General features: G+C 69.0%; 196 protein-coding genes, 34 tRNA genes and 1 other RNA gene (1 of these 231 running past the window's edge). 97 read left to right on the forward strand and 134 right to left on the reverse strand.

Features of this window, described 5'->3' with window-relative positions:
• Positions 1–75, reverse strand: partial view of a lipoyl(octanoyl) transferase LipB gene (gene lipB / locus AC3RX1_RS06110; protein ID WP_491500349.1) — the start only. Its footprint begins 564 nt before the window's first position; 75 of the gene's 639 nt are visible here — the first part of the coding sequence; its start codon is at positions 73–75; its stop codon lies off the left edge, out of view.
• An 86-nt stretch (positions 76–161) separates the two neighbouring features.
• On the opposite strand from lipB, the gene AC3RX1_RS06115 reads away from it, so the two are divergent.
• On the forward strand, positions 162–1,124 hold the full coding sequence (locus AC3RX1_RS06115) for a TetR family transcriptional regulator (protein WP_491500350.1): 963 nt from the start codon (positions 162–164) through the stop codon (positions 1,122–1,124).
• A gap of 57 nt (positions 1,125–1,181) precedes the next feature.
• Positions 1,182–2,729: a signal recognition particle protein gene (gene ffh, locus AC3RX1_RS06120; protein WP_491500351.1), complete on the forward strand. Its 1,548-nt coding sequence runs from the start codon at positions 1,182–1,184 to the stop codon at positions 2,727–2,729.
• 3 nt (positions 2,730–2,732) lie between these two features.
• Here the strand turns inward: ffh and AC3RX1_RS06125 are convergent, their stop codons facing one another.
• Positions 2,733–3,368 carry an SGNH/GDSL hydrolase family protein gene (locus AC3RX1_RS06125; protein ID WP_491500352.1) on the reverse strand — a complete coding sequence of 212 codons (636 nt, stop codon included), beginning with the start codon at positions 3,366–3,368 and terminating at the stop codon, positions 2,733–2,735.
• A 274-nt stretch (positions 3,369–3,642) separates the two neighbouring features.
• On the opposite strand from AC3RX1_RS06125, the gene rpsP reads away from it, so the two are divergent.
• Genes rpsP through AC3RX1_RS06150 form a run of 5 tightly spaced genes read left to right on the forward strand, consistent with a single transcriptional unit; the run spans position 3,643 to position 6,104 of the window.
• Positions 3,643–4,059: a 30S ribosomal protein S16 gene (gene rpsP, locus AC3RX1_RS06130; RefSeq protein WP_491500353.1), complete on the forward strand. Its 417-nt coding sequence runs from the start codon at positions 3,643–3,645 to the stop codon at positions 4,057–4,059.
• Positions 4,060–4,064: 5 nt separating this feature from the next.
• Positions 4,065–4,295: an RNA-binding protein gene (locus AC3RX1_RS06135; RefSeq protein ID WP_491500354.1), complete on the forward strand. Its 231-nt coding sequence runs from the start codon at positions 4,065–4,067 to the stop codon at positions 4,293–4,295.
• A gap of 1 nt (position 4,296) precedes the next feature.
• Positions 4,297–4,968 carry a ribosome maturation factor RimM gene (gene rimM / locus AC3RX1_RS06140; protein ID WP_491500355.1) on the forward strand — a complete coding sequence of 224 codons (672 nt, stop codon included), beginning with the start codon at positions 4,297–4,299 and terminating at the stop codon, positions 4,966–4,968.
• Between the two features lie 9 nt (positions 4,969–4,977).
• Positions 4,978–5,664, forward strand: coding sequence for a tRNA (guanosine(37)-N1)-methyltransferase TrmD (gene trmD, locus AC3RX1_RS06145; RefSeq protein WP_491500356.1), 687 nt, complete (start codon positions 4,978–4,980; stop codon positions 5,662–5,664).
• 2 nt (positions 5,665–5,666) lie between these two features.
• Positions 5,667–6,104: a pyrimidine dimer DNA glycosylase/endonuclease V gene (locus AC3RX1_RS06150; RefSeq protein ID WP_491500357.1), complete on the forward strand. Its 438-nt coding sequence runs from the start codon at positions 5,667–5,669 to the stop codon at positions 6,102–6,104.
• Positions 6,105–6,123: 19 nt separating this feature from the next.
• Here the strand turns inward: AC3RX1_RS06150 and map are convergent, their stop codons facing one another.
• Positions 6,124–6,906: a type I methionyl aminopeptidase gene (map, locus tag AC3RX1_RS06155; protein ID WP_491500358.1), complete on the reverse strand. Its 783-nt coding sequence runs from the start codon at positions 6,904–6,906 to the stop codon at positions 6,124–6,126.
• Between the two features lie 52 nt (positions 6,907–6,958).
• On the opposite strand from map, the gene AC3RX1_RS06160 reads away from it, so the two are divergent.
• From AC3RX1_RS06160 to AC3RX1_RS06200, 9 genes are all read left to right on the forward strand, one after another.
• Positions 6,959–7,471, forward strand: coding sequence for an MFS transporter permease (locus tag AC3RX1_RS06160; protein WP_491500359.1), 513 nt, complete (start codon positions 6,959–6,961; stop codon positions 7,469–7,471).
• Positions 7,472–7,637: 166 nt separating this feature from the next.
• Positions 7,638–7,985 carry a 50S ribosomal protein L19 gene (gene rplS, locus AC3RX1_RS06165; protein WP_491500360.1) on the forward strand — a complete coding sequence of 116 codons (348 nt, stop codon included), beginning with the start codon at positions 7,638–7,640 and terminating at the stop codon, positions 7,983–7,985.
• Between the two features lie 101 nt (positions 7,986–8,086).
• Positions 8,087–8,836, forward strand: a complete 750-nt coding sequence (lepB, locus tag AC3RX1_RS06170) for a signal peptidase I (RefSeq protein WP_491500361.1) — start codon at positions 8,087–8,089, stop codon at positions 8,834–8,836.
• Positions 8,833–9,492 carry a ribonuclease HII gene (gene rnhB / locus AC3RX1_RS06175; RefSeq protein WP_491500362.1) on the forward strand — a complete coding sequence of 220 codons (660 nt, stop codon included), beginning with the start codon at positions 8,833–8,835 and terminating at the stop codon, positions 9,490–9,492. The genes lepB and rnhB overlap by 4 nt, the downstream gene beginning before the upstream one ends.
• Positions 9,493–9,535: 43 nt before the next feature.
• Positions 9,536–9,856: a DUF2469 family protein gene (locus AC3RX1_RS06180; protein WP_259612034.1), complete on the forward strand. Its 321-nt coding sequence runs from the start codon at positions 9,536–9,538 to the stop codon at positions 9,854–9,856.
• A gap of 127 nt (positions 9,857–9,983) precedes the next feature.
• Positions 9,984–10,352 carry a YraN family protein gene (locus AC3RX1_RS06185; RefSeq protein WP_491500363.1) on the forward strand — a complete coding sequence of 123 codons (369 nt, stop codon included), beginning with the start codon at positions 9,984–9,986 and terminating at the stop codon, positions 10,350–10,352.
• The gene (locus AC3RX1_RS06190; protein WP_491500364.1) at positions 10,343–11,866 is read left to right on the forward strand and encodes a YifB family Mg chelatase-like AAA ATPase; all 1,524 of its coding nucleotides are present in this window, start codon (positions 10,343–10,345) and stop codon (positions 11,864–11,866) included. The genes AC3RX1_RS06185 and AC3RX1_RS06190 overlap by 10 nt, the downstream gene beginning before the upstream one ends.
• Entirely contained in the window at positions 11,863–13,077 is a 1,215-nt protein-coding gene (dprA, locus tag AC3RX1_RS06195) for a DNA-processing protein DprA (RefSeq protein WP_491500365.1), read from the forward strand. The genes AC3RX1_RS06190 and dprA overlap by 4 nt, the downstream gene beginning before the upstream one ends.
• Before the next feature lie 16 nt (positions 13,078–13,093).
• Positions 13,094–14,002, forward strand: a complete 909-nt coding sequence (locus AC3RX1_RS06200) for a tyrosine-type recombinase/integrase (protein ID WP_491500366.1) — start codon at positions 13,094–13,096, stop codon at positions 14,000–14,002.
• 15 nt (positions 14,003–14,017) lie between these two features.
• Here the strand turns inward: AC3RX1_RS06200 and AC3RX1_RS06205 are convergent, their stop codons facing one another.
• On the reverse strand, positions 14,018–14,554 hold the full coding sequence (locus AC3RX1_RS06205; RefSeq protein WP_491500367.1) for a murein hydrolase activator EnvC family protein: 537 nt from the start codon (positions 14,552–14,554) through the stop codon (positions 14,018–14,020).
• Between the two features lie 303 nt (positions 14,555–14,857).
• Here AC3RX1_RS06205 and rpsB point away from each other — a divergent pair, with 303 nt between their 5' ends.
• From rpsB to AC3RX1_RS06250, 9 genes are all read left to right on the forward strand, one after another.
• Positions 14,858–15,748, forward strand: a complete 891-nt coding sequence (rpsB, locus tag AC3RX1_RS06210; RefSeq protein ID WP_491500368.1) for a 30S ribosomal protein S2 — start codon at positions 14,858–14,860, stop codon at positions 15,746–15,748.
• Positions 15,749–15,833: 85 nt separating this feature from the next.
• Positions 15,834–16,661, forward strand: coding sequence for a translation elongation factor Ts (gene tsf, locus AC3RX1_RS06215; RefSeq protein ID WP_491500369.1), 828 nt, complete (start codon positions 15,834–15,836; stop codon positions 16,659–16,661).
• Between the two features lie 88 nt (positions 16,662–16,749).
• Complete coding sequence (gene pyrH, locus AC3RX1_RS06220) at positions 16,750–17,469, forward strand: UMP kinase (protein ID WP_491500370.1); 720 nt, start codon at positions 16,750–16,752, stop codon at positions 17,467–17,469.
• Positions 17,470–17,547: 78 nt separating this feature from the next.
• Complete coding sequence (gene frr, locus AC3RX1_RS06225; protein WP_491500371.1) at positions 17,548–18,102, forward strand: ribosome recycling factor; 555 nt, start codon at positions 17,548–17,550, stop codon at positions 18,100–18,102.
• Positions 18,103–18,110: 8 nt separating this feature from the next.
• Positions 18,111–19,166: a phosphatidate cytidylyltransferase gene (locus AC3RX1_RS06230; protein WP_491500372.1), complete on the forward strand. Its 1,056-nt coding sequence runs from the start codon at positions 18,111–18,113 to the stop codon at positions 19,164–19,166.
• Positions 19,163–19,750 (forward strand): DivIVA domain-containing protein, encoded by a 588-nt coding sequence (locus AC3RX1_RS06235; protein WP_491500373.1) that lies wholly within the window; start codon positions 19,163–19,165, stop codon positions 19,748–19,750. The genes AC3RX1_RS06230 and AC3RX1_RS06235 overlap by 4 nt, the downstream gene beginning before the upstream one ends.
• A gap of 57 nt (positions 19,751–19,807) precedes the next feature.
• Entirely contained in the window at positions 19,808–20,566 is a 759-nt protein-coding gene (locus AC3RX1_RS06240; RefSeq protein ID WP_491500374.1) for an aggregation-promoting factor C-terminal-like domain-containing protein, read from the forward strand.
• 4 nt (positions 20,567–20,570) lie between these two features.
• Positions 20,571–20,855, forward strand: coding sequence for an Rv1322 family protein (locus tag AC3RX1_RS06245; RefSeq protein WP_491500375.1), 285 nt, complete (start codon positions 20,571–20,573; stop codon positions 20,853–20,855).
• Positions 20,856–21,563: an alpha/beta hydrolase gene (locus AC3RX1_RS06250; RefSeq protein ID WP_491500376.1), complete on the forward strand. Its 708-nt coding sequence runs from the start codon at positions 20,856–20,858 to the stop codon at positions 21,561–21,563.
• Positions 21,564–21,642: 79 nt separating this feature from the next.
• On the opposite strand, the gene AC3RX1_RS06255 is transcribed toward AC3RX1_RS06250, so the two are convergent.
• Positions 21,643–22,698, reverse strand: a complete 1,056-nt coding sequence (locus AC3RX1_RS06255) for an AI-2E family transporter (protein ID WP_491500377.1) — start codon at positions 22,696–22,698, stop codon at positions 21,643–21,645.
• 189 nt (positions 22,699–22,887) lie between these two features.
• On the opposite strand from AC3RX1_RS06255, the gene AC3RX1_RS06260 reads away from it, so the two are divergent.
• Positions 22,888–24,678, forward strand: a complete 1,791-nt coding sequence (locus tag AC3RX1_RS06260) for a DUF8094 domain-containing protein (protein ID WP_491500378.1) — start codon at positions 22,888–22,890, stop codon at positions 24,676–24,678.
• On the forward strand, positions 24,675–25,622 hold the full coding sequence (locus AC3RX1_RS06265) for a tetratricopeptide repeat protein (protein ID WP_491500379.1): 948 nt from the start codon (positions 24,675–24,677) through the stop codon (positions 25,620–25,622). The genes AC3RX1_RS06260 and AC3RX1_RS06265 overlap by 4 nt, the downstream gene beginning before the upstream one ends.
• 24 nt (positions 25,623–25,646) lie before the next feature.
• Here the strand turns inward: AC3RX1_RS06265 and glgB are convergent, their stop codons facing one another.
• The 3 genes from glgB to AC3RX1_RS06280 form a co-directional block, all read right to left on the reverse strand.
• Positions 25,647–27,794 carry a 1,4-alpha-glucan branching protein GlgB gene (gene glgB / locus AC3RX1_RS06270; protein ID WP_491500380.1) on the reverse strand — a complete coding sequence of 716 codons (2,148 nt, stop codon included), beginning with the start codon at positions 27,792–27,794 and terminating at the stop codon, positions 25,647–25,649.
• Positions 27,791–29,872 carry a maltotransferase domain-containing protein gene (locus tag AC3RX1_RS06275; RefSeq protein WP_491500381.1) on the reverse strand — a complete coding sequence of 694 codons (2,082 nt, stop codon included), beginning with the start codon at positions 29,870–29,872 and terminating at the stop codon, positions 27,791–27,793. The genes glgB and AC3RX1_RS06275 overlap by 4 nt, the downstream gene beginning before the upstream one ends.
• Positions 29,873–30,311: 439 nt before the next feature.
• Positions 30,312–30,396, reverse strand: a tRNA-Leu gene (locus tag AC3RX1_RS06280).
• Positions 30,397–30,515: 119 nt separating this feature from the next.
• On the opposite strand from AC3RX1_RS06280, the gene AC3RX1_RS06285 reads away from it, so the two are divergent.
• Together AC3RX1_RS06285 and AC3RX1_RS06290 are read left to right on the forward strand one after the other, a co-directional pair.
• Complete coding sequence (locus AC3RX1_RS06285) at positions 30,516–31,823, forward strand: M20/M25/M40 family metallo-hydrolase (protein ID WP_491500382.1); 1,308 nt, start codon at positions 30,516–30,518, stop codon at positions 31,821–31,823.
• Positions 31,824–31,850: 27 nt separating this feature from the next.
• Complete coding sequence (locus AC3RX1_RS06290) at positions 31,851–32,696, forward strand: undecaprenyl-diphosphate phosphatase (protein WP_491500383.1); 846 nt, start codon at positions 31,851–31,853, stop codon at positions 32,694–32,696.
• A 51-nt stretch (positions 32,697–32,747) separates the two neighbouring features.
• On the opposite strand, the gene AC3RX1_RS06295 is transcribed toward AC3RX1_RS06290, so the two are convergent.
• Positions 32,748–33,611, reverse strand: a complete 864-nt coding sequence (locus tag AC3RX1_RS06295) for a PAC2 family protein (RefSeq protein WP_491500384.1) — start codon at positions 33,609–33,611, stop codon at positions 32,748–32,750.
• A gap of 83 nt (positions 33,612–33,694) precedes the next feature.
• Between AC3RX1_RS06295 and AC3RX1_RS06300 the strand changes: the two genes are divergently transcribed.
• From AC3RX1_RS06300 to lnt, 9 genes are all read left to right on the forward strand, one after another.
• Positions 33,695–34,387, forward strand: a complete 693-nt coding sequence (locus tag AC3RX1_RS06300) for an HAD family hydrolase (RefSeq protein ID WP_491500385.1) — start codon at positions 33,695–33,697, stop codon at positions 34,385–34,387.
• Complete coding sequence (locus AC3RX1_RS06305; RefSeq protein WP_491500386.1) at positions 34,384–35,418, forward strand: tRNA (adenine-N1)-methyltransferase; 1,035 nt, start codon at positions 34,384–34,386, stop codon at positions 35,416–35,418. Before AC3RX1_RS06300 ends, AC3RX1_RS06305 begins: the two co-directional genes overlap by 4 nt.
• A 9-nt stretch (positions 35,419–35,427) precedes the next feature.
• On the forward strand, positions 35,428–36,378 hold the full coding sequence (locus AC3RX1_RS06310; protein ID WP_491500387.1) for an FKBP-type peptidyl-prolyl cis-trans isomerase: 951 nt from the start codon (positions 35,428–35,430) through the stop codon (positions 36,376–36,378).
• 115 nt (positions 36,379–36,493) lie between these two features.
• Positions 36,494–37,423, forward strand: a complete 930-nt coding sequence (locus AC3RX1_RS06315) for a helix-turn-helix transcriptional regulator (protein ID WP_491500557.1) — start codon at positions 36,494–36,496, stop codon at positions 37,421–37,423.
• The gene (locus AC3RX1_RS06320; protein ID WP_491500388.1) at positions 37,420–38,406 is read left to right on the forward strand and encodes a helix-turn-helix transcriptional regulator; all 987 of its coding nucleotides are present in this window, start codon (positions 37,420–37,422) and stop codon (positions 38,404–38,406) included. Before AC3RX1_RS06315 ends, AC3RX1_RS06320 begins: the two co-directional genes overlap by 4 nt.
• Positions 38,407–38,479: 73 nt before the next feature.
• Positions 38,480–38,719, forward strand: coding sequence for a Sec-independent protein translocase subunit TatA (tatA, locus tag AC3RX1_RS06325; protein ID WP_491500389.1), 240 nt, complete (start codon positions 38,480–38,482; stop codon positions 38,717–38,719).
• Between the two features lie 66 nt (positions 38,720–38,785).
• Positions 38,786–39,538 carry a twin-arginine translocase subunit TatC gene (gene tatC / locus AC3RX1_RS06330; protein WP_491500558.1) on the forward strand — a complete coding sequence of 251 codons (753 nt, stop codon included), beginning with the start codon at positions 38,786–38,788 and terminating at the stop codon, positions 39,536–39,538.
• Positions 39,535–42,012 carry a DEAD/DEAH box helicase gene (locus tag AC3RX1_RS06335; protein WP_491500390.1) on the forward strand — a complete coding sequence of 826 codons (2,478 nt, stop codon included), beginning with the start codon at positions 39,535–39,537 and terminating at the stop codon, positions 42,010–42,012. The genes tatC and AC3RX1_RS06335 overlap by 4 nt, the downstream gene beginning before the upstream one ends.
• Before the next feature lie 49 nt (positions 42,013–42,061).
• Positions 42,062–43,657 (forward strand): apolipoprotein N-acyltransferase, encoded by a 1,596-nt coding sequence (gene lnt / locus AC3RX1_RS06340; RefSeq protein ID WP_491500391.1) that lies wholly within the window; start codon positions 42,062–42,064, stop codon positions 43,655–43,657.
• Here the strand turns inward: lnt and AC3RX1_RS06345 are convergent.
• The 4 genes from AC3RX1_RS06345 to AC3RX1_RS06360 form a co-directional block, all read right to left on the reverse strand.
• Positions 43,647–44,021 (reverse strand): RNA polymerase-binding protein RbpA, encoded by a 375-nt coding sequence (locus tag AC3RX1_RS06345; RefSeq protein ID WP_491500392.1) that lies wholly within the window; start codon positions 44,019–44,021, stop codon positions 43,647–43,649. The two genes, lnt and AC3RX1_RS06345, sit on opposite strands and share 11 nt — an antisense overlap.
• Positions 44,022–44,114: 93 nt before the next feature.
• Positions 44,115–44,894 carry a glycerophosphodiester phosphodiesterase family protein gene (locus AC3RX1_RS06350; protein ID WP_491500393.1) on the reverse strand — a complete coding sequence of 260 codons (780 nt, stop codon included), beginning with the start codon at positions 44,892–44,894 and terminating at the stop codon, positions 44,115–44,117.
• Complete coding sequence (locus tag AC3RX1_RS06355) at positions 44,891–45,880, reverse strand: SPFH domain-containing protein (RefSeq protein WP_491500394.1); 990 nt, start codon at positions 45,878–45,880, stop codon at positions 44,891–44,893. Before AC3RX1_RS06355 ends, AC3RX1_RS06350 begins: the two co-directional genes overlap by 4 nt.
• Complete coding sequence (locus AC3RX1_RS06360) at positions 45,877–46,362, reverse strand: NfeD family protein (RefSeq protein WP_491500395.1); 486 nt, start codon at positions 46,360–46,362, stop codon at positions 45,877–45,879. Before AC3RX1_RS06360 ends, AC3RX1_RS06355 begins: the two co-directional genes overlap by 4 nt.
• Before the next feature lie 147 nt (positions 46,363–46,509).
• Here AC3RX1_RS06360 and AC3RX1_RS06365 point away from each other — a divergent pair, with 147 nt between their 5' ends.
• Positions 46,510–47,274, forward strand: coding sequence for an SDR family oxidoreductase (locus AC3RX1_RS06365; RefSeq protein ID WP_491500396.1), 765 nt, complete (start codon positions 46,510–46,512; stop codon positions 47,272–47,274).
• 63 nt (positions 47,275–47,337) lie between these two features.
• On the opposite strand, the gene AC3RX1_RS06370 is transcribed toward AC3RX1_RS06365, so the two are convergent.
• Positions 47,338–47,901: an HdeD family acid-resistance protein gene (locus AC3RX1_RS06370; protein ID WP_491500397.1), complete on the reverse strand. Its 564-nt coding sequence runs from the start codon at positions 47,899–47,901 to the stop codon at positions 47,338–47,340.
• 143 nt (positions 47,902–48,044) lie between these two features.
• Here AC3RX1_RS06370 and AC3RX1_RS06375 point away from each other — a divergent pair, with 143 nt between their 5' ends.
• Complete coding sequence (locus AC3RX1_RS06375) at positions 48,045–50,390, forward strand: ATP-binding cassette domain-containing protein (RefSeq protein WP_491500398.1); 2,346 nt, start codon at positions 48,045–48,047, stop codon at positions 50,388–50,390.
• A gap of 38 nt (positions 50,391–50,428) precedes the next feature.
• Entirely contained in the window at positions 50,429–50,878 is a 450-nt protein-coding gene (locus AC3RX1_RS06380; protein ID WP_491500399.1) for an NUDIX domain-containing protein, read from the forward strand.
• A 197-nt stretch (positions 50,879–51,075) separates the two neighbouring features.
• Here AC3RX1_RS06380 and AC3RX1_RS06385 read toward each other — a convergent pair whose 3' ends face one another.
• A complete protein-coding gene (locus tag AC3RX1_RS06385) occupies positions 51,076–52,575 on the reverse strand; it encodes a catalase (protein WP_491500400.1) in 1,500 nt (499 codons plus the stop codon).
• A gap of 90 nt (positions 52,576–52,665) precedes the next feature.
• Here AC3RX1_RS06385 and AC3RX1_RS06390 point away from each other — a divergent pair, with 90 nt between their 5' ends.
• On the forward strand, positions 52,666–53,427 hold the full coding sequence (locus AC3RX1_RS06390; protein WP_491500401.1) for an MBL fold metallo-hydrolase: 762 nt from the start codon (positions 52,666–52,668) through the stop codon (positions 53,425–53,427).
• 32 nt (positions 53,428–53,459) lie between these two features.
• On the opposite strand, the gene AC3RX1_RS06395 is transcribed toward AC3RX1_RS06390, so the two are convergent.
• Positions 53,460–54,140: a hypothetical protein gene (locus AC3RX1_RS06395; protein ID WP_491500402.1), complete on the reverse strand. Its 681-nt coding sequence runs from the start codon at positions 54,138–54,140 to the stop codon at positions 53,460–53,462.
• A 214-nt stretch (positions 54,141–54,354) separates the two neighbouring features.
• Here AC3RX1_RS06395 and AC3RX1_RS06400 point away from each other — a divergent pair, with 214 nt between their 5' ends.
• Together AC3RX1_RS06400 and AC3RX1_RS06405 are read left to right on the forward strand one after the other, a co-directional pair.
• Positions 54,355–54,846: an FBP domain-containing protein gene (locus AC3RX1_RS06400; RefSeq protein WP_491500403.1), complete on the forward strand. Its 492-nt coding sequence runs from the start codon at positions 54,355–54,357 to the stop codon at positions 54,844–54,846.
• A 102-nt stretch (positions 54,847–54,948) separates the two neighbouring features.
• Entirely contained in the window at positions 54,949–56,256 is a 1,308-nt protein-coding gene (locus AC3RX1_RS06405; RefSeq protein ID WP_491500559.1) for an MFS transporter, read from the forward strand.
• Positions 56,257–56,273: 17 nt separating this feature from the next.
• Here AC3RX1_RS06405 and AC3RX1_RS06410 read toward each other — a convergent pair whose 3' ends face one another.
• Positions 56,274–57,032: an SGNH/GDSL hydrolase family protein gene (locus tag AC3RX1_RS06410; protein ID WP_491500404.1), complete on the reverse strand. Its 759-nt coding sequence runs from the start codon at positions 57,030–57,032 to the stop codon at positions 56,274–56,276.
• 52 nt (positions 57,033–57,084) lie between these two features.
• Between AC3RX1_RS06410 and AC3RX1_RS06415 the strand changes: the two genes are divergently transcribed.
• Entirely contained in the window at positions 57,085–57,714 is a 630-nt protein-coding gene (locus AC3RX1_RS06415; protein ID WP_491500405.1) for a phosphoribosyltransferase family protein, read from the forward strand.
• Between the two features lie 13 nt (positions 57,715–57,727).
• Here AC3RX1_RS06415 and AC3RX1_RS06420 read toward each other — a convergent pair whose 3' ends face one another.
• The gene (locus tag AC3RX1_RS06420) at positions 57,728–59,431 is read right to left on the reverse strand and encodes a DUF885 domain-containing protein (RefSeq protein ID WP_491500406.1); all 1,704 of its coding nucleotides are present in this window, start codon (positions 59,429–59,431) and stop codon (positions 57,728–57,730) included.
• A gap of 39 nt (positions 59,432–59,470) precedes the next feature.
• On the reverse strand, positions 59,471–62,104 hold the full coding sequence (gene polA, locus AC3RX1_RS06425) for a DNA polymerase I (protein WP_491500407.1): 2,634 nt from the start codon (positions 62,102–62,104) through the stop codon (positions 59,471–59,473).
• Between the two features lie 58 nt (positions 62,105–62,162).
• Here polA and AC3RX1_RS06430 point away from each other — a divergent pair, with 58 nt between their 5' ends.
• The gene (locus AC3RX1_RS06430) at positions 62,163–62,606 is read left to right on the forward strand and encodes a hotdog fold thioesterase (protein WP_491500408.1); all 444 of its coding nucleotides are present in this window, start codon (positions 62,163–62,165) and stop codon (positions 62,604–62,606) included.
• A 54-nt stretch (positions 62,607–62,660) separates the two neighbouring features.
• Here AC3RX1_RS06430 and AC3RX1_RS06435 read toward each other — a convergent pair whose 3' ends face one another.
• Positions 62,661–63,281, reverse strand: a complete 621-nt coding sequence (locus AC3RX1_RS06435; protein WP_491500409.1) for an ANTAR domain-containing response regulator — start codon at positions 63,279–63,281, stop codon at positions 62,661–62,663.
• A gap of 219 nt (positions 63,282–63,500) precedes the next feature.
• On the opposite strand from AC3RX1_RS06435, the gene AC3RX1_RS06440 reads away from it, so the two are divergent.
• Both AC3RX1_RS06440 and AC3RX1_RS06445 read left to right on the forward strand, forming a co-directional pair.
• Positions 63,501–63,583: transfer RNA gene (locus AC3RX1_RS06440), tRNA-Leu, on the forward strand.
• 150 nt (positions 63,584–63,733) lie between these two features.
• A complete protein-coding gene (locus tag AC3RX1_RS06445; protein WP_491500410.1) occupies positions 63,734–65,089 on the forward strand; it encodes a tyrosine-type recombinase/integrase in 1,356 nt (451 codons plus the stop codon).
• 490 nt (positions 65,090–65,579) lie between these two features.
• Here AC3RX1_RS06445 and AC3RX1_RS06450 read toward each other — a convergent pair whose 3' ends face one another.
• A complete protein-coding gene (locus AC3RX1_RS06450; RefSeq protein ID WP_491500411.1) occupies positions 65,580–65,894 on the reverse strand; it encodes a histone-like nucleoid-structuring protein Lsr2 in 315 nt (104 codons plus the stop codon).
• A 284-nt stretch (positions 65,895–66,178) separates the two neighbouring features.
• Here AC3RX1_RS06450 and AC3RX1_RS06455 point away from each other — a divergent pair, with 284 nt between their 5' ends.
• Positions 66,179–66,970, forward strand: coding sequence for a metallophosphoesterase family protein (locus AC3RX1_RS06455; protein ID WP_491500412.1), 792 nt, complete (start codon positions 66,179–66,181; stop codon positions 66,968–66,970).
• A gap of 113 nt (positions 66,971–67,083) precedes the next feature.
• Positions 67,084–67,659 carry a recombinase family protein gene (locus AC3RX1_RS06460; RefSeq protein WP_491500413.1) on the forward strand — a complete coding sequence of 192 codons (576 nt, stop codon included), beginning with the start codon at positions 67,084–67,086 and terminating at the stop codon, positions 67,657–67,659.
• 32 nt (positions 67,660–67,691) lie between these two features.
• Here AC3RX1_RS06460 and AC3RX1_RS06465 read toward each other — a convergent pair whose 3' ends face one another.
• From AC3RX1_RS06465 to AC3RX1_RS06480, 4 genes are all read right to left on the reverse strand, one after another.
• Positions 67,692–67,934 carry a hypothetical protein gene (locus AC3RX1_RS06465; protein WP_491500414.1) on the reverse strand — a complete coding sequence of 81 codons (243 nt, stop codon included), beginning with the start codon at positions 67,932–67,934 and terminating at the stop codon, positions 67,692–67,694.
• Between the two features lie 68 nt (positions 67,935–68,002).
• Positions 68,003–72,799, reverse strand: coding sequence for a helicase-like domain-containing protein (locus AC3RX1_RS06470; RefSeq protein ID WP_491500415.1), 4,797 nt, complete (start codon positions 72,797–72,799; stop codon positions 68,003–68,005).
• A gap of 220 nt (positions 72,800–73,019) precedes the next feature.
• Positions 73,020–73,559: a PH domain-containing protein gene (locus tag AC3RX1_RS06475; RefSeq protein WP_491500416.1), complete on the reverse strand. Its 540-nt coding sequence runs from the start codon at positions 73,557–73,559 to the stop codon at positions 73,020–73,022.
• Positions 73,560–73,633: 74 nt separating this feature from the next.
• Positions 73,634–74,278, reverse strand: coding sequence for a hypothetical protein (locus tag AC3RX1_RS06480; RefSeq protein ID WP_491500417.1), 645 nt, complete (start codon positions 74,276–74,278; stop codon positions 73,634–73,636).
• A gap of 76 nt (positions 74,279–74,354) precedes the next feature.
• Between AC3RX1_RS06480 and AC3RX1_RS06485 the strand changes: the two genes are divergently transcribed.
• Positions 74,355–75,113, forward strand: coding sequence for an OmpA/MotB family protein (locus AC3RX1_RS06485; protein ID WP_491500418.1), 759 nt, complete (start codon positions 74,355–74,357; stop codon positions 75,111–75,113).
• On the opposite strand, the gene AC3RX1_RS06490 is transcribed toward AC3RX1_RS06485, so the two are convergent.
• From AC3RX1_RS06490 to AC3RX1_RS06545, 12 genes are all read right to left on the reverse strand, one after another.
• Positions 75,110–75,373, reverse strand: coding sequence for a hypothetical protein (locus AC3RX1_RS06490; protein ID WP_491500419.1), 264 nt, complete (start codon positions 75,371–75,373; stop codon positions 75,110–75,112). The two genes, AC3RX1_RS06485 and AC3RX1_RS06490, sit on opposite strands and share 4 nt — an antisense overlap.
• Positions 75,374–75,799: 426 nt before the next feature.
• A complete protein-coding gene (locus AC3RX1_RS06495) occupies positions 75,800–76,591 on the reverse strand; it encodes a thymidylate synthase (RefSeq protein ID WP_491500420.1) in 792 nt (263 codons plus the stop codon).
• Positions 76,592–76,632: 41 nt separating this feature from the next.
• Entirely contained in the window at positions 76,633–76,794 is a 162-nt protein-coding gene (locus tag AC3RX1_RS06500) for a DUF4236 domain-containing protein (RefSeq protein ID WP_491500421.1), read from the reverse strand.
• A gap of 67 nt (positions 76,795–76,861) precedes the next feature.
• The gene (locus tag AC3RX1_RS06505; protein ID WP_491500422.1) at positions 76,862–77,707 is read right to left on the reverse strand and encodes a flagellin N-terminal helical domain-containing protein; all 846 of its coding nucleotides are present in this window, start codon (positions 77,705–77,707) and stop codon (positions 76,862–76,864) included.
• A 102-nt stretch (positions 77,708–77,809) separates the two neighbouring features.
• Positions 77,810–78,193 carry a hypothetical protein gene (locus AC3RX1_RS06510; protein WP_491500423.1) on the reverse strand — a complete coding sequence of 128 codons (384 nt, stop codon included), beginning with the start codon at positions 78,191–78,193 and terminating at the stop codon, positions 77,810–77,812.
• On the reverse strand, positions 78,193–78,915 hold the full coding sequence (locus AC3RX1_RS06515) for a metallophosphoesterase (protein WP_491500424.1): 723 nt from the start codon (positions 78,913–78,915) through the stop codon (positions 78,193–78,195). Before AC3RX1_RS06515 ends, AC3RX1_RS06510 begins: the two co-directional genes overlap by 1 nt.
• 48 nt (positions 78,916–78,963) lie before the next feature.
• Positions 78,964–79,950 carry a DUF4192 family protein gene (locus AC3RX1_RS06520; RefSeq protein ID WP_491500425.1) on the reverse strand — a complete coding sequence of 329 codons (987 nt, stop codon included), beginning with the start codon at positions 79,948–79,950 and terminating at the stop codon, positions 78,964–78,966.
• 210 nt (positions 79,951–80,160) lie between these two features.
• Positions 80,161–80,478: a hypothetical protein gene (locus AC3RX1_RS06525; protein ID WP_491500426.1), complete on the reverse strand. Its 318-nt coding sequence runs from the start codon at positions 80,476–80,478 to the stop codon at positions 80,161–80,163.
• Complete coding sequence (locus tag AC3RX1_RS06530; protein ID WP_491500427.1) at positions 80,468–80,803, reverse strand: hypothetical protein; 336 nt, start codon at positions 80,801–80,803, stop codon at positions 80,468–80,470. The genes AC3RX1_RS06525 and AC3RX1_RS06530 overlap by 11 nt, the downstream gene beginning before the upstream one ends.
• Positions 80,800–81,114, reverse strand: a complete 315-nt coding sequence (locus AC3RX1_RS06535) for a protein-tyrosine phosphatase family protein (protein WP_491500428.1) — start codon at positions 81,112–81,114, stop codon at positions 80,800–80,802. Before AC3RX1_RS06535 ends, AC3RX1_RS06530 begins: the two co-directional genes overlap by 4 nt.
• Before the next feature lie 37 nt (positions 81,115–81,151).
• Positions 81,152–82,036, reverse strand: coding sequence for a GtrA domain-containing protein (locus AC3RX1_RS06540; RefSeq protein WP_491500429.1), 885 nt, complete (start codon positions 82,034–82,036; stop codon positions 81,152–81,154).
• A gap of 21 nt (positions 82,037–82,057) precedes the next feature.
• Positions 82,058–82,333 carry a hypothetical protein gene (locus AC3RX1_RS06545; protein ID WP_491500430.1) on the reverse strand — a complete coding sequence of 92 codons (276 nt, stop codon included), beginning with the start codon at positions 82,331–82,333 and terminating at the stop codon, positions 82,058–82,060.
• A gap of 32 nt (positions 82,334–82,365) precedes the next feature.
• Here AC3RX1_RS06545 and AC3RX1_RS06550 point away from each other — a divergent pair, with 32 nt between their 5' ends.
• The 3 genes from AC3RX1_RS06550 to AC3RX1_RS06560 are packed head-to-tail and all read left to right on the forward strand — an operon-like array spanning position 82,366 to position 83,561.
• Entirely contained in the window at positions 82,366–82,968 is a 603-nt protein-coding gene (locus tag AC3RX1_RS06550) for a hypothetical protein (RefSeq protein WP_491500431.1), read from the forward strand.
• A 54-nt stretch (positions 82,969–83,022) separates the two neighbouring features.
• On the forward strand, positions 83,023–83,250 hold the full coding sequence (locus AC3RX1_RS06555) for a hypothetical protein (protein ID WP_491500432.1): 228 nt from the start codon (positions 83,023–83,025) through the stop codon (positions 83,248–83,250).
• Positions 83,250–83,561, forward strand: a complete 312-nt coding sequence (locus AC3RX1_RS06560) for a hypothetical protein (RefSeq protein WP_491500433.1) — start codon at positions 83,250–83,252, stop codon at positions 83,559–83,561. Before AC3RX1_RS06555 ends, AC3RX1_RS06560 begins: the two co-directional genes overlap by 1 nt.
• Before the next feature lie 212 nt (positions 83,562–83,773).
• Here the strand turns inward: AC3RX1_RS06560 and AC3RX1_RS06565 are convergent, their stop codons facing one another.
• Positions 83,774–84,469: a hypothetical protein gene (locus tag AC3RX1_RS06565; protein WP_491500434.1), complete on the reverse strand. Its 696-nt coding sequence runs from the start codon at positions 84,467–84,469 to the stop codon at positions 83,774–83,776.
• Between the two features lie 97 nt (positions 84,470–84,566).
• Here AC3RX1_RS06565 and AC3RX1_RS06570 point away from each other — a divergent pair, with 97 nt between their 5' ends.
• The 6 genes from AC3RX1_RS06570 (at position 84,567) to AC3RX1_RS06595 (ending at position 88,070) form a co-directional block, all read left to right on the forward strand.
• The gene (locus tag AC3RX1_RS06570; protein WP_491500435.1) at positions 84,567–85,121 is read left to right on the forward strand and encodes a WGR domain-containing protein; all 555 of its coding nucleotides are present in this window, start codon (positions 84,567–84,569) and stop codon (positions 85,119–85,121) included.
• Between the two features lie 36 nt (positions 85,122–85,157).
• The gene (locus AC3RX1_RS06575; protein ID WP_491500436.1) at positions 85,158–85,883 is read left to right on the forward strand and encodes a poly(ADP-ribose) polymerase family protein; all 726 of its coding nucleotides are present in this window, start codon (positions 85,158–85,160) and stop codon (positions 85,881–85,883) included.
• A gap of 18 nt (positions 85,884–85,901) precedes the next feature.
• Positions 85,902–86,597, forward strand: coding sequence for an NAD-dependent deacylase (locus AC3RX1_RS06580; protein WP_491500437.1), 696 nt, complete (start codon positions 85,902–85,904; stop codon positions 86,595–86,597).
• 18 nt (positions 86,598–86,615) lie between these two features.
• Positions 86,616–86,918 (forward strand): hypothetical protein, encoded by a 303-nt coding sequence (locus AC3RX1_RS06585; protein ID WP_491500438.1) that lies wholly within the window; start codon positions 86,616–86,618, stop codon positions 86,916–86,918.
• A gap of 106 nt (positions 86,919–87,024) precedes the next feature.
• Positions 87,025–87,414, forward strand: a complete 390-nt coding sequence (locus AC3RX1_RS06590; RefSeq protein WP_491500439.1) for a hypothetical protein — start codon at positions 87,025–87,027, stop codon at positions 87,412–87,414.
• A gap of 41 nt (positions 87,415–87,455) precedes the next feature.
• A complete protein-coding gene (locus AC3RX1_RS06595; protein WP_491500440.1) occupies positions 87,456–88,070 on the forward strand; it encodes a RusA family crossover junction endodeoxyribonuclease in 615 nt (204 codons plus the stop codon).
• Between the two features lie 6 nt (positions 88,071–88,076).
• Here AC3RX1_RS06595 and AC3RX1_RS06600 read toward each other — a convergent pair whose 3' ends face one another.
• Genes AC3RX1_RS06600 through AC3RX1_RS06615 form a run of 4 tightly spaced genes read right to left on the reverse strand, consistent with a single transcriptional unit; the run spans position 88,077 to position 90,470 of the window.
• Positions 88,077–88,991, reverse strand: coding sequence for a J domain-containing protein (locus AC3RX1_RS06600; RefSeq protein WP_491500441.1), 915 nt, complete (start codon positions 88,989–88,991; stop codon positions 88,077–88,079).
• Entirely contained in the window at positions 88,988–89,419 is a 432-nt protein-coding gene (locus AC3RX1_RS06605; protein WP_491500442.1) for a dATP/dGTP diphosphohydrolase domain-containing protein, read from the reverse strand. Before AC3RX1_RS06605 ends, AC3RX1_RS06600 begins: the two co-directional genes overlap by 4 nt.
• Before the next feature lie 32 nt (positions 89,420–89,451).
• Positions 89,452–90,096, reverse strand: a complete 645-nt coding sequence (locus AC3RX1_RS06610) for a 5' nucleotidase, NT5C type (protein ID WP_491500443.1) — start codon at positions 90,094–90,096, stop codon at positions 89,452–89,454.
• A gap of 5 nt (positions 90,097–90,101) precedes the next feature.
• The gene (locus AC3RX1_RS06615) at positions 90,102–90,470 is read right to left on the reverse strand and encodes a hypothetical protein (RefSeq protein WP_491500444.1); all 369 of its coding nucleotides are present in this window, start codon (positions 90,468–90,470) and stop codon (positions 90,102–90,104) included.
• Between the two features lie 108 nt (positions 90,471–90,578).
• On the opposite strand from AC3RX1_RS06615, the gene AC3RX1_RS06620 reads away from it, so the two are divergent.
• The gene (locus tag AC3RX1_RS06620) at positions 90,579–90,944 is read left to right on the forward strand and encodes a hypothetical protein (RefSeq protein WP_491500445.1); all 366 of its coding nucleotides are present in this window, start codon (positions 90,579–90,581) and stop codon (positions 90,942–90,944) included.
• Positions 90,945–90,965: 21 nt separating this feature from the next.
• On the forward strand, positions 90,966–91,745 hold the full coding sequence (locus AC3RX1_RS06625; protein ID WP_491500446.1) for a phospholipase D-like domain-containing protein: 780 nt from the start codon (positions 90,966–90,968) through the stop codon (positions 91,743–91,745).
• A gap of 55 nt (positions 91,746–91,800) precedes the next feature.
• Here AC3RX1_RS06625 and AC3RX1_RS06630 read toward each other — a convergent pair whose 3' ends face one another.
• Together AC3RX1_RS06630 and AC3RX1_RS06635 are read right to left on the reverse strand one after the other, a co-directional pair.
• A complete protein-coding gene (locus AC3RX1_RS06630) occupies positions 91,801–93,300 on the reverse strand; it encodes a UvrD-helicase domain-containing protein (protein WP_491500447.1) in 1,500 nt (499 codons plus the stop codon).
• Between the two features lie 78 nt (positions 93,301–93,378).
• Positions 93,379–93,825 (reverse strand): hypothetical protein, encoded by a 447-nt coding sequence (locus AC3RX1_RS06635; protein WP_491500448.1) that lies wholly within the window; start codon positions 93,823–93,825, stop codon positions 93,379–93,381.
• Positions 93,826–93,902: 77 nt separating this feature from the next.
• Between AC3RX1_RS06635 and AC3RX1_RS06640 the strand changes: the two genes are divergently transcribed.
• Positions 93,903–94,316, forward strand: coding sequence for a hypothetical protein (locus AC3RX1_RS06640; RefSeq protein ID WP_491500449.1), 414 nt, complete (start codon positions 93,903–93,905; stop codon positions 94,314–94,316).
• Between the two features lie 44 nt (positions 94,317–94,360).
• Entirely contained in the window at positions 94,361–94,489 is a 129-nt protein-coding gene (locus tag AC3RX1_RS06645) for a hypothetical protein (RefSeq protein ID WP_491500450.1), read from the forward strand.
• Here the strand turns inward: AC3RX1_RS06645 and AC3RX1_RS06650 are convergent.
• From AC3RX1_RS06650 to AC3RX1_RS06700, 11 genes are all read right to left on the reverse strand, one after another.
• The gene (locus AC3RX1_RS06650) at positions 94,471–94,698 is read right to left on the reverse strand and encodes a hypothetical protein (RefSeq protein ID WP_491500451.1); all 228 of its coding nucleotides are present in this window, start codon (positions 94,696–94,698) and stop codon (positions 94,471–94,473) included. The genes AC3RX1_RS06645 and AC3RX1_RS06650 overlap by 19 nt on opposite strands.
• Positions 94,685–94,903: a hypothetical protein gene (locus tag AC3RX1_RS06655; RefSeq protein WP_491500452.1), complete on the reverse strand. Its 219-nt coding sequence runs from the start codon at positions 94,901–94,903 to the stop codon at positions 94,685–94,687. The genes AC3RX1_RS06650 and AC3RX1_RS06655 overlap by 14 nt, the downstream gene beginning before the upstream one ends.
• A gap of 89 nt (positions 94,904–94,992) precedes the next feature.
• Positions 94,993–95,484 carry a hypothetical protein gene (locus AC3RX1_RS06660; RefSeq protein ID WP_491500453.1) on the reverse strand — a complete coding sequence of 164 codons (492 nt, stop codon included), beginning with the start codon at positions 95,482–95,484 and terminating at the stop codon, positions 94,993–94,995.
• Positions 95,485–95,512: 28 nt separating this feature from the next.
• Positions 95,513–95,797 carry a hypothetical protein gene (locus AC3RX1_RS06665; protein ID WP_491500454.1) on the reverse strand — a complete coding sequence of 95 codons (285 nt, stop codon included), beginning with the start codon at positions 95,795–95,797 and terminating at the stop codon, positions 95,513–95,515.
• Positions 95,798–95,813: 16 nt separating this feature from the next.
• Positions 95,814–96,191, reverse strand: a complete 378-nt coding sequence (locus AC3RX1_RS06670) for a hypothetical protein (protein ID WP_491500455.1) — start codon at positions 96,189–96,191, stop codon at positions 95,814–95,816.
• Positions 96,188–96,484: a hypothetical protein gene (locus tag AC3RX1_RS06675; protein ID WP_491500456.1), complete on the reverse strand. Its 297-nt coding sequence runs from the start codon at positions 96,482–96,484 to the stop codon at positions 96,188–96,190. The genes AC3RX1_RS06670 and AC3RX1_RS06675 overlap by 4 nt, the downstream gene beginning before the upstream one ends.
• A gap of 6 nt (positions 96,485–96,490) precedes the next feature.
• The gene (locus AC3RX1_RS06680; RefSeq protein ID WP_491500457.1) at positions 96,491–96,913 is read right to left on the reverse strand and encodes a hypothetical protein; all 423 of its coding nucleotides are present in this window, start codon (positions 96,911–96,913) and stop codon (positions 96,491–96,493) included.
• The gene (locus tag AC3RX1_RS06685; protein WP_491500458.1) at positions 96,910–97,386 is read right to left on the reverse strand and encodes a hypothetical protein; all 477 of its coding nucleotides are present in this window, start codon (positions 97,384–97,386) and stop codon (positions 96,910–96,912) included. The genes AC3RX1_RS06680 and AC3RX1_RS06685 overlap by 4 nt, the downstream gene beginning before the upstream one ends.
• Before the next feature lie 53 nt (positions 97,387–97,439).
• Positions 97,440–97,985 (reverse strand): hypothetical protein, encoded by a 546-nt coding sequence (locus AC3RX1_RS06690; RefSeq protein WP_498239188.1) that lies wholly within the window; start codon positions 97,983–97,985, stop codon positions 97,440–97,442.
• A 54-nt stretch (positions 97,986–98,039) separates the two neighbouring features.
• On the reverse strand, positions 98,040–98,759 hold the full coding sequence (locus AC3RX1_RS06695; RefSeq protein WP_491500460.1) for an exonuclease domain-containing protein: 720 nt from the start codon (positions 98,757–98,759) through the stop codon (positions 98,040–98,042).
• The gene (locus AC3RX1_RS06700; RefSeq protein ID WP_491500461.1) at positions 98,756–99,271 is read right to left on the reverse strand and encodes a hypothetical protein; all 516 of its coding nucleotides are present in this window, start codon (positions 99,269–99,271) and stop codon (positions 98,756–98,758) included. Before AC3RX1_RS06700 ends, AC3RX1_RS06695 begins: the two co-directional genes overlap by 4 nt.
• A 45-nt stretch (positions 99,272–99,316) precedes the next feature.
• Here AC3RX1_RS06700 and AC3RX1_RS06705 point away from each other — a divergent pair, with 45 nt between their 5' ends.
• Positions 99,317–100,180, forward strand: coding sequence for an RNase H family protein (locus AC3RX1_RS06705; RefSeq protein WP_491500462.1), 864 nt, complete (start codon positions 99,317–99,319; stop codon positions 100,178–100,180).
• A gap of 148 nt (positions 100,181–100,328) precedes the next feature.
• On the opposite strand, the gene AC3RX1_RS06710 is transcribed toward AC3RX1_RS06705, so the two are convergent.
• The 7 genes from AC3RX1_RS06710 to AC3RX1_RS06740 all read right to left on the reverse strand — a co-directional run bounded on the left by AC3RX1_RS06710 (position 100,329) and on the right by AC3RX1_RS06740 (position 103,638).
• A complete protein-coding gene (locus AC3RX1_RS06710) occupies positions 100,329–101,195 on the reverse strand; it encodes a hypothetical protein (RefSeq protein WP_491500463.1) in 867 nt (288 codons plus the stop codon).
• Between the two features lie 19 nt (positions 101,196–101,214).
• Positions 101,215–101,505, reverse strand: a complete 291-nt coding sequence (locus AC3RX1_RS06715) for a hypothetical protein (RefSeq protein WP_491500464.1) — start codon at positions 101,503–101,505, stop codon at positions 101,215–101,217.
• Positions 101,506–101,512: 7 nt separating this feature from the next.
• The gene (locus AC3RX1_RS06720) at positions 101,513–102,340 is read right to left on the reverse strand and encodes a hypothetical protein (protein ID WP_491500465.1); all 828 of its coding nucleotides are present in this window, start codon (positions 102,338–102,340) and stop codon (positions 101,513–101,515) included.
• An 81-nt stretch (positions 102,341–102,421) separates the two neighbouring features.
• Positions 102,422–102,625, reverse strand: coding sequence for a hypothetical protein (locus tag AC3RX1_RS06725; protein ID WP_491500466.1), 204 nt, complete (start codon positions 102,623–102,625; stop codon positions 102,422–102,424).
• Positions 102,626–102,731: 106 nt separating this feature from the next.
• Positions 102,732–102,977: a helix-turn-helix domain-containing protein gene (locus tag AC3RX1_RS06730; protein WP_491500467.1), complete on the reverse strand. Its 246-nt coding sequence runs from the start codon at positions 102,975–102,977 to the stop codon at positions 102,732–102,734.
• 44 nt (positions 102,978–103,021) lie between these two features.
• Positions 103,022–103,318: a hypothetical protein gene (locus tag AC3RX1_RS06735; protein ID WP_491500468.1), complete on the reverse strand. Its 297-nt coding sequence runs from the start codon at positions 103,316–103,318 to the stop codon at positions 103,022–103,024.
• Positions 103,315–103,638 carry a hypothetical protein gene (locus AC3RX1_RS06740; protein ID WP_491500469.1) on the reverse strand — a complete coding sequence of 108 codons (324 nt, stop codon included), beginning with the start codon at positions 103,636–103,638 and terminating at the stop codon, positions 103,315–103,317. The genes AC3RX1_RS06735 and AC3RX1_RS06740 overlap by 4 nt, the downstream gene beginning before the upstream one ends.
• 86 nt (positions 103,639–103,724) lie before the next feature.
• On the opposite strand from AC3RX1_RS06740, the gene AC3RX1_RS06745 reads away from it, so the two are divergent.
• Complete coding sequence (locus tag AC3RX1_RS06745; protein ID WP_491500470.1) at positions 103,725–103,973, forward strand: DUF2188 domain-containing protein; 249 nt, start codon at positions 103,725–103,727, stop codon at positions 103,971–103,973.
• A 47-nt stretch (positions 103,974–104,020) separates the two neighbouring features.
• The gene (locus AC3RX1_RS06750) at positions 104,021–104,977 is read left to right on the forward strand and encodes an ATP-dependent DNA ligase (RefSeq protein ID WP_491500471.1); all 957 of its coding nucleotides are present in this window, start codon (positions 104,021–104,023) and stop codon (positions 104,975–104,977) included.
• Here AC3RX1_RS06750 and AC3RX1_RS06755 read toward each other — a convergent pair.
• From AC3RX1_RS06755 to AC3RX1_RS07030, 56 genes are all read right to left on the reverse strand, one after another.
• Positions 104,962–105,135, reverse strand: a complete 174-nt coding sequence (locus tag AC3RX1_RS06755; RefSeq protein WP_491500472.1) for a hypothetical protein — start codon at positions 105,133–105,135, stop codon at positions 104,962–104,964. The two genes, AC3RX1_RS06750 and AC3RX1_RS06755, sit on opposite strands and share 16 nt — an antisense overlap.
• Positions 105,136–105,148: 13 nt before the next feature.
• Positions 105,149–106,357: an RtcB family protein gene (locus AC3RX1_RS06760; protein ID WP_491500473.1), complete on the reverse strand. Its 1,209-nt coding sequence runs from the start codon at positions 106,355–106,357 to the stop codon at positions 105,149–105,151.
• Positions 106,358–106,408: 51 nt separating this feature from the next.
• Entirely contained in the window at positions 106,409–106,921 is a 513-nt protein-coding gene (locus AC3RX1_RS06765) for an HNH endonuclease (RefSeq protein ID WP_491500474.1), read from the reverse strand.
• 62 nt (positions 106,922–106,983) lie between these two features.
• Positions 106,984–107,054, reverse strand: a tRNA-Cys gene (locus tag AC3RX1_RS06770).
• A gap of 183 nt (positions 107,055–107,237) precedes the next feature.
• Positions 107,238–107,310 (reverse strand) — tRNA-Arg (locus AC3RX1_RS06775).
• A 3-nt stretch (positions 107,311–107,313) separates the two neighbouring features.
• Positions 107,314–107,389 (reverse strand) — tRNA-Arg (locus AC3RX1_RS06780).
• Between the two features lie 88 nt (positions 107,390–107,477).
• Positions 107,478–107,555, reverse strand: a tRNA-Arg gene (locus AC3RX1_RS06785).
• 1 nt (position 107,556) lies between these two features.
• Positions 107,557–107,632: transfer RNA gene (locus AC3RX1_RS06790), tRNA-Gly, on the reverse strand.
• Between the two features lie 168 nt (positions 107,633–107,800).
• Positions 107,801–107,871 (reverse strand) — tRNA-Thr (locus tag AC3RX1_RS06795).
• 55 nt (positions 107,872–107,926) lie between these two features.
• Positions 107,927–108,002, reverse strand: a tRNA-Phe gene (locus AC3RX1_RS06800).
• A gap of 37 nt (positions 108,003–108,039) precedes the next feature.
• Positions 108,040–108,351, reverse strand: coding sequence for a hypothetical protein (locus AC3RX1_RS06805; RefSeq protein WP_491500475.1), 312 nt, complete (start codon positions 108,349–108,351; stop codon positions 108,040–108,042).
• 27 nt (positions 108,352–108,378) lie between these two features.
• A tRNA-Glu gene (locus AC3RX1_RS06810) sits at positions 108,379–108,457 on the reverse strand.
• A 26-nt stretch (positions 108,458–108,483) separates the two neighbouring features.
• A tRNA-His gene (locus tag AC3RX1_RS06815) sits at positions 108,484–108,558 on the reverse strand.
• 131 nt (positions 108,559–108,689) lie between these two features.
• Positions 108,690–108,761: transfer RNA gene (locus AC3RX1_RS06820), tRNA-Gln, on the reverse strand.
• Between the two features lie 35 nt (positions 108,762–108,796).
• Positions 108,797–109,567: an HD domain-containing protein gene (locus AC3RX1_RS06825; protein ID WP_491500476.1), complete on the reverse strand. Its 771-nt coding sequence runs from the start codon at positions 109,565–109,567 to the stop codon at positions 108,797–108,799.
• Between the two features lie 13 nt (positions 109,568–109,580).
• Positions 109,581–109,653: transfer RNA gene (locus AC3RX1_RS06830), tRNA-Met, on the reverse strand.
• 125 nt (positions 109,654–109,778) lie between these two features.
• Positions 109,779–109,862 (reverse strand) — tRNA-Leu (locus tag AC3RX1_RS06835).
• A 156-nt stretch (positions 109,863–110,018) separates the two neighbouring features.
• Positions 110,019–110,092, reverse strand: a tRNA-Pro gene (locus AC3RX1_RS06840).
• 24 nt (positions 110,093–110,116) lie between these two features.
• A tRNA-Met gene (locus AC3RX1_RS06845) sits at positions 110,117–110,195 on the reverse strand.
• A 2-nt stretch (positions 110,196–110,197) separates the two neighbouring features.
• Positions 110,198–110,268 (reverse strand) — tRNA-Glu (locus tag AC3RX1_RS06850).
• Between the two features lie 20 nt (positions 110,269–110,288).
• Positions 110,289–110,372 (reverse strand) — tRNA-Leu (locus AC3RX1_RS06855).
• 40 nt (positions 110,373–110,412) lie between these two features.
• A tRNA-Ser gene (locus tag AC3RX1_RS06860) sits at positions 110,413–110,496 on the reverse strand.
• A gap of 53 nt (positions 110,497–110,549) precedes the next feature.
• Positions 110,550–110,634, reverse strand: a tRNA-Ser gene (locus AC3RX1_RS06865).
• 78 nt (positions 110,635–110,712) lie between these two features.
• A tRNA-Ser gene (locus tag AC3RX1_RS06870) sits at positions 110,713–110,800 on the reverse strand.
• A 167-nt stretch (positions 110,801–110,967) separates the two neighbouring features.
• Positions 110,968–111,043: transfer RNA gene (locus tag AC3RX1_RS06875), tRNA-Thr, on the reverse strand.
• Positions 111,044–111,116: 73 nt separating this feature from the next.
• Positions 111,117–111,187 (reverse strand) — tRNA-Ala (locus AC3RX1_RS06880).
• A gap of 302 nt (positions 111,188–111,489) precedes the next feature.
• Positions 111,490–111,853: a transfer-messenger RNA gene (gene ssrA / locus AC3RX1_RS06885) on the reverse strand.
• 32 nt (positions 111,854–111,885) lie between these two features.
• A tRNA-Thr gene (locus tag AC3RX1_RS06890) sits at positions 111,886–111,958 on the reverse strand.
• Between the two features lie 98 nt (positions 111,959–112,056).
• Positions 112,057–113,043, reverse strand: coding sequence for a hypothetical protein (locus AC3RX1_RS06895; protein WP_491500477.1), 987 nt, complete (start codon positions 113,041–113,043; stop codon positions 112,057–112,059).
• Positions 113,044–113,262: 219 nt separating this feature from the next.
• A tRNA-Asn gene (locus tag AC3RX1_RS06900) sits at positions 113,263–113,334 on the reverse strand.
• A gap of 184 nt (positions 113,335–113,518) precedes the next feature.
• A tRNA-Arg gene (locus AC3RX1_RS06905) sits at positions 113,519–113,590 on the reverse strand.
• Between the two features lie 4 nt (positions 113,591–113,594).
• Positions 113,595–113,667: transfer RNA gene (locus AC3RX1_RS06910), tRNA-Leu, on the reverse strand.
• Between the two features lie 195 nt (positions 113,668–113,862).
• Positions 113,863–113,954: transfer RNA gene (locus AC3RX1_RS06915), tRNA-Ser, on the reverse strand.
• 130 nt (positions 113,955–114,084) lie between these two features.
• Positions 114,085–114,158: transfer RNA gene (locus AC3RX1_RS06920), tRNA-Gly, on the reverse strand.
• A 112-nt stretch (positions 114,159–114,270) separates the two neighbouring features.
• Positions 114,271–114,344, reverse strand: a tRNA-Asp gene (locus tag AC3RX1_RS06925).
• A gap of 129 nt (positions 114,345–114,473) precedes the next feature.
• Positions 114,474–114,546, reverse strand: a tRNA-Lys gene (locus tag AC3RX1_RS06930).
• A gap of 77 nt (positions 114,547–114,623) precedes the next feature.
• Positions 114,624–114,698 (reverse strand) — tRNA-Pro (locus AC3RX1_RS06935).
• A 102-nt stretch (positions 114,699–114,800) separates the two neighbouring features.
• Positions 114,801–114,883: transfer RNA gene (locus AC3RX1_RS06940), tRNA-Tyr, on the reverse strand.
• Positions 114,884–115,064: 181 nt separating this feature from the next.
• Positions 115,065–115,137 (reverse strand) — tRNA-Trp (locus tag AC3RX1_RS06945).
• Positions 115,138–115,600: 463 nt separating this feature from the next.
• Positions 115,601–118,420: a DNA methyltransferase gene (locus AC3RX1_RS06950; protein ID WP_491500478.1), complete on the reverse strand. Its 2,820-nt coding sequence runs from the start codon at positions 118,418–118,420 to the stop codon at positions 115,601–115,603.
• 134 nt (positions 118,421–118,554) lie between these two features.
• Positions 118,555–119,001, reverse strand: a complete 447-nt coding sequence (locus tag AC3RX1_RS06955) for a hypothetical protein (RefSeq protein ID WP_491500479.1) — start codon at positions 118,999–119,001, stop codon at positions 118,555–118,557.
• 42 nt (positions 119,002–119,043) lie between these two features.
• The gene (locus AC3RX1_RS06960) at positions 119,044–121,455 is read right to left on the reverse strand and encodes an SbcC/MukB-like Walker B domain-containing protein (RefSeq protein WP_491500480.1); all 2,412 of its coding nucleotides are present in this window, start codon (positions 121,453–121,455) and stop codon (positions 119,044–119,046) included.
• 150 nt (positions 121,456–121,605) lie between these two features.
• Positions 121,606–122,820, reverse strand: coding sequence for a metallophosphoesterase family protein (locus AC3RX1_RS06965; protein WP_491500481.1), 1,215 nt, complete (start codon positions 122,818–122,820; stop codon positions 121,606–121,608).
• A 177-nt stretch (positions 122,821–122,997) separates the two neighbouring features.
• Complete coding sequence (locus AC3RX1_RS06970) at positions 122,998–123,552, reverse strand: type I-E CRISPR-associated protein Cas6/Cse3/CasE (RefSeq protein ID WP_491500482.1); 555 nt, start codon at positions 123,550–123,552, stop codon at positions 122,998–123,000.
• On the reverse strand, positions 123,534–124,256 hold the full coding sequence (gene cas5e, locus AC3RX1_RS06975) for a type I-E CRISPR-associated protein Cas5/CasD (protein WP_491500483.1): 723 nt from the start codon (positions 124,254–124,256) through the stop codon (positions 123,534–123,536). The genes AC3RX1_RS06970 and cas5e overlap by 19 nt, the downstream gene beginning before the upstream one ends.
• The gene (locus AC3RX1_RS06980) at positions 124,253–125,311 is read right to left on the reverse strand and encodes a type I-E CRISPR-associated protein Cas7/Cse4/CasC (protein WP_491500484.1); all 1,059 of its coding nucleotides are present in this window, start codon (positions 125,309–125,311) and stop codon (positions 124,253–124,255) included. The genes cas5e and AC3RX1_RS06980 overlap by 4 nt, the downstream gene beginning before the upstream one ends.
• Positions 125,308–127,242, reverse strand: a complete 1,935-nt coding sequence (locus AC3RX1_RS06985; RefSeq protein ID WP_491500485.1) for a type I-E CRISPR-associated protein Cse1/CasA — start codon at positions 127,240–127,242, stop codon at positions 125,308–125,310. The genes AC3RX1_RS06980 and AC3RX1_RS06985 overlap by 4 nt, the downstream gene beginning before the upstream one ends.
• Complete coding sequence (locus AC3RX1_RS06990; protein WP_491500486.1) at positions 127,239–127,598, reverse strand: hypothetical protein; 360 nt, start codon at positions 127,596–127,598, stop codon at positions 127,239–127,241. Before AC3RX1_RS06990 ends, AC3RX1_RS06985 begins: the two co-directional genes overlap by 4 nt.
• 59 nt (positions 127,599–127,657) lie before the next feature.
• The gene (gene cas3, locus AC3RX1_RS06995; RefSeq protein WP_491500487.1) at positions 127,658–130,399 is read right to left on the reverse strand and encodes a CRISPR-associated helicase Cas3'; all 2,742 of its coding nucleotides are present in this window, start codon (positions 130,397–130,399) and stop codon (positions 127,658–127,660) included.
• Between the two features lie 8 nt (positions 130,400–130,407).
• Positions 130,408–130,617, reverse strand: coding sequence for a hypothetical protein (locus AC3RX1_RS07000; RefSeq protein WP_491500488.1), 210 nt, complete (start codon positions 130,615–130,617; stop codon positions 130,408–130,410).
• Positions 130,610–130,831, reverse strand: a complete 222-nt coding sequence (locus tag AC3RX1_RS07005) for a hypothetical protein (RefSeq protein WP_491500489.1) — start codon at positions 130,829–130,831, stop codon at positions 130,610–130,612. The genes AC3RX1_RS07000 and AC3RX1_RS07005 overlap by 8 nt, the downstream gene beginning before the upstream one ends.
• Positions 130,828–131,370, reverse strand: coding sequence for a 3'-5' exonuclease (locus tag AC3RX1_RS07010; RefSeq protein ID WP_491500490.1), 543 nt, complete (start codon positions 131,368–131,370; stop codon positions 130,828–130,830). The genes AC3RX1_RS07005 and AC3RX1_RS07010 overlap by 4 nt, the downstream gene beginning before the upstream one ends.
• 32 nt (positions 131,371–131,402) lie before the next feature.
• Positions 131,403–131,801, reverse strand: coding sequence for a hypothetical protein (locus AC3RX1_RS07015; RefSeq protein ID WP_491500491.1), 399 nt, complete (start codon positions 131,799–131,801; stop codon positions 131,403–131,405).
• Between the two features lie 71 nt (positions 131,802–131,872).
• Positions 131,873–132,415 (reverse strand): NUDIX hydrolase, encoded by a 543-nt coding sequence (locus AC3RX1_RS07020; protein ID WP_491500492.1) that lies wholly within the window; start codon positions 132,413–132,415, stop codon positions 131,873–131,875.
• A gap of 22 nt (positions 132,416–132,437) precedes the next feature.
• Complete coding sequence (locus AC3RX1_RS07025; RefSeq protein WP_491500493.1) at positions 132,438–132,659, reverse strand: hypothetical protein; 222 nt, start codon at positions 132,657–132,659, stop codon at positions 132,438–132,440.
• A 5-nt stretch (positions 132,660–132,664) separates the two neighbouring features.
• Positions 132,665–132,892, reverse strand: coding sequence for a hypothetical protein (locus AC3RX1_RS07030; RefSeq protein WP_491500494.1), 228 nt, complete (start codon positions 132,890–132,892; stop codon positions 132,665–132,667).
• A 248-nt stretch (positions 132,893–133,140) separates the two neighbouring features.
• Here AC3RX1_RS07030 and AC3RX1_RS07035 point away from each other — a divergent pair, with 248 nt between their 5' ends.
• On the forward strand, positions 133,141–133,641 hold the full coding sequence (locus AC3RX1_RS07035) for a hypothetical protein (protein ID WP_491500495.1): 501 nt from the start codon (positions 133,141–133,143) through the stop codon (positions 133,639–133,641).
• A gap of 103 nt (positions 133,642–133,744) precedes the next feature.
• On the opposite strand, the gene nrdF is transcribed toward AC3RX1_RS07035, so the two are convergent.
• From nrdF to AC3RX1_RS07050, 3 genes are all read right to left on the reverse strand, one after another.
• Positions 133,745–134,692, reverse strand: coding sequence for a class 1b ribonucleoside-diphosphate reductase subunit beta (gene nrdF / locus AC3RX1_RS07040; protein WP_491500496.1), 948 nt, complete (start codon positions 134,690–134,692; stop codon positions 133,745–133,747).
• A 153-nt stretch (positions 134,693–134,845) separates the two neighbouring features.
• Positions 134,846–135,253, reverse strand: coding sequence for a hypothetical protein (locus AC3RX1_RS07045; RefSeq protein WP_491500497.1), 408 nt, complete (start codon positions 135,251–135,253; stop codon positions 134,846–134,848).
• Positions 135,254–135,276: 23 nt separating this feature from the next.
• The gene (locus tag AC3RX1_RS07050) at positions 135,277–135,717 is read right to left on the reverse strand and encodes a hypothetical protein (RefSeq protein WP_491500498.1); all 441 of its coding nucleotides are present in this window, start codon (positions 135,715–135,717) and stop codon (positions 135,277–135,279) included.
• Positions 135,718–135,785: 68 nt separating this feature from the next.
• Here AC3RX1_RS07050 and AC3RX1_RS07055 point away from each other — a divergent pair, with 68 nt between their 5' ends.
• Both AC3RX1_RS07055 and AC3RX1_RS07060 read left to right on the forward strand, forming a co-directional pair.
• On the forward strand, positions 135,786–136,052 hold the full coding sequence (locus AC3RX1_RS07055; RefSeq protein WP_491500499.1) for a hypothetical protein: 267 nt from the start codon (positions 135,786–135,788) through the stop codon (positions 136,050–136,052).
• Positions 136,053–136,089: 37 nt separating this feature from the next.
• The gene (locus AC3RX1_RS07060; protein WP_491500500.1) at positions 136,090–136,899 is read left to right on the forward strand and encodes a restriction endonuclease; all 810 of its coding nucleotides are present in this window, start codon (positions 136,090–136,092) and stop codon (positions 136,897–136,899) included.
• 6 nt (positions 136,900–136,905) lie between these two features.
• Here AC3RX1_RS07060 and AC3RX1_RS07065 read toward each other — a convergent pair whose 3' ends face one another.
• From AC3RX1_RS07065 to nrdE, 4 genes are all read right to left on the reverse strand, one after another.
• Positions 136,906–137,709 carry a DUF262 domain-containing protein gene (locus AC3RX1_RS07065; protein WP_491500501.1) on the reverse strand — a complete coding sequence of 268 codons (804 nt, stop codon included), beginning with the start codon at positions 137,707–137,709 and terminating at the stop codon, positions 136,906–136,908.
• A gap of 72 nt (positions 137,710–137,781) precedes the next feature.
• Positions 137,782–138,234, reverse strand: coding sequence for a hypothetical protein (locus tag AC3RX1_RS07070; protein WP_491500502.1), 453 nt, complete (start codon positions 138,232–138,234; stop codon positions 137,782–137,784).
• Positions 138,212–138,577 (reverse strand): hypothetical protein, encoded by a 366-nt coding sequence (locus AC3RX1_RS07075; protein ID WP_491500503.1) that lies wholly within the window; start codon positions 138,575–138,577, stop codon positions 138,212–138,214. The genes AC3RX1_RS07070 and AC3RX1_RS07075 overlap by 23 nt, the downstream gene beginning before the upstream one ends.
• Before the next feature lie 40 nt (positions 138,578–138,617).
• Positions 138,618–140,822 (reverse strand): class 1b ribonucleoside-diphosphate reductase subunit alpha, encoded by a 2,205-nt coding sequence (gene nrdE, locus AC3RX1_RS07080; RefSeq protein WP_491500504.1) that lies wholly within the window; start codon positions 140,820–140,822, stop codon positions 138,618–138,620.
• A 365-nt stretch (positions 140,823–141,187) separates the two neighbouring features.
• On the opposite strand from nrdE, the gene AC3RX1_RS07085 reads away from it, so the two are divergent.
• On the forward strand, positions 141,188–141,679 hold the full coding sequence (locus AC3RX1_RS07085) for a hypothetical protein (RefSeq protein WP_491500505.1): 492 nt from the start codon (positions 141,188–141,190) through the stop codon (positions 141,677–141,679).
• 10 nt (positions 141,680–141,689) lie between these two features.
• On the opposite strand, the gene nrdI is transcribed toward AC3RX1_RS07085, so the two are convergent.
• The 3 genes from nrdI to AC3RX1_RS07100 all read right to left on the reverse strand — a co-directional run bounded on the left by nrdI (position 141,690) and on the right by AC3RX1_RS07100 (position 143,665).
• Positions 141,690–142,130, reverse strand: a complete 441-nt coding sequence (nrdI, locus tag AC3RX1_RS07090; protein ID WP_491500506.1) for a class Ib ribonucleoside-diphosphate reductase assembly flavoprotein NrdI — start codon at positions 142,128–142,130, stop codon at positions 141,690–141,692.
• Entirely contained in the window at positions 142,127–142,870 is a 744-nt protein-coding gene (locus AC3RX1_RS07095; RefSeq protein WP_491500507.1) for a DNA adenine methylase, read from the reverse strand. Before AC3RX1_RS07095 ends, nrdI begins: the two co-directional genes overlap by 4 nt.
• Positions 142,871–142,936: 66 nt before the next feature.
• Positions 142,937–143,665 (reverse strand): hypothetical protein, encoded by a 729-nt coding sequence (locus AC3RX1_RS07100; protein ID WP_491500508.1) that lies wholly within the window; start codon positions 143,663–143,665, stop codon positions 142,937–142,939.
• 99 nt (positions 143,666–143,764) lie between these two features.
• Between AC3RX1_RS07100 and AC3RX1_RS07105 the strand changes: the two genes are divergently transcribed.
• The 5 genes from AC3RX1_RS07105 to AC3RX1_RS07125 all read left to right on the forward strand — a co-directional run bounded on the left by AC3RX1_RS07105 (position 143,765) and on the right by AC3RX1_RS07125 (position 147,480).
• On the forward strand, positions 143,765–144,310 hold the full coding sequence (locus AC3RX1_RS07105) for a hypothetical protein (RefSeq protein WP_491500509.1): 546 nt from the start codon (positions 143,765–143,767) through the stop codon (positions 144,308–144,310).
• Positions 144,311–144,807: 497 nt separating this feature from the next.
• Entirely contained in the window at positions 144,808–146,022 is a 1,215-nt protein-coding gene (gene metK / locus AC3RX1_RS07110; RefSeq protein ID WP_491500510.1) for a methionine adenosyltransferase, read from the forward strand.
• A 72-nt stretch (positions 146,023–146,094) separates the two neighbouring features.
• Positions 146,095–146,565: a hypothetical protein gene (locus tag AC3RX1_RS07115; RefSeq protein WP_491500511.1), complete on the forward strand. Its 471-nt coding sequence runs from the start codon at positions 146,095–146,097 to the stop codon at positions 146,563–146,565.
• 79 nt (positions 146,566–146,644) lie between these two features.
• Positions 146,645–146,905, forward strand: a complete 261-nt coding sequence (locus AC3RX1_RS07120; protein WP_491500512.1) for a hypothetical protein — start codon at positions 146,645–146,647, stop codon at positions 146,903–146,905.
• A 20-nt stretch (positions 146,906–146,925) separates the two neighbouring features.
• Positions 146,926–147,480 carry a hypothetical protein gene (locus AC3RX1_RS07125; RefSeq protein ID WP_491500513.1) on the forward strand — a complete coding sequence of 185 codons (555 nt, stop codon included), beginning with the start codon at positions 146,926–146,928 and terminating at the stop codon, positions 147,478–147,480.
• Here the strand turns inward: AC3RX1_RS07125 and AC3RX1_RS07130 are convergent.
• Together AC3RX1_RS07130 and AC3RX1_RS07135 are read right to left on the reverse strand one after the other, a co-directional pair.
• On the reverse strand, positions 147,470–147,943 hold the full coding sequence (locus AC3RX1_RS07130; protein WP_491500514.1) for a hypothetical protein: 474 nt from the start codon (positions 147,941–147,943) through the stop codon (positions 147,470–147,472). The genes AC3RX1_RS07125 and AC3RX1_RS07130 overlap by 11 nt on opposite strands.
• 38 nt (positions 147,944–147,981) lie before the next feature.
• Positions 147,982–148,431, reverse strand: a complete 450-nt coding sequence (locus AC3RX1_RS07135) for an RNA polymerase sigma factor (RefSeq protein ID WP_491500515.1) — start codon at positions 148,429–148,431, stop codon at positions 147,982–147,984.
• 1,473 nt (positions 148,432–149,904) lie between these two features.
• On the opposite strand from AC3RX1_RS07135, the gene AC3RX1_RS07140 reads away from it, so the two are divergent.
• From AC3RX1_RS07140 to AC3RX1_RS07155, 4 genes are read left to right on the forward strand one after another with little or no spacing between them, the layout of a single operon-like run.
• Entirely contained in the window at positions 149,905–152,400 is a 2,496-nt protein-coding gene (locus AC3RX1_RS07140; RefSeq protein WP_491500516.1) for a type IV secretory system conjugative DNA transfer family protein, read from the forward strand.
• A complete protein-coding gene (locus AC3RX1_RS07145; RefSeq protein WP_491500517.1) occupies positions 152,397–153,773 on the forward strand; it encodes a hypothetical protein in 1,377 nt (458 codons plus the stop codon). The genes AC3RX1_RS07140 and AC3RX1_RS07145 overlap by 4 nt, the downstream gene beginning before the upstream one ends.
• Before the next feature lie 30 nt (positions 153,774–153,803).
• Positions 153,804–154,466 carry a hypothetical protein gene (locus tag AC3RX1_RS07150; protein ID WP_491500518.1) on the forward strand — a complete coding sequence of 221 codons (663 nt, stop codon included), beginning with the start codon at positions 153,804–153,806 and terminating at the stop codon, positions 154,464–154,466.
• 6 nt (positions 154,467–154,472) lie between these two features.
• Positions 154,473–154,982, forward strand: coding sequence for a hypothetical protein (locus AC3RX1_RS07155; RefSeq protein ID WP_491500519.1), 510 nt, complete (start codon positions 154,473–154,475; stop codon positions 154,980–154,982).
• A gap of 39 nt (positions 154,983–155,021) precedes the next feature.
• Here AC3RX1_RS07155 and AC3RX1_RS07160 read toward each other — a convergent pair whose 3' ends face one another.
• Complete coding sequence (locus tag AC3RX1_RS07160; protein WP_491500520.1) at positions 155,022–155,498, reverse strand: hypothetical protein; 477 nt, start codon at positions 155,496–155,498, stop codon at positions 155,022–155,024.
• Between the two features lie 83 nt (positions 155,499–155,581).
• On the opposite strand from AC3RX1_RS07160, the gene AC3RX1_RS07165 reads away from it, so the two are divergent.
• From AC3RX1_RS07165 to AC3RX1_RS07235, 15 genes are all read left to right on the forward strand, one after another.
• The gene (locus tag AC3RX1_RS07165) at positions 155,582–155,722 is read left to right on the forward strand and encodes a hypothetical protein (RefSeq protein WP_491500521.1); all 141 of its coding nucleotides are present in this window, start codon (positions 155,582–155,584) and stop codon (positions 155,720–155,722) included.
• Between the two features lies 1 nt (position 155,723).
• Positions 155,724–156,272, forward strand: coding sequence for a nuclease-related domain-containing protein (locus AC3RX1_RS07170; protein ID WP_491500522.1), 549 nt, complete (start codon positions 155,724–155,726; stop codon positions 156,270–156,272).
• A gap of 13 nt (positions 156,273–156,285) precedes the next feature.
• Positions 156,286–160,458, forward strand: coding sequence for an FtsK/SpoIIIE domain-containing protein (locus AC3RX1_RS07175; protein WP_491500523.1), 4,173 nt, complete (start codon positions 156,286–156,288; stop codon positions 160,456–160,458).
• A 59-nt stretch (positions 160,459–160,517) separates the two neighbouring features.
• Positions 160,518–161,234, forward strand: coding sequence for a hypothetical protein (locus AC3RX1_RS07180; RefSeq protein WP_491500524.1), 717 nt, complete (start codon positions 160,518–160,520; stop codon positions 161,232–161,234).
• An 81-nt stretch (positions 161,235–161,315) separates the two neighbouring features.
• Positions 161,316–162,098, forward strand: a complete 783-nt coding sequence (locus AC3RX1_RS07185) for a metal-dependent hydrolase (protein ID WP_491500525.1) — start codon at positions 161,316–161,318, stop codon at positions 162,096–162,098.
• A gap of 50 nt (positions 162,099–162,148) precedes the next feature.
• The gene (locus AC3RX1_RS07190) at positions 162,149–162,766 is read left to right on the forward strand and encodes a hypothetical protein (protein ID WP_491500526.1); all 618 of its coding nucleotides are present in this window, start codon (positions 162,149–162,151) and stop codon (positions 162,764–162,766) included.
• 11 nt (positions 162,767–162,777) lie between these two features.
• Positions 162,778–163,860 carry a hypothetical protein gene (locus AC3RX1_RS07195; RefSeq protein WP_491500527.1) on the forward strand — a complete coding sequence of 361 codons (1,083 nt, stop codon included), beginning with the start codon at positions 162,778–162,780 and terminating at the stop codon, positions 163,858–163,860.
• Positions 163,857–166,346, forward strand: a complete 2,490-nt coding sequence (locus AC3RX1_RS07200) for an ATP-binding protein (RefSeq protein WP_491500528.1) — start codon at positions 163,857–163,859, stop codon at positions 166,344–166,346. Before AC3RX1_RS07195 ends, AC3RX1_RS07200 begins: the two co-directional genes overlap by 4 nt.
• Positions 166,347–166,667: 321 nt before the next feature.
• Positions 166,668–168,053: a hypothetical protein gene (locus AC3RX1_RS07205; RefSeq protein ID WP_491500529.1), complete on the forward strand. Its 1,386-nt coding sequence runs from the start codon at positions 166,668–166,670 to the stop codon at positions 168,051–168,053.
• Positions 168,054–168,138: 85 nt separating this feature from the next.
• Positions 168,139–169,890: an FtsK/SpoIIIE domain-containing protein gene (locus tag AC3RX1_RS07210; protein ID WP_491500530.1), complete on the forward strand. Its 1,752-nt coding sequence runs from the start codon at positions 168,139–168,141 to the stop codon at positions 169,888–169,890.
• A 236-nt stretch (positions 169,891–170,126) separates the two neighbouring features.
• Positions 170,127–170,624: a hypothetical protein gene (locus AC3RX1_RS07215; protein ID WP_491500531.1), complete on the forward strand. Its 498-nt coding sequence runs from the start codon at positions 170,127–170,129 to the stop codon at positions 170,622–170,624.
• A gap of 30 nt (positions 170,625–170,654) precedes the next feature.
• Positions 170,655–170,900 (forward strand): DUF7455 domain-containing protein, encoded by a 246-nt coding sequence (locus AC3RX1_RS07220; protein WP_491500532.1) that lies wholly within the window; start codon positions 170,655–170,657, stop codon positions 170,898–170,900.
• A 69-nt stretch (positions 170,901–170,969) separates the two neighbouring features.
• Positions 170,970–171,320 carry a hypothetical protein gene (locus AC3RX1_RS07225; protein WP_491500533.1) on the forward strand — a complete coding sequence of 117 codons (351 nt, stop codon included), beginning with the start codon at positions 170,970–170,972 and terminating at the stop codon, positions 171,318–171,320.
• Between the two features lie 13 nt (positions 171,321–171,333).
• Positions 171,334–171,951, forward strand: a complete 618-nt coding sequence (gene dut / locus AC3RX1_RS07230) for a dUTP diphosphatase (RefSeq protein ID WP_491500534.1) — start codon at positions 171,334–171,336, stop codon at positions 171,949–171,951.
• Positions 171,948–172,229 (forward strand): hypothetical protein, encoded by a 282-nt coding sequence (locus AC3RX1_RS07235; protein WP_491500535.1) that lies wholly within the window; start codon positions 171,948–171,950, stop codon positions 172,227–172,229. The genes dut and AC3RX1_RS07235 overlap by 4 nt, the downstream gene beginning before the upstream one ends.
• Before the next feature lie 57 nt (positions 172,230–172,286).
• Here the strand turns inward: AC3RX1_RS07235 and AC3RX1_RS07240 are convergent, their stop codons facing one another.
• A complete protein-coding gene (locus AC3RX1_RS07240; RefSeq protein WP_491500536.1) occupies positions 172,287–172,793 on the reverse strand; it encodes a hypothetical protein in 507 nt (168 codons plus the stop codon).
• 189 nt (positions 172,794–172,982) lie between these two features.
• Here AC3RX1_RS07240 and AC3RX1_RS07245 point away from each other — a divergent pair, with 189 nt between their 5' ends.
• Together AC3RX1_RS07245 and AC3RX1_RS07250 are read left to right on the forward strand one after the other, a co-directional pair.
• On the forward strand, positions 172,983–173,378 hold the full coding sequence (locus AC3RX1_RS07245) for a hypothetical protein (protein ID WP_491500537.1): 396 nt from the start codon (positions 172,983–172,985) through the stop codon (positions 173,376–173,378).
• Between the two features lie 21 nt (positions 173,379–173,399).
• Entirely contained in the window at positions 173,400–175,571 is a 2,172-nt protein-coding gene (locus tag AC3RX1_RS07250; RefSeq protein ID WP_491500538.1) for an ATP-dependent DNA helicase, read from the forward strand.
• A gap of 115 nt (positions 175,572–175,686) precedes the next feature.
• Here AC3RX1_RS07250 and AC3RX1_RS07255 read toward each other — a convergent pair whose 3' ends face one another.
• Both AC3RX1_RS07255 and AC3RX1_RS07260 read right to left on the reverse strand, forming a co-directional pair.
• Positions 175,687–177,027 (reverse strand): hypothetical protein, encoded by a 1,341-nt coding sequence (locus tag AC3RX1_RS07255; protein WP_491500539.1) that lies wholly within the window; start codon positions 177,025–177,027, stop codon positions 175,687–175,689.
• Positions 177,028–177,081: 54 nt separating this feature from the next.
• The coding region (locus tag AC3RX1_RS07260; RefSeq protein WP_491500540.1) for a pyocin knob domain-containing protein at positions 177,082–178,326 on the reverse strand (1,245 nt) is incomplete at its 5' end.

Raw genomic sequence — 178,326 nt, forward strand, 5'->3', positions numbered from 1 at the left:
GCGTCGTTGCCGAGCCCAGCCTTCGAGGTAGGGCACGAGGTGGGGGCTGAGACCGACGGTCTGGATGTCGAGCATGGGCGTCCGTTCAGGGGCAGGGTCTAGATGGATCGCGTCCAACAATACGCGTCCCCGAGGTCGCCGCCACGTCCTAGGGTGGGGACATGCCGAGCCGTGCCGGAAGACCGAAGGCCTCGTCGCGCGAAACCCTCGCCGAGGCGGCATGCGAACTGTTCCTTGAGCGCGGCTACGACGCGACATCCGTCGCCGAGATCACATCGCGGGCCGGGGTCAGCCGCTCGAGCTTCTTCAACTACTTCTCGTCGAAGGCCGACATCCTCTGGGGTGGCCTCGACGAACGGCTCATGGACGCCGACACGCGCCTGCAGGCGGCGGATGCTCCGGTCGGCGGCGTACTGGCGGATGCGTTCGCGCCGCTCGCGCCGGACAGCCTGGCCCTCGCGATCGTCAACGCGCGGCCGATGGGGATCGAGGGGGAGCTCGAGCGCGAAGCTGCCATACGCCGCGCGCGCCTCGGCCGGGCGATCGCGGCGCGCCTGGCACACGACGGGGTCGAGCCGATGCGTGCGGAGATCGCGGCGGCCGCATACGCCGCGGCTGTCTTCGCAGCGCTGTGGTCGTGGGCGCACGACGGCGCAGGCCGGGTGCCTCTCCGGTCGACGCTTGCACGCGCCCTGGCGACGGTTCCCGCTCTCGCACCGTCGGATCGCGTCGCGCAGCTGCGCGTCGTGGTGAAGGCCGACGACCTCGACGAGGCGCTTGCGCTGTACCGCGACGCCCTCGGGCTCGTGGAGCAGGAGTCGTACGACGGCGACGGCGACGCCCGCGTCGTGATCCTCGGAGCCGGGCGCGCGACACTCGAACTCGCCAACGCCGCACAGGTCGCGTTCATCGACGAGGTGGAGACGGACGGCGTGACGAGTCCGCACATCCGGCTCGCGTTCGAAGTCGCCGACACCGCCCGCGAGACCGGGCGCCTGGCGGGAGTGGGTGCCGCCGTGCTCGCCTCGCCGCGAGAAACCCCCTGGCGCTCGATCAACGCCCGGCTCGCCGGCTGCGCCGGCCTGCAACTCACGCTGTTCCAGGAGCTCGGCGTACAGGAGTAGCGCCTCGCGGGGGAGCGGCGGGCTGTCGGCTGCGCTCAACGGTAGAATCGGGGGATCATGGCTACTTTCGGCACGCTCTCCGACCGGCTCACCGAGACCTTTCGGAATCTCCGCACCAAAGGCAAGCTCACCCCCGCCGACGTCGATGGCACCGTTCGCGAGATCCGTCGGGCGCTGCTCGACGCCGACGTCGCACTGTCGGTCGTCAAGGACTTCACCGCGAAGGTCCGCGAGCGGGCTCTCAGCGACGAGGTCAACCGTGCGCTGAACCCCGCCCAGCAGGTCGTCCAGATCGTCAACGAGGAGCTCATCGCGATCCTCGGCGGCGAGCAGCGCCGCCTGCAGTTCGCGAAGACGCCGCCGTCGGTCATCATGCTCGCCGGTCTTCAGGGGTCAGGCAAGACGACGTTCGCCGGCAAGCTCGCGAAGATGCTCGAGAAGGACGGTCACACGCCGCTCCTCGTCGCGGCCGACCTGCAGCGCCCGAACGCCGTGAACCAGCTGCAGGTCGTGGCGGGTCAGGCGGGCGCCGCGATCTACGCGCCCGAGCCGGGCAACGGCGTCGGCGATCCCGTCCGGGTGGCGCGCGACGGCGTCGAGCACGCGCGACGAGCGCAGCACGACATCGTCATCATCGATACCGCCGGCCGTCTCGGCGTCGACGCCGAGCTCATGCAGCAGGCCGCCGACATCCGCACCGCGACCGATCCCGACGAGGTGCTGTTCGTCATCGACGCGATGATCGGTCAGGATGCCGTCAACACGGCCAAGGCCTTCCAAGACGGCGTGGACTTCACCGGCGTGGTGCTCTCCAAGCTCGACGGCGACGCCCGCGGCGGCGCCGCGCTCTCCGTTGCATCCGTCACCGGTCGCCCCATCATCTTCGCGTCGACCGGCGAGGGTCTCGACGACGTCGAGCCGTTCCATCCCGACCGGATGGCGAGCCGCATCCTCGACCTCGGCGACATCCTCACCCTCATCGAGCAGGCCCAGCAGGCGTTCGACGAGGAGGAGGCGCTCAAGGTTGCGGAGAAGCTCGCGACCGAGCAGTTCACCCTCGAGGACTTCCTCGCCCAGATGCAGCAGATGCGCAAGATGGGCTCGATGAAGAAGATGCTCGGCATGCTGCCGGGCATGGGGCAGATGAAGCAGCAGCTCGACGACTTCGACGAGCGCGAGATCGACCGCACCGAGGCGATCATCCGGTCGATGACCCCCGCCGAACGTCGCAATACGAAGCTCCTGAACGGGTCGCGGCGCCTGCGGATCGCGAAGGGCTCCGGGATGACCGTCACCGACGTCAACCAGCTCGTGCAGCGGTTCGAGCAGGCCGCGAAGATGATGAAGACCGTCGCCCGTGGCGGCGTTCCCAACGTCCCGGGCATGGGCTCGATGGGCAAGCCGGGAGCGTCCAGCAAGCGCGGGAAGCAGCAGAAGAAGAAGGGCTCCCGTTCGGGCAACCCCGCCAAGCGCGCGGCGGAGAACGCCGGGCTGGCCGCAGCCACTCCCGAAGCCGCCGGTTCGGGCTTCGGCCTCGGGTCCGGCTCGAATGCCCCGACGGAGGCTGACCTCGCCGAGCTTCAGAAGATGCTCGGCAACCGCTGACGCTCACAGCGCGATCCCCGCGCGCGTGAGCGCGGAGGAGATCACCGCCAGCAGGACGAGCTGACCCGCGCGCGTGGGGTGCTCGTGGTCGGACTGCAGCAGGTCGGGATGACCGGCGAACGGCTGCCCGATGTCGAGGTACGTGCCGCGGACCGCTGTCACCGCCCGCCGCAGCGACGCCGAGCTGGACGCGATCGCCGGAGGTGGAGTCGTGGACTGGTCCCAGAGCGTGTTCAGTCCCACGATGCGCACGTCGGGCAGCGCCGCGCGCAGGTTCACGAGGGTGCGCGCCGTGTCGCCGTCGATGTCGGTGTCCGACGCATCCTGATCGTTGTCCGACGACTGCACGATCACGAGGGTCGGGTCCGCCTTCACCACGTCCTGCACGAGACCGGGGAAGTCGAGCCCGCACTCACCGGTTGTCGTGAATCCGGCGCCGCTGCACGCCAGGTTCGTGACCGGGATGCGGTCGCGACGGGCGAGCTCGGCGGGCCACGCCTGCGACCTTCCCAGGCCGTATCCGGCCATGATCGAATCGCCCAGCGTGACGACCGTCACCGCGGCCGACGGCGAGCCTGGGGAGGCCTGCGGCGCGGAGCCCCTCCCGGCCGCCGCGGCGCAGCCGGTGAGGGCGAGCATGAGCCCGATGGAAAGCGCACCGCACGAGCGCCGGAGAGAACCTCGCACCTCGCCACACTAGATTTCACGGCTGGGATCGCGCTGGGGCGACTCTCGGAACATCGACGGCGCGCGCGCCGGGTTCGCAGCATCCGTCGTCATCTGGCAGAATTGAGGGCTGGAGCGCCGCCCGACCCTCTATCCGGCGTGCGTCTCCGACTCCGAGCTTCCGCCGGGTGTGCACCCCACGCTCCAGGCGACCAGTTCATCGCTTCCACACACATTCAGGAGAATCGTGGCTGTCAAGATCCGTCTCAAGCGGCTCGGCAAGATCCGTGCCCCGTACTACCGCATCGTCGTCGCCGACTCGCGCACCAAGCGTGACGGTCGTGTGATCGAGGAGATCGGCAAGTACCACCCGACCGAGGAGCCCTCGTTCATCGAGGTCGACTCCGAGCGCGCCCAGTACTGGCTGAGCGTCGGCGCCCAGCCGACCGAGCAGGTCGCGGCCATCCTCAAGCTCACCGGCGACTGGGGTCGCTTCAAGGGTGACAAGGACGCCGTCTCGACCGTGCAGGTCAAGGAGGGCAAGACCGCGTTCGAGGCCGACACCGCCAAGAAGTCGGTCATCAAGCCGAAGGCCGAGAAGAAGGCCGAGCCCGAGGCCCCCACGGCCGACGCCGAGCCGGCCGCCGCGGCCGACGCCGAGTAATCGCTGTGCTGGCTGCCGCGCTCGAGCACGTCGTCAAGGAGATCGTCGATCACCCCGACGACGTGCGCATCGCTGAGTCCACGTCGCCCCGCGGCGACGTGCTCGAGGTCCACGTGCACCCCGACGACCGGGGTCGCGTGATCGGGCGCGGCGGCCGCACCGCCAAGGCCCTGCGCACGCTCATCTCCGCCCTGGCCGACGGCCACCGCGTCCGTGTCGACGTCGCGGACGACTGAGATGACCCCGCAGGACCAGCCGGACGAGGGCCCGCAGCCCACGAAGCCGGCGAAGAAGCGCACCCCGAAGCCCGCCGGCACGCAGCTGCGTGTGGCGCGGTTGCTGAAGGCGCACGGGCTGAAGGGCGCCCTCAAGCTCGAGCTGTACACGGATGACCCCGATCGCCGATTCGCGACCGGTGCGGTCTTCACGCTGCAGGTGCCGGAATCGTCGCCGTGGCACGGCAAGACTGTCACCGTGCGCGAGTTCAAGTGGATGAACTCGCACCCCGTGGTGTTCCTCGAAGGCGTCGATGACCGCTCGACCGCGGAGGAACTCGTCAAGGCCATCCTCTGGATCGAAGCCGACACCGCCGCCGAGCAGCCCGAGGACGACGCCTGGTACGACCACCAGCTCGTCGGGCTCGACGTGCGCCGCGACGGCGCCAGCGTCGGTCGCGTCATCCGCGTCGACCACCTTCCGGCCCAGGACCTCCTGATCGTGCGCAACGGCGAGCGCGAAGTGCTCGTGCCGTTCGTCAAGGCCATCGTCCCGGAGGTGGATGTCGCCCGCGGGCACGTCGTCGTCACCCCTCCCGCCGGTCTGTTCGAAGACCTGCCCGCGGACGAGGAAGCCGCTCCTGACGGTGCCGCCGGCGACGAGCCCGGCGAGACGGCACGCGACGCGGATTAGGCTCGTCCGGTGCGCATCGACATCCTCACGATCTTTCCGGCGTTCTTCGATGTGCTCGATGTCTCGCTGCTCGGCAAGGCCCGTGCCACCGGGCTGCTCGACCTGAACGTCCACGACCTGCGCGACTGGACGCACGACCGTCACCGCACCGTCGACGACACCCCGTACGGCGGGGGCGCGGGCATGGTCATGAAGCCCGAGCCCTGGGGCGAGGCACTCGACGCCGTGACCGCTGACGGCACACGGCCGACGATCGTCTTCCCCTCACCCGCGGGCGAGGTCTTCAGCCAGGCGACGGCGCGTGAGCTGAGCGGTCGGGAGCGGATCGTCTTCGGATGCGGCCGCTACGAGGGCATCGACGAGCGGGTCTTCGACTACGCCGCGACGATCGGCGACGTGCGGCTGCTCAGTCTCGGCGACTACATCCTCAACGGGGGAGAGGTCGCGGTGATGGCCATGGTCGAGGCGATCGCGCGCCTCGTCCCCGGCGTCGTGGGCAACCCTGCGAGCCTCGTCGAGGAGTCCCACGAGGACGGCCTGCTCGAGTACCCGAGCTACACCAAGCCCGCCGTGTGGCGTGATCGCGAAGTCCCGGCGATCCTGCTCAGCGGGAACCACGGCGCGATCGCGCAATGGCGGCACGAACAGCAGCTGGAGCGCACGCGCGTCCGGCGCCCCGATCTGCTCCCGGAGTAGCCGTGCGCATCTGGTCGATCCATCCCCGCTATCTCGACCCCCAGGGGCTCACCGCCTGCTGGCGGGAGTCGCTCCTCGCCCAGGCGGTGCTCGCCGGGCGCACGCGCGGGTACACGCGCCATCCGCAGCTCGCGCGCTTCTCCGCCACCGCCGTGCCGCTCGACGCGATCGGCGCGTATCTGGCGGCGCTGGCCGCCGAGGCAGATGCGCGCGGGTACCGGTTCGATCGCACGCGCATCGACCGGCCGAGGGCCGCCGTGGCGCCGATCGCCGTGTCCGACGGCCAACTGGCCCTCGAATGGCGTCTGCTCACGGCGAAGCTCGCGCAGCGCAGCCCAGCCATCGCCGCGCGATGGGCGGATGTCGCGTCGCCCGAGACGCATCCGCTGTTCCACCTCGTGCCGGGGCCCCGTGCGGAGTGGGAGCGCGCCGCCGGCTGAGCGCCGTAGCTCCTCGCGGTCAGTCGACGCCGAGGAACGACCGATCCGTCAGGACGATCGGCCCATCGGCGGTGATGGCGATCGTGTGCTCGGAGTGGGCTCCGCGCGACCCGTCGGCGCTGCGCAGGGTCCAGCCGTCGGGATCGGTGATGAGCTCGTCCGTGGTCTGGAGGAACCACGGCTCGATCGCGATCACGAGCCCCTCCCGCAGCGGGTAGCCGCGGCCGGCGCGGCCGTCGTTCGCGACATGCGGGTCTCCGTGCATGATGCGGCCGACGCCGTGCCCCCCGAAATCGGTGTTGATCACGTAGCCGTCGCCGTGGGCGACCTCGGCGATGGCGGCGGAGATGTCCCCGATGCGCTTGCCCACCCGTGCCGTCGCGATCGCGGCGTCCAGGGCGCGCTCCGTGGTGTCGATGAGGGCGAGATCCTCGTCGCGGGGCGTCCCGACCACGAACGACAGGGCGGAGTCGGCGACCCATCCGTCGATCGACACCGCGAAGTCGAGCGACACCAGGTCGCCGTCGCGGAGGTTGTAATCGTGGGGCAGTCCATGGAGCACGGCATCGTTGATCGAGGTGCACAGCACCTTGCCGAAGGGGCTGGCACCGAACGACGGGTGGTAGTCGATGTAGCACGACTCAGCACCGGCGCGGCGGATGAGCTCGTGCGCGCGGCGGTCGATGTCCAGCAGGTTCGTGCCGACCTTCGTCTCGTCGCGCAGTGTCGCCAGTGTCTCGGCGACGAAGCGGCCCGCCGGTCGCATCGCATCGATCTCGGCAGGGGTCCGCAGCTCGATCATCCTGTTCCTCTCGTCACCCTCATTCTCCCCGATGCGGCGTACCATCGGGGACATGTGGATGCGTCGCGCCCTCTTCGCCTGGCTCCTGCCCGCTGCGCTGGTGCTGCCGATCTGGCTCGTCGTGGGGTGGGCGGTCTTCAACGCCGGCGGATGGGCGTTCCTCGGCGTGATCTTCATCGCCGCCCCCGCGGTGCTGGTGGGTGAGCTCATCGTTTCCCTGCTGATCCGTGCCCGACCGACGGTGCGCAGCTCGCGGGCTGTGTCGTGGGCCGATGCGCTCGGCCTCGGCGTCTGGCACCTGCTGGTCATCGCCTTCGGGTGCTTCTTCGAGACGGCGTTCGTGCCGGTGCTGATCTGCGCGATCCTCGCCTTCCTCGGCCTGTTCTGGTCATCCCTCAGGCAGCTGTGGCGCGGGGCGCGCGGCTCTTTCGCCCGCATGATGCCGGGCACCGGCCCCGCCGAGGTCTCCGACGAGGAGTCCCTCCGCGACCGCGCCCGGCAGCACGCCGAGGTCATCGTGGTGAACGAGGTCGGACGTCCCGGAGACGGCCGCTCCACGCACTGACCGTTTTGGCGCGCCGCGCCATCCATGGCAGAATTGACCTCTGTGCCCGCGCACCGGTTCTGCCTCAGGGGAGCCCGCGCGTCCGTGAGATCGCGCAGCGAGCACCGATCCACTTATCCCATCCCACTTCGCGGTCGACCTGTGGCGGCCGCAGAGAGACACGATCATGCAGATCCTCGACGCCGTCGACGCGGCTTCGCTCCGCTCCGACATCCCGGACTTCAATGCCGGTGACACCGTCAAGGTGCACGTCAACATCACCGAGGGCAACCGCAGCCGCATCCAGGTCTTCCAGGGTGTCGTCATCGGCCGTTCCGGCGATGGCGTGCGCGAGACCTTCACCGTCCGCAAGATCAGCTTCCAGGTCGGCGTGGAGCGCACGTTCCCCGTGCACAGCCCGGTGATCGACCACATCGAGGTCGTCACCCGTGGTGACGTCCGCCGCGCGAAGCTCTACTACCTGCGCAGCCTCCGCGGCAAGAAGGCCAAGATCAAGGAGAAGCGCGAGCACTGACCCGCTTGCGTACGACGCCCCGAGGCTGATGCCCGGGGCGTCGTCGTCTCCACCGAGCAGAGTGTGCGACGCTGTACTGTGCGACCGTCGAAGGGAACGGAATGACCGATACCACCGTCCCCGTGGCGGAACGTCCGGTGCGCAAGCGGGGCGCGCTGATCTTCCTTCGGGACGTCGTCGTGATCATCGTGATCGCGCTGCTCGTGTCGTTCCTCGTCAAGACGTTCCTCGTCCGGTCGTTCTACATCCCCTCCGGGTCGATGGAGAACACGCTCCAGGTGAACGACCGCATCCTCGTGGACGAGATCACCCCGCGGTTCACCGGCTACCAGCGCGGCGACGTGGTCGTGTTCCGCGATCCCGGCGGGTGGCTGCCCGTGACGTCCGGCGCTCCGGCGCGGCCCTGGATCGTGGAAGGGGTCGACTGGCTCCTGTCGCTCGTGGGGCTGTCGGCACCCGACAGCGACGACCACCTCATCAAACGCGTGATCGGCCTGCCCGGCGACCACGTCAAGTGCTGCAACGCCCTCGGACAGATCACCGTCAACGGCGTACCAACCGACGAGTCGTCGTTCATCAAGCTGCAGCCGGGGGAGTCGGCACCGGAAGTCGTCCCGTTCGACGTCACGGTGCCCGACGACTCGCTGTGGGTCCTGGGCGACAATCGCGACCGCTCCCGTGACTCCCGGTACAACCAGGACCAGCCGGGCAAGGGCTTCGTGCCGATCTCCAACGTCGTCGGCCGGGCATTCCTCATAACCTGGCCGTTCGACCGGTTCGGCCTCATCGACTTCCACCACCCGGTGTTCGCCGGCATTCCGAAGCCGGTCGCCACCACCTCAGGGCAATGACCGTCGTCGAGCCCCGGCTGACACTCGAGCGGCGCCTGCTGCGCGAGCACGCGCTCCTGATCGCCTGCGACGAGGTGGGACGCGGCGCACTCGCCGGGCCGGTCGCGGTCGGCGCCATCGCCATCGACGCCCGTGCCGCCCGCCGTCGCGTCCCCGCCGGCCTGCGCGACTCGAAGCTCGTTCCCGAACTGCGGCGCCCCGAGGTCGCGGCGCGGGCGGCCGACTGGGTCGAGGCGAGCGGCGTGGGATGGGCGAGCGCCGCAGAGATCGACGAGGTCGGCATCATCCGTGCCCTGGGGCTGGCGGCACTGCGCGCGATCGCCGAACTCCGCGGCGCGGGAGTCGTGCCGGAGACGGCCATCGTGCTGCTCGACGGCAACTACGACTACATCACCCCGGCGGGCGGAGCCGGCCTTGTCGTGCGCTCCCAGATCAAGGCCGACCGGGACTGCGCGAGCGCCGCCGCGGCGTCGGTGATCGCGAAGGTGGCACGCGACGCGCATATGGTCGCGCTGCACGACGAGCATCCGCCGTATGAATGGGTGCACAACAAGGGCTACGCCAGCCCGACGCATCGCGACGCCATCCGCTCGCACGGCCTGAGCCCCTACCACCGCGCGTCCTGGGCGATCGCCGACGCCCCGACCCTGTTCTGACCGGCACCGCGGGCGGTATGGGCCCGCCTAGGATGGAGCCATCATGGACGACGACTTCGACGACTACGACCGGGAACTCGAACTGGCGCTGTATCGCGAGTATCGCGACGTCGTCTCACAGTTCCAGTACGTGATCGAGACGGAGCGGCGCTTCTATCTCGCCAACGAGGTCAACGTGGTGCGTCGTGACACCGAGCACGACTTCTACTTCGAGATTTCGATGACGGATGTGTGGGTGTGGGACATCTACCGCGCCGACCGGTTCGTGAAGTCGGTGCGTGTGCTCACGTTCAAGGACGTGAACGTCGAAGAGCTGCAGCGCCGGGATCTCCACCTCCCCGAAGAACTCTCGCTCGACTCATAGCCGGCGGCTCCAGCTCCGTGCCTGTCGGCGCCTCCCCAAGAGGCGCGCAGCTTCGCTGAGCGCCGATCTGCCCACAGATCCGCGAAAGCACCCGCGACGCAGGCTCCCTCCGAGGAGCATGCTGTCCATGGCAGCGAAGGACGACCTCGGGCGCGCGGGCGAGCAGCGGGCGGCCGCGCACCTCGTGGCGCGGGGCTTCGACGTGATCGACCGCAACTGGCGCACCCACGGCGGAGAAGTGGATGTCGTGGCGCGCTGGGGAGCGACGCTGGTGTTCATCGAGGTGAAGACCCGGCGCAGCGACGGCTTCGGCGATCCGCTGGAGGCGGTCGATGTGCGCAAGCGGGCGCGGCTGTGGCGGCTCGCGCACGCCTGGTGCGTCGCGCATCCCGAGCAGTCGAAGGGACGCTCCTTCCGGCTCGACGTCATCGGGATCACGGGTCCCGATCCTGCGACGGCGCGCCTCGAGCATCTCGAGGACGTCTCATGGGCGTGACGCGCACGTGGGCCGTCGCACTCGCGGGCCTCGAGGGCACCCTCGTCGAAGTGGAGGCCGACCTCAGCGCGCAGATCCCCGAGTTCCGCATCATCGGACTCGGCGACAAGGCCCTCGGCGAGGCCGTGCAGCGGGTCCGGAATGCGAGCGAGAACAGCGGCCTCGCACTTCCCAAGCGACGTCTGACGGTCAACCTGTCGCCGGCCAGCCTGCCGAAGCAGGGATCCGGGTTCGATGTCGCCATCGCCGTGGCGGCGTTGGCGACGGAGGGGCTGATGGATGCCGCGTCCATCGCCGCGACAGCGCACATCGGCGAGCTCGGCCTGGACGGGAGACTCCGTCCCGTCCCGGGGGTGCTGCCTGCCGTGCGTGCGGCGGCGAAGGCAGGGCTCCGCCGAGTCGTGGTGCCCTGGGCGAACCGGGGCGAGGCCGAGCTCGTCAGCGGCGTGCACGTCACGGGTGCGGTGTCGCTCGGCGACGTCGCACGGCTGCACGGCGCCGACGTCGAGGAAGCGCAGCAGCTCGTCCCGGTACCGGTCAGCGACGAGGCCGCGACGACGACCGCCGACGTCGACCTGGCGGAGGTGATCGGGCAGCGGGCGGCCGTCGACGCGCTGATCGTGGCGGCCGCCGGCGGGCATCACCTGCTGATGACAGGGCCGCCGGGGGCGGGGAAGACGATGCTCGCCCGTCGTCTCCCGGGCATCCTGCCCGAACTCGACGACGAAGCCGCCCTCGTCGCCGCATCCATCCGCTCGCTCTCCGGCGCACCCGTCACCGCCCTGCAGCGCACACCGCCGTTCGAAGCGCCGCATCACAGCGCGAGCATGGCGGCCCTCGTCGGGGGAGGCTCCCGCGTCGTGCGCCCCGGGGCGATCGCGCGCGCAAGCGAGGGAGTGCTGTTCCTCGACGAGGCGGCGGAGCACAGCGCCCGGGTCCTCGACGCCCTGCGTCAGCCCCTCGAGACGGGCTCGATCGTCATCCACCGCGCGGGCTTCACCGCGGCGTTCCCCGCCCGGTTCCAGCTCATCCTCGCCACGAATCCCTGCCCGTGCGGCAACTACGGCGTACGCGGTGCCGTCTGCACCTGCCCACCCGTCGCGATCCGCCGCTACCTCGGCCGGCTCTCCGGCCCCCTCCTCGACCGCATCGACATCGAGGTCGGGATGGAACGCGTGTCCGTCGCGCACGTGTCGGGGGCCGTGACCACGACGGCGCAGGCCCGCGAGCGCGTATGCGCCGCGCGGGAGCGCGCCGCACATCGTCTGCGTGACACGCCATGGCGACTGAACTCGGAGGTCTCGGGAACGTGGCTGCGTCGGGGGCCGCTGGCTCCGCCGCCCATGGTGCGACGCCCCATCGACGTCGCCCTGGACCGCGGCGCATTCTCCCTGCGCACCTACGACCGCATCCTGCGCGTGGCGTGGTCGATCGCCGACCTCGCCGGTCGTGACCGCTTGGAACTCGACGACATCGGCCGAGCCCTGTTCCTGAAGAAGGGAATCCCCTCATGAGCACCTTCCGCTTCGACGATCGCACCGTCCAGGCGATCGCACCGCTCGTCATGGGCGAGACGGCGTCCGATCCCGACCGCCTGGCCCGGGCTGCTGCCGCCGCCGTCTGGAGTAGCCTCGCCGAACCCGGCGATGCCGTCGCCGGGATGCTCGTGGCAGCCCTGGGCGCGGATTCGGCTCTCGTCGAGACGATGGGCGCGACACGTCCGGATCTGATGGCGGATGCAGCGGGTCTTGCCGAGACCGATGTGCGCGCCGGGCTCAGACGCTGGCGACTCCGGCTCGACGCGGAGGAGATCGCGCTGGCGTTCGAACGCGCACGGCATGCGCACGTCAAGCTCCTGACACCCGATGACGATGTCTGGCCGCGGGCGCTGGACGACCTCGGCCCGTTCGCGCCGCTGTGTCTCTGGGTGAAGGGTGACCCCGGTGTCCTGGGGCGGCTCGATCCCGCGATCGCGATCGTGGGCGCACGCGCTGCCACGGGATACGGCGAACACATCGCCGGTGAGTTCGCCGCCGGCCTCGCCGCACGTGGCGTCGCCGTGGTCTCGGGGGCCGCATACGGCATCGACGGTGCAGCCCATCGCGGTGCGCTCTCGGTCGGCGGCACCACGGTCGCGATGCTGGCCGGCGGCGTCGACCGGCCGTATCCGGCCGGTCACACCGACCTGCTCCGCCGCATCGCCGCATCCGGCGCCGTCGCGAGCGAAGTGCCGTGCGGCGGCGTGCCCAGCAAATGGCGGTTCCTTCAGCGCAACCGGACGATCGCGGCCCTCGGCGGGGCGACCGTCGTCGTGGAGGCGGGGTGGCGCAGCGGGTCGATCAACACCGCCGGTCATGCGTCGTCCCTCGGCCGTCCACTCGGAGCGGTTCCGGGGCCGGTCACGAGCGGTTCGTCCGCCGGCTGCCACCGCATCCTGCGCGAGTTCGACTCCCGCTGCGTCACGACCGCCGAGGAGGCGGCTGAGCTGCTCGGGCTGACGCCCGGCGGCGCTGCGCCGCCGGGCGAAGAGGGGACCACGGGCGACCGCACCCGGGTGACCGACGCGCTGAGCACGCGGTCCTGGCGCACCGTCGAGGACATCGCGCGGCGTTCCGGGATGGCGCCCGAAGAAGCGGCAGGACACCTCGGACTTCTGGCGCTGGAGGGCGGAGCCGAAGCGCAGGGATCCCGGTGGCGGCGCGTCGCGGCCGGTGTTCCTGTGTGACCGGCATCCTTGTGGGGTGAGGATCAGTGCGGCGGCAGCGACGTATGCGCGTCATCTGACGGATGTCCGGCGGCTCTCGCCCGCGACGGTGCGCGCCTATGACTCCGATCTCGCCGACCTCGCCGCGACGCTCGGTGACCCGCCGGTCGCGGAGGTCGACCTCGAGCACCTGCGGGAGTGGCTCTGGCACGCGACCCAGCGCGGTGACGCGCGGTCCACGGTCGCTCGACGCACTGCAGCCGTGCGCGGGTTCTTCGCCTGGGCGGCTGAGAACGAGCTGGTCTCCGTCGATCCGGCGACGCGGCTCGTCGCCCCGAAACGCGGCCTCACCCTTCCCACGGTCGCCACCGCGGACGCCATGACCGACCTGCTCGACCGCGCTGCCGCCGCCGCGGAGGACGGTGACCCCATCGCGCTGCGCGATCGCGCCATCCTCGAACTGCTGTACGCGGCCGCGCTCCGTGTCTCCGAGCTGTGCGGGCTGGATCTCGACCGCATCGACCGCGACCGTCGCACTGCACGCGTCGTGGGCAAGGGCGCCAAGGAGCGGGTGGTGCCTTTCGGTCTTCCCGCTTCCCAGGCGCTCGACGCCTACCTCGTCCGTGCGCGCCCGGTGCTGTCGGCGCGGGCGCAGGATCCCGGTCGCGCCTTGTTCCTCGGCTCGCGCGGCGGCCGGATCGGCGCGCGAGCGGTGTACGACCTCGTCGCTCGCCACCTCGCCCCCGTCGTCGGCAGCGAGACGGTGGGGCCGCACGCACTGCGCCACTCCGCGGCGACCCACCTGCTCGACGGCGGAGCCGATCTCCGCGCCGTCCAGGAGATGCTCGGTCACGCCAGCCTGGGCACGACGCAGATCTACACGCACGTGTCGAGCGAGCGCCTGCTCGCGACCTACCGGCTCGCGCATCCCCGCGCGGAGCGCTGACGGCGCCGTAGCGCGTCACTCGCAGCACGGGAGCAGCACCGCCCGAGGAAGGCCACCGAGGACCAGCAGGGGGTTGATGTACTCGCCGTGCAGACGCACGCCGAAATGCAGCGTGCCGGCTGCGGCGTGACCGCCCGCCGCGATCGTGCCGATCTCGTCGCCGCGCGACACGACGGTACCCGCCTTCACATCGGAGCTGATCGGCTCGAGCGTCGTGACGAGGCCGTCGCCGTGGTCGATCGTGACGATCGCACGACCGGCGACGCGCCCGGAGAAGGCGACGACCCCGTCGGCCGGCACTCGCACGGCCGGCGCGCCCGCGGGGGCGAGGTCGATTCCCCGGTGTCCCGGGCCGTACTCGTGCGGCGGCGCCACATACGGCTTCGCGACGGTGAACCCGCTGACCGGCCACACCCAGGTCTGGCGGGTCGGCACGCGCACCTCGGTGTCATCGGCTGCCGCCGGCACAGGACCGATGAGCGGTGCGGCGACCCCGAGGAGGGCAACGACGGCGAGGACGGCGCCGAATCGCCGCCGGGAAACGATACGCATGCCGCCATGATCGCGACCCGAGGCGCGGCGGGGGAGCCCGGTGCCCGGAACAGTGGACGGCGCACCGGTGACGACGCGATCAGCCGACCGGGGGAGGCGCCGCCGCCTGGTACACTCGGAGGGCGCCTCGCATGTCGGGGTGACTACGCGTGCCCAGAGCGGACGGACTCCCATCCGCGGCATCCATCCCCACGGTCCCCGGCTTCGGGGCGGGATGAGTGCCGGGCACCAGGATCGCGCGGGCACCCGCCCGCACGAAGCAACCGGAAACGGCGCTGCGGCGCCGAGAACAGGAGAACGGCCATGGCCGTCGTCACCATTCGCCAGCTGCTCGATGCCGGCGTTCACTTCGGACACCAGACCCGTCGGTGGAACCCGAAGGTGAAGCGCTTCATCCTCACCGAGCGCAGCGGCATCCACATCATCGACCTGCAGCAGTCGCTGTCCTACATCGACCGCGCATACGAGTTCGTCAAGGAGACCGTCGCGCACGGCGGCACGATCCTCTTCGTCGGCACGAAGAAGCAGGCGCAGGAAGTGCTCGCCGAGCAGGCGACGCGCGTCGGCCAGCCGTACGTCAACCAGCGCTGGCTGGGCGGACTGCTCACGAACTTCAGCACCGTCAGCAAGCGCCTCCAGCGCATGAAGGAGCTCGAGGAGCTCGACTACGAGAACCCCTCGGAGAGCGGCTTCACCAAGAAGGAGCTGCTGCTCAAGAAGCGCGAGCTCGACAAGCTGCACAAGTCGCTCGGCGGCATCCGCAACCTGCAGAAGACCCCGTCGGCCCTCTGGGTCGTCGACGCCAAGCGCGAGCACCTCGCCATCGACGAGGCCCGCAAGCTCGGCATCCCGGTGATCGGCATCCTCGACACCAACGCCGACCCCGACGAGATCCAGTACCCGATCCCGGGCAACGACGACGCGATCCGCTCGGTGAGCCTGCTCACGCGCATCGTCGCCGACGCGGCCGCCGAGGGGCTGATCCAGCGCCACCAGCCTGCGGACGAGACCGCCGAGGCCGCCGAGCCGCTGGCCGAGTGGGAGCGCGAGCTGCTCGAGCAGGGCAGCACGGAGACCGCCGAGGCCCCGGCCGCCGCCGACGCCGAGACGCCCGCCGAGGAGACGCCGGCCGCCGACGAGAAGCGCGCCGAGGCCGAGGCCCCGGCCGAGGCTGCCACTCCGGCCGCCGAGTAATCCACCCTCTTCGCCCGGCGGGGTCGTCTTCGGACGGCTCCGCCGCGGCATCCACGAGAACGACACACACAAGGAGCCGCCACCCATGGCAAACTTCACCATCGCCGACATCAAGGCGCTGCGCGAGCAGCTCGGCACGGGCATGGTCGACACGAAGAAGGCGCTCGAGGAGGCCGACGGCGACATCGAGAAGGCCGTCGAGATCCTGCGCCTCAAGGGCGCGAAGGGCAACGCGAAGCGTGCCGACCGCTCCACCAGCGAGGGTCTCGTCGTGGCCCGCGAGGGCGACGGCAAGGTCACCCTGCTCGAGCTCGCCTGCGAGACCGACTTCGTCGCGAAGAACGAGAAGTTCATCGCCCTCGCCGACAAGGTTGCCGACGCCGCTGCCGCTGCCGGTGCCGATTCGGCCGAGGCTGCCCTGGCGGCCCCCGCCGGGGACAAGACCGTCGAGCAGCTCATCGCCGACGAGGCCGCCATCATCGGCGAGAAGATCGAGCTGCGCCGCGTGCGCACCCTCACCGGGGACCACTTCGAGGTCTACCTGCACAAGACCAGCAAGGACCTCCCGCCGCAGATCGGTGTCGTGGTCGCCTACACGGGCGACGACGCCGCCACGGCCCGCAGCATCGCCCAGCACATCTCGTTCGCGAACCCGTCGTACCTCACCCGCGAGGACGTCCCGGAGGACGCCGTCGAGAAGGAGCGCGAGATCGTCACCGAGATCTCGCGCAACGAGGGCAAGCCGGAGGCCGCGCTGCCGAAGATCGTCGAGGGCCGCGTGAACGCGTTCTTCAAGCAGGTCGCCCTGCTCGAGCAGGACTACGCGAAGGACAACAAGCTGTCCGTCGCGCAGGTCGCGAAGGACGCCGGCATCACCGTCACCGACTTCGCTCGTTTCAAGGTCGGCGCGTAAGACGCCGCAGGGGCCCGCATCGAACCATCGGTGCGGGCCCTTGCCGTGCCCGTTCGCTACAGTGTGATTCGCGACGAGAGGACAACACGTGATCAATGAGGCCACCGGACGCCGCCGCGTCCTCCTGAAGCTGTCCGGCGAGGCGTTCGGCGCCGGGTCGCTCGGAGTAAACCCCGACGTCGTGAGCCAGATCGCGCGTGAGATCGCCGCCGCCACTGACCGGGTCGAGATCTCGGTGGTCGTCGGCGGAGGCAACTTCTTCCGCGGCGCCGAGCTCAGCCAGCGCGGCATGGACCGCGGCCGCGCCGACTACATGGGCATGCTCGGCACGGTCATGAACGCCCTCGCGCTCCAGGACTTCCTCGAGCAGGCGGGCGCCGCGACGCGTGTGCAGTCGGCGATCCAGATGACGCAGGTCGCGGAGCCGTATATCCCGCTGCGCGCCGAGCGCCACATGCAGAAGGGTCGTGTCGTGATCTTCGGCGCCGGCGCCGGTCTGCCCTACTTCTCGACCGACACCGTGGCGGCCCAGCGCGCCCTGGAGATCTGCGCCGATGAGGTGCTCGTGGCGAAGAATGGGGTCGACGGTGTGTACACGGCCGATCCGAAGAAGGATGCCTCGGCCACCCGCATCGACCGGATCACGTATCTGGAGGCGCTGCAGAAGGGTCTCAAAGTGGTCGATTCGACCGCGTTCAGCCTCTGCATGGACAACCGGATGGACATGCGCGTGTTCGGCATGGAGCCGGCCGGGAACGTCACGCGCGCGCTGCTGGGCGAGCAGATCGGCACCCTGGTCACGGCTTGAGGCGCCGGACCCCCGCTCCGCTGCACCGGCGGAGCGCCGACTAGACTGGGCGGGAACGCCAGAGCGAATGGAGACACCGTGATCGCGGACGTATTGGCCGATGCGGCAAGCCGGATGGACAAGGCCGTGGAAGCGGCGAAGGACGACTTCGCCACCGTCCGCACGGGGCGGGCGAACCCGCAGCTGTTCCAGAAGGTGCTCGTCGACTACTACGGCACTCCCACGCCGCTCGCGCAGCTCGCGTCGATCAACGCTCCCGAGGCGCGTTCGCTCATCGTCACGCCGTACGACAAGTCCGCGCTGAAGGCCATCGAACAGGCGATCCGTGACATGCCGAACCTCGGCGCCAACCCGACGAACGACGGCAACCTCGTGCGCATCACGATGCCCGAGCTGACCGCCGACCGCCGCAAGGAGTTCGTGAAGCTCGTCCGCTCCAAGGGCGAGGACGCGAAGGTCCACGTGCGCGGCATCCGCCGCAAGATCAAGGATGACCTCGACGCGATGAAGAGCGATGTCGGCGAGGATGAGCTGGCGCGCGCAGAGAAGGAGCTCGACGCCATCACGCGCGCCCACGTCGACGGCATCGACGATGCGCTCAAGCGCAAAGAGGCCGAACTGCTCGAAGTCTGAGGACATCGATGACGGACGCGTCCGCACAGCCGCCCGGCGGCCATCGTCGCCGGGCCCGTCAGTCGCGCCGTGACGCCGGAGGGGTGACCCCCTCGCAGCCGCATCCGTCTCAGCCGGATCCCTCGCAGCCGCTGCAGGCCCACCTGCGCGCCGCGCGCGCGGACTTCGAGAACCAGGTCGCGCGGACCCGCGCCGACTTCGAAGAGGCGAACGAGCGGATCAAGCAGCGCACCGGCCGCGACCTCCTGCTCGCAATCCTGATCGGGCTGGGCTTCGGCATCGCGCTGCTGCTCTCGCTGATCATCTGGAAGCCGCTGTTCCTCGTCGTCGCGCTCGCTGCCGCGCTGCTCGCCGTGTTCGAGCTCGCCCGCGCGCTGCAGACCGGCGGCCGCCGCATCGATCTCGCACCGCAGATCGCCGGGGCCGTGGCGATGCTCCTGTCCGGCTGGTACCTGCAGCTCTGGCTGCACTGGGTTCTCGTGTGCGCCGTGGTCGTGGTCATCGTCGTCTGGCGCCTCATCGCGCAGATGGCCGCTCACGACGGCCGCCGCTATCGCGACGTCTGGGACGACGTGCTCGCGGGCGGCCTCGTGCAGCTGTATGTGCCGTTCTCCACGAGCCTCGCCGTCATCCTCCTGCGTGAGGAGCACGGCGAGTGGTGGGTCCTCGCGTTCATCATCATCGCTGTGGTCGCCGACACCGGCGCGTACGTCGCCGGGCTCCTCCTCGGAAAGCATCCGATGGCCCCGCGCATCAGTCCGAAGAAGACGTGGGAGGGATTCGGCGGAGCCGTGGTCGCCGCCCTCGTCGCCGGTGTGCTGCTGGCGGCGTTCATGCTCGGCGTCCCGTGGTGGACCGGTCTCATCCTCGGCGCTGTGATCCTCGGCACCGCGACGCTCGGCGACCTCGGCGAATCGATGATCAAACGCGATCTCGGCATCAAGGACATGAGCTCATGGCTCCCCGGCCACGGGGGACTCCTCGACCGGCTCGATTCCATCCTCCCTTCGGCCGGCGCCGCGCTGGCCCTGTACTTCCTCCTGACCCCGCTGGCGGCACAATGACGAACCGATCCCCCGAGGGGCGCACAAGCGCGCCCACCGCGACCTTCCCGCTCACCGACGGCCGTGCCAAGGGCTACGACCCGAAGACCGTGGACGAGTTCCTCGACCGGGCGCGGGCGGCGTTCGAGGGGGGCCTCGGAGCCGCGCCGGTGCTCTCGGCCGCCGACATCCGCTCGGCCGCCTTCCCCATGGTGCGCCGCGGGTACCGCCCGGAGGCGGTGGATGCCGCGCTCGCCCGCGTCGAGGATGCGTTCGCCGCGCGGGAGCGGGAGCGCGTGCTCGCGCAGGCCGGCACGGGGGAGTGGATCGACCGCACGAGGATGCGGGCTCAGGAGATCCTGGACCGCCTGTCGCGCGAGCCGCGCCACCGCTTCGATCGGGCGCGCGGCCTCGGCTACGGCTACCGCATCGACGAAGTGGATCTCGTCGCGGACAAGATCGCCGCATTCCTCGCGGAAGGCCGGCCCGTGACAGTCGAGCAGGTGCGCACCGTGGCGTTCCGCATGCAGCGACGCGGCTACCGGGAGGCGCAGGTCGATGCCGTTCTCGACGCCGTGGTCGACGTCATGCTCGCGGTCGGATGACACTGCCCGGCACGGCGATGGCGTGCGGCGCTCGTGCCCGGTAGACTCGACCCCACTGTGACTTCCGGCAACGAGACGACGACACCCGACGCATCCCGCCCGATGCTCCGTCGCGATCTGCGGAATCGTGCGCTGCAGGCGCCGCGGGCGGCGACCCAGGCCCCTCCGCCGCAGCGCAGCACCGCGGTGCGCTGGTCGCGCAGTCGCGGCGTGATGACGGGGTTCGCGGCCATCGCCGTCGTCGGCCTCGCCGCCGCGTACCTGAGCCCCCTGGGCGCGGCCATGTCCTCGGCGGCGAACGCCGAGGTCGCCGCACCGGTGACGGTGTACGCCAGCGCCTTGGGCGACGCGCAGACCGTCGAGCTGGTCTCGGATGACGAGGCCGCCTCTCCCGCACTCGAGCGCGACAGCTACGCGGCCGCGCTGAAGCCCAAGCCCAAGCCGAAGCCCCAGCCGGTGCGAAACGTCCAGGGGCGTGCCGCGTCGTTCAGCGTGCCGTTCGCGGCGCCGAACCCGGGCAGCGCTCAGGCCATCGCCTACGACATGGTGAAGGCCCGCGGGTGGGGCGACGGCGAGTTCTCGTGCCTCGTGGCGCTGTGGAAGAAGGAGTCCGGCTGGCGCGTGAACGCGTACAACGCCGGCAGCGGCGCGTACGGCATCCCACAGGCGCTTCCGGGCAGCAAGATGGCGTCGGCCGGGTCGGACTGGGCGACCAATCCCGCTACGCAGATCAAGTGGGGCCTCCGCTACGTCAGCGGTCGCTACGGCACCCCGTGCGGCGCGTGGGGTCACTCGCAGTCCACCGGCTGGTACTGACCCGATGCCCCGGTCACACCGGCGGCGTCCCGATCCCGACCGCGGCGACGCCTTCGACCGCTTCGTCGCGGGGTTCAAGCGCAACGAGACGCACCGCGGCGCAGAGTGGACGGTGCAGCCGGTCTCGGCCTCGCAGGCGCAGAAGACGTACACGTGCCCCGGGTGCGGCGGCACGATCCCGATCGGCGTCGCCCATGTCGTGACCTGGCGTGCCGACGGCATCCTGGGCGATGCGGCGGACCTCGCCGCGCGCCGGCACTGGCACACGCACTGCTGGAAGGTGTTCTGAGTGGAGATCCGAGGCCCCGTGGTCCTGCCCGCACGGCGGGAGGACATCGAGCTGCACACATCCGACGGGCTGACGCTCGTCGGCGAGCTGGCGACGCCAGTCGACCGCGACCCCGTCGCGACCCTGGTCACGCTCCACCCTCTGCCCACAGCGGGCGGCTTCATGGATTCGCATATCATCCGCAAGGCCGCCGCCCGCCTGCCCGCCCTCGCCGCCCTCGCCGTCCTGCGCTTCAACACCCGCGGAACGACCTCGCCTCGCGGCACCAGCGAGGGCGCCTTCGAGGATGGCGTCGGGGAGCGGTTCGACGTCGCCGCGGCGATGGCACTCGTCACCGAGCGCGGTCTGCCCCATCCCTGGTTCGTCGGCTGGTCGTTCGGCACCGAGCTCGCCCTCATGCACGGCCGCCCATTCCCGGTCGACGGGCTGATTCTGCTCTCGCCGCCCCTGCACCGGGCCACCGATGACGACCTCGACGGGTGGGCGAACGACCCGCGGCGGATCGTGGCGCTCATCCCCGAGCTGGACGACTATCTGCGGCCCGACGAGGCGCGTCGCCGCTTCGCGCGGGTGCCGCACGCCGAGGTCATCGCCGTCGACGCCGGCCGCCATCTGTGGGTCGGGGAGAATCAGACCCGTCGGGTGCTGAGCGAGATCGTCGGCGTCGTGAACCCCGCCGCCCTGCCCCTGCCGACGGAATGGGAGTGAGGCGCGGGTCTCGTCTCGCTACGCTCGCTCAACCCTGACCTCGCATCAGGGCCGCTGTGCGACATCCATCCGGTGCGCGTCAACGTTCGTTCTGCCGGGGGATCACGACCTGCCGGTAGATGATGAGGATGCTCGCGGCGACAGGGATCGCGATGAGCGCGCCGAGCAGCCCGAGGAGCGACCCGCCGGCGAGGGCGGCGACGACGACGACGCCGCCGGGCACCGAGACGGCGCGGTTCATGATCCGCGGCGTGATGACGTATGCCTCGATCTGCATGTAGACGAGGTAGTAGATGAGGGCGATGAGCGCCGTGGTGGGGGAGCCCAGCCCCGGGATGAGGCATGTCAGGACGATGACCGTGGCACCCGTCAGCGTCCCGACGAGCGGGATGAGCGAGAAGAAGAACGCGATGACGGCGAGCACGGCGGGAAACGGCGCCTGGATGATCGACAGGAAGATCGAGCTCAGGATGCCGTTGATGACACCGAGCGTCACCTGACCCATGACGTAGTAGCCGACGGAGTCGGAGATCTGCTCACCGATATCGATGAAGCGGGCCCGCCGCGACGCGGGAACGAGACGGTAGACCGCCGCCTTGAGGGAGGGGGTGGATGCCGTGAAGTAGATCGTGAGGATCAGCACGATGAAGGTGCCGAACAGCGCCGTGACGAAGGCGAACCCCGCACCGATGACCCCGCCCGTGATCGAGCCCCAGTTGTCCAGCAGCCACTTCTGCGCGTTCGCGATGGCCTCGTCCATCGTGGAGATCTGAATCGCCGGGAAGACGGAGTGGATCCACTCCTTCACCTCGGGCAGCGAGGTGCTCTCCAGGAACTTCTGCACCGCGACCACGAGCTGCGAGATCTGGCGCACGATGATCGGCACGATGAGGAGCACGATCCCCGCGAAGACGGCGAGCACGCCCAGGATCGTGACGAGCACGGCGGCCCAGCGCGGCAGCCGATGCCGCACGAGGAACGCGATCACCGGCTCCAGGCCGAGTGACAGGAACAGGGCAGTGCCGATGTAGAGGAGGATCGTCGACAGCGTCTGGATGCTGCCGATCAGCAGCAGGCCGAGCCCTACGCCGAGCGTCGCCACGAGGGCGACGCGGAACGGGTTCTGCACCTTCATCTGTGCCCCTCCTCGGTTCGGTGTCTGGCAAGGATACTTTCCCGGGTTCGCCGGACACATCAGCGACTCTCCCGTGATGCACAGACGCCGTCGCGGCCCTCCCGGTACGCACACAGGTCGTGTTCGCTAACCTGGAACGTCGAGTCGTACGGCCCGTCTGTGCATTTCCGGGCCGGGGAGGAAGAATTCGTGCGTTTCGTGTGGGCTGTGGCCGCCTTCGTGCTGGCCGCCGTGATGATCGCGACCGGCATCGCCCAGCGGACCGTGTTCCAAGGTCCTCAGAGCGAGACGACATCGATCAGCGGCACCGGGGACACGTCATACACCCTCATCGACGGGGCCGTCCTGAATCGCCTTCCCGGCACGCAGACGCTGCGGGCCGCCCAGGAGGGCACGATCTTCGCCGCGTACGGCCGCACCGCCGACATGACGGCGTGGCTCGCCGGCGCCGAGTACACCGACGTGACGCTCGGCAAGGACGGCGCGGTCAAGACCACCGTCGTGCAGCCGTCGGCGGGCCAGCCCACGCATCGCAATCCGGCGGGATCCGACCTGTGGCTCGACGAGTTCCAGCAGGACGACATCCTCATCCAGCATCTTCAGCTGCCCGACACCATGAGCGTCCTCGTCGCCACCGACGGCACGAAGCCGGCGCCGGCCGAGGTCTCCGTGACGTGGCCCCTGCAGACCGCCACCCCGTGGGCCGGCCCGCTCATGGTGGGCGGCGGCATCCTGATGGCCGTCGGGGTGTTCCTCTACATCCTCGGCATCCGTCGTTTGCGGCGCTCGCGCGGCCCGCGGCGCAAGGCGCTTCCGCCGCTGCCGGACACCGAGGCGATCGACCTCAGCGTCGAGCAGGCGGACAAGGGCGTCATCTCGGCGGGTACCGGATCCTCTCGACGCTCGACCGTCAAACGGCGCTCGTTCGCGATCGTGCCGGCCCTCGCGCTGTCGTCGCTGCTGTTCGCCGGCTGCTCGGCCGACGCGTGGCCGCAGTTCGGCGCCTCGCCGACTCCGACGCCGACCGAGACCGTCGTCGACTCGGGCGACGCACAGTCCCCGGCGGTGAGCCAGACGCAGGCCGACCGCATCTTCGCCCGCATCTCGTCGACCGTCGCGAAGGCGGACGAGGCGAAGGATGCGACTCTCGCCGCGACGCGGCTCGACGGCGCGGCGCTGGCCGAGCGCAAGACCAACTACACGCTGCGCGGCAAGATCAAGGAGGACGCTCTCGCGGCGGTGCCGACCTCCGGGCTCAAGCTCGTGCTGCCGCAGGCATACGATCGCTGGCCCCGGACCGTGCTGCTGATCGCCGAGGAGAAGGCCGACAAGGCCGTGACCTCGACCATCATGATGATCCAGCAGAAGGACGCCTGGTCGCCGTACAAGCTCGCCTACACGGCGCGACTGGAGGCGACGAAGCTCCCCGATGTCGCGCCCGCCTATGTCGGCTCCACTGCGGTGCAGCCTGATTCGTCGTTCCTCGTCATGCCGCCCGGTGAGATCGCCGCGGCCTACGCCGACGTCATCGACAAGGGTGACAAGAGCACCTCCGCGGCGAGCTTCGCCACCGACGACGACGTGTTCCTCAAGGGCGTCGCGGCAAAGCGCAAGGAACAGCTCGCGGTGCTCAGCAAGACCGCGGGGAAGAAGAAGCAGACGGCAACGATGACCTTCGGCGCGGCCGCCGGATCGCAGCCGCCACTCGCTCTCGCCACGCTGGAGAGCGGCGCGATCGTCGCGGTCAACGTGGACGAGACCGAGACCGTCAAGCCGACGAACAAGGACGCCGTGATCAAGCTCGATGACAACCCCCGTGTGAAGGCGCTCACCGGAGTCAAGGAGTCGCCGAGCGGGTTCGTCACGACCTACAGCGACCAGCTGTTCTTCTACGTGCCGGGGGTCGGAGCGGGCGACGCCCAGATCCGTCTGCTCGGCTATGCCTCGAACATCCTCGGAGCGAAGGTGGCCGGAAAGTGACCGAACCGAACCCGCAAGTCAACCCGAGTGCCGTGCTGCGCGGTGCCGTCGACCTCTCCTCGTTGCGCAACCGTCCCGCGGCGCCCGCCACGGCGACGCAGGATGGCGCGGCGCCGAGCGTCGGTCTCGTGATCGACGTGACGGACGCCACCTTCCCGCAGGTGCTGGAGCTCTCGCGCACGGTGCCGGTCGTGATCGACCTGTGGGCGGAGTGGTGCGGGCCGTGCAAGCAGCTGAGCCCGGTTCTGGAGAAGGTCGTCACGGAGCTGAACGGGCGCCTCGTGCTGGCCAAGGTGGATGTCGACGCGAACCCGCAGCTCGCGCAGGGTTTCCGCGCGCAGTCGATCCCGATGGTCGTCGCGCTCATCGGCGGCCAGCCGGTCCCGCTGTTCACCGGCGCCGTCCCCGAGCAGCAGGTGCGCGAGGTGTTCGATCAGCTGTTGCAGGTCGCCGCCCAGAACGGAGTGACCGGCACGGTCGCCGCCGACCAGGACGGCGACGGCACCCCGGCCGAGCGCGAGGAGCCGCCGCTGCCGGCGCTGCACGCGGAGGCGTACGCGGCGATCGAGGATGGCGACTACGACCGGGCGGCGCGGGCATACGAGCAGGCCCTGGCCGAGAACCCGCGGGATGAGGACGCCCGCGCCGGTCTCGGGCAGGTGCGCCTGCTCGGCCGCGTGCAGTCCGTCGACGCGCAGCAGGTGCGTTCCGCGGCGGCCGAGCGCCCGCAGGACATCGACGCGCAGTTGGCGGTCGCCGACCTCGACATCGCCGGCGGACACGTCGACGACGCGTTCGATCGGCTGCTGACGCTGTTCGGCGCGCTGACCGACGATGACCGCGCCCCGGTGCGCGAGCGTCTTCTCGAGTTGTTCGGGCTCGTGGGCGACGCAGACCCGCGGGTCGCTGCAGCGCGCCGCCGGCTCGCCTCGCTGCTGTTCTGATCTGACGTGACGGCCCAGACGCCGTCAGCCGCGGGCCAGCCACAGCACGCTGAGCGCGGGGAGCACCATCCGTGCGCGGCCGCTCTCGTCTGCCGTGACCGCGCCCAGGTTTCCCGCTCCGGTGCCACCGTACTCGGCGGCATCCGTGTTCAACACCTCATGCCACCGTCCGCCCGCCGGAAGGTCCAGCTCGTAGCCGTCGATGACGGCGCCGGAGAAGTTGCAGATCGCGACGAGCTCGGCGCCCGCGCCGTCGCCGCGCCGGAAGGCGAGCACGTCGGGATTCCATGACGGGCCGCCCAGGTGTGCGAACGCGGCGCCGTCGCCGTCACGGGTCCACAGGGCGGGGTGACCGACGTAGATGCGATTCAGCGACGAGACGAACTCCTGCAGCTGGCGATGGCTCGGCTGATCGCACAGCCACCAGTCGAGCCCGCGCGCCTCGGACCACTCGGACAGCTGCCCGAACTCCTGCCCCATGAACAGCAGCTGCTTTCCCGGATGAGCCCACATGTAGGCGAGGTAGGCGCGGACGTTGGCGAGTTTGTGCGCATGGTCGCCCGGCATCTTGGCGAGAAGGCTTCCCTTGCCGTGCACGACCTCGTCATGACTGATCGGCAGCACGAAGTTCTCACTGAAGGCGTAGGCGAACGAGAACGCGAGCTCGCCGGAGTGATGACCGCGGTACAGCGGATCGCGCTGGATGTAGACGAGTGAGTCGTTCATCCAGCCCATGTTCCACTTGAACCCGAAGCCGAGCCCGCCGCGGGAGGTGGGAGCGGTGACGCCGGGGAAGCTCGTCGACTCCTCGGCGATCATCGCGATCCCCGGATGCAGGCGGTAGGCCGTCGCGTTCACCTCCTGCAGGAAGCGGATGGCCTCGAGGTTCTCGCGGCCGCCGTGGACGTTCGGCTCCCATTCGCCGGGATTGCGCGAGTAGTCCAGGTAGAGCATCGACGCGACGGCGTCCACGCGCAGCCCGTCGACATGGAACTCGTCGAGCCAGTACAGGGCATTCGCGACGAGGAAGCCGCGCACCTCGTTCCGCCCGTAGTCGAAGATGTACGTTCCCCAGTCGCGGTGTTCGCCGCGCCGGGGGTCCGGGTGCTCGTACAGCGCCTGCCCGTCGAAGCGGCCGAGGGCGAACTCGTCCTTGGGGAAGTGGCCCGGCACCCAGTCCATGATCACGCCGATCCCTGCCTGGTGCAGGCGATCGATCAGGTAGCGCAGGTCGTCGGGGGAGCCGAAGCGGCTCGTGGGGGCGTAGTAGCCGCTGACCTGGTATCCCCACGACCCGCCGAAGGGATGCTCCGCGAGCGGCATGAACTCCACGTGCGTGAAGCCCAGCTCGTGCACGTACTCGATGAGCGGATCGGCGAGCTCGCGGTAGCCGAGCCCCGGACGCCACGAACCGACGTGCAGCTCATACGCGGAGAACGGGCGCTCGACCGGCTGGGCCGCTGCGCGCGCGCCGATCCAGTCGTCGTCGCCCCATTCATAGTGGGAGGCGGTGACGACCGATCCGGTGGCCGGCGGGGTCTCGGCGCGCTGTGCCATGGGATCGGCCTTGACGATCCACGCGCCGTCGCGCGTGAGCAGCTCGTACTTGTAGACGGTGCCGATCCCCACGCCGGGGATGAACAGCTCCCACACCCCGTTGCCGCCGAGCGACCGCATCGCGTGGCCGGTGCCGTCCCAGCCGTTGAAGTCGCCCACCACGCGCACGGCTCGGGCGTTCGGCGCCCACACGGCGAACGCGGTTCCACTCGTTCCCCCGTGTTCGCGGGGGTGTGCTCCGAGCACCTCCCAGAGTCGCTCGTGGCGCCCCTCTCCGATGAGGTGCAGATCGAGCTCGCCGAGCGTCGGCAGGTGCCGATACGGATCGTCGGCCGTGTGCGGCGGGCCGCCAGGGTACGTCGCCTCGATCGCGTACGCGCGCGGCCGGCCGCTGCGGGCGCCCTCCCAGATGCCGGAGCGCACGTGCGCGAGCGGAACGCGCTCCCCGTCGGCGAAGACGGCCGTCACCGATTCGGCCAGGGGCCGCCGCGCCCGCACCGTCCACATCGCGCGGCCCGCGGCATCCGTCCCCGGGTGCAGGCCGAGGACGTCGTGCGGAGCGTGGTGCGCGCCGTGCGCGACGCTGTCGAGCACCTCGTCGGGGATCGTCATCATCGCGCCCCCTTCACCGTCACGATGTGCACGGGCTCCGTGAATGCGTCGAGGCGCACGAAGTCGTGGTCGGCCCATGTCCACTCAGCGCCCGTGACGAGATCCTGCACGGCGAACTCCTGGCCGAGGGGAATCCCGAACGCCGTCGTGTCGAGGTGGATCATCGTCTGCCGCACCGAGTGCGGGTCGACGTTCGCGACCACGATGATCGTGTCGGACTCTCCGGTGGGCGAGAGGCCTGCGTCGAGATGCTTGCTGTAGACGAGCACGCTGTCATCGTCGCTGTAGTGGATCGTGAGGTTCCGCAGCTGCCGGAGGGCGGGATGCGCTGCTCGGATCTCGTTGAGCAGGCGCAGGAAGGGGGCGAGCGAATCACCGGATGCCTCGGCGCCGGCCCAGTCGCGCAGCTTATACTCGTACTTCTCGTTGTCGATGTTCTCCTCGGAGCCGGGGCGCGCGACGTTCTCGTAGAGCTCATACCCGGCGTACACGCCGTACGACGGCGCCGCCGTCGCGGCGATCGCCGCCCTGACGCGGTACGCGGCGCGGCCGCCGAACTGGAGGTACTCGGTGAGGATGTCGGGCGTGTTCACGAAGAGATTCGGTCGCAGGAAGTCGGCGGTGTCGCGGGCGACCGAGGCGAGGAACTCCTCGAGCTCGGCCTTCGTGTTGCGCCAGGTGAAGTACGAGTAGCTCTGCTGGAATCCGACGCGTGCGAGCGCCTGCAGGGGAGCCGGGCGCGTGAACGCCTCGGCGAGGAACACGACGTCGGGATCCTCGTCGGTGACGGTGCGGATGAGCCACTCCCAGAACCACAGCGGCTTGGTGTGCGGGTTGTCGACCCGGAAGATGCGCACGCCCTGTGCGACCCAGTGCCGCACGATGCGGAGCACTTCCGCCTTCAGACCGTCGGGATCGTTGTCGAAGTTGATCGGATAGATGTCCTGGTACTTCTTCGGAGGGTTCTCCGCGTATGCGATCGACCCGTCGGGGAGCGTCGTGAACCATTCGGGGTGTGCGCTGACCCACGGGTGGTCGGGCGAGGCCTGCAGCGCGAGGTCGAGTGCGACCTCCAGGCCCTGCGAGCGAGCGGCCTTCACGAACGCGCGGAAGTCGGCGAGAGTGCCGAGGTCGGGATGGACCGCGTCGTGCCCGCCGGCCGGTCCGCCGATGGCCCAGGGCGATCCGGGATCGCCGGGACCGGCGGTGAGCGTGTTGTTCGGGCCCTTGCGGTTCGTCTCGCCGATCGGGTGGATCGGCGGGAGGTAGAGCACCTGGAACCCCATGCCCGCGACGCCTGCGAGGCGACTGGCCGCGGTGCGGAACGTGCCGCTGTGCACCGTGCCGTCCTCCGACCGCTCGGCGCCTTCCGAGCGCGGGAAGAACTCGTACCAGGCTCCGACGCCGGCCCGCTCGCGTTCCACACGGAGGGGGAGGGGCGGCCCGGCCGTCGAGAGGGAGACGAGCGGGCGATCCCGCAGCAGAGTGGCGAGCCTGTCGTCACGGACGACGGCGAGAGCGGCATCCGCATCCTTCGCCCGGCGCAGCGCTGTGGCCGCCCTGCGCAGAGCGGTGCGGGAGGTGGCGGGGCGGTCGTCCTCCTCCGCTGCTCGCAGGAACAGCCGGGCACCGGTCTCGCACATGAGCGGGATGTCGATGCCCGCCGCGATCTTCACGTCGGCGGCGTGCCGCCAGGTGGCGTAGTCGTCGTTGAACGCCTCGAACCGGAAGGACCAGTCGCCCTGCTCCAGGACCGCGACCTCGGTGCGCCAGTGGTCGAAGCCGTCCTCGAGGGGGAGCATGCGGTGCAGCGACACGTCGCCAGAGGGCGATGTGAGCCGCAGGTGGACGCCGATGATGTCGTGCCCCTCACGGAACGCCGTGATGCGGAACGGGACGACTTCGCCGACGAAGGCCTTCGGCAGCAGGCGCTCGAACCCGGGAAGCGCCGGCCCCGGCTCGAGGAGCGGGATGCGTCCGCTCACGGTGTCGGCGTTCCCCTGCAGGTCCCCAGCCGGGCGCACCGGGATGGACGTCTGGCTGCGCCAGACCGGTCGACGACGCGCAGAACTCGATGCCACGTCACGAACCTATCGCGCTCGGAATGCCGACGCAGGGGGTTGCGCCGCGTCGCCGAGCATGTGATGCGGGCAGAGTGGCGACGCCCTGTGGCGAGCGGAAAGGGCTCCGACGGGGCGTCCTTCGGTCTGTGCGCGAGGGGGACTTGTCCCTACGGCCACTCCACACGCCGCTGCGCGGCGCGCGGAGCCTCCAGTCGCAGGGGCCCACCCCGAGGCGGTTCTCGCCGACACCCTGACGGACAAATGAGAAAAGGCCCCTGACGGGACCTTTTCTCATTTGTGCGCGAGGGGGGACTTGTCCCCAGCGCCACTCCACACGCCGCTGCGCGGCGCGCGGAGCCTCGGGCGCTGTGGGCCCACCCCGAGGCGGTTCTGGGTTCTCGCCGACACCCTGACGGACAAATGGAAAAAGGCCCCTGACGGGACCTTTTTCCATTTGTGCGCGAGGGGGGACTTGAACCCCCACGCCCTATACGGGCACTAGCACCTCAAGCTAGCGCGTCTACCTATTCCGCCACCCGCGCCGGTGGTTTCCGGTTTCGCAACCGAGGAACGACATTACCACGTCCCTCGGCCGACTCAGAACTCAGCCGGCCGCCGGGCGCGCCGTGGGTCTCAGGCGTCACCCGGTAGCCTTGTGCGCATGCCCCGGCCCGAGGACGACTCCGCCCTGACCGAGGTCGCGCGCCTCGCTCGCGACCTCATCCGCATCGACACCACGAATCATGGCGGCGGCCGCGCCGCGGGGGAGCGGGAAGCGGCGGAGTACGTCGCTGCGCACCTGGAGTCGCTCGGACTTCAGGTCGAGTTCTACGAGCCCGTTCCGCGCCGCACGAACGTCTGCGCCCGTGTGAAGGGCCGCAACAGCGATCGTCCGGCTCTCGTCGTGCACGGCCACCTCGACGTCGTTCCGGCGATCGCCGAGGACTGGTCGGTCGATCCCTTCGCCGGGGTCGTCCGCGACGGCGTGCTCTGGGGCCGCGGCGCCGTCGACATGAAGGACATGGACGCCATGATCCTCGCGGCCGTCGGCGACATCCTGCGCGACGGCGACCAGCCCGATCGCGACCTCGTCCTCACGTTCTTCGCCGACGAGGAGGACGGCGGCAAGGAAGGCTCGGCCCTCGTCGTGCGCGACCGCCCCGAGTGGTTCGCCGGCGCGACCGAGGCGATCAGCGAGGTCGGCGGCTATTCGATCACGGTGGGCGAGCGCCGGGCGTATCTGCTGCAGGTGGGGGAGAAGGGCCTCCTGTGGCTGCGCCTCCGCGCTCGCGGGCGGGCAGGACACGGCAGCGGCTTCCATCCCGACAACGCCGTGACCCGGCTCGCCGAGGCGGTCGTCGCGATCGGTCGAACCGAATGGCCGATCCACCTCACGGAGGCGACCACCGCGCTCCTCGCTGCGTTCGCCGAGCTCGGGGGCGGCGACCCGAACGATCCGGACGCGCTCGTCGACCTCGCCGGGCCAGCCATGCCGTTCATCCGCTCCACGCTGCGCACGACGACGAACCCCACCGGACTGACCGCCGGCTACAAGCACAACGTCATCCCCGACGCCGCCGAGGCGCTCATCGACGTGCGGGTCATCCCCGGCACCGAGGACGACGTGCTCGCCGACATCCGCCGCATCGTCGGCGCCGACATCGAGGTCGAGACCGTCACCCGCGACATCGGTCTGGAGGCACCCCTGGAGGGCAGCCTCGTCGATGCGATGGTGGCGGCACTCGGCAGGCACGACCCCGGCGTCCCCGTCATCCCGTACCTGATGGGCGGCGGCACGGACAACAAGGCGCTCTCGCAACTGGGGATCGCCGGCTACGGGTTCGCGCCGCTGCGCCTGCCCGCCGGTCTCGACTTCACCGGCATGTTCCACGGCGTGGACGAGCGGGTGCCGCTGGACGCGCTGGACTTCGGTCGACGCGTCCTCGGCGACCTGCTCCGCACCTGCTGAATCGCATCCACGCACGAAAGGCGTTCCATGCAGCACTTCTTCGAGGCCGTCATCCTGGGCCTCGTGCAGGGTCTCACCGAGTTCCTGCCCATCTCCTCGAGCGCCCATCTGCGCATCGTCGGCGCGTTCATGCCCGGCCTCGGTCCCAACGCCGACCCCGGCGCCGCCTTCACCGCGATCACCCAGATCGGCACCGAGGCGGCCGTCGTCGTGTTCTTCTGGCGCGACATCGTGCGGATCATCGGACACTGGTTCCGCTCGCTCGTCGGGAAGCTGCCCCGGAACGACCCCGAAGCGAGGATGGGCTGGCTCATCATCGTCGGCACCATCCCGATCGTCGTGCTCGGGCTCCTCTTCCAGACCGCGATCGAGACGACCCTGCGGTCGCTCTGGATCGTCGCCGGGACCCTGATCGTCTTCGGCGTCATCCTCGGGATCGCCGACATGATCGGCGCGCAGCGCCGCAAGCTCGACGACCTCACGATCGGTCACGGCATCATCTACGGTTTCGCCCAAGCCCTCGCCCTCATCCCCGGCGTCTCCCGCTCCGGGGGCACCATCACGGCGGGCCTGCTGCTCGGCTACACCCGAGCGGCCGCCGCCCGATACGCGTTCCTCCTCGCGATCCCCGCCGTGTTCGGCAGCGGCCTGTACGAGCTCTACAAGGTCGTGAAGGCGCCCGCCCAGCACGAGGTCTTCACGATGGGGGAGACCGCGGTGGCGACGATCATCGCCTTCGGCGTCGGACTCGCGGTGATCGCGTTCTTCATGAAGTGGATCTCCCGGCACAGCTTCATGCCGTTCGTGGTCTACCGTGTCGCGCTCGGTGCCGTGCTGATCGTGCTCCTGAGCATGGGCGTCATCCAGAGCTGACGGATCCGCTGGCACGTCCGACTCGGCGGCCGCCGCTAGACCAGACCCGGCTCAGCGCCGCGGATCGTCGCGGCCGGGCTTGCCCGGGCCGTCGCCGCGGCGCCGCAGGTAGCGTTCGAACTCGAGTGCGATCGCGTCGCCCGAGGCCTCGGGCGAGTCCCAGGTGTCGCGCGCGGCCTCGAGCTGCCGGATGTACTCGCTCATCTCGTCGTCCTCGGCCGCCGCGGCGTCGATCGACGCCTCCCACGCGGCAGCCTGCGTGGCGAGGTCGCCGCGCGGCACGTTCGCGCCGGTGATCTCCTCGAGCTTGTCGAGCAGCGCGAGCGTGGCCTTGGGCGACGGCGATTGCCCGGCCACATAGTGCGGAACGCTCGCCCACAGCCCCGCCGTGGGGATTCCCGACTGCTCCGCGGTCGCGGCGAGAGCGCTCAAGATTCCGACCGGGCCCTCATATGTGCTCCGTTCAAGACCCAGCGACGACCGCAGCTTCTCGTTGTCGCTGCCGGCGAACACCGAGATCGGCCTCGTGTGCGGCACGTCCGACATCATCGAGCCGAGGGCGACGAGACCCGTGACGTCCTCGCGCAGCAGCACGTCGATCACCTCGCCGGTGAACGCCTGCCAGGCGCGCGCCGGCTCGACGCCGACGAGCAGCCAGAGCTGCGTGCCCCGCGTGCGCTGCGTCGGCCGCAGCAGCGTGGTCTCGGGCCAGCGCAGGATGCGGCGGCCGGAGGCATCGCTCACCATCTGCGGACGGCTGTACTGGTAGTCGAAGTACAGCTCCGGGTCGACCGAGAACACCGGCTCGTAGGCGCTGCTCGAGCGCAGGAGCGTCGCGGCCGACGTCGCAGCCTCTCCCGCGTCGTTCCAGCCCTCGAAGGCGGTGACGACGATCCGCCGGCCCAGTCCCTCCACACGCGCTCCTTCCGGTTCGGCGTATCCCTCCAGGATACTGCCGCCGTCGGGGGCGGCACCGGGCCCCCGGATACGATGGACGGATGACCTCCCGCCTTCCAGCCGCAGTCCTGTGGGACATGGACGGCACGCTCGTCGACACGGAACCGTACTGGATGGCGGCGGAGACGCCGCTCGTGGAGGAGTTCGGCGGCACATGGTCGCATGAGCAGGGGCTGCAGATGGTGGGCCTCGGTCTCATGGATGCCGCCGGCATCTTACAGGCGCACGGCGTGCGGATGGAGGCGTCGGCCATCGTCAAACGCCTCACCGACGACGTGCTCACGAGCCTCGCCCGCGACGGAGTGCCGTTCCGACCGGGCGCCCGAGAGCTGCTGCGCGGCCTTCGCGACGCGGGGGTCAAGACGGCCGTGGTCACGATGTCGATGCATCGGATGGCGCGGGCGATCGTCGACCTCATCGATTTCGACGCCTTCGACGTGATCGTCGCGGGGGATGACGTCACGCGACCGAAGCCCTACCCCGACCCGTATCTGCAGGCGGCACAGGAGCTCGGCGTCGACGTCGCGGAGGCCGTCGCGATCGAGGACTCGCCGAACGGTCTCCGCTCGGCGGTCGCGTCGGGCGCCGTCGCGCTCGGCGTCCCGCTGATGGTCTCGCTGACCGGCGTGGGGGCCCACGCGATCTGGCCGACGCTCGAAGGCCGATCGGCCGAGGACATCGCCGACCTGTTCACCACGCTTCGCGCCGAACGACGCCCAGGAGGCACCGCATGACCGCCGTCGCACCCCGCCCCCGCGGTCCGTTCCGGTACGGCGATCGCGTGCAGCTGACCGGGCCGAAGGGCAAGCTGCACACCATCACGCTGCGCGAAGGTGGGGAGCTGCACACGCACCGTGGTGTGCTCAAGCACGCGGACCTCGTCGGAATGCCGGACGGCTCGGTCGTCTCCGGCGGCGAGGCGGAGTATCTCGCCCTGCGTCCGCTGCTGCGTGACTTCGTGATGTCCATGCCGCGCGGCGCTGCCATCGTCTATCCCAAGGACGCCGCCCAGATCATCGCGCAGGCCGACGTCTTCCCGGGCGCCGTAGTCGTGGAGGCCGGCGTGGGCTCGGGGGCGCTCTCGCTCTCGCTGCTGCGCGCCGTGGGGCCCGAGGGTCGGCTGCTGTCCTTCGAGCGCCGGGAGGAGTTCGCCGACGTGGCTCGTGCGAACGTCACCACGTTCATCGGTGCGGAGCCGGAGAACTGGCAGATCGTACTGGGCGACCTCAGCGAGCAGCTCTCGGCCGCGGTGCCCGCGGGAACCGTCGACCGGGTCGTCCTCGACATGCTGGCGCCGTGGGAATGCATCGACGCCGTCGCCGAGGCGCTCGCGCCCGGCGGCGTGGTCCTCTGCTACGTGGCGACGGCGACCCAGCTGAGCCGTGTCGCGGAGTACTTGCGCGGCACCGGCCTGTTCACCGAACCCGAGGCGAACGAGACGATGGTCCGCGGCTGGCACGTGGAGGGCCTCGCGGTGCGACCCGACCACCGCATGGTCGCGCACACCGGCTTCCTCATCTCGGCACGCAGGCTCGCTCCCGGCGCCGTCCCGCCCGACGTTCGCAAACGCGCGATCCGCAAGACGGCGTACGGCGACGAGGACGTCGAGCTGTGGACGCCCGGCGCCGTCGGAGACCGCCAGATCACCGACAAGAACCTGCGCAAGCGCATCCGCGACGCGCAGCGTGCTGCCGACGGCGTGCGCGGCGCCGCAGCCCAGCGCGACTCCGGCGCCGGTTCAGGGGCCCCGGAGCCGAACGCCTAGACTGATTCCGTGCGCAAACTTCCCGCCGTCTTCGCCGTCCTCTCCCTGAGCGCCGTCGCCCTCGTCGGCTGCGCCTCGTCGTCCGACCCGGCTGCATCGTGCCCCCGTACGACCGACGCCGGCTCGAACGTGATGGACCAGATCTCGGTGACCGGCGCGGAGGGAGCGGCCCCGACGGTGAACGTGCACACGCCGTTCCACACCACCACGACGCAGTTCGCCGACGTCGCAGAGGGCACCGGCTCGGTGCCGATCTCGACATCCGACCAGATGGTGTCGCTCGATGTGTCGCTCATCAGTGCCACGACCGGCAAGCCGCTCGTGAGCACGAGCTACAGCGGCGACCAGTCGACGTTCGCCCTCTCGCGCTGGACGCAGTCCTTCCCGGCCTTCGGCACCGCCCTGCACTGTGCGACCGCGGGCACCCGCGTCGCGGTGGCGATCGCCCCCGGCGGGATCGAGCAGGCGTCGGCGCAGAGCCTCGGACTCGCCCCGACGGACTCAGCGGTCGCCGTGATCGACGTGCGCAAGGTGTACCTCGCGGCGGCGAACGGCTCTCCGGTCTACAACTCCGGCTGGGGGATGCCGGCTGTCGTTCGCGCACCCGGCGGCCGACCCGGCGTCATCGTGCCCGACGGCGCGGCGCCGAGCGAGCTGAAGGTGCAGGTGCTGAAGCGGGGCGACGGTGCGAAGGTGGCCGCCGACGACACGGTGCTGCTGAACTACACGATCGTCAACTGGACCGACAAGTCGGTCGCCGACTCCACGTGGGACGGTGAGCCGCAGTTCGTCACGCTGTCGACCAAATCGAAGGGCTTCCAGGCCGCGGTCGAGGGCAAGACCGTCGGCTCCCAGGTGCTGGCCGTCATCCCGAAGGCGGACGGATCTTCGGACGCCAAGGACACGCAGGTCGTCGTCATCGACATCCTCGGGATCGGCACCGCGGCGAACGCGCAATAGCGACGCCGCGAGGCGAGCCACCCCTAGTATGGGGGTCGTGTCTGCGTCCTCTTCATCCTCCGCCGCCGAGCGCAGCGCCCCAGAGGAGCGCCTGCTCAACCTGGTCGTCGCGCTCATGGCCACCGAGCAGGGCCTGACGAAGGACACCATCCTCGGCTCGGTGACCGGCTACCGCGAGCTCAGCGAGGCGGGCGCGAAGAAGGATGCGCTCGAGAAGATGTTCGAGCGCGACAAGGAGAACCTGCGCGGGCTCGGCGTGCCGATCGAGACCATCGGCGATCGACTCGACCCCGACGACCTGCGCCAGGCGCGGTACCGCGTGCCGAGGGCCGAATACGCGCTGCCCATCGACATCACGTTCACTCCCGCAGAGATCGCCGTGCTGAACCTCGCCGGCGGCGTCTGGAGCCAGGGCTCGATGTCGGCGGACGCGCGCAGCGGCCTGCGCAAGATCCGGGCACTCGGGATCGCGGTGGACGAGCCGATCATCGGCTACTCTCCGCGGATCAGCCTGCGTGACGCGGCGTTCTCACCGCTTCAGCGCGCGATCGAGCAGTCGCGCATCGTGACGTTCCCCTACCTGAAGCCGGGGGAGGACTCCCCGCGCACGCGAACCATCCGGCCGCTCGCCCTCGTCGAGTACGAGGCCCGCTGGCACGTGTTCGGCATCGACGTCGACCTGGAGGCCGACCGCACATTCCTCCTGTCCCGCATCGTCGGCGACGTCAAGATCACCCGGCGGGAGTTCGACCCGGCGCTGCGCGTCGGCGCGGGGGAGCGCGCCCTGGCCGGGCTGGCCGAGGTCGCCGCCACGCACCGCGCGCTGCTGGAGGTCAATCCAGGGACCGAAGCGGCGCTGCGCCTGAGCCGACGCGGCGAGCCGGCCGAGCAGGGCATCCGCGTCCCGTATGTCGACGTGCACATCTTCGCCGACGAGCTCGCGACCTACGGGCCGGAGGTGCGGGTTGTCGAGCCCGCTGATCTGCGCGATCAGGTGGTGCGCCGCCTCGCAGCCGCCTACGCCGCACACGGAGGAGAACTGTGAGCTCGCAGCGCCCCGTCCTCGCCACCGACCGTGCGGCGCTCATGCTGCAGCTCGTGCCGTACCTCATCAACCAGGGTGAGGTGTCGGTCGAAGAGGCGGCACGCGAATTCGATGTCACGCCCGATCAGATGCGGGCGATGGTGGAGAAGCTCACCGTGATCGGGCGGCCGGGCGAATCCGGGTACTGGCAGATGGCGAACGACCTTTTCGACATCGACTGGGACCTGCTCGACGAGCAGGACCGGATCGTCATCACGAACACCGTGGGGCTCGAGGATGCGCCGCGGCTGACGGCGCGCGAAGCGGCGGCGCTGCTGGCAGGCCTGCAGCTGGCGCAGTCGCTGCCGGGAGTCGGCGACAGCGGCGTCATCGCGGGCCTCATCGCGAAGCTCGCGAAGGGCGCGTCGAGCACGCCGGCCGACGTGGTCGTCGTGCCCGACCCCGTCGACGATGTGCGCGTGACGGTGGACGCGGCCCTCCGCACCGGCGTGGCGGTGTCGTTCTCCTACAAGGCGCCGGACGCGCCGGTCACGACCCGCACCGTCGACCCCGTGAAGGTGCACATCGCCGACGGCCAGTGGTATCTGCAGGGCTGGTGCCATCTGCGCAAGGCGATGCGCACCTTCCACCTCGATCGGGTCAGCGACCTCGCGCTCACCGACATCGCCATCACGCACGGGGAAGACCCGGTTCCCGACCTGTTCGAGACGGGCGAGGGCGAGATCGTCGTGACGCTGCGGTTCGCCGCCGAGGTGGCTCCGCTCCTCGGCGGATACCTCTCCCGGGCGCAGACGTCGACATCCGACGGGGTCACGACGGCGACGCTGCGGGTCGCCGACGCCCAGAGTCTCAAGCGGCTCGTGACCGGTCGGGGCGGCGCTGTCGAGATCGTCGAGCCGGTCGCCGCCCGCGCCGCCGCCGTGGAATGGGCCCGCGCCGGACTCGCGCAGTATCCCGACCAGCCCCAGAACCCGAGTCGCTGAACCGCCGGCGGCGTCGGCTTCTGCCGGGCGGGAGCCGTTACACTGGAGAATCAGCGCACGAGAAGGAGACATCATGGGCGCATTCGGATGGCCGCACCTGCTGATCATCCTCGCGGTGATCCTGCTGCTGTTCGGTGCCGCGAAGCTTCCGGCCCTCGCGAAGAGCCTCGGGCAGTCCGCCCGCGTCTTCAAGGGCGAGATGAAGGCGATGAAGAACGACGACGCCAGCCCGGCTGAGCCGACTTCCGCGCCGACGACGGATGCCTCGGCCGACGCGCCGGTCACGCGCGGCACAGGCGATCCCAAGCCGTAGCCGGACGTGACACAGACCGGGTCACCGCGCGTCGGGGAGCCGGCGACACCGCCCCATGACAAGCGGATGTCGCTCGGCGGCCACCTCCGCGAGCTGCGCAAGCGGCTGTTCATCGCCGCTGCGGGGCTCATCGTCGGCATGGTGATCGGCTTCGTGATCAGCGAGCCGGTCACGCAGCTGATCTCCGAGCCGATCGCGCAGATCGCCGCCGCACATGGCGACCGCTACACGGCGCTGAACTTCGGCACTGTCACGAGCGGATTCGACCTCCGTATGCGCATCGCCTTCGCGATCGGTCTGCTGATCTCCGCGCCGGTGTGGCTCTGGCAGTTCTGGGCGTTCATCATGCCGGGACTCACCCGGAAGGAGATCCGGTACACGATCGGGTTCGTCTCCGCCGCCATCCCGCTGTTCGCCGCCGGTCTCTACGTGGGCTGGCTGATCATGCCGCACATGGTCGAGGTGATGGCGATGTTCGTCCCCGACGGCAAGGGCGTCGCGCAGTTCTACGACTACTCGACGTATTACGACTTCGTCTTCAAGCTGCTGCTCGTCGTCGGCGTCTCCTTCGTCACGCCGGTCTTCCTCGTCGCACTCAACCTCGCCGGCATCATGTCCGGTCGCGCGATACTCAAGGGATGGCGTATCGCGATCATCGTGATCGTCGTCTTCGCGGCCGCCGCGACACCCGCGGCCGACGTCTTCTCGATGCTGCTGCTGGCCGGCATCCTCTGCGTGCTGTACTTCGCCGCCGCGATCCTGTCGCTGCTGTTCGACCGGCGCAAGGCCAAGAACAGTCCGCTGGAGTCGCCGGCGTGAGTTCCCTGAGCCCCGCCGAGCGGTACGAGCGCGCGCAGAACGAAGCCCGGCATCCGCTCGCGGCATCCTTCGCCGACGCGCAGCGGTTTGAGCTCGACCCCTTCCAGATCGCCGGATGCCACGCCCTCGAAGATGGCCGCAGCGTCCTCGTCGCAGCGCCCACCGGGGCGGGAAAGACCGTCGTGGGCGAGTTCGCGATCCACCTCGCGATGCTCGAGCCGGGCGACAAGGCGTTCTACACGACGCCGATGAAGGCTCTGTCGAATCAGAAGTTCCGCGAACTCGTCGACGTGTACGGTCCCGACGATGTGGGGCTTCTCACGGGCGACGTCAGCGTCAACGGGAACGCTCGGGTCGTGGTGATGACCACCGAAGTGCTGCGGAACATGCTCTACGCCGACTCGTCGGCGTTGCGGGGGCTGCGGTTCGTGGTGATGGACGAGGTGCACTACCTCGCCGACCGGTTCCGCGGGGCGGTGTGGGAAGAGGTCATCATCCACCTCCCGCAGACCGTGAAGCTCGTGTGCCTGTCGGCCACCGTGTCGAACGCCGAGGAGTTCGGCGATTGGCTCGACACGGTCCGCGGTGACACCGAGGTCATCGTGTCGGAGACAAGGCCCGTGCCGCTGGAGCAGCACGTCCTCGTGCGCGGAGATCTGCTGCCCCTGTTCGACGACCGCGCCGGCGTCGCGACGGCGCAGGTCAACCAGGAGCTCATGCGCATCCGGTCGACGAAGGGGCCGACGTTCGAGAACAACCGCCGTGCGCAGCAGTTCCGCAGCTCGGGTGGATACGAGGCGTCCCGCCGGCGCCCGCCGCGCGGCGGCCAGCGGCCGGTACGGTCGGCGAACGTGCGGCGCATCGAGCGGATGGACCGCCCCGACCTCGTGGAGCTGCTCGAGCGCGATCGGCTGCTGCCGGCGATCTTCTTCATCTTCAGCCGTGTGGGCTGTGAGGCGGCGGTGCAGCAGGTACGGCGGGCAGGAGTGCGCCTCACGACCACGGAGGAACGGCGCGAGATCCGCGCGCTGGTCGATGAGCGCACGCGCACGCTGCAGGACGAGGATCTCGAGGTGCTCGGCTTCTGGGAGTGGAAGGACAACCTCGAGCGGGGGGTCGCCGCTCATCACGCGGGGCTTCTGCCCGCGTTCAAGGAGATCGTCGAGGAGCTCTTCCAGCGCAAGCTCGTGAAGGTCGTCTTCGCGACCGAGACGCTCGCCCTGGGCATCAACATGCCGGCGCGCACCGTCGTGCTCGAGAAGCTCGAGAAGTTCAACGGTGAAGCCCGCGTGGCGATCACCTCCGGGGAGTACACCCAGCTGACCGGCCGCGCAGGGCGCCGGGGCATCGACGTCGAAGGTCACGCGGTGATCCAGTGGACCGAGGGCATGGACCCGCAGTCGGTGGCCGCCCTCGCTTCGCGCCGGACGTATCCGCTCAATTCCAGCTTCCGGCCCACGTACAACATGGCGGTGAACCTCATCGACCAGTTCGGGCGCGAGCGGGCCCGCGAGGTGCTCGAGTCGTCCTTCGCGCAGTTCCAGGCCGACCGCGCCGTGGTCGGGCTCGCGCGGCAGGTGCGCGAGATCGAGGATTCGCTGGCCGGCTACGCCACGTCGATGACGTGCGATCGCGGCGACTTCGTCGAGTACTCCGGGCTGCGCCGTCGACTGAGCGACCTCGAGAAGCTGAACCGGAAGGACGGCAGCGCCACGCACGCGGTGCGCCAGCGCCGGCAGCGCGAGATCCAGGGACTCCGTCGGGAGCTTCAGCGCCACCCGTGCCACTCGTGCCCGGATCGCGAGAACCACGCCCGATGGGCCGAGCGGTACTGGAAGCTCAAGCGCACCGCCGACCGCATCCGGGGCCAGATCGAACGGCGCACGGGCAGCGTCGCGCGCCAGTTCGACCGTGTCGTCGATGTGCTCGTCGCGCTGGACTACGCGCGCATCGACGAGAACGGCGACACGACGCTGACGGATGCCGGGCGGACGATGCGCCGCATCTACGGCGAGCGGGACCTTCTCGTCGCCGAATCGCTGCGCAGCGGCATCTGGAACGACCTCGACGTCGCCGGACTCGCCGCGCTGGTGTGCTGCCTCGTCTATGAGCCTCGCCGCGACGACGCGGCCGACGAGCGCGGGCTGCCGCGGGGCCCCTTCCGGAACGCGCTGACCCGCACGCAGCACCTGTGGGCGCAACTCGATGACGTCGAGCACGACCATCAGCTGCCGGGGACGTCGGAGGTGTCGGCCGGGCTCGCCCAGGCGATGTCCTCCTGGGCGAGGGGCATGAGCCTCGAACGGGTGCTGACCGAAGCCGATATGGCAGCCGGTGACTTCGTCCGCTGGGCGAAGCAGACGATCGACCTGCTCGATCAGCTCTCGCTGGTCGCCGACGGCGACCTCCCGGTGACCGCCCGCCGGGCGCTCGACGCGGTGCGGCGGGGGATCGTCGCGTACTCCACCGTCTGAGTCACCTCCCCCGGCGGTTGTGAACAGCATCGCGGCTTAGGCTTGAGCGGTGCCCGAACGCCGTGCCCTGCCGCGCCCGATCCTGCCCCTCGGCATCGCGACGTTCGTCGCCGCGGCGGCAGGGTTTCTGCTCACTCTCGCGTTCCCGTCCCTCAGCTGGTGGCCCATGGCGTTCGTCGCCGTGCCGCTCACGCTGCTGACGATGATCGGCCGCCGGGTATGGGGCGGGGTGCTGGTGGGGTTCGCGTTCGGCACGGTGTTCTTCCTCGTGAACGTGTCGTTCACCGCTCGCTACCTCGGACCCGTGCCATGGCTGGCGCTGTCGCTGTTCGAAGCGGCGCTGACGGCCGCCTTCGCCGTGCCGATCGTTCTCGCCTACCGGTGGCTCCCACGTCTTGTGCCGGCGGCCTGGGCTCGGGTAACGCTGCTGCCGCTCCTCGTCGCCGGGCTCTGGACGATGCGGGAAGAGGTGCTCGGCACGTGGCCGTACGGCGGTTTCCCATGGGGGCGGATCGCGATCAGCCAGGTGAACGGTCCGTTCGCGCAGGTCGCGTCGTGGACGGGGATGAACGGATTGTCCTTCCTCGTCGTGTTCGCCTGTGCGGCGGGGATCGAGTACGTGCGACTGCGGCGGCTGCGCGAGGTGCACACCGCCATCCCGTTCGCCGTGGCCGTCCTCGTGCTGGCCCTTGTTCCGCAGTTCCCGACCACCGCGGCCGGAACGATGCGCGTCGGCGCCGTGCAGGGAAATGGACCCACGGGATACTTCGATCAGCGGCGACCCGGCGACGTGCTCAACGCCCAGCTGACGGCGACCGCGCCGCTGATCGGTCAGAAGATGGACGTGCTGCTCTGGCCGGAGGGCAGCGTCGACTCCGACCCCACGCGGGACGACGCGACAGCGGCGGCCCTCGATGCCCTCTCCGCGCAGATCGACGCTCCGCTCGTCGTCGGAGCCGTCACCCAACGCGGCGCCGACCTGTTCAACTCGTCCCTGCTGTGGGAGGCGGGGCGGGAGAATCCGGTGGCGACCTACGACAAGCGGCACCCAGTGCCGTTCGGCGAGTACGTGCCCGACCGGCCCTTCTATCGGTTCTTCGCGCCGGACCTGATCGACCTGATCCAACGCGAATATACGCCCGGCACCCGCCCGCCGGTGTTCGATGTGAACGGCGCGGGTGTGGGGCTCGCGATCTGCTTCGACGTGATCTACGACGACGTCATCTGGGATGGTGCGCGCGGCGGCGCCGAGGTGTTCATGTTCCAGACGAACAATGCCGATTTCCGCGGCACCGACGAGAACCTGCAGCAGCTGGCGTTCGCCCGCATGGCGGCAATTGAGACGGGCCGTTCGGTGGTGAACCTCTCCACGGTCGGGACGAGCCAGATGATCGCCCCCGATGGCGCCGAGATCGCTCAGCTCGGGATCGACACGGCAGGGGCCCTCCTGGAGGATGTCCCGCTGCGCACGGGGCTCACGCCGGCCGTCGTCGCCGGCCCCGCCATCAGCCTCGTGCTGGGCTGGGGGAGTGCCGCAGCGCTGGCGACGGTCGCCGTCCTGGCGGCGGTTCGCACACGACGTGAAAGCAAGGACGCCGGCCCCGAGGGGCCGGCGTCGGAGGGGGAGCCTGAGCTCAGGCGGTGAGCTTCGAGACGTCGCCCGCACCGCGACGTGCGCGGATGTAGGCGAGGCGCTCTTCGAGCAGCTCTTCGAGCTCCGGGATCGTGCGGCGTTCGAGCAGCATGTCCCAGTGGGTGCGCGGGGTCTTGTCGGCGCTGTGGTCGACGGTCGCGGTGCCGTCGCCGACGCGCAGGACGGCCTCCGCGCCGCAGACGCGGCACTCCCACGCCTCGGGGATCTCGGCGTCCGCCGCGAACGTCAGCGTGGTGTCGCGCCCGCATACCGTGCAGGCGTAGGTCTTCTGAATGCGGTCATGGAAAACGACGCCCTCTTCGCTCTGTAGGCTCTGGGCGCCGAGTCGGATGCCGCGCAGGCTGCGGTCTGCCATCGTGTGGTCCTCTCGTCGCTACACAGGTATAACGCTGCGACCTGTGCGCATCATCCGAACGGCGGGCCGCCGCCGGGGTTTCACAGAGGATGCTCAGGGCGTCCGGTCGGCCACGATCGCGAGGGCGACATCGGCCCGGTCGGTGACGAACCCGTCGACACCCATCGCGAGCAGACGGCGCATGTCGTCGGGCTCGTTCACGGTCCACACGTGGACCTCTGCACCGGCGCGATGGGCGGCGCGGATGAGCCGTCGGGAGAGCACGCGCATCCCGCGGTGACGCTCGGGGACCTGCAGCGCGTCGATGCCGCGCACCACGCGCGCCATCGCCCGGGAGCCCAGCGTCACGGCACCCAGCGCCCGGACGATCGTCTGCCGGCCGGCAGACGTCGCCGGATGCCCGCCCGCGGATTCCGCCGCCGCGAGGGCCGCGCGGCGGCGCCTGTCGTCGAAGCTCGTGAGCAGCACGCGCTCGGCGTGAGCGGCGATGATCCGTCCCGCCGGGACGGCCGCGGCATCCGTCTTCACATCGATGTTGAAGCACAGCGTGGGAAACGCGTCGAGCGCCTGTTCCAGGGTGATCAGGCCGCCGCGATCGGCCATCAGCTCCTCGAGCTCGCGCGACGTCACGGCCGCGATGGGGCGTGCGTCGCCGGTGACCCGCCGCAGATCGGCATCGTGGAAGAGCACCACGGCACCGTCTGCGGTCAGGTGGCAGTCCGACTCGACGTACGTCACGCCGGCAGCGTGCGCCTCCGCCACCGCCGCGAACGTGTTCTCGGCGACGCCGTGCGCCGCCGCCTGCGGCGTGACCAGCCCCCGGTGGGCGAGAACGCGAGGTCTTCCGCCCGCCGAGAGCCAGGGGTGCGTCACGGGGTCGGGGGAGTGAGGGGCGGTTCCGGGCTGTGCGGTGACGGCTGCGCGGCTGACCGGGGGTGGGCGCCGGCGCTCGACGCCATGTCGGCGAGCTTCGAGCCGAACGCGCCGCTCAGGCCCTGCAGCGCCGCGGTGAACTCGCTGGGGATGATCCACAGCTTGCTCGATGGGCTGTCGGCGATCTTCGGCAGGGTCAGCAGGTACTGATACGCCAGCAGCTTGTCGTCGGCGTTGCCCTTGTGGATGGAGTCGAAGACCTGCTGGATGGCCTGCGCCTCGCCCTCGGCGCGCAGCACCTGAGCCTGCTTGTCACCCTCGGCCTGCAGGATCGCCGCCTGCCGGCGGCCCTCGGCCTCGAGGATCTGCGACTGCTTGGAGCCCTCCGCGGTGAGGATGGCCGCGCGGCGGTCACGCTCCGCACGCATCTGCTTCTCCATCGAGTCCTGGATCGAGACGGGCGGGTCGATCGCCTTCAGCTCGACCCGGGACACGCGGATGCCCCACTTGCCGGTCGCCTCGTCGAGCACGACACGCAGCTTCGTGTTGATCTCGTCACGGCTCGTCAACGCCTCTTCGAGGTTGAGCCCACCGACCACGTTTCGCAGCGTCGTCGTCGTGAGCTGCTCGACGGCGCCGAGGTAGTTCGCGATCTCGTACGTCGCGGCACGGGCGTCGGTCACCTGGAAGTAGACGACGGTGTCGATCGACACGACGAGGTTGTCCTCGGTGATCACCGGCTGCGGTGGGAACGAGACGACCTGCTCGCGCATGTCGATGAGCGGGCGCAGCCGGTCGATGAACGGCACGAGCAGATTCAGGCCCGGTTCGAGCGTCTTGTGGTAGCGGCCGAGCCGCTCGACGACACCGGCCGTCGCCTGCGGGATGATCCGGATCGCACGGATGATCACCACCAGCACGAAGATGGCGATCGCGAGGGCGAGAAGCCATCCGATCGCGGTGGGAATCAGCTGCTCGGCGGTCATGCCTGGCCCTCCTGAAGCGTCGTCGGATCGAGACGCACGTACGCCGTCGCGCCGTCGATGCGGGTGACGCGCACGTGAGTCTGCGGGGGAATGGTCTCGGCGGGGTCGTCGGGGCGGCTCGTCCACGTCTCGCCGTTGTCGAGCTTGACGAGGCCCCCGAGGCGGCTGACGGTCGACAGCACCAGGGCGGGCATCCCGATGAGTGCCGCGACGTTCGACGGAGTGGGATCCTCGCCACGTCGCAACCGTCGCAGGAGCGGTGGGCGCAGCACGAAGATCAGCAGCACGGCCAGGATCGCGGCGATGACCACCTGCACCCACAGGGGAGCCCCGAACAGGTCGGAGATGAGCCCGGCGAGACCGCCGATGGCGAGCATCAGGAACGTGAAGTCGAGCGTCAGCATCTCGATCACGAGGAAGATCGCGATGAGCACGATCCACCCGATCCAAGCGAACTGCTCGATCCCCGCGATGAGTTCCACTCAGCCTCCTCCTCGGGTCCGGTGGGAGTGTGCTCCGAACCTAGCATGGCGGCGGGCGCCGGGCCCGGGATTGGTAAGGTCGAAGGGCCTTTCGCGCCCGATCGCGGCGAGGTCGAGGCATCCGTTCCCGCGACTGAGGAGTACCCCGTGTCCCAGACCCTCCCCGCCGGCGCCCTGCGCGGCAAGACCGCGCTCGTGACCGGCTCGTCGCGCGGCATCGGCGCCGACACGGTGCGCTACCTCGCGGAGGCCGGGGCTGACGTCGTGGTGAACTTCCGCAACAAGGCTCCGCGGGCCGAGAAGCTGGCGGCGCAGCTGCGCGATCTGGGGGTGCGCGCCCTCACGATCGGGGCGGACCTCACCGATCAGGAGTCTGTCGACGCGATGTTCGCACGGGTGCGCGAGGAGTTCGGCAGCCTCGACATCCTGGTGCTGAACGCGTCGGGCGGCATGGAGTCGGGGATGGCGGAGGACTACGCGCTGCAACTGAACCGCGACGCCCAGGTGCGGGTGCTCGAGGCGGCTCTCCCGCTGATGGCGCCTGGGTCGCGTGTCGTCTTCGTGACCAGTCACCAGGCGCACTTCATCCGCACGACACCGACGATGCCGGAGTACGAGCAGGTGGCCCTGTCCAAGCGCGCCGGCGAAGACGCCCTGCGCGAGCGGATCCCCGTGTTGACGGCGAAGGGCATCGAGTTCGTCGTGGTCTCCGGCGACATGATCGAGGGCACGATCACCGCGACGCTCCTGAACCGGCTCAACCCGGACGCGATCGCGACGCGGCGCGAGGAGGCCGGACGGCTCTACAACGTCGCCGAGTTCGCCGCGGAGGTCGCGCAGGCGGCGATCGATGCGGTCCCTGCCGCCCACATCCGCCTCGTGGGGGACACGTCCTCGTTCGCGGCCGAGTGACGCGTCCATGAGTAACGGCCCCCGGAGATCATTCCGGGGGCCGTTACTCGTGAGATCAGCGGGTCAGATGTCCTTCGCGCTGAAGGTGAAGGCGCGGATGATCTGCAGGATGCCGAGCACCACCAGCGAGATGCCGAGCAGCCACCAGAGCACGATCGCGCCCCACAGCGGGGAGAACAGCAGGATGATGCCGGCGATGATACTGAGGACGGCGAAGAACACCGTCCATCCCTTCGACCTCGCACCACCGATCGTGGTGAGGGCGACCACGCCCTCGACGATCCACATCACGCCGACGAGGATGCCGAGGAACACCGCAAGCCACACCGCCGTCTGCGCGAGGTTCATGAACGCGATGATGCCCGCCACGATGAAGACGAGGCCGAGCACGATGTGACCGACCCGGGCCCAGCCGCCCATGCTCTTCGAGAAGATGCCGAGGCCGAGGTACACGAGCCCGCCGGCGATGGCGTAGATCGCGACGATCGCGGTGACGACCATAGCCGTCTTGCCCGGCCAGACGAGAATGAGGATGCCGACGATGAGGGCGATGACGCCCGAGATGCCGAGCAGCGTGCGCACGCCGTTGACGGCGGACTTTTCGACAGGGGAGGTTGCTCCGGTCATGGTGACTGCCTTTCTGGGATTTTCCTGTGAGGCCAATCTGCGCTCAGGGTAGACCCGCGGGGTGCGACGGATCCAGCAGACACGCGGGGGAGCGGCGCACGCCGGCGCTGCGTCCGTCGGCGCTCTCCCGTACGCTGAGCGGCATGCACACGGCCGACACCCACGAGCTGATCCGGGTCCGCGGCGCACGAGAGAACAACCTCAAGGGCGTCGACGTCGAGATCCCGAAACGCCGGCTCACCGTCTTCACCGGCGTCTCCGGTTCGGGCAAGAGCTCCCTCGTCTTCGCCACGATCGCCGCAGAGTCGCAGCGCATGATCAATGAGACATACAGCGCGTTCGTCCAGGGCTTCATGCCCAGCCTCTCGCGACCCGATGTCGACCTGCTGGAAGGGCTGACGACCGCCATCATCGTCGATCAGGAGCGGCTCGGGGCGAACCCCCGATCCACCGTCGGCACCGTCACGGATGCGAACGCGATGCTGCGCATCCTGTTCTCGAAGCTGGGGGAGCCCTACATCGGCGGACCGACCGCGTTCTCCTTCAACATCCCGACGCAGAAGGCGGGCGGGGTGATGACATCGGCGACGGGCAAGAAGACCATCGTGAAGGAGGCGATCTACCTCGGCGGGATGTGTCCGCGCTGCGAGGGTCGCGGCACGGTCAGCGACATCGACCTGACCCAGGTGATCGACGAGAGCCGGTCGCTCCTGGACGGCGCGATCCTCGTGCCCGGGTACACGGCCGACGGGTGGATGGTGCGCGGCTTCGCGGAGTCGGGCCTGTACAGCCCCGACAAGCCGATCTCGGAGTTCTCCGAGAAGGAGCGACGCGCATTCCTCTACAGTGAGCCGCGCAAGATCAAGATTCAGAACATCAACATGACCTACGAGGGTCTGATTCCGAAGATCACGAAGTCGATGCTGTCGAAGGATCTGGATGCGCTGCAGCCGCACATCCGCTCGTTCGTGCAGCGGGTGGCGACGTTCATGACGTGCCCGGAGTGCGACGGCACGCGCCTCACCGAAGGGGCGCGGTCATCGAAGATCGATGGAGTGAGCATCGCGGATGCGTGCGCGATGCAGGTGACCGACCTGGCGGAGTGGGTGCGCGGCCTCGACCGGTCGGAAGCGGCGCCGTTGCTGGAGGGGCTCTCCGCGACGCTCGACGCGTTCGTCACGCTCGGTCTCGGGTATCTGAGCCTGAATCGTCCGTCGGGCACGCTGTCGGGGGGAGAGGCGCAACGCATCAAGATGCTGCGCCACCTCGGGTCGTCACTCACCGACGTGACGTATGTGTTCGACGAACCCACGATCGGCCTCCACCCGCACGACATCCAGCGGATGAACCACCTGCTGGCGCGTCTGCGCGACAAGGGGAACACTGTGCTCGTGGTCGAGCACAAGCCGGAGATGATCGAGATCGCCGACCACGTCGTGGACCTCGGACCGGGTGCGGGCAGCGCCGGCGGCGAGATCTGCTTCGAGGGAACCGTCGATGGGCTGCGACGAAGCGGCACGCTCACCGGGGTCCACCTCGACGACCGGGCGACGCTGAAGCCGGAGGTGCGGCCCGCTTCGGGCAAGATCGAGGTGCGGGGTGCTGATGAGAACAACCTGCAGAGCGTGGATGTCGACATCCCGCTGGGTGTCCTCACGGTGATCACCGGTGTGGCGGGGTCGGGCAAGAGCTCACTGATCCACGGTTCCGTCGCGCCGCGCGACGGCGTCGTGGTCATCGACCAGACGGCGATCAAGGGGTCTCGTCGCAGCAATCCCGCGACGTACACCGGGATGCTCGAGCCGATCCGGAAGGCGTTCGCGAAGGCGAACGGCGTGAAGCCGGCGCTGTTCAGCGCGAACTCGGAGGGCGCATGCCCCTCGTGCAAGGGCGCTGGAGTCATCGTCACCGAGCTGGGCTTCATGGACACGATCGAGACGCCGTGCGAGGACTGCGGGGGTAAGCGCTTCCAGGCGGCGGTGCTCGACTACACGCTCGAGGGCAAGGACATCACGGAGGTCCTCGACCTCTCCGTCGCGGCGGCACGGGAGTTCTTCTCCCGGGGAGCCGCGAAGATCCCGGCGGTGACAGGGATGCTCTCGCGCATGGACGATGTCGGGCTCGGATACCTGACGCTGGGCCAGCCGCTGTCGACACTGTCGGGCGGGGAGCGCCAGCGACTGAAGCTGGCGATCCAGATGGGGGAGCAGGGCGATGTCTACGTGCTGGACGAGCCGAGCACTGGGCTCCACCTCGCCGACGTCGGCCAGATCCTCGCCCTGCTCGACCGGCTCGTCGACGCGGGCAAGTCCGTGATCGTGATCGAGCATCACCAGGCTGTCATGGCGCACGCCGACTGGATCATCGACCTTGGCCCGGGAGCAGGCCACGACGGCGGCCGCGTCGTCTTCGAAGGTACGCCCGCCGACCTCGTGGCGGCGAAATCCACACTCACGGGAGAGCACCTCGCGGCCTACGTCGGTGCGTGAGGGCTGGTCGCACAGATTCCGTTCGGCATGATGGAGTCGTGTCTGTCGATCGTTCGTTCATTCGCGTCAAGGCGATGCTCATCGCGCCGAACGCTGCCGGATCCCATCACCTCGTCAGCAGGAATGCGCCGACGCTGGAGAACCCTTCGGGGTATCACCGACTGATCGGTGGAAATGTCGAACTCGGCGAGACGCACCGTGACGCCATCATCCGCGAGGTTGACGAGGAACTTGGCGCGAAGCTCGTCGACCTCGTCCACGTGGCGGTCGTTGAGAACATCTTCCCGTTCAACGGCCAACTTGGCCACGAGGTCGTCGCGCTCTATAGCGGTCGGCTTATTCCTACGCCGGGCGAAGAAGGCGGGCTGCTCACCGAGTCGGACGGCTCAACCGTCCCGGTCGTGTGGCGTCCGTTCGACGACGCGGAGCTCACGGTTCCGCTGTATCCATCGGCGGCGCGCGCCTGGCTGAGCACCGTTGGCGAATAGTCGGGACCGCGCGTCGGGTTGGGCCTGGAGCGCGAGCAGCAGTTGCATCGTTTCGCCGATAATGCACATTATGTCAGGCCAGCGAGGGCAAGATGTTCACCGGCACTCTCCCATGCCGTCCGCGCCGCATGAGAGTGCCGCCGACCGGGCGCGCCGCCGAGAGCGGATCTCCGTGGCGCGCCCGGTCGACGCGGGTTCTAGTCGGCGTCGGTGCCCATGCCCGGCACGGTCGTGCCTCCGGCGTTGGCCTTGACAGTGTCCTCGATGCGCTGCCCGATCGCTTCGTCGACGTTCTTCCAATAGCGGAAGGCGTTGGACAGGACCGGCTCCTTGACGCCCTCCAGAGCGCCCGCCACGGTCTTCACGAACTCGTCACGCTGGGCGTCGCTGAACACCTCTCGCACGAGGGTGCCGGGCTGGCCGAAGTCATCGTCATCCTGATGCAAGTCGTACGCGTGCCGGGTGAGCTCCCCGTCGGCCTCCCAGCCGTTCTCCACAGGCCCCTCCTCGTCCGACCAGGAGTCGCCGAACGAGTTGGGTGCGTACACCGAGCGCGCTCCCGTGTGGTCGTACCACATGTTGCCCTCGAAGTTGTACGTGTGGACCTCGTTGATCGGCCTATTGACCGGCAGCTGTTGGAAGTTCGTTCCGATGCGGTAACGCTGAGCGTCCTGGTACGAGAAGGTGCGGCCGAGCAGCATCTTGTCCGGCGAGTTCCCGGTGCCCGGCACCATGTTGGCCGGTGAGAAGCCCGCCTGCTCGATCTGCGCGAAGAAGTTCTCCGGATTGCGGTTCAAGGTCAGGGTGCCGACCTTGATGCGCGGGTAGTCCTTCTTGGACCAGACCTTCGTCAGGTCGAAGGGGTTGAACCGATATTGCTGGGCCTCCTCGTACGGCATGATCTGGAAGTACAGATCCCACGACGGGTGCTCTCCCCGTTCGATCGCCTCGTACAGGTCCTGGCGGTGGAAGTCCGCGTTGGCGCCGGCCAGTCGCTCGGCCTCCTCGTTGGTGAGGTAGTCCATGCCCTGGTTGGTCAGGAAGTGCCACTTCACCCAGAACCGCTCCCCCGCGGCATTCACGAGCGAGTACGTGTGGGAGCTGTAGCCGTTCATGTGCCGCCACGTCTTGGGAAGGCCGCGCTGGCCCATGACGTACGTGACTTGATGGGCGGATTCGGGATTCTGGGTCCAGAAGTCCCACTGCATGGTGCTGTCGCGCAGCCCATTGTTGGGCAAACGCTTCTGCGACCGGATGAAGTGCTGGAACTTCATGGGGTCGCGTACGAAGAAGACCGGGGTGTTGTTCCCGACCATGTCGAAGTTGCCCTCGTCGGTGTAGAACTTCAGCGCGAATCCGCGTACGTCCCGCCAGGTGTCCGGCGATCCCAGTTCACCGGCCACGGTTGAGAAGCGTGCCAGCAGCTCGGTCTTCTTCCCGGGCTGCAGGAAATCGGCCTTGGTGAACTCCGAGACATCCTCGGTGACCTCGAAGGTGCCGAAGGCGCCGGCACCCTTGGCGTGCGGGCGGCGCTCGGGCACGTTCATCCGGTTGAAGTGCTGCATGGTCTCGATCAAGTGGTGGTCATGCAACACGATCGGCCCATTGTTACCCACGGTCAGCGCGTTCCGATCGCTGACGGCGGGGATGCCGGCCTGCGTGGTGGAACCGGTGGCGTGCGGAGTGTCCTTCTTCATCTCAATCTCCTTCGTTGGCGAATCGGATCGGAAGCCGTGTCCCCATCCTCGCACTGCTCGAACCGCTGCAGACAGTCCTAGCATTGAAGCGTGCGTGAACTGATCGAGGTGGCACCCGGCGTGCATGTGACGGTGAGTCGGCGGATGCACACGACCTCGACCGTGCTTGCCGGGTCAGGCTCCGCATTCCTCGTCGACCCCGCGTGGGTGCCTGACGAACTCGATCACCTCGCCGACCTGATCTCCGAGCATGCCTGGCGTGTGACCGGAGGATTCGCCACGCATGCACATCACGATCACCTGCTGTGGCACCCGCGATTCGGGGATGCACCGCGCTGGGCGTCGCGTGCCACTGCGGAACTGGCCCGATCGGAGCGGGCCGCCCTGGTCTCGTTTCTCGGCGACGACTTCCCGAAACCGCTGGTCGAGCTGATGGGGCGGGTCGACCCGGTCGACGAGCAGCTCCCTGAATCATCACTGCCGCATGGCTTCGCGAGCGAGCTCATCGTTCACGACGGGCACGCGCCCGGACACACCGCGATATGGCTCGCCGATCAGCACGTGCTCATCGCCGGCGACATGCTCAGCGACATCGAGTTGCCACTCCCCTTCTGGCCTGACGACCTCCCCGCGTACATTGCAGCGCTCGACCACCTCGCGCCCTTCGCCGCCGCTGCCCGGTCGATTATCCCGGGCCACGGAACCATCGGGGATGATGCGCTAGCGCGTCTCGACGCCGATCGCCGCTACATCGACGATGTCGTCCGCACCGGGACGTCGGATGACCAGCGAATCGGCAACCCCGGCATGCGCGAGGCGTACGCACACCTGCAGGCGCTCTGCCGTGGCTGACCTGCCGCGACAGAGCTGATCGATCCGATGCTTCAGACGCGTCCATTCGCGCGGAGCAGCGTGACCATCCGCACCGTCGTATAGCCGCGCCACTCGAGAGCGGCGAGATCCGAGTAGCTGGTGAAGTCTGTCCGCCATCCGCCGTCAGGCTGCTGGCCGGCCTCGACGCGATCGAGGTCGGCATCTACCGCAGCAGCCGGAAGGTGGTCCCGAATCGGCCGACCCGGTTCCGGCGCGTAGTCGAGCGCGTGCAGGCTCTCGCCCGGGGCGCCTCCCGCGACGGGGATCGCTCCATCGGCCGGGACGAAGCGGCACAGTCGTTCCAACAGCTCCGATGCACGTGAGGAGGAGTCACTCGCGATGTCGAGGAACTGCAGGGCGAACGACAGCACGTACGCGAACGGTTGCTCCTCGAGCCGCGCGATCTCGTCGAAGCAGTAATCCACGGATCGAGCGAGCCACGGATGGTGGCGAACGGATGCGTCTGCCCGCGCCGCTCGCAACGCCTGCGCGGCGGGCTGGCTCTCCCGAGCCCGCAGGTCGGGCTCGATCCCCCACCCATATCCACCGTCGGCGTTGCGGTACGCGCCGAGACTGCGCAGGACGGCTGCGGATGCCGAGGCATCGCCGACGAGGAGTGCGTCGAACCGATGGCGGTCGAGCGTGCGCCCACTTCCGATCATGAAGGCGCGCGCCTTCTCGACGATGCTCATGTTCCCACTCTGCCAGGAGCCGACGACATCGGGCATCCCGTAGACTGCCGACCGTGCATGTGTCTGTGCGATGCCCGATCGGGCGGCAAGGGGTGGTCGGCGCTTCCGGCGCCGGGCCGAGATGACCTCGCCCTACGGCGTTCCCGCGAACAGCGGTGAACGCCCGTCGGGCGTACCCGCATCCGCATCCCATCGACAACAGAGAGACCACATCATGCACGCCCTCAGCGAGAAGGACATCCGCGCGTCGTTCGTGAACGCCTCCCTCCGCGAACGAAAGAGCCTCACCCTCCCCGACGACTTCGACGACCTGCCCTGGGAGAGCATCGACTTCCTCGGCTGGCGCGATCCGAAGATCGCGCCCGTCGGATACATCGTCGTCCCGGTCGACGACGAGCCGGTCGGCATCCTGCTCCGCGAATCCGAGCAACGCGCGCGCACCCGCCCGCAGTGCTCCTGGTGCGAAGACGTCACACTGCCGAACGACGTCGTCTTCTTCAGCGCGAAACGGGGCGGACAGTCGGGCCGCGACGGAAACACCGTCGGCACGCTCGTCTGCGAGCGCTTCGAGTGCTCGCGGAACGTCCGCCGGCTCCCGCCGCTCGCGTACCCCGGCTTCGACCGTGAGGCGGCGCGCGAGCGCAGAATCGCCGCGCTGCTCGGGAACGTCGTGAATTTCGCACGCGACATCCGCGACAGCCGGTAACGCGCCGACGCTCACGCGGTCCGTCCGGAGACGGGGACTACGCTTGGTCTCGCAGGAACCTCTGGACGGACGCGCGTGACACTTCCCCTCTCCCCCACGCCCATGTGGCGTGCCTGGCTCATCTGGGGAGTCGCCGTCGCGGCGTACATCCTCTCGGTCACGAACCGGACATCGCTGGCCGCGGTCGGCGTGGACGCCGCACACCGCTTCGACGCCGACGCCTCGACGCTGTCGATGTTCGCCGTACTGCAGCTCGCGGTCTACGGAGCGATGCAGCTGCCCGTCGGAGTGCTGCTCGACCGGGTCGGCACCCGGCCCATCATCGTGTGCGGCATGGTGCTCATGGCCGTCGGGCAGTTCGTCATGGCGGTGTCGCCGAATGTCGGCATCGCGATCGGCGCGCGCATGCTCATCGGCGCCGGCGACGCGGCGATCTTCCCGAGTGTGCTGCGCGTGGTCGCCACCTGGTTCCCGGCACAACGCGGCTCCCTGATGGTGCAGCTGACGGGCATCGTCGGCCTCACGGGTCAGCTCCTCGCGCTCGCTCCGCTCGCGGCCCTCGTGCACGCCACGAGCTGGACCATCGCGTTCGGCTCGGTCGCCGGGCTGTGCGTGCTGTTCGCGATCCTCCTGCTGTTCATCGTCCGCAACCACCCGCCCGCGCTGTCCGCCGACCTGTCGGTCAACACCGACACCGGTGCGGTGCGGGTCGTCACGTCGACCGTCGACACACGGATCGGGGTGCGTGCGACCTGGTCGCATCCGGGCACGCGGCTGGCCTTCTGGTCGCACTTCACGACCCCGTTCGCCGGAACCGCCTTCATCATGCTGTGGGGCATCCCTTTCCTGACGGCGGGCGAGGGCCTCTCCCCCGCTGGCGCCGCAGCCGTGACGAGCGTGTACGTCGTCGTCGGCATGGCACTCGGCCCCGTCATGGGCGTGCTGTCCGGTCGCCTGCCGAATCACCGCTCACGGATGCTCGTGCTCCCCACCGTCGCGTTCCAGATGGTCGCGTGGCTCGCCGTGATCGCATGGCCCGGACGCGCCCCGCTGTGGCTTCTGATCCTCCTCGCGGTGGCGATGGGCACGGGAGGCCCGGCGTCGATGATCGCCTTCGATCACGCGCGCACCCACAACCCGAGTCATCGGCTCAGCACGGCGACCGGGATCACCAACACCGGCGGCTTCATCGCCGGACTCGTCGCCATCTTCCTGATCGGCGCCGCACTCGACCTGCAGGGCGCAGGTACTCCCGCCACCTACAGCCTCGATGCGTTCCGCCTGGCCTTCCTCACGCAGGTGCCGCTCTGGCTCATCGGCGCGTTCTTCATCATCGTCGAACGGCGTCGCACGCGGGTCGCCCTCGGGATGGACGCCCCACGTGCGCGCCGCGCACGAGGGACCCGATGAGCGAGAGCCATCGGGGCTCAGCTCGTCGGATTGAGTGCAATCCACTCGGCGTACTTCGCCTCGCGGTTGTCGCCTGAGGAGCGCCCGGTGAGACGCCGCTGCACCCACGGCACAACGTGCGTGCGGTAGTACGCGGCCCCGCGCAGCGACGCGTCGGCGAGCTCGGGGAGCGACCACCAGCCGGCCGGCGCCTCCACGCCGAGGGCCGTGAGGACCCGTGCCGCCACCCGGTGGTGGCCGCGCGCGTTCATGTGCAGGCGATCCTGCGACCAGTACGGCGGCCGGCTCAGCTCGCGGTCGGGCCAGTTCCAGGCCGTCACGACGTCTCTCCGATCCGCCAGCCGCTGCGCGACAGCGGCTGACAGCACGTCGCCCCGGCGCTGGATGACGCGCCGCAGCGGCAGCTGACCCGACGGGTTCGCTCCGGAGAGCGCGATCAATGTCACGCCCTCTTCGTCGCACCGTCGCAGCACATGCGTGAACAGGTCGGCGACATGGGAGATCGAGGTGCGGGGCCGCAGCATGTCGTTGCCGCCGCCGTTGAAGGACAGGTGAGTGGGCTTCAGCGCGAGGGCCGGCTCCAGCTGCTCTGCGACGATCGGCTCGATGAGCTTGCCGCGGATCGCGAGATTCGCGTACTCGATCGGCTCACCGAGCGCATCCGCCCACCCCTGTGCGGCGAGGTCCGCCCAACCGCGCACACGGCCGTCGGGCAGATCGTCACCCACTCCCTCGGTGAAGGAGTCGCCGATCGCCACGAAACGCACCGTTGTCACTCCCCCAGCCTAGAGCGGCGCCGTCACCCTCCCGTGCGGTTAGGGTTGCGGCATGGCACTGTTCGCCGACCGAGTCGCGGCGGGCCGCAGGCTCGCCGAGCGGATGCGTGAGCGCGGGCTGGTGGATGCGGATGCCCTGGTGGTCGGCATCGCCCGCGGCGGCGTCGTGGTGGCGGCTGCCGTCGCCGATGCCCTCGGCCTGGCGCTGTCGGCGGTCGCGGTGCGCAAGCTCGGCATCCCCGGTCACGAGGAGGTCGCCTTCGGTGCGATCGCCGCTGGGGAGCGCGTGGTCCACGATGCGACGATCACCCGAGCTCGGGTCGAGGCCGCAGACCTCGCCCGGGTCGAAGAGCGTGAGCGAGCCACCTTGGCGCGCCGGCAGGATCTGGTCGGCGCCCTCGAGGTGAGCGGCAGAACGGCGCTGCTGGTCGACGACGGCATCGCTACCGGCGCCACCGCGAACGTCGCCTGCCGCGCGACGCGGGCGGCAGGGGCCGCCCGCGTCGCGCTCGCGGTGCCGGTCGCGCCGACATCCTGGCGCCCTGAGCCGGGCGTCGCGGACGACTATGTGTGCCTGCACACCGACGACGACTTCTGGGCGGTCGGCGCCTACTACGACGACTTCACGCAGACCACCGATGAGGAGGTCGCCCGGCTCCTCGCCGCCGGCCGCTCAGCGTGACGACGAGCGGTCCTCACGCCAGCGTGCGCAGCAGTGCGCTGCGCAGCGTGTCCAGGCCCACTCCTCCCATGTCGAGCGCCCGCTTGTGGAACGTCTTGATGTCGAACGCGTCACCCGCGGCATCCCGATACTCGTCGCGCAGCTGCTCCCAGATGCGCTGCCCCACCTTGTAGGACGGCGCCTGCCCGGGCCAGCCGAGGTAGCGGTTCACCTCGAACTGCACGAATTCGTCCGACATGTTGACGTTGTGCCGCATGAACTCCAGGGCGAAGTCGGCGTCCCACGTCTCGCCGCCATCGCCGAGATGCGCCCAGGCGGCGGGCCGCGGCTTGCCGAGGTGCACGCCGATGTCGAGAACGACACGAGCCGCGCGCATCCGCTGTCCGTCGAGCATGCCGAGCCGGTCCGCCGGGTCCTCCAGATAGCCGAGCTGCTCCATGAGCCGCTCGGCGTAGAGCGCCCATCCTTCCGCGTGCCCCGACGTGCCCGCGAGCAGCCGGCGCCAGGAGTTCAGCTCTCCGCGGTTGTACACCGCCTGCGCGATCTGCAGGTGGTGACCCGGAACGCCCTCGTGGTAGACGGTGGTCAGTTCCCGCCAGGTGTCGAAGTCCTCGACGCCCTCCGGCACCGACCACCACATGCGGCCGGGCCGGGAGAAGTCGTCGGTCGGGCCCGTGTAGTAGATCCCGCCCTCCTGCGTCGGCGCGATCATGCACTCGATGCGCCGCACCGGCCCAGGGATGTCGAAATGGGTGGCACCCAGGTCGGCGATCGCGCGGTCGGCGGTGGTCTGCATCCACTCCTGGAGCGCGGCCGTGCCGTGCAGGCGGCGCGCGGGATCGGCCTCGAGGAGGGCGATCGCCTCCTCGACCGAGGCTCCCGCCTTGATCTCGTGCGCAATCGCCTCCTGCTCGGCGACCATCCGGGCGAGCTCTTCGAGCCCCCACTCGTACGTCTCGTCCAGATCGACGGTGGCGCCGAGGAACTGCCGGGAGAACAGCGAGTAGAGCTCGCGGCCGACCCCGTCCTCCTCGCTCGCAGCGGGCGCCAGCTCGGCGCCGAGGAAGTCGGCGAGCTTGTCGTAGGCGACACGTGCGCCGTTCGACGCATCCGCCAGCGTGCGCGCCAGCGAAGCGGGGAGCTGCCCCTCGTCGGGCGCGGCCTCGCCGGTGAACTGCGCGAAGAAGCCGTCCTCGGCGGTGTAGCGTGCGATCTGCGTGACGACCTCGGTCACCTGCCGACGGGCCGGCACCACTCCCGCGTCGATGCCCGTCCGCAGCGTCTCGATGTAGCCGTCGATCGCTTCCGGAAGTGCATTCAGCCGCTTCCCGATCGTCTCCCAATCGTCGACCGTCGCGGTCGGCATGAGGTCGAGCGCGTTGCGGATCTCCTGCGCCGGCGACGCGATGACGTTGAGATCGCGCAGGTGCGTGCGGGCGTCGTGCATCTCACCGGTGAGCTCCAGCTCGCGGCCCAGGTCTTCCTTCGTGACTTCATCGATGAAGTCGACGGGCTCCGCCGTCCGCAGCTGTGCGAGGCGCGCGTGCGCACGCCGGGCGACCTCGGCGGCGCCGGCGGGCGAGAAGTCGTCGTAGCGATCGTTGTACTCGGAGCGGCCGATGTAGGTGGCCAGGGTCGGAGAGAGCTCGGCGAGATCGTCCACCCACCCGTCAGCGATCGTGTCGATGGGCGTGGGCGTGCGTGCGGGTTCGGTCATCCCTCGAGCCTAGAAGCCCGCGCCCTCAGGCGGCAACGATCAGTGGGCGGCCTCGTCCCAGTTGCGTCCGCGCCCGATCTGCACGTCGAGCGGGACCGACAGCTGGGCCGCATCTCCCATCCGATCGTGAACGATGCGCCGTGCGGCATCCCACTCCCCCGGTGCGACCTCGACCACGAGTTCGTCGTGGATCTGCAGCAGCACGCGCGACGCGAGGCCTGCGTTGCGGAACTCCTCGTGGATGCGGAACAGCGCGATCTTCATGATGTCGGCGGCGCTGCCCTGGATGGGCGCGTTCAGAGCGGCCCGTTCCGCGTTCTCGCGCAGCACCCGATTGGGACTCGTGAGGTCGGGGAACGGGCGACGCCGGCCGAAGATCGTCTCGGTGTAACCGTCGACGCGAGCCTTCTCGACCGACGCGCGGAGGTAGTCGCGCACCGCCCCGAAACGCGCGAAGTACTCCATCATGAGCTGCTTGGCCTCGGACTGCTCGATGCGCAGCTGCTTGGACAGTCCGAACGCCGAAAGACCGTACACGAGGCCGTACGACATCGCCTTCACTTTCGTGCGCATGAACGGCGTGACCTCCGCCGGTGCAACGCCGAAGACGCGCGAGCCGACGAAACGGTGCAGGTCCTCCCCGGAGTTGAACGCCTCGATGAGCCCCGGGTCCTCGGACAGGTGCGCCATGATGCGCATCTCGATCTGCGAGTAGTCGGCGGTCAGCAGCGTCTCATACCCCTCGCCGACCTCGAACGCGGCGCGGATGCGGCGGCTCTCTTCCGTGCGGATGGGGATGTTCTGCAGATTCGGGTCGGTGCTCGACAGGCGTCCGGTCTGACTGCCGGTCTGCACATAGGTCGTGTGGATGCGGCGGTCGGCACCGATCGCGACGTCGAGCGACTCGATGATCTGGCGCAGCTTCGTCGCCTCACGGTGCTGCAGCAGCAGATCGAGGAACGGGTGCGGGTTCGACTCCTGCAGGTTCACGAGGGCGCCGGCGTCGGTCGAATAGCCGGTCTTGGTCTTGCGGGTCTTCGGGAGGGCGAGCTCCTCGAAGAGCACCTCCTGCAGCTGCTTCGGGGAGCCGAGGTTCACCTCGCGTCCGATCGCGAGGTAGGCGTCCTGCGCGAGCGCATCGGCGCGCTGACCGAGTTCGGTTGAGAAGCCCGCGAGCTTCTCGTGCGAGACCGCGACGCCGGCGAGTTCCATGTCGGCGAGGGTCACCAGCGTCGGCAGCTCGATGTCGATGAGGACACGCGACACGGCTTCCGGCAGGGCCGCGCGCTGGGATGCGGCGACGCGCAGCGTGTACCACGAGAGCTGACCGGGCGTCGCGCCCTCGGTCTCGGGGACGAGCTGCGTGGGATCCGCCTCCGGGAGCTTCTCGCCGAGATACCGCTCGACGAGGTGGCCGAGCGTCTTGTCGGGAAAGCTCGGTCGAGCGAGCCACCCGGCGATGAGGACGTCGTACGCGAGTCCGTCGACGGCGAGGCCCGCGCGGCGCAGCGCCTTCAGCTGCGGCTTGGCGTCACTGAAGACCTTGGGCGTCGCGGCCGCGAACCACCCGCCGACGGCTGCGGCGACCGCATCCGTCCACGTCGCCTCCACGGCGGCGTCCGCCGTCGAGAAGCCGATGCGGTGCGGTACCCCGCCTGCGGTCGTGAGGGTGACGCCGACCTCGCCTGGGGCCGCGTCGAGCCATGCTCCGAGGGCCGTGGGGTCGAGCTCGGACGGGGTCGGTGCGGCCACGACGGGCGCATCGTCCTGACCCGTGTCGGGGGTGTCGGTCGCCTCGAACACGCGCGGCAGCAGGGTGCGGAACTCGAGGCGGGAGAAGATGTCGCGCACGGCCTGTGCATCGATGGGCTTCACGGCGAGATCGTCGGGACCGTAGGGAAGCTCGACGTCGCAGAGCAGGCGGTTCAGACGACGATTGCGACGGACGTCATCGATGTGCTCGCGCAGGTTGCCGCCGACGACCCCCTTGATCTGATCGGCACCGTCGAGGATCGCGTCGAGCGAGCCGAACTGGGTGAGCCACTTGACGGCGGTCTTCTCCCCCACCTTCGGGACGCCCGGCAGATTGTCGCTCGTCTCGCCCACGAGCGCTGCGATGTCGGGATACTGGGCCGGCTCGACGCCGTACCGCTCGCGGACCGCCGCCGGGTCGTAGCGCTTGAGCTGCGACACGCCCTGCACGCTCGGATACAACAGGGTGACCTGGTCCGTGACGAGCTGGATGCTGTCGCGGTCGCCCGAGCAGACGAGGACGTCGTAGCCGGACTGCGCGCCCTGCGTCGCCAGCGTGGCGAGGATGTCGTCCGCCTCGTAGTCCTCCTTCGTGATCACGGGAATGCTCATCGCCGCCAGGCAGTCCTGGAGGAGCGGGATCTGGCCGCGGAACTCGGCGGGAGTCTCACTGCGGGTGGCCTTGTACTCCGCGTACTCGCGGGTGCGGAACGACGTCCGGGAGGTGTCGAAGGCGACCGCCATGTGGGTCGGCTTCTCCGCCTTGATGAGGTTCACGAGCATTGACAGGAAGCCGTAGATGCCGTTGGTGTGCTGCCCGTCCTTCGTCGAGAAGTTCTCCACCGGGAGGGCGTAGAACGCCCGGTATGCGAGGGAATGGCCGTCGACGACCAGGAGGGTAGGCTTTGCGGAGTCCGTCACCCTGCAAGCCTAGTCAGCGGCACGGACATCCCGACCGGCCCCGCAGTGAAGGCGAACGATGGCAGAAGACCGCGGCGCGACAGCGCCCGCACCGTCCCCCGGCATCGAATGGGCGATGGAGCGCGGCATGGGTGCTCTCGCCGAGAAGATGGGGCTCGAATGGGTCGAGTTCTCCCTCGAGCGCTGCGTCGCGACGATGCCCGTGGAGGGGAACACCCAGCCCGTCGGACTCATGCACGGCGGAGCATATGTCGTTCTCGGCGAGTCTCTCGGCTCCATGGCAGCCAATCTCCATGCCGGCCCCGGCCGCCTCGCGGTGGGCATCGACATCAACGCGACGCACACCCGTTCTGCGACCACCGGGCGGGTGACCGGCGTCTGCACGCCGATACATCTCGGCCGTTCGATGACGGTCCACGAGATCGTGGTGAGCGACGATCAGGGCCGACGCTGTTCCACGGTGCGCATCACGAACCTGATCAAGGACGATCCGCGCGGCTGAGGATCAGCCGCATCGATGCGCAGCCGCAGCGGCCGCGCAGCTGCGGGCGAAGGCTCAGGCCTTCTTGGGGGCGAGCTGCTCGATGATCGCCTTCGCGACATCCTGCATCGTGAGGCGACGGTCCATCGAAGCCTTCTGGATCCACCGGAACGCCTCGGGCTCGCTGAGGCCCATCTTCTCGTTCAGGAGGCCCTTGGCGCGGTCGACGAGCTTGCGGGTCTCGAAGCGCTCGACCATGTCGGCGACCTCTGCTTCGAGGGTGATGATCTGCTCGTAGCGAGCGAGCGCGATCTCGATCGCCGGGAGCAGGTCGTTCGGCGTGAATGGCTTCACGACGTACGCCAGGGCGCCTGCCTCGCTCGCCCGCTCCACGAGCTCCTTCTGGCTGAAGGCCGTGAGGAGCACGACCGGGGCGATGTGGTTCTTGCTGAGCTTCTCGGCTGCCGAGATGCCGTCGAGCTGCGGCATCTTCACGTCCATGATGACCAGGTCGGGGCGAAGCTCTGTCGCGAGGGCGACTGCTGTCTCACCGTCGCCGGCCTCGCCGACGACGTCGAATCCGTTGTCGCGCAGGATCTCGACGATGTCGAGGCGGATCAGCGATTCGTCCTCGGCGACGACGACGCGGCGCGGTGCGGATGATGCGGACCCGGGGTTCTGTTCCTGCTCAGTCACCCTAGAATCCTACGGTATCGTCGAACCTCGGCGTGAAGGCGCCGCAGACACGTGCGCCGGTGTGGCGGAATGGCAGACGCTGGGGCCCCGCGGCCGGAGGCTCCGCGCACCGCGCAGCGGTGTGTGGAGTGGCCGTGGGGGCGACTCAAACTCGATCGACGGAGACGCGTCAGCGTCGGAGTCGATGGGCTGAGCTGCGATATGCTCAACCGGACGTGCGCCGGTGTGGCGGAATGGCAGACGCGACCGACTCAAACTCGGTTGCCCGCAAGGGCGTGTGGGTTCGACTCCCACCACCGGCACATTTTCGTACCCCCTCCGATCCCAGTGTTTTCAAGGGATCGCGGGCCATGGCACTTGTTGGTTGAACGGAAAAACCAACAGAAAAACCAACAAATCGACTCCGGACGGCCTGGATGCCGCGTACATCCACACCGGAAAGGAGTCCCGTCATGGCCAAGAGAGCACCCGACGTCGAGCCGGAGGTTGTGTGCACGGCGACCGTGCATACACGCCGTCGCAAGAACGGCGTCGCGTGGGAGGTGGCGTTCCGTCACCGCGGCAAGCAGATGAGCCGGACATTCACCGACCGGGAGCTCGCCGACAGGTGGTGTGACGTCGTCCGATTCCACGGACCCGAGATCGCGCTGCGGCAGCTGGACTCGGACACCCAGGTCGAGGCGGCCCAGTGGAAGACGTTCGACCACTACGCCGGCACGTACATCGCGAGCCGCTCGGCCGTGGAGGACAAGACCGTCGAGGACTACGCCATGTTCCTGCGCACCGGGATCTCCGCCGCGTTCGGGAACATCAGCATCGGCCACATCACCGACGTGGAGATCTCCGCCTGGGTGAACAAGCAGACCGAGCTCGGCCGGGCCCCGAAGACCATCCGCAACCGCATGGGGTTCATCGCGTCCGTGTTCAACTACGCGGCAGCCAAGGGTGCGGTGGCCGTGAACCCGTGCACCGGAGTGAAGCTCCCCCAGTCCGGGCGCAAGGAGCCGGTGTTCCTGATGCCGGACGAGTTCGCGCAGATCATCCGGTTCCTGCCCGAGCCGGAGCGGGAGGTCGCGTTGTTCATCGCCGGGACTGGGCTGCGGTGGGGCGAGGTCAGCGCTCTCACCCCGGCGGATATCGACCTGCGCCGGCAGACCGTCCGGGTCAGCAAGGCGTGGAAGCACGCGAAGAAGGGGTGGTACATCGGATCCCCGAAGTCCACCCGCAGCAACCGGTCCGTGCCGCTGCCCATCGATTTGATGCCGATGCTCAGACGCCGGCTCGCGAACCCCACGCAGTTCCTGTTCACGAACAGGCAGGGCGGTCCGCTGCGCCAGCAGCGCTTCTACGAGGGGTACTGGAAGCCGGCGGTGCGGATGGCGAACGGCCTGCCCGCGTTCGAGGCATCGAAGGCGAACCCCGACGCCGGATGGACGAGCAGGGTCGGGTCCTGGTGGAAACAGCCGCCCGCCGTCACCCCGATCGGGAAGTTCCCCCGCGTGCACGACCTCCGGCACACCCACGCGTCGTGGCTTGTGGCCGACCGGGTGCCACTGACCGTCGTGCAGCGACGACTCGGCCATGAGTCGATCAAGACGACCATCGACATCTACGGCCACCTCGACGAGGAGCACGAGCGGACCGCCGCGAACTCGACGTCGAAGATGCTGCAGAGCGTCAACGAGGAGCTCACGAAGCTCAGCGGCGTCGCCGACGTCGACCAGCAGGCCGTCGCCCGCGCTCTCGAGCGGGAGCGGCTGCTGCAAGCACTGGCGGCACTCGAAGCGGACGACGAGCCAGCGGCCTAGCAGGCCCCGCTCCCCCGCTCCGGCGCGGGGCGTCGTAGAGACCGAGAGGTGCCACACGGATCGCTGCGGGCCTGGGAATGCACCGATCGACAGAGGCCCTATCCTGGTCGGGCAGGTCGCGCAGAGCTGCGCTGATCGCGATGGGGGCGGGTACGGTGAGCGAAGTGTCAGATGCAGTGCCGTGGATCGTCGGCGTGGCGTCCGTCGTATTCCTCTTGGTGGCGTGGTGGCGGTGGCAGTTCAGGAGGCTCCGCGAGCTCCGTCAGCCCCCGGGGTTCTCGCTCTTCGAGGAACGGGAGCGCGGACAGCCAACGCCCGGTCGCCCCTGACGTGCCCGCGCCATCGGCCCCTGCCGGCTGGTACGACGTGCCGGACGAGAAGCGGTTCTGGAACGGCAGTCAGTGGACGACGCCCACGATCAAGAGCGATCCGTCCTAGACCCTGGTGTCCGTCGTCCGCGACCACGAAACTGAGGTGTGGTCGCGACCCGTCAGTGCGCCGCGTCGTAGGCGTCGTAGACGCTCTTCGGCAGGCGCCCGCGATGCGTCGGGCTGACGAGCCCCTGATCCTTCGCCCACCCGACAATGCCGGGGCGGGAGTTCGACGGTGCGGCCTTCGCGCGTCCCTGGCCGCCTGCGCGGCGACCGGCCGTCATGTAGGGGTCAAGGAGCTCGTTGAGTCGTCCTGCGTTCTCGTCGGTCAGGTCGATCTCGTAGGACCGACCGTCGAGCGAGAAGGTGACAGTGCGTGCGTCCGGCGAGCCGTCGAGGTCGTCGGTCAGGATGACGGTGGAGCGCTTTGCCATGCATACGACCGTATCTGACGGTGTCCTGGTGGCCGATTCGCCTCTCCGCGCTCGTTGTGACGAATCTGGAACGAATGCGCCAGATCCGTGACATGGCCGGGTCCAGGCCGCACGTCAGTGGCCGCCCGTAGGATAGCTGAAGGCGCCCCCGAGCGCCGGCACCCAGCGCCGGCCCCAGAGGCACCTTCGAGCGCATCCCCAGAAATGAACACGCTCGGACAGCATAGCGCACTTGTCCCCCACATGGGGGACAAGTGCGCTGTTCGCTTGACGCATAGGACCCTATGGCCCACGCACTAACGCTTCCCGACCCCGTCGTCGCCGTTGCTGGCGACTGGCACGGCAATGCGGGCTGGGCGGGTACTGCCATCCCCGCGATCCGCCGCGCCGACCCGCACGTGACGACGATCCTGCATGTCGGGGACTTCTGGCCGGCCGGCCCCTTTCTGAACACCGTCGACTACTACGCCAGCGCCAAGAGCGGGAACGAGAGCGCGCGTGACCTGCACGTGTACGTCACCCTGGGCAACCACGAGCCGTGGGGCAAGCTGAGACCGCTCATCGCCGGCGGCGCCCCGGTCCAGGTGTCCAAGCACGTGACGGTCCTCCCCCGCCCGTACCGGTTCGAGCTCGGAGGACGCACCGTCCTCTCCCTCGGCGGCGCCGCCTCCGTGGACCGGCAGTGGCGGACCGAGGGGCGCGACTGGTGGCCCGACGAGATGCCGACCGACGAACAGTGCGACCGGGCGAGCGCCGGCGGGCCGGCGGACCTCATGATCACCCACGAGTCGCCCGATGGCAGTCCGGTACGCGCCGTGCATAACGTCCTCGCGACGAACCCGCACCACTTCCCCATCGACGCGCTCGCCTACTCCGCGGAGTCCCGCCGGCGCATCGGCCGCGTCTGGGACGCCGTGAACCCGGAGCTGCTGGTGCACGGGCACATGCACGTCGCGGGTGGCGGGCAGACCGAGGACGGACGTCGCGTGATGTCGCTCGACCGCGACACCATGGCGAACAACATGGTCCTCCTGGACATGGCGACCCTGACCGCCGAGCCGATCCGCGTGCGGTAGATCGCCCGTCCAACCGGGTACACGCCGGCTGACGGTGCGCGCCGCGCGCGGCCCGTACGTCCATTGGGGTCCCGACCCGGTGTACTCTGACACTTCCGTCGAAGGGTCTAGACGTGGGTGAACACAAGGGGCAGGTCGTCGGCTACGTGCGAGTGAGCACCGCCGACCAGAACGAGGCACGGCAGCTGGAGGCGATCGGTGAGGTCGATCGCCTGTTCTCCGAGAAGGTGTCCGGCAAGAGCGCGGACCGCGCCGAGCTTCAGGAGATGCTCTCCTACGTGCGGCAGGGCGATGTCGTCCGGGTGAAGTCCGTGGACCGGCTCGCCCGGTCAACGACCGACCTGCTCGGGATCGTCGGTGCGCTGCGTCAGAAGGGCGTCGAACTTGAGTTCGTGGACAGCCCGTCGCTGAACACCGACACCCCGCAGGGCGAGTTCATGCTCACGATCCTCGCGGCCGTCGCGCAGCTGGAACGCGCGACGATCCGCGAACGGCAGGCAGAGGGCATCGCGCTCGCGAAGGCGAGGGGCGTGTACGACCGTCGGCCAAAGCTCACCGGTAAGCAGATCGCGCATGCCCGACAGCGGATCGCAGACGATGTGCCGAAAGCGGCGATCGCCCGCGAGCTCGGCGTGTCCCGGCAGACGCTGTACACGGCGCTGCGGGGAGCGGGTAGCTACGCCGGCTGAGGGGCACCGCCCTCGCGGGCGCCGGCGTGCGCTCAGGGAACGAAGGGCTCGCCGGTCAGGCGTTCGATCTCGGCCGCCGCCTCCGCGTAGGTGGCGAACGTGTCGGCGAGCTCTCGGCGCCGGTCGTCCCACACCCGGTGCGGGATGTAGCAGGTGTGCGCCGCACCGTCGCTGTCGCGATACCGTCGCTCGGTGATCGTCCACGCGTCCATCCACGCACGGACCTTGCGCCGCAGGCCCCGGTCGCGGTTGCCGCGGGTTCGGTAGAGGAGCACGGTTCCCTCGATCCGCGCGTGACGGTAGAGCTGGTCCGCGCCACTGAGCCTCGGCCGGCGGCGCCGGATCATGCGGCCACCGCCACAGGCTGGCGATGCGTTTCGGCATCGGCGGCGATCAGGGTGTCGATCTCCGCGAGACGGGCGAGCGCATCCTGCAGCTTCTGCTCGTCGGGGAACGAGGTGGTCGCCGCGACGTACCGCTGCTCGTCGGCCTCCCGCGACATCGCCGCCGCCTGCCGTTCCCAGCCGTCGCAGCGGTCACCCAGACCGTCGAGGAGCCGGTCGGCGGCCTCGGCGATCACCGTGGCAATGACCATCGCGCCACGGCGCAGGAGCTTCGGGGCAAGCGGCACCGTCTCGAGCGAGGAGTACCCGTGGTCCACGTCCACGCGCACCAGGCGCCGGTTCTCGTGGACCGGGCGCAGGACCATGCCGCGCCACTGTGCCCGCCCGGCGTACGAGTAGCCGAGCCCGGGTGCGTGGTCGCCGGTCCACGACTCCACCACGCCGACGAGCGCCGCGGCCTCAGACTCGGTGCGCTCGGTGATCCGAGGCAGGGCCTCCCGGCCGAGCTTGACCGATCTGAGGAGCGCTGTCGCGCGCTCGTCGAGGGTCTTCGCGGAGCCCTCGGCCTTACGGATCGACTGCATGTGCACCGAGCGCATCAGCTGGAGCTTCTTGACCTCGGCACGCACCGTCGCCTGATCCAGCAGCAGCGGGTTGCCCGATGCGAGCGCCTTGACCTCGCCGTAGCTGATGGTGGCCGCCGACACGTCCTCGATCTCTCGGGCGGTGGCGCCGGTGGCGTACAGCGCGTCGAACGAGCGGGACTTCCGCTCGAGCGCCTGCCACATGTACGCGTCGAACGTGCCCTCGGTGACGAGCCTTGTGACGGTGACATGGCCGGAGCGGTTGCCGGGCCGGATGCCGCGGCCGTCCCGCTGGATGACGTCGGAGGGCAGCCACGGGGCGTCCACGTGCCAGAGGTTGGTGAGCCGGGTCTGCACATTGGTGCCCATCCCCACCTTCGAGGTGGACCCGATGAGCAGGGCCACCTCGCCGTCGCGGCAGGAGGCGAACAGGGCCGCGCGCGCCTTGTCGGTCGTCGCCTCGTGCACGAACCGGATCATGTGCGCCGGCACGCCGCGGTCGACGACTGCGCGGCGCAGCCGGCCGTACGTGGACGAGTCGGAGGGTTTCGGTGTGCCGAGGTCGAGGAATGCCAGCTGAAACGCGCCGGGGACCGGATGGCTGCCGAAGGTGCGGGTCTTGTACTGGTGGTACGTGCGGGCGACGCGCTCGGCGAGTTCTTCGATCTTCGTGGAGATCTCGTCGATGCCCACCAGCCGCGGGTCGAGGGCGACCTTCCGGCCGTCGTTGCAGACGAGGAGCATCGAGTCGTCGGTCTGCCCGCCGTCCACCGTCGCCCGCTGCCCGGCCTTCTTGCCGCGGATCGCATCGGCCCGCTCCGCGAGGTCACCGACGAAGGCACTCTGCTCCTCGGTCGGTTCGACGACGACCGTCTCGATCGTGTGCGACGGACGGTGCAGCCCGAGCGAGGCGGGGTCGATGATGTCGGCCACCTGCGCGAGGAGGGTCTTCAGTTCCGGGGCGTTGACGACGCCGACGGGGCGACGCTGCATCCGGAATCCGGAGCCGTCGGGGGCGACCTCGATGCTTGTCTCGTACCGGATGAACGCGGAGACCCACGCGTCGAAAGCCAGGAGGTCCAGGTCCCGAAGCGTGTCGGGCTGGAGGTAACGCTGCCAGACCCAGGTCTCGGCGAGGGTGTTCGACCACGGGGTGCCGGTGAACAGGCTGATCACCGGTGCACCAGCGGGCCGGCGAGCGGCCAACGTCTCGATCTTCACGAGCAGGTCGGTCGCGCGTTTCGATGATCCGCTGCCAAGGCCCGAGTCGCGGTTCGTCGAGTCGGTCGAGAGCCGGCGGAACAGGTGGGCTTCGTCCACCATGATGTAGTCGACGCCCAGCTGCTCGAACCAGATCGCGCCGGTGTCGGTCAGCGCGTTGCTCCGCAGCTTCCCGATGCGGGACTCCAGCGCGCGGATAGCACGGGCGATCGCCTTCGGGCCCTTCTCCTTACGCCCGCCAGTCGAGGACTGCAGCGCGCACTGCAGGTCGAACTTCTGCTCAGCCAGCCACTCGCGCTCGTTATCGGGGTGGACAGGAATCGAGGTGAACGCGGAGTGCGTCATGATCACCGCATCCCAGTCGCCGGTTGCGCAACGGGCCGCGAACAGCCGGCGGGCATCGCGCGCCAGGTCCTCCTTCGTCGCGATCAGGAACCGGCCGGTCGGGAAGGTCTGCTGCCCCTCCCGGGCGATCTGGTCGAGGAGGTGGTTCGGAACGACGATCAGCGGCTTGTTCGCAAGCCCGAACTGGCGCAGCGTCCGCGCCGCCATGAACATCTCAGCGGTCTTGCCGGCGCCCACCGGGTGCGCGAGGAGCGCCCGCGGTGTGCTGACGATCCGCTCGACCGCGGCCCGCTGGTGCGCCCACGGGGTGAAGTCGGAGGCAAGGCCGGGGAAGGTGAGCCCCGCTCCCGAATAGACCCGCGTGACGTGGCTGTTCAGCTTCCGGTTGTAGTCCTCGCAGATGCGGGCGGCGCGCTCCTCGTCCTCCCAGACCCAGGTGGTGAACCTGTCCTTGATCTGCTCCAGCTTCTCGTTCGCGGCCGCCGATTTCTGCACGTTGCGCACGGACACCCAGTCCTGGTGCGCCGCGCTCCACACCCGGTCGGTGATCTCGGGGACGCGTGCGTTCAGCGCGCACTCCACCAGGTGCGCGGGGCTCGCGTCCGTCGTCCCGTATGTCAGCTGCGCCTCGGCGGAGGAGATGGACTCCCCCACCTCCCACACGCCGCGGGAGCGCTCGTGAGCCACCTGGGGCCAGGCCACCCCCATCTCCTCGCGGAGGAACGCCTGAACGTCACCCACCGAGACGAACGGGGAGCCGAGCGACATCTTTATCTCGAGCGGTCCAAGGTCTACGGGGACGACCTTCTCCAGCGCCGCGGCGTTGCGCTCGAGGCCTGCGGCCCTCGCGTCCTCGAGCTTCTGGCGCACATCGCCGGAGAGGTATTCGCTCGCCGGCACCAGACGGCCGGCATCCTCGAACACCAGGTCGCCGAGAGCGTCGCGGGCGGCGGACATGTCGTTGAGGCCGAGGAGCGAGGAGACGCGCACGAGGTCAACCCGCCCGCTCTCCCCCAGGCTGACGGCGAGGGCTTCGGCCGGCGACTCGACGCTGTGCACGGGTTCGGGCAGGCGGTTCACACGGCGCAGGAGGATCGGGGAGGGGCCGGCCTCGCCGGTCTCCTGGTCGAACACCTCGAGCGCCATGACTAGAGCGGCGTCCGGGTCACGGCGGAACCCGCCCATCGCCGGGCGGCGCCAAGAGAGAGCGGGAAGGCCCGTCTCCTCGTCGACCTTCCCCTCGACGAGGGTCCCGCGGTTGAGGTGCCCGAACCGCTGCACGTACGCCTCGTACGCCTCGCGGGTCCGATCCCGCAGCGGCGCAATCTCGGCGTCCGGTGCGTGCATGTCGGTCTCGGCGGCCAGGAGTCCCACGGCGAGGTCACGCAGGCCGATGAGCGCCGCGAGTTCCTTGTTCGCACGCGCCGGCGCGAGCTTCCCGCCGGTCACGCGGAACATCTGCCCGTCGACCAGGTGGAAGCTGCCTTCCTTCCGTCCCGCGCTGTCGGCGAGCACGACCTCGGAGAGATCGGCGACATCCGCCCGCTCAGCGTACGGAGCGAGGAACGGGTGCAGTGCGCTCGCTGCGCGCGCAATGTCGGCGGCCGGGTCGTCGCTGTGCACAGTGAGCGGGCTCCGCGACCAGCCCGTGGCGAGCATCCGGCCCGCCACATGCTCGGGGCGAGCCTCCCAGTACCGGGACACCCGCGGCGCGTCGGCGACCGTGACCCCGTCGCGCGCGGGCTCGGTGATCCGCGGCCGCTGGTCGAGCGCCTGGCGGGTGATCCGGCGGCTGTAGTAGTCGTACTCCTCGGGCCCGTACTCGACGTCGGAGGGGGTCGGCCAGGCCGGGAGGGTCACGGCGTCGTTCTTCCGGATCACGACGAGGTCGGTCACGACATCGGTTCCCGCGGTCGCGAACGCGCCGGCCGGCAGCCGCACGGCTCCGATGAGCGCGGCGCCCGCCATCCCGCGGATGGTCTCGTGCAGGCCGCTCGTTGCGTCCATCGTGTGGCGGCTCGTGATGAGCACCACGTAGCCGCCCTCGCGCACGGCGCTCACCGCACGCTCGATGAAGTAGTTGTGGAGCGCACCGCCGCGGCCCTGCTTGTCGTAGACGCGGGCGGAGGAGAACGGGACGTTGCCGACGACAGCGTCGAAGTGGCCGTCGCGCAGGGCCGTCTCCTCCAGCTTTCCGGTGAGGATGTCGGCTGTGGGATGCAGGAGGCGCGCGACACGCGCGCTCGTCGGGTCCACCTCGACACCGGTCCACGAGCAGTCCCAGCCGGCGGGCGCCGCGCTCATGAACGCGCCGGACCCGCAGCCGGGCTCGAGGATCGCGCCGCCAGTGAACCCGGCAGCCGAAAGGATCCCGTAGACCGTGTCGGTGACCAGGCGCGGGGTGAAGAACGACGTGTCCACCTGGTCGCGCGCCGCGGCGATCGCTTCCGCCGGCACCGTCTCGTCCAGGCGGTCAGCGATTTCCAACCACTGGCCCGTCGGCGCTTTCGCGAACGCGGGCGCGAGCGCTCCCCACCCGGCGAACGTCTCGAGGATCGACCGCTGCTCGGGGGTCGGCGCCGTCCCATCGGGCAGGGACCAGGCGAGTTCGACGGCGGCGAGTTGGGCGGCGAGATCGGCGTTCATGCCCCTGTTATGCGCGGGCCTCATGGCGGCCGATCCGTCTCGCTACCAGTCGATGGCCACTGCTACGCCGGAGAACACCGCGATCAGCATCGCGAGATACCACAGGTCCATCCACGGCTGCTGCCCGGGAAGGGAGCGGAGGCAGACGAGGACGCACAGCCCCGCCAGGGTGAGTGCCCGGCAAAGTCACGCTTCGTGGAGCCTCTATGCGCGCGGGCGCTCAGTGGTCCGCGTGTCCGTAGCGCAGTTCGTCGATCAGTTGGTGGACATGCCGAACCTGGGGAACGTCCTGGAATCGGATGCCGGTCCCGGTCGGCCCGCCGCTTTGCCGAGTGAGAGCGTTCTGCTGATGCTGGTGGCCCGCGACGGCCGCGTCATGGAACACGAGCGTTCCGCATCCGAAGACGCGGTCGAGGATCCCGCGCTCCATGTCCAGCGACACGATCCGATCCATCGAGATCTCGCGCGAGTTCTTGTAGAGAACACCCCACTGTGCGGTGACCCGGTGCTCGGTGACCGTGAAGGTGGAGTTCCACCACCGAAGGGCAGGGAGGATCGCGTAAGCGAACTCGGCGACGCCGATCGCGGAGTGGATGATGAGTGCACCGTACTGGTCGAACACCTCCAGCCCGATCTCGTGCGGCAGGTATCGCACGACGGCGACGTGCGCGGCGATCAAGAGGAGCTGCGCGACGAGCGGCACGAACAGCACCTTCGGGTGCGTGCGAACGGAGAGCAGAGTCTTCTCGGGCTCGGACATGCCTCTCTATGCGCCGAGCGTGAGATTCGCGCACTGCTCAAATGGGCTCCGGCACATGGCGCCCGTCCGATGCCTCAGGGGCGTGCCGGCGAGTAGGCGCTGATGCCGTGGAGGTCCTCGAACAGGACGTCCGCGTGCCAGTGGTTCGGCCACGCGCTGGGGTCGTTCAGCTGCGCGACGAGCTCGGCAACGGTGCTCGCGCCGAACCCGGCGGTGTCCTCTTCGTTGGAGGCGCGAACGTAGCTGTAGCGAGTGGTGGGGACGTGGTGCTCTACCTGCTCGCTGCGTGTCTTGGTCAGCGTGGTCCCGCCGCACGTCTTTCCCCGGCAGCACTGACGGATGATGTACTCCGGCAGCTCCTCGAACGGCGTGTCTGGGCTGTACGTCGGCTGCGGGATGAGCGCGAACTGCCGGTACCCCTCCTCGGTGCTGTTGAGTGCCTGCTCATGACGCTCGTGCGCGTCCGGGTGTGCCGCCCAGACCTCTTCGACCGTCGGCGCGGGCCGGCGGCGGGCGGGCGGAATGATCTCCTCGCTCTGGCGGATGACCATGATGTTCCCGCGGAAGCACACCTCGTATCCGTTCGGGAAGGTTCTCTCCCCGTAGATCAGCTCGTTCGCGATCGCCCGCAGCTGGTCGTCGTCGAATCGGGTAGTGCCGTCGGTCACACGGAGGACAGCTTCGTTCACGGCGGCGGCCAGGGCGTCGGGCAGGTTCATGGTCTCGTTATGCGCAGCCCCGGTCACTGCTCGCCGCCCTTCCCCCGAGGATCGCGCGGTCGGCGCATAGGCGGGAATGAGAACCCGAACCCGCAGACGCCACACCGAGACCGGGGAGCACACCGGCCCCGACGAACGGTGGATGGCCTCGTACCTCGACATGGTGACCGTCCTCATGTGCCTGTTCCTCGTGCTGTTCGCGATGTCCACCGTGGACAAAGAGAAGTTCGAGGCGCTGAAGGCGTCGCTCACCGACGGGTTCAACTCCCCCGTCCTCACCGCTGCGGCTACCCCTTCACCAGAGCCGCGTGCGAGCGATGATCCGGTACGAGCGGAGTACGACACGCTCGCCGCCCTGCGCGAGAAGCTGTGGTGGGCGCTCGGCGAGGCGGGGATGCAGCACGACGTGACGCTGACCATCGACGAGCGCGGGCTGACCGTCGGCCTCGTCGGCGCCGACGCCTACTTCGGGACCAACAGCACGACCCTCAGCCGCAAGGCGACCACGGTGCTCGGTGCGATCGGTCCGGTCCTTGCCAAGGCCCCGAACCAGATCTCGGTCGAGGGTCACGCGGACCGCCGCGCGGCTGTCGCACCCTACGCGACGAACTGGGAGCTGTCCACGGCGCGCGCCACGCAGGTGCTCCGCGACCTCGTCGAGAAGCGGGGGGTCGGATCCAAGCGTGTGAAGGCCGTCGGTTTCGGGGACGCGCGGCCTCTTGCCAAGGGGACGGGTGCCCTGGCGCTCGCGCAGAACCGCCGGGTGGACATCGTCGTCCTGTCCGACGCGCCGGAGTCGGTGCGCAGCCAGCTGCCGCAGCTCGCGTCCCGCTAAGCGTCGTCGGCTTCCCTGGCGCTCCGCCGTGCTGCCATGCGCACCGTGCGACGGGAGGGGATGCGGCCGTCGCGGTAGACGCCGTAGCCCTTCTCTCCCCCGCGGCTGAATGCGCCGATGGTCTGCTGGCCGGTGAGGCTACGCGTGCACGGGGCGTACAGATCGCTGCTCCCCCGGACCCGCCCGTCACGGTCGACCGGCATGTCGATGGTGCACGCGTCGGCGTAGCGCCCGATGACCGCGGCCCGCTTCTGTGTCACTGCGCGCGTGTACGGCGCGTCGATCAGATGCCAGGCAGGCACGCCGGCGGCACGGAGCTAGGCGGCCAGGGCGCGGACCTTCCGGTATGACTCGGCTGTCGTCTCGTCAGCACCCTCGGGGGCCTTCAGCACGACAGCGCGTTCGATCGAAATGCGGTCAGGCACCTCGACGGTGAGCAGCCTCCCACGCTCATCGTGGAGCCTGCGGGACACGGTGAGGGGCTGGCCGAACAGCTCGTGCCGATGATCCTCATCCGCACCGTGGTCGACTGACTGGACCCAATACGGGCGGTGCCTGCGCGTTCGGCTCATGCGGGCCCTATGCGCGTGGTCAGTCGCTCCTCGTCTCGAGCATCTTCAGAGCGCCGAGCGCGAGGACGGCCGCCCAGAACCTGAGATGTTCTCCTCGATGCGTTCGGCCGAGACTCAGACCGCGACAGGTGCAGCGATCGCGGCGTGGTGGCGGTAGTCCACGAGCTCAAGGTCGGCGTACTCGTAGTCGAAGATCGAGTCGGGCGTCCGGGCGAACCGGAGCCGCGGCCACGGGTACGGCTCCCGAGTCAGCTGCTCGCGCACCTGCTCGCGGTGGTTGTCGTAGATGTGGCAGTCTCCGCCGGTCCAAATGAACTCCCCCGGATCGAGGCCGGTCTGCTGGGCGACCATCAAGGTGAGCAGTGCGTACGAGGCGATGTTGAACGGCACGCCGAGGAACAGGTCGGCGGACCGCTGGTACAGCTGGCAGGAGAGCTTGCTATCGGCGACGTAGAACTGGAACAGCGCGTGGCAGGGCGGCAGAGCCATGTGCGGGACGTCCACCGGGTTCCAAGCGGTGACGATGTGCCGGCGAGAGTCCGGGTTCGAACGGATTTGCTCGACGACCTCCGCGAGCTGGTCGATGCTCCCGCCATCCGGCGTTGGCCAGGATCGCCACTGCACGCCGTAGACCGGACCGAGCTCGCCGTCATCGGCCGCCCATTCGTCCCAGATCGTGACGCCGTGCTCCTGCAGCCACCGGACGTTCGACTCGCCGCGCAGGAACCACAGCAGCTCGTAGGCGATCGACCGGAAGTGCACCCGCTTCGTCGTGATGAGCGGGAACCCGTCGGCCAGATCGAACCGCAGCTGCCGGCCGAACACGCTCGTCGTCCCAGTGCCGGTACGGTCGCCCTTGTGCGTGCCGGTGACCAGCACATCAGCCAGGAGGTCCTCATAGGTCATGCGATCTGCTTTCGGTCGGGAGCGGGTTGCCTGCCTATGCGTCAGAGCCGGAACGACACTCCCCGCCCGAGCCGCAGGGTGACACGCCCGCGGCTGTTGACGGAGACAGGCCCGAACCGGCGCGTCACCGACATCCCCGACCTCGACACGTTCAGCCGCGTGTGCTCGTCGAGGCGTGCGGTCTTACGGAAGATGAGTCCCATGCCGCTCACCCTGCGACAACACAGCGCCCGCCCCGAGTACCGGGGCGGGCGCTGTTCTCGCCCGGGGTCAGCGCAGCAGCTGCAGCACGCCCTGGTTGGCCTGGTTCGCCTGGGTGAGCATCGCGGTGCCGGCCTGCGACAGGATGTTCTTCGCGGTGAACTTCACCATCTCCGACGCCATGTCGGTGTCGCGGATGCGGCTCTCAGCGGCCGACAGGTTCTCCGCCGACACGTTGAGGCTGTTGATCGTCGACTCGAAGCGGTTCTGCGACGCACCGAGGTCGGCGCGAGCAGTCGACACGCTCTTGATCGCCGTGTCGATCGCCGTGATCGCCGCTGTCGAGCCCGTGGGGCTCGACAGGTCAAGGGTGCCCATCGTGGTCACGATCGCGTTGATGTTGGCGCTGCCGAGGTCGACCTCGATCTGGTTCGCGGCGTCCGCTCCGGCGCCGACCTGGAAGCTGAGCTTGCCGTCGCCTCCGACACCGGCCGAACCGTCAAGCAGCTGGATGCCGTTGTAGTTCGTGGAGTCGGCGATGCGACCGAGCTCGCTGACCAGGGTGTCGACCTCGGTCTGGATGGCGGTGCGCGAGTCGGCGTTGTTCGAGTCGTTGCCGGCCTGCACGGCGAGGTCGCGCACGCGCTGCAGGATCGAGTGGACCTCGGTCAGGCCGCCTTCTGCGGTCTGGATGACGGAGATGCCGTCCTGGGCATTGCGGGCGGCGACGTTCATACCGCTGACCTGCGAGCGCAGGCCCTCGCTGATCGCCAGGCCCGCCGCGTCGTCCGCGGCCCGGTTGATGCGCAGGCCGCTCGAGAGCTTCTCCAGCGACTTCGACAGGTCGTTCTGCGTCGACGCCAGGTTGCGGTAGGCGTTCAGGGCCGACACGTTCGTGTTGATCTGCATACCCAAGGTTGTTCCTCCATGAGATGGGTGATGTGGACACGGAGCCCATCCGTAGGCTCCGCCAAGTACCCTGCGACGGGGTACAGGTCTGCTATGCGTGACGTTCCCTCACGCGGCGCCAGCCGCTGGCCGCCCTCCGGCCTCTAACGCGTCCCGCTGCTGGGTGCGCACACGGAGGACTCCCTCAGCGTGGCGGACCGCGGTGCTCAGCCGGCCGTCGGTCGCCCAGCACGGCTTGGCTGCCATTCCGACCAGCGTGTCGTGAGCATCACGCGCCCCGCGCCGCAGCCGAGCGACCTCCGCATCGCCGGCGGAGAGGCGGCTACTGACGGCGGTGGCGACGGAGTCGGCGACCTGGGCAACGAGCGCCTGGAACGCGAGGTTTCCCCGGGTGTCGTTGAGGTCGCTTCGGATGACGTCCTCAAGCCGCGGCTCGAGCGCCGCCCAGACCGCGTCCTGGATCTCGTCGTTCCTCTCGCGCCCCGCTGCCATCAGTCGGCGTCCTCGGCATCTGGCGCGCTGATCAACGGGGCGAACCGGATGCGGCCGGTCGGTGTGACGTACGCGCCAGAGCCATCCGCCTCCGTGTGCTGGCGGAGCGCGCCTTCCTCGCGGGCAGCGATCAGGGCGACGATGTCCTCCTGCGGCACGAGCCTCCCCCACGCATCGATGCCGACGTGAATCTGGTGGCCGTCGTGGACGCGCTGACCCGGCTTGTGCGTGTGCCCGTGTAGCAGCCACCCGCCGTTGTCCCGCAGCCGCCACTCATCGAACCGGTCCTCCCGGGTGTGGTCGCCGAACAGCGGGAAGTGCGACATCCGGACGTGCCGGCGGACGCCGGCAACCGACACCCGGCGCAGGCCAAACGGCTGCACCGCGTCGAACACGGCGTGCCACGACTGCTGCACCTCCCGGCGGATCGAGTCCTTGTGGGCCGGGTGTGCAGGGTCGTGGTTGCCCAGGATGAACACCTTCCGGCCAGGGAGCTCTTCGAACAGGCGGAGCGCCGCGGTGACTGACGTCGCCTTGCCGTTCGTCAGGTCCCCGAGCACGAACACGGTGTCGCGCTTGGTCACCTGAGCCCGCCACATCTGCGCGTACCAGGCGTCGTGCGCGGCGGTGTCGCCGTGCCCGTCCGGCCTGACGAACCCGCGCAGGCGTGCCAGCAGCTCGTGGTCGATATGCGGGTCGCTGGTGTAGAAGACGGTGCTCACAGCCGCTCTATGCGCGTGAGGCCGCCGGACGGGAACAAGCCCTCAGGCTCAGCGCTCGAACACCCACTCCGGGAGCTTGCCGCCGGACACCATGGCCTCGACGATCTGCCCGAGCCCGTGGCCGGGCTGCGCGGTCAGCGCGCGGTGTGCGAACACGTCGGCGGCCGAGGACTGCCCTCGCGCCCAAGTGAGCCAGGCGAGGGTCGCCTGGGTGCCGGCTGTCGGGAGCTGTGCTTCGATTAGCGCGGCCTCCAGCTGGCGGAGCCGTTCGATGACGGCGTCGAGTCGCTTGCGGTTGGGGCGCGGCCCTTCGCCGCACATGACGCGACCGAGACTCTCCGGGACATCGGCGCCCGACATGAAGTTCCGCTGCACGGTGAGCGCGCGCTGACCCATCCTGCGACCGCGGCACCAGCCGACCAGCGCAACATCGCGGAGCGCGGGACGCTCGAGCAGCCACCACATGCGGACGTGCTGCTGTAAGTCGAGGTTCTCCGAGTCCGCGTAGAGGAAGATCTCGTCAAGCAGTGCGCCTTCTGAGTCGAAAGGCGGCAAGGGGAAGTCAGAGGCGGTGACCGCTGCGACCACCTCCGGGTCGGCGGGCAAGACGTCAGCGGCCGCCGCCGGTGAGAGCGCCGTGCGCCCGGTACCTAGCAGCTCAGACACCGGGCGTGCCGGCTCGCCGTCGAGGATCGAACCGTACCCCTCGGCCGTGACGAACACCAGGTCCACGACGCGAAGGCCGCACTGGGCAGCACGAGCTCCGATCGCGCTCAGGAGTTCTCGGCTCTCCTTGCCGTAAACGATGGCCACGACTCCGTCGGTGCGCTCGAGCTTGCAGACGTACCCGATGACGGTCGCCGCGTACTCATCGACGATCTGGTCGTCGCCAGGCAGGTCCATCCGCATCGCGCCGATCGTGCGGTTCGACTCGAACGGCACGAGGACCAGCGACTCCTCTGGAACGAAGCCAAGGAGAGCGGGAACGTGCGAGAGAAACTGGGCGGTGGTCGCGGCCTTGACAACGGTGGTCATGATGCTCCTTAGCGTGCGCACCGGTCGGTGCGCTGACCAGTACATGCGCGGGCTCGTGGCGCTGCGCGTCACTCGCGGCTCGTCGCTCGCCACTAGGCGAACGACTCACCCGTGATCAGCTGCTGCCTGGTGCTATATTCCGAAATCGTCATATGACAACTCACGCGGCCACAGCCGAGCGCGTCGTGCGCCTCGCGGTGCAGGCCGCCGTCACTCGCCGATGGCGAGTGGGATCGCCTCCCACCGACCGCCGGCGCGCCGGCGTGCCAGCCCAACAGTGTCCGGCTGGAGGTGGTGCGCCCGGAACAGCCGGACGTAGCCCTCCGCTTCCTGCCGGCTCGTGCAGGCGGAGAAGGTCGTCACGCCATCGCCCTCGCTCAGTGCGACGCCGTACCAGCTGTCCGAGAGGACGGCGCCCGCGTCGGCCGCAGCGACGATACGCGCGGCCGGTGTCTGTCCTGCGGCCGCATCCAAGGCGTCGAAGACCCGCTCCACGATCTCTGTCGGCTCGGGCGCGTCAGTGCTCATCGGTCATCTCAGAGGCTCGAGTCTCGCGCACGAGGATCATCCGCCAGCCCAGGCCGGCGGCCGAGTACATGGTCGGGGACTTGAGCAGCGCGTCACGGAACTTGTTCGCGGCGACGGCGTACTCGGGCCGGTCGTCGGGTGGGTCGCCCTTCATGCGCAACCGATACGGGTTCTCCGCCACCTTCACCCGCGCCAACAGCATGTAGTGCGCCCGCCCCCAGAGGTGCCGGGCCGCAGCTGCAAGGAGGTATGCGACACCCACGACGGCCGCAAGCCCTGCTAGCGCGAGGAAAGGGGTCAGGACGCCCCACGTGTAGTCATTCACAGCGCACCCACGACCTCGTCGATGTGCCGGTGGTAATCCTCACGGTCCACGCGCAACGTGCCGTCCGCATCGACGGGGTCATAGGCATCGAGGTCATCGGCGAGGGCCCGGGCGACCTTCTGGGTGCGGACCTTGTCGAAGTGGCGAGGCGGTGTGGTCCGCAGGCCCGTGCCGACATGGAACACGTCGATCGTGCCCTTGTGCGGGGTGCCGGCGAGCTTCACGACAGCGTACGTCCCACTGGGGCTCAGGTAGTGCACGGCGGTCGGCCCGCGGCCGCCGTCGGGCATGACGATGTCGAGCGTGTCCATGTGCTCCCCTTCTGTCTGTCTGGACTATGCGCGGCGTCTACTCGATCGCCAGGGTGATCTCGGCCTCATGCGTCACGTGCTCCCACAGGTAGACGGACCAGGAGTGCGTGGGAGTCGCCGTCGTCCTCGTGCGCACCGTCACGCTGCCCTCATCATGATGCTTGGAGAAGGTCACCGCGTCGCCTCTGAACCATTCGGTTTGAGGCTTGCCGTGTCCATCGACGTACCGGATCTTCACCTTGCCGTAGTCGTCCACCGTGTAGTGATGGCCGGACTGCTGGAGCAGCGCGTACTCGTGCGTCTCGGATGTCACGGCGGCCTTCTCCGGGCTCGATGCCGTCGCCGCCACAGAGATCAGAGCGACGATCACCGCGCCGATCCCCCAGAAGATCCCCGGCGCCCAAGCCAGGTCGGATGTGCGGGCGTCGAGCGCGTCGGCCTGCGATTCGGTCAGCGTGCGCCACTCATACCGCTGGGCGTACATGGGAGCAAGCGCCAGGCAGGTGAGTGCGGGGACGTAGAGGTACCCAGCGAACGGGCCGAGAATCGTGGCAAGAGCCGCCGCCACGCTCTCGTAATGGATGCCGGCGGCGATCGCGAACCCTCCGACGAGGAGGGGTGCGAGCAGCATCACCGCGGCCGCAGCGATCAGCGCTCCGACGTAGAACCGCACAGGCTCCGGGCCACTGCCAGACGGCCTTGAGCGGTACACGAGCACCCAGGAGACGAGGATGCTGGCGACGAACGCGACAGCGAGCATCGGGGTCACAACACCGCCTGCCAGCAGCCAGGCTCCGACGGACAGGCCCGCGGGCGCGAGGGTGCCAACGATGCCGGCAAGCCAGCGTCGCCGGAGGGTGAAGGGGATGCCGAATGCGCGTCGGACGGTGGGTTCGGACCTGATGGCGCGGGGGCTTCTCATGCCGGCCCTATGCGCGAACGGCTACTGCGTGCGCACGCTGAGCAGCTGCCATCCCTCCGGCACGAGCTGACGCAGAGCGTCCATGTCGGGAGCGGCGATGTCGCGCACCTCATCACGGCGGACGACTTGCGCCTCGCAGGAGACAGTCGTCGACGCCTTGGCCATCGTCACCGGCGCGTCGGTCAGCTCCCACCCTTCGGGCACTTGGTTGAGGACCATCTGTCGCACCTCGGCGACCGACTCCCCCTGTGCTGTGAGCGTGCGCGTTTCGGTGGGGCGGATCCGGCCGGTGAGCATGCCTCAATCCTAGGCACGCGCATAGGAGCGGTATGGCTCACCCGCGACCCTTCCTCGTCCTCGATATCGACGGCGTTCTGCAGGCGCCGCGGATGAAGTACGGGTTCGAGCAGACCCGTGTGATCGAGGAACGGATTCCCACCGCCGAGGTCCATCCGACGATGATCCCCCGCTCCTGGTGCGGTCCGACCGGCCATCGACGCCGTCGCGAGCATGTGCTGTTCCGCACGCACGTCCGCGTGTCCCCGAGGCTCTTCAACGACCTCACCGAGCTGCCCGCCGACATCGTCATGCTGACCACCTGGCTCGAGCACGAGTCATCTCGCAGCTTCCTCACGCAGGCGACCGAAGGCCGCACCTGGTTCCCGGACGCCTGGCACCTCGCGTTCCCGGGCCGCGACGAGGACGGCTGCCTGCCGTATGACTGGAAGCTGGTTCTGCTGCGGCGCCTGCTGCGGAACGATCCCCGCCCGTTCATCTGGGTGGACGACGATGAGGTCCCCATGCACCGAGAGACCGTCGCCCGCGAGTTCGCCGGCATCCCGCATCTGGCGATCGCGCCGCACAGTGACCTCGGACTCACGCCGCACCACGTCGAGCAGATGCGAGAGTTCCTGACGACTACCGGGGTGTAAGGCGGAGGGGTAGACTCACACTTCGAACAGGTGTTCGGAGCAGAGGAGGCCATCGTGTCGGGAACAGTAGAACGCGAACAGGTGGCCGTCTGGCTCGATCCGGCAACTGGCCGTCCGGAGCGGATCGTCTGGGACTCGCGGCGCTGGCGCACCATCGACTCGCCGAGTCGGCTCTCCGGCGACGCCTGGCGGTTCACTGGTCGGGACGGGGCCGGTCAGACGCGGGTGTTCGACGTCGAGTGCGACGCGGGCATCTGGCACATCTCGCACGTGTGGCGCTGATGGGCCAGAACCGCCGTCACCCTGGATCGCTCGAGCGCGACATCGGCCGTTTCGAGCAGAAGGAGGCCCGCGCCGCGCGACCTATCGGTCTGACGGTCGCCGAGCTGCAGGCAAGCGGACCGCGCACCGACGCCGCAGCCTCGGTGCCAGTCGCCGCGTGGATCCTGCGCCGGGTGGTCTACGACGAGCCACTGCGTGTGCGGGGCCAGGCCATCGCCTGGACGCACCGGGCTGTCCTCGTCCGGTGGACGGATGAGGGAGGCGCCGCGCACGACACCTGGGTCTGGGCAGGGGCGGTCAGTCGGAGCTGACGCACGGCGGGCGTCTAAGACGCGCGCGACTGGCAGACTACCCGGTCGGAGTCGGCTCGCGGTGCAGCCCACCGGAGGGGTTCACCGGGTGTGACCCGGACTTCTCCGAAGACCATGACGTGACCCGGCCGCGCCTGGTGCTCGAGCACAACCACCAGATGAACGACGCGTACATGGACGCCCCGCCGATGTACCGGCAGTAGGCGCAGCGGTCAGTGCGATCGGCCGGGCATCACCTCGTCGGTGAGATCGAACAGCACGGCCCGGGCGACCTCCTCGGAGATCGTAAGGCCCTCCGCGTACACGAGCGGAAGCTGGCCGAGGATCGCGGCGAAGCCTGAATCGTCCGCCTTCGCGACGGCGTCTAGCTGCCATCCGCGGCCAAAGCCATCGCCCTCGCCGTCGAGGTTCGCGTGGTCGAAATTGAAGAATCGGCGCGCGATCACACGGTGGAGCACGGTGTCCGGCCTCGTCGTGTAGCGGACGTACCTGCCGGCCTCGGAGTCGAACGCGAACCACTCGTTGAACAGCTCGAGCGGGCGCTCTGCGACGCTGAGCCACGCATCGAACCGGGCGAACACCGAGTCGTAGCCACGCCCGGCGTCCTGACGCCAGTCGGCCGTGGATGAGTCGGGGTGGAACGTCACCTCCGTGCCGCCGCACGCGACAGTGAACTCCGTCTCGTTCTCCTGTGTCCACACCGAGTAGCCGCCGAAGGTCGTCGTCTCGGTGAGCGTCACCTCGCCGGTCTCCCCCATCCGCAGGCGAACCCGGTCCGCGAGCTGCCCATCGAGGACAGAGCGGATGACGGTCGGCTGGGGCGGCCACTCCCCCGTTGCGTCGGATGTGACCGTTGTCCGGGACAGAGAGGCGGGGTTGGTGATCGACGGGTGCAGCTCTGTGCTCATGGCCGATTTATGCGCGGCCGATGGGAGGCGCCCGCCTCACGGGCGACGACCTGCGAGTGCCGCCATAGGCGGCACGAGCCCGCGCATAGAGAGGTGCATGAACAGCACCGTCCAGGAAGCGCATCTGGTCCTCGTCGAGTCCGGTGTGAACGCGAACAAGTTCTACCGGCTGACCCTGTTCGACGACGGGTCCGTCAAGAAGAACTGGGGCCGCGTCGGAGCCGCAGGGCAGACCAAGATCGAGCACGGCGGCCTCTCGAACTTCCAGCGCACGCTCGCCCAGAAGAAGGCGAAGGGCTACTCCGAGGTGCAGGTCGTCTCAGGGGCGCCGGTAGCCGCCGAGGCAAGCACCGCTGCCCTCCGCGAAACAGCCACAGTGTCCCTGACCGGAGGGGCGACCGACCCGGTCCTCGTCAGCCTCGTCGACCGGCTCGTGGCCGCGAACAAGCACAGCCTCCTCGCCTCCTCCGGCGGCATGATCTCCGTGAACCTCGACGGCCAGGTGACCACACCCCTCGGGGTGATCGGCGCATCCGCACTGGCTGAGGCCCGAGCACTCCTCGCCGAGATGGCGAAGCTCCCCGCAGGGGACGCGCGCGGCCGGGTGACCGAGAAGTACCTGCGCCTTGTCCCGCAGAAGGTCCCCGTGTAGGCCGGCCGCGGGTGGGCGCAGGGGTGGCTCGACACCATGACGAGCACCCAGAAGCAAGGTGAGCTGCTCGACGCGCTGGAAGCCTCCGTCAGCTACGCGACCGCGGCCCGGCGGGCGGCGATCGCCGACTCCGGCAACGACGTCGACGCCGACTTCTTCCGATACCGCATCGAGGCCGTGGCCCCGGGAACGGAGGAGTACGAGCAGGTCGTCTCCCGGTACACCGACACCGCCCAGACCGATGTGCACTCCTGGTCTCGCACGCGGACCCCGAAGAACGTGTACCGGCTCACCGACCGCCGCCACGGCGACGACGTCGCCGCAACCCACAAGCGGGTGCGGAACGTGCGCCGGCTCTGGCACGGGACGGGGGCGGCGAACGTGCTGTCCATCCTGCAGAAGGGCTTGTTCGTCCCGCCGGCCACCGGCTCCGGCATCCACATCGCCGGCCGCATGTTCGGCGATGGCGTCTACCTCTCCCGGTCGGCGTCGAAGTCGCTCGGGTACAGCGTCGGCTACTGGGGCGGCGACAAGTCGGTCAGCGCGTTCATGTTCCTGACCCACACCGCAATGGGCTACGAGTGCCGCGCCTCGGCCAGCGAGTCGCACATCGCCGTGACCCGCCGCGCCCATCGGCCCGATGAGAGCGGCAAGTCCTACGACTCGATCGAGGTCCGCCCGGGCACCGGCGGGGTCCGCAACCACGAGGCGATCGTGTGGGACGCGATGCAGGTGAAACTCTCCTACCTGGTCGAGTTCTGACCCGCGCATAGTAGGAGCATGCGTCCGTCGATCGTCATCCTGACCGGTGCCGGCATCTCTGCGGAGTCCGGGATCCAGACCTTCCGCGGCGCCGACGCCGCGCTGTGGGCGCAGCACGATGTTGAGGATGTCGCCACCATCGGCGGCTACCGGCGCAACCCCGAGCTCGTGAACGAGTTCTACGCTGAGCGTCGACGCGACGCGGCCGCAGCGTTGCCCAACGCCGCGCATCGTGCTCTCGGTCGCTTGGGCACGGCGCTCGGTGGGAGGCTGCTTGTCGTCACGCAGAACGTCGACGATCTACACGAGCGTGGCGGGCTGCCCGACTCCTCCCTCATCCACATGCACGGGTCGCTGATCCCTGCCCTGTGTCCACTGTGCGGGGAACGCGAGGACGGCGGCCGCTACGGCGAGCTCTGCTCGACCTGCTCCATGGGTGTGCTGCGTCCGGACGTCGTGTGGTTCGGCGAGCTTCCGTACGAGATGGAGCGCATCGAGCGGGCCGTCGCCAGCGCCGACCTGTTCGTGGCCATCGGCACCTCCGGCGAGGTGTACCCGGCGGCCGGCCTCGTAGACATCGCTCGGGAGAGTGGCGTGCGAACGATGGAGCTGAACCTTGCTCCAACCTCCCGCGGCTTCGACATCGTGATCGGCGGCCCGGCGACCGTCACCGTCCCGCAGGCCGTAGACGCGATCCTCAGCGAGATCGGCTGACCGCACGCATAGGCGTGCATGACCGATACCGTCCTCCGGTACTCCAGCCAGGCCGGCCTCACCACCTTCCAGTCCGCGGCGGCCGTCGCCGAGCCGCGGACCTCCCGCCGCGTGTACACGGTCGATGACCACCGGCGCCACCGGTTCGCGCAGACCGGCGTGTTCGTCGTCGCCGCATTCGAAGGCGCGATCAGCCGGTTCGACATCGCCCAGCTCGACCAGGCGTCGCTGCTCTCCTACCTCGGGACACTCGGCGACGTTCCGCCTGCCGCTGCCCGCCTCATCCTGCGCCTGCTAGACCACGACTCCAGCGCGATCTGAGGACGGCGCGGCGCCCGCCGCGGGTCGGACAACCGTGAGTCGTTCGCGCAGCGGACGACGAACAGCGAGTGGCGCTCAGCGCCACGAGCCCGCGCATAACCCTGGCATGCACCCCCATCTTCACCGTGCCGCTCAGGCTGTCAACCGCGCGGCCCGAACCCTGCCTACGTCGGCGTCCGCGCAGGCGACGCAGGACGGCGTCCTCATCCCCCAGGACCTCGCCCGCGCGATTCTCGCGGCCGCGACAGTCGTCCACGGCGGAGCGTCCGGTCCGATGATCACGACGATCATCCGTGAGGCGCAGCGCGCGGCCGAAGGCCCCGACATCACACTCGCCGGTGACACGGCGTTGCACCTTGCCCGGGAACTGGAATCTCTGATCGCCGCGCACGAGAGGCACGAGAAGATCCGTCGCGGGATCATTCCGGGCGCCCTCAGCGGGAGCGAGGTCACCGAGCTCGCCCGGCACCACCCGCACCTGTTCCGGCGGCGCTGAGCCGGCGCCCCGGAGGCGGGGCGTCTCACGCATAGGTGGGCATGACTGCGCCCGCTGGTATCCCCTGGTCGTTCTCGTTCTGGGTGCCCGGGATCCCGGCCCCGCAGGGCTCGAAGGCGTTCAAGGGCATGAGCAGGGATGGCCACGCGATCCTGGTCGAGTCAAGCAAGAAGGTGAAGCCCTGGCGTCAACGGGTGTCGCTGTCGGCGGTCGCCGCGCAGAACCGTGCGGACCGGTTCGAGCCGCTGGATGGCCCTCTGGCGGTCTACATGGAGTTCTGGCTCCCACGCCCTACCTCGCACCCAAAAACGCGCCGTACCTATCCGGTAGGCCCGCCCGACGTGGACAAGCTGATGCGATCGACCGGCGATGCGCTCACCCAGTCCGGGACAATCCATGATGACGCCCGGATCGTGGACGCGTACCTGTCCAAGCGATTCGTCCCCACCGACGTCCGGCACGCTCTGCCCACCGACGCGGCTGAGCCCGGGGCGGTCATCCGGATCGCGCAGCTGGGCGCCGAGCACCTCGCCGCGGGCATCGTCGCGCAGCTCAGCAACGAGCAGGACTACGCGCTCGACGTGCTCGCCGAGAGCGAGCTGAGCGCGGACGAGATCGCGGGGCTCATCGCCATCCGCATCAGCGGCGCTCGCTGAGCCACCTCACCGACCGGAGATCCGCAGGGCGCGCCGCACCCCGCGACGGCTTGCGACGATGAGCGGCCGGTCGTCGTCGTCGGCTGCAAGGAAGAACTCGCCGGGGAACACGCGCTCTCGAAATCGGAACTCGGCGCGTGTGGTGGCGGCGCTCACGTAGCAGATGCCGTCCCTGCCCATCATCGCCTGGGACACCTCGAACACGTGCAGCCGGTCGCGTTCCGCCGTCGCCAAGAGCACCGCCGCCTGCCGTGTCTCCCGTCTGACCGCGCGCTGACGTCGCAGGTACGACCAGAGCAGGACGGTCGACGCGGACAGTGCGATGCCGGCGTAGCCGGCACCCGGCCACGGCGGCACGTCGGCGGCCAAGGGCGCGCCCAGCGCCAGGGTCGCCCCGACCCATCCCATGCCGGCGTACAGGCGCCGATCGAAGCGAAGCCACAGGAGCGTGCAGGCCACCGCAGCAAGTGCCGGCACCATCATGATCGGCTGCTGCGTGACGAACGCCATCACCATGCTCGTGACGGTCAGCAGGACCGAGACGCCCATCGCGGCGGCCACCGTGATCCACTGCCAGCGGGCGATGTCCACCTCGGCAGGCAGGTTATGGGGCATCGCCGGAGTCCACTGCCGTGTGTTCGATGCGGGCGTCGCGTGCGGTTCCCGCGGTTCACTGGCATTCGTCTGCTGATGGCGCGGCCGCTGGTCGCCACGAGGGGCCTGAGCCGGATGGTCCCGGTCGTAGCGTGCGCGGGCCTCCGGGGTGCCCAGCAGCGCCCAGGCAGCGTTGACCGCCTGGGCGTCTGCCGGGGACCCTCCGGCGTCGGGGTGGGTCATGCGGATGCGGGCCTTGTACGCCGCCCTGATCACCTCGTCAGGAGCCTGGCGGGTGACACCCAGGACGGCGTACGGGTCGCTCACCCGGCCTGCTCTGCCGCGGCCGCGGTCTTCTCCGCCAGGGCCCCGGCGATCAGCTCGCGGACCTCATCCGGCGTGCAGCCGATCGGGTTGATCTTCGTGTCCTGGCGGTCGTCGTACAGCTCGTTGAACCCGGGGGTCATCTGGAACTCGAGGAGCGTGAAGGCGTGCCACGCGACGGCGACCAGGTGATTGCTCCCGAGCTCCGGGTCGGTGTCCTCACCCTGCATCCACGCTGAAAGGTGCCGCTGCAGAGCCGCGACCGACGACGAGAACGGGAATCCGAGCCGCCAGTTGTCCACAGAACCGACCCGCGGGTACTTTGCGGCGCCGCGGCCGTAGTGCTTCGCGAGCTCAGTCAGTGGACGCTGCGGGATGAGATCGAACCGGGCGAGCTTCTGCTCCTTGGCAGCCCCGGTCTCGCTGGTCACGCGAACCGAATCCTGGGATGTGGGCGATGCGCTCATTGCGCGGTTTCCTTCCTCAAGGTGTGGTGCAGCGAGTCGAGGACGCCGGCCAGGACACCCTCCCAGGCGTCCGTGTCGGTCCAGGAGTCGATGCGGGGGCCGGGCAGCCCCACGTTGTAGGGCTGGGTGAATCGGACGTGCGTCCAGAACGGGTTCGGGTTACCGCCCCGCACCTCCGGCTTGTCGTCGAAAAGGATGTCGCCGAGCTCGAACGTCTTGTCCCGGGCGATGACCGTTGCCTCCGCGGCCGGCACTCCGAAGTCGCGGGCGATGGACAGGAGCTTGTCGTCGGCGCAGGTGGGGTTTCCGAGCCACGGGCTCGTGAGGGTCCGCCGGACCGCGCCGGCCTCCCCGATCGCGTCGTAGGCGTCCACGGCGCCGGGCATCAGCGGGATCTGCCGGTAGAAGCCGGGGAGGTCCATGATGACCTTGATCGCGTCCGCACGCGGGTCGCCGACGTATTCGTCGATGAACCCGAACGTGGTGATCTCCCGCAGCGGCAGCGTCGGGAAGATCCGGTTGTACTCGTGCAGGAACCAGAGCGTCCAGTCGTATTTGACCCCATCGGCGTCGAACAGGATGATCGGGGCGCGCCCGACACGGTCCTCGAACCGACGCACGGCGTCGCGGAGAGCGCTCATCCGGGTCATCCCTTCGTCACCGCGGCGCGGGAGAACAGCCACCCGGGCGCCGCCTCGTCGAGTTGCCGCTTGGCGCGGTCGGGCATGTGGCATCGGAGGCGTGCGTCGATCTGCTCCACCAGCCATGCGGCCAGCCGGTGCTCGTCATGCTCGATCGAGTGGATCGAGGGCCACCCGGTGTGCGTGGAGCGGAACGTGGACAGCTGCTGGCACATCGCGTCGAACTGCGTCAGCCTCGGAAGCTCAGCGGTGTCGGTGCGCCAGACGGTCACGGTCACGCCGCCCTCGGGCTGAAACTCGTTCTCGCGCAGATCGGTGGGTCGTACGTCCCGCAGCATCTGCTCTACTGCCGGAGGGAGGGTTCCAACTGTCATGCCGCTCTATGCGTGCAGCCCGGCGCAGCATGGGCACTCCGTGTCCGCGGCGAGCCCGCGCATAGCTGTGCCCGAGGCCACAGCGGCCGCAGACATGGAGGACAGCTCGTGAACTCACCGTTCGAGGCGGGCGAGAACGTCTACGTCATCGGCACCTCTGGTATCTTGCGCGCGAAGATCACGCGCACCACGGCGACGCTTGCCATCGTCCGCTCTGCCCACGGGCACGAGAGCAAGTACGACCGGACGGCCGGGTTCAGCGTTCCCCGCGGCGACTTCCACGCGACGACCATCGCGCGCCCGACCCGGGAACTGGACGCCCGTTACCGCGCGCAGCAGCGGAGGTCAGTGGCGTCCAAGCTCGCAGCCGCGGCCAAGCGGTTCGCCGGCGGCGACGACGCGAGCATCGCCGACATCGAGCGACTCACTGCCCTGTTCGCGAAGCTCGCTCCACTCGATCACGAGAACGGCTGACGCCTCCGCGCATAGGGCTCTATGCCCTCGCGCCTGAACCTGAACACGATCCACCCGGCTCGCAACACGCGGTTCGACTGGGACGACCTTGACCGCGGCGCCATCGCCGGGAATGTCACCGTCCACTTCGGCGACATCGCCCAGCACGTCGAACGGTTCATCCGGGACGCAGAGATGATCGTCGGGTGCGTCGCCTGGGTTCGTTCACCCAGGCTCATCGATGCCCTCTCACAGCGACCGGTGGCCCTGGTCGTCAACAAGGAGTTCGGGCTGCGGGTGGACGGGCATCCCGAACGCGCCCCTCTGCTGCGCCTGGTCGGTGGGGTTCCCGGTGACCAGGTGTACGGCGCTGACGAAACCACACTCGAGGCCGTCCGGTGCGCCGGGTGGTCGGTGCGCGGCAAGTTCGGGGCGCTGATGCACCACAAGTTTCTCGTCGCTCTCGAGGACGGCGAGCCGGTGCGGGTGTGGACGGGCTCGTTCAACCTGACGACGGGGGCCGAGTCGAACATCGAGAACGGGATGGTCATCGACGACCCGGTGATCGCCGACGCGTTCCTCTACGAGTTCTCCCGCGTCTGGGCGCTGTCAGAGCCCCTCCTGTTCCGTGAGGGTCGGCCGACGCCCGGCGATCGGCGCGGGGCAGAGCTTCGCGTACCCGCGAAAAGGGCACCACGCAAGAAGGCTGCCGTGCGCAAGCGCACGACGACTGCCAAGAAGGCCGCGGCGACGTCCAAGAAGCGCGCGGCGACTACGAAGACCAAAACGGCAGCCAAGCGCCGGTCAGTTGCGAAGAAGTAGGGGCCGCCGCGTCGGTCAGTCGAGGCCGAACGGCTCGCGCACGGCGCTCATCAGATCACACGCCAGCCAGGGCCGGCGCCAGTGTCCGGTCGGCAACCGTCAGCTCGCCCCGGAGGGTGTGCGCCCAGTCAAGTCCCCGTGCGTCGAGGTGGCGTTGAGCGCGCGTCACGCTGACATACGCAAGCCGGGCCTCCTCCGCGGCCAGCGGCTTGCGCTCACCGGTCCGGTTGTCCATCGGCGGCTCGCTGTAGTCCTCGCTGATGCGCACATGGAACCACTCCAGGCCCTTCGCGATGTGCGCGGTGGACACCGTCTGCTGGGCGTTGCCGACGGGCACCGTGCTCTCGATCGCTGCGAGCACCTTCTGTGCGCCGTGCTCATCGACGACCTTCACCAGCGCCGCGATGTCGCTGCCCGCCGGCTCCTCCTCCACGAACGCGCGGACCGCCGCCCACGAGTCGAACACGTCGAGCTCCCGGTGACTGGTCTGCCCCTTGCTCTGCAGGTCGATTGCGGCCTTGGCGAGGGCTGCGAGCTCCTTCGCCTTCCGCTCCCCTGCGATCCCGACCCTCAGACCCTTCCGCTGAGCGTCCAGGACCTCCAGCATCGCACCGCCGTTGGTCCGGGTGAGCACGGCCTCCGGCTCCCGCTCGCTGCGCCACACACTGGACTTCTTGTCCTGCAGGCCTTGCAACCGGATGTCGGAGCCGAGCAGGTCGAGCCAGAAGTTCGCCTCGTCGGCGATCGCCTGCCCGAACCGGAACGACTGGGTGAGGTTCACCCGCTCACCGCCGAACAAGTCGAGCGCGTCGATCGACCCGCGCCATTCGTAGATCGCCTGGTTGGCGTCTCCGACCGCGATGATCTGGGCGCGCTGCTGACCGAGCAGTCCGACGGTCAGCGGCTCGAGGTCCTGGGCCTCGTCGGCCAGGATGTAGTCGTAGCCGAGGTCCGGCTCGTCGAGCGCGAACCGCTTGAGGTACGTGTCGTGCTTGTGTGCGAGCTGACCGTCGGGGTTCATCCAGTCCGCCCACCAGACACGTGCCGCCTCAGCCACCCGCTCCCGCAGCCGCCGGCGCTCCCCCTGGGTGCCGAGGACGGTGGCCGGGAGGGTCACGAGGTCCGCGGTGATCTCTCGGTCCATCGACCGGCAGAACGCGCTCACCGTCTCCTCGGCGAGCCGCACGAGGGTCTGCCGGGTGAGGAACGTCCCGCCGATCGCGAACTTGTCGTCGACGCCGAGGAGCTTCGCCTTCTGTGGCCAGAACAGGAACTTCTGGTTCATCCGGGCGCGCGACGCCTGACCGTGCGTGGCATAGGCGAGGGCGTGAACGGTCGAGCAGTGGACACCCGTGCCCGCGAACCGCCGACGTGCATCGTCGGCGACCGACTTGTTGAAGGCGAGGTACAGCCCGCGCCGGCCCGCCGCGCGCTCCGCCATGAACCGCAGTGCGCTCGTCTTCCCGGTACCCGCTCCCGCGTACACGCGTACGTTGCCGCCGGAGGTGAATGCGGTGATCGCGGCCTGCTGCTCGGAGGTCGGTGTGTTGCTCAAGGGTGTGCTCGATTCTTCTGAGGCGTCGACTGTAGGCCAGGCCCCAGACACGCACACCTCTATGCGCGGTAAGGGCGGTCAGAAGGTGATGCACTTCCCCTTCTGGATGGCTGCCATGGCTCCCAGGTCGTCGATCTTGTGCCAGATGCCCGTGCTCTTGCCGACCCGGCTGTCGTAACTCCGGAACAGGTGTCCGACGCCGGTGAGGAATGTGCCGCAGTAACCCGCCGGAACCCACACCGCATCCCAGTCGTAGACGGACACGGAGTTCGCACCGGACATCACGTACGCCGTGCGTCCACCGGGGTTCACCTGCCCGTTCCCGACGTAGTCCGTCGAGATCTTCAGTGGGTCCACGCCCATGTTGTGAACCGAGCCGCACATGCTCTTGTTGCACTTCTCGCCGGCTGCGAACGCTGGCGATGCCACGCCGATCACCAGGGCGAGGACAGCGGTGATCGTCACCGCGATCCTGTGCTTGCGCCCGGTGGGCATCTGCCGGTCAGTGAGTGTCGAATTGGTCATGTTGTCTCCTTTGTCTCAGCCGCTGGCTGTTGGAGAGCTACCCTGCGGAGGGCAAGCGCGGCCGCTATGGTGATCGCATGCGAATGCGTCTGGGGGCAGCGTCCGTTCTCGTTCTTCTGGGGCTCGTCGGCGTCGTTGCCGCGGTCATCGCGTGGCATCCGTGCTGGCAGGAGGCCGACGCCCAGTGCTACCGGACGATGGACAGTGCACCAGGTGCCGCGCTGACGTTCGGACTGTGGTGGGCGGCGCTCGCTGTGACACTGGCGGTGCTCGCCTTCGGGGACCGGCGGCTCGTCTCGATCGTGGCGCTCGCCGCGTTACTCATCGGGAACCCGGTGACTGACCCGGGCTTCTTCTTCCTGGGCGTGGACACCGCGGACTCCGTGCCGTTCACGGGTGTGCTCCCCTCCGTCGCGCTCATCGTGGCAGGGGTTCTCACCGCAGCTCCGTGGCCCCGGCGCGCGCCGCTTGCAGTGCGTCCCGCCGGCTGAGCTAGCCCGCCTCGCTGCGGTGTCGCCTCGGCGCATAGGGCCGCATGACGAACCGGCGCCAGGATGAGTACGACGAGAGTGTGGCTGCGTTCCGCGGCCTGCTGAACGCGGTGTGGATGTCCGCGCTGTTCTGGGGGCCGGTCGCCGCCGGCATCTACCTCGCGGTGCGCTGACCTGCTCCGGCGTCGAGCTCGCGCAGCGACGCGGTTCGCATCACGCTGTACGCCGAGTTCCCCTGACCGTCGACCATGAACGGCATCATCAGCTCGTCGAACTGGTACATCTCGGTGTCGGCGAGGGCCGCCTGCACTTTCAGCCACTCGAGCGCGATCCGCCACGCTGTGCGCAGGGCCTGCCCCGGGGCGCGGTTAGCCTTCGGCATGCGGGTCGGTGTCTGCAGCCGTGCGGATCCCGTGCTCGACGATGTCGGCGACTCGGAGCCCTCGGACATTGTGTAGTGCACCGATTCGCGCGAGCTCCCGCAGCTTCTGCCCGGTGCACATGACGCACACGCGGAACGGGGTGAGCGCCTGGACGCCGAAGTCGCGGACGTGCTCATCGCCCCGGAAGTAGGTGGTAACGATCACTCGATCACCGGGTCGGATGCGCTGGTCGTGCGCGTAGTCTGCGGGACACACGTGGGCGCCGCGGCTTGTCGAGATACGCATGGACGGCATCAGCGCGCGCCGTCCTGCACAAACACGTGGGCCATCCAGTCGCGCGTCACGATCAGCTCGTACGTGGTGTCGTAGCAGGCGCCGGGGAACGTGAGGAAGAAGGTGTCGCACGATCTGGGCGTCGTGACCCTGTGCACCGCCATCTTGTCGCCGATGGACACATGGGTATCAGCGGGCAGCGTGAGCGTCCGGATCGCGCCGTTCTCGGTGACATCCACCTCGTACTGCGCACCGACTTTCGTGACCTCGCCCCTCTCCGCGACCCAGGTCGCACTCGGGCCCTCGTACTTCGGGCCGTCGGAGCTGGCGAGGACGATCACACCGGCGAGGAGCGCAACCACCGCAGCCACAGCGGCGGCGGTCACAGTGCCGAGCGACGCGTACTTGACGACAGCCGGCTTCTTCATGACCTTGGCGTCGAACGTCGCGACGACGCCGCCGAAGGCGGCGACGACAGCGATCATCACCCAACCGTAGAGGGTCAAGCTCATGGTCACTCCTGTGCTCGTAGGTGCAGCACTATGCGTTCGACTGCTCGAGCGCCTCGACACGGGAGGTCAGCGCCGCCACCTCTGTCCGCAGCTGGCGTGCCTCATACGCCGACCGGTTGTGCCGCCTGAGGTGCTCGGCGGTCGCGTCGGCGGCGATGATCGCATCGGCGCAGCCGGCGGCTTGCCGGACTGTGGCGCACGGCGGGTTCACGTCGTGGCCTTCGCTCGGCCGGTCGTACCCGGAGCAGCATCCGGGGATCCCGCGGATGTGCTCCGTGAGCAGCGCGATCAGCGCGCTCTTCCTGTCGCTCATCTCGTCTCGCCTCTCGTCAGGCACGACTATGCGCGGCGATCTGTTCAAGGGCGGTCCGGATGCGGATGAGCTCCTCCTGGATGCCGGCGATCGCCGCCCGTTCCCGGTCAGCGGTCCACTGCTCCGGGTGGTCCCGGCGCTGCAGCAGGTCCCGGTGGACGGCCACGATCGCCTCGGCGTCCGGGCGTGCGGCGACCCGGCGAGCGGACCGTGCTGCGACCTCCGATTCGACATGCAGCGGGATGCCCGCCCGGGCTGAGGACGGCAGGTCAGGTGACAGTGTCTGCTCGGGGGTGCCGAGCGTGCGCTCCCAGTCTCGGTACGCGGTGACGATGATCCGCAGGATCTGGAGGTGAGCGCGAGGCGCTCGGGACAGCGGACCTCTCCAGGTCACGACGGGAGGGCGGAGTCTGTGGCCGCGCGGCGCTTCAGCGCGGCGGCGGACGAGCGCCAGTACGTCACCTCGACGACCTCGAGGTCCACACCGTCGAGGTCGTCGTGCTCTGTGGCGTAGATCACGAGGTCCTCGTCGGTGAGCGGCGCGTCCGCGTCGAGGCCGAGGGTGCGGCGGACGGCCTCGCTGGAGACGAACAGGTCGCCTCGCACGTCCGCCTCGACCTTCGCCCGCACCTCGATGCGGTGGTAACGAGAGGGGTCGTAATGCTCGGGGATCAGGGCGTCGGTCATGGCGGTCTATGCGTGGTCGCTGTACTCGCGGAGGATCTCGCGGGTCGCCGCCAGATCCTCATGCGGCTCGGCGGCACGCAGCATCTCGAACACGCCGTCGGCGTTCTGAGCGACACCGTACTTCCGCAGCAGCTCGATACGCGCCGCCCTCGCGTAGCGGATGGTGAGCGCCCACACCACGACGTAGGCGAGGCCCGCCAGGACCGCAGCGATCAGGACCATGCGTCCGACCTGCAACGTCACGCAGGCGGAGACGATCGCAGCGCCGAACCCAACGCCGGTGACCCACGCGAGCCCGCGCCGTAGCGTTTCCAGCCGACGGGCAGCCGTCAGCGGCTGAGGCGGAGTGTGCGCGAGGATCCGGCTGACGTCTCCGTTGACGGCCTGTGTGATGAGCTCGGCCCGCGACGGTATGCCCTCGTCGGTCATGCGGCTGCGACGTCCGCAGCTGCGTCGGCAGGTGCCACCGCGGTCTCCGACAGGAACCGGCGCGTCTCGGTGAGGTCGGGGTGCAGGTGAGCCTGCGGGACAGCGATCGCGTACACCGCGGGCTTCGCCCGGTCGTCCACGGTGATCCCATACTGTGCGAACATCTTGTCGCGGGTCTGGCGTCGGTGCTTGCGCACGGTGTGCGCGGCGACCGCCCAGACGGTGGCCGGCGGCACGACGAACAACGGCCAGAGCACGCCGACGATCACGGTAACCAGGACCCCTGCCGCCGGTGAGAGCGCCCAGCTGAGCAGGAGCATCGGCAGGATGGCCAGCATGAGGCCGCCGGTGAACCAGTCGGCCACCTTCCGCACGATCTCCCAGCGGGCGAGTGAGGCAACCGCCGCGGCGTCGGCGGTGCTCAGCCTCTCGTAGTCGGCCTTGACGGCATCAGACAGGGTGCGGGATTCCACGGTGGCTCCTCTGGTCGGGTCACCGCCTACCCTGCGGCGACCGGGCCGCAGCCTCAGCTGGCCGACAGGCTGGTGAGCAGCTCGGCGAGGACGGGAACCGGGATCGTGACCCCGAAGGCGCCGTGCAGGAGCTCGGCGTCGGGAAACAGCGCGCGGAGCGTTTTCACCACCCCGGTCTCAGGGTGGGAGCGCTCGGCCACCGGCGCAGCGGCAGGTTCCTCGGTCGCAACCATGATCAGCGGGGTGAGGGCGCAGGCGGAGATCACCTCGATGCTCGCGCTGAAGCCGTGGCTGTGGCCGCTTGCCGCGGGGGCGCCGGCGAACAGGTTGCCGATCGAGCCGGTTCCCATGTCCTCGGCGACAGCGCGCGCCGAGGCGGTCGCATCCTCGGCCGACAGCGGAGAACCTGCGAACGGGGTCGGCCGGAACAGGACACCCAGCATGCCTGTCTTCTTGTGATGCAGGTGCTGGGGCGCCGGCTCGATCGGCGCGCCGGACTGCACGCGGCGGTACGCGCTCGTGTCGATCGGGACGAAGACGGTCCGGTCTTTCGGGGAGTGGGAGTATGCGGCGAACGGCCGCACTTCTTTCTGCTTCACGGGCTGGGCTTTCTGGGAGGGTGTACAGGTGATGTACGCGGCCCCGCCCATCCGTCAGCTCGCGGCCAGTGCCAGCGCGGCGTCGCTGATCGGCCAGGTCACGCTCGTGGAGAACGACGGCTCGGTGCGCTGCCGGTATGCGATGTAACGGGTCATCTGGTCCCGGAACCACACCTTCTGCTGGGCGTGCAGCACTCGCGGTTTGCGCGCGGCGAACTGCGGGTGTCGCAGCTGCTTCAGCACGACGCGGCCGGAGGCCAGGGCATCGGCGGACGCCTCATGGGCGTTGTCCAGAGCGACGCCGTAGATGCGGGCAAGGTCCGTCAGTCGCCGTCCGCCCTTCCGGTAGCGGTCCAGCTGCCGGTCGAGCACGAGCGAGTCGAGGACCACGAACTCACGCGCCCAGGACAGCGCCTCCGGCGAGGTGCGGCCGATGCGAATCAGCGAGGAGAGCATGGTGCTCAGGTCGTACGAGATGTTCTGGCCGGCAAGCGGCGCGCCGCCGTCACACCACGCGGAGAGGGTCTGCTGGATATCCAGGAGCGTCGCGGCCTCGTCAGCGCCGTGCGCCCGCGCGTGCTCGGTCGTGATGCCGTGGACAGCGGTCGCCTCGGCTGGGATCTCATACCCGTCGGGACGGATGAGCCAGGAGCGCTCCTCGACGACGTCTCCTTGCGCGTCGAGCAGGCCCGCGTAGGCGGTGACCACCCGGCAGGTCGTGGGGTCCGTCCCCGTGGTCTCGAGGTCGAAGCAGGTGACCTGGTGCGCGCTCATGTGGCCGCTCCCGCCGTCTCTCGGTGTTCGCTCGCAAGGAGCAGCTGCAGCTCACGGTCGATGTCGAACTCACGGCCGCCGTCCGGCGCGTCGGGAACGACGGGGGCATCATCGTCCGGGCCGTCTCCCGGGTCGTCGTCGTCAGGGTCCTCGAAGCCGAGCACCCTGTCGAACACACCGAGCTCGGTGAGTGCGGTGAACACCAGCATGCCGACGGCGGCAGCCCCCGTGAACAACGCCTTCATCGGTTCGAGCTCGATCCCGGCGATCCCGCCGATCGAGATGCTCGCGACCGCCCAACCACAGAACGTGGCTGCAAGCAGCGAACCGATGGTCGTCTGGGTGCAGACGCACACCCATGCTGCGGCGACGGCCGCCATCCCGGCGAGGGTCAGCGTGTCGCCGACGGGCCGCGACCCGAGCACGAGCGATGCGATCAGGGCGACGGTGAGCAGGCCGGGGACGACCATTCGGTGCCAGAGGTTCATGCCCTTGCTATGCGTGACGCGCATAGCAGTGTGCGAGGCAGCACCCCGCTCCTCGGATCGGAGGGAATCATGGACATTCACACGCCACTCGGCGCCGGCTACCCGTCGGTGGGCCTGGTCACCGTGCGCAGCGAGCTCTCCGACCTGCAGGGATACGCGTTCCTCGTCTCCGACGCCGACGGGGCGGCTGTCACGGAGGCCGGCACGACCTGCGGCGGTCGCAAGGGCCGCAACGAGCTCGCGCTGAAACTTGCGACCATGGCGGTCGAGCGCGGTGCGATGATCTGGGCGTGGCCCGCGCACGTACGGAAGGTCCTGGCTGAGTCTGCGTTCCGTGATCGGCTGGTGCCGGCGAGCGACCTGTCCTACCGGGAGGCCATCTACCAGGACGCGGTCGACCGTGCGTCTGCCGCGCTCGCGCGTCGCGAGCGCGGCGTGCTTGTGCGGCGACAGACGGTCGCCACCGATGGCAGCCGTGGCCGGGCGACCGGCGACGGCGGATGGGCTTGGGTGCATGAGGACGGCAGCTGGGCGCACAGCGGGTGCACCGCGGTGAGCGCGTTCCACGCGGAGCTCCTCGCGATCCGCAGCGCGGTCACCGCGAACCGAGCCCCGCGCCTCGAGATCCTCTCTGACAGCAAGCGTGCTGTGGCAGTCCTGTCCTCGGGGACCGCGGCGACGCAGGCGGCCGGAGGCCGCGTGGAGCACCGTGTAGTGACGGAGGTCCTGCGCCACATCGAGGGCCGCGACGTCACGTTCACGTGGGTGCGCGGTCACAACGGACATCCGTTGAACGAGACGGCCGACCGGCTGGCTCTCCTTGCCCGCCGCTCCCGCCAGCAGTCGATCCCCGACCACACTCGTCAGGAGATCGCAGAGTCGATCGTCCAGGACTATCTGACCGGCGCCGTGGTCGCCCTGTCCGCTGCGTGACGGCGGCTGCGGACGGCGGGTGTCGCGCGGAGCGCGGCGATCAACCGGACGACGGAGCGCCGCTGTGCGACGAGCGTCGCGTGGAACAGGTCGATCGCAGCGTCCGTCGCCTCGTGCGCGCGCCACTCGCCGGCGGATCGTACGGTCATCATTCTCCTCGGGTGGTCAGGAACACCTCGTCGGCGACGCTCAGCAGCCCGCCGGTGTCCTTCATCCTGGTGGTCACCGCCGACATGGCCCGCCAGTCGTCGAGCAGCTCGGTGGCCGCGGTGAGCGGTCGGGTAGACAGACCGAGCTCCGCGGCTCGCTCTGCCATCCACGCCTCCGACGACAGATGGTAGGTCGGGATCCCGAAGGCCTGCGCCAGGTGTAGGTCAGACCCCGGGTGACCGATGACCGCGCCCGCGCGGCTCAGCTGCTCGGCGAGAGCCAAGGGCGCCTGCGGGTAAGCCTCCCAGGCGCGCGGGCCTTCGTCTTCGTCGGCGGCGACCATGACCGGCGCGTCGCGTGCGATCGTCTCCACCATGCGGGACAGAGCGAGCCCGCTGCCAGGGGTGCCGCGGGTGAGCGATGCGAGCACCAGGATCGCGTCGGCTGACACGCCGATGACCCCTGGCAGCTCGTCGAGGCGCGGGTCGTACGCGAGACCCGCGTCGACGCCGGCTGCCGCGTACCCGGCGCGTCCGACAGGCGACGTCGCGATGACCTGATCGAACACGGACAGATGAGGGCTTGCCGTGCTGGCGCCGCCGGTCTGCACGAAGATCGAGGGCATCCCGACGCCGGCTGCGAACTGCGCGAAGTGCGCGTCGAGGGCGCTCGGCGCCGACCCGAATACCACAAGGGCGTCGGCGGCCGCGGCATCCGTCGCCGACGTTGAGACCTTCACCCCGTCGGGGGCGACGGCCCCGGCGTCCCGCACCATCCAGGTGAGGGAGAACCGGTCGTCATAGGCCAGCGGGAGCAGCGGGTCGGAGTCGGCGGACGGGGTGACGGCTGCGATCTTCAACGGCATGCCACGTACCCTGCGGCGGTCAGTCGTCGAGCAGATCGTCGTCGGTGTCGAACGATCCAGCCGAGTCGACCCCGCACACCTGACAGCGGATCGCGTCGTTCTCCGAGCAGTTAGTCCACGAGCGGTCCCCCTCATCCTCGGCGGCGTCCGCGATCTCGTCGAGCCGGTCACGATAGACGGTTGTGAAGTGCTCGGCGCACAGGACAGCCTCGGCCATCGCCGTCTCGGAGACGGTGGTCCGCGCGTACAGGATGACCGATGCGACGGGCAGGTCGAACGCGATGCTGGGGAGCGCGGTTGCGGGGGTCATGTCCCGTCTATGCGCAGTCGGCCGCCGCGTCCCGCAGGTGGGAGGCGTAGAGCACGTACCCCTCGCCGGCGTCGGCGACCTTGTAACCGCCGTCCCACCCGCTCATGAACGCCACCACCCGCTGTGCGACCGCCACGTCGCCGACGAGGAGCGAGCGAAGGTCCGCGGAGAGCAGCGTCCGGTCGCCCGCGCACGCGACGAGCTCCGTATCGGCCGGCCAGTGCTCGAGGAACAGCTCGATGTGTGCCCGGATCACAGCCTTCTTGCGCCGAACCTCGTAGTCGTGCATGCACGGCGTGCAGTAGTGCACATGCCCGTCGACAACGCCCTCCGGGTTCGAGAATCGCTCCATTGGGATCGCCACACATGCCGGCTCGTCGGGGTGATGGATGCACAGGAGCGGGAAGTGGTCGACGCCCAGAACGGTGAACTCTCCCGTCCGCCGGTCGCGCTCAGCGCGCGGGGCACCAGGGCTGGTTGCCGGCCGCGACCACGGAGACGCGATCTGGAACCGGGTGACGGTGAGGCTGCCGCCCGCGTCAGAGGGGCCGTGGCCGTACTCGTAGACCCAGCGGGAGTCGTGGTCACACAGCTCGTCACCCTCGCACTCGCAAGGGAGCGGATGCGTGGACCGCCACAGGTGCTCGACCTCGAAGCCGAAATCGAACCCGCACTCGCGGTAGTCCGTCTCTGCCCACACGACGGTCGCCATGAACAGCTCGATGTCACGGTCGTCGAGGTGCCCGTGCGCGTCGATGCTCATCAGCGAACCGAGGTCGCCGTCACTGCCGATCTCGTAGGTGAGGTCGTATTCCGGTGGGGCTAGGGCGCTCATGCTCGGACTATGCGCGGCACACTCTCGTGGCACGAGATAGTGGCCGTGGCGGCTACTTGAACTTCGGCAGATGCTCGGGGCTCAATGCCGAGCCATCGGCAAAGGATCCATGGCTGGTGACCTTCTCGACGTGTCGAGCTCGCTGGCGTAGCTGCCGTCGTTGGTCAGCGACACCGCCTGAGCGTCGGCGATGTGGGAGAGGTCAGCGGTCGCCGCCGCATCCTGGGCGGCGTGAACCCATCCGGGCACCATGAGCACACCGATGCCAGCGGTGATGATGCCCACGGCAACTCCACCGAGGACGAGGAAGGGGTTGGCCAAGATCCGCTCCGAACGACGAGGGCGCGACAGCGGATGCCGCCACGCCGCTCACCCTGCGGAGGGTGGCCGGTTACGGTCCGCCGAGGTGCTCCTCGATGGTCAGGCACAGCTCAAGCTCGAGGCTTTCGGAGAGCTTGGCGAGTGTCGCAAGAGGCGGGTGCGACTGTCCCCGCTCGATCCGCGAGATCTTTCCCTGAGGAATGCCGCTGCGTCGTTCGAGGTCCTTCTGCGTCAGCCCGAGCTCGCGCCGGCGGCGGGAGAGGACGACGCCCAGCCCCGATCGGTCATCCGCGGCGAGAACCGATGAGGTCAGCATGTCTCATCATGTTCATGCGCGCGACTAAATCTCAAGCCGAGCGGTCAGTCATAGTACCCGCCGCCCCACACACTGTTCCGGCGCTGCGGGCGCAGCTCGACCTGCGAATCGTCGACCGGGTCACCGGACCGCGCCTGCCGCTTCAGCCGATGGACCGACTGGCGAACCGTCTGACGTTCAGGCACACGGTAGCGCTTGTGGATATCGTCAGCTGCCATCCCGAAGCGGTACCGCTCCAGCTCGTACTGCTCCGTGCCGTGATGGATCCTCAGCTGACTCCGCTTGATGTCGCCGCGTGCGTGGCGCACCTTGAACGGAGCGTCCTTGTCGGTGCGGCTCACGACCGTTCCCCTTTCAGACGAGCGATCTCGGCACGAGACTCCCGCAGCTCGGCGATCAGCTGGGCTACGGCGTCCGGGGACGCCGCGGCGATCCACGCCTTGTCGGCGTCGGAGATGTTGAGCTCCAGTGTGCAGGCGGAACGGTATCCGCAGCCGCCGTCGTGCGTCGCGTCCAGGACCTCGGTGTCGTACTCGTAGACGCCTGGCTCGCCAGCGCGGCCTTCGAGGGTCGGCGGGCCGTACCGGTACTCGACCCACCTCCAGGGGCCACGGGTTGCGGCCTGTGCCAGCCGTTCCAGGTCGCCCAGGTCGATCATCACGTTCACCGCCTCTCACCGCGTATATGCGCGGCGCGGAGGTCCGCAAGCCCCTCTCCCAGAGATGAAAGCGGCAGTAGCGTCTCGGCATGGCAAACAACGATGAGGACCGCTACGTCGTCCCGGGCCGCGACGGCGGCTGGGACCTGGTGAAGGAAGCGCACGAGCGCGCCTCCGGGCACTTCAAGACCCAGCACGAGGCGATCGCCCGCGCCCGGGAGATCGTCGCGAAGACCGGACGGGGACTCGGGGAGGTGCGGATTATGGGTGAGGACGGCAAGTTCCGCGACTCCGACTCCGGATCCCGTAGCGAGACCTCGGCGAAGGACACCCGCTGACGTCCAGTCCGCTGCGCACTCCCCCGGCTACCGTCCTCGCGCGGCCGGTGTCCCGCATCCCCGGAGCGGATGCGATGCCCGGGGGCAGCCGGTACGAGATCAAGTGGGACGGGTTCAGGGCGACGATCGCCCGCACGGCGGGAGAGGTCACCATCTGGTCCCGTCGCGGCACCGACATGACGACCGCGTTCCCCGAGATCGCGGACGCCGCATCTGCGCTACCTGACGACTCGCTGTTCGACGGCGAGATCGTCGCGTGGGTGGTTGGGCGGCTCAACTTCGATGTGCTGCTCACGCGGCTCAACGCCAGCGCGCGGCGATCGGCGGCGCTCGCGCGGGCGACACCGGCATCCCTGGTGCTGTTCGATGTGCTCGTCCTCGCAGGCGCCGACCTACGCCTCGAGCCGTACGACACGAGGCGGGCGGCGCTCGCCGAGCAGGCAGCCGGATGGCGTCCTCCGCTGACGCTGTCGCCGATGACCCAGGACGCGGGCGAGGCGCACGAGTGGTTCGACGATATGGCGGCCGCCGGGATAGAGGGCCTCGTCGTGAAGGGTGGATCGCAGCCATACGCCGGTGGGGAGCGGATTTGGCTGAAGGTCAAGAGGCGAGAGAACCAGGATGTCGTCGTGGGCGCCGTCATCGGCCCACTGCGCGCCCCAGAGCAGGTGGTGGTGGGACTCATCGTGGACGGTGAGCTGCGGATCGCCGGCCGCAGCGCGCCGCTCAGCGCGACCGTGTCCCGGCAACTCGGCGCGCTGCTTCGGGAGCCTGCCGGGGCGCACCCCTGGCCGGAGGTGGTGGGACCGGGGACTCTGGACCGGTTCAACGCCAGTCGCGATCCTGTCCGGCTCACCCTTGTCGAACCGGTCATCGCCGAGGTGTCTGCGGACTCCGCGCGCACCCACGGCGTGTTCCGTCATGCGGTCCGGTTCGAGCGGCTGCGCTCCGACCTCGAGTCAGCGGTCGACGAGCCGGGCACTGATCGTCAGCCGCCAGCATGAGCGGCTGCCGCTCGCTGCGCTTCCAGTTCGACCTCGAACTCGTCGATGTCCGCGTGGCACGGGCAATCGCACCGGTACTTGCGTTCGTGGCAGTACCGGTGCGACCCGGGCGAGTAGAACATGCAGTGACCGGTGAGCCGCTTGTCGTCCGATGCCATGTCGGCCTATGCGCTACCCCTTCACGCAGAGGACCGTCTGCAGATGCTCGACGACCTCGACGAGGTCCGACTGTGCGGCGATCACATCGTGGATGTCCTTGTACGCGTACGTGATCTCGTCGATCACGCCAGCGTCCTTCCGGGACTCGATTCCGGCCATCGACTCCTCGACGTCAGCGACGGTGAACCGTCGCTTCGCCTCGCCGCGACTCATCCTCCGGCCCGCGCCGTGGGATGCGCTCGTCAGCGAGTCCTCGTTGCCCAGCCCGCGGACGATGTACGAGCCGGTGGCCATCGACCCGGGGATCAGAGCGAGTTCGCCGCTCTTGGCGCTGATCGCGCCCTTCCGCGTGACGATCATCGCCTGACCGAGGTGAGTCTCCTCCGCGACGTAGTTGTGGTGGCAGTTCACGTCGTCGTCGAAGGTGATGGGCTCGGCGCGGATGCCGGCGAAGTGCCGCTCGATCTCACGCTTGACCAGCGCCATCATCACGGTGCGCGAACGCATCGCGTATTCCTGCGCCCAGGTGAGGTCGCGCCGGTACGCTTCCATCTGCGGCGACCCCTTCAGGAACACGGCCAATTCCCGGACCGGGAGGTCCTGGTTGTGCGGAAGGGCCTTCGCGATCTCGATGTGCCGCTCGGCGAGTTCCTTGCCGATGTTGCGGGACCCGGAGTGCAGCGTGATCCAGATGCGGCCGACCGAATCGGTGCACAACTCGATGAAGTGGTTGCCTCCGCCGAGGGTTCCCATCTGCCGGTGTGCCTTCGTCTCGATGCGCTGGACGCCGTTGTGCAGGTCCTTGAACCCGCCCCAGAACCGGTTCCACCCTCCGCCGTGGGCCAGGTCCAGCCCGCGCAGGTTCACGGCCTCGTCGTGCGAATTGAACCCGACCGGAATCGCCGCCTCGATACGCAGGCGGAGCTTGTGCAGATCGTCGTTGACATCCTCGAGCGTCAGGCTCGTGCGGACGGCGTTGACACCGCACCCGATGTCTACGCCGACCGCCGACGGGCAGATCGCGGTGGTCGATCCGATGACCGTGCCGATCGTCGCGCCTGCCCCCAGGTGCACATCCGGCATGACTCGCAGCTCGTCCACCCACGGGAGGGCACCGACGTCGCGGATCTGCTGGACGGCCTGCGACTCGACCTCCCATTCGTTGGCCCACATGAGGGTCCGCGCTTTGGCCCCAGCCAGGGCGACAGGGAACTCGTTCATCTCAGATGCCTTCCTCGTTCGATCGTCTCGTGTTCATGCGCGGGCTGGGGATCAGGCGATGCCCAGCGCTACCGTGTCCACGCCCGCGCGGGCGATCGCGAGCACCAGCGTGTCGCGGCGTGTGACCTCGCGCGGCTGGAACAGCAGCGGCATCCCCGCCTCGGCAGGCGTACGGTCGGCCTTGACGTTGTTGCATCGTTGGCAGCACGCCACGGTTCCCAGCCAGGTGTTGCCTCCGCCGCGTGAGCGGGGCAGAACGTGGTCGACGGTGCTCGCGTGCTTCCCGCAGTACGCGCACGTGTGGTTGTCGCGTTCGAGGAGACCGTGGCGTGTCCATGGCATCTGCTCGTAGCGGTACGGGACCCGAACCATCTCCCGGAACTGGACGACGCGCGGAAGCGGCAGCTCGGCGGCCGCCGACCGTACACTCCGCCCGGGCACAGCGTCCACGATGACCGCACGCTCGCGGATCAGGAGCGCGACCGCGCGGGCCAGTGGGACGATGCCCAGAGGCTCGAAGGACGCGTTGAGCACGACGACACCTTCTGTTCGCATGCGGCGCATCGTGTTCTCCTTCCTCGTCGCATGACTGATGCTCAGTTGCATTCAGCGGAAGATGACGAACGAGGTGCCAGCAGGATTCGAACCCGCGTGTGCGGCTTTGCAGGCCGCCGCCTCACCACTCGGCCAGGGCACCAGAGACCAGCCACGCGCCTCGCGCGGGGTGATCGTGTGGGTTCCGGCCCTCTACACGAGGGCCGGTGCGAACGCGGCAACGCACCCGGAGACGAGGACGGCCGCGACGACCACCACGACGACGACCTTGAGAACGCGGGCCCGGGATTCCATTGGACTTCCTCTCGACCAGCGCCTATGCGTGTGCCTCGAGCGGGACTCGAACCCACTACCTGCCGCTTAGAAGGCGGCCGCTCTTCCGGATGAGCTACCGAGGCGGGTGGTGCGCACGGCAGGATTCGAACCTGCGGCATCGGCCTCCGGAGGGCCGCGTTCTGTCCGCTGAACTACGCGCGCGCGTGCACGGCATCCTGCCGTCCCGCTACGATCTGTCGCGGAAGGCGTCACCCCCGGCCGGGTTGGCGCCTTCCCCCACGCTGCGGCATGGAGCCCCCGACAGGATTCGAACCTGCGAACCTCCTCGTCCGTAGCGAGGTGCTCTGTCCAGCTGAGCTACAGGGGCGTGGAGCGGATGACGAGACTCGAACTCGCGACCTTCACCTTGGCAAGGTGACGCGCTGCCAACTGCGCTACATCCACGTGTGCGCGCGTCCCGGCCGCGCGCTGCCGTCGTGGGTCCCCAGGGGCTCGAACCCTGTCATGCCGAGGTAAAAGCCCGGAGCCCGTCCAGTCGGGCGCGAGACCCGCGGCGCAAGCGAGCGCTTTCGTAGCATGCGGGAGCTCACGACGTCCGCATCGTGGGCGGAGTGCCGTCACGAGGAGTCGAACCTCGGCTTCCCGATTACGAAACGGGTGGTCTGCCGCTGACCTATGACGGCTCGCGGCGTACCGAGCACCGCTTGGACTCGTCGCACTCAGCGCGGACGACTCGTCTGGTGGCGACGACGGGGGTCGAACCCGTGGCCTTGCGATTTTCAGTCGCACGCTCTACCTGCTGAGCTACGACGCCAGGTGCCGGCCGCCGGCGCCGGCGGCCCGCGCGATGTTCACGCGGAACGGAGCAGCGCGTCGGCGCTGACCGTGCGGAACGTGAGCAGGAAGGTGCGCTCGGGGGTCGCTCGGATCCGGTGGGACACACGGATGTGCCCTTCCAGACGCGCGTCGGCGTTCACCACGACCACGCGCTCAGCGCCCTGGGCGATGAGCGCCTTGACGAGCTCGTCGGCGGCACCCTGGGACACGGACTCCGCGTCCCCTGCAGAGATGACGAAGTCCTGTGCTGCGGTGCTGCCGATCAGGCGCCGGACGCTGTTTCGTGCGCCGAGGAACCTCGGCAGTGTGATGACGGTCTTGCTCATGATGCTCTCCTCTCTGTCATCGGAAAATGGTGGCGCAGGCGGGAATCGAACCCGCGACTACCCGGGTGAAAGCCGGGCGGTTCGTACCAGCAGAACCAACCGCGTCAGGGCGACCCGCACCGGCTCGCTTCGGGCGACCGACGGGACTCGAACCCGCACAGAACCGGACCCACGATCCGGCGCATTGACCGTCTCTGCCACGGCCGCCATGGTGCCCACCGCGAGGCTCGGTTCCCTCCGTGGGCTCTCGCCGCGGCATTTCAGTGCCCGCGAGCAGACGGTCGGTCGTCACCCTGTGTCCGGCAATTACCTGGCTGCCGGCGACCCTTCTCGGTGCGCTCCCCCGCAAGGATTCGAACCTCGCCTTCAGCGTCCAGAGCGCTGCGTGCTGCCAGCTACACCACGGGGGATCAGCCCCAGACGGGGCCGTTGTGCTGACCGACGGTCAGCGGCTGCGGGCGCGGTACTTACGTGCCGCGTCAGTGTGGAGAATGGCCGGGTCCGGGAACAGCGGATCCGGGTCTGCGCCCGATTCCCTGCGGAGACCCTCGAGCCACCGGCGCCCATCCCGCTCCGAGCACTGCAGTATGTCGGCGTCCTGGAGGATCGCGCCAGCCGCGTCCGCCGGCGGGTGGTGCGGGTACTCGGTCTGGGGGATCAGCTCTGCGACCGCCTCCCGGTAGCCGGCCGGCGCGTGGCGAGCGGCGAACTCGACGGCGCGCGCGATGTTGTCCCGCTCCGTGTCACCCGGGATGTAGTCCGCGTCGTGGAACAGGCCGGCCAGAGCGAGCGGGGCGATCTCGTCGACGCCCTCGTCCCGAGCGAAGTCGATGGCACGCAGCGCGGTCGAGACCCCGTGAGCCGCCCCGTGGTACGGCAGGTGTGCCGCCCGGTTGTGGTCGTATGCGGCGAGGGCCGTCGTATGAGGCAGGCCGAGCGCGCTGAAGACGTGGAGGAGACGGGCGAGGCGATCCAGATCCCGACCGCTCGGCTCCGGCTCGAACACCTGCGCGCGCCGGCGCGCGGGTCCCCAGATCTTGGCGAGGAGCCGTGACGAGGGATCCACCTCCGTGAACCAGGTGTAGTCACCGAACGGCAGCAGCGAGTCGAACTGGTTGCTGTCGACGACCCACTGTCGACCGCAGTCGCCGCAGGCCCAGCTGTCCCCGATCCTCCGTCCGAATCGGAACGGGACGACGCAGTCGATGTTCTCCATGGCTGCCTATGCGTCGCGGAGACAGGACTCGAACCTGTGGCCGCGGCATTATGAGTGCCGCGCTCTACCATCTGAGCTACTCCGCGAGGCGGTCTGGCGATGCTCGGGCTTTGTGACGGCGGGATCCTGATGCACGCACCCTCTCGAGTGGATCCCTGTGCCTTCCCGCGATGCGGCGAGCATTCTTATGTGGGTGCCTACGCCAGACACGTACCCCCTCCGGGGTTCGAACCCGGACGCCCCGAAGGGCACTGGCTCCTCAAGCCAGCCCGTCTGCCGATTCCAGCAAGGGGGTTCGGGACGACAGCGGGCTTGCGAACCACTGTCACCCCTCAGCATTCTGCGGGTGCCTACCCCGCCATCTCGACGCGCTTTCGGAACCCCGGCAGCTGTGAACCGTGGTGGCGTCAGAGCCCGAAGGAGTGCGCAAGATCCCTCCGGACAGGCCTCGTCTGGCTGGCGGGAACCGAACCCGCGACCTCCGCGTCCCGAACGCGGCGCTCTTCCGTGCTGAGCTACAGCCGGTCGTTCGGCCCTGATGGGCCGACGTGGTTGCGGGAGCAGGATTTGAACCTGCGATCTCCGGCGTATGAAACCGGCGGGGACGACCAAGCTCCCCTACCCCGCGAGTAGCCCCAGCCGGATTCGAACCGGCGTCACCGCCGTGAGGGGGCGGTGTCCTACCACTAGACGATGAGGCCAAGGGAATGCATTGTGGATGTGCCCAGAGCGGGGGTCGAACCCGCATGCGCGTCTGCGCGCTGCGCCCTGAACGCAGTGTGTCTTCCAGTTCCACCATCTGGGCAGAGTGGCCGCGGATTGCACTGCTCGGCCGTTCAGCGTTGCGGAGGGCGAGGGGATCGAACCCCCGTCCGGTCACCCGGGCATCCGCTTTCAAGGCGGTCGCATTGCCACTCTGCCAGCCCTCCAAGTGCGGCTTCCCTGTGCTCAGCTCTCGCCGGTCGCTCCCATGACCAGCTCGCGGTAGGAGCGGGGGTCGAACCCGCACGCGCTTTCACGCAGTCCGATTTCGAATCGGGTGCCGCCGCCAATCGGCTGGTCCTACCGGGGGTAGGACCAGTACTCGCAGGTCGCTTGCGCGACAGGCTCGCAGGCTGGCCCACCAAGAACGGCCGAAGCCGTTGCGGAGAGGGCGAGATTCGAACTCGCGGGCGGTTTGCACCGCACGACGGCTTAGCAAGCCGCTCCCTTAGGCCGCTCGGGCACCTCTCCATGACCGCCGATTCGCGTACGCAGGCTCAGCGGCCGAAGCCTCGATAGCCGCACGCCCCTGTGGCGGCGGCGGTCGTGCTCCCACGAGGTGTCGATCCCCGCGCAGCGACCGTGTAAAGGTCACCTGGGCGCCGGCCCCAGGAGCGTCGCGACGGCATACCCGACGCTGGTGCCGGAAGCAGGACTCGAACCCGCCGCCCTCCGCTTACAAGGCGGACGCTCTACCTGATGAGCTATTCCGGCTGGCGCGGCCGTTTCGAGCGGGATGGATCCGTCCCTGCTGCTCGACGTGCCGCATACGCGCCGCTGGCGCGCGTGGAGACACGGGGAATCGAACCCCGATATCCTGCTTGCAAAACAGGCGCCCTACCGTTAGACGATGTCCCCCTTCGCGATACGGCCAGCATGCGCATGCCGCCCGTACCGCTCGCCGTGTCGTGGCTATCCGCCGCCGATTGAGACACCCCGAGAGGCTTCGCGTGTGGCGGTTCGCGTGCATTCGACAGGAATCGAACCTGCCACCGTCCTGCGATGGCGCCCGTCTTTCGACGGGCGCCGCAGACGGCAAGATGTCCAAAGACCACCGTGGATGACCCGGACGTCACCCCGTAGGCGATCCCACCTCCCCTGACCATCAGGTTCGAATGCGACCGGCGCGCGTCGACGCCGAGTTTCGGTCGGCCGTGTGCTCGTGGAGATGGCGGGAATCGAACCCGCGTGCATGCGCCGGCGTCATGTTCTTCTACGTGCGTATCCCGGCTGTTCCTTTCTCGACCCCTGCGTCCCGCGCCGGGCGGCGTATCAGGCTGGTCTACCCGCGGGGATCTTGCGAGAGCTCCCCGCGGGCTGCACTCTCGTGTGACCGGATCGTGACACCGTGTCCCCGTGCCCTCCGGTCAGGAAGCGCGGGACGGTGGCTCACGCCGCGAGGGCGAAAGCGGACTTCTGCTGGTTGGCAGTTGTTGGTGCGCGGTGGGATTTACGAGACCGCCGTGCGAGCCTCGGCACGCTTCACCATGAAGCAATCGGAGCATGTCGAAACCGATCATCCCCGTGATCGGCAGCGCCCGGAGGCGCCGCCGTCGAGCCACGACCGGGGGTTGAACCCGGGGCCTCGTTCTTACCAAGAACGCGCTCTACCTGCTGAGCTATCGCGGCGTGTTTCGTTCAGTGTGGAGTTGCGCGTGATCGGGCGGCTCGTGCCGCACCCTCTCTATGCGCGGTCCGTCGGCCAGATTGGAGGGGTTCGAACGGTGTCAGCAGTCAGGTACAGGAATGACCTTGACGAACTGTCCGGGCAGGACGTCGAGGGCGATCTTCCCGCTCGACGCGAAGCTGCCGTCGTCGGCGACGTCGCCGCTCTTGAAGCAGCCCTCGAACCGTCGGCCCTTGGCGTCCGCGATCTCGAACCCGCCGGGTACCTGTCCATCCTCGAGGTAGTCCATGCTCTCCGGCTTGACGACCCCGGTGACGGAGATCCTCGGGACGCTACCCCGCTTCTCAACCAGCTTCGGTGCGAGGCTGCTGAATGCCGGCGCCGCGTTGCCGAGGTAGGCGATTGCGTCGATGTTGGAGTGGCTGTCCACGTCGATTTCGCTCAGCTCGGCCGTCGCGGTGTCCGGGACACAGGACGGTGTCCGATACTTCAGGTTCGTGATGAAGCCGGTGGTCACAGCCTGTTTCGTCCCCGGCGCGATGAACGACGCTTTCACCTCGCCCGTGTAGCACCTGGCTCCCACAGCATCGTTCAGCGCGACACGGATGGTCGCTGACTCCCAGTGCTCACGACTCTTGTTCGTCAGGACAGCGGTCACGCGTGTCCCGTTCGTGCCGAGGTACGTGACCATCTTCGCCGGGGAGATCTGGTACTCCTTGGCCGCCGGTGTGCGGACGTCGGACCCGTTGTGGGCCTGAGCCGCGAAGCCGCCGGTGCCGGCGAACATCACCGAGATGACGGCTGACACCCGAAACAGGGACAGCACGAAAGCCACGATGGTCGTCACCATCCAGCCGCGCGTGAACTTGCTCTTGTCGTGGCGGACCGCCTTCGAGATGAAGTGAACGATGATGGCCGCCGCGACGAGCATGACCATCTTGGCTGTGCCGATGGGGTCGAAGAGCATGTCGAGCACGCTGGACTGGAGCCCGTCCTTGGCGTCGTCGTTCGACGCGCCGGCGTTGTCCAAGAAGCCGGTGATCCCGAATGCTTCGTTGATGGCCGCCAGCGCGATGACCACGCTCACGACGTTGAAGATGATCCGCCACAGGCGCCCGCGGTCACGGGCGGGGAGTCGCTGCGGAGGCTGGAGCGTCAGGTTGGTCGCCAAGGGCTTCTCTCGTTTCGGGGCGTCGACTGGGACTATCGGGCCGGTGCGCCCGGTCGTAACCGTTATGCGTGGGCTCGCCCTCCTCGCTGCTCGTCGCGCGCTGCTCGTCGCGCGCTGTCCGCTCGCTCGCGATTGCTCCCCCGGCTGGATTCGAACCAACGCTCTTCCGATCAACAGTCGGCTGCCTTACCGCTTGGCTACGGAGGAATAGCGGCTGCCAGCCGCAGTGCGCACCCGAGGGATCGAACCTCGCTGCAGAATCTCATCAGGATCCCCGCGTCACCAGACGCGTCGATGCGCGGAGCGCTCGACGTGTCGTCTTCAGTCAGACGCGTCGATGCGCGGAGCGCCTAGGCACTCGTCGTGCAGGCTGTGGCGGGCGCCGGCGAAGAGCCCTGAGCGGGATTCGAACCCGCGGCACGCCGTGTAGGAGACGGCTGCTCTTCCGCTGAGCTACCAGGGCACAGTGCCCGCCCCGAGATTCGAACTCGGACTGACCGGCTCTTGAAGCCGGCGCCTCTGCCGTTGGGCTAGGCGGGCTCGCGTCGCCGGCAGCGGCGCACACACCGCGGGCCGGGCGCGCGACGTGCGCAACGACCCCAGCCCGCGTGTGGCGGGTGCGGGAGCTTTGCTCGGGTTCACCTGGCGGACTCCTGCTGCTAACCGCTCAGACCGTCCAACTCAGACGGGGTGCAGGACGGACAGCGGCGCTCCCGAATGCCCTGAAGGGGCTCGCGGTGAGAGCGGGGATCGAACCCACACGCGCGCTCTCGCGCGCAGCCCGCGTTCCAGACGGGTGCCGTCGCCATCCCTCGGCTGGTCTCACCAGAGCCACGACTGATCACCAGCAGCGCCGTTCCTCGCGAGCACTGCGCAGCCGGTGGGATCTCGATGATGGCGAGGGCGCTGGAGCTAACCCCCGCTTCCCCTGCGTGGCACGGGGACACACGAGATTCGAGGGATACGCGGGACTCGAACCCGCTCTGTTCCTGTTTGGAAGACAGGTGCCGCACCATATCGGCATGTATCCCGTTCGGAGAGGCGACGTCCGCGTTCTCGCCAGAGGTCGTCGCGGCTGAAGCTCTCTCCTCGCTGCGCTGGGCGGCTACCTCTGGCAACCAGTCGCCCGCTGCGTGCAGCTTGCGGCCCCGACCGGACTTGAACCGGCGGCCTCCTGGCTGACAACCAGGTGCTCTCACCATCTGAGCTACGGGGTCAGGGGAAGCACCCGCACCGGCGGGTGGACCGCGCAGCTGTTCACGGTCCTGCAGCTCGAGTCGAACGGCGCTGCCTCCTGTGCAGGCAGTGTCGCCCGCGGTCTCTCTATGCGCGGTGCGCACAGAATGTGGGTCCCAGGGGAGTCGAACCCCCAACCCCCGGAGCAAGAATCCGGTGCTCGGCCAGTTGAGCTTGAGACCCAGAATGGGGGCGGGCTGCCATTGCCCCACCGCGGCCGTCAAGACGCGAGCGGGACTCGAACCCGCACCTCCCCCTCGTCGGGATGACAGGATTTGAACCTGCGACCTCGCCGCCCCAAACGGCTTGCTCTCGCCAAGCTGAGCTACATCCCGAAGCGCGTGCGTGGTCCATCCCGCTCGGGTCAAGAGGGCGTTCCTTCCCTCCGGTGCGCGACCGTTTCCCGAGTGCCGGGGCCTCGAACCCCGGACGCCAAGTAGTGGAGGCGAGATTCGAACTCGCGGAGCCCGAAGGCCGCTGATTTACAGTCAGCTCGCTTTGGCCGCTTGCATACTCCACCGTGACCTGCGCGAGGCGCGCAGGCATCGACGTGGGGATGGCGCCCCACGCCTCATCACCCCGCCCCGCCGATTGCTCGGTCGGGCGAGGTGGTCATCTTCCGCTGTGGTCTTATCAAAGTGAGCCGAGGGCTCTCGTACGCGTTCCCCGCCTGCGCATCTGCGCGGTGCGAGGGGCGTTCGCACGGGCGGCAGGGATCGAACCCGCAACCTCTGGTTTTGGAGACCAGCGCTCTTCCAGTTGAGCTACACCCATATGTCGTTGTTCAGTTGTCGTGGCCGAAAATGCGAGAAGCCCACCGGTGCTCCAAGGCTTCGGTGGGCTTCTCGCGTGTCGCGGGACTTCTCCCGCTACATGAGACCCACCTCGCCCGGGTACACCGAGTTCTCGGTTCCGGGGAACCACTGGTGCTTGGACGTCGCGATGGCAGCATCGAGCGCACTGAGCGCACCGCGCATCAGCGTCCCTTCAGCTGTTCTCAACGACCTCACGGCCAGTCCTTCCTCCGGGGCCCACCCGTTGCGGGCCTCTAATTTCAAGATATACGCGGCCACCGACACTCGACGATCCCGCTCTGCCGAATACCCTGCGAAGGGTCCCCGGCGGGCGCCCCGCCGGGGCGCCTGCGCACCTCCTATGCGCGGTCCTTGGCCGGATTCGCAAGAAGGCGAGCCGATCAGACTACGGCAGGATCCCACTGCGGCGCAATAGCCGATGCTCAGGCAGTGGAGCGCATCTTGCGCAGGCTCGCTGTGGCCGCAGGGAGCAGCCCGGCCGTCATCCTCTCGTACGAGGTGAACAGCGCGCGCTGTCGGCTGACCTCATCCACGGCGCCCCGTAGGCCGAATGCGGCGTCCACGGCCCTGTCCAGCTCGCGATGGGCCTTCAGCAGCTCCGGTGCCATTGCGAGTGGGTTGTACTGTGCGGCGAGGCTCCGATCGGGGTAGAGGGCTCGCGCTTCGAGTACCGCGCGGCCACCGAGGATGATCCGATCGCGCGCCGCGCCGTTCACGCGGGGCAGCGGGAAGGTATTCCAGACGACCGTGTTCGAGAAGCTCGGATCGGACTTCAGTCTCCCGCCGACAGTCTTCTGCCACGTGATGAACGCCGACGACGAGATGATCGCGAACGCGAACCCATCCTCGTCCTCGCACTTGTAGACCTTGTCCCCCGCGATCACATCCGCGCCGAGGAGTTCGCATGTCGCCCACCGCCGGGACTCCGAGAACACCTTGGGGATGCCCACGTACGGCACGACCGGCTGTGACCGCTGCCCGAACAGGTGCGGCGTCTCGGCCATCTGCCGCGTGGACGCCGCGCTGCTCGTCTCGCGGAACGCCTTCACGGCGGACAGGCGCTCCCGGAGGACGGGCGACCTTGACACGTCGGAGGGGTCCAGATCCACCAGCCACAGGCACCAGCGCGGGAGGTTCCGGATGAGCTCCTTCCCCATGACGAACCGGCGAACGTACTTGGCGGCTACCGGATCCGCCATGACGTCGTCGTACTCGTCGGGCTCGATGATGAGGTGTCCGCCGTCGCGGGGCATGCTGCCCATCGACGCCGGTGGAATCAGCGGGGACAGCGGCGTCCTGCGCTGCTCGACGAGAATGTTCGGTCCGTCGGCAAGGTAGCCGTTGATGCCGATCGTGACCGGCACGCGCTCGGGCGCTCCTCGCAGACCGTTGGCGGTGTAGTCGAACAGCGCCGCCGCGCGGGGATTGCGGGCCGCAGGCTTGTCGAAGCCCACGATCGTGCAGTGAACAGCCGCGGCGCCGGGAGCCTCGCTCGTCCAGGCGAACGTGCGGTGGGCGAACTTGATGCGCCATCCGCCGGCGAACACGGAACCGAACAGGGCGGGGACCGGCTCTCCCTGGGTGATGGAGTTGGTCGAGACGAACGCGAACTGGCCGGCATAGCCGGGGCTGCGGAACAGGTCGAGGGCCTTGGCGTACCAGCCGGTGACGTAGTCGAGCCGGCCGATGTCATTGCGCTTCCACACGGCACGCAGCTCGTCGGCTTGCTCAGGGGTGCGGGTGGCGTGACCGAGGAAGGGCGGGTTGCCCACGATGCACAGGTCGTCGGTGGGCTCGACGACCTCGGCCCAGTCGACAGTGAGCGCGTTGCCGACGTGGATCGTGTGGATTCGGTCGAGCGGCAGGGAGTCCGGGGCTGCGCCGATGGCTGCCTCCATCGCCTGGTTCGCCTGGTGCTCGACTAGGTGCAGTGCGGTCGCGGCGATCTGTGCGGGCCACTCCTCGAGCTCGATGCCGTGGAAACTTGTGAGCCTGACCGGCAGGTCCTCCTCGACGAAGTGCATGAGCCCGCCGGCGTACCCCTTCGCCTGCCCCGACAGTTCCTGGATCCGCACGAGCACCTCGAGGTCCAGGGCGCGCATCTGCCGGTAGGCGACGACAAGGAAGTTCCCGCATCCGCACGCAGGGTCGAGGAACCGCATCCGGCCCATGTCCTCGCGCAGCTTGGTCAGCTTCTTGGTGTCGCCGTAGGCAGCGTCGAATCGCTCGCGCAGCTCGTCGAGGAACATCGGGCCGAGGGCCTTCATGATGTTCTCCTCGGTGGTGTAGTGCTCCCCGAGCTCTCGGCGGGCCTCCTTCGACTTCACCGCTTGGAACAGCGACCCGAAGATGGCCGGGGAGATACGGGCCCAGTTGAACAGCGCTGCCTCGATCAGCCGGGCGCGCATCGTCGCATCAAGGGACGGGATGGACAGCGTGTCCTCGAACACTCCCCCGTTCACGTACGGGAACCGGGCGATGAGCTCATCGAGATTCGCCTGCCGTCTCTCCGGGCTCCGGCCCATCACCTGGTAGAGGTGCGTCAGCTGCGCGCCGAGGTCCGAACCGTCCGTGGAGGTGCGGGTCTCGAGGAACTCGAGGAACAGGTCCTTGTCCCACATTCCGGCGTCGTCGGCGTAGAGCGCGAAGAGGGTGCGCACGAGGAACACGCTTGCCTCATGGTCGTCGTACCCACTACCGCCGAGACCCTCGTACAGGCTCGCCATGAGCCGGGCTGCGGTGATGGAAGCCTCGGCCTGCTCCTTGGAACCGAACTGCCGCTCGCCGTACCCCGCGAGAAAGGCCAGCCGCTCGGCGTTCTCCCGCAGCTGAGCGAGAGGAAACTCGACCGGCGGCACATCTCGGTCCTCATGGAGGTCGAGCAGCCGGAACCGCCGGAAGTCGCAGGTCAGCACATACCGCGGCATCTCGTTCTCGGTGAGGCTGTCCAGATAGTCCAGAGCCTGTGACTCTGCTGACCCCAGATCCTTGCCCGCCGACTTCATCTCGATGACGACGACGCCGGGGACCAGCGCATCGATGTAGCCCTGTCTGCCGGTGCTCGTGCGCCTCGCGCGCTGCTCGTACAGCGCCGCGCGGGTCTCCCGAATGCCGTACACGGCAAGCAGGTCGCGAACGAAGCCCTGGGCCTCCTGCTTCTCGTCGCCGGGGCTGTTCGCCCAGTCGAGCGCGAAGCGGGCGGCGCGTGTGCGGATCTCGTTCAGCGACAGGGGTTTGGGCACATCCGTACCGTATCGCGACCAAGCGACATAGTCTGGTGCGGCCGGCAGCCGATCAGAGGACGACGGTCGCCCCATCGGTGGGGAGCTCGCGCGTCGTGGAGAGGCGGACTGCCCGCTGGGACCGGGGCTCCGGATCAGACCGCTACGGGCTCGGCGGTCGCGACCTCCCAGGCGGCGACCGCTGCCACCAGCCGGGCGTCCCGTTCGGTGTCCTCGGGCGCAGCATGCTCGGCGAACTCGGGGTGGAGCACGCTCAGCGGCCAGCCGAGATCTCGGACCTCGAGCCCGTGGTCCCGGAGGAAACGACGGTTCGTCATCACTTCGACGTGGCCCATGAGGGACGTTCGCGCGGAGAAGTGGAACAGTGCCATCGCGCCGAACACCCGCGAGCCCAGCTCGCACAGCACTCGCCGGAGGGCCGGCTGCAGGTCCTCCCACACCACGATGGACGCGACGGCGCTACGCGCGATGCGGAGCTGCTCGGGCTGCGCATTCGGACCGAGCGCGAACCTGAGGGACGCGTCGAGGTCCTCCCGGATGTGGGCCGGGTTGCGGCTGAAGATGCGTTTGGTGTCGGTCATGTCATGCCTTCCGGTGTCGGTCACCGTGGGTATGCGCGGCCTTCAGCGGACGACCGTAGCCTGCGCCGTCCCCTCGTCGGTCGAGACCTCGATCCGGGCGGGGAACGCGTCGCGCACAGAGTCGATGTGGCTGACCGTGAGCACGTTCACCCGCTCCGACAGCCGGTTGAGTACCTCAAGGGTGGAGCGGATGCCGTCCTCGTCGAGAGATCCCCAGCCCTCGTCGAGGATGAACGTCTCGATGGGCGTGCCGGTGCCGGATGCGACGATCGACGCAAGGCCCATGCGGATCGCAAGGTCGACGCGGAACCGCTGCCCACCGCTCAGAGCCTCGTACGCGCGGGTCCCCGTGGGCGTGTCGACGTAGACAGTGACCTTCGATTCCTGCTGCCCGCTGGTGGTTTCCCGGCTGGTGGACAGGCGCACCTGCAGCTCGCCGGCGGAGAGGTCCGCCAGGGTCAGGTTGATCGCTGCGTTCAGGTCGTCGATCACCGATTCGAGAATCATCGACGGGATTCCGGCGGGTGAGTACGCCGTTGCCAGTTCCGCGTGGACGGTGACGTCGCGCTGTGCGCTCGCGAGCGCCTTCTTCGCGTCCTCGATGCGTGCGGCCTGCTCGGCCTGGCGGCGCGCGACCTCGGCGCGCCGCCCCTGCTCGGCGTCGAGGGATGCGACCTCGGCGCTCGCGGCGTCGCGCTCTGCGCGCAGGCGCGCTGCGGTGACCGCGTGGTCGTTTGCGGCGTCGGCCTTGGACTGTGCAGTGAGAAGCGCCGCCTCCAGCCTCTGCTCCGCTTCGCCAGGCTTGCGGGCGGCGTTCACCTCGGCCGCTGCGGCCTCACCGCGCTGCTGCACGGTGGAAAGTTCTGCGACCAGCGCCTCCTCGGCCGTGGAGATCGCATCGTCGCGCTCGGTGGACAGTCGCGCGACCTCCGCGTTCCGCTCCGCGGTCAGCTCGTTGCGGCGGGCCCGGTCGGAGTCGACCGCCTGCTCCAGGTGGGTGGCTCCGGCGATCGCGTTCTCCGCTTCGGTCACGGCGCCCACTGCGACGGAGAGTTCGCGGGTGGGCTGGCTGACTGCAACCTCCGCCTCACGGAGCCGCTCTGCCGCCTGGTCGGCGAGGGCGAGCAGGCGGCCGGTGTCCTGGCGAGCGGATTCGACGGCGGCCCGACGCTCAGCGATCACCCGCTTCTGCGTGTCGCGGAGGCTTGTCGCGAGGGCCTCGGTCAGGTGCTGTCCGCAGGCGTAGCAGTTGCCTGCGTGGGCGATGGTTCCGAGTGCTTCGGTGGCCTCGGCCAGCGCTTCGTCGGCGTGCCGCTGCACGCCCTCGGCGTCGCGTGCCTCGCTGCGTGCGCTGGACAGCGCCTCGCGCGCGGTGTTGACCGCGGCCGCTGCCTGGTCCACAGCGGTGGAGGCTTCTTCCGCACGCCGGCGCAGATCGGGCAGGGATCCGCGGGTCGCGGCGATCTGGCTCAGGGACTGCTCGGCCTCGGCGAGCCGCCGGTCGATCGCGGCGATCGCGGTCGTCGTGCGGGCCTCCAGCGCGTTGACCGCGTTCGTGTACCGGGCCTCGGCGGAATCAACCGCCTGGTCGCGGCGGACAGGTGCCCCAGCTCGGTCTGACCGCGCGGCGGCAAGCTCTCGCTCTGCCGCTGCGAGTCGCGCCAGGCGCGGGTCGCGGACGGCGGCCAGTGCGTCGGTGGCGCGCTGCACCTCCAGCGCAGGGTCTGCCTGCTCGTGGGCGTACAGCGCAGCGGCCGCATGGTCCAGCGCGTGGCGAGCGTGCTCGGAGGCGTCAGCGAGCTCTGTGTCCGTCAGTGCGCCGTGGCCGGAGACCGGGGATGCGTCGTCGGCGACGAGACTGTCGTTGAGCTCGGTGACCCGGCCCTCGGCCTTCGCGACGTCCTCCTTCGCGCACCGGAGTCGTTCGAGGGCGGCCCGGTGCATGGGGCCGTACTTGCCGAGGTCGAACACGTCGGAGAGGAGCTTGAACCGGTTCGACGGGAGCGCGTTCGCGAACTGTCCGTACTTGCCCTGCTCAGCGACCCAGGTCATCACGGCCGTCTCGTAGGACATGCCGAGCAGCTCGACGACCTTCGCGGTCGCCTCGCGGACGCCCTTCTCGGTGAGCGCATCCCAGTCCCCGTCCACGTCCCGGTGGACGGACGCGACCGCAGCACCCGACCGGCGGTGCGAGCGGGAGACCCGGTAGCCGGCCCCGTTCACCTGGAACTCGACGGTCACCGTTCCCGCATCGGCTCCCGTGGTGATGGACTCCTCCACGGTGCGGGTCGGGAACTTCCCGTAGAGCGCGGCGAGGACCGCCGAGACCATGAGAGCGGACTTTCCCGAGCCGTTGTGGCCGACGGCGACGAGCAGCGGGATGCCGGCGATCTCGACGCGAGCGCGTTCGCGGTACCCCCAGAATCCCTCGATCTCGATAGCGGTGATCCTCACAGCGTCTCCCCCGTCTGGTGAGTCGTTCGCGTAGCGGGCGACGAGCCGCGACCGCAGGGAGCCCAGAATCCCTCGATCTCGATGGCGGTGATCCTCACAGCGTCTCCCCTTCTGGTGAGTGGTTCGCGTAGCGGGCGACGAGCCGGAGGCTCATGCGGCCCCATCCAGACGGGCGGCGGCGGTGACCAGGGTGTCGGCGTCGATGGTCGAATGCGTCTTTGCCCAGGTGCGCAGTGCTGTGTCGGCGTCCACGCTCTTGCGCAGGGCGACGCGGTTCGCGCGCGGCGCCTGGGCGGCCGGTCGCGCCTTCGTCCCGACGATCTGGGCGCCGGCCTTCGTGATGCGCAAGCGAACGGTGCGATCGAGTTCGACCTCGCCGGGCGGCAGGACGACGCGGACGAGCGCCCCCTCAAGATCGAGGTCGCCGAGCGACGGGCTGTCGGCGAGGTCGATCGTCCGCAGCACGCGCGCGGGCGTCGCCGTACGCTGGAACGTCATCCGGCCGTTCAGCGTGACGAGGTTCGCGCCCTTCGCGTCCGGCTCGTCGGTGAAGGTCAGTCGGTTCGGACTGCCGGCGTACTGGTACACACCGGCGCCCACGGCCTGGGGGGTGTGGATGTGCCCGAGCGCCCCGTACGCGAACGGGAGCGATTCGAGCTGTGTCACGTCGAGGATCGGCTCGGAGAACAGGTGGGTGAGCTCCCGCTCGCTCCCCCGGCGCGTGCCCCCTGTCGTACGGGGTGAGTCGTTCGCCTCGGCAGGCGACGAGCCGCGCGTCACCGGGCGCGACGCGACCGTGACGTGCCCGGCCATGACGAGCGGCATGCCACTGTCCGCCTGCTCTGCGAGACGGCCCAGCTCGGCGATCGCGTACTCCGCGACCTTCTGGTCAGCGTCGGCTGCCGACAGGTCGGCCGTGTCGAGGATCGCGTTGCGGTTCAGCCACGGGAGGGTAGCGACCTGGATCGGGCCTACGGTCACCAGTTCCGGGGTCGCGGAGGCTACCGCCTCGCCTCCCCGGGCCCGGAGGATCTCCGCCAGTGCCCAGATGGCGCTGCGGTGGCCGGCGCTCACGCCGATGCGGTTGTGGTTGCCGTCCAGCAACAGCACGGGGATCCCCGCCTCAGCCAGCGGCGTGTACGCGTCAGCGAGCATGAGCAGCGCCTCCTGCGACGGGCGGCCGTTCTTGAACTCGTCGCCCGCAGAGATGAAGGCGTCGACACCCCGTCCTACCGCCTGCTCGGCGAGGTGCCTGACGGTGCGGTAGTTCGACTCCCAGGCGGTGTTGCGGCCGGTGGCCGGGTTGATCGTGCCGTGCACGTCGGAGTCAATGTGCTCGTCGCCGGTGTGCATGAACGTGACCATGCGTGGTCTATGCGCGGTGTGCGGCGGTGCCGCCGCACACGGGCTTCCTCGGGTTGCCCGCGGGGTTGCCCTCACGGCGCCAAGCCGCAGATCCCTCCCGGCACCAGGGATCTTGGTCCAGTCTCTCGCGGACGACGCCAGGTCACCGTGCAGCGGGCCACGAGCGCGCGTGGGCCGTCAGGCACACGCCCAGACGCGCAGGAGGCCCGCTCCGAACGACTTGGAGCGACCGACCCCGCGCGCGAGCAGGGCACCGAGCCGGTCTCGGTTCTCGACGACGGCGAATCCCTCGAGGTGGGTGAGGGTGAGCAGGTGCCCGCGGCGGCGGTATGGGCGGCGGCCGACGCCTGTGAGCACCGGGGTGAGGAACGCGCCGGCCGTGCGCTCTGTGAGCCAGTCGGTGGCGCGGGCCGTCGGACGGTGACGGGTTGAGCCGTCGGGCATCGTCCTGCGGACTACGGTGTCCGCAGTCAGCTGGAATCGGACGACAGCACCGGTCGATGGGAGCGGTGGGGCCGGGCGGCGGGTCGCATCAGCCGGCAGTTGCGAGGGCTCGATAGTGCTCTGCACGAGGATCCCCTCCCCGGTCCCGGTCCACAGAATGCCGGCGCTCGCACGGGCAGGGGCCGGCAGGTCTTTGGGGAACAGGCTCATCGTCAGCCGGTGCACGGCGTCGGCGTCGCTCGTGTCGACGCCGGCGAGAGCCCGCCCGGTCAGCAGGGTGTGGTGCATGGGCGCCTATGCGCCGCGACGGCCCGCAGCCACTGCGCGCGGGAGCCGCAGACCGCAGGCGTCGCGGTAGCGGTCCTCTCGATCCCCGCCCCGAGTCGGTAGACCGGCAGCGGGCCAACACTGCACGTCGGTATGTGCAGCGCGACCTCCTCGGCGGGTCCGTCGTGGAGCCCGAGGTGGAAGGGGAAGGTCGCCGGGTGCGCAGCGCGACCGAGGAACACAGGGAAAGCGGGGCGGCGGACCGCGCTGGCGAGCTCTGCGAGCACACCGTCGTCCGGGTGGCCGAGAGTGACGATGAACTCGGCGTCCGCGATGTACGTGCGGCGGCTGACCATGGTGTGCACCCGCCCGCCGACCTCCCACGCCTTGCCGTTGGCGCGGCTGACGACGTAGTCGGCGCGGGGCTTGCGTGCCCGGTCGTGGGTGATGATCCGGCGTTCGCGGCTGCGCACGACGTCAGCAGGCGGTGGGGAGACGGTGTGGTAGTCCTCCTCGATCCGTCCCGGGCGGTCGGCGCGCACCAGGATGTCGAGGTCTGCGAGCTCGTGGCGCTCGGCGCCGCGACGGAGCCCGAGAGCGGCGCGCAGCAGCCCCTCGATCCCGGTGCGTGTGGGAAGCGGCTCCGTTGGCCGCCAGCGGCTGGTCGCCTGCCCTCCCCACGACTGGGCGGGCCCCGCGAACCGGAGGACGAGGGAGACTGTCACGACGCGACCTGCAGGCAGGCGGCCGCCCAGTCGATGAGACCGGTGAACGAGCCGTGCTCTGCGGTCCCTGGCGCCGGGAACTCGCGTGCGCGGGTGCCGGTGACGTACGTCCCCTCGAACAGGTCCGCGTCGAAGTCGCGCGCGGCGGCCATCTGCTCGAGGAGCGCCCGGGCGCTCGTGTCGGCGTATCCGCCTGCCTCGTCCGGGGTGACCGGCGAGTGGAAATCGTAGGCGATGCGGTGCGCCTGGCGTTCGGCGACGATCAGGTACGGCAGCGGCGCATTGCCGCTGCTGTGCAGCGCGCCGTCCGGGAGGTCGAGGATCAGATGCCGGAGGAACGAGGTGATCTCCCCGTGGTCCGGCTCGCGGTTCATGTTCCTGTGCAGCTGCGGCGGGTCGATGGTGACAGTCCGGTAGTAGACGCCGGAGGTCAGGGCGCTGTAGCCGATGTGCGCGGCGCCCGTCCCCGGCGAGGCGTCGTCGACCGCAGTGAAGAAGTCCAGGTCGATAGTCGCCGCATGGGTGGTGACGGCGTGGCTCACGCTGACAGCCCCGAAGGTGTTCAGGTGCGGGGCGGCGGTGAACATGCGGCCGAACGCGGCGATCGCCAGCGAGTCGGTGCGCTGCGTGATGAACTCCGTGTCCGTGGTGCTGCCGCTGTACGCCCGGGCGCACGCCTCGATCTCATCTGAGCTCAGCCACACGACCGTGTCCTTCGGCGCGGTGTGCGACTCCTCGTCCTGCGCGACAGTGGACAGGCGGGCAAGCCTGGTGGCGATTGCCGCGCGGGTGGTCGCCCGGGCCTTCGAGGTCCACGGCTTCGGCGCGAGCTGCTCGGCGCGGGTCAGGATGTCCTCGACGAGCGCCCGTGATCGCACCGATGAGTGCTCGGCGGCGCGTTCGAACCCGACACGTGCGGCGCGCTTCAGCGACTGGGACGAAAGCCGGGAGCGGCGCACACCGCCCTCGAACACCTGCTTGGGCGCCCCGGTCTCGTCGCGGTTGCGGTTGTGCGGGGGCAGCACGGTGAGCGTGTGGAAGGTCAGGACGGTCATGCGCGACTATGCGCCATCTGCACCCGGTGCAGGAGCCGGGCGTGTTCCTGACCGTCGGAGAACCCGGCGAGGCAGGCGGTGAGGTCCGCGAAGTTCACGGCCGACAGTCGCTGCGCCAGGGCAAGGTACGCACGAGCGGCTGTCGCGGGCTGCCCGCCGACAACCGCACCGAGCATCCGGCTGATGTGCTTCGACTCCAGCGCCGCGAGCTGCTTGTGCAGCGGCCGGTCGCGGTGCGGGGATGAGGAGGCGACCGTGACCGCGATGGCCATCGTCAGCCCCTCGCACTCGTCGAGGTGCACGGCCGCCAGGTGTTCGGCCACCGCCGGGATGGCGGTGAGCTCTTCCGCGTCTCCGATCGTCAGCGCCCGGATCGCGGCGCGGCGGATCACTGGGTCGGCGCGCGCGGCCACTGCCCAGGCGGCGACCTCCGTCCACCTCTCCCCCTGCCGCTCATGCCCGAGGGCGAGCGTGACGGTCAGCCGCGCACGGGCCGCGAGCACACCCGACTCCGCGGTCGATGGGCCACCCATGCCCGCCGTGAACTCGTCGAAGGCGTCGAGCGCGGCCCTGCGCAGCAGGAGCGCCGTCCCCGGCACGTCCGGACGATCATCTGCTAGATACTCCTCGAGCACGGGGCCCGCCCGGTGACACCAGGCGCGGAACGCGCGCTCCCCCGCGGTGAATCCGCCGGTGGCCTGCACGCCTGCGGCAGTCAGCGCAGAGCGGATCTTCCCGACGTGCCCGCCGATCGCGGTCAGCCGGGAGCGTGCGCCGGCGCTCAGGAGGCCGGGGGGTGCGCTGAGGAACCGGATGTCGCTGATCTCTGGTGCGGCCGGTGTCCCCTCCAGGCGGATGGAGAGGATCTCTGATTCCCCCACCTCCACCAGTCCCGGCTGCTGTCCGCGGGCTCCGGCGTGGCTGAGGGTGCGGGTGAACAGGTCGGCGACCAGGTGCATCGGAGACGCGCCCGGAGGCAGGCCGCGGGCCGGGCGCACCTCGTTCGTCTCCTCTCCGGCGCGGCGGACGGGGAGGCGGACGACGGTCGGATCGCTGCGCCACAGGTCGGTCTCGATGGTGTCGATCGCCGCCTTCCGAGACTCACCGGGTTGAGCCCCGGTGATTCGACGCCCGGCGACAGCGACGTGCGAAAACCTGCCTTCGGCCGCGGGCTCTGTCAGCCGATAGGCGGAGCCGGACCATGTTGCGGCGGTCAGCGGTCCGTCGAACGGGGATGCGGCCGGGTCGAGGTAGGCGGGGAGCTCTGAGCCGCGCAGCCACCCCTCGTCGATGTTCGCGAGGATCGTGTGCAGCAGGCTCGGCCCGTGCCAGTAGGAGCGCAGGCCCGCGTTTGCGTAGCGGACGGTGCCGCGCGGTCTCCACCCCTCATCCGGGGCGTCCGCGTAGCGGCCTTCGGCTCTCCCGCCGACCCCCGGGGAGAAGAACCAGGAGGCGAGGAGTGCACGCGCAGCCTGCGCGGCGCTCAGCGCGTGGTCCTGACCTCCGGGCAGCGTGAACCATGCCTTGCTGGACCCGCCGGGGATGGTGAGGTTCAGCCAGTCGGCCGGGGCGAGCCGCTTCGCATCATCGGGAATCAGAATGGACGGATCTTGGCAGAACGGGGCTGCGGGTTCGCTGCCGGCGACGAGCCAGAGCCGGCTACCGAGGGCAGTCAGCTCGAGGTCGATGAGGCGCGGGTCGAGCCCCTCCTCGGCCACCTCGTCCCAATCGGCGCCTCTCGGGTACCGGCGGGCGATCAGCGCAGTGAACGTCGGCAGGAACCGGAGGAGCGCTGCACGCTCGATGTGCTCGGCTCCCAGGTCACCGATCTCGTGCGCATGCACGAGGAGATCGCGCAGACCGACTTCCCGCACTGTGCCATGGCCATTGCGGACCGGGATCCACGGGAGCACGGTCAGGTCGTACGTCATCCGACGAGGAACCACCACGCCCGGCGCAGCGCACTCGGTTTCGGCCGGCGAGCTGCGGCCGAGCTTCCGTCGTCTGCGACACCGGGAAGTCGATAGGGATTCCACCGGCAGGCGGCCCACGCATCTCGGTGCCAGCGGCGGCTGCGCACGATCCAGTTGTGTCTCCGGCTGCGCAGCCAGATGCCGAGACGCGTGAAGTCCCCGATCTCGCAGGTGAATCCCTGGTCGCAGACCAGGCACGGCCCGATCCCGAGGTTGCGGTCAAGCGCGCGGGAGACGAGGAGCGCAGTTGCGGAGATCACCACGAAGGCGACGGGAACGGATGCGACGCCGAACCAGAACGAGAGCAAATCCATGACCGTCTATGCGCCGATCGCGTGGCATGGTCTGCCCGTCCCCGCCCGTGGCTACTGCCTCAGTACCTGAGGCCTAGGCGCTCGTCGTACGCGCAGCCGGTCCCCATCCGCACGGGCACGACACCGCGCAGCTCCGACGCCCGGAACGGGGAGACGTCCGGGTTGAACCGCTCGTCCACATCGATCAACGGGACCAACGGCCCGGATGCGTGCACCTTGTCTGCCGCCACGCGCAGTGTCATTGACAGGAGCCCTGCGACCTCGCGCGGGAGGCGGGTGGCGAGGGCACGCAGCACCTGCGCGTCGTCCATGGTCCCCCGCCATGACCACCGGCCGCTCGTGAACGCGTCGACGAGGATGATCGGGACCTGCGCGTAGTCGGCGAACCGGGTGGCCGTCTCGCTCAGCGGCTCGGGCTCGGTGAGCCGTGCGAGTTTCGAGAAGGTGAGTCGGCCGTGGAAGGGCCCCTTGGCGTCGCGTGCGTGGATCGTGACCTCGGAGGCGGCGACCGCGCGGGTGACGGCCTTGGCCTGCTCCGACATGTCGGTGACCGTCAGCGTCTCGAGGGCGAGGTCGAAGTGCGCGGCGTCCACGAACTCCTGAACGTCCTCGGGAATGCGCAGTGCCCGCCCCGCGGGAAGGGCACCGAGCGTGCGCTGCAAGGAGCCTAGCGAGTACGGCAGCGCAAGCGATTCGCTCACCCCGTCCTCGTCGTGCAAGTACATGATGTCGAGGACCGGCTTCTGCCCGGGCCGTGGGTGCCAGTGTCCGTTCCACGCGCCGGCGTCCACTCGGGATGAGCGCCACATGCGGCCCGCACGCTGGATGAGGGCGGCGGCCGGGGCGAGCTCGGAGATCATCAGGTCGAAGTCGAGGTCGAGGCTCGCCTCGATCACCTGCGTCCCGATCACGATGGACCCCTCCGCGCGAGAGGTCTTCCCGGCGACGTGTTCGATGTCGTCGGAGACGAGGGTGCGGTGCCCGGCGGCCATCCGCGAGTGCATGGCGGTGACGTCTACGAGACCTGCGTGCAGCAGCTCCTCGGCGACCAGCTGGCAGGTGGCGACACGGTTCACGATGACCGCGATCCGCGCCGTCGGGTGCTTCCGGCGCGCGGTGAGCACGCGCCGGGCGATTGCGGCGGCGAGGGTCTGCTCGGGCGTCTGCCCGTGCCGCATGTCGACGGCGGTGAGCGTCGTGTCGAGCTCGTAGCTGCGCGCGGAGACGATCGAGGTCACGGTGACCTGGTCGCCCGTCACCAGAGTGTGCGCCGGGTAGGCGCCTTCGACCGGTGTCTGCCGGCCGGTGTAGGCGGAGGCGAATCGTTCGACGAGCACCTGCGGGAGGGACGCGCTGAGCATCGTGACCCGGGTGCCGGTCATCCCCCACCATGCGAGAAGGTCCTCAGTCAGCTGCGTCTGGTACTCGTCGAGCAGGTGCGCCTCATCGAGAATCACATGCGCGTTCGCGATCGCAAGGAGCCGCACCGGCGTCCACTTCTGCCGCAGGGCACCGAGCAGCACCTGGTCGACGGTGCCGACCGCGACCGGGGACAGCAGCGGCTTGATGTTCCCGAGCACCTCGGTCGCCCACGGAGAGTACTGCAGACCGTTCCCCGTCTCGCCGCGAGAGAGGTACCAGCCGTCGAGTGACCGATGCGCGTGCAGCAGGGCGCCGACGTTCCGCCCGGTGCGGTACATGCGGCGGACGCGCTCCCACATCCGGTCGGCGGTCGCCCGGGTCGGCAGGCCCCAGATGACGTTCTCCGACTCGGTCATATGCCGGAGCATCGCCGCCTCGGTCTTGCCGGATCCCGTCGTTTCGGCGACGATCCAGAGCCCGCGCCCAGTCGTCTCGGCGTCCCGCTGCAACGGGTACGGCTCGATTCTCGTGGATCCCATCACCGCAAGCCGCGGCTTCGCCGGCGCCCGGTACACGCCGACCGTGCGCGGCATCGACCGCCGGTACGCGCGCTCGGCGCGCCGCACATACTGCGCGCACCCCTTCGCGGTGCTCAACGGGTCGTTCGAGCCGGCGAGTCGCGCGCCTCCAGGCGCCCGACGACTCCGAGCATCAGACGAGCCGCATGGGTCATCTGATGCGAGCCAGTCGGCGAGGATGACAAGGCCTGTCACCAGGACGATCGCAGCTCCCTGGTGGGCGTGCAGCTCGAACCGCAGGTCCGATGGCTCGAGGCCCAGGGCGCCGCAGACCGTTGCGATGATCAGCTCGCGCTCGGTGTCCCAGGCATCGTCGCCGGCGGCCGCGGCGATCGCAGACCTGACGTTCTGGCAGTCGGCGCTGATCCCCGGCGCGAACCTGCCGTGGTGCCCGCCGGCCGCGGCTCCCGCCCACCGGTCGCCCACCTTCTCGCTTGCCGCATCCGGCATCGCCCCGAGGATCCATTGGCTGACCTGCTCGTGGCGGGAGGCTGCGTCCGGCGCCAGTTCGACGTCACATCCGATGACCGTGCTGAGCCCGGATGCCTGGAGGTCGGCGGCATGCTGGGTGTGCAGGGGCGACGGGCCACGGCGGGCGCGCTGCTGGGTCTGGAAGAGCGGGTTCGCTTTGCCGATGTCGTGGAGGCCCGCGACAACTGCCACGAGCCTGCGGGCGCGATCCGGGTCGCCAGGTGAAAGGGCTTCCGTCAGGAGGTCCTTGAGCCCCGGGCGCAGCCAGAGGTCCCACACCGCGAGAGCGGCACCCGCAGTGTCCAGGAGGTGCTCACGCAGGTCGTAGAGGTGGCTCGTCCCGGCCTCGGCGCGGAACGTCTTGCCCCAGAACGCGAAGGGAAGGGTCACGATGCGGACTATGCGCGCAGCGGCAGCCGGTAGGCCACGTTCGGGTAGAACTCGAAGCGCTGACCGTCGAACCGCCATCCGCCGATCAGCGCACGAGGGTCTGCCGCCGCCCCGTACTGCGAATCGACGACCATGATCAGCACTCCGGGGTTCAGCACCGCGGCCTCACGCACGCACTCACTCGGCTGGATCCGGCCGGGAAGGAAGGACTCAGGCATGGCCGACGGCCAGCCGCCACAGCTCGGCGTCAGAGAGCGCGTGCGCGCGGAACCTCACGCGGAAAGCGATCGGCACCGGTCGCACGAGCCTCGGGATGACGAGGCTCCCACGGGTCAGCCATGCAAGGAGCCGCGCGGCCTCGGCGGCGTGCGGGCGCTGAGGGTTGAGCACGTACCCGTGGACCAGTGCGCACTCACGCTTGCTGCGGTTCATCGGAGCCTCGCCCTGGTCCATCCGGCCAAGGCACCCGGGAAGCTGTTCAGGTGCATCGCGAGCCGTGCCCCGACGATCGCGTCGTCGAGCGCGTCATGGTGCTCGTCCTGGCGGAGGTTGTAGCGGCGCGCCAGCGTATCCAGCTTGTGGTTGTGCGCCTCGGTGTCGACGGCCCTCGCCATCTTCAGCGTGCACACGTAGTCGAAGGGCGGCGTCTCGATGCCGGTCGCGTCGCACGCTGCGCGCACCACGCTCCGCTCGAAGGCGGCGTTGTGCGCGACCAGCGGCAGATCGCCGACGACCTGCCGGATGCCGGCGAGCACCTGCGGCCAGCCGGGCGCACCCGCGATGTGGTGCGGGCGGATGCCGTGGACGTCGATGCACATCTGCTGGAAGTAAGAGAACCCGGGCGGCGGCGTCACGAACGACTTGCGCTTCGCGGTGATCCTGCCCTCCTCCACACGCACCAGCCCCACCTGGATGACAGAGGCGCGCTTCGCGTTGGCGGTCTCGAAATCGACGGCGGCGAAGCTCAGCACGGGGTCACCCCGACGGTCCGGATCATGGGCGCCTATGCGTGCAGCATCGCGTGCAGCTGCTCGGCGCCGCCGCCGAGGGGCCGGAGTCCCTCGGTGAACCGCGCACCGAACCAGGTGATCTCGATCCCGGCGGGTGCAAGCTTCTCGTTCAGCTGCTGGCGCTTGGTGATGAGCGCGCCGAGCACCGCGTACTGGACGAGCAGCACGCCGGCGGTCGCGAGCGCGATCCCGAGAGCCAGCGGCCAGCTGCCGAACGGGACACCGATCGACCCGGCGCCGGCGAGCACGACGACCGCGAGAGCCAGGGGCGCGAACACGATAGCGCGCATGGCGCGAGGGTTCACGACTGCCGTATTCGGGAGGTCGCCGGCTGCGACAAGCTGGCGGACAGCGTCGGTGGCGGACCGGGCGTAGCGTGCGTTGGTGCTCATGCACCGGTCTATGCGCGGGCTCCCTGACGGTCGCTGCTCGTCGCCCGCTGTCGCGAACGACTCCCCAACTCCTACAGCGAGTGGACGCCGACGTGCTTGTTGCCGCGGACCTCGTAGAGTGCGAACGCCGCGAGCGACATCCCGCACGTCACCTGGCCGCTGGTGATGAGGCCGAGAAGCTCCCCCTCGCCGACCCACATCGTCGTGATGCCCTCCTCCTGCGCCGGCGTTTCTGGGACCGGTGCCTCGACGGCCGCGAGGTAGACGTCGACGACCGTGTCCAGGATCCCGGTGTCAGGGTGCAGCGTTCCGAGGTGGCGCAGACGCTTCGGCGATACGGCGAACCCTGTCTCCTCGGCGAGCTCGCGAGACGCGGCCTGCGCCGGATCCTCGAGCGGGTCGACGCCTCCGCGCGGGAACTCGAGCGTGTACCGGTCGAGCGCGTGCCGGTGCTGGCGTACCATGCCCAGCTGCGGGATGCCCCGTTCGACCAGGCGCGGGATGACGATCGCTCCCGCGCCGGTCCCCACGGTGATCACATCCCACCCGGTGGCAGGCTCACTGTGGATCACCGACACGTCGCCGCGTCCGCGGACGACCCAGTTCCCGCTCACGCCTCGTGCTCCCGTGCTGCGGCTACGCCGCAGCAACGCTCTCGCCGCGCTTCACGGCGGTGATCTCGCCGGTCTCACTCACGAGCACCTGCTGCTGCTTCGGCTTCCGGCCGCGACCGGGCCGCCAGGTGAACAGCCACCAGCCGTCCTCTGCCTTCGTCGCCGCGAACCGGCGGGGGCTGGCCGCGGGGTTCTGCGCCTCTCGGAGGATGGCGCGCGCGTCCATCTCGTCGAACTCGTTCATCGTTCCTACTTTCGGACGGGGGTCAGGATCTCGGTGAGGTGGACGGTGTCAGCCGCGGTGATCCCGTTCGCGATGAGAGTCGCACCGATCGCGATGAGCGACAGGGCGGCGCCGATCAACAGGAGACAGATGGTCTGCGCGGCACCGCGGCGCTGCAGGAGCAGCACTGCGATACCGACGAGGACGACCACGAGGATGATCCCCGCACCCACTCCGACCATCACACCTGGCATGCGACATACCCTGCGGAGAGCGTGCCGTCAGCCTCGGCGGCCGACTATCGTCACAACCCGCTGGTACTGTCCAAGCTGTGGGATCACTCTTGCCGAAAGTCCACGCGGATCCGGGCACGCGGCCGTCGCGACTGTCGTTCCACCCCGGTGGCACGCATGACATGCATCCGCGGTACTGGACGAACCCCGATGAGCGTCCAGGTGATCCGGTCCGTCATATCTACGATGCTGAACGGCCTGGCATGCACATGAAGCTTGCACCGGATGCACTGGCTGACAGTGTGGCCTTCAGCCTGGAGTGGCCGAACGCTAGCCTGCGCAGGCACGAATACGCGCATTCCGACTGGATGCCCAACGTGGGAGGCCCCAACCTCGGGTCCTTCGTCTGGGAGCCTGGCTATCCGCCCCACGAGTATGACGGCCACTGGGTGTGGGACCCGACGGAGCTCAGTAAGGCAGGGTGCATAGAGCTTCTGGACCAGTCCATCGCCGAGCACTGCAAGCAGAGCTTCTGGAAGGTCAACCGATTCGAAGTTGCCGACATCACTCCCGGGGTCGAAGCGGTGCTAGTGTGGCGCAATCCGCCCCGAGACATGAGATTCCGCATCAAAGAATGGCTGGGGCTGGACTCCCGCCGGGCCATTGCGATCATCCTCCGCGTTGACCCGCGAGATGGTGGGTCTATCCGCAAGGATTCCTATAGTGGGCTCGCTCTGCGATTCCCCGCCATCGCGAGACACGTAAGGTGAGCGCTCACCGACCACCGGCGACACTCACGCCCCGACTCAGAACAGCCCGCCGCATCGCGGCGGGCTGTTCGTGCGTTCTGATGGTCGAGCGCCAGCGAGACCATCAGAACGCCCAGTCGTCGTCCTCGGTCGCCTCAGCCTTGACCATGACGTACGAGGACCCCGACCCGCTGAAGAAGTCATGGTTCTCACTGTCGGTGGACAGCGCCGACAGGATCGGCGCGCTCACATCGCACCCGGACTGCGGGAACATCGGCTCGTAGCCGAGGTTCATGAGCGCCTTGTTCGCGTTGTAGTGCAAGAACCGCTTGACGTCCTCGGTCAGCCCGAGCCCGTCGTACAGATCCTGGGTGTACTGCACCTCGTTCTCGTACAGGTCGTAGAGCAGTGAGAACGTGAAGTCCTTGACGTCGGCGCGCTGCGCGGCGGACACCCGTTCGAGCCCCTTCTGGAACTTGTACCCGATGTAGTAGCCGTGGACTGCCTCGTCGCGGATGATCAGGCGGATGAGGTCTGCGGTGTTCGTCAGCTTCGCCTTCGAGGACCAGTACAGCGGCATGTAGAAGCCCGAGTAGAACAGGAAGGACTCGAGCAGCGTGGAGGCCGCCTTCCGCTTCAGCGGGTCGTCGCCGCGGTAGTGCTCGACGATCAGCTGCCCCTTGCGCTGCAGGTTCGCATTCTCGCGGGACCACCGGAACGCCTCGTCGATCTCCTTGGTGGAGGCGAGCGTGGAGAAGATCGAGGAGTAGCTCTTCGCGTGCACCGACTCCATGAACGCGATGTTGGTGTAGACGGCCTCCTCGTGCGGCGTCACGGCGTCCGGCATGAGCGAGATGGCACCGACCGTTCCCTGGACGGTGTCGAGCAGCGTGAGCCCTGTGAACACACGCATCGTCGAGAGCTGCTCCTGCTCGGTGAGCGTCGCCCAGGACTGAACATCGTTGGACAGCGGCACTTTCTCAGGGAGCCAGAACTGCTGGGTCAGCCGATGCCAGACCTCGAGGTCCTTCTCATCCTCGATGCGGTTCCAGTTGATGGCTTCGAGTGTCATCGGTCTCCTCGGTGTGAATGTCCGCCGCGCTGCGGCAGAGTTGAATGTGCCTCCCCGCCCGGTGGGCGGGGAGGCGTTCGTGGCTTCAGGATCGGGCAACCTCCGCGTGGTGCGGAACACTGTGAACCCTGCGGAGAGCCACCTTCCGCGGGCTTACGGGCGGCTGCGCCTGTGCACCGCCCAGGCGGTGGGAAGGACCTCCGTCGGCGTGTCGCCATCTGCGAACTCGACGACCGGTCCTGCCTTCTTCATCTCGCGGAGGGTCGCCCCGTAGCGGGCGTGGAGCAGCGTCTTGAACGCCCGGTCGCGGTTCGAGCACGTCCCGAGCAGAAGACCCACACCGACAGCGGCGAGGCCTCCCCACGCGACGAACGGCAGCTGGACGAGGAGACCTCCGACGAGGGCGATGAGGCCGATGGCGTCGGTGATCACCGACGCGGTGTGCAGACGGCGGAACCGTGCGTACGCGGCGCGGTACTCGGGGAACTGGCCGTCCTCGATGAACTTGGCGATGTCGGTGTTCGCCGCCGTCTCGACGGGCGTCTGGTGATGTGCGAGCAACAGGTCTCCTCAGGTTCGCCTCCCTATGCGTCGGCGGGTCGGGAGTACCAGACCTCCCGGCCTCTGTGGAGGCTCAGCTCTATCTCCCGGCCGCCGAAGTCGGCGACGACGATCACATCGTCAGGCTCGTCGGCGTCAGCGTCGTGGATGTCGACGATGCGGGCGATTGGGGACGCGCCGGCGTCACGCCACGCGCGGTACAGGTTCGGGTCCTGCCCGAACGCGAAGGCGAACGGGCCGTTCTCCCCGTTCGTCTGCAGGTCGATGTAGTCGCCGGGCCGCAGGTCCCCACCGCGGCCCCGGACGGTCGGGTGCTGCCGCAGGAACTCCAGTGCCCGGGCACGGATCTCCTCCCCGTCGAGCCGCTTCTGCACGTGCGGCGGCAGAGTCACCTCGGCGGGCGTCCGCGCTTCCGAGGCGAATCGGCCGTCAGCGTGCCGGCTGCGATTGTCGATGGCTGTCATACCGGTCATGTACGCGGCGGTGCCCTATCAGCGGCCGGGCGACGTGCGGGGTCGGTAGTGTCGTCGCTGTGCCCCACCTGACGCAGCCCCAGATTGAAGCGCTGTGGCTCATCGCCGAGCACGGGCTCATCGTGACGCCGCCCGACGTGTTCTCCCGGGACGCGGTCGCGTTTCTGGACGTCCGCGGCTGGGCGCCGGTGAACGTGCTGACCGCACGGGCGCTCGCCCGGCGGGGGCTGATCGCTCTGCGCGATTACGTGCCTCCGCCCGGCGAGATCGTCATCGAGTGGGAGGTGACCGACGCCGGGCGGGTAGTGCTCGGGGACCGAGTCTGACTGGGCTCGTGTCCGGTCCTGCCGATACCCTTCGCGTATGGTCTTCAGCTGGCAGATGGCGGAGGAGCTCGCCGCCGCCCACGTGCGCACTCTCGGGTTCGCGGACGCGACACGCACCGCGAGCGGCACTGACGGTGGCATCGACGTCATCGGCACGGGTGTGATCGCCCAGGTGAAGTACCACGCGAAGCTGACCGGCTCTCCCGATGTCCAGCGCCTCCGTGGTGCAGCACATGGGTACGAGAATGCTCTCTTCTACGCGGCAGCCGGGTTCACGGACCTCGCCGTCCAGTACGCGGATGGTGCTGGCGTCGCCCTGTTCCGGTACGACGAGGGGGGCAACGTGTACGCCGTGAACTCGGTCGCTGAGGATCTTGCGGTGCCCCTGTCGCAGGCCGCGGATGCGTTCGGGCAGCTGGGCGAAGACGTGGGAACCGTTGACGCGTGGCGGATGACGGCCGGGGGCGTTTTCGGTGACGTTGAGGCGATCCTCATGCACGTGAAGGGGGACACGAGCGTGCCGCTGACGGAGCGTCAGCTCGCCCTCGCTGACGCGCTCAGTGTGGACCACTTGGAGCCGTCGGCCGCGCTCGGGCCGCTCATACGGGAGTTGACACGCGGGGCAGAGTCATTCGCCGATCTCCCCGAGACCATCCGGGGAGCCTCGCGGGCGGCGATCCTGGCCTGGGCCCAGAAGGCGCGTTCATATCACGACACCGCGGTGGCGGGGATCGACGAGATCAGGCGGACGCTCGCCTGGGTCCCCGACCTCGAGGACCGTCTGGAGGCAATGGTGCGGCTGCGTGAAGCGCAGCGCGAAGCCAGCGCCGACGAGGTCGCCGTCTGACGAGCGTCACTCGCCGGCTACACCTCGCGCGTTCGCGAGGTCACCATCGGTCTGCGCGGTGCCCGCACTGTTGACCAGGCCGTACAGGTGCGCTTCCTCCTCGACTGTGAGGACGGTCGCCTCGATCGTCGGGATCGGCCAGTTCTCCGCGCGGCGCTGGCCGCTGCGGCTCAGCTGCGAGTAGGTGACGAGACCGTCCGGGCTCTCGTCGGCGATCTCCTCGTCCTCGAACCAGTCGGCGGGGACAGGGAGCTCGTCGGCGAAGAACGCGCGGATCGTCTCGATGCGCTGCTTGCCGTCCACGACCGCGCGGCCGACCTTGCCGGTGTACCCGTTGGCCTCCCACCGGTTGTTGAGGGTCACCGAGCCGATGGGCAGACCTCTGAGGATCGACTCGATGAGGGCCTGCCGCTGTTCGGTGGTCCAGACCGACCCACGCTGGTACGGCGGGCTCAGCTCCAGGCTGTCGTCTTCATCCGCGCGCGGCAGGAACGAGAGCGCGGTGCGGTTCATCGGCGTCAGGGACAGACGGCGGATCGGCCGGGCACGACGATTGGGCCTCGCGTACAGCTCGTCGATGCGTGCGTCCAGCGCCTCCAAGCGGTGGTACGTGGCTGTGTCGTAGCGCCGCTCCTTCCGCAGGCCGCGGGCCTCGGCTTCGAGCCGGTGGGCCTCTTCGAGGCGAGCGGCACGGGAGCCCGCAGTGTCGAGACTCGCCTCAGGGGCAGAGCGCTCCTGAGGCCCGAAGCGGCCATCGCCGGCCCGGGCGTTCTCGCGGGCAGACTCGGCGGATGCGCTGATGTTGCTCATGATCAGGTATGTGCGCGGCTGGGCGGTCTTCGCGATCACTCTGTGGATGTGGGATGCCGGCGGAATCAGTGTTCAGTCGAACGCTTCCAGCCGGCGAGCGAACTCGGCGCCGGAGATCACGTCGAAGGTGACCTCGATGGGGACGATGTATCCCTCCTCGCCTCGCGTGGCCGCGTCGAGGTCGCGGTGTGTGGACAGGTGGGTGAAGTACGCAAGAGGGCCGAATCCACGTCGAAGCGCCGCATCTGCCTCGTCACTCAGGTAGCGGTTGAGACCGACACTGTTCGTCGCGTCAAGGTAGGCCTCCCCGCTCCACATCGTTCGCTCCTCGATGAGGCCGCTGTCGTAGGGGACGCAGACGTCGACGTAGACCAAGCCGTGCATTCGACGGTGCTCCTCAAGCGTCGGCGCGAGCGCGGGCTCTGTTGCGGACTCCGAGAACACCTTTGCGTGCAGTTCCCGGTCCTTCGCTCGCCGCTCTGCCTCAGCCGCCTCCCGCTCCTCACGCCGCCTCCCGCTCCTCACGCCGCTTCTCGTAGACCACGTAGTCGGCCCACTCGTGCCGGATGCTGCTGAGGCGTGTCAGCGTGACAGCGAACCCGCGCTCGTTCTCGCTGAAAGTCTGTGCCGGAATGTCGGCGCGAAGTGCTGCCGCCTCGGCGACAAGGCCCTTCAGATGCTCGGGGCCGTAGCCGCCGTCAGGAGTGTCGCTGAACTTGACCAGCAGGACATCGAAGCCGTGGGCGCCGGCGGGACTGGGCGTGAGCCTGTCGCCGCACCCTTGGGCGAACTTGTCCTTGCAGACGAGAACAGCGGGGCTGCCGTGCAGCGCGTAGACGGTGTCGAGCTGGAGACGCTTGAATCCCATGACGACTCTATGCGCAGCGTGCAGCCCCGCGGCAGTCAGGTCACAGCTGGCACGAGACGCAGTTCGCCATCTCGGTCCCCTCGAGCGCCATCTGGCGCACGCGGATGTAGTAAATGGTCTTGATGCCGCGGCGCCAGGCGTAGATCTGCGCGCGGTTCACGTCGCGGGTGGTCGCCGTGTCCTTGAAGAACAGGGTGAGGCTCAGCCCCTGGTCGACGTGCTCGGTCGCCGCGGCGTAGATGTCGATGATGGCCTCCGGGCCGATCTCGTACGCATCACGGTAGTACTCGAGGTTCTCGTCCGTCATGAACGGCGCCGGGTAGTAGACCCGCCCGAGCTTGCCCTCCTTGCGGATCTCGACCTTCGAGACGATCGGGTGGATCGAGCTGGTCGAGTTGTTGATGTAGGAGATGCTGCCGGTGGGCGGGACCGCCTGCAGGTACGCGTTGTACAGGCCGTGCTCGGCGACCGCCGCAGCAAGCCGCGCCCAGTCGGCCTTGGAGGGGACGGTGAACCCGAATCGGCGCAGCAGCGCGCGGACGGTGTCGGTCTGCGGCCTCCACGAACGGGTGACGTACCGCTCGAAGTACTCCCCCACCAGCACTCGCTCACCGTCGAGGTTCACGGTGAGCGCCTGCGCCGGCTGCGGGGCATAGGCCGACGAGCTGAACCCGGCGAAAGTCTCGCCGCGCTCGGTGGCGAGGAGGTTCGAGGCTCGCACCGCGTGGTAGGCGACAGTGGCGAAGTACGAGGAGACGAAGTCGATGGCCTCGGGGCTGTCGTAGTGGATGTGCTCGCGGGCAAGGAACCCGTGCAGGTTCATCTGCCCCAGCCCGATCGCGTGGGATCGCCGGTTGCCCTCGGCGATGGAGGGCACCGAGGAGATGTCGCTGAGGTCGCTGACCGCGGTCAGGGCGCGGACGGCCGCCTCGACGGTCCCACCGATGTCACGTCCGTCGATCGCCAGTGCGATGTTCAGCGACCCGAGGTTGCAGGAGATGTCTCGACCGACCGTGGCGTAGCCGAGGTCCTCGGAGTACTCCGACGGGGTGGAGACCTGCAGGATCTCGGAGCAGAGGTTCGACTGGATGACGCGGCCGGCGATCGGGTTGGCCTTGTTCACCGTGTCCTCGAACATGATGTACGGGTAGCCCGACTCGAACTGGATCTCGGCGAGGGTCTGGAAGAACTCGCGTGCGTTGATCTTGGTCTTGTGGATGCGGGGGTCGTCGACCATCTCGCGGTACTTCTCGGTGACAGAGATGTCCGAGAACGGCACGCCGTAGACGCGCTCGACGTCGTACGGGCTGAACAGGTACATGTCCTCGCCGGTCTTCGCCAGCTCGAACGTGATGTCGGGCACGACGACGCCGAGGGACAGGGTCTTGATGCGGATCTTCTCGTCGGCGTTCTCGCGCTTGGTGTCGAGGAACCGCATGATGTCGGGGTGGTGCGCGTGGAGGTACACGGCGCCGGCGCCCTGACGAGCGCCCAGCTGGTTGGCGTAGCTGAAGCTGTCTTCGAACAGCTTCATGACCGGGACCACGCCCGAGGACTGGTTCTCGATCTGCTTGATCGGCGCGCCCTGCTCGCGCAGGTTCGTGAGGGCGAACGCGACGCCGCCGCCGCGCTTGGACAGCTGGAGGGCGGCGTTGATGGAGCGGGCGATCGACTCCATGTTGTCCTCCATGCGCAGCAGGAAGCAGCTCACGAGCTCGCCGCGCTGTGCCTTCCCGGCGTTCAGGAACGTCGGGGTGGCCGGCTGGAACCGCCCGGCGATGACCTCGTCGATGAGTCGGTTCGCCTCAGTCTCCGAGCCGCGGGCGAGATACAGGGCGGTGGCGACGACGCGGTCCTCGAACCGCTCGAGGTAGCGCTGGCCGTCGAAGGTCTTCAGGGTGTAGCTCGTGTAGTACTTGAACGCACCGAGGAACGACGCGAACCGGAACCGCTTGTCGTAGGCACGCTTGTATGCCGCCTTCGTGAACTCGGGCGTGTACTGGTCCCACACCGGCTTCTCGTAGTAGCCGTGCTCGAACAGGTAGCCGAGCTTCTCCTCGAGGTCGGTGAACCAGACGGTGTTCTGGTTCACGTGGTCGAGGAAGTACGCCCGGGCGGCCGCCTTGTCCGCGTCGAACTGGATGCGACCGTCCGCGTCGTAGAGGTTGAGCATCGCGTTGAGAGCGTGATAATCCATCCCCTCGAATCGCGGGTCGGTCTTGAACGTGGGGGCGGTGTCCGGCATCCGGTGGCTCCTGATCGCGGGTAGAGGGTCGATCCGCTCGCGGGGAGCGGTGATGAAGATGTACGCGGCGCGTGGCGCACAGCGCGCCACTCGGGCTCGTCGTCCACATGGTGGACGACTCACCTGACGAACCGAGCGGCGCACGTCTCGTGCTTGTCGTACCCTGCGGCAGGCCGACGACCCACAGCCGAGTGAGGCTCACCGCGGGTGGCGTCTCGAGAATCGTGCGACCCGGGCCTCGCCCAGCAGCAGAATGATCGCAAGCTGCCCACCATCACGGCCGGCGCCGTCACGTGGCGCGCCGACCATGCAAGACAGGACTGGCCACGCTCGCCTGGCCGTGGGCGTCCTGGTAGCTTACGGACATGACACAGCGTCGCTCCGGTTGGTCCTTCTCTGCGCTGGAGGACGTCCGCGTCCGCAGCCTTATCGCAACGATCCGGTCGTATAACGCGCTCCCTCTGGTCCTCAGGTCCAGGCGCGAGATCAACGCTGATGGCGTGTACATCGAGCGGTCACACGAGCACGCGCTGGCCTGGCTCGAGAGCCACTCGACCCTCGTCGCCGTCGCCGAGCCCGTTGTCGGTAAGGCTGAGGCGATCGCGATCGTCGATGAAGCCACGGCCGCCCGTTTCGACGACAAGACGGGTCGGGCGGTGCATCCGAACGCCGACGCGGCGCTGGCGGCGGTGCGAGCGGAGCTCGACAGGCGCAGTGCGCAGGCGGCGGCCCAGGTTTCCCCCAGCGCGGCGGAGGTCGCCGCGGCTCTCGCCGGGGACCCTGTGTTCATCGCCAAGGTGGCGGCCGCCGCGAACGTGGGTCTCGCGAACGGAATATCAGCCGACACCGGCTCGTGAGCGAGGCCGGTTAGTCTCGTGCGTCATCACCTGGCTGACCGTGACGACGGACGATGCCGACGATGCGCGAGACATCCTCAGGGGTGCCGAGCATCTCGATGCGAGCCAGGTGCGGCACCCCGCACTTGGCAGCGATGACGTCGCCCGCAAGGCAGTACTCTGGCCCGAAGTTCGTGTTCCCGCACGAGATGACCCCCGCCAGGTGCTGGCGGTTGACCGGGTCGTTGAGGAACCGGATCACCTGCTTGGGCACAGCCCCTGTCCCGGGAGCGCGGCCGAGGCCCCCGCCGTACGTCGGAGTCACGAGCAGGTACGGGCCGTGCACGCTGACCGGCGGGTCGGTGCGGCGCAGAGGGAGCCGGACGGTGCGCACGGGGACGGCTGTAGCGACCTTCTCGACGAACCGCTTGGTGTTCTCCGAGACGGACGAGAAGTAGACGAGATCGATCATGCTGCCAGTTCGACGGCGGTGGCGGTCGAGCGGACGAACAGGCGCTCGGTGGTCACCTTGCGCTCAGACCCGCCCTGCAGGCTCCGCCGGTGCTTCGCCTCCCAGATGCAGTCCCACCCCTCCGGCGCCGCGTACTCGGAGACGAACACGTGCACGCCGCGCTCTGCCCACGAGGCTGCGATCTCCCAGAATCGGTCGTTGTCGAAATCGCCGACCGCGTTGTACCCGAACGTTGAGGCGTAGGGCGGGTCACAGTAGACCGTGTCGCCCGACTGCGGGTCGATCTCCTCATAGGAGCGATGGACGAACGACACGTCGAGGCCCGCGATCGCGTCGCGGATCCGGCAGACGGCGCGCGCGGACTCCCCCTGGTGATTACGCGGTGTCCCGTCGGCGTTGTAGCCGCCGCGGGCGTAGCCGGCCCACCACTTGCCCCCGAAACTGCCGCCGAAGCCGGCGAGGGACCGGAGGGCTGAGGGCTCGGCGTCCTTCAACGCTGCGTACTCGGTCTCGCTGATCCGCTCCGGCGGCTCCCAGCCGTCCAGAAGCGCATTCCACATCAGGATGACGTCCAGGCTGCTGTCGCTGGCTCGGGCTCGCTGGAAATGCGGGGCGAGGCGCGCGAACGTGGAGGCGCCGCCGACGAACGGCTCGTACAGGGTGCCCCCGTCGGGCACACGGGCGATGATCTGCTCTGCGATGGCCCGGGCGATCCGCGATTTGCCGCCGACGTATCTCATGCCCGCCTATGCGTGAGGCCCGCCTGTCGCAGAAGCGGACAGGCGGGCCCCACAGACGTTCGGCGGTCAGCCGATGAGGACGGCCTCCGGGTGGTCGGGGCAGGTCTGGTAGCCGGAGGGGATCAGCATGAAGCACTCCGAGCACATAGCCGAGCTCTCCTCCGGGCGACGTCGGGCGGCCCGGCCTTCGCGGTTGCCGCCGAACTCGCCGGCAAGCGGAGCGACACCACCCTCGGAGACCGCCTCGGACCACGCACGCAGGGTCTCCGTGCGGCGCTCGACGGTCGTGTCGGAGAGGTCAGCTTCCCGGCGGAGGAACTCCTCCGCCCCCTCGTACCCGTCCTCCTGGAAGGCGCGGACCCCGGGGTACGCATTCGCAAGCTCCAGGACCGCACGCTCGCGGTCGGCGGGGTGCTCCATGTCGAGGACCCGTTCACCCATCTCGGTGAGGTAGAGCCCATCCACGTCGTCGCGGTCCACGAGACCGAGCAGGCCTGCGGCCGCGGCGTAGAAGCCACCCTCGGAGCGGTGCACGCCGAGCGCGTCGGACATGTCGTCGCCGTTGCGCGCCCCGCGGCGGACCTCCTCTGCCGCGTCAAGCACCAGGCCGAGACTGTTCGCCTGCGGGGTGGGGAAGGCGAGGTTGATGGACGCTTCGGCTTCGTCCCGGCTCAGCAGATGCGACTGCGGAGCACAGATCGCGATCTCCGGCTCGGACCGGTCCTTGTGCGTGAACTGACCATCGCCCGTGCGGGGGTGGTCCTTCGGGTCGAATGCTGCGCCGCTGAACGTCATGCACATGATGTACGCGGCGCGTAGTACTGTCGTTCTTCTGTCTCCGGATCAGTGCGCCCACGAGCATCGAACCGGAGTTCGACACCACCCGGAGGGCCCATGAGCGAGCCATCAGGCGAGCCGCCGGTGCAGACGGCGACGAGCAGGCGAGCGACGCACAGCGCCGCGAGCCCCAACGTGATCTTCTGCTCCTCAGACCGGGACGTCCTCGCCTGGCGGGAGGACGTGGACCGGCGCCACGCCGACGTCGAACGGGCGTGGCGGCTCTTCGCAGAGCAGGTCTACCCGCTGCGCGTCGAGACGGAGGGGGGCCGCCCGGTCGCCGTCGTGCACGAGCGGTCCGGCAGGCGGATGCGCGGGTTCGAGGACGCAGTCGCCTCGCTGCCACAGCTGACGACCCTCGAGGAGGCGACAGCACTCGGCGTCCCGGCGTTCGCGCTCTCGGAGACGGGCCTCGACTTCCCGCACATCCACGTGGACCGGTTCGAGGGGCGACCGACGCGCGTCTACCAGCTGTGGTCCGCGGTCAGCGCCGCCCAGGAGGTGACAGCGATCGACACTGACCGGCGGTGGCATCGACTGTCGCGCACGGCCTGGATGGAGACCGTCCGCCTGCGGCATCTGGCGAGCAGACTGCCGCTGTGACAGCCTGCCAGGGCGCCCAAAATGGGAAAACCCCAGATCAGCAAAGAGAAGTGATCGAAACGAGGGACGGGCTTGCCAGCCGTGCCAGGCACGTGCCAGGCCGAAAAACGCTCAAAAGCCCAGGTCAGAGGAGAAAAACGGCTCGCGTGCCAGAAAACCGCGTGCGGTAGTAGGTATCCATATAGAAAGAGGGAGAGACAGGGCCCCTCTTCTACTACTTACTTACTTCTTCTCTTCTGGAAGACTATAACTAACTAGGCATCCTGGCACGGCCCGGCTCTTCCCCAGTCGGGAGTAGGTCAAAGTGCCTCTCGAATATCCCGGCATCGGCCTGGTACCCCCTGGCAGGAAGCCAGGCTATCCTGGCACGGAGCGCGTTTCTCGAAGCTGCGTGCTAATTTCGCCGAGCCTCTGGGGAACGGATCTTCTAGCAGTGGTCTTGGTGCTCCGAGCGCCCGCTGCACGCGCATATCCCGGTCAATCGACCGAGGAGAGCCATGACCGAGCTGCGCCTGTTCACGTCCGAGTCCGTCACCGAGGGGCACCCCGACAAGATCTGCGACCAGATCTCCGACGCCATCCTCGACGAGTTGCTCCGCCAGGACCCGGCCGCCCGCGTGGCGGTCGAGACGATGGTGACCACCGGCCTCGTGCATGTCGCCGGCGAGGTGACGACCTCGGCGTACGCGGACATCCCGTCGATCGTCCGCGACACGATTCGGCGCATCGGGTACACCTCCTCCGAGATGGGGTTCGACGCCGACTCGTGCGGCGTCTCCGTGTCCATTGGCTCGCAGTCCCCGGATATCGCAGGCGGGGTCGGGCGGTCGCTGGAGCTGCGCGAAGGCTACGCCGACGACGCGCTCGATGAGCAAGGTGCTGGCGACCAGGGCATCATGTTCGGCTACGCCACGAACGAGACGGCCCGCTTGATGCCGGCCGCCATCGACATCGCACACCGGCTCTCGAAGCACTTGACCGGTGCGCGGCGCTCGTCGCTCCCCGCTCTCCGGCCCGACGGCAAGACGCAGGTGACGATCGGCTACGACGGGCACAAGCCCGTGACCGTCGACTCGGTCGTCGTCTCCACGCAGCACGCGCCAGGCTTCGCAGGCGAGGAGTTGGCCGGCGCCGTGCGGCGCACAGTCATCGACCCGGTGCTCGAGTCCACGGGCCTCGACCTGTCGGCCACGAAGTACTACATCAACCCGGCCGGCCCGTTCACCGTCGGCGGCCCGATGGGCGATGCCGGGCTCACCGGCCGGAAGATCATCGTGGACACGTACGGCGGCGCCGCCCGTCACGGCGGCGGCGCGTTCAGCGGCAAGGACCCGTCGAAGGTCGACCGGAGCGCGGCGTACGCGATGCGGTGGGTCGCGAAGAACGTGGTCGCGGCGGGGCTCGCTGCCCGCTGCGAGGTGCAGGTCGCCTACGCCATCGGCAAGGCGCGCCCCGTCGGCCTGTACGTCGAGACGTGGGGCACGGGCGTCGTCTCGGACGCTGAGATCGCCCGGGTGATCTCCAGCGTGTTCGACCTGCGCCCGGCGGCCATCATCCACGACCTCGAACTGCTCGCTCCCCGCTATGAGCAGACGGCCGCCTACGGGCACTTCGGCCGGGAGCTCCCCGAGTTCACCTGGGAGCGGACCGACCGCGTCGACGAGCTGCGCGCCGCGCTCAGCATGAGCGAATCGACTCTCGCGCACGTGTAGCGCCCGGCGAACTGCGACCGCCGGGAGCACGCGCATAGCCAGGTGAACGCCCCGACGAGAGGACCGGCACGCATGTACGCCAGCAAGAGCCCGCGCGACCTGAACCGAGACCCGCTGCCCTACGTCTGGTACTCCCCGAGCGGGGCATTCTCAGGCAGGGCCCCAGGACCCTACCTGCGGCAGGAAGGGGATGCTGCGGGATGGTCCAGCCGCCATGAACCTCGCGCCGAGTTCGACTACGCCCAGCGCAGGCAGCCGAACCCGATCCTCGGTGCGTACCGTTGGCTCGCCACGAAGCACGGCATGGACGAGGGCCAGATGAAGAACCTCGCGGCACGCTGGACCGAGCGGGAGCGCTACTACGAGTCGATGACCATGAGCGAGCGCCGCACGCCGAGAATGCGCACCCACGCCCGCGCCGTCCTTACCCGCCTCCAGAACGTGGACTGGGCGGCATGGCGCACGTCGCAGCGTAGCCTTGCGCACAGCGACGACGACCGCCGTGCCCGCTGGATGGACCTCGCACTGGAGCAGACGTCATGAGGTCGGCCTTGGCGGTCGTCACGAGGGCTGCCGCACAGCCGTGAGCGCCTCCTCCCGGATGAACGTCCGGCGCGGGATCATGACGATCGACCTGATCAGCGTGCCCGAGAGCGAGCGCCGCGCGGGACTGGGGACCGCTGAGCTCCGGCGGCTGCTCGCGGAGGCGGACATTCGGCGGGTGCCTGTTCAGCTGGTCGCCGACGACGGGCTGGGCACTCCGCTCTGTGCGCTCGTCGCCTGGTACCAGAAGCACGGCTTCGGCCCAGTCGAGGTTCTCGGCTCGGGCCGTGTCTCCATGCGGCGTCAGCCGGTCGGGCGGCCCAGGCGCGCGCGCCGTTGAGGGGCCGATAGAGTTCGGACGTGGAATGGGCTGCTCTGGTCGTCGCAATCGCCACGTCCGCGGGGACGATCGCTGCTGCAATGGCGGCCTGGAAGTCCAGCGCCGATGCTCGTGAGGCGCGGAACAGCGCCGAGCGAGCGAATGCGGCGCTGGTCGATCGCGAGCGCAGGGCCAGTCGTCTCTCGCTGAGCGACGACGTCGCACGGTTCTACTCCATCGAGTACGTGCGCATCGCTCTGGGGCTCGAGCCCGCTCATACCGAGCGGTCTGCCTTCATGCAGGCGCTGCGGAAGACCGACCAGCCCGGCGGCCTGCCACTGGCGATTCTCGTCGAGCAGCTGTGCTCTGAGGTTACGCCAGGAGATCCCGACTCCGCCGACGCCGCCATGCGTCAGTGCCTCCGCTACGCCGCGGAGTGGGTGGATGACCCCGAGTCGTTCGAGAGCGCCCATGCTGCCACCGTCACCAGGATGGCGACCGAGATCGCGTCGCGACCGCTGAGGGAGTGGCTGCGACCAGAACAGGAGTGGCAGTCATCGAGCGCGGGCGACGAGCATGGGAGCGTCACTGTGTGACGCGACCCCAGGCCTGATCGAGCGCCGCCCGATCCTCCTCGATCTCCTCGGGGCTGTCTCCCGCCAGGACGCGCGAGCGGACCGTCTGCGATGCCTCACGGACCTCGCCCAGCCGTACCCACAGCTCTTCGTAGGTGAGGTCCTCTCGGATGACCGCCCGTCCTTCGCCGCGCGGCGGCCGCAACTCCCGCACGTCGATGAGGTCGGCGCCCGCCTGGGCGATGAGCGACGCGATCCTCCCCGAGTACACCGACCTCACGTACAGCATGGCGACCGCCGCGGCCAGGGCGACGAACCGGGTCGTCCCGTCCACCCCGCCGAGCAGGAGCGCTGCAACGCCGAGGAGGACGCTGAGCCACGTCAGGAGCTTCCGCGTTCGTCGAGCTCTGCCGGCGCGGCTTGCGAGGACGGCGGTTTCGGCGGACCGGTCGGGGTTGATGTAGATGAAATCCTGGTGCTTCATAGAGGTCTCCTGCTCGTGGCGAGCGAGAGACCTATGCGTCACACGGCGATGGCCAGGGACTTGCGGGCGCGGTGCAGCACGGAGTTCGCGGCGGACACGGTGATGGACATGCGGGAGGCGGCCTCAGTGGTGTCGAAGCCGAGGACGTCCACCGCGTAGAGCATTCGGGTCCACATCTCCGGCTTCGACTCGAGCAAGCGCGCTCGGTCGACCTTCGCGCTGACGATCGCCTCCACACTCTGCGGGGACTCGGATTCAGGGATCTCGGCGACGACGATCTCTCGCTGACGGCGCGCGTACGTGCGGGTCGCCTCGTTCTGGATCGCACGGCGCAGGTAGGAGCGGGGGTTCTCCGGGAGTGCACTGCCGTTGGCATTGGCGCGCGCCACAGAGAAGAACACCTCCGACACCACGTCCTCCGCCTCGTGAGGGTCACCCACGACTCGCTTGGCTACGCGCATCGCCCACTCGTAGTGGTCCGCGTACATTCTTCTCATTGCGTGTTCGATTCCGGTTCCGTGTGCTGTTCTGGGGATGTCGGAGCTCGGCATTAGCCTGCTCCGATGACTCGAAGCCTGCTGCACTGCCCGCAAGGGCACGGGCCTCTCAACGTGTTCCTTCGGCGCAGGGGATCCCGCTTCCTGCCGTACACAGGTTGCAGGGTGTGCGGATTCGCCGACAGTCCGCGGGGCTGGGTTTCCGGGGACGTGTGTGCGGCGGACGCGTTGGGCGGCACCGATCCGTCTCCGGATGACGATGACACCGGAGCGATCCGATACGTCGAGGGCGATTTATGAGAAGTCTCTCACGTTCGCTCTTCCAGAAGACTACCCCAATCGCACGCCGTGTCGAGATCCCCCGCCCGATTCGTCATGCAACTCGCGTAGCGCGCGCGCCCCGCTCGTAAAATATCCCGGTCAGAAGCGGAACCGCCGCGATTCATGACGTCATTCGATGCGCGCGTAACGTCGCGATTGTGCGAGATGCTCAACCGACTCGGCGGTCGCCGGCGGGGAACCGCACCCCGTGTCGCTCCGCGAATGCCACGGCGCGAGCCGGTAGCGTTCGCCCCCGGCGCCGCACCGGGGACGCCTGGCCGCTAGGCCGGCACGCCGTTCGAGAGCCCGACCGGATGAGCGACATTCCGCATAGATGAGAGCTCGCTCCCCTTCCCTCCCTTCCCCCGTTCTCTCGTCGTCCGCGCCTGCGGCGCGGTCTCCTCGTTCCGGGGTCGGTCGGTCGGTTCGCTCGCTCATGCCGGCTGTCTGGACTTGGGGTCTCGATCTGTGTCGTGTTGCACTCGCTGCGCTCGTGTTGCGTGCTGTCTCGGGAAGGTGACGCGCGTTCCTGAGTCCCCATGGCCGCCTCATGCGGGACTGCGTGTGACGTCGTGTGCTCGCTACGCTCGGCTGCGCTCATGCCTGTGCGCTGCCCACTGTCCGCCTGCGCTGGGTCACACCTGCTTCCGGGTCGTTCCGCTCGTTGCTCGCCGGCGGCTGCGCCTCATGCTCACTGGACTGGATGTCCTCGCCATGGACTGGACGTAGGTGCCTCGGGTCTCCGAGCTGACGTTGCGGTCTTGCGCTCCCGTGGCTCATCACGGACTTGCTGCAACGTGTTGAGACAGATCGCGCGCAGCTCCCGGCACACCAGAACTGACGCGCAGCGGCAGTTCACGAACGGCTGCATGCCAAATGCCGCGAGCAGACCACCACCGCAGGGCCCGCACAACCCCGTGAGACACGCCAGAGCCACAGCCTGCGCCGTGCGTGAGAGCAGGCAGAGCCCGCCACGCGGGCACGGACTGATCGAACACAACACGGACAGGATGAGGCGACAAGAGTCGAACAAAAATGGGGGCGGCGGGAACGGAGGTGGTGGTCGGGGAGCGGCTGCGGCGGCGGCCGTCGCCAAAGATGGGCGTTTTGCGGCGTTTCCGCAGGGTATCCAGTATGACCAGAATGAGCGCTTCCGCAGCCCACCGGTTCACCCGGGCCGGGAGTATCGAAGCTAACCCCACGCTGCTGCGTCAGCGCGCCGCGGCGGGGGTGGAGACCCTGCCTGCGGGGACGACCATGGTCACCATGCGCCGCGGTCACGACCTGCTGCATTTTGTCGTCTCCCCCGGCTCCACAGGCGGCGTCATCGAGCTCGCGAAGGCTGTCGCTGCGCGCGCCGAGGAGTGCGACGCGCCGGACCTTTCCGATGTTCGCGCGGTCGCCTACGCGACGTACCAGCGCGGCTCCGGCGTCGGGTCGAACCCGGCGGTGAACGCGGACATCACCGCAGTCGTCGACACGGCCGCATCGTCGCTCCGCTCCGGCGAGTGGATCGCGTTCTCGATCCGCCGTCAGAACAACACGGAGGCGCGTCGCAACAGGACGTGGCTGGACCATCAGGGCGTGTACACGCACCAGTCTCGCGAGGTGTCGGCGGTGGCCGTCAGCGTGTACGCCGGAGGGGAGACGGCGCTGTCTGCCCGGGACATCCTGGCGCGTGTCATGCGCACCCTCCCCGGGTTCGATCTGCGGGTGTCCACGGCCGTCGTCTCCCGCGCTCGTCCGGTCCTCATCTGGGCGGCTGTCGCGGCGATCGCAGTGGCCGCGGCGGTCCTCGTCCCGGACCCCCGCGCGTGGCTCGGATACGTCGGCGCGGCTCTCGCTGTCGCAGGTGCGGTCGGCACCGCTTGCGGCCGTCTTCCGTCGCGCTGGTCGCGGCTCCGGTCGCTGCTTGCGTCGGGCCTTGTTCCCGCACCTCGGCACCGGGTGGTGCCGCCGTCGAAACCGCGCAAGGCGAGCACGAAGCGCGACAGCGAGGGCAACGAGATCACGATCGCCGCGCGCGACGGCGACTACCCGCTCGCGGAGTCGGTGTTCCTGATGTCAGCGATCGCTCCGGTGAGCGTCGTAGCCCCTCACGCCGGCGCAGAATCGGGCGAGCAGTCCACGCGACTGCGCGCCGCTCCCCCGTCGCTGCGCGATCCGGTCGGCATGTACCTCGGCGACTCCGGGAACACCCCGATCTTCCTGTCTGAGCGCGACGCATGGCAGGGGCTCATGGCGCTCGGTGAGGCAGGCTCCGGCAAGTCGGTCCTGCTGCAGGGCGCGTGGGCCTTCGACAGCTTCCGCAAGGCAGGTCTCGTGCCCGGATCCCCGGCCCGCCGACACGCGATGTTCGCGTTCGACACCAAGAACGACGGGGAGTCCGCGGCGGCGTACGCGGAGTGGTCCCGGCGCGCCGGTCTCGACGTCGTCCGCATCGACGTCAGCGACGAGTCGAGCCCGTTCGGGATCGAGCTGTTCGCCACGTCCGGGTCCGCCTCCCACCGCGCTCGGCGGATCGTGGACGGGCTGAAGTACGTGTTCGGCGAGGAGAGCATCGGCCCCGAGTCGTTCGCGACCCTCACCCGCGTGTTCATCGGCGCGTTCGCTGCGACCTCCGACGTACTCGAGCACGTGCCGGCGATCACCCCGGGCCGCAGCCCGTTCTACTACGCGAACATCCTGCTCGGGTCCCGAGGCGACGACCTCGGCGAGCAGCTCGCGCAGGCCATCCGCACGAAGGCGGACCGTACCGGCGATGACGACGCGGTGGAGGCGGCTGAGGTGCTCGCCCCGCTGTACGGCGGCGGTGTGACCCCGGCGCAGCGCAAGCAACTGCAGAAGGCACCGCAGAACAAGATCGAGCAGCTGTGCGCGGCGGAACACTGGTGGTCCCGGCCCAAGCGCGCAAGCTGGTCCTCGCTCATCCAGGGAGGAGCGACGACCATCGTGAACATGGGGATGGCCGGCGGTCACCTCATGGACGAGTCGCAGCGTGAGCAGATCGCCTCGCTCATGCTGTACACGCTGCACGAGGAGATCCAGCGCAACTGCATCGGCTGGTTCCACGAGGGCTCGATGGTGTCCCTGTACGCCGATGAGCTCAAGCACCTCGCCGGGAACAGCCCGCGGGTCATCTCCTGGGTCCGAAACGACGCCCGCGCGTTCGGGGTCCGCGCGTTCTTCGCCACCCAGTTCCCCCGCCAGCTCGAACCCGAGGTCCGTGCGACGACGATGGGATTCGGGACCCTCGTCTCCCTCACCCAGAAGTCGACCGATGTGATCAACGACGTGCGCGCGGCGATCTCCGTGGACGGCAGCGAGTGGACGAGCGCTGACATCTCGGGCCTACCGCGGTTCGAGGCGATTGTGCGCACTGTCAACGAGGGGACGCTGCTCACCCCGTTCACGGTCCGACTCGCGAACTACCGGGACATGACCGCCGACCAGCTCGTCGAGCGCTACCCCGCCGCCTCCTCACCGCTGCCTAACCCTGATGAGTCGTTCGCCCCGCAGGCGACGACCAGCGACCGCGCCGAGCCCGCACTCGCGGAGCTGGACGTCGCGCCGGCAGACGAGATCACCTTCCACGCCTACGACCCGAACCGGTTCGCCGACGACGGGCCGCACCTGTGAGCGACAGCGTGCCGGTCTCCCGGGTGCCCTCGCGCACGCCACGCGCACCCCGCCGCACGGCAGAGCGCACGGACCCGTACTGGGACAGCCTGTGGCGCTCCGGATCGACCGGCGACTGGGTGAGCGCGAAGGAGGCCGCACGGCTGGAGAGCGCGGGACTCGCGCGGGTCCCTGTGGCTCTCCGCAATGCGCGGCCGCTGCCCCGGGCTGCTGATGCCGCTCACCGCGCGCACCGCTGGGAGCAGCTGCTGCGGCTGGTCGCCACCGCCGACGCCTGGCGGACCCTCACCGTAGAGCAGTTGGAGGCCCTCACGGGCGTCGAGCGGGTGCCGGCCTCGTGGCTGCCGTCGCTGTGGGCGGGGCACCTGCTGGAGATGTCGATCGTCCAGTCTGCGCTGGCCTCCGGGCCGCGGGCGAGTCTTGCAACCCTCGTGCGCCCCGCCCGTCCGTCCGTGCACACCCGCGCGTTCGAGGAGGACCTCACCTGGCCGGAGTGGGTGAGCGTGACAGCGGGCACCGGGCTCGAGCACAACCGCCAGTTCTCCCGACACAACGTTCTGGCCACCGAGTTCGGGTTGCGCATGGCGGAGTTCGGGAATGTGGCGAGCGTCCTCGGCGAGAAGCTCGCGGGCCTGGACGCCCTGGCCTACACCGGGACCGGGGTGCCGGCACCGAGCACCGGCGCGAACGGTGGCAGTGACCTCGTCCTGGTCCGGCCGGACGGGATGAGGGTCGCCGTCGAGGTGACGGCCTCCAAGGTCGGCGGCTGGTTCACCGACAAGGTCGAGCGGCTGACCGCAGCCCTCCACCGCCGGTCGCTCGCCGAGACGGGGCTCACCGTCGTGTTCATCGTCGCGCCCCACCAGGACGCGACGCCCGCGGAGGTGACCCAGACACTGAAGCTCGTCAAGCGCAGCATCCAGAAGGCGGTCAGCCGCTACCCCGGCCAGTACGGCTCGTACACCGCCGAGCGTGTGGCCGTCGCCAGCTGGGCGCACCTGTTCCCCGCACGCCACGCCGCAGTCCGCGACATCGCGAAGCTCCCCGTCGAACGGCCCACCGGGATGATCCCCGGCCGCCACGTCGAGGACGACGCCATCTGGGAGCAGGCACGACTCCTCGACCCGGCGAGCGTGCGCTTCGACCCGGTGAACGCCCAGTGGATGCGATCGGTGATCGACACTGCACAGAGCCTGCGCTCCACACCGCACTTCCTGACGCCTGCCCGGACAAGCTCCCCGGTCGACCTGAACGAGATGAGCCTGCGCGCGGCCCGCGTTGCCGATCTCCCCCGCGCCGAGGGCACCGCGAGTTTCGAGCGCCCGAAGGGGTCGGCGGGGCTTACCGGCGTGCCGCGCCGACTGATGTTCTGAGGCGACCGTCCGCCGCGTACATAGCTGTACATGACCGATATCAGTGCAGCAGCCGCCGCAGCACGCGAGAACGCCCGCCAGACCTCCGGCAAGTTCGGACGACACGCGCGGAGCGCGCCCGACGTCGTCATCCCGGCCGCGAGCGACGGGCCTGGCCTCGGTACAGCGCCCGAGGTCCAGAGCCCCGCCGGTTCGAGCAAGCCGTTCAGTGCCGCCGGGTGGCTGAAGATGACCGAGCGTGAGCGAGAGGAGCTGGTCCGTCCGCTCATGGGCGAGTTCCTGGATGCGCGGGCCGAGCTGATCGAACGGGGCCGGGCGACAGAGGCGCTGGCCTACAACTCCGACTTCAAGGGGCGCCTCCCCTCGCTTGCCGGCGCCACGTCCCAGGACGAGGACACCGCGATCTACCTGCTCCAGAACCTACGGGTACGCGACGAGGAGTCGGCCCGCGAGGCGGCGGCGATCGCCGACGGGTTCGCGCGCATCGAGCCGCTGCACGGCCGCGAGGAGATCACGCGTGGCACGGTCATCCATCGCGCCTGGTACGTGGGCGGGACAGGCTGGGAGGAGCACAAGGACGCCCGGCTCATGCGCATGGGCGACGGGAGCCTCGCCTACATCCCGAAGGGGAAGCGCAACCCCGCGCCGCTCCGTGGCGGGCACGTGCTGTTCAAGCCGGCGCCGCGTACATAGGTGAGCATGACGATCAGCACCATTGCCGCGACCGCTCGCGAGTCCGCTCGCGAGACCGACGGACGCTTCGGCTATCAGGCGCAGAGCGCACCTGATATCGCCCTCCCCACCGATCACCGCCTGGCCGCTCCCGGCAGCGACCCGAGCGTCGCCGAGCTCCAGCTGGCAGCCCTCGACGACGACGCCGACGAGATCGTCGAACTGGCAGGCATCGACGAGCCCACCGAGGAGAACCGGCGTCTTGCCCGTCTCTTGCTGGGATCGGAGGCGTCCGAACTCACCGACATCGCTGTAGCCGAGATCCTGTCCGAGGCCGGGGCCCGCGAGGTGACTGTCACCCACGGCGACGACGGCGGATTCCGCACGGACGAACTCGACGCGCCGTACGCGGAGCGACTGGACGCCGCCCTCCGCCAGGCATCCCGCTTCGTGTCCTACCCCGGCGCGCTCGATGGCGTCCTGCCCGCCGGCGACCGCCGCTACCTGATCAGCCCGACCGCCCTGCGCGAGAGCTGAGCGCGCAGCCGGCCCATTGGGAACTGCTGCGGCGCAGACTCATGTCGTCGAGCCGGCAGATTCGCGGCGGTATCGTCCCCATGCCCCTCCGAGAAGTCTGTCGTGGACAGAGAGGATGGCCAACATCGCGTACAGAGCTACCCCGCTGGTTGTGAGGAGCACGATTGCACGCGAGAGGTCGGCGGCCTGCCGGCCGTCCGCAAGCCACCACCATGTGAGCCCAAGAGCTAGCACGATGACGATCACCACTAGCGAAGCAGCACGGTACAGCACGATGAGCCAGGCAAATGGATCGGGTATCTGTCCCCAGCGGCGCACGAGCAAGTCTCGGCGCAATCTGACGCGACCCGACTCAGGATGATCCGGCCCGAGCTCGGCAAGTAGCCGAGTCGCGGTCAGCGCCTCATCCAGGTCCCGCTTGCTCTGCCTGCGCTGCTGCGCGGCAGTGACGAAGATGCCAATCAGCGCTACCGCCGCACCCAGCACCGCCGCGATCATCGTGTTGTCCCACGTCACATCCGCACTGTATCGCTCGGTCGACAAGTTGAGCTAGGCCGCCGCCCGGGTAGCCCCGCTGCACTCTTCGCAGGGTACGGGGCATGCGAAAAGACAAGATCTCCGACCAGCGGGACAGCATCCTCGCCTTCTTCTCCTCCACCCGGGGCCTCGTGGTCGTCGGCGTTCTCGCTGTGCTGCTCGTGGCGTCTCTCGTTGTGGGCCCGATTCTCGGCTGGAGCTGACGTGCCCGTCTACGGACAGCCCGGCGCGAGTCTTGACGACGCCGAATGGGCGCACTCGCAGTCGGCGGCCGACGCCGGCAAGCGGGGCGAGCTGCGCACCGCGCGCGTGCTCGACAAGCTCGCAGCCGACACGGGGATCACGGTGTTCCATGACCTGCGGGTCCCTGGTGGCCGGGCGAACATGGACCACGTCGTCGTCGCCGGGAACCGGGTCACCGTCCTCGACTCGAAGGTCTGGCAGCCCGGCCGCTACTGGACGCTGTTCGGGCGCACGCGGCGGGGCCTGGAGCTCGTTCCCCATGCGGACAAGCTCACCCTCATTCTCGCGCAGGACCGGCTGGTCGAGATGTTCGCCCTGGCCGGCATCCACGCGAACGTCGCCACGCCACTGCTCGTCATGTGGTCGTCCAGACGCGAGCAGCCGATCACGCATAGGTTCTACCTCCCCCGCGGGGCGCGGCCGATCAACGGGGAGCACCTGGCGGTGCAGCGCTTCGGCACCAAGCCAGCCGACCCGCACATCGTGCGTGCTCTGCACGAACTGATCTGACGAAAGGGGCCGCATGCCTGCCTCCCGCAAGCCGGTCCAGTCCTCCGCACAGCTCCAGCTGTCCGTGCCCGTGGTCATCCTCGGCGCGGCTGCAGCCGTTGTGCTCACCGTCATGCACCTGCCCGGCGTGCTCGCCCTGATCATCGCGCTGACGGTGGCCGGGTGGCTCTACGCGAACCCGCAGACGGCGCGTGGAGAGGTGCCCGACGAGCGCGGTGCGCGTCTCGCGCGAGGCTGGGATCAGCTGCGGTGGCGGGCGCTGTTCCCGAACGACTACTGGCTGATGAACGACCCGCGGGACATCGACGGGTACATGGACGCCGCCACCCGCCTCCCGCTGCCCCGCTGGGCGGCTCCGATCAGGCCGGCGCTGAAGCCCCTCGGCCTCGTGGCCTGGCTCGTGCTCCCCGGACGGTTCACGCACGTCATCGCGCTCTCCCTCGCCGCGGCTGCCGCCACGTTCCCGGTCGACCGCATCATCGAGGGATTCCATTTCCCTGGTTGGATGCCGTGGATCCAGGCTCTCGCCGTGTATGTGGCGATCGTCGCCACCGAGAACGCCGTGCTGCGCACGGCGACCGTGCACGACCCGTCGCCCGGCGTACGCTTCACGGCCGTCCGCGAGGCGCTGGCCGACGACGAGTCCCGTGGCGGAGCGATCCGCGCGCTCGTCGGGTTCACCCTCCTCGGTCTGGCGCTTGCGATGGTCGGCGCACTGATCCTCGCCAACTACTCGCTGCTGTCCCACCTTGCCGCCTGGCCGCTGGTCGCCGCCTCGTTCGCGGCGATCGTCGCCGCGGGCTGCCTGCACGGCACGTTCCGCGAGCGTGCCCTGGCCGGCTGGCGGGACAAGGTCGCCGCCCGCGCCGCGTGGGACACCCGGTGGGAGGGCTTGAAGCAGCCGGACACGTTTCTAGTCGACCACGAGCGGGTCGGGCAGGCGATCGTCGACACGTTCGATGCGCCGCCACTGCTCGGCAGCGCCGGCGCGATCAACCTGTACCAGAAGGTCGTCGCGTTCCTCGGCGGCGGGAACACCGTCGCGATGCTCACCTGCCCCGACACCGACAGCCAGGGCCAGCCGCAGCCGGGCACCATCCACGCCACCCGCTTCCGGGTGGTCGTCTGGCCGAGCGACGCCCAGGTCGACATCTCCTCCGCCGCCACCTCTCAGGCCGAGGTGGAACTGCGCCTTGAGACGGCGATGTTCCAGGTCGCCACCTCCGCCCGCGCCGAGGTCCCCGTCCTCGTCCAGTGCGCAGCCGAGTCGTGCTCCATCGACGGCGGTGCTATCTGGGGCACGCAGTGGACCGCGCTCGTGCCGAACGAAGACGCAGTGCGCTCCTTCCTCCAGGCCGACGCGTTCGCCGAGCGCAACGTCCTGTACGCCGGAGCCCTCGACGGCGCGGAAGGCGAGCTGACGGCCCTGCGCGAGAAGCTGACGGCGGTCGAGCGGTGGAACCGCCGGTGGACCGACGCGCTGCAGCAGGGCGCGAACCCGCCGATCCTGCAGTACGAGCACGCCCAGGAGGGGCGCCTCGCGGACGGGACGGTGATCCGCTGCCAGCCGTTCCTGTTCAACCAGGGCATGGACATCAAGTCCTACTTCGACCCGAAGATCAGCCGCAAGCTGTCAACGACCCTCGCGGCAGCGCCGTTCGTCTCCGTCGTCGGTCTCACCGGCCCGCGCTACGTCCCCAACGGCAAGCCCGGAGAGCGCCACCCGCAGGCGTTCTGCGTCATCTGGTCCGAGCAGCAGGTTCCGCAGAGCCCCGCGCAGCTGGCCCCCGCCCCTCAGCGCGACGCGATCCGCTGGGCCCTCGGCGGAATGCTCAACGCCGCGTTCGACGCCGCGAAGCTCGACTCCCGACCTGAGGTCGTGGACGCCACACCGCTTACCAGCCGCCGCAGCCAGGAGCACATCTGGCGCATCGACCTGCGCCTGTTCGACGGGGTCACCGCGCAGGCGGTGAAGGCGAAGTCCGCGGTCATCCAGCAGACCCTCGGCAACGTCCCATGGCTGCGGATGACGGAGGGCCAGTACGGGGTCACCGTATACGCCGGTGCAAGCCCCCGCTCGGAGAGCGTCACCCTCTTCGGCGACAAGGCGCGCGCGATGTGCGACGACCTCGACTGGGAGCAGGCGTTCATCGACGCGAAGGTCATCGGCAACGACGGCACCACCCCGAAAATGCTGACCCGTGAACCGCTCGAGTCCAACCCGAAGGTGACGATCGCAACCTTCCGGCTGCCGTCTCCGCTGACGGCCGGACGTGTGCACGCCGAGTCCGACAAGCTGCGCAGCGCGTCCCGCAACGATTACGTTGACGTGCGCGAGGAGGGGAACCCCTCCCTGATGTCGATCCGGTTCTCGGAGCAGAACCCCATCCCGTTCCCCGCGTTCATGGACTGGGACAAGCTGTCGGCCACTGAGGGCAAAGGCGCGGTCACGCTCCCGTTCGCCTCTGCAGTGGACGGATCGGCGGTCGGGTACACCTGGGTCGAGGATCCGCACCTCATGGTCCTGGGCGGTTCAGGCAGTGGGAAGTCGGTCCTCCTCCAGGTCCTCATCGTCGCTGCCCTCCTGCGCCGCTGCGAGGTCTACACCCTCGACCCGGTCAAGGGCGGCGGAGACTTCGAGTTCGCCAAGCCCTGGCTGAAGGGGTTCGTCGGCGTGGACGACTGGGTCGGCGCCGGCGAGACGATGCGATACGTCCATCAGGAGGTGCAGCGCCGCAAGAAGCTGCGCGTCGAGCACGGAGTCTCCAAGTACTCCGAGCTGCCTGAGGAGATCCGGCCACCGCACGCGATCGTCATCGTCGACGAGTTCCAGTCGCTGATCAACATCCCCGACCTGCCGAAGGACGTCCCCACCGACCCGCTCGCCCTCGCCGACTATGAATCGTTGAAGGCGGGAATCCAGGGCAAGAAGAACGTAGCCAGCGCCATCGGGTACATTGCCCGCGAGGCACGCAGCGACGGGATCACGCTCATCCTCGCCGGCCAGGCACTGAAGTCAGCCGAGCTTGCCCGGGTCGGCCTTGCAGGGCTCAAGACAAACTTCAGCCGGATCGCCATGGGCAAGATGAACTACGGCGACTTGTCCTCCGCATTCAAGGACACCTCGAGCCTGCCCCGCCTCGGCGAGGTCGTCCCCCGCGGCCGGGGTTTGTACGAGTCGAACGCCGATGCTGCGCAGATCATCCAGGCGTGGTACGAGCCCGGCGGCCAGGACGAGATGCGGCGGCACATCGAGGCCGCCGTTCCGCCCCTCGACCCGGGCGAGCAGCTGGACGTGGATGTGCTGCGCGAGAACGTGCTGGCGCTTGCCGCGCCGTCCTTCGGCGAGATCATCGAGACCGACGATGACGAGGCGGTCGTCGAGGTAGATGCCACCTCGCTCGGGGTGGACCTGTCGAACCTGTCATTCGACTTCGCGGCCCTCGACGACGACGACGACGACACGCAGCCGGCTGAAATCGACGCGCCTGATGACGCGGTGCCGTCGGCCGAACCGGAGGCTGACATCGAGCCGCACGCCGAGCTTCCCGAGTCGCCGTTCATCCTCGAGCAGACGGCCACGCTCGGCGAGCTGCCGCCCCAATCAGCCGAGGACGGCGAGACTTCTGGACCGCCCGAGCTCAACGACGACGAAGCGCCCACGGCGGCTCTGGATGACGACATGGATGGCTTCGAGCTCCTCTCGCCGCCGACTGATCTCCCGATCGCCGCCGACGACGCCCAGGTGCCGGCAAGCGCCCCAGCCGGCCCGCGAGGACCCGCGCTGTTCACGCTGGCCGACGCGACGCCGGAGCGAGGCGACGAGACCGTGGTCATCGCCCACGAGCCGATGCGCGGCGCGCTCGTCCTCGGCGACGACCTGCCGCTGTTCTTCGACGCCCCGGTCACCGGCTGGCCGGAGGGCGACGCGGTGGTTACGTACGTGGTCGAGCACCCGGAGGTCGGAGCTGTCGAGTGGCGCGGCGCCGAGCTGGACGACCTCGACGAGATCGGTATCCCTCGCCGCGCCGTGGTCGCTGATGCGCTCGAGGCGCACGGTGTGACGCTCATCTCGCCGCCGCCCGCACCCGCGGACACCGCAAGCTCCTCGACGACGCGCGACATCTCGTTCGAGCAGAAGCGGATCGACCCGACGGGACTTCCCGGTGCCGACCTCGAGTTCTGACCGGTGCGACATAACAGAGGACTCTCCCCATCAGCTTCCCCGCGCAGTAGGGTTCGGCTATGCCGAAGACCCCTCTTGAAGACTGGTTCAGGTTGGTACCGCCGGTCACGTTGACTGTGAGCAGGAAGCTGCCCGACGATCTCGCGCTCATCGAATACCTCGAGATCGTCAACGCAGTAGAGACGATCATCGAATCGGCGGCCCTACTCTCTGACGTCGAGGCCCGGACCCGGCTGGTCCGGGCGCGCTACGGGAGCGACTTCCAGCTGATCACCCAATCCACTGCCGACGTGGCAAATGCGCTGTTGGCCATCCTCGCGGTCGTGGGCGGCGGAGCAGGGGTCCGATACCTGTGGCACAAGGGCAGTGAGCGTCGCGCCCACACCGCAAAGACGGAAGCTGAGACACGCCTCCTGCATCTCGACGCAGAGGAGAGAATCGAGAAGATGCGCCGCACGGCGAACGACCCGGCTGTGCTGCGGGATGCTGCCAAGAGAGTCCACGAAGGACTGGGAGACCAGGTGAACACCGGCGCGAAGGCTGCTGTCGGTGCGTTTGCCAATGGGGAGCCGCTCGACAGCCCGCTCGCAGACGCGGTGGCGGGCCTCTCGCGCAGCGTTGTGATTGTCGGGTCGTACGAGCTCGACGTTTCCGCCGAGGGCGGCACAGGCACAGAGCCTCCCAACCCTCCCCCGCCACCGGAGCCCGGACCAGAGGGAGGCGTGGCATACGCCGAGGAGACGGCCGAAGCTCCTGCCGAGGCTGATATGGCCTGACACCCGTCGTCCCGCCTGACTAGGGCGGTGAGGGCCTCGTGACGCATAGAGCGGCATGCTCCATGCGTCCGAGGCCCTCTCATGATGGGCGTGCACCACGCGGGCACCGGCGCTGCCGCGTGGGTGGCACTGACCGCTGCAAGCCCCCTGATCCCCGCGCTTGGCGTCGCCCCGCTGCCTCCCGCCGCGGTCGCGCTCGGCGGGATCGTGTGCGCGGGCGCCGCGCTCCTGCCCGACGCTGATCACCCGAACGCGACGATCGCCTACTCAGTCCCCGGGCTCGGCAAACTCGTGACCGGAGCCATCGGCTCTGCCGCCGGCGGGCACCGCCACGGCACGCACTCGGGCCTTTCCGCGATCATCGTCATGCTCCTCGCTTGGTGGCTCACGACCTTCAGCGGGTGGGTGACCGCCGAGCCGATGTCGGCCTACGTCATCGTCTGCGGGATTGTCGCCATGGCCCTCATGGCCTTCGCGTTCAAGGTGCTGCGCATCGTCCGCGGGTGGCCGTTCGCGTGGCTGACTGCCGCGGCCGTGAGTGCCGCGATCACCTTCCTCCTTCCGGAGCAGTGGTCGTGGCTGCCGTGGGCGGTCGCTGTCGGGTGGGTCACGCACATGGCCGGCGACATGCTGACGGTCGGCGGGCTCCCCCTCACGTGGCCCTGGAACCTCCGCCCGCCGGCCAGGGTGACGGCCACTCCGCTGATCAAGAACATCTGGATGAAGAACGGCTACTGGGCCCTCCCGATCCTCGGACTCACCGGCAGCATGCGCGAGAGCGCACTGGCCGTTCCCCTCACCCTCTACGGGTTCTACGGGATCGCCGCCTCAGCGGTCGGCCTCGCCCTCCCGTTCTGGCCGTGACCCTCCGCAGGGTATCCGGCGACACCACACTCTCCCGAAAGGTGCTCTTGATGAGCGACAACTCCCTCTCCGGCCTCGTTCCCCTCCCCGGCGCCCCGGCGCCCGCCGCCGAGGTGCCCTCTTACTTCGACGGGTCGCCGTACGGCTACGACGAGCAGTCGCCCGCCGAGACGAGCGATCAGCGGCCGGAACCGGCTGCAGACCGCGGCGACATCGAACCTCGCGAGCAGAAGCGCAAGTCCCCGCGCATCAAGATGACCGCCGCGATCGTCCGGCGCGTGCTGACCACCCGCTCCCTCGTCGCAGCCGCCTCCCCCGACGCCCGCGACCTTGCTGCGGCAGTCCTTGGAACGGACGCAGACGAGGACGGTCTGACCGTGGCGGTGCTCACCGCTGGACGCCAGGCGCTCGCCCCGCTCTCCGAGCTCGCCTCGATCGTGGATGCGACGGTCGATGCCGACAGCCCGTTCGCCGCCGTCGTCACTGCCGGCGCTGTCGAGCGCGACGTGCTCCGGAAGGTCTGGCGTGTCCTGCAGATCCTGGGCGCAGCCGACGGGGGCCTGCCCGCAGCCGAGGTCGCCGCAGCCGCGAAGGTCGCGACCGCGGCCGCCGCCCTGAACGACGAGCAGCGCTCCCGCCTCGCGGACGCCCGCGCCCTCATCGCCTGATCGGAGACCCTATGGCCCGCAAGAAGAAGTCCTCCCCGTGGGACGGCGCACCGCTCCCGCAGACCCCCGACGCCGACGGCACCGGCCTTGCCGCGAACCCTGATGCGCCCGCGGAACGGGTGCTCCAGCGCTCGGGCCGCATGCGCCGGCTTGCGACCTACAGCGTCGCGTTCGTCGCGGTGCCCGCAGTCCTCATGACGGGTCTGTCGATCCTCACCAACGACACCGAGATCGACCCCGGCAAGTTCAAGTCCTCATCGATCGAGGTGAACGACTCGATCGGCAAGTCGCAGGCGCTGAACGCACTGAACTCGTGGATGGCCGCCGACCCCAGCCCACTCCCCGGCGGCAAGGTGCTGTCCTGGGACGGGTTCACCACCACGAAGCGTGGCAAGGCGAAGTCGGAGTCGGAGCGCCCGGCAGACACCGGAGAGATCCACCGCTTCACCCTGTCGGCGATCGCGGACAATCACCCCGTCTACTACACGGCGACCGTCTACGTCGTCGTTGACCCGACCCTCGGCGCCATGGTCGTCGGCTCCCCGAGCCTCATCGCCCGCCCCGCCGACTCCACCTCCGGCTGGTCGAGCCAGTCTTGGGCAGGCTACGACTCCGCCTCGGCCTCCGATGCGGTCTCTGACGCGGTGAACGCGTGGGCACGCGCCTACACGTCCACCGCAGCGGACCTCCGCCTGAACGTCGGGGACGAGAACCCGAACCACGCGTACGCGCCGCTGAGTGGGGCAACGGTCGTGGACGCGGACGTGATCGCCGCCGGTGTGAAGAGCGACGTCGAGAACAAGAACTCCGCGAACGAGATCCTCGTCCGCGCGACCGTCTCGTTCCGCTGGGGCGAGGTGGCGGAGGGCGCTGTGAACACCCCGTCCGTCATGACCTTCGACCTGCTCGTCACGAAGGCGCAGACCGCCTCCCCGCAGATCGTCGCGTGGGGCGGTGTGGGTGAGGGCCCGTCGCTGAAGGCCTACCAGAACGCTGTCGTCGGCAAGGAGATCGTCCAGGCCACCCCCGACTCCACCGAGCAGCCCTCCGACACGCATAGCCAGGGCGAGACCACCACGGAAGGCGGAGAATGAGCAGCGCCAATCGGGACATCCCCACGCAGCCGCAGTACGAGACGCACGCCCGCCGGCCCATGGCCGACGGCCGCGTGTTCGGCACGGATGGCAGCCTGTGGCTGTACCGCTCGGTGCCCATGGCCGCGGTCGTCAACGCGAAGAGCGACGACGACGCGCTGCAGGCCGCAGCCCCGCTGATGCTCGCGTTCAGCGAGCTCAGCCAGATGGCGACCCAGCGCGGGGTCAACCGGCGCATGGCGCGCAACTCGTACCGCAAGTTCCATGTGCTCCTCACGAACTTCCCCCGGTGGTTCGAGGCGCCGGAGGGCACGCCCATCACCGACATGCTGAACCGCGCGTACTTCAACCAGCACGTCCTCGACCGCCGGGTGCTCCTGGGCGTGCAACTGGTCCCGACCACCGGGGATGGGACGATGGCCGGGTTCATCGACTCGGTGCAGAAGACGCTGTTCGAGGGCGGCACGCCGCTCAGCGACTACGACAAGGACTACCGGCAGGTTCACGACGCCCTCGACCGGGCAGGGCTTGCGGTTCCCACGGCCAAGGATTTCGCCGCCGCCGACGCGTGGTGGAACCACGGGCACCCGGGCGCGACTCCCTACATGGACCACCCGGAGCACATGCACATCTTCCGCAAGCAGTCCGCGGCCGACGCCGCGGAGGCCGCAGGGCTCGAACGGTGCGACGACTGGCTGGATATCGACGATCACATCGCGGTGACCTTCGCGAGCCTGTCCGACACCGACATCGGGTACACGGACGTGTCGTCGGCGAAGATGCTGTGGATCCCGCACCTGACCCGCATGAACGCGCGGGTCGTTTCCATTCGCGGAAACGTCGAGCCCCCGCAGGTGACCCGCCAGGAGCTGAAGAACCAGCGCAACCGCGTGCGCGGCGACCTCGTCGCCGCGGCCAAGAAGAACAAGACCGACCAGGCGCGCCTGGAGGACCGCGAGGCGGAGCTCGACTCGATCGAGCGTGAGTACGACGTGAACATCGAGCGCACACCGCCGACCCTCGTGGACACGTCGGTCATCGTCGGATTCGCCGGCGTCTACCACGACGTCGAGCAGCTGTCGCCGGCGTCCATGACGATCCTGCCGATGACCGGCCGCCAGGAGCAGGCGTGGCACGAGACGATGATCTGCTCGAACGTCATGGCGAACCCCTACCGTCACGACTTCCCTGCAACGGTCGTCGCGTACTCGGGCCTGCCGAACCTCACGAAGGTCGGGGACAGCTCGGGGGCCCTCGTCGGATTCACCGACGACATGCAGCCGGCGTTCCTCTCCTCGACCGCCGCGTCCAGCGGTGACGCGGCGCCGACTGCCATCGGCTCAGCGGCGACCGGTGCCGGAAAGTCGGTGCTCATGCAGTGGTTGGCCTACCAGCACGCGCTCGGCGGCAGCCCGGTCGTCATGGTCGACCCAAAGCAGAAGTCTGACCTGACGAGCACCGTCATGCTGCTGCCCGAGGAGCAGCGCCGGATCGTGTCCTTCGACGACTTCATCTCCTCGGACGGCGCACTTGACCCGCTGAGTCTGTATGACACGCCGATGCAGGGACTGCAGCTGGCGACCTCGATGCTGCACCGCACGAACCCGTGGGGTGACGACCGTCGCCGCCGCTTCGAGGCCGACGTCGCCGTGGCTCTGCGCTACGGCATTGACCATGGCGCGACCGCGACCGGGCAGGCGCTGAAGATGGCTTACGACTCCGGGGATGCCCGCATCTCCAAGGAGGCGCTCGTGGACATCTTCAAGGTCGCCGACAACTACCCCATGTTCCGCGCGACGTTCGGGATGAACGACATCGAACGCGGCCTGCACGTGGCGAGCGGTCTCACCCTCTTCATGCGCGGCAACGCCGACCTGACCCTGCCGCCGGTGGGAACCGCGATGGCCGAGTCCGACATGGACCCGGCGATGCGCCACTCGGTGAACCTCATGCGCATGCTCGTGCGCGGCTCTCTCACCGCGCTCACCGGCCGCGGCGGGGTCATGCACATGGACGAGGCGTGGGTGCTGGAGCGATCCGCGCCCGACGAGCTCAACGAGGTCGGCCGCCTTGCCCGTTCGATGAACGTGCTCCCGATGCTGTGGACGCAGACGCCGTCCGGGCCGCTGAACATGGGTCTTGCCGGCTACATCAGCCGCGGCCTCATCGGGCACATCTCCGACGAGCAGGAGGCGGGCGCAGCCCTCGAGCTGTTCAAGGCGAAGCGGGACGACACGATGAGCCGGGTCACCGCCAGCGAGAAGCTGTCCAGCGGCCGTGGGCTGAACTGGAACTCGCTGAAGGCCCTCCGCGATCCGGAGACGAAGGCCGTCAAGCGCGGTTCGGTGTTCTACTACGCCGACCTCAATCAGCAGTTCGCTCCGGTCACCGTCACCCTCCCCGACTTCTTCCTGCGCCTGGCGTCCACGACGCCGGAGGAGGTCGCCCGGCGCCTGGCTGCCGAGCGCACACGCTCCGACGCATAGGGGTCAGGGCGTGTCCCCCAAATGGGGGACAAACGTTCGCACGTCGCGCGTTGCGCTGGCAGTTGATGACGCCAGCGCAGCGCGGCCTGCGCGAGGGGCCTCGGTCGCGTCGTCAGGCCCGCGCCCAAACGCGCCGGAAGGCGCTTCCGCGAGACGGCGGTCACCTGGAGGCCTTGTCTTGCTTGGGAAGTCGGGCGACTGAGTCCATTCTCTCACAGCCACGCGCGAATCCCGAAATGAAACCCCAGGTCACTCAAGGATTCCCGCGATCCATGCCCGTGCCGCGAACGTCTCTTCGACAGAGCCGCGCACATAACCGGCATGGAAACCACTACCCGCGCGACTGCGCTCACCTCTCCGCTTGCCATCGCCCACCAGGCGGCCGCCGATCAGGTCAACGCCAGGGCCACCGACATCGCCCGCCGCGTCCTCCGCCAGACGGGCGGTCGTGACACCTACGACTGGGAGGGCAACGGCATCCGACTGAGCTACCAGGGCGACACCACGGACGAGCACGGGAACACCGCGTACGGTGCGACCGAGCGCCTCTACCGCACCGGTGTCGACCGTCAGGGCGCCGAGACCTGGTCCACGAAGTCCCCCTGGCCGTCGCAGTCCAACACCGGCCTCATGAACCTGCAGCTGAACCACGTCCTCGGCTGCGAGGACCCGATTGCCCTCGCCAAGATCGACCTGGTCTACATGCTGATGGCCCCCGCGCTCGCGCTCGTGGACTACGTCATCGCGACCAACAACACCTGGGCGGGCCTGTCCGGGTCGAACTCGAACCACATCGAGTCCCTGCACATCCGACTGAGCGAGATCCTCGAGCAGAAGGTGCTGGAGAACCCCGGCGCTGGCCTCAGCCTCCGCGAGGTCGCAGAGGGCACCCCGGTCGTCGGGTGGGCTGCCAAGGCTCTCGACGGCGCGATCTTCAACACGATGCGCCGCATCACGCACAACACGGACGAGACGACCGCCTGGGACACCGAGTACACCGAGGATGCGCCCGCCGCGCGCACCCAGGCAGAGCTCGGGACCGACGCGCTGCCGGCCTCCGCGGAGGACACGTACCTCGCAGGCGAGACCGACGAGGTCGCCGAGCGGTACCGCGAGGAGACCGACGCTATGCGCAACCAGGAGCTGATCGCCTACGCCGCTTCCCAGTTCCTCGCCACGCAGAACCTGCCGAACCTCGCACTGCCGCCGATTGCTGACCGTGTGCGGATGATGGAGCAGCTCGAGGGCGAGCCGGCGCTCGCCTACGACTCGCTCATCGCGTGGCGGAACCTCATCTGCGCCGACCCCATCGCCACCGACGCCGACGTGCCGGACGAGTGGATGGAGCTGTGGCAGAACTTCGAGGGGCCCCGCGGGCGAGACGACGTCTCCCGCATGCTCGGGCTCCTGGCAGGCGGCCACCGCGACCGTGCGCTGCTCGTCGTGCGCGGTCAGCTCGGACTGCCCGACAAGCTGAGCGCGAAGAGCAAGGAGCGCATCCGGAACGCTGTGCGCCTGGTGGTCCGCGGCGAGTCGCTCGACCGCCCGCTGAGCCGCGCAATCAATGCGTTCGACGACTACCGCCGCGACGGGGACCTCCACACGTTCAGCGACCGGCTGAAGCCGTTCCTCACCCACTCTTCGTGCCCCGTCGCGACCGCGGAGGACGTGGTCGATCTGTTCACGAAGGCGCTCCTTGCGCTCTGAGAGTGAAGGGGGCGCCGGTCAGCTGACCGGCACCCCCTCACCTTTCGCAGGGTATGGGGCAAGCACTGATGAGAGGCACCTCCCCATGGCCATTGAGCGCACGACGTTCAAGCCCGGCGCCGGATTCGATCCGAACAACGCCAAGCACATCGAGCATGCCGTCGCCCGCTTCTCCGAGGCAGCCGACGACCAGGCCGGCGGATGGCGCTACCAGTCCTATGACCCGAGCACCGGCGAGCTCACCGTGGTCCGGCAGTCTGCGATCACGATCGTCGGCGGCGGAGCGAAGAGCACGAGCTACGAGGTGGGGCTCGGCGTCGGCATCAAGGCGTCAGACGCGGACCGCGTAGCCGCCGAACTGGAGTCTGACCCCCGCCACAAGGGCTACTACATGACGCGGTTCGACCCGCACCTGGGCACCGCCCGGCTCACGCAGATGCGCCTGGATGAGGTCCGCGCACGCGGCGCCATCGCCACCGCCCTCGGCGTGAAGAACTGGGAGGTGCAGGTCAAGCGCACGAGCGCCGGCGGGTTCCAGATCCAGCTGCCCCACAACTACATGCCGTCCAAGCACGACGAGAAGCTGCAGGAGGTCGCCGAGATCCTCGGCAAGGTCGGCTGGTACTTCACCTCCAACCCGCGAGAGCTCCGCGGTGAGATCGTGCCGTCCGAACCACCGATGTTTCCGAAGTCCTACTCGTACCCGATGGAGCTGCTGCCGAAGCCGGTCGATGGCAAGCTCGCCCCCATCCCGATCGGCATGGCACTGTCCGAGCGCGGCGACCAGCCGAACACGCCCCTGTACCTCGACTTCTCCGCCGCCCCTCATATGCAGCTCGGCGGAATTACAGGCGCGGGCAAGTCCGTGACGCTGAACGACATCATCGCCGGGGCACTCGCGGGCGGCGCGGAGCTCGTGATCATCGACGTGCCGCAGAAGGCCGTCGACTTCGAGCCGTGGAGGCCGTATGTCCGACCGGGCGGCTGGGGCTGCGAGTCGTACGAGGAGAACGCGGTCACCCTCGAGGAGCTGTACAAGGAGGGCGAGCGCCGCGCCGCGCTGTTCAAGCAGTACGGGGCCAAGAAGCTCGCCGAGATGCCCGCCGACGTCCGCGCGACGATGAAGGAGGTGCTCATCGTCGTAGACGAGGTCACCGGCCTGTTCGCCATGGACTCCGTCCCCAAGAAGCTGGAGTCCGACGATCCCCTGCGCATCGAGGCCGAGTCCCGCAACTACGCCCGCGAACTGATCAAGACCTTCATCGAGAAGATCGCAGCTGAGCAGCGATTCGTCGGCTACCACCTGGTGCTGTCCACCCAGGTCGCGAGTGTGAGCACCGGCATCGGCACGGCTCTGCGCACGAACCTTCCCCACAAGATGCTGCTGGGCGCCCGGGCCACCGACGGGAACAGAAAGCTCATCCTGACCGATGTGACTGCGGTGCCGAACGTCCCCGACCACATCAAGGAGAGCGCCGAGGCGTCCCTCGGTGTGGGCGTGTTCGAGTTCTCCGGACAGGTGGCGGGCATCGTCAAGTCGTTCTACGCGTCGGAGGCGGACCTGCAGAAGGGCCTGCGCGCCCGCGGCGTGACGCCGATGCCGGAGACGCAGCTGGACTCCACCCGACCGAACCCCCGCGCTGTCGTCGCCCGGTTCCCGGAGGTGGAGCTGATGGCAGCGGCTAAACGTGAGGCGGCCTCCCCGAAGTTCGGGACCGGTCCTCGCAGCTACGAGGACTGGGAACTCGACGAGGACGGCAAGCCGCTCACCGGATTCGCACGCGCGAACGCCGCGAAGCATGCGGCAACGGTCGTCGCCAAAGAGGCGGCTGGATGAGCCGTAGGTCCGCGTGGCGACACGCCACGCATAGATGTCGCGAGACCCCGGGGCGGTTGGGAGGCCCAACCGGATGGTCGCGGCTCCGCCGCAGCGAAGGCTGCGGCGATGAAGGGGCAGGGTTTGGTTAGTCGCCCTCATTGAGCGCCGCCGGCAGCGCAAGAACCCCGGAACGCCGGCAGGTGCCCCTTCCCGATCGGGAAGGGGCACCGACTCCCACTCACCAGAGGAACCCCATGATCTCGCCGCTCGCCGTGATCGACCCCGACTGCCCCGAGGACCGCCGGGTCGTCCTCGCCACGCGCCTGCGCCGGTATCGCACGCTCCGCGCATGGTGCGCCGCAATCGCGATCGCGGGGACCACGGCCCTCCTCGCCCTGGTCGTGGCGAGCATCCTGTGGCAGGAGGCGATCGGGCCGCTCGCAGCCCTCGTCCTCCTGTGCGCGGCACCTGCACCGATCCTCGTCGCCGCGAGCCGCGCTGCGTCCGCGGTTCTGAGCGACCGGCGTGTGCGCCCTCTCGCTCCGCTCTCCGACTTCGACGCGCGCGGCGCAAACGACCAGCAGATGTGGGACGCGCTGCGTGCCCTCGATGAGGCACCAGACGTCGACGTGGTGGCGATGGTCGCGGCCCTCAGCGACGACAACTCCACCCAGACGGTCGATGCGAAGCTCACGATGGTCCTGCGTGCGACCGCGCATGAGGAGGCGGCTGCGGCTCTCGGCCGCGCATAGACCGGGAGTCCGACCGAGAGAGGCCCGTCCATGAGCAACGCACCCGCGACCACCGAGACCGAGACCCAGGCGCCTACCGTGGCGGCCGAAGCTGAGCCGCAGCGCTCGCTGACGCTCCTTGACCGCTGCGACAACTGCCGTGCCGCAGCGTACTACGCGATCGACGTCTACGGGACCACACTCATGTTCTGCGCCCACCACGCGAACCGTCACGAGCCTAAGCTCGTGCCGATCGGCGCGAACATCATCGACGATCGGCCCTTCCTCTACGCGTAGACATCCGCCGCGGCCGCCACGCATCGGCACCGCGCATAACACGGTCGATCCACCACACAGGAGGTCGTCGTGTACAAGTTCTTCCGCAACACCCTCGTCTTCGGACTCGGTGCGCTGTTCATCGCGTTCGTCGCGACGAGTGTCCAAGGGTGCAGCCAGTACGTCGGTACGCACACCCGCACGAGCGCCGACCCCGCGGTCACCGCGATCGTCGACGGGCTCGCAGCGTCGCCGTTCACCGCGAAGAACGCGGTGGCGCTCGCCTCGATCGTCTGCAAGGTGGGCGGCACGGCCGCCGGCTCAGCGATGGAGCTCGTCGCGCGCAGCGGGCAACGCTTCGACCTGAGCGACGACGAGGCGGCACTGCTCAGCGACAGCGACCCGGCGCGCGTGTGCGGGATCCTGGCGGGTGCCCGCTGACGCATAGGTCCTCATGACACCCCTCCGCATTCACCTGCTCACCGACACCGCACAGCTGCCTGCCCGCGCCCATCAAGACGACGCCGGGTTCGACCTCCACGCCGACGAATCCGTCACCATCCTTCCCGGAGGCCGCGCGCTTGTGGGCACCGGCATGGCGATGGCGATGGAGCCCGGCACGTTCGGGATGGTCTGCTCCCGCTCGGGTCTCGCGCACCGCCACGGGGTCGTCGTCGCGAACGCCCCGGGTATCGCGGATGCCGGGTACCGCGGCGAGATCAAGGTGAACCTCATGAACCTCGGCTCCGAGCCGTTCACCGTCCAGCCCGGCGACCGCATCGCACAGCTCGTCCTCACGACCTACCTCGCCCCGCCGATCGTGCCGGCGGCCACCCTCGAGGACCTCGGGGAGACAGACCGTGGCACGGGCGGCCACGGATCGACAGGGGTAAGCGAACCGCATCAGGTGCGGGAGCCGCATCAGGAGGAGCTCGTGTTCCCCGCCGTCACGCGCGTGACGGTCGTCACCGAGCACGGCGGTGTCGCCTACGAGAACTACGGGGCGTACGCGGACGGTGCCCGAGTGGTGCCCCAGGACGACGGCCGCACGATCAAGGTGCTCCCGCGATGACCGGCAACCCTGCCGAGGACGCGATGACGGCCACCCCGTCCAATCCGCTGGCGTTGCGCATCGAGGCGACTGCCCGCCTTGCGTTCGCCGCGAAGGACCGCCCGGAGCTCGCCCGGCGAGAGGCAGGCGCTCGCTGCGACCTCGCCGCGGCGATCCTCGCGATGGACGAGGCGGACGGGACTCCTGGCCGCCACAACCTCGTCGAGCAGGAGGCGGTCAACGCCGCCCTCCGCTCCTACGGGAACGCCCTCGCCGACCTCATCCGCGGCGAGGAGTAGGCGGCAAGAAGAAGGGGGCGCGCCAGCTGGCACGCCCCCTTCTTGGTTGCGCTGGGCTCAGCTGTGGGCGCCGGTGACCCACAGCTCGCCGTAGCCGAGGACGGTCAGCGAGTTCAGGAACGTGATCTCGTTCGCCGGGTCGAGCCAAACCACAGCGCCGGCGGGCTGGGCGTAGTCGGAGAACGGCTCGTAACAGGTTGTCAGCAGGATGAGTGGAACGGAGGGATTCCACTCAGACAGCTCGACCGGCAGCCGCTTGTCGGTGAGCGCGGCCGTGAGTTCTGTCTCGGTGAAATCGGCGCCGCGCTCACGCTCGGAGGCGAGCAGCTGGGCCTGAGCCCGTCCGCCGAGGGTGGCGAGGGTCTCGACACGCGCGATCAGGTGCGGGTCGTCGTCGGACTCGTCGTCGAGGTCGGCGTACCCGGGGATGATCTCGTTCACGATGTCGGTGATGCTGTCCGCGAAGATCGCACGAGCATCGGGCGCCGCCCAGATGACACGCCACACCCCGCCGTCGGGGTGCTCGGGAGAGACGATCACGCTCTCGGCGGTCACTGCAGTCATGGCTTCCTCCTGTGCGCGCACGCGCGGTGTGATTGCCGCCCCGCCTCCCGGCTGGACGATAGACATTTTCTCGTCATCTATGCGTCGTCATCATCGGCGCGCGGGTCACCCCGGACCGCAGTAGAGCGAATCAGCGCGAATCAATTTGCTGAGCCTCATCCCTGAGGGTTTATTCACGCATAGACCACTATGCCGGATTCCTCTCATCTGTTTCTCATCAACCGCCTGTTCCTGCAGGCGATCCTTCTTACCACCCTCATCTCGGGCGCTGTGCTCCTGAATGGCGGCTTGCTCGAATTGGCGATCCTCCTCGGGTTCGCCGCACTGGGGCTGACGTTGTTCGTCTGGGCGCCGGCGGTCTTGAAGTCCGCTCTTCGCGTGCAGTTCACCGCTCTCGGGAAGACTGATGTCGCCGAGCGCGACTACGTCCGGGTGCGCGGATTCCGCATGCGCCGTGCCGCGTGGGGCGTCCGCGAGCGTCCGCGTCTGGGAATCGCCCCAGACTTCATCACCGCGGGCGTGTTGAGCGCGTTCTGGGTGCTGCAGATCGGCCTGGCGGCCGCTGCGACCTTCCTCGCAGCGTGACCTCCCGCGCATAGAGCGAGGGTGAGCAGCACCCTCGAAATCCTCAGCGCATCCGTCCGCATCGCCGTCGGCGAGCACGCCGAGCCCCGGCCCGGGCAGGTGGCGGCGACCGAGGTCGTTGCCGCAGCACTGCAGAACAAGACGCACGCCGTCGCAGTGTGCCCGACCGGCTCCGGGAAGAGCTTCACGCTCCTTTCCGCAGCCGCATGGCGTTCCGTGCTCGCCGAGGAGCGGACCCTCATCTCCACCGAGTCTCTGTCCTTGCAGTCGCAGATCCTGAACAAGGACGCGCCGGTGGTCATCCAGGCCGTCCGGGAGCTCACCGGCCGCGAGCTCAGCATCGCGGTCCTGAAAGGCACCTCGAACTACATCGACCCGCGGCAGCTGTCGGCCACCGCCGCCATCCTCGCGGATGTGGACGACCGATACCGCTCGATCGACGACTGGATCAAGCTGGTGTCGCGGGGCCGCGACACTCGAGAGATCGCCTCCGCGTTCCCCGGCGCCGACCTGCCGTCGCTGCGAGCCCTCGTCTGCTGGTGCTTCGCACAGTACGCCGACGACACGCTGGCTGGCGATCGCAGCTCCTGCCCCCTCAACTTCACGTCCGTCGAATGGGAGCAGGTCTCCGCCGGCTCCGCGGAGGCCGCCGGCGCTGACGACTCGTGGGCGGTCCCCAAGGCGGTCCTCGCGAAGGATCAGGTGGCAGAGGCTGACATCGTCGTGGTGAACCACACGCTCCTTGCCATCCAAGCGGCGACCGGCCAGCCGATCGTCAACGGGAACACCCGGTACGGTCCGTTCGACAACGTGCTCGTGGATGAGGCGCACGCCCTCCCCGAGGAGGTCCGCAAGCAGGGCGCGAACAAGATCTCTGGGCGCACGATCCTCTCGCTGGTCCGCACAGTGGAGCGGGTGACCGACGGGGTGGGCTCCTGGGCGTCCACCGGCCGGCTCATCGCTGACGCGATCGAATCCCACCTGTCCCGAATGCTCGGCCGTGAGGACGCGAAGAAGGTGCCGGAGAACGCCGACCCACTCGGGCAGTTCGGCTCGGCGATCACCGAGTGGGCCAAGCAGGCGGGGTCGATCGTCAAGCCGGCCGTGGAGTCCATGGACGTGCGCACCTCCATCCGCGCAAAGCGGGCGAAGGCGCGCGCGGACGAACTGGCGGCCGCGGTGAAGGCCGTGTCCACGTATGTGCCTGGCGAGGCCCGGGTGCTGGAGGTCGATGAATCCGGCGGCAAGGACCGCCGCTGGACGGTCGTGTCCTCGAGCCCGGTGAGCGTTGCCGGCAAGCTCTGGTCGAACCTGTGGCACCGCACAGACGAGTTCGACGTGTCCACGCCGCTCGGGGTTGCCGCCGTCTCCGCAACACTCCCGCCGGGCTTCCCCTACCAGGCGGGGCTGCGCGCGCAGATGCACAAGTACCCCTCCCCGTTCGTTGAGGCCTACCAGCACTCCACCCTGTACATCCCCTCCGGCCTCGCCGCCGACGCACAGTCCGCGCTGATCAGGACGACGGAGTACGGGACGAAGTTCGACGTCTCCGGCCACGCCGCGTGGGCGACCGACCAGATCGTCGAGCTGGTGGGAGCGAACCGCGGGCACGCGCTCGTCCTCGCGGCGAAATCCGCGAACGGCCGCGGGTACGCGAAGGCTCTCCGGGACGCGCACCCGCACCTCACCGTCTACTCGCAGTGGGACGGTGGCACCCCTGCCGCCGTTCTCGCGAAGTGGCGTGAGGATCAGTCGAGCGTGCTGGTGGGCACCAGAAGCATGATGACCGGTGTCGACGCGCCCGGCGAGACGTGCTCGCTGGTGATCCTCGACCGCATCCCCCGCAAGCCCATGAACCCGCAGGATGACGCCCGCGTGGACGAGATGGTCGCCAAGGGCATCGAACGCTGGGCGGCTGACCGGCTCGTGTACGTGTCGGACGCCGTCACCCTCATGCTGCAGGCGAAGGGCCGGCTGATCCGCGGGCAGAGCGACCGCGGCATGTTCGCTGCGCTCGACCCGCGCCTCCTCCAGTACAAGCGGCGCGATTTCCCCTCATATCAGGAGCAGACGCGGAAGATGTACATGGAGGACCTGTACGAGTTCGGTCACCGGGTCACGACCCTCGACGACGCGGTCGCAGCGCTCAGCGAGCGCCAGTCGGCGCGAGAGCTCACCGCAGTCGGTGGGTGAGGGGCGAACACTGTCGTAGCGGGGCGCTCCCGCCCGCAGGACGCGATAGAAGTCTTCCGGCGCCCCGTCGTGCGGTTTGACGGCCCAGCGCGTCACAGAGGCGCTGAGCGCTCCGTCACTCCTCGTCGAACTCGACCTTGGCGCGCGTGAGCACCGTCTGGTCCTGGCCGGCGTACTGCTCGTGGTCCTTCACGGTCGCGGTGACAGTCAGGTGATCACCAACCGACCCGCGCACGTCGCGGGAGGCCCACCACTTCATCACCTGACCCTCAGCGGTGCGCATGACCACCAGTGACCGGGTGCCGTAGTCGCTCTCGAAATGCTTGACGTCGGCGAGGAGCTCGGCCCGGACATCACGGATGCGGGTGCCGATCTCCGCGACGTAGCCCGGAGCGGTCGCGGCCGCGCTCTCCTCGCGACGCCGCTTCTCCGCGAGGAACGCTAGCTCCCGGCGGTAGGCGGAGATGGCGGAGATCGCAAGCCCCACGTGCTTGCGCGAGACCCATCGGTCCGACCCCTGCAGCGTCTGCCGCAGGTTCTCGGTGTAGTCGCTGCGGCCGGCCGCCTCGTCGCTCAGGCCATCGACCCACGCGAGGATCGCGTCGGCCTCCTTCTGACGGGCGGCGTCCGGCTCCATCTGGAACAGGCTGTCCTCCTCACGCATCAGGATGTCGGCAGTCGCCTCACGCTGCATGGTGGCCTTCGATCGCGGGACGAACTCGCCCTGCTCATCGACGACCGCGAGAGCGGCGATGAGGAGGTCGCGTGCCGGGTAGACCGCGTCGGTGCGCGCACGGCCGCCGGCCGGCTCGCGATCCCACGGCTCCTCGGGCTCCTCGATCTCCCACGACAGCGCCCACAGCCCTTGCGGCTTCACTCCGAGGAAGGCCCCCAGGCAATTCGACCCGATCTGCTTGGTCTCGCCGTCCGGGTTCGTGACGGTGAACACGGCGCCGCGGCGACGGTTCTTGCCGCAGTGATCGCAGCGCATGTCCTCCACATCGAAGACCCGCTGATCGTCGTGAGAGAACGTCAGCACCCGTCCGTCCGCCGTCATCTGGTGGGCGGCGCTGAACCGCCACTCCCCCACGGCGATCGACGGCCTGCTGAGGGTCAGCGTCACCATCTGCTCGCCGAACGGTCGCTCGTCAGTGGTCCGCACCCAGCTCTCCGTTGTCCAGGTGAACCGCTCCTCGATCCCGTAGCGCTCCAGGCGCCGGTTCGCCCGCTCGATGCGAGCCACCGCCTCGCCGAGTCGGGATGCGAGAACGTCGTACGACGGATCAGGCTCTGGCCAGCTCTCCTCGCCCTCGAACTCCTCCGAGACGTCGCCTGGGGCGTCCGCAGGACGGGCATCGAGACGCACATCGGGTGCGGAACGCACCTGATGTCCAAAGCGACCGTCGCTCTCGCGAGCGGACTCGCGTGCCGTCTCGGCTACCGTGCTGATCATCATGATGACCCCCTCCGATCACTATGTGCGCGGCGCACCGAAGTGCTATGCGCGGCGCTATCCGAGTGGGAAGGTGACGCTGGAGAACCGCACGATGTCCGAGGACGCACCGATACCGGCGATATCGACGGTGCCGTTGCTGCCGATGTTGATGATCGCTCCACGGGCGGTGCCGGACGCGTAGACCGCCCCCGGCCAGCGGGAGAACGACGCGGGGCGGGCGCCATCGGGCAGCGTGAAGACCACACTGTTCGCATCGGTCGGGAACGCGCCGGCCTTGCGGCTGATTGCACCGCGGAGGTAGACGACACCGTCCTTGACCCGGTAGCCCAGGTTCTCACTGGCGGTGTAGCCGCTCGCCGGCGTGACCGACATCCAGCCGGTGTCACCGCCCACCCAGTCCGTCCACCCGTTGTAGTAGGTGCGTGACCACACGCGGTCCGGGTAGTAGTAGTCGGTGTACCGCTGCAGAATGCCGACGCCCGTAGAACCGGCGCCTGTGTAGTTCGAAATCACCTCGAGGTATCCGGCGCGAGCGGTCGGGTAGTGCCGGCTGCTGAGTGCTTCTTTGCTGGCGATCTGGATGAACGAGCCGGTCTGGTTGACGGTGTTCAGGTCACGGTCGCCGAGCAGCGACGTCGTCCAGGCGGACCACCCGCCCTCGGACTTCACTCGCACGTACTCGGTGTACGTGCTGCCGCGCACCTGCTCGGCGTTGGCCCAGGGGACGTAGACGCGCTGGATGATGCGGCCGTCCACGTGCAGCACGATTCCGGCGAACCGGTCGTCGATCGGGGTGTTGGCGGCCCCGAACGGTGACCAGTAGAACCCGGCGGCGGTCGCGTCGTTCCAGTCGTTGACCTTCTGTCCGGTCGGAGAGAGCCGGGCGTCGAGAGTCGAGGACTCGAGCTTGGTCACACGGGTCGTCAGCGAACCGACGTCGCCGGTGAGCCCGTCGATGGACTTGCCCTGAGCAGAGATGGTCTGCGACTGGTCGCTGTTCGTCTTCTCCGCGGCGGTGATGCGTCCGAGCAGGCCGTCGATGGCCTTGCCGAGGTCAGTGCCAGTCTTCTCGGCGGCGGCGACCCGGCTGGTGAGCACGTCGAGGGTGCTCGTGACGCTGGTCGTGGCCTTCTCGACGTTGGTGAGCCGGGTGGCGAGGGTGTCGAGGTCCCGGCTTGTCTGTCCCTTCCATGCCGCGTCGGTGTCCTGGGCGGATTCGAGGGCGGTGACCCGCAGGCCGAGGCCCTTCACCTCGTCGACGAGGCCGGGATCGCTGGCGGCGGGGTCCCCGTCCACGTC

This window comes from Microbacterium altimontanum, assembly GCF_058349865.2.

Bases quoted from the DNA above. Each gene is read 5' to 3' on its own strand.
- AC3RX1_RS06115 (WP_491500350.1), top strand. From the start codon at position 162: ATGCCGAGCCGTGCCGGAAGACCGAAGGCCTCGTCGCGCGAAACCCTC.
- ffh (WP_491500351.1), top strand. From the start codon at position 1,182: ATGGCTACTTTCGGCACGCTCTCCGACCGGCTCACCGAGACCTTTCGG.
- AC3RX1_RS06125 (WP_491500352.1), bottom strand. From the start codon at position 3,368: ATGCTCGCCCTCACCGGCTGCGCCGCGGCGGCCGGGAGGGGCTCCGCG.
- rimM (WP_491500355.1), top strand. From the start codon at position 4,297: ATGACCCCGCAGGACCAGCCGGACGAGGGCCCGCAGCCCACGAAGCCG.
- map (WP_491500358.1), bottom strand. From the start codon at position 6,906: ATGATCGAGCTGCGGACCCCTGCCGAGATCGATGCGATGCGACCGGCG.
- AC3RX1_RS06160 (WP_491500359.1), top strand. From the start codon at position 6,959: ATGTGGATGCGTCGCGCCCTCTTCGCCTGGCTCCTGCCCGCTGCGCTG.
- rplS (WP_491500360.1), top strand. From the start codon at position 7,638: ATGCAGATCCTCGACGCCGTCGACGCGGCTTCGCTCCGCTCCGACATC.
- lepB (WP_491500361.1), top strand. From the start codon at position 8,087: ATGACCGATACCACCGTCCCCGTGGCGGAACGTCCGGTGCGCAAGCGG.
- rnhB (WP_491500362.1), top strand. From the start codon at position 8,833: ATGACCGTCGTCGAGCCCCGGCTGACACTCGAGCGGCGCCTGCTGCGC.
- AC3RX1_RS06180 (WP_259612034.1), top strand. From the start codon at position 9,536: ATGGACGACGACTTCGACGACTACGACCGGGAACTCGAACTGGCGCTG.
- AC3RX1_RS06185 (WP_491500363.1), top strand. From the start codon at position 9,984: ATGGCAGCGAAGGACGACCTCGGGCGCGCGGGCGAGCAGCGGGCGGCC.
- AC3RX1_RS06190 (WP_491500364.1), top strand. From the start codon at position 10,343: ATGGGCGTGACGCGCACGTGGGCCGTCGCACTCGCGGGCCTCGAGGGC.
- dprA (WP_491500365.1), top strand. From the start codon at position 11,863: ATGAGCACCTTCCGCTTCGACGATCGCACCGTCCAGGCGATCGCACCG.
- AC3RX1_RS06205 (WP_491500367.1), bottom strand. From the start codon at position 14,554: ATGCGTATCGTTTCCCGGCGGCGATTCGGCGCCGTCCTCGCCGTCGTT.
- rpsB (WP_491500368.1), top strand. From the start codon at position 14,858: ATGGCCGTCGTCACCATTCGCCAGCTGCTCGATGCCGGCGTTCACTTC.
- tsf (WP_491500369.1), top strand. From the start codon at position 15,834: ATGGCAAACTTCACCATCGCCGACATCAAGGCGCTGCGCGAGCAGCTC.
- AC3RX1_RS06230 (WP_491500372.1), top strand. From the start codon at position 18,111: ATGACGGACGCGTCCGCACAGCCGCCCGGCGGCCATCGTCGCCGGGCC.
- AC3RX1_RS06235 (WP_491500373.1), top strand. From the start codon at position 19,163: ATGACGAACCGATCCCCCGAGGGGCGCACAAGCGCGCCCACCGCGACC.
- AC3RX1_RS06245 (WP_491500375.1), top strand. From the start codon at position 20,571: ATGCCCCGGTCACACCGGCGGCGTCCCGATCCCGACCGCGGCGACGCC.
- AC3RX1_RS06255 (WP_491500377.1), bottom strand. From the start codon at position 22,698: ATGAAGGTGCAGAACCCGTTCCGCGTCGCCCTCGTGGCGACGCTCGGC.
- glgB (WP_491500380.1), bottom strand. From the start codon at position 27,794: ATGATGACGATCCCCGACGAGGTGCTCGACAGCGTCGCGCACGGCGCG.
- AC3RX1_RS06285 (WP_491500382.1), top strand. From the start codon at position 30,516: ATGCCCCGGCCCGAGGACGACTCCGCCCTGACCGAGGTCGCGCGCCTC.
- AC3RX1_RS06290 (WP_491500383.1), top strand. From the start codon at position 31,851: ATGCAGCACTTCTTCGAGGCCGTCATCCTGGGCCTCGTGCAGGGTCTC.
- AC3RX1_RS06300 (WP_491500385.1), top strand. From the start codon at position 33,695: ATGACCTCCCGCCTTCCAGCCGCAGTCCTGTGGGACATGGACGGCACG.
- AC3RX1_RS06305 (WP_491500386.1), top strand. From the start codon at position 34,384: ATGACCGCCGTCGCACCCCGCCCCCGCGGTCCGTTCCGGTACGGCGAT.
- AC3RX1_RS06315 (WP_491500557.1), top strand. From the start codon at position 36,494: ATGGCCACCGAGCAGGGCCTGACGAAGGACACCATCCTCGGCTCGGTG.
- tatA (WP_491500389.1), top strand. From the start codon at position 38,480: ATGGGCGCATTCGGATGGCCGCACCTGCTGATCATCCTCGCGGTGATC.
- tatC (WP_491500558.1), top strand. From the start codon at position 38,786: ATGTCGCTCGGCGGCCACCTCCGCGAGCTGCGCAAGCGGCTGTTCATC.
- AC3RX1_RS06345 (WP_491500392.1), bottom strand. From the start codon at position 44,021: ATGGCAGACCGCAGCCTGCGCGGCATCCGACTCGGCGCCCAGAGCCTA.
- AC3RX1_RS06355 (WP_491500394.1), bottom strand. From the start codon at position 45,880: ATGACCGCCGAGCAGCTGATTCCCACCGCGATCGGATGGCTTCTCGCC.
- AC3RX1_RS06370 (WP_491500397.1), bottom strand. From the start codon at position 47,901: ATGACCGGAGCAACCTCCCCTGTCGAAAAGTCCGCCGTCAACGGCGTG.
- AC3RX1_RS06375 (WP_491500398.1), top strand. From the start codon at position 48,045: ATGCACACGGCCGACACCCACGAGCTGATCCGGGTCCGCGGCGCACGA.
- AC3RX1_RS06385 (WP_491500400.1), bottom strand. From the start codon at position 52,575: ATGAAGAAGGACACTCCGCACGCCACCGGTTCCACCACGCAGGCCGGC.
- AC3RX1_RS06395 (WP_491500402.1), bottom strand. From the start codon at position 54,140: ATGAGCATCGTCGAGAAGGCGCGCGCCTTCATGATCGGAAGTGGGCGC.
- AC3RX1_RS06400 (WP_491500403.1), top strand. From the start codon at position 54,355: ATGCACGCCCTCAGCGAGAAGGACATCCGCGCGTCGTTCGTGAACGCC.
- AC3RX1_RS06405 (WP_491500559.1), top strand. From the start codon at position 54,949: ATGTGGCGTGCCTGGCTCATCTGGGGAGTCGCCGTCGCGGCGTACATC.
- AC3RX1_RS06415 (WP_491500405.1), top strand. From the start codon at position 57,085: ATGGCACTGTTCGCCGACCGAGTCGCGGCGGGCCGCAGGCTCGCCGAG.
- AC3RX1_RS06420 (WP_491500406.1), bottom strand. From the start codon at position 59,431: ATGACCGAACCCGCACGCACGCCCACGCCCATCGACACGATCGCTGAC.
- AC3RX1_RS06430 (WP_491500408.1), top strand. From the start codon at position 62,163: ATGGCAGAAGACCGCGGCGCGACAGCGCCCGCACCGTCCCCCGGCATC.
- AC3RX1_RS06445 (WP_491500410.1), top strand. From the start codon at position 63,734: ATGGCCAAGAGAGCACCCGACGTCGAGCCGGAGGTTGTGTGCACGGCG.
- AC3RX1_RS06450 (WP_491500411.1), bottom strand. From the start codon at position 65,894: ATGGCAAAGCGCTCCACCGTCATCCTGACCGACGACCTCGACGGCTCG.
- AC3RX1_RS06455 (WP_491500412.1), top strand. From the start codon at position 66,179: ATGGCCCACGCACTAACGCTTCCCGACCCCGTCGTCGCCGTTGCTGGC.
- AC3RX1_RS06470 (WP_491500415.1), bottom strand. From the start codon at position 72,799: ATGAACGCCGATCTCGCCGCCCAACTCGCCGCCGTCGAACTCGCCTGG.
- AC3RX1_RS06475 (WP_491500416.1), bottom strand. From the start codon at position 73,559: ATGTCCGAGCCCGAGAAGACTCTGCTCTCCGTTCGCACGCACCCGAAG.
- AC3RX1_RS06480 (WP_491500417.1), bottom strand. From the start codon at position 74,278: ATGAACCTGCCCGACGCCCTGGCCGCCGCCGTGAACGAAGCTGTCCTC.
- AC3RX1_RS06485 (WP_491500418.1), top strand. From the start codon at position 74,355: ATGAGAACCCGAACCCGCAGACGCCACACCGAGACCGGGGAGCACACC.
- AC3RX1_RS06495 (WP_491500420.1), bottom strand. From the start codon at position 76,591: ATGACCTATGAGGACCTCCTGGCTGATGTGCTGGTCACCGGCACGCAC.
- AC3RX1_RS06500 (WP_491500421.1), bottom strand. From the start codon at position 76,794: ATGGGACTCATCTTCCGTAAGACCGCACGCCTCGACGAGCACACGCGG.
- AC3RX1_RS06510 (WP_491500423.1), bottom strand. From the start codon at position 78,193: ATGGCAGCGGGGCGCGAGAGGAACGACGAGATCCAGGACGCGGTCTGG.
- AC3RX1_RS06520 (WP_491500425.1), bottom strand. From the start codon at position 79,950: ATGACCACCGTTGTCAAGGCCGCGACCACCGCCCAGTTTCTCTCGCAC.
- AC3RX1_RS06525 (WP_491500426.1), bottom strand. From the start codon at position 80,478: ATGAGCACTGACGCGCCCGAGCCGACAGAGATCGTGGAGCGGGTCTTC.
- AC3RX1_RS06535 (WP_491500428.1), bottom strand. From the start codon at position 81,114: ATGGACACGCTCGACATCGTCATGCCCGACGGCGGCCGCGGGCCGACC.
- AC3RX1_RS06540 (WP_491500429.1), bottom strand. From the start codon at position 82,036: ATGAGAAGCCCCCGCGCCATCAGGTCCGAACCCACCGTCCGACGCGCA.
- AC3RX1_RS06545 (WP_491500430.1), bottom strand. From the start codon at position 82,333: ATGCTCACCGGCCGGATCCGCCCCACCGAAACGCGCACGCTCACAGCA.
- AC3RX1_RS06550 (WP_491500431.1), top strand. From the start codon at position 82,366: ATGGCTCACCCGCGACCCTTCCTCGTCCTCGATATCGACGGCGTTCTG.
- AC3RX1_RS06560 (WP_491500433.1), top strand. From the start codon at position 83,250: ATGGGCCAGAACCGCCGTCACCCTGGATCGCTCGAGCGCGACATCGGC.
- AC3RX1_RS06565 (WP_491500434.1), bottom strand. From the start codon at position 84,469: ATGAGCACAGAGCTGCACCCGTCGATCACCAACCCCGCCTCTCTGTCC.
- AC3RX1_RS06570 (WP_491500435.1), top strand. From the start codon at position 84,567: ATGAACAGCACCGTCCAGGAAGCGCATCTGGTCCTCGTCGAGTCCGGT.
- AC3RX1_RS06575 (WP_491500436.1), top strand. From the start codon at position 85,158: ATGACGAGCACCCAGAAGCAAGGTGAGCTGCTCGACGCGCTGGAAGCC.
- AC3RX1_RS06580 (WP_491500437.1), top strand. From the start codon at position 85,902: ATGCGTCCGTCGATCGTCATCCTGACCGGTGCCGGCATCTCTGCGGAG.
- AC3RX1_RS06585 (WP_491500438.1), top strand. From the start codon at position 86,616: ATGACCGATACCGTCCTCCGGTACTCCAGCCAGGCCGGCCTCACCACC.
- AC3RX1_RS06590 (WP_491500439.1), top strand. From the start codon at position 87,025: ATGCACCCCCATCTTCACCGTGCCGCTCAGGCTGTCAACCGCGCGGCC.
- AC3RX1_RS06595 (WP_491500440.1), top strand. From the start codon at position 87,456: ATGACTGCGCCCGCTGGTATCCCCTGGTCGTTCTCGTTCTGGGTGCCC.
- AC3RX1_RS06610 (WP_491500443.1), bottom strand. From the start codon at position 90,096: ATGAGCGCTCTCCGCGACGCCGTGCGTCGGTTCGAGGACCGTGTCGGG.
- AC3RX1_RS06615 (WP_491500444.1), bottom strand. From the start codon at position 90,470: ATGACAGTTGGAACCCTCCCTCCGGCAGTAGAGCAGATGCTGCGGGAC.
- AC3RX1_RS06625 (WP_491500446.1), top strand. From the start codon at position 90,966: ATGCCCTCGCGCCTGAACCTGAACACGATCCACCCGGCTCGCAACACG.
- AC3RX1_RS06635 (WP_491500448.1), bottom strand. From the start codon at position 93,825: ATGACCAATTCGACACTCACTGACCGGCAGATGCCCACCGGGCGCAAG.
- AC3RX1_RS06640 (WP_491500449.1), top strand. From the start codon at position 93,903: ATGCGAATGCGTCTGGGGGCAGCGTCCGTTCTCGTTCTTCTGGGGCTC.
- AC3RX1_RS06645 (WP_491500450.1), top strand. From the start codon at position 94,361: ATGACGAACCGGCGCCAGGATGAGTACGACGAGAGTGTGGCTGCGTTC.
- AC3RX1_RS06650 (WP_491500451.1), bottom strand. From the start codon at position 94,698: ATGCCGAAGGCTAACCGCGCCCCGGGGCAGGCCCTGCGCACAGCGTGG.
- AC3RX1_RS06660 (WP_491500453.1), bottom strand. From the start codon at position 95,484: ATGAGCTTGACCCTCTACGGTTGGGTGATGATCGCTGTCGTCGCCGCC.
- AC3RX1_RS06665 (WP_491500454.1), bottom strand. From the start codon at position 95,797: ATGAGCGACAGGAAGAGCGCGCTGATCGCGCTGCTCACGGAGCACATC.
- AC3RX1_RS06675 (WP_491500456.1), bottom strand. From the start codon at position 96,484: ATGACCGACGCCCTGATCCCCGAGCATTACGACCCCTCTCGTTACCAC.
- AC3RX1_RS06680 (WP_491500457.1), bottom strand. From the start codon at position 96,913: ATGACCGACGAGGGCATACCGTCGCGGGCCGAGCTCATCACACAGGCC.
- AC3RX1_RS06695 (WP_491500460.1), bottom strand. From the start codon at position 98,759: ATGAGCGCGCACCAGGTCACCTGCTTCGACCTCGAGACCACGGGGACG.
- AC3RX1_RS06700 (WP_491500461.1), bottom strand. From the start codon at position 99,271: ATGCGCGTCACGCATAGCAAGGGCATGAACCTCTGGCACCGAATGGTC.
- AC3RX1_RS06705 (WP_491500462.1), top strand. From the start codon at position 99,317: ATGGACATTCACACGCCACTCGGCGCCGGCTACCCGTCGGTGGGCCTG.
- AC3RX1_RS06710 (WP_491500463.1), bottom strand. From the start codon at position 101,195: ATGCCGTTGAAGATCGCAGCCGTCACCCCGTCCGCCGACTCCGACCCG.
- AC3RX1_RS06715 (WP_491500464.1), bottom strand. From the start codon at position 101,505: ATGACCCCCGCAACCGCGCTCCCCAGCATCGCGTTCGACCTGCCCGTC.
- AC3RX1_RS06720 (WP_491500465.1), bottom strand. From the start codon at position 102,340: ATGAGCGCCCTAGCCCCACCGGAATACGACCTCACCTACGAGATCGGC.
- AC3RX1_RS06730 (WP_491500467.1), bottom strand. From the start codon at position 102,977: ATGCTGACCTCATCGGTTCTCGCCGCGGATGACCGATCGGGGCTGGGC.
- AC3RX1_RS06745 (WP_491500470.1), top strand. From the start codon at position 103,725: ATGGCAAACAACGATGAGGACCGCTACGTCGTCCCGGGCCGCGACGGC.
- AC3RX1_RS06755 (WP_491500472.1), bottom strand. From the start codon at position 105,135: ATGGCATCGGACGACAAGCGGCTCACCGGTCACTGCATGTTCTACTCG.
- AC3RX1_RS06760 (WP_491500473.1), bottom strand. From the start codon at position 106,357: ATGAACGAGTTCCCTGTCGCCCTGGCTGGGGCCAAAGCGCGGACCCTC.
- AC3RX1_RS06765 (WP_491500474.1), bottom strand. From the start codon at position 106,921: ATGCGCCGCATGCGAACAGAAGGTGTCGTCGTGCTCAACGCGTCCTTC.
- AC3RX1_RS06805 (WP_491500475.1), bottom strand. From the start codon at position 108,351: ATGAGCAAGACCGTCATCACACTGCCGAGGTTCCTCGGCGCACGAAAC.
- AC3RX1_RS06825 (WP_491500476.1), bottom strand. From the start codon at position 109,567: ATGGAGAACATCGACTGCGTCGTCCCGTTCCGATTCGGACGGAGGATC.
- AC3RX1_RS06955 (WP_491500479.1), bottom strand. From the start codon at position 119,001: ATGACCGACACCAAACGCATCTTCAGCCGCAACCCGGCCCACATCCGG.
- AC3RX1_RS06965 (WP_491500481.1), bottom strand. From the start codon at position 122,820: ATGGTCACGTTCATGCACACCGGCGACGAGCACATTGACTCCGACGTG.
- AC3RX1_RS06970 (WP_491500482.1), bottom strand. From the start codon at position 123,552: ATGCACCACACCCTGCTGACCGGGCGGGCTCTCGCCGGCGTCGACACG.
- AC3RX1_RS06980 (WP_491500484.1), bottom strand. From the start codon at position 125,311: ATGACCGTCCTGACCTTCCACACGCTCACCGTGCTGCCCCCGCACAAC.
- AC3RX1_RS06985 (WP_491500485.1), bottom strand. From the start codon at position 127,242: ATGACGTACGACCTGACCGTGCTCCCGTGGATCCCGGTCCGCAATGGC.
- AC3RX1_RS06990 (WP_491500486.1), bottom strand. From the start codon at position 127,598: ATGGATTTGCTCTCGTTCTGGTTCGGCGTCGCATCCGTTCCCGTCGCC.
- AC3RX1_RS07000 (WP_491500488.1), bottom strand. From the start codon at position 130,617: ATGCCTGAGTCCTTCCTTCCCGGCCGGATCCAGCCGAGTGAGTGCGTG.
- AC3RX1_RS07005 (WP_491500489.1), bottom strand. From the start codon at position 130,831: ATGAACCGCAGCAAGCGTGAGTGCGCACTGGTCCACGGGTACGTGCTC.
- AC3RX1_RS07015 (WP_491500491.1), bottom strand. From the start codon at position 131,801: ATGAGCACCAACGCACGCTACGCCCGGTCCGCCACCGACGCTGTCCGC.
- AC3RX1_RS07025 (WP_491500493.1), bottom strand. From the start codon at position 132,659: ATGAACGAGTTCGACGAGATGGACGCGCGCGCCATCCTCCGAGAGGCG.
- AC3RX1_RS07030 (WP_491500494.1), bottom strand. From the start codon at position 132,892: ATGCCAGGTGTGATGGTCGGAGTGGGTGCGGGGATCATCCTCGTGGTC.
- AC3RX1_RS07035 (WP_491500495.1), top strand. From the start codon at position 133,141: ATGAAGCTTGCACCGGATGCACTGGCTGACAGTGTGGCCTTCAGCCTG.
- nrdF (WP_491500496.1), bottom strand. From the start codon at position 134,692: ATGACACTCGAAGCCATCAACTGGAACCGCATCGAGGATGAGAAGGAC.
- AC3RX1_RS07050 (WP_491500498.1), bottom strand. From the start codon at position 135,717: ATGACAGCCATCGACAATCGCAGCCGGCACGCTGACGGCCGATTCGCC.
- AC3RX1_RS07060 (WP_491500500.1), top strand. From the start codon at position 136,090: ATGGTCTTCAGCTGGCAGATGGCGGAGGAGCTCGCCGCCGCCCACGTG.
- AC3RX1_RS07065 (WP_491500501.1), bottom strand. From the start codon at position 137,709: ATGAGCAACATCAGCGCATCCGCCGAGTCTGCCCGCGAGAACGCCCGG.
- AC3RX1_RS07075 (WP_491500503.1), bottom strand. From the start codon at position 138,577: ATGGGATTCAAGCGTCTCCAGCTCGACACCGTCTACGCGCTGCACGGC.
- nrdE (WP_491500504.1), bottom strand. From the start codon at position 140,822: ATGCCGGACACCGCCCCCACGTTCAAGACCGACCCGCGATTCGAGGGG.
- AC3RX1_RS07085 (WP_491500505.1), top strand. From the start codon at position 141,188: ATGACACAGCGTCGCTCCGGTTGGTCCTTCTCTGCGCTGGAGGACGTC.
- nrdI (WP_491500506.1), bottom strand. From the start codon at position 142,130: ATGATCGATCTCGTCTACTTCTCGTCCGTCTCGGAGAACACCAAGCGG.
- AC3RX1_RS07095 (WP_491500507.1), bottom strand. From the start codon at position 142,870: ATGAGATACGTCGGCGGCAAATCGCGGATCGCCCGGGCCATCGCAGAG.
- AC3RX1_RS07100 (WP_491500508.1), bottom strand. From the start codon at position 143,665: ATGACGTTCAGCGGCGCAGCATTCGACCCGAAGGACCACCCCCGCACG.
- AC3RX1_RS07105 (WP_491500509.1), top strand. From the start codon at position 143,765: ATGAGCGAGCCATCAGGCGAGCCGCCGGTGCAGACGGCGACGAGCAGG.
- metK (WP_491500510.1), top strand. From the start codon at position 144,808: ATGACCGAGCTGCGCCTGTTCACGTCCGAGTCCGTCACCGAGGGGCAC.
- AC3RX1_RS07115 (WP_491500511.1), top strand. From the start codon at position 146,095: ATGTACGCCAGCAAGAGCCCGCGCGACCTGAACCGAGACCCGCTGCCC.
- AC3RX1_RS07120 (WP_491500512.1), top strand. From the start codon at position 146,645: ATGACGATCGACCTGATCAGCGTGCCCGAGAGCGAGCGCCGCGCGGGA.
- AC3RX1_RS07130 (WP_491500514.1), bottom strand. From the start codon at position 147,943: ATGAAGCACCAGGATTTCATCTACATCAACCCCGACCGGTCCGCCGAA.
- AC3RX1_RS07135 (WP_491500515.1), bottom strand. From the start codon at position 148,431: ATGTACGCGGACCACTACGAGTGGGCGATGCGCGTAGCCAAGCGAGTC.
- AC3RX1_RS07140 (WP_491500516.1), top strand. From the start codon at position 149,905: ATGAGCGCTTCCGCAGCCCACCGGTTCACCCGGGCCGGGAGTATCGAA.
- AC3RX1_RS07150 (WP_491500518.1), top strand. From the start codon at position 153,804: ATGACCGATATCAGTGCAGCAGCCGCCGCAGCACGCGAGAACGCCCGC.
- AC3RX1_RS07155 (WP_491500519.1), top strand. From the start codon at position 154,473: ATGACGATCAGCACCATTGCCGCGACCGCTCGCGAGTCCGCTCGCGAG.
- AC3RX1_RS07165 (WP_491500521.1), top strand. From the start codon at position 155,582: ATGCGAAAAGACAAGATCTCCGACCAGCGGGACAGCATCCTCGCCTTC.
- AC3RX1_RS07175 (WP_491500523.1), top strand. From the start codon at position 156,286: ATGCCTGCCTCCCGCAAGCCGGTCCAGTCCTCCGCACAGCTCCAGCTG.
- AC3RX1_RS07180 (WP_491500524.1), top strand. From the start codon at position 160,518: ATGCCGAAGACCCCTCTTGAAGACTGGTTCAGGTTGGTACCGCCGGTC.
- AC3RX1_RS07185 (WP_491500525.1), top strand. From the start codon at position 161,316: ATGATGGGCGTGCACCACGCGGGCACCGGCGCTGCCGCGTGGGTGGCA.
- AC3RX1_RS07190 (WP_491500526.1), top strand. From the start codon at position 162,149: ATGAGCGACAACTCCCTCTCCGGCCTCGTTCCCCTCCCCGGCGCCCCG.
- AC3RX1_RS07195 (WP_491500527.1), top strand. From the start codon at position 162,778: ATGGCCCGCAAGAAGAAGTCCTCCCCGTGGGACGGCGCACCGCTCCCG.
- AC3RX1_RS07200 (WP_491500528.1), top strand. From the start codon at position 163,857: ATGAGCAGCGCCAATCGGGACATCCCCACGCAGCCGCAGTACGAGACG.
- AC3RX1_RS07205 (WP_491500529.1), top strand. From the start codon at position 166,668: ATGGAAACCACTACCCGCGCGACTGCGCTCACCTCTCCGCTTGCCATC.
- AC3RX1_RS07210 (WP_491500530.1), top strand. From the start codon at position 168,139: ATGGCCATTGAGCGCACGACGTTCAAGCCCGGCGCCGGATTCGATCCG.
- AC3RX1_RS07215 (WP_491500531.1), top strand. From the start codon at position 170,127: ATGATCTCGCCGCTCGCCGTGATCGACCCCGACTGCCCCGAGGACCGC.
- AC3RX1_RS07220 (WP_491500532.1), top strand. From the start codon at position 170,655: ATGAGCAACGCACCCGCGACCACCGAGACCGAGACCCAGGCGCCTACC.
- dut (WP_491500534.1), top strand. From the start codon at position 171,334: ATGACACCCCTCCGCATTCACCTGCTCACCGACACCGCACAGCTGCCT.
- AC3RX1_RS07235 (WP_491500535.1), top strand. From the start codon at position 171,948: ATGACCGGCAACCCTGCCGAGGACGCGATGACGGCCACCCCGTCCAAT.
- AC3RX1_RS07240 (WP_491500536.1), bottom strand. From the start codon at position 172,793: ATGACTGCAGTGACCGCCGAGAGCGTGATCGTCTCTCCCGAGCACCCC.
- AC3RX1_RS07245 (WP_491500537.1), top strand. From the start codon at position 172,983: ATGCCGGATTCCTCTCATCTGTTTCTCATCAACCGCCTGTTCCTGCAG.
- AC3RX1_RS07255 (WP_491500539.1), bottom strand. From the start codon at position 177,027: ATGATGATCAGCACGGTAGCCGAGACGGCACGCGAGTCCGCTCGCGAG.